Source organism: Streptomyces sp. CB02009, from assembly GCF_001905825.1.
In the GTDB taxonomy this organism is placed as follows: domain Bacteria; phylum Actinomycetota; class Actinomycetes; order Streptomycetales; family Streptomycetaceae; genus Streptomyces.
Genome location: NZ_LIVV01000002.1, coordinates 1,131,359 through 1,350,328, shown reverse-complemented (window position 1 = coordinate 1,350,328; position 218,970 = coordinate 1,131,359). Strand labels below are relative to the sequence as shown.

Here is a 218,970-nt window from a genome sequence, read left to right as displayed (position 1 = left end):
CACGCCCTCCCCCGGTCCGGCTCCGACTCCCCTCTGCCCCCGAGGAAAGATTCGATGACACGACGCCACATCCGGCCCCGCACCAGAATGTGGGCCCTCCTCACAACGGCGGCCCTGGTGCTGCCCACGAGCACCCTGCTCCCCACCGCCTCGGCCGCGGAACAGCCCCGCGGCGCGAGCGCCGCTCCAGCCCGGAACGCGAACGCCCAGAACACGCCCGCCCAGAACGCGAGCGCCGAGAAGCCCGCCATCGAGGTGCACGGCCTGAAGGGTGAGTACTTCAGCATGTCCGCGCCGGGCGCACGGGACTTCGCCACGCTCGGCGGCACGTCCCTCGACCCGCAGGTCAACTTCTCCGGTCTCACGGGCACCTTCCAGAACCTCACCGGCCGGACCGAGCACACCACGGCCCGCTGGACGGGCCGGATCGAGGCGCCGGCCACCGGCGACTACACGTTCTACGGCATCGGCGACAACGGCTTCCGCCTCTTCATCGACGGGAAGCCGGTCATCGACCACTGGATCCCCGACTGGGACAAGGAGCAGACCAGCGCCTCGATCCGGCTCACCGCCGGCGAGAAGCACGACTTCCGCCTGGAGATGTTCCAGGACGTCGGTGGCGCCAACATGTTCCTGCGCTGGTCGACTCCGACGATGGCCAAGCAGCTCGTACCGGAGTCGGCGTTCACGCCGCCCGCCGACTTCGAGGTGTATCCCGTCGAGCTGACCGTGGACGAGAGCGGCCGCCGGCTACGGGCGCGATTCGAAGGAAAGGTCTCCGATCTCGCCGCCGTGAAGGAGCACCTCACGGTCGAGGCCGACACCACGCCCATGCCGATCCGCTCGGTCACGGTCGCGCCGGACGACCGCGACTCCCTCCTCGTCACCCTCTCCGAGCCGATCCAGAAGAACCAGCAGGTCAGGGTCGACTACGACGGCAAGGGCGGGCTGAAGAACGGCGGGGAGACGGTTCCGCGGATCCTCCGCTCCGCGAAGAACGCCTCCACCCACCGGCTCACCACCGAATGGGGCGACCGGCTGGACGAGAAGAACCCGCTGCCCGAGTACCCGCGCCCGCAGCAGGTGCGCGGCAAGTGGAAGAACCTCAACGGTCCCTGGCAGTTCTCCGGGGCGGGCGCCGGCGAGCAGCCCGCCTTCGGCAAGGACCTCGACGAGAAGATCATCGTGCCGTTCCCGGTGGAGTCGCAGCTCTCCGGCATCGAGCGGCACGAGGACCACATGTTCTACCGCAGGCTCGTGAACGTGCCGAAGGACTGGAAGGTCGGCACGGGCGCCAAGGACAACCGCCTGAAGCTCAACTTCGGCGCCGTCGACTACCAGGCACGCGTCTGGGTCAACGGCACGCAGGTCGCCGAGCACACCGGCGGCTACAACGCCTTCAGCGCCGACGTCACCGACGCGGTCAAGGGGACCGGTCCGCAGGAGGTCGTCGTCGCGGTCACCGACACCGGCGGCCGGAACCAGCCCACGGGCAAGCAGTCCACCAACCCGGGCGGCATCTTCTACACCCAGTCGTCGGGGATCTGGCAGACCGTCTGGATGGAACCGGTCGCCCCCGTCTCCATCGACGACGTCGTCACCACCCCCGACATCGACACCGGCAGCCTGGCGGTGACCGTCGCGTCCGACGACGCCACGTCGGGCGCACGCGTCGAAGCCGTCGCCCGGGACGCCCGCGGCAAGGTCGTCGGCCGGGTCGGCGGACCGGTCAACACGCCGCTCCGCCTGCCCGTGGCGAACCAGCGGCTCTGGAGCCCGGACGACCCGTACCTCTACGACCTCGAAGTGAAGCTGGTCCAGGGACGGTCGACCGACACCGTCCAGAGCTACTTCGGCATGCGGAAGATCGCGATCGAGAAGGTCGGCGGCTTCCAGAAGCTCGTCCTGAACGGCAAGCCCGTCTACTCCCTCGCCACCCTCGACCAGGGGTTCTGGCCCGACGGCCTCTACACCCAGCCCAGCGACAAGGCCCTCGCCTTCGACCTCGAAGCACACAAGAAGCTCGGTTTCAACGCCGTGCGCAAGCACATCAAGGTGGAGTCGCCGCGCTGGTTCTACCACGCGGACCGGCTCGGCCTGCTCGTCTGGCAGGACTTCGTCTCGGGCGACCTCACCGACGAGACGGGCCACCAGGCCTTCGTCGACCAGGGCCGCGAGATGATGCGCCAGCACCACAACTCCCCCTCCGTCATCGGCTGGATCGTCTTCAACGAGGGGTGGGGAGAGTGGAACCGCGAGGAGACCGGTCGCATCGCCGAGTCCGTCAAGGCCGCTGACCCGTCCCGCGTCGTCAACGCCCACAGCGGTGTCAACTGCTGCAACTCCAAGGGGGACTCGGGCAAGGGCGACATCATCGACCACCACGACTACAACAACACCGACCCCGCCTTCCCCGACGCCGAGCGCGCGGCGATGGACGGCGAGCACGGCGGCTTCACCCTCCGCGCCCCCGGTCACATGTGGCCCGGCGCGCCGACCGTGATCTACAGCGGCGTCGCCGACAAGGAGGCGCTCACCCGCAAGTACGTCGAGAACACGGAGAAGTACTACCTGGAGGCCGCCGGCGCCGAGCTCTCCGGCTCCATCTACACCCAGATCTCCGACCTGGAGAACGAGCTCAACGGCCTCTACACGTACGACCGCAGGGAGATCAAGGTCGACCCGGTCCGCGTCCGTGAGATCAACCGGAAGGTCATCGCGGCCGGCGCCGCGGCCGGCGAGCGCGACCAGCTCAGCGGCGGCGGTTCCTGGGCCCTCGACGAGGGAACGGGGACGACGTCCCGGGACGCCGGCCCCAACGGCGAGGACCTGAAGTTCTCCGAGGGCACCACCTGGGCCCCCGGAGTGAGCGGCAGCGCCCTGAAGTTCGACGGCCAGGGCCAGTACGCCGAGACCGAGGGCCCCGTCGTCGACACCACCACAAGCTATTCGGTGTCGGCCTGGGCGACGCTCGACTCCCTGCCCGGCAACTACGCGACCGTGGTCAGCCAGGACGGCCGGCGCCAGGAGAACCCCTTCTACCTGCAGTACGGGCAGGGCGCCTTCGCCTTCAGCACCCCCGGCGGCATCCGTGCCCGCTACGTCACCACCCCCGAGACGGGCCGCTGGTACCACCTCGTCGGTGTCCGTGACGCCGCGAAGAACGAGATCCGGCTGTACGTCGACGGCGCCCTGGTGGCGACGGCGACCCCCGGGCCGGCGGACGTCAGCACCGGGCCGCTGTCCGTGGGCCGGGCCAAGTGGAGCGGTGGGAACGTCGACTTCTGGAAGGGCTCGGTCGACCAGGTCCGCGCCTTCGACAAGGCCCTCAGCTCCGAGGAGGTGACGGCCCTCCACGCGTCGCAGAAGCCGTAGCCCCACGGCGCGACCGCACCGCGACCGCGCACGTTCCTCGACTGCGCACGGTTCGCGCCCACGTACGGCTCGCGCTGGCCACGGCTCGCCGCCCTGTACGCCGCCTCTCCGGTCGGCGTACGGGGCGGATCCGTGTCACGTCCGTCCGACCGGATGCGGTGACCGGCCCGGGACGGCGGCGGCGACGGCGCCCGTCAGAGGGCGAAGGCCGCCGGCAGGCGACGCCCGTCAGAAGGCGAAGGCCGCCCCTCCGTTCAGGCCGACGCCCATGGCGCAGGCGTTGCCGAACGTGTACTGCCACGAGGTGCGGGACCCTTCCCACACGCCGTCCACGGTGACCGTGACGGGGTCGAAGTGCTGCGGGCACATCCGGTCCGGGGCCGGTAAGGCCAGCAGCCCGCCGAAGGCGCCGTCCTGGGAGCCGGCCTTGAGCTCGGCACAGGCGGCCTCGGGGGCGGGGTGCGTGCCGTGGGCGGTGGGCGCGCAGCTGAGCGTGACCGCGCGCAGGACGGTGGAGGAACTCGCGTCGGCACCCTTGCTGATGCTCAGCACGACGGCGGAGGGGGTGTACAGGCTGTCGGTCCGGGCTTCCGCGACACCGGCGGTGCCGACGAGACAGAGCAGGGCGGACGCGGAGAGCGCAGCGAATCGGCGAAGCATTTGGGGAACTCGCTTTCAATTCAAAGGGTTGAGGCGTCATCTACCTTGAGATCACTGCCTTCCTTGCGCTTTGGAGTGTGTCTGACACACAGAGCGATCGCATCTCGGTGGTCGCTATTCGGACACATGCGCCCGCATATCGTTGATCGAATGCATGTCCAGCAGGTCAGAGCCCGCCCCGGACCCGTCCGGCACGGCTCCGCGCACGCCCGTTCCCGCCCTCAAGCGGCCGCCGGCCTGCGCAGAGACGCCTGAGGTTTACCGACCGGTCGTTCAGTACGACCGATAAGCGACGCTTTCCCGGACTGAGCACGGACCCCCACCCCCTCCCGTTGCCCCAAATGAGAGATATGCCGCATACGGGTATGTTCTTGCATCGAGGCTCCGCGGACACACCCGCAGGGGTCGACTCATCGGTACGTCTGGGCGGAGGAATTCCGTGGGAACGGTCACGACACAGGACGGCACCAGCATCTTCTACAAGGACTGGGGGCCTCGCGACGCACAGCCGATCGTGTTCCACCACGGCTGGCCTCTGAGCGGCGACGACTGGGACAACCAGATGCTCTTCTTCCTGGAGCACGGCTACCGCGTCATCGCCCACGACAGGCGCGGGCACGGCCGCTCCGGCCAGAGCGCGACCGGCCACGAGATGGACACCTACGCGGCGGACGTGGCAGCGGTGACCGACGCGCTGGACCTGCGCGAAGCCGTCCACATCGGCCATTCCACCGGGGGCGGCGAAGTCGCCAGGTACGTCGCCCGCGCCCAGCAGGGACGGGTGGCGAAGGCCGTGCTCGTCGGGGCGGTCCCACCCGTCATGGTCAAGTCCGACGCCAACCCGGGCGGCCTGCCGATCGAGGTCTTCGACGGGTTCCGCGCCTCGCTCGTCGCCAACCGGGCCCAGTTCTACATCGACGTTCCGGCGGGGCCCTTCTACGGCTACAACCGTCCCGGCGCCGAGGTGTCCCAGGGCGTGATCGACAACTGGTGGCGGCAGGGCATGAGCGGCGCGGCCAACGCCCACTACCACTGCATCAAGGCCTTCTCCGAGACGGACTTCACCGAGGACCTGAAGCAGATCACCGTGCCCGTCCTGGTCGCCCACGGAACCGACGACCAGATCGTCCCCTACGACGACTCGGCGCCCCTGTCGGCGAAGCTGCTGCGCAACGGCAGGCTGAAGAGTTACGAGGGCCTCCCGCACGGCATGCTGACCACGCACCCCGACACCGTGAACCCCGATCTCCTCGCGTTCGTCAAGGAGTGAGGGAACGAGACAACCAGGGGTCGGCTTCCTCCGACTCCGAGAACCGTCGCCCTCCGACTCCGAGACCCAGCGCCCTCCGACTCCGAGGGTCGGTCCGAAGTCGAGACCAAAGTCGTGCTCCACCGGCCGACTCGGAGACTCTCGGCCGATGTCCGGCCCGGTACCGGCCTGTGATCCTGGCCGGGAGAGCTACCGGGTCGGACCCCTCGTGAGGGGCCGGAGACCCAGAGAGTGAGAGCGGCGATGGTCAAGCAGGAACCCCCGGTCACCGTGCGGCTGCCGGAGGCGTGGCTCTGGGTCGTCATCCTGATCGGTGCCGGGCTCGGCGTCGGTGCCGCGTTCGCCGTGGGCCCGGTCGCCGACGGGATGATCCGCCTCTTCGACGGGGCACCCAGGCCGCTCGAACTGGCGGCCGCGCTGCCCCTCGTCTGGGCCCTGCCGGTGCTGGCAGTCGTCGGCGCCGCGGCCGGGGCGTGGGTGGCGGGCGTCTGGCGCTCGGAGAACCCCGTGGTCGAGGTGAGGTCAGACGGGGTCGTCGTCCATGACGGCGCCGGCGGCCGCCACGTCGCTCGGGGGCAGCTCGCCGAGGTGTTCACCGACGGCCGCGATCTGGTGCTGCGCGGCACCGACGGCGCGGAGCACGTCCGGACCCGGGTCGACAGCGGACTGACGGAGCACCTGCGGTCCGCGTTCGAGCGGCACGGCTACCCCTGGCGCGGCACCGCCGACCCGCACGAGGCCGCCTACACCGTCTGGGTCGACAACACGCCGGACCTCGACGAGCCCGCCCACGCGCTGCTGCGGAAGCGCCGAAGGGCGCTCGCCGACGACCGGGCGGGTGCCGCCGACGAGGCCCGCGAGGAGCTGCGGGCGCGAGGCATCAGCGTGCGGGACCGCGGAAAGGCCCAGCAGTACCGCACGGTGTGAACGCGGCCGCGCGGGGCCGGCAGGCTTCGTCACCACCTCCCTCTCCGGTCCGGGAAGCGGGAGGGGACGACGCCGCTCCGTGCGGCGCGCCGAGGACGCCGTGGTGTCGCGACGCGATCGGGCCGGCGGATGAGGCACGTTGGACCCATGGGCTCCGAGCTACGCAACGGTCCGCACGGCTACGGGATCGTCACCAGGACGCTGCACTGGGCGCTGTTCGCGGCCATCGCCGCGCAGTTCACCGTGGGCTACCTCCTGGACGCGGACGACGGCGGCCGGGGACGGGGCCGCGGCCGGGGCGAGGACTCCGGAAGAGGGCGGGGCCGCGGCGGGGACGACGACGCATACAGCCCCTTCGGGGACGACACGCTGCTCACCGTCCACGTGGTCATCGGCGGTGCCGTGCTGCTGCTCGGCATCACGCGGCTCGTCTGGCGACTGGCCACGCCCCTTCCACCGTGGGCACCGACCCTCACCGCCGGGGAGCGCCGCCTCGCCCACGCCACGGAACTCGTCCTGTACGCTGCCACGTTCGCCGCACCCGCCACCGGTCTCGCCCTCCTGCTGTCCGGCGACGACCTCCTCCCCGTCCACATCGCCGCCCAGGTGCTCCTCTACGTCGCCTTCGCGGCTCATGTCGGACTGGTCCTCAAGCACCAGCTGATCAACCGTGACCATCTGCTGGCCCGCATGCTGTGAGCCGGAAAGGCTGCTGCTCACGGGGGTGGTGGCGTGGCGTCAGCCGCCTTCCGGCAGGTACCAGCGATGGGGTAGGACGAGCTCTCGCACACTGTCCGGTCCCCAGGATCCCCGCGCGTACGGCTCGACCGGCGGCGGGGACTGCAGGAGGGGGGTGGCCACCTCCCAGAGGCGCTCGATGCCCGCGGCGTCGGTGAAGAGGGACTGGTCCCCGAGCATCGCGTCCAGGATGAGGCGCTCGTAGCCCTCCAGCGCGTGGTCCTGGGTGAAGGAACCGGCGTAGTCGAACACCATCTCGGCCTGGGCCAGGCGCATGTCGGGGCCGGGCCGCTTGGCGAGGAAGCGTGCGGTGATGGTTCCGGGGTCGTCGAAGTCGATGACCAGTTCGTTGTGGCGCCCGTCGGCGGACTCCTGCGCGGCCAGCGGGAACATCCGCAGGGGCGGTTCGCGGAATCCCAGGGTGATGACGTGGCGGCTCTCGGCGAGTGCCTTGCCCGAGCGGAGGTAGAAGGGGACGCCGGCCCAGCGCCAGTTGTCGATCTCGAGCCGCAGCGCCGCGAGGGTCTCGGTGTCGGAGGCCGGGTCGACGCCGGGTTCGTCGCGGTAGCCGTCGTACTGTCCGCGGACCACCTGGGCCGGGTCGAGGGGGCGCAGGCTCTGGAACACCTTGTCCTTCTCCGTACGGAGGGAGTCGGCGTCCAGGGTGGCCGGCGGCTCCATGGCGACGAACCCGAGGAGCTGGAACAGGTGCGTGACGATCATGTCGCGGAAGGTGCCGGTGCCTTCGAAGAAGTGGGCGCGGCCCTGGATGTCGATGTGTTCCGGGACGTCGATCTGTACGTGGCTGATGTGGTCGCGGTTCCAGACCGGTTCGAGGAGTCCGTTGGCGAAGCGCAGGGCGAGGATGTTGTCGACGGACTCCTTGCCCAGGAAGTGGTCGATCCGGAAGACGCGGGACTCGTCGAAGACGGTGTGGAGGGCCTGGTTGAGGGCACGGGCGGAGGCGAGGTCCGTACCGAAGGGCTTCTCCACGATCACCCGGGCGTCCTCGGCCAGCCCGCAGGCACCGAGCATCCCCACGACCGAGGCACAGGCCTGCGGGGGTACGGCGAGGTGGTGGAGGAGTCGCGGACTGCCGCCGATCTCCCGCTCGGCCTCGCGGACGGCCGTGACGAGCGGGCCGGGATCCTCCGGGTCGGCCGCGCCGAAGGTCAGCCGGCTCTCGAAGTCCCGCCAGTCCCCGCCCTCGGGCTTGCTCCGGCCGAACTCCGCGACCGCCTCGCGCGCGTGGGCGCGGAACGCGTCGTCGCCCAGGGCGACAGCGGCGGGGGCCGATCCAACGATGCGGTAGCGGTCGGGAAGCAGCCCTGCCCGGGCCAGGTGGTACAGGCCCGGGAGGAGTTTGCGGCGAGCGAGGTCGCCGGTGGCGCCGGAGATGACGATGACGTGGTCGTCGGGGGTGGGCCCGCCGGTGCTGGGAGGTGTGGCCACGTCGGACCTTCCTTTCTCCACGGCCGCCGTGTGCGCCGTGCGTAGCGGAGTGGGCCTCGCCCGTGAGCTGTCGGGGGTGAGCCGTCAGGGGTGGCGCACCCCCGACGAGCGAAGGCCCGTTTCGGGTCGCGCCGGGCTCGAAGAGCCGCACTGCCGGGGAGGACGGGGTACGCCCCGGCTCCGTCGTCCGCTCAGGCGTGGGAGACGACGGCCACGGGGCAGGCCACGTGATGGAGCGCCGCCTGGGTCACGGAGCCGAGGTGGGTACCCGGCATCGCCCGCCGTGTCCGGCGGCCCACCACCAGCAGTCCGGCGCCGGAGGCCGCGTCGAGCAGGCTGCTGCCGGGCCTGTCGTGGACGACCTCCTCGGTGAGGTCGACCTGCGCGAACCGGGTCCGGTGGCGTTCCGTGGCGGCCGAGAGCGCCGTCCGCAGGTCGGCGGCCGCCTGGGATCCGGCAGCGCCGTCACGGTGGTGCGGCAGGGCGGAGTGCCAGGCCGACACGATGTGCAGGGGGACCTCGCGGCGGGCCGCGAAGTCGAAGGCGAAGCCCAGGAGCTCGTCCGCGGGGTGATGCACGTCCAGACCGAGGACGACCCGCCCGTCGCCGGCCGGGCGGTCGCCCTCGCGGACCAGCACCACCGGGCGTTCCGCCGCGGCCAGGACCTCCTGGGCGACGTGGCCGGAGACGTATCCGGAGCCCCCGCCCGCCCGGTGCGATCCCAGGACCAGCAGCTCGGCATCGGCCGCACGGGCCAGCAGAAGGCGGGAGGGGGCGTCCTCGGTCTCCTCGGTGGCCGTGACGACGTCCGGGTGGCGCGTGCGGGCGCGCTCGCTCGCCTCCACCAGCAGGGCCTTCGCCCGCTCGGTACGGACGTCACGCGACTCCCGTACGGCGACGACCTGGTGCTCCGGCCACAGCGACGCGTTCACCAGCTGGAGCCCGGCTCCGCGGGACGCGGCCTCCTCGGCCGCCCAGTCGACCGCCGCCAGGCTCCCGCTCGACCCGTTCACTCCTACTGCGATCTGCCTCATGGGGCCACTGTGGAGCCGTCGGAGGAGTCCGGCACCCCCGGCGGGCCCGACCGGGCGACCGCACGGCCGGCGTGGCCGGTGGGAGCCGTCAGTGCGGCGCGGCGAGCTCCTCCCGGGGTGGCAGGGCCGCCATCGCCCACCGGATCGTCCCCGTCAGCGCCCGTCCGGACAGTCGTACGAGGTCTTCCGGCAGGTACGGCGCCGTGTGGAGGTCCAGCAGCGTGCGGGCCCACGGCGGCAGCAGCCGGACCGCGTTCGACGCGAGTACGGCGTAGGGGCCGCGGGCGACCCAGGGCAGAGGCGGTTCGCGGAGTACGAAGCGGGCCGCGTCCCGGGCCTGGGGGGTGGCACGGAGTTCGGGTCGGTAGTGCGCCAGCCGGGCCGCGAGGGCGGCGCGGTCGCGCGGCGGATCGGGGACGCCGAGGGCGTGGGCCACCCGCGCCGCGTCGGCGATGTACGCGTCGCAGCCGGCGCCGTCCAGCGGGCCGGCGCCGAAGCGCTGGTGTGCGCGCAGGAAGCTGTCCACCTCCGCCACGTGCACCCAGCACAGCAGGTGCGGGTCGGCCGCGTGGTAGGGCTCGCCGGCGGGCGTGGTCCCGCGGATCCGCTCGTGCACCTCACGGACGTGGTCCACGGCACGCTGGGCGTCCTCGGCGGTGCCGTAGGTCGTGAAGGCGAGGAAGGTACTGGTCCGCTGGAGGCGCCCCCAGGGGTCGCTCCGGAAGCCGGAGTGCCCGGCGACGGCGGCCATCGCGCGCGGGTGCAAGGACTGCAGGAGGAGCGCGCTCAGGCCGCCGATGAACATGGACGCGTCCCCGTGGACGGTGCGGATGGGCCGCTCGGGGCCGAACCAGCGCGGACCGGGGGCGCCGTGGATGCGGGCCCGGTTCTGTGCTCCCGCGGGCCCGGCGACATGACTGAACAGGCTGGTGCCGACCCGCTCCCGCAGGCCCGGACCCGACTTCTCGGACAGGTTCACGCTTCCATCGTCGCGCGCGGGCACGCGGAACGCCGAGGCGGCGGCGCGGGCGCTCCGCCGCTCGGGACTCCGTCAACCGCAAGGGCCGGACTCCTCCGGGAGAGTGGATCCGGTTGCCACCAAGATCGGCCGCATCCTACGGTTCTGAACTGCTGAAACAGCATGTTCCCCGCCTGCGCGGCCGGTTGACCGCACCTCGCGTGCGGCCCGAACAGAAGGACGCCCCCATGGCTGCGGACAGGCCCGACGACAGGGAACCGGCGGTGGTGCTCGGCCAGGCGCTGCGCGACCTCCAGCGGCGTTCCGGTCGCACGCTCCGCGCCCTCGAAGAGAGCGTGCGCATCAGCGATTCGTCCCTGTCCCGGTACTTCTGCGGCAGCACGGTCCCCCCGTGGTCCACGGTCCACGACCTGTGCCGGGCGCTGGACGGCGACCCCGCCGAGTTCCGGCACCTGTGGGAAGCGGCCGACCGCAGCCAGCGCAGACCGGTGCAGACCGACCGGTCCGGTCAGCGGGACGCGGCCGCTCCACCGCTCGTCGCCGACGGCGATCCGACAGCAGACACCCTCGCCGAGCCCGCCCCGAGCGGGCGCCCCTCCTTCCGGCGCGGGCGTACCGCCTGGGCCCTCGCCGGGACCGTACTCGGGCTGGTGCTCGGTGCCGGGAGCGTCCTCCTCGTACGGCCTCCGGGGTCGGCCCCGGCCCCTGGTGACGACGCCCCGCCCGTGGCGACGCACGGCACGTCGGGCGCGCGGGAGCACGACAGGATCTTCGTCAGCCGGGCCACGGGGGCCTGTCTCGACGACAGCCTCGACAAGGGCACGCGTTCCTTCCCGTGCAACGGCATGTCGTACCAGCGCTGGACGGTGTACACCACTGCGGACGGCGGCACGCAGCTCCGGAACCACGCGACGGGCAAGTGCCTGGACCACGGCGCCGACGGCCTGCGCACCGGACCCTGCGGGCCGGCCGCCTCCCAGCGCTGGTCCGTCAGCGCGGGGAGCGACTCGTCGTTCGAGGTCCGCAGCGCCTCGACCCGACGCTGCCTGGACGACAGTCCGGAAGGCCTGCGGGTGCTGACCTGCGACCGGACCGTCCGACAGAGGTGGGCCTGAGCCGGGAAGAGCGGGCCTGAGCGGGAGAAGCGGGCCGGGTGGGGGGGAAGCCGGCCCGGGCGGGGCATGTAGGGCGGGTCTACGCCACCTGCACGGCGTCCAGCTCCGTGTAGCGCTCCCCCTTCGACAGCCGGAGAGTGTTCCACCCCTCCCGCAGCTCCACCGGGACCTCACGCGGCTGCCATGCGTCCCAGCCCGTGTACGGGTATTCGACGACGCCGACGGCCGCGCCGTTGACCGTCAGTCCGTGCGTCGCGGCGGCCGGCGCACCCGCCGCGTCCAGCGAGCCGTTGCCGTAGCGGACGGTCAGGGTGTGCGGCCCCGAGGAGGCCGCGTAGACCCGGAACTCCACGAAACTGTCCGGTTCGTCGATGTGCCCGACGGCCCGGCCGCCCCACGCGTCCTTCGCCTCGCGGATCGTCGCCCGGTGCACCCGCGCGAGCTCCGCCTGGTGGAGCGTCTTGCTGCCCCGGACGACCGGGCGGCCGTCCGCGAAGCCGAGGTCCGCCACGTACAGCGCGCGCCGTGAGGGGTCGGCGCCCCGGCCGTGGAAGAGGATGCGGTCCCGGCCGCCGGGGCCGGTCACGACGTCCTGGCCGCCCGGTCCGCCGATGGTTCCCGAGAAGGAGTCCGTGGTCAGGAGCGGCTCGTCCCCCTTCACATAGGGGCCGGTGAGCGCGTCGGCGATGGCCCAGCCCGTCGCGTACCCGGTGGTGCGGTAGTCGCCGGCCGAGTACAGGAGGACGTAACGGCCGTCTCGCTTGACCAGCGTCGGGGCCTCGACGAGGCCGCCCTCCCACGCGCGGTCCTGCCTGAGGAGCCGGACCGGTTCGCCGGTGACGCGCGTGCCGTCCCACGAGACGGGCTGGATGTGGAGCCAGGTGTCCAGTCCGCAGCAGTTCCCGTCGCTCTTCCAGAGCAGATGGCGGGTGCCGTTCTCCGTGTAACTCGACGCGTCGATCGCGCCGCCCGCCTCCGTCGGACAGACCAGGGCGGCGTCCCCGGCCGGCCGGAAGGGGCCGTCGGGCGAGGACGCCAGGGCGGCGCCGATGCACTGGCGCCCGCCGACGCGGTCGCGCGCCGTGTACTGGAGGGTGAACCCGTCGCCGTTGTCGAAGACCTCAGGGGCCCAGACGTCGCGCGGAGGGTCGGGCTTGACCCAGTCGCCCGGCACCGGCAGGACGTCCTTCTCGTCGACCGTCCAATGGACCAGGTCGGTGGAGGTGGCGTGCTGGACGTGCCGGCCGGCGACGTTGGTGGCGTAGGCGTGGAACACCCCGTCGACCTCCACGACGTCCGGGTCGGCGAACTCCCGGTCGAGGACGGGTGCGGTCGGGGAGGCAGCGGCGGCACCGGCCGGGAGAAACCGGGGTTCCTCCGTCGTCCGGCCCCGGACCGAGTCCGGTACGGCCGCCGGAGCCCGGATCGGATCGGGCGTCGTGGCCCCGGCGGGGAACGCGGCGAGACAGGCGGCCGCGCCCAACGCCGCCATGGCCGTGGCGAAGCCTCGGCGGCGAAGAGCGGTCCGCCCCCGGCCGACCGCTGCGAGGCGCCCGCGGCGCCCCGCGCCCGCCCGGCGGAACGGTCCGCCTCCTGACGTGGTCCGGTCGTGCACCGATCGACTCCTTCCGCTCCGGTCGCCGCGCACGCGCGGACGACGCCGTCGACGCTCCCCTCCCCCACGCCCTGGAGGCGCGGAGCACACCACGAGAACGACGCGGAGGTCGTCACGTTGCGCGTCCGACGGGACGACGGAACGACCGGCGAGGGGGCGCTGCGCGGTCGGCCGGACGGCCGGGAGGGCGCTGCCGGTGCCTCACCCCGATGGCCGTACGGTTCGCCCCCCGGCCCTGTCCCGCGCTCACCCGTGTCCCGGGACAGGGACGTCCCCGCAGGTCAGAGAGGTGGAGATCCCACCGCATCCCGACTTCGCCGAAGCACCCGGGACACGCTTGCGGCCCGCTCGCCGAGCGGCACAGACTTCGGTTGTCCGGCCGCCGCACCGCTCGGTGCCGACGCCTCTACCGGACGTCCCGACCGCCTACGCCTCCTGGTGCCCGCACAGCGACCGGCACCGACGGACCGTCACGGGACCGCACCCCCACATCCACCGCAGGAGACCTCATGCCCAGGAACAGCCATGCCCGCCGCCCCCTGCTCGCCGTCGCCGCGGCGGTCGCCTGTACGACGATCGCGCTCTCCGTCACCGCCCTGCCGGGCCCCGGCAGGCCTTCGGCGGGCGAACGGCCACCTCCACCACGCCTCATCGCCACGACGGTGGCCACCGCGGACGACCGGCTGCTGCACGACGCCGAACAACGGCTGCTGCGCGACTGCATGGGCCGGCACGGATTCACGTACCGCGTGTTCCCGCTCGGCGACGAGACGGAGTCCACGCTCTTCCCGTACGTCGTCGACGACGCGGGCTGGGCCCTGCGGCACGGCTACGGTGCCGAGCTGCGGCGGCAGCGTGCGGCCCTCGCGAAGAGCGATCCGAACCGCGCCTACTTCGCCACACTGCCGACGGACCGCAAGGCCGCCGCGCTGGTCACCGCCAACGGCCCCTCCCCGGACGGGCTGACGGTACGCCTCCCCGGCGGCGGAACCATGCGCCGCAGCGATCGCGGCTGTGTCGCGGAGGCCCAGCACCAGCTGTACGGAGACCTCGGTGCCTGGTTCCGGTCATCGATCCGCGTGGGCACGCTGCGGCAGATCCTCCGGAGCCGGGTCGTGGCCGACTCCGGCTACCAGAAGAGCCTGGGAGTGTGGCGGCGCTGCATGGGGCGCGTCGGGTACGCCTTCGCGACGCCGGCGGCTGCCCGTGCCGCCGCGCTCTCCCCCGTACGCCCCTTTCCCGAGGACCACGAGATCCGGCTCGCCCTGGCAGAGGTGCGGTGCGCCGCGGAGTCGGGACTGTCCCGGACGGCCCGGCGCCTCGACGCCCACCACGACCGGCTCCTCGCCGAGGAGTACCGCGCGGACATCGAGACGCGGGACAGGCTGACGGCCGCCGCGCTGCCCCGTGCCCGCCGGATCCTCGGCGACCCCCCGCAGGCCTGATCCGCCTGCCCCTTCTGCTCCGCCGCGCGCCGCATGCACGCGGCGGCCCGCCGACCGCGGCACGAACAGCGGACGGCACCACCCCATCCACCCATCCACCCATCCACCCCCATCGGCCCATCGATCCATGGACCGATCCTCCGAGTCACCGCATCCCATCGCATCGCATCGCATCCGAGAAGGAGAAACACCATGCGCATCTCTCGCGCCCTCGCGACGGCACTCACCGCCGGAGCCCTCGCCCTGCTGACCGCCCCGGTCGCCGACGCCCGCGGCGCCGTGCCCGAGGCCGCCCTCCCCGGCGCCGCCACGGCACCGGCCGCCGTCGTCCCCGCCGCGGCACCCGGACCGGACGGCTTCCTCTACGCCTGGGAGCACCCCCACGCGGGCGGGTTCCACTGCCGTTGGAACAGCGCGAACGCCAACTGGGCCGGCTGCCGTGACAAGGTCTCGGACGTCTGGAACAACGGCTACCCCGGCGTCGCCGAGGACGTGAAGCTCTACCGCGACACCGACTGGAACGGCTCGTGGGTCTGCCTCCACCAGGGGCACTCGCTTCCCGACCTCGGCGCGTCCGGCCTGCGGTTCTTCAGCCCGGGTCACGGCCAGGGCGAACTCGTCAACGACCGGGTCGGGTCGCACCTGTGGGTATCCGCCTGCTGACGCGCAACGCACCGGAGGGCCGGGACGGCGGGGGACTCCCCGTCGGCCCGGCCCTCCGGCCTGTCGGTGGATGATCAGGCGGGTGTCGAGGCGTCGGCAGGCGTGCGACTCCCGCCGGCGGAGGCCACCAACGCGTCCGCCACGGCCGCCGCGTCCGCGTCCGCGACGTCTGCCGGGTACTCCGGCAGCAGGTCGTCCCAGACCGGCATCCACGACCCGTACAGCTGGGTCTGTCCCTCGGGCCGGGCGAAGAACCAGATGTGGAGGTGCGCTCCGCCGTCCCCGATGCGGTAGACGTGGGCCCGGGAGACATGGGGCAGGGCCTGCACGTGGCGGACGATGTGGGTGGACAGGACCCCCAACTCGGCCGCCAGCTCGTCGGGCAGGTCCGCCATGTCGTGGTGCTCGAGCGGATGCAGCATCAGCACGAGCGGCACGCCGACTCCCTCGATCCGCGTGAGCCGCCAACGGTCGTTGAACCAGATGCCGTCACCGCGGTCGCGGCACGACGCGCAGTCGGACGGGTCCTCGCCGTGTCGCGGGGGCTCGGGCAGCACCGGAGGGCGCAGGGGCGAGACGCGCAGCCCTTCCGCCTCGAAGGGGCTGATGCTCCACCCCGTCATGCGCGCGAGAGGCAGCCGATGCTCGGCATCGGCGGCGGCGAGCGCGTGGTCGTAGAACTCGTCAGGTCGCAAGGCCATGCAGCGAAGACTAGTTCGACTCCTGCCCCCGCCGCGGACCGGGGTGATCTTGGTGCTCCTCGGTGGGGGAGACGCGCTCAGCGCAGTCGGCGGGCGCGCAGCACCAGATCGTCCGTGTGGTGCGCGCCGGCTCCGCCGTCGGGTGCCACGCGGGCCCGCTGTTCGTCCACCTCCACCACCCAGTCGTCACCGAGGACCGCCGTGACCATCGAGGGCCAGACGTAGTCGGCCGGGTCGAAGCCGCTCTCGTCCGCCGGCCGGGTGTCCATTCCGGCGTGGTGGACGAGCAGCAGCACACCGCCGACCGCGACGGCCCCGGCCAACGCCCGCTCGGCAGCGGCGTCAGGGGTGCGCAGCAGCGCCGGGTACTGCGCGGAGACCAGATCGAACGAGGCCGGCGGGAGGGCCGCGTCCGTCAGTGCGGCGTGCACCCAGCGGACGGCGACGCCCGCGTCGCGTGCGTGTCCGGCCGCCCGCTCCAGGGCCACGCCCGAGACCTCGAGCGCGGTCACGTCCCAGCCGCGGCGCGCGAGCCAGACGGCGTCCGCGCCCTCACCGCAGCCGACGTCGAGGACGCGTCCGGGGGTGAGCCCGGCGACCTCGGCCACGAGCGCGCCGTTCGGCCGGCCGCTCCAGAGCTGTTGCCGGTCGAGGTACCGGTCGTCCCATTCCGCCCGTACCGCGGGGTCTCCGACGTATGCGTCGACGAGGGGGGTGAGGGCGTGGGACGCGGGCGATCCCGCTGCGGTGTTTTCGGTGTTCTCGGTCACGGACCCCACCATGCCCATCCGGCCGCTCGCGTGCCGCGATTCTTGCCGGTCCGGCAAAAAACCGTACTGGACGTCCTGTGCACGCGCGGCCGACGGGGGTACGCAAGGTGTCGACTCGGCAGCGGAACCTATTTGAAATTCTCCATTCAAGATCTTGATACCTGTTGAGACCCATGCGAGATTCGGCGCACGCAGTCACGCGTCAACGGCTGCGCCTCGTCCGGACACACCGGAACCGCTGCGGGAGAGGTCTTCACCATGCCGGTCCAGCACACCCCCGGAGAGCGACTCTCCGTGGAGACGCGCACCATCGAAGTCATCCCTGACGCCGAGCGGCACGGCACGCCGCGGAGCCAGTTCACTCTGTGGTTCGGCGCCAACATGCAGATCACCGCGATCGTCGACGGCGCACTCGCCGTCGTCTTCGGCGCCGACGCGCTGTGGGCGATACCCGCGCTGCTGATCGGAAACGTGCTCGGCGGCATCGTGATGGCGCTGCACTCCGCCCAGGGACCGCGGCTCGGCGTCCCCCAGATGATCTCCAGCCGGGCGCAGTTCGGCGTTTACGGGGCGGTCCTGCCCCTGCTGCTGGTGATCCTCATGTACCTCGGCTTCGCCGCGACCGGCAGCGTGCTCGCCGGCCAGGCGCTCTCCGAGATGCTGCACATCGGCAACACGAACGCCGGCATCCTCGTCTTCGGCGCCCTGACCGCCGTGGTCGCGGTCACCGGCTACCGCCTCATCCACATCGCGGGCCGCGTCGCCACGGTCGTCGGCGTCCTCGGCCTCGGCTACCTCCTCGTGCGGCTGTTCACGCAGTACGACGTCGGCGCGCACGTCGGGACCAAGGGGTTCGAGACGGCGACCTTCCTCCTCGCCGTGGGGCTCGGCGCCGGATGGCAGCTGACCTTCGGCCCGTACGTCGCCGACTACTCGCGCTACCTGCCGCGCGACACCAGCACGCGGGCGACCTTCTGGTCCACGTTCGCCGGCTCCGTCATCGGCTCCCAGTGGGCCATGACGCTGGGAGGGCTGACCGCCGCCGTCGCCGGCAAGACCTTCCTGAGCGACCAGGTGGGCTTCCTCGGCGACCTGGCCGGACCCGCGGTCCTGGCCGTCCTCGTCTACCTGGTGATCGTGGTCGGCAAGCTGACGGTCAACTGCCTCAACGCGTACGGCGGCTTCATGTCCATCCTGACCACCGTCACCGCCTTCGACGGCCGCTCGCGCATCTCGGCCGGCGCCCGCGCCGCCTACATCGTCGGCTTCACCGCGGTGTCGATGGTCATCGCGCTGGCCGCCAGCGACGACTTCCTCGACAACTTCAAGAACTTCGTGCTGCTGATCCTGATGGTGTTCACGCCGTGGAGCGCGATCAACCTGGTCGACTACTACCTGGTCTCCCGCGAGCGCGTCGACATCCCCGCCCTGTACGACCCGGCCGGCCGCTACGGCCGCTGGAACGTCACCGCGCTGACCTGCTACGCCGTGGGCGTCGCCGTCCAGATCCCGTTCCTGGCCACCAAGCTGTACACCGGTGCGATCACCAAGCGTCTCGACGGCGCCGACATCTCGTGGATCGTCGGGCTCGTGGTCACCGCGGCCCTGTACTGGCTGTGGGTGCGGCGCACGGCCGACCCCCCGGCCGAGACGATCCACCCGGCCGTCACCGAGGCCGACGACACGGCCGCGCCCGTCGGCTGACACGTACCCCGAGCGCCCACCGGGCGACGACGCGTCGGGCGGGAGCGGTACGGACGCTCCCGCCCGACGCGTCGTCGCCCGCCCCACCGAACACCTGCCGCAGCGGAGCGGCCTGCGTACGGAGCGGCTCGCGTGCGGAGCCGCTCGCGTTTCGATCATGCGAACTACGCGCGTCGACCTGCCCCGACGCCGTTGACGGCCGCTGACACCTCGACAAGACTCCTGCCCCATGCAGCCCTTGCGTGACCGCTCGGTCACCCACGTCCAACACCGACACGTGGACCTCGTCCGTGTCGCGAGCGCTGTCTGTCGCCGCCGCTGACCGGTCGCGTCCTTCCCACTCACCCCGCACCCACGCTTCCTCCGCTCACCCCGTCCACCGAGCCCCGGAGGCATGCCTGCACGCCCTCCTGGAGTCCCGTATGTCCACGCCCCTGTCCCGCCGCGCCCTCGGCGGGGTCGCCGCCGGCGCCGCAGCCGCCGCCGCCCTGGGAGCCGGCGCGTCCGCCGCCCACGCGGCTCCCGCGGGCGAACCGCGGGAGCGCCCCTTCCGTGCCGCGCATCCGCGCCGCCACTCGCGACGGCCCAACATCCTCTTCATCCTGGGCGACGACCTCGGCTGGGCCGACCTCTCCTCGTACGGATCCCCGCACATCCGCACACCGCACCTGGACCGTCTCGCCCGCGAGGGCGTCCGCTTCACCGACGCCTACTCCGGTTCCGCGACCTGCTCCCCCACCCGCTTCAGCCTCTACACCGGCCGCTACCCGGGCCGTACGAAGGGCGGGCTCGCCGAGCCGATCGCCGACAAGTCCGTCGGCCTGGAACCCACCCATCCGACGCTCGCCTCGCTCCTCCGGGACTCCGGTTACTCCACCGCCCTCATCGGCAAGTGGCACTGCGGCTACCTGCCCGACTACTCCCCCACGCGTTCCGGCTGGGACGAGTTCTTCGGCAACTTCGGCGGAGCGCTCGAGTACTACTCGAAGCTCGGTCTCGGCGGCGAGTACGACCTGTACGAGGGGGACGCCGAGTACAAGGACCTGCGGTACTACACCCGGATCCTCACCGAGCGCGCCGGGGAGTACGTCAGCCGCGACCACGACAGGCCCTGGCTGCTCAACCTGAACTTCACCACCCCGCACTGGCCCTGGATAGCCGACGGCGACAAGGAGGCGAGCGACGAGATCGTCCGCCGCATCAAGGCCGGCGACCGCTCCGCGCTGTGGCACCAGGACGGCGGCTCCGTCGAGAAGTACAAGGAGATGGTCGAGGATCTCGACCGCTCGATCGGCCAGGTGCTCAAGGCGCTGAAGCGCTCCGGGCAGGAGCAGGACACCCTCGTCTTCTTCGCCAGCGACAACGGCGGCGAGCGCTTCTCCTACAACTGGCCACTCGCCGGCAACAAGGGCTCGCTCCAGGAGGGCGGCATCCGCGTCCCGTCGATCCTCCGCTGGCCCGCCCGGATCGACGGCGGTCAGGTCAGCGACCTGCCGGTGTTCACCCCCGACTGGACGGCGACCCTGCTCGAGCTGGCCGGAGCCCGCCCCCACCCCGCGTACCCCCTCGACGGCACCAGCCTCGCCGGGCACCTGCTCCGCGGCGCCGACGTGCCGGAGCGTGACCTCTTCTGGCGGGTGCGGGGCGAGCGGGCGCTGCGCCGCGGCGACTGGAAGTACTACCGGGGCAAGTCCGGTCGCGACCAGCTCTTCGACCTGTCCGAGGACTCCCGGGAGCAGGCGGACCGGGCACCGCTCGAACCGGCGCGACTCGCCGAGCTGCGGGCGGCCTGGGAACGGACCGACGCGGGGCTGCTCCGCTACTGAGCCCGGCCGGCGCCGGCGGGAGCAGCGATCCCGCCGGCGCCACCGTCGCCGATCGGGCCGTCCGTCGAGTGGCCGTGCGCCGATCGGGCCGTGCCTCGATGGGACCGTCCGTCGATTGGGCCGTACGGCGGGTGGTGCGGGGTTTCCTGATGCTCCGTGCCACCCGGCGGGTACGGGAACGGACAGGGGTGACCGACGCACCCACCGCGTTCTGTGAGGAGCCCGCCCCCATGCTCGTCGATCTGACACGACGTACCGCGCTGGTCACCGGCTCCACCCAGGGGATCGGTGCCGCGATCGCCGCGGGTCTGGCCCGGGCCGGAGCCCGCGTCGGCGTCAACGGGCGGACCGAGGAGCGCGTCGCGCAGGCCGTCGCGGCCCTGCGCGCCGAGGTCCCGGACGCGGATCTGGTCCCGGTCGTCGCCGATGTCACCACCGAGCGGGGAGCGCGGCTGGCCGCCGAGGCGCTGCCGCACGTGGACATCCTGGTGAACAACCTCGGCGTCTTCGGCGAGGCCGACCCGCTGGAGATCAGCGACGACGAGTGGCGGCGCTACTTCGAGGTGAACGTCCTGGCCGCGGTGAGGCTCATCCGTCAGTACCTCCCGGGCATGAGCGAGCGCGGCTGGGGCCGGATCCAGAACATCGCGAGCGACTCGGCCGTGGTCATCCCCGCCGAGATGATCCACTACGGCATGTCCAAGACGGCTCTTCTGGCGGTCTCGCGCGGCTTCGCCAAGCAGGCGGCCGGGACCGGTGTCACGGTCAACTCCGTCATCGCCGGCCCCACGCACACGGGCGGCGTGGAGCAGTTCGTCTACGAGCTGGTGGACCGTTCGCTGCCGTGGGACGAGGCGCAGCGCGTCTTCATGCGCGAGTACCGTCCGCAGTCCCTGCTCCAGCGGCTCATCGAGCCCGAGGAGATCGCCCACATGGTGGTGTACCTCGCCTCCGAGCAGGCGTCCGCCACGACCGGCGGCGCACTGCGCGTGGACGGCGGATACGTCGACTCCATCCTGCCGTAGCGAAGCGTCCGGCCGGCGCGCTCCGCGCTGACCTCGCCTTTTCTCCCCACTCCCTGCCTGCGCGCACTCAGCCGTGCGGTGACGCGGTCACCGCACGGCTGAGGCGTACCCGCCGGTATTCGTGAGCCTCCTTCTGCGCTGGGCGCACCTCGTCGACGCCGCCGTCGCGCTGTGCGCTCGCTGGATCAAGTGAATACGAGGGGTGATGTGTTGGTCGGGATATGCCGCCGGGAACCTTCCGATCAGCGGACCTCACTGTCGAGAAGGACACCGATGACGAGCCAGGCTACCGAAGTTGAACTGGAAGGACTTCTCCGCAAGGCGCTGCACGCCACGGGTACGGGTGCACGCTGGGCGGCCGACTCGGACGAGATGTGGTGCCGTGTCACACCGGGGACGGGGACACGGCGCGAGCAGGGGTGGAAGCTGCACGTGTCGGCGACGGCCGCCTCCGCGCCGGCTGTCCTCGAGAAGGCCCTGGACGTGCTGCTGCGGGAGGAGTCGGCGTTCAAGTTCGCCCGGTCGCTCGACCAGGTGAGTGCGCTCAACTCCCGTGCCACGCCCCGGGGAAGCTCGGGCAAGTTCATCACCGTCTACCCTCGCTCCGACGCCGAGGCGGCCCTGCTCGCCCAGGCGTTGCACGGGGCCACGGCGGGTCTGGCCGGGCCCCGGATCCTGTCCGACCAGCCGTACGCCGTGCACTCGCTGGTGCACTACCGGTACGGCTCGTTCGTCGGCCGGCGGCGGCTCTCGGACGACGGTCTGCTGGTGTGGTTCATCGAGGACCCCGACGGCAACCCCGTCGAGGACAAGCGCACCGGGCAGTACTCTCCGCCGTCCTGGGCGGTCAGCCCCTTCCCCGCCACGGTTCCTGTCGCACCCCGCTCGGCGGAGGGAAGCAGCGGGAGCGAAGGCACCGCCGGGAAGGACGGGGCGGCCTCGGTAAGGACTCCGGTGCTGCTCGGTGGCCGGTTCTCGGTACGGGAGGCCATCCGGCACACCAACAAGGGCGGGGTCTACCGGGGCACCGACACCGGTACGGGCGCCCCCGTGGTGATCAAGGAAGCCCGCCCGCACGTGGAGGCCGACGCCTCCGGCTGCGACGTCCGCGACTGGCTGCGCGCCGAGGCCCGGATCCTGGAGAAGCTCAAGGGCACCGGGCTCGCTCCGGAGCCGCTGGCGTTGTTCGAGCACGCCGGGCACCTCTTCCTGGCCCAGGAGGAAGTGCCGGGGATCACCCTGCGGAACTGGGTCGCCGAGCACTTCCGCGACGCCGGAGCGGAACGCTACCGCGCCGAGGCGCCGGCCCAGGTCGAACGCCTCGTGGACCTGGTCGCGGCTGCGCACGCGCAAGGCTGTGTCCTGCGCGACTTCACCCCCGGCAACGTCATGGTCCGTCCCGACGGCGAACTGCGCCTCATCGACCTCGAACTCGCCGTCCTCGACGACGAGGCGGCCCTGCCGACCCGCGTGGGAACCCCCGGCTTCAGCGCCCCGGAACGGCTGGACGACGCACCTGTCAGCCCGACGGGCGACTACTACAGCCTCGGTGCCACCGCCTGCTTCGTCCTGGCCGGGAAGGTGCCGAACCTGCTGCCCGACGAGCCGGCGACCAGGACGGCGGAGCAGCGGCTCGCCGCATGGCTGACCGCCTGTGCGGAACCGCTCCGGCTGTCCGACGGCCTCGCGGAGATGATCCTCGGGCTGATGAAGGACGATCCGGCCGAGCGGTGGGACCCCGCCCGGGCGCGCGAAGCCCTCGGGAAGGCGGAGCCTCGGCGGAGACTGAGCGACGCCGTCCGGCACGCGGACCGCCCTGAGGGCGGCCTGGGTGACGTGCCGCAGGACACGGCCGGGACCGTGGACCACGCCGTGGCCGGCATGGTGGAGCATCTCGTCGCTTCGATGACTCCCGCGGACCCGCACCGCCTGTGGCCCGTGTCCACCCTGGCCGGGGAGTCCGACCCCTGCACCGTCCAGCAGGGCGCGGCCGGTGTCCTGGCCGTGCTGACGCGGTACTGGGAACTCACCGGTGACGAGCGTCTGCCCGAGCTGATCTCCACCGCGGGCCGCTGGATCGCGGACCGGGCCGATATCCGTTCCCCGCGCCCCGGCCTGCACTTCGGCGGACGCGGCACCGCCTGGGCCCTGTACGACGCCGGGCGGGCCGTGGACGACCGCGGGCTCATGGAGCACGCGTCGGCTCTGGCACTGGCCCCGCAGCAGGTGACGCCCCATCACGACATCACCCACGGCAGCGCGGGCAGCGGGCTCGCCGCGGTCCACCTGTGGCAGCGCACCGGCGACCCGCGGTTCGCCGAACTGGCCGTCGACGCGGCCGACCGGCTGGTCGCCGCGGCGCGGCGTGACCCGTCCGGGGTGAGCTGGCCCGTTCCCGCGGAGGCAGCCTCGTCGGAGGGCGGCAAACGCTACCTCGGCTTCGCCCACGGAAGCTCCGGCATCGGCTGCTTCCTGCTGGCCGCCGCGAGCGTCTCAGGGCGCCCGGAGCACAAGGACCTCGCGGTCGAGGTCGGCGAGCAGCTGGTGGCCGACGCCGTGCTGACGGGCGAAGCGGCCCAGTGGCCCGCCCAGGCCGGGGACCTGCCCACGGCGCCGTACTGGTGCCATGGTGCGGCGGGTATCGGGACGTTCCTCGTCCGGCTGTGGCAGGCCACCGGGGACGACAGATACGCCGACCTCGCCCGCCGCAGTACGTACGCCGTCACCGAGCGCGCTTCGCGCGCCGCCCTCGCCCAGTGCCACGGCCTGGCGGGCAACGGTGACTTCCTCCTCGACATGGCGGACGCGACGGGTGACCCCGTCCACCGGACCATGGCCGAGGACCTGGCCCGCCTCATCGTCAGCGAGAGGGCCCAACGCCGTGCCCAGGTGGTCTTCCCCAACGAGTACGGGGACGTCTCGACCAGCTGGAGCGACGGATCCGCCGGAATCCTCGCCTTCCTCCTGCGGATCCGCCACACCGACCCCCGGCACTGGATGGTCCAGCTGCCGGTCTGAGCGGCAGGGAGTCTGCCGCCAGTTCAACAACGAAGGAGAATCCCATGGAGAACCAGGACATCGAGCTGCTCGCCCACCTCCACGCCCTTCCGGAGACCGACCCCGTCGGTGTCGACGGAGCGCCGTTCGCCGCGACGTGTGAGTGCGTCGGCCTGCTGACCCTCCTCAACACGGTCTGTATCGGCATCAGCTGCGCGTAGCACAGACACCCACCATCCGGCCGGCGGCCCACCCGGGAAGCCGCCGGCCGGATGCCCCCTTCCGCGCGCCCGCGTGGCCGAGGACGGCCACGGACGGCGAACCCGTAGACGAGGACGCGACCGCATGCAGCCACCCACCGGTGATGAGGACCGACCCGACCCCGCGCCGCAGCGTGCCGCTGTCGACGGCCTCGCCCCCGCAGCCCTCGTGGCGGAAGCCGTCGCGCACCCGCCCGCCGCCGGCCACGCTCCCGAGCCCGCCATCAGCATGCGCGGCCTGGTCAAGAGCTACCCCGGCCCGCAGGGCACCACCACCCACGCGGTACGCGGCCTGGACCTGGACGTGGCGCAGGGCGAGACCTTCGCCTTCCTCGGGCCCAACGGTGCGGGGAAGTCCACCACCATCGCCGTGCTGTGCGCCCTGGCCCGCCCCACCTCCGGTCACGCCACGGTCGCCGGCGCCGACGTGGTCGAGCGGCCCCACGAGGTACGGCGACGCGTCGGCATGCTCTTCCAGCACAGCGCTCTGGACGCGGACCTGACGGCCGAGCAGAACCTCCACATCCACGCACGGCTCTACGGGCTCGCCCGTCGCCACGCCCGCTCGCGCGCCGCGGAGGTACTGGAGACGGCCGGGCTGACCGACCGACGGCGCTCCCCGGTACGCACCCTGTCGGGCGGCATGCGACGCCGCCTGGAGATCGCGCGGGCCTTGCTCCACTCCCCCCGCGTGCTGTTCCTGGACGAGCCGACCACCGGACTCGACCCGCACGCCCGCGCCCAGGTCTGGGAGCATCTGCGCGCGCTCCGCGACCGGCACGGCAGCACGCTCTTCGTCACCACCCACTACCTGGAGGAGGCCGAGAACTGCGATCGCCTCGCCATCGTCGACCAGGGCCGCGTGGTCGCGCAGGGCACGCCCCTCGCGCTGAAGGCCGCGATCGGAGACGACCTGGTCGTGCTGCGTACCGGTGACGACACCGAGGCACGGCGGGTCGTGCGCGGCATCGTGCCGCCGGACCGGACCGTCGCCGCGGACGGCGACGGAGTCTCCCTGCGGCTGCCGGACGGCAGCACCTGGATCCCGCGCCTGTGCGCGGCCCTGCAACGGCACGGCATCGCCGTCCACGCCGCTTCCGCCGCGCCGCCCACGCTCGACGACGTCTTCTTCCACCACACCGGCCGCAGCCTCGACGCCGCCAAGCCCGGCCACGCGAAGGCCATGGCCGGCGCGCCGGCCGCCACCACCGCGGGCGTGGGCGCGTCGGAAACCGGCGGCAGCCGATGACCGACCTCACGGTGAAGTCCCCGGAGACTCCCCCGACTCCGGACGACCCGGGTGCGCCCGGTACCTCGGGGGCCCTCGGGAACGCGGAGACCCACGGGAGCGGGTGGCCGGCCCGGCTCCGGCACGAGCTGCGCGCGATCCACGCCCTGGTCTACCGCGACCTGCTGCGCCTGGCGGGCCAGCGCACCCACACCGCGCTGATGCTGCTCCACCCGATGCTCTACCTCCTCATCCTGGGAGGCGGCCTCGCCGCGCTCATCCCCCGGTCCTCCCTGGGGGTCGGCTACCAGACGTACCTCTTCCCGGGCATGCTGATGATGACGGTGCAGACACCGGCCATCATGGTCGGCATCCGTCTGATCACCGACCGGCAGAGCGGCTACCTGCGGGAGCTCCTCATGGCCCCCGTCAGCCGGGCCACCCTGCTCCTGGGGCACTGCGTCGGCGGCACCGTCACCGCCGCGGCGCAGGGCGCCGTACTGCTCTGCCTCGCGGGCACGGTCGGCCTGCCGTACGACCCGCTCCTCCTCGGCCTGCTCCTCGGCGGGATGATCCTGGCCTCGTTCACCATCACCGCTCTGGCTCTGGCCCTCGCCGTCACCCTCCGCAGGCCGGAGACGTTCCACACGCTCCTCGGGCTGATCATGATGCCGCTGCTGTTCCTCTCCGGCGGCTTCTTCCCGCTGCACACGCTGCCCGGCTGGGCCCAGACCCTCGCCGCCGCCAACCCGCTCGCCTACGCGGTGGACCTGCTCCGCCGCTGCATCACCCACCTCGTACCGGACCAGCAGGCCGTCACCGGCATCGCATGGGCGGGCCGTCAGCCGCCCCTGCCCCTCGAAGCCGGCCTCCTGCTCGCCACGGGCCTCCTCGCGCTGCTCTGGGCCGCGCGGCGCTTCAACCGTCCCGAGTGACACCGCTGTCGGCACGTCCCGGCCGCACACCCCGGCGTGACGCACCGTCCGGAGTGTGTGGTCAGGACGTGCCGACGCCGCTGCGCGCCAGCGCGAACACCCCGAGGACGATGAGTGCGATGCCCGCGAGCTGGGGCAGCAGCCACCAGCCCGCCCGTACGTGCTCCTCGTACAGCAGGACGCCCAGGCTCAGGCTCACGGTGGCGTCGCCCAGGGTGAGGGCGGGCTGCGAGGCGACGAGCGGACCCCCCTGCATGGCGTGTTCGAGCAGCAGCAGGGCGGCGATCCCCGCCGCGCAGAAGGCGTAGGTCTGCCAGGCCGTCAGGAAGGCGCCGATGCCGCCGTCGCCGAGGATGTGCATGGACGTCTTCATGAGGGCGGCGGTGAGCGCGTAGCAGATCGCCGTCGCGGCGCCGAGACAGCCGGCCCGTGCGCGCCCCGGTGGTCTGCGCAGTCCGACGGCGGCGAGGGCGACCACGGCCACGGCGCACGCCACGAGGACCGGAACCCAGCGGTCCAGTGCGACATGGGTGCGGTTGCCGGTGGGCGAGGCGGCCGCGAGCGCCACTCCGAGGCCGAGGACGACCCCCGCCACGGCGGCCCAGAGCCGGGCGGGCAGTCGTTCGCGTGTCAGGAGGGTGGCGATCAGCAGGGCGAGGGGGAGTTCGAGGACGAAGAGCGGCTGCACGAGGGCGAGCGGCCCGGTCGCGAGGGCCGCCGCCTGTCCGACGCCCGCGGCGATGACGGCGAGGATGCCGGCCAGCCACAGGGGGCGGTGCAGCAGGTCGAGGATCAGTCCGGGCCGGAAGGAGTCGGACTGCGGGACGGTGAGCGCCGCACGCCGCTGGAGCACCGTGGCCAGCGCGTTGCTGAACGCGGCGAACAGCGAGAAGAGAACCGGCAGGACGACGCCCATGGACCGATCCTCACCGGGACGGCGGTCCGCTGGGGGACGACACCGGCGGACGCCCGTACGGAGGACCCGGTCGGGCCAATGCCGCGCCCGCGACGACACACGCCCGGCCCCCGCTCAGGTACGAGCGGGGGCCGGGCGGCGGGGTCTGTCTCCGGCGCGCGGTGCCGAACCCGCCCGCCTAGGGGGCGATCTCGAACTGCGGCGGCTGGAGGCCGGCCAGGCAGCGGGTGTCCGGCGCGGCGGGGTCGGCGAAGAACGAGGTGGTGATCGTCTGCGCGCACGGCGAGTCGGCGAAGACCACGTGGGCCACGTAGGGCACCGTGACGGCGTGGGACCGGCTCAGCGTACGGGCCACGTAGGCCCCGTTGCTGGGCGCGGTCTGGGCGTCGAAGCCGCCGGACAGGGCGAGGGTCGGGATGTCGCTGCGGGTCACGTCCCGGATCCAGGCAGGTGCCGGGGGGACGTCCCAGGCACGGCAGTCGTCGTGGAGCCAGGCGAGCTGCGGCGCGTTGGCCAGCATCGACCCGGGGAACGACGGGAACGCGCGGCGGCCGCCCCGGATGATGTCGGCCCGGCTCTCGTATGGGGTCCACTGGCGGCAGAAGACGCCGTAGACCAGTCCGTGGGCGACCCTTCCGATGGCCTGCGGGCTGTACTTGCCGCCCGCGAGCTGCTCGGCGATCCGCTGCGGGTTGCCGTGGGCCAGCTCGTCGAGGGAGCGGGGCACTCCGGCCGCCACGTGGGTGGCCGAGGTCAGCCAGCCGACCAGGTTGCTCCCGTCCAGGACGACCTTCACCGGCTCCGGCTGCGTCGGGACCGTGACGGTGGTGGTGATCGGCTCGGCCTCCAGCTCACTGACGAGACGGAGGAACGTGGCCTTCAGGTTCGGGTAGCGGGTGTTGCAGGCGGGCTGCTCCGCGCACGCCTTGAACAGACCGTCGAAGCCCTCGCGCGCGGCCTTCCAGGTGACGGCTCCGCCGGCCAGGGACGGCGGCAGGACGCCGTCGATGCCGACCGACCTGATGCCCTTCGGGTGCAGGCGCATGTAGTTGAGCGCCAGGTGGGTGCCGTAGGAGATGCCGAAGACGTTCCACTTCCTGACGCCCAGCGTCCTGCGCAGGGCCTCGTAGTCGGCCGAGCTCTCGATGTCGTCGTACGTGCTGCGGTCGGCGCCCAGGCCGTCCACCCGGTCGCGGCAGGCGCGGGTCGCCTCGACGTGCAGGCGGCCGGTGGCGGGCGCGTTGGAGACGAGGCCGAGGGCGCGGGCGTTGAACTCGTCGATGTTCGGACAGGTGAGCACCGGGTCGGCCGAGTAGGTGCCGCGCTGGGACATGAAGATCACGTCGCGGTCGCGGTTCAGGCCGCCCGCGAGAGCCATCGGGATCTCGGACACCGCGTCATCACCGGGTCCGCCGGCGAACCAGACGATCGGGTCGGGCGCGGGGGTGCGGGACTCCGCGGGCATGATCGCGACGGCGAGGGTGATCGTCCGTCCCCGGTGGGCTCCGGACTCCCTGGGCTTGTCGGATGCCTTGGGCTTGTCGGGTGCCTTGTGCTCGTCGGCGCCCTCGGCTCCCTTGGGCTTGTCCGCGCCCTTGGGCTTGGAGCGGTTCTCGGGCACGGTGAGGGTGCCGCAGCGGGCCCGTGCGAGGTCCGGGATCGGGTCCGCCGTTCTGGGGCAGGGGCCCGGTACGAAGCGGGCGTCGCCCACCGTGCGGGCGACCGTGCCGATCGGGCGGTGCGGGCCGTCGGTCGCGGACTCGGCGTGCGCGGGCATCGCGACGAGGCCTGCGACGAGGGCGCCTGCCGTGGCTCCCGCCAGCGTCGCCGGGAGCCTCACGGGGCGCCGACGGGGGGTCGTGCGAGGGGACATCGTGCGTCCTCCGGATTCCGGGTCAGGGGATGATGGTGAAGGGCTTGGGCACGACACCCGCCACGCAGCCCGTGTCGGGCGCGGTCGGCCGGGCCAGGAACGAGACGAGGACCGAGGCGGCGCAGGGCTCCTGGGGCACCACCCAGTGGGTGATCCCGGGGACCACCACGGCGGTCGAGCGGGGCAGCGTGCGGCCGGCGAACGGCCCCCAGCCGGCGCCGGTCTTCGCGTCGAAGGTGCCGGTGATGATGAGCGCCGGCACCTCGCTGTGGGTGGCGATCCGCTGGACCGCGGTGCGGTCCGGCACGTTCCAGGCGCGGCACAGGTCGTGCTCGAACGGCAGCTGCGGTGCGTGGGCGAGCACGGAGTCAGGGAAGCCGGGGAAGGCTCGGCGGCCGGCCTTCAGCACGTCGCGCTTCGAATAGCCGGGCGCCCACTCGGCGCAGGCCACCGAGTGCGTCAGACCGTGGGCGAACTCGCCGACGGCGGGCGTCGCGCCGGCGGCCTGGGCCCGCGCGAGGCGTTCCGGGTTGCCGGCGGCGAGCTCGTACAGCGCGGCAGGGACGTCGGCGGACGGGACCAGGCGGCCGTCGGCGACCAGCAGGTTCACCAGGGTGCCCCCGTCGAGGACGACCTTCACCGGGGTTCCGCCGCCGGGCGGCGGCACGGTGAGCGTGAGGGGGTTCGCCTCCAGGCGCCGGACCTGCTGCGTGAGCGTGCGGGAGAGCTCCGGGTAGCGGGACGCGCAGGCGGGCTGGGCCTCGCAGGCCGCGAAGATCGCGTTGATGCCCTCCTGGGCGCTGTCCCAGGCCCAGGGCAGGCTCACGGTCTGGGGCGGCACGACCGAGTCGATCGCCAGGGTGCGGATGCCCTGGGGGTGTCTGCGCAGGTAGGTGAGGCCCAGGTCGGTGCCGTACGAGTAGCCGTAGACGTTCCACTTCCTGATGCCGAGGGCGGTGCGGAGGTCGGCGAAGTCCGCGGCGTTCTCGGTGGTGTTGTAGGACGCGAGGTCGGCGCCGTCGGCGGTCAGGCGGTCGCGGCACTCCTTGGCCGCGCGGACCAGCCCGCGCCCGGTGGACGGGGCGTCGTAGGGCAGCCCGACGGCGGTGGCGTTGAACCGGTCGATCTCCGGGCAGGCGAGGTTCGGCTGCGAGTGGAGAGCGCCGCGCTGGGTCATGACGATCAGATCGCGGTCCCGGTTCACCTGGGAGGCGACCAGGAAGGGGATGGCGCCGATCGCGTCGCCACCGGGACCGCCTTCCATGAACACCACCGGGTCCGCGGCGGGCCTCGCCGAGGCGGCCGGGATGATCGCGACGGTCGTCCGGATGGTGCGGGTCTTCTTGCGCGTGCGGTTCTCCGGCACTTCCAGGAACCCGCAGCGCCCGGGGATCGGCTCCGGCGTCTCGGGGCACGGACCGGGCACGAAGCGTGCCGGGGGTCCTGGTCGTGGCCCCTCGGCAGGGGGCGACAGGGCGCTGCCGGGGGTGGGGCCGAGGGCGCCGATCACGACCAGGGCGGCCGCGACGAGCGCCGTCCTGGTCCGCGTGCGGTGGGGGCTCCCCGCCGGGGGGATGTGCCGCGCCGTTCGGCGCCGTCCGGTCCTGACGGTCCCTCGAACCGAGGGCAGGCCGTCCGGACCGATGTGCTGTTCCGCCATGTGATCCCATTTCTCGGGCATTCCCCGGCGCTCTGGGCCGGGGCGCGTGGGCGTGGCCGCCCGCCGCGTGGTCCGGCGGGGTCGGCGCACGCCAGCTTGCGTCCGCCGCGGGAGGCGCACCACTCAAGGAGTCCACTCGGAGCAGACGTTCGCCGTACGCAGGGGGATCACGAGACGAGGGTGGGGCGGAGGGCTCGGAAGTGGCTGGGGGCGCCTTCACCGGTCGCCGCGTCGATGGCCGCCTCTACGGCGTCCAGCAAGGGGGCAGGGCCCGCAGGTCGTCCCGTTCCGCCGCCGTGTCAGTCGATCACGGCCGAGGCGGTCCGGCCCGCTCCCCCGGGCCTCCGGCTTCCCATGGGCCCCTCCCGCGGGCCGGGTTCGGGAACGAGCCCCTTCGCCCCCTTCCCCGGGGAACCGGCCGTGGCGAGAATCTGTCCCTGTGAGGGGGAAAGTCGGCCAAAGCGTCAGGGGGACGGGCATGGGCGCATGGGTGGTGCCGGGGTACACCGAAGCCCGGGAGCTGGGTGCCGGAGCCAGCGGGCGGGTGGTGCTCGCCACGCACGAGGAGACCGGGCTGCCGGTCGCCGTGAAGTACCTGAGTGAGCGGTTCCGTTCGGACGAGCCGTTCGTGCGGGGGTTCCGGTCCGAGGCCCGGCTGCTCGGGGCACTGGACAGTCCGTACGTCGTGGGACTGTACGAGTACGTCGAGGCGCCGCGGGGCGCGGCCATCGTGATGGAGCTCGTCGACGGCGTCGCGTTGCGTGCGCTCATCGCGCGCGAGGGGTCGACGGGCCCCGAGGCCGCTCTCGTCGTGCTCAAGGGCTCCCTCCTGGGGCTCGCCGCCGCCCACCGCGCGGGCGTCGTGCACCGCGACTACAAGCCCGAGAACGTGCTGGTCGCCGCCGACGGGTCGTCCAAGCTGGTCGACTTCGGGATCGCGGCCGGCCGGGGCGCCACACCGGGTGTCGCCGGAACGCCCGCCTACATGGCGCCCGAGCAGTGGAACGGCGCTCCCGCCTCACCGGCGGCGGACGTCTACGCCGCGACCGCGACCTTCTTCGAGTGTCTGACCGGCCGCAAGCCGTTCACCGGCGACAACTTCGCCGAGCTCGCCCTGCACCACATCGACTCGCCCGTGCCCGACGGTCAGGCCCCTGAGCCGCTGCGCCCGTTGATCCGCCGGGGCATGGCCAAGTCCCCGCACGAGCGGCCGGAGAACGCGGCGGCGTTCGTGACCGAGCTGGAAGCGGTGGCCGCGGCGGCCTACGGGCCGGACTGGGAAGAGCGCGGCAGGGGACGGCTGGCGGCGTTGGCGGCTCTGCTGCCGCTGCTCCTCCCCTCCTCGGGCGGCGGTGTGTCGGAGGGCACGACCGTGTTCGCCACCACCACGCTGCCGACGCCGCCGCCGCGCCCCCGATGGCGTCTCCCCCGCGGAGTACCGGCGGGTGCGGCCGCGCTCGTCCTGGCGCTGCTGCTCGCTCTCGCCGCGCGGGCCGGTGTCGAGGGGACGAACGGTGACAAGGCCGCCGAGGCCTTCGCGACGACGAGCACCGGGCCGGGCACGTCCGGGCCCGGCCCCGACACGTCACCGCCGTCGCCTTCGCTGTCGCCTTCGGACTCGGACAGTCCGGAACCGTCTCCGTCGGCGTCGACGACGGAGCCCTCCGCGTCCGGCAGCGTCGAACCGAGCGCCACCTCCGACGGGCCGCCCACCGAGGACACGACGACGGCGCCGCCCTCGACGTCTCCGCCGACGCCCACGCCCACCTCGACATCGCCCACCGCGCCCACGCCCACGACTCCGACCGCGACACCCACGACCACGACTCCGCCGCCTCCTCCCGTCGTGGTGACGGCGGTCTCCGTCACGAGCCTGCGCCAGACGGGGCCGACCACGGCCTCGGGCACCGTCGAGGTCACGACGGACGGGACAGGGCCGGTGACGATCCGCGTCGAGTGGTTCACCGGGGACGAGAAGGGAGCACCGGGCGCACCCGACGGCGCCGAGTCCTACCAGCGCGAGGGAGCCACTCAGTACACGCTCACGCTCGCCCATGACGTCCGGGGCGCCGGCTGCTACTGGGGCCTGCGCGCGACCACGGATCCCGCCGCCTCGAACGGCGGTTCCCTGCAGCAGATCTTCATCCGGCGGTGCGTGATCTCATGAACGACGACGACTACAGCGCCACCGAGCTCGGCAGCCACTGGTTCGAGCGTCCGACGCCGGAAGCGACACCCGACCGGGTGGAGGGCGAGGTGCTGCGGTTCGGGCCGGGCGTGACCGCCGCGGCCCTGCGGCGGGCCGAGAACAGTCCCACGGTGGTCGAGATCTGGCACGGCACGCTCCCCGGTGTCCCCGCGCCACGGCCCGCCCGCTCCCGACGGCCGTGGCGGTACGCGTTCGCCGCCGTCGTCCTGGTCGCCGTCCTGGTCTTCCTCGCCTGGCGGCAGTACGGTCCCGGCGTCGCCGTGCGGGATGTCGCGGTCAGCGCACCGGGTGCCCGGCTCGGCTGCGACGGAACGGCGGACGTGGTGGGCCTGGTCCGCACGGACGGGCGTCCCGGCACCCTCACGTACCGCTGGGAACGCAGCGACGGCACCCGGTCCGGTGTCCTGACCGAGAAGCTGGCCCGCGGGCAGAAGGAGGCGCGTCTCCATCTCCTGTGGACCTTCCACGGGCCCGGAACCCACCGGGCGGTGGCACGGCTCGTGATCACCTCCCCTGGTACCCACTCCTCGGAGGCGACGTTCACGTACGACTGCGACTGATGGGCCGGCCGACGAGCGGCACGTGTCCCGTACCTCCCGATCCCGCCTGAGCCCTCCGCGTGGTGCGCAGGAGGTACAGGGGACGGAGCGTGCCGCCGTCGAGGAGGGCCGGGGCCCGTCCTCGACGGCGGCGGTCCGGTGGGCGGCGACTACCGTCGGCTGCCCGCCGTGCGGCCCGGCGTCACTTCAGGTGCCGGTCCAGGAACCGGCACCCGTCCTCCAGCTCGAACCCCGGGGTACCGGTGTGCCCTCCGAGGTTGGCGTGCAGCGTCTTCTCCTTGCTGCCGAAGGCGTCGAAGAGGTCCAGGGCCCGTTGCCGGGGGTTTCCCTCGTCGTCCCACTGCAGCAGGAACAGCAGTGGAATCGTCACCTGCCGGGCCTCCTCGCGCTGGGCGCGGGGTACGAATCCCCCGGCGAAGAAGCCCGCGGCCGCGATGCGCGGCTCGGCCACGGCCAGCCGGATGCCGAGGGCGGTCCATCCCCCGGAGTACCCGACCCGGCCGCTGATCCCGGGCAGCCCGAGGACGGCGTCCAGGGTGGTCAGCCATTCGGGGACCGCGTTCTCGACCAGCGGGCCGATGAAGGACTCGAAGATCTCGTCGGTCGGCTCACCGGCCTGCAGCGCCCGCCGGAGTTCGGCACGGACCTGCTCGTCGGCGGCGGAACGGGGACGGTCGCCGCACCCGGCGGCGTCGATGGCGGCCACCGCGTAGCCGCGCGACGCGGTGTACCGGGCCCTGGCCACGAATCGGGGGTCCGCCTTGGGCAGGCCGTTGTTGTGGGACATCAGGACCAGCGGGGCCGGTCCGGATCCAGGCGTCCACAGGGTGCCGGGAATCTCGCCGAGGGTGAATGCGCGCTCGAGGACGCCGTCGTCGAGGCGGTTTTCGGAAGTGAAGTGCACGGTCGTGCCTTTCGGGAGGGCTCATGAACGGCGCTCCCGGACGGCCTACCGTCCGACCGTGACCCCGGAGGGGAGCACCCATGTCGATACTGCGTTCACGGGTACCACCTCCTCGTTCTCTCGCACGGCCTCCGCGAGGCTAGCAACGGTCGCCGTCGTCCGCCAACGGTTTTCCCGATGGCCTCGGAGGTTCGGTCCGGGGTCGGTCGGAGGCCGGTCGGAGGCCGGTCCCGGTCGGGCGAGGAGCCTTCGTACCGACATGCGGGTGGACCCGCCCGGTGATGGAATGGATCCACCGAGAGAGCCACGACACCAGGGGTTGCGCCGTGAACGACGAAGCGGAAGAACTGGGACCGATCGACTATCTGATCGTGGAGTTCCCAGGCAGTCGAATGACCGGCGAGGGCCTGCCCCTCCTGGTCGATCTCGTGGACCGTGGCCTCATCCGCATCCTCGACCTGACGTTCGTCAGGAAGGAGGAGGACGGCTCCGTGAGCGGCCTGGAGATCGCCGACCTCACCGGTGACGGCGAGCTCGACCTGGCCGTCTTCGAGGGCGTGTCCTCGGGACTCCTCGGTCAGGACGACCTCGAGGAGGCGGCGAGCGCCCTGCAGCCGGGCAGTTCCGCCGGTGTCCTCGTCTACGAGAACCGCTGGGCCGCGCCGTTCGCGGCCGCCCTGGCCCGCGGTGGCGCCCAGGTGGTCGCCTCCGGACGCATTCCGGTACCGGCCCTGATGGCCGCGCTCGACTCCACGGACGACACTCTCTGAGCCCCGACCGACGTCAGTCGGGAAAGAAGGGAACCTCCATGCCAGGCCTCCTCCGCGGTGTCGCCCGCACGGCCGTCGTCGCCGGCACCGCCACCGCCGTATCGAACCGGGTGAGCCGCCGCCAGCAGGGACGCTGGGCGGCGCAGGAACAGCAGCAGTACGCGGCTCCCCCGCCGCCACCGCCCCCCGCGGCCGCGCCGCCCGCGCCCGCTCCGGCCGCCTCCGACATGTCGAGCAAGATCGACCAGCTGAAGCAGCTCGGCGAGCTCAAGGATCAGGGCGTGCTCACCGACACCGAGTTCGAGGAACAGAAGCGCAGGATCCTCCAGGACTGACGAGGGCCCGGACAGGGCTGTGAGCTGGGACTCTGTCGGCGGTACGGTCGGACGATGGAGTCCGAGAAGTCGAACGAGTGCCCGCTGCACGGTGCCGGGATGAGTGTTCAGAGCCTGGTGGGGCGTCGGGTGACGCAGGTCGTCGCGTCGTGGCACGTGTACGGCGGTTCTGCTCCCACGGGTCCACTGGATGTGTGGCTGGTCGACGAGGAGCGGACGCCCGTCCTCGTCACGACCGGATCCGACTGGTGTCTGCGTGTCGAGGTCTCCGAGCCGCACGCAGGGTACGACATGGGCGAATCGGGGCTCGTCACGGTGGGACCGCTCCGCGACGAGACTCCGCTGGCACGCCACATCGGCGAGCGCATCCTGGCAGTGCGGGAGGAACACGAGCCGCGCACCGGGCGGATCGCCCTGGAGCTTTCGTTCCCCGACGGTCGGGTCCGTTGCGACGGCTGGGCCGGGGACCTCCGCCTGACCGCGTTGTGAAGACGCCCCCCGTAGCCGCCCCCTGAGCCGGTCGTGCCGGCGCAGGGGGCGGCTACGGGCCGGACCCCCGCGGTCTTCAGGAGCGGAGGAACGCGCGCACTCCCTGGGAGACGGTGTCGTCGCCGAGGAGGTCGTTGTGGGCCAGGCAGCCCGCGGCGTTGTTGGTCGCGCCGGTCAGGGGGACGCTGTTGTCGGGGTTGATGACCTCGTCGCAGCTGGACCACCAGGTGGCGTAGCGGACGCTCCCCGGCGTCTCGTCGCCCGACGCGAGGCCCTTCTGGACGTACGAGCCCGGAGTCATGTCGCGGCACGCCTGGTCCCACAGCGCGCAGGCCCACGCGGTGCTCGTGCCGTGGTTGGGACCGGCGAGGGAGACCCAGTGGGCGACCGAGGCCTGGCCGGCCGGGTCGTGCTTCGTGTACCAGCGGGTGACGAGGCTGCCGAAGGAGTGCGCGACGAGGTCGACCCGGCTCGCACCGGTCTGGCGCTTCACGCCCTCGATGTACGCGGCGAGTTGACCGGACAGCACCTCGTTCACGGACCGGTGCGTGTCGTAGCCGAAGGAGAACAGCTCGCCGTCCGTGTATCCGTCGGCCTTGAGGTCCTCACGCAGGCCGCCCCACACTCCGGGGTCGGCGTTGTAGCCGTGGACGAACACGACCGGCGTGTGGGCGACCGCGCTCCGGACCGGGACCTGGGCCCGGACCGTGGCGGCGGGCACGAGCAAGGACACGGCGGCGGCGAGCATCGGAACGGCGATCCGGGCGGCGATACGGGAACCGGGCTTCCACACACTTCCCCCTACGACGTGTGACGCACGAGTAGTCAGGAGCATGGTGGGGCCTCGGGGCCTGGAAGAACAGCCCTCGTACGTCGGGGGATCGGTGCGCACGCCGTGGCGGGACCCCCGCGCCATTGGGGGCCCTTCCCTCGCGCTGCCGGGACCTTCAGCCGCGTCGCCAGGCTCTTCAGTCGCGCTGCCGGGCCGCGTATCTGCGGGACTTCGTGCGGTTGCCGCACACCCGCATCGAGCACCAGCGGCGGCTGTGGTTCTTCGAGGCGTCCCAGAAGACCCATCCGCAGGTGTGTTCCGCGCAGCGCTTGAGCCGGTGGACGTGGCCGGTGAGCACGAGTTCCGCCCAGGCGACCGCCAGCCGGGCGAGGGCGGTGCGGGCGGGCGGGCCGCCGGGGGCCGGGGTCAGGGGTGCGCCAGGGCTGCCGAGGGAGACCAGGACCGGGACGTCGGCCAGTACCGCGTCGGCCAGGGCCAGGTGGTCCGGTGCCACCGGGTCGTCGGCGTCGAGGGCCTCCCGGATGCCGGCACGCAGCACCAGGAAGGCCTGGTGCTCGTCGGCGGTCAGCCGCAGGCCCGGTTCCGCCAGGCTCCGGGCCGCCAGCCAGTCCGCCAGGGCGGCGGGTGTGGCGACGTCGTCGTCGCCGCTCTCCAGGTCGACGGTGTTGGTGAAGGCCTCGACGAGCGCGGCGGCCGGGGACGGGTCGAGCACGAACGCGCCGCCTTCCATGGGGAGTTGTTTCACCCATCCGTCCTCGGTCTGTCGGGACGGATGGCCGGTTCGGTACTGCGTTCCCACGATACCCCTGCCATACTGACCACCAAAGAGCTTTAGGGGGTTAGCTATGGATGGTGTGGTCGCAGATCAGAAGTCGGCACCGGAGGCACCGAAGACACCGTCGGTGACAGGGCGGGGAGGGCCGATGACCAGGGCGACGAGCAGGGCGGCTCCGCCGGATCACAGCAACCGCAACACCGCGGTGCTCGTGGGCTTCACGGCCCTCACCAATCTCGCCGACGGCGTGACCAAGGTCGTCCTGCCTCTGATGGCGACTCGGCTGACCGACTCTCCCGCCCAGATCGCCGGAGTGGCGCTGACCCTCACGCTCCCGTGGCTTCTCGTCGCCCTGCACGTCGGCGTCCTCGTCGACCGGTTCGACCGACGGCTGCTGCTCTGGCTCGCCGACGGCGCCCGCATGCTCGTCGTCGCGGCCCTGCTCGTCCTCGCGCTGCGCGAGGCGGTGACCGTCCCCGCCCTGTACGCCGCGGGTCTGGTGCTCGGCGTCGCCGAGGTGGTCGCACTGACCTCCGCCGCCACGCTCGTCCCCTCCCTGGTGGCCCCGGCCGGGCGGGAGCGGGCCAACGCGTGGGTGGCGGGCGCCGAGACCGCCTGCAACGAGTTCTGCGGTCCGTTCGTCGGCGGCCTGCTGGTGGCCGCGGGCGCCAGTGTGGCGCTGGGCTGGACAGGGGTCGGCTATCTGATCGGCACGCTGATCCTGCTCCTGCTCGTGGGCCGGTTCAAGCCGGCGGCGGACGGAGCCCGCCCGGCGGGCTCCGTCAACCAGCGCATCGCCGAAGGAGTCCGGTTCCTCTGGCAGCAGCGCCTGCTGCGGCTGATGGCCCTCGCGCTGACCGTGCTCTCCGCCTGCTGGGGGGCATGGCTCGCGCTGATGCCGCTGGTCGCCACCACGCTGATGGACCTCGACACCCGCGAGTACGGCCTGCTGCTCAGCGCACTCGGCGCCGGCGGGCTGGTCGGCGCGGTCACCGTCACCAGCGTCAACCGTCTGCTCGGTCGACGCTGGTCCATGTTCGCCGACCTCATCGGCACCGCCGCCATGGTCGCGGCCCCGGTCCTCTCCACGAGCCTCTGGGTCGTGGCCGGTGGTGCGTTCCTGGGCGGCATGGGCGGGATCCTGTGGACGGTGAACTCACGGACCATCAGCCAACGGCTCGTCCCCGACGCCATGCTCGGCCGGTACAACGCCGCGGCGCGGCTCTTCAGCTGGGGCGCGATGCCGCTCGGCGCCGGCCTGGTCGGCGTCCTGGCCGAGTGGTTCGGGATCCGCACCGCCTTCGCCGTGTTCGCCCTCGCCACGCTCGTGATCATCGTGCCGTTCCTGCGGACCGTGACCCCTCGGGCGCTCGCGGAGGCGACGGGGCAGGGCGCCGGGCCCCAGGCCGCTCCCGCCGCTGTTCCCGAAGGTGTTCCCGCCGCTGCTCCCGAAGGAGTTCCCGCTCCTGCGCACGACTGACGCGCCGGTGGGGCGACGGGGGCGGCACGCTCGCCCGACGGGGGGCGGCACGGTCGCCGTTCCCCCGCCGACCGTCTCCCTCAGCGGGCGCGGGTCACCCCCGGCGTCCAGCCCGGGTCCCGGCCGCTCAGGCCCACCGCCCGGTCCAGGAGCGGTGCGTCGTGCGGGACGGACCTCACGGGTCCGAAGATGCCTCCGCCCCGGGTCTCGTCCTCCGCGGCCGCCAGCAGGAACGCGTGCGCGGCGTCGAGCGCGGTGACGTCGGGGGTGTACTCCTGGCCGGTGGCCCGGGCCAGGTCCCAGCCGTGGATCACCAGTTCGTCGACGGCGACCGCCGCCGCGATGCCGCTCGGCAGGTCCACTCCGCCCGCGCGGGTCATGCCCGTCCAGGCGGACGGGTCCCGCCAGGCCTCGGCCAGTTCGTCCAGCACCTGCGGCAGCACCTCGCGCCAGTCGGCGGGGAGGGAGGGCACCGCGGTGTCGGGGGACGTGTCCGTCGTGGACCCCAGGTCCTTGCGGGCCGCGTCGCGGAAGGCAACGGCAAGCCCGGTGAGGTGGCCCAGGAGGTTCCGGACCGCGTAGTCGGGGCAGGGCGTCGGGTCGGTGAGCCGCTCGTCGGGGACTGCCGCCGCGAGGCGGGCCACGACGCGGGTCTGTGGCCCGAGGTCGAACGTCGTCGGTTCGGTCATCTGCCGCTCCTTGCGCGCGTGAGTGATACAGGGTGGACCGGGCGCGGCACGCGAACTCATCGGTGGCCGCGCTCCCGATCCGGACGGCGGCCGCTGAGCAGCCCCGGGTGCCTCGTCAGGGGGTGGCGTCTCGGTTCGCCGGCTGCCCGGCTCCGGCATGCGTGCCATGGTCGCCCTGCGGCGGCACGAGGGGCGCGGCGAACCGCCGCGCCCCCGCCCTCATCAGCTCATCGGCCCATCAGGCTCCGGGGCCCTGGGCCCTCAAGCCCTCAAGCCCTCAAGCCCTCAAGCCCTCAAGCCCTCAAGCCCTCAAGCCCTCAAGCCCTCAAGCCAGATAGTCGGCGACCCGCGCCGCGAAGGCCTCCGGGGAGAGGACCTCCACGCCGAGTTCGGCGGCCTTGACCGCCTTCGAGCTCGGCTTGCCGTTCGCGGACGGGGCGGCCACGAGGATGGACGTCTTGGCGCTGACGCTGCTTCCCGCGCGACCGCCCGCCTTCTCGATCAGGGCGTTCATCTCGGAGCGGCCGAAGCCGTCCAGCGGGCCCGCCATCTTTCCGGTGACCACGACGACCTTGCCCTCCAGCGGTCCGCCGCCCTGGGCCGCGGAGGGGTCCACGGGCTCGGTCATGTTGACGCCCGCCGCCGCCAGCTTGTCGATGACGGGGGCCAGCGCCGCCACCTGCTCGACGACGACCGGCGCCTTCTCCGGGCCGATCCCCTCGACGTCCTGCATCTCGGTGGCGTCGGCCTGCCGGATGGCCTCCATGGTGCCGAAGTGCCGGGCGATGCGGCGGGACATGCTGCGCCCGGTGCCGAGCACTCCCAGGGCGCAGAAGACACGGTTGAGGGGCCGGTCCTTCGCGGCCGCGATCTGCTCGGCGAGCTTGGCCCCCCGCTTCGCGCTGCCGGACGCGGCGGTCAGCTGTTCCACGGTCAGCGTGAAGAGGTCGGCGACGTCGAGGACGTCGCCCGACTCCACCAGAGCCGCCACGTAGGTCTTGCCGAGGCCGTCGATGTCGAGCATCTCGCGCCCGGCGGCGTACTCGATCAGGGCCGGGAGCGCGCACGCCGTGCCCTTCGCGCAGCGCCACCGCTCCTGGGCCGTGCTGATCTCGCCGCCGCAGCGGGGGCAGGCCTCGGGCAGCGGCACGGGGGTCGCTCCGGCCGGACGGAGCGGGACGACCGCCGCCTGGACGCGCGGGATGATGTCACCCGCCTTGTACACGGTCACCGTGTCGCCGATGTGGAGGTCGCGACGGCGGATGTCCGCCGGGTTGTGCAGGGTGGCCCGGGTGACCGTCGATCCGTCGATCTCGACCGCGGCAAGGAGGGCGGTGGGAGCCAGGACGCCGGTGCGGCCGACCTCCCACACGACGTCCTCGAGCACCGTCTGCCGCTCGATGGCGGGCAGCTTGACCGCGATGGCCCAGTGCGGGAAGCGGGAGCCGAGTCCGGCCGCCTCCTGCTCGCCCGCGTCGTTCAGCTTGATGACCAGGCCGTCGATTCCCACGGGCAGGTCCGTACGTATCGCGGCGACGGCGTCGGCCTGCGCCTGGGCGGCGGCCAGGTCCGGGACGACGAGCAGCCCCGCCGGTGAGGCCGCGGTCGTCTGCACCCCGGCGTCGGCCACCGCGGCCAGCGCCTCGGCGTGGGTCGCTCCCGCCGGCAGGAACGGCACGCCGTCCAGCTCCACCACGCCGTACGCCCAGAACGTCATCCGCAGCCGGTACGGGCGGCCCTTGGCCCTCAGCGTGCCCGCCGTGCCGTTGCGGGGATTGACGAAGACCTGCGCGCCGTGGGCGGCGCGGACCTCGTTCGCCGTCTCGAACTGCTCCTGGGTGAAGGCGACCTCGCCCCGGACCTCGACGGTGACCGGCTCGGCGAGCTGCTCGGGCAGACCGTCGATCTGGCCGATCACATGGCTGACGTCCTCACCGTGCCTGCCGTCGCCGCGGGTGATGATCTGCACCAGGCGGCCGCCTCGGTAGCGGGCGGCCACGGCCGCGCCGTCGATCTTCGGCTCGACGGTGAAGCCACCGGCCGGGGCACGGCCGAGGCGGCGCTCGACCGAGGCGCCCCAGGCCACCAGACCGTCGGCGTCGAAGACGTTGTCCAGGCTGAGCAGTCGGGTGGTGTGCGCGACGTCGCCGGCCGGGGCGGCGCCGTCGGCCACCAGGCCGGTGGGGCTGTCCGGGGCGACGTCGGCCGGGTTCGCCTCCTCCCAGGCGAGCACGGCGAGGCGCAGCCGGTCGTACGAGGTGTCGTCCATCGTGCTGTCGCCGTCCGCGTAGTAGGACCGCGAGGCCTCGCGGAGGTGCTGGAGAGCGGCCTCGTACGCGGCGCGGTCGGACACGGAGGGCAGGTCGGACAGGCCGGACAGCGCCTCATCGGCGGGAATCGTCGTCATGAGGAGATCCTCTCGCGAGGGTCTGACAATGACCGGCGAGCCCGACGGGGGCCGGGTCGGTGCGCCTCGCGCAACGGGTCGGCTCCGCTCGCCGGGCCGTGGCGCGGGGTGGGCCGAGGAAGCGCCATTGGCTCGACAAATGACGCCCGCTCCGGCGTGGTTGACGCGCGTCGACCGGGCCGTCAGTCTCGGGGGGACTCTCAGCCCTGGGTCACCCCGGATTCGTGAGGCCATGGAGGATCGATGTCCCGACACCCCCTGCGTTCCCTGCCGCTCCGCCTGCTCCTCTCACTTGTCATGATCATGACTGCTTCGCTGGGCGGGGTGGTCGCCACCGCCGGCACCGCCCAGGCCGACGGCTGCTACACCTGGTCGCGCACCCTCTCCCAAGGCGCCTCGGGCGCCGATGTCACGGCCTTGCAGATCCGCGTGGCCGGGTATCCCGGCTACGGCGGGGTGCTGGCGATCGACGGCGCCTACGGCCCCGGGACGGCGGCCGCGGTCAAGCGCTTCCAAGCCGCCTACGGGCTGGCCGCCGACGGTGTCGCGGGCCCCGCGACGTTCAGCAAGCTCTACGCGCTCCAGGACGACGACTGCACCCCCGTCCACTTCTCCTACGCCGAGCTCAACGACTGCAACACCACCTGGGCGGGCGGCGCCGTGAGCGCGGCCACCGCCAAGTCCAACGCCCTGCGCACGATGTGGAAGCTGGAGGCCCTGCGGCACGCCCTCGGCGACCAGAGCATCCGCGTCACCAGCGGTTTCCGCAGCCAGGCCTGCAACGACGCGGTCGGCGGCGCCGCGTCGAGCCGCCACCTCTACGGTGACGCGGCCGACCTCGGCGCCGGACCCCACTCGCTGTGCCGCCTGGCCCAGCAGGCCCGCAACCACGGCTTCAACGGGATCCTCGGTCCGGGTTACCCCGGACACGGCGACCACACCCACCTCGACCACCGGGCCGGCCGCTTCTGGTCGGCGTCCGGCTGCGGCATCTGACGCCCGACGCACCAGGCCGCCCCGGGAAGGACGGCTGTCGCGGCGATCGCCGCGACAGCCCAGGGCGGTGACCGCGAGCGCCGCCGGTGTCCGTCACACGGCTAGTGGCGGGGCCGACGTGCGGTTCCAGGGCATGCGGGACCAGGGAAGGGCGAGTTCCGCCTGGTCGGCGACGTCCCGGGGAGCGAGTCGGGCGAGGGGTGTCGCTTCACGGTGGCGCGCGTAGACGGAGTCGGTGTAGCGGTGGCCGGTGTCGGGGGCGATGAAGAGGACGGTGCGCTCGGGGGCCCGGTCGTGTTCGTGGCGGGCGGCGAGGTAGGCCGCGCCGGTGGACAGGCCGGCGAAGACGGCGTGTCGGCGCAGGAGGTCGACGGCGCCGGACAGGGCGGCGTCGAACGAGATCCAGTGGAGGGTGTCGTACAGCTCGTGGGACACGTTGCCGAAGGGGATGGAGCTCCCGATGCCGGCGATGATGATCTCGGGGTCGGCGGTGTGCTGGGCACCGAAGGTGAGGCTGCCGTAGGGCTGGACGCCGACGAGTGCGACGTCGGCCGGGGCACCGGCTGAGGCACGGCCCGACCCGTCGCCGGGGGCGTCGCGCAAGTAGCGGGTGAGGGCGCCGGTGGAGGCGCCCGATCCCACGCCGCCGACGACGGTGAGCCGCTCCGTTCCGGTCTCCTCGCGGATGCGGTCGGCGATGCGGCGGTAGCCGAGGTAGTGAATGTCGTCGTGGTACTGCCGCATCCAGTGGTACTCGGGGTGTGCGGCGAGGATCTCGTGGATCCGTTCGACGCGTCGCTTCTGGTCGAGTTTGAGGTCGTCGCAGGGCTCCATCTGCTCGAGCGTGGCGCCGAGTACGGCGAGCTGGGTGCGCAGCGTCCGGTCCACGGTGGTGGAACCGACGACGTGGCAGCGCATCCCGTGCCGGTGGCAGGCCAGGGCGAGGGCGTACGCGTAGATCCCGCTGGAGCTGTCGAGCAGTGTGTCCCCTCGGCGTACGACTCCGGTGTCGAGGAGGTGGCGTACGGCGGCGAGCGCGGAGACCACCTTCATCGTCTCAAAGCGCAGGCAGACGAGACGGTCGTCGAGACGTATGAGGTCGGGCCGGCCGATCGCCTCGGCGACGTGCTGGTCCATCGGGCGACTCCTTGGTGGTGAACGTGCGGGTGGTGGGGATGCCGTGGGCGTCCAGGGCGTGGCGGCAGGCGTGCAGGCGACGGCGCAGGCCTCCGGGAGCGGCGGGGTCGAACAGGACGCCTGCCACGGCGCCGCTGTGCGCGATCTGGACGCCCGCCGCCCCGGATCGCCGGGCGATCGCGGTCAGCGTCTCGAACTCCGGGTGTCGCAGCACGCGCTGGGCGCGTCGCGCGCTGGCCGTGGCGACCCGCCCCAGGAGCCGTACGTCTCCGGAGCCGATCGCACGGCGCAGCAGGACGCGCAGCCGCTCGTACTCCCGGACGTCGGTGTCGGTGACCTCCTGTACGGGCAGGGCGAGGGTGTCGACGGGCGCTCCCCCGCCGAGGACGCAGCCCACGACCGCCAGGGGCGGGAGGGCCGGGCCCAGGACTTCCAGGACCCGGCCCTCCCGCTGGGCGAAGAGGACCGGGCGGGCGTCGAGCATCAGCGGATCGCTGGCCCGTTCCGCGGCGACGGCGAGGCGGGCGACGGCGGCGGGGGCGAGGCGCACTCCGTACGCGTCGGCGACCGCGCGGACCGTCGCGATCACGTCGCTGGTGGAGCTGCCCATGCCCAGGCCCACCGGTACGTCGCCGGTGAGCCGCAACTGCCCTCCGCTGGGCGGCAGTCCGGCCTCCCGCGCACACTCCGTCACCGCCAGGCCCGCGGCACGTGCCGCTTTCCCGCGGTCGGCGGGGACGACGGTGAGCGCCTCGGGCGGCGTGCCGGGCCGGCGGACGAACTCGGCCCGGCTGCCGGGGCCGGCCAGGGGGAGGGTGACGAGACCGGCACACCGGCGGCCGTCGGCGTCGAGGAAGACTCCCTGGAGGAGTTCGCCGTGGTGGCAGGCCGCGTGGCCGGTACCGGTGACGGGCCCGCTGACGGGTCCGGTACCGGTGACGGTGCTGCCCGAAGCGGTGGCGGGGCCGGCACCCGTCGTCGGGGTGGTCCCGGCTCCGGCCCGGGCGTCGGGCACTGCCGGATGGGTCGGCAACGGGGCACGGGCCCGGTGCGTGGCGCGGGTCATGCGTCGTCCGCAGCGCGGTAGCGGTACAGGACGGTCTCCTCGGCGCTGAACTGGGAGAAGGGGAACGGCTCCGCCGACAGGGCGGTCACTCCCGAGCCGAGGAAGGCACGGGCGACGGCGCTGCCGCTCTGCGCGTACACGATCAGCGGGATGCCGCGGTGGCGGCAGCGCTCCAGGATCGTGTCGAACGAGCCGTTGCTCAGGGTCATTCCCGTGGCGACGACCGCGTCGGCGCGGTCGAGCACCTCGTGCATGTCGTCGGTGACGGGGTCGCCCCACTGGGTCGCCCTGAGGTTGAAGTCGCAGGGCAGGGGCTCGCCGCCGCGCTCGCGGATCGCCGCGACCAGCGGGTTGACCACACCGATGAGGCCCACCTTCGCGCCCTCCTCGATGTCGAGGAGACCGGCGATGGCCACGTCGCGGGCCGTCGCGCGGGTCTCCGGCGTGCCGCTCGGCAGGGCGACCGCCTCGGCGTCCCCTTCTTCGGCGGCGATCCGGTGCGGTCGGGTGTGGGCGAGGTAGGCGTCGAGGGCGGCGATCCGCAGGGGGCGCGGGGCGTCGCGCAGCAGGACGTCGAGCGGGGTGCCGGAGAAGTCGCGGCAGATCTCCGGGGTGAGTTCGCCTGCCTCGAACGCGCAGCCGCCGAAGGTGCCGCCGACACGGACGAGGACGTACTGGTTGAGGTAGGTGGTGTCGCCGCCGGCCAGGCGGGTTCCGTGGTGGATCCAGAACACGCTGGTCGCGACGAGTTCGGCGGGGAGCGGGCCGTGGTCGCCGGCCAGGGCGGCCGCGATGAGCCTGTCGACGGCGAGCGCCACGGGGACGGGGTCGGGGAGGGCGGCACCGGGCCGGGGGTCGGTGTGCGGGGAACGGGAGGTGGACGTGGTCAAGGCCGGGTCCTTTCAGAGGGTGGGTCGGGGTGTCGGGACGGGGGCGCCGAGGGGGCGGCGGTAGCTGACGGCCGGGTGCCCCAGGGCGTCGGTGGTGAGTTCGGCGTCGACCTCGAACACCTCGGCGAGCAGGTCGGCCGTCAGGACGGTCTCGGGAGCGCCGGCCGCGACGAGCCGGCCGTGGTGCAGGAGCAGGAGCCGGTCGCAGTAGCGGGCGGCCAGCGACAGGTCGTGCAGGGCGACCAGGACGGTCCGTTCGGTGCCGGTCAGGAGCTCCATCAGTGCGAGCTGGTGCTTCACGTCGAGGTGGTTGGTGGGTTCGTCGAGCAGCAGCGCGTACGGCTGCTGGGCCAGCGCGCGGGCGATGTGGGCGCGCTGGCGCTCGCCGCCCGAGAGGGCCTTCCAGGAGCGTCCGGCGAGCGCGGTGAGGCCGACGACCTCCAGGGCGGCGGCGATCACCGCCCGGTCGGTGGCGTCCGCTCCGCGCCAGCGGTCCCGGAACGGGGTGCGGCCGAGGCCGACGACGTCGGCGACCCTCAGATCGCTGTCGGCGCCCGAGTCCTGCGCGACGAAGGCGACATGGCGGGCGATCCTGCGCGCGCTCCACTCCCCCACCGGCTCGCCGTCGTACCGGACCGAGCCCGCGTCCGGGGCTCGGAGCCCGGCCAGGCAGCGCAGCAGAGAGGACTTGCCGGAGCCGTTCGGGCCGAGGAGTCCGACGGTCTCGCCGGACGCGATGCTCGTGCCGACCTCGCGCACCACCGGTGTGCCCGCCACCGACCAGCTCAGGTTCTCGGCGTCGATCCTCACAGCTCACCCCTTCTGCGCAGGACGAGAAGGAAGAGCGGGACGCCGAGGAGTGCGGTGATGACGCCGACGGGGACCTCGCGGGGCGCGAAGGCGATCCGCGCGAGCGCGTCCGTCCACACGAGGAACACCGCGCCGGCGAGCGCCGCGTACGGCAGCAGCACCCGGTGCAGCGGTCCGACGAGGAACCGCACCCCGTGGGGCACGATCAGCCCCACGAACCCGATGGCGCCGACGGTGGCCACGGCGACCGCGGTGAGCGCGGCCGTCACCACGAGCAGCAGCATCCTGGTGTGCCGCACCCCGATGCCGAGGGAGGCGGCGGTGTCGGTGCCGAAGGCGAGCCCGTCGAGGGCACTCGAGCACAGCCACGCCGCGGCCAGGCCCAGCGGGGTGACGATCGCGCAGACCACGACGGTGTCCCAGCGGGCCGGCGCCATCGACCCGAGCAGCCAGTGCGTGACGGCCCGCGTCGTGTCCGCGTCCGCCGACGCCATCAGGATCAGCGAGGTCAGCGCGGTGAGCAGTTGTCCGACGACCACGCCGGTGAGGACGATGCGGACCGAGTCGAGGCCGGTACGCCTCAGCAGGAGGAGCAGCAGCGCGAAGGAGAGCAGCGCGCCGACGAGCGCGCCGCCGGTGACCCCGAGCGTGCTCGCGCCGATCCCGAGGACGACGACGGCGACGGCTCCGGTGGACGCGCCGGACGAGACGCCGAGCAGGTAGGGGTCGGCGAGCGCGTTGCGGGTGACGGCCTGCAGGACCGTGCCGCACACGGCGAGCGAGGCGCCGACGAGCGCGGCCATCAGGACGCGCGGCAGCCGCAGGTCCCAGATGAGCGAGTCCACGAGCGGGGGCAGCGGCTCGACGTCCAGACCGAGACGGGTGGCGAGGACGCGGGCCAGATCGCTCCAGCCGGTGTCGGCGGTGCCGATGCGGACGGCCGCGACGATCGAGCCCACGAGGGTGGCCGTGGCGAGCAGCAGGAGAGGGGGGCGTCGGCTTCCGGGGCCGAAGTCGACGAGGCCAAGCCCTTCGGAGGGAGGGCTTCCGGGGCGGAAGCCGATGAAGCCTGGGCCTTCGGGGACGGGTCCTCCTGGGGCGGCGCCTCCGGGGCCGGGTGCTGTGGGATGGAGGGCTACGGCCGTGCCGGGCCTGCCGGATCGGCCGCTCGGGACCGGCGGACCCGGTGTCGGCTGCCCGGAGGCGACGGCCTTCGCCGTACGGACGCTCTCGCGGGCCGCCGGGAGCAGGAGGTCGGCCGGGTTCGTTCCGGCGGCGGGACCGGCGGGCGGCTCAGTGGGCATGTCCGAGGTCCTTCATGCCCTGGGCGAGCAGTCCGAGGGCGTGGACGGAGCGGACCGAGGGGTCGAGTTCGATGCCCGGCACTTCGAGGATCCTGTCGTCGCGGACGGCGGCCAGCCGTGAGATCACCGGGTGCGCCGTCATCGTGGCCCGCTTCTCGGCGGCGCTGTCGCCGGGGCGGCCCCGCTCGGAGAGGTCGCCGATCACGATGAAGTCCGGGTCGCGGCGGGCGACTTCCTCCCAGGAGACCTCGGGCCAGTCCTCCTGGACGTCGTCGAAGGCGTTCTCGGCTCCGACGATCCGGCTCATCTCGCTGGGCAGGCCGGTCCCGCCCGCCACGTACGGCATGCCGTTGAAGACGGAGTAGAGGTAGACGACGGTCGGCCGGTCCGCGCCGCGCCCCTCCTTCGGGGCGTTCGCGCTCGCCCTGGCGACCGCGGCGCGCTGGTCCGCCGCGAGCTTGCCGGCGCGTTCCTCGGCGCCGAAGAGCTTGCCCAGGTTCTCGTAGTCGGAGAAGAGCAGTTCGAAGGGGGTGCGGCCGGGCGGGTTCTGCTGCGGGCAGTCCACGGCGCTGACGAAGGTGGGGACCTTCAGGGCGGCCAGTTCCTCACGGGTGCCCGCACGGTCCCCGGTGTAGAGGTCGGCGGAGCCCGCGACGACGAAGTCGGGTGTGGCGGAGCGCAGTTGCTCGCCGGTGGCGATCTTCGGGGCGATGACCGGGATCTTCGCGTACGCCTCCGCGTACCCGGCGGGGATCTTGGTCTTGAGGTTTGCGGTGCCGGCCATCCGGTCCTGGAGCCCGAGTTCGAGCAGGATCTCGGTCGAGCTCTGGTCCAGGGCGACGGCCCGCTGCGGCGGCTCGGCGAGCGACACCTCGCGGCCGCAGCTGGTGACGGTCGCGGCGGGCTTCGAGGCGGGACGCGCGGCGGGCTCGGCGTCCGCGGCCGACCCACCGCCGCCCGCGGTGGAGCAGCCCGCGGTGGCGAGGGCGAGGGTCAGGGCGATGCCGAGACGGACGGGGTGGCGCATGGGTTCTCCGGTCTGGGAGGGACGGGCATGGGTGTTGTCGTGCACCGGGCAGGAGTGCCGCGTTCGAAGGGTACTGTAATGGCAATCATTTTCATTAAAGAACCCGGGGGCGGTTCACCGACCCGCTCCCCCACCCCCGAGGAGCACCGCACCATGACCACCACACCCGCGCCCGCAGCAACCAAGTCCCCTGCCCCGCCACCGCGTTCGGTCCTGCTCGACCCCGCGTTCCTGCGCCTGTGGGCGGGCACCACCGCCTCCGGCCTCGCGACCTGGGCCCTGCCCTTCGTCCTCGGGCTCGCCGTGCTGCACCGTGACCTCGGCGCCGCGGGACTCGGTCTCGTCCTCGCCGCGCGCACCGCCGGATTCCTCGCCGCCGTCACCGTCGGCGGCGTGCTGGCCGACCGGCACTCCCGCCGCGCGGTCGTCCTCTGGTCGGCCCTCGCGGCGGCGGCCGCCGCACCCCTGCTCGCCGCGGGCCTCGGCAGGTCGCTCGTGCTGATGACGTTCGCCGCGGCCCTCGCCGGCGCCGGTCAGGGCGCCTGCCGGCCGGCCTTCCAGGCACTCACGGCGGAGACCGTGGAACCCGCCCGCCGCCAGCAGGCCAACGCCGCCATGACCATGGCCGTACGCGGCTCCACCCTCGCCGGACCCACCCTGACCGCGCTCCTCGCGGCCTTCCTCGACGTCCGTACGCTGCTGCTCGGCATCGGGGCGCTGTGGCTGGTCGCCGCACTGGCCCCGGGCAAGGGGGGCGCCGTCACGACGGCGGCGGAAGCGTCCCCGGACGCTGTCTCACCCTCTGCGGCGGCCGCGGGATCCGTCGCGGTGCCGTCCCCTCGTACCGGCTTCCGCGCCGAGTTCCTGGACGGCATACGGGAGGCGCGCCGCCACCCGTGGTTCCTCGCCGGACTCGCCGCCCTCGTCGCCGTCATCGCGCTCGGCTACTCGGCCACCAGCGTCGCGCTGCCGCTGATCAGCCGGGACCGCTACGGCACCGAGTGGGTGCTCGCCGCGGCGATGACCGCGTACACCGTGGGCGCCCTCGTCGGGGCTCTGGTCATCGCCCGCCTGCGGCCCCGCTCCCAGGGCTGGGCCGCGTTCGCCGGGCTCGGCGCGTACGGCGTCGCACCGCTGAGTCTGATGCTGCCGGTCCACCCGGCCGTGGTCGTCGCGGCGTACGCCGTCGCCGGGGTCGGCATCGAGCTGTTCAACGTGCCCTGGTTCACCGCCACTCAGCGCGAGGTGGCGCCGGACAAGCTGGCCCGCGTCTCCTCCCTGGACTTCCTGGTGTCCTACGGCCTCGCGCCCGTCGGCCTCGCCCTGATCGCACCCGCCATCGGCCACTTCGGCGTCACGCCCGTCCTCGCCGTGTGCGCCGCCGCGTGCCTCCTCGTACCGGCGGCTGCCGCGCTCGTGCCCACGGCCCGCCACTTCGCGCGTACCGCCCCGGTGGAGGAGCGGGCCGGCTGATCCATCGGCCGACCGGCATCCGGGGCCGCGGGCGGCGGCCCCGGACGTCCGCGCGCACGTGAGCGGACGTCATTCGGTGGGGCGATGCGGGGGCGGTCTGCCACGATCCCGGGATGGGTGCATGGGACGCAGTGACAGACAGGCTCTCCGGCGGAGCCACCGTGACATTCCGGCCCAGCGGCAACTCGATGGTCCCGCTGACCCGCAGCCGGCAGCAGGTCGTCGTCGTGCCGGTCGACCCCTGCTGCCGACCCTGCCCCCGGAGCGCGGCGAGGCGCCGGCCGACCGGTTCCCCCGGTCCTCCGGCGCTGTGCCCACGCGCGTTCGTCAGTGCGCGTCGTCCCCGAAGGCGGTGTCGGGGATCCATGAGCCGTGGATGCCCGCGGTGACGCGGCGGGGCAGGTGCACCGTCGCGATCCGGTCGAGGCCGGCGGCGTCAAGCACCAGGAGCTGCGAGGCGTCCTGCTTCAGGTCGGAGACCACCGTGAGCAGGTAGCCGTCGTCTTCCCGGGTGCCCCCCGCGGCCGGTACGAAGACCGCCTCGCTCGGCAGCCGCGCGTTGCCGGCCTCGTGGATGCTCCGCGCACCGGTCGCACGGTCGTACTTGACGACCCCGTAGCCGCCGAGGCCGTTCTGGTCGGGGAAGGACACCGCGTACTGGTAGCGGTGCTCCGCACCGAGGAAGTCCTCGTTGAGGGTGGGGAACTCCACCGCCAGGTCGTCGATGATCTCCTCGTCGACGCTGCCGGACGCCAGGTCGATCACCCAACGCCGCGTGTAGGAGCGGGTGTTGGGTTCCGTTCCGCGGCCGGGGGCGCCGACCCACCAGTTCCAGGAGAGCCGGAACCCCTCGCGGTCGACGGTGGGACCCTCCAGGACGATACGGCCCCGGTCGTCCTCGTAGGCGTTGGCGGCGTGCAGCATGCTGCCGGGCTCGATGGGGAACCAGCGGATGCGCGCCGCTCCGTCCGCGCTCCTGGGCATGACGCCGATCCGGGCCGGCTGGGCGTCGTTCCAGGCGTAGGGGATGCCGGAGTGCTCGCCCGGGTCGAAGGCCACCGTGCCCTCGACGAAGACGACGTGGTGCCGGGTGAGGGCGAAGTCGTGCTTGAGGGCGGCGGTGGCGCCGGGGACCTCCACGCTCCGGGTGATCGTTCCCTTCGGGTCGGCGACGTAGTACATGAGGTACGGGGGGAAGGGTGAGGAGCCGAAGAAGTGCAGCTCCCCCGTGACCGGGTCGGTCTTGGGGTGCGCGGTCATCGCGCTGCGCAGCCGGCCTCCGAAGTCGTACGCCCCGACGGTGTCCAGATCGCGCGTCAGCTCGTACGGCACGTTGGCCTCGCACAGGGCGAGGAGCCGTCCGCCGTGCTCGATGACGTGCGTGCCGGCGGTGCTCGCGGTCAGGTCGGGACCCGTCTCGGTCATGTACGGGGCGCCTTCCAGCGCGGGCGTGCGCACCCAGCGGTTGCGGTACCACTCCGCCCGTCCGTCCTGGAGCCGGATGCCGTGGACCATGCCGCTGCCCTTGAACCAGTGGGTGGGCGTGACGCCGGGCTTCGGGTTGTGGCTGTTGCGGATCAGACGGCCGGACAGCTCCGGGGGCAGGCTGCCCTCGACGGTCAGCCCGGTCGCGGTGATCTCGTCGACGGCGGGCGTGTAGTGGCCGGTCAGGAAGGGCGTGCTGGTCATGGCTGGAACCTCACTTCTCGGGGTGTCCGGTGTCGTCTCGGTGTCCGTGCGTGCGATGCGGTGCGTGAGTCCGTGCGATGCAGTGCGTGAGTCGGTGTGCGGGGACGGGCGGGGCTGGACGGGGCTGGACGGGGCTCACATGCCTTGTTCCGCGCGGTCCTTCAGGGAGGCCAGCCAGTTCCGCAGGGACTGGTCGAGGGCTTGGCCGAGCTCCTCGGTGGCCGCGTCGACGGGTGCGCCGCTCCAGGACTCCTCGGTGCGGACGGTGACCCGGTCGCCGGTCCGCTCGAAGGTCCACACATGGATGCCGGTGATGCCGTTGGCGGGGCCGCCCCACACGATCCGCTCGCCGGGAACGAGTTCGGTGACCGTGGAGGTGATGTCCAGTCCATGGGTCTTCCAGGTGAAGGACGTGCCGGCCCGCAGCGGGCCGCCGAGGGTGGCCTCGTCGACGTCCGCGTTCCAGGTCGCCCAGGCGTCGATGTCGGTGTGGAGCTGCCACACCTTCTCGATCGGGGCGTCGATCACGGTGGACAGGCGGACGATGACGGGAGCGTTCTCGTCGATGGTGTGCATGGTGGGTCTTCCTTCTCTCGTGGTGGGTCGTGCCTGGGGAACGGGACTGTTGTCGTGGGTCAGGACGTGTGCGCCAGGGGGAGGGCCCCTGGGCGGCGGCTCGCCCGGCGGGCGAGGACCAGGGCCAGGGCGGCGGCGGCCGCGAGGACCGCTGCCGAGATGCCGAAGGCGGTGCGGTAGCCGGCGGCGAGCGCCTCCACGTGCGGTCGGCCGTCGTTCTCGGCGTGGGCCGTGACGGAGCCGGCCACGGTGGCCAGTACGGCGAGGCCGATGGCTCCGCCCATCTGGCGCGTGGTGTTCACCAGACCTCCGGCCAGGCCGGCGTCACCGCGGGGGACGCCCTCGACGGACAGGGCGGTGAGTTGGACGAAGGCGACGCTCAGGCCGAGTCCGATCAGCAGGCTCGGGCCGAGGACGTCGGCGGCGTAGCTGCCGTCGGCGCTGAGCCGTGCGAGCCACGCCAGCCCGCCCGCCTCGGTGAGCAGGGCCGCCGTCACGGTCGCCGTGGGTCCGAGGCGCCGGGCGACGCGCGGCGCCAGGGCCGAGCCGAGCATGATCGATCCGGCCAGCGGGAGCTGCCCCAGGCCCGTCGCCAAGGGGCTGAGGCCGAGCACGTGCTGCTGATGGAGCGGCAGGAAGAAGAACAGGGCGATCCACACCGACCCGAGCAGCGCCATGAGCGCGTTCCCGGCCCCGACCCTGGCTTCGGTGAACAGTCGTGGCGGCAGGAGGGGGTGGGGATGCCGTCGCTCGATCAGGGCGAAGACGACGAGGAGTACGGCGGCGAGTGCGAGGGTTCCGAGCACCCGAGCGTCCGCCCAGCCGAGGCGGCGGGCGTCCGTCAGTCCTGCGACCAGGGCGGTGAGGGCCAGCGTCACGCTCGCGGTGCCCGGGAGGTCGAACCGGCCGCGCTTCGCCGGCGCGCCGCCGGGCCGCGAGGCTCCCCGGCCGTCGCCCAGCGGTGCCGAGGGCACGGCGACGGCCGTCCCGCCCAGTACGAGAAGCGTCGCCGCGGCCACCGTGTGGAAGATCCACGGCCAGCCCCACGCCTGTGTCAGAGCGCCGCCCAGGAGGACACCGGCCGCGCCTCCCGCTCCGGAGACCGCACCCCAGACCCCCAGCGCCCTCCCCCGCCCCGGACCGGGAGGGAACAGGCCCATCAGGAGCGCGAGCGCCGCGGGGGCGACGGCCGCCGCCCCGAGGCCCTGCACGGCACGCGCGGCGATCAGCGCCTCCGGCGTGCTCGCGAGTCCGGCGGCGAGCGAGGCCACTCCGAAGGCGCCGAGTCCCGCGAGCAGGACCCGCCGGGCGCCCAGGAGGTCGGCGGCACGGCCGCCGGCCAGGAGCAGGGCCCCGAAGGCGAGCCCGTAGGCGTTGACCACCCAGGTCGTCCCGCTGTCCGACAGGCCGGTTCCGGCCCGGATCTGAGGCAGTGCCACGTTGACGATGGAGGTGGCGAGCATGACGGTGAACTGCGCGCCCGCCAGTGCCGCCAGCGCGGCCCGGGGGTGCCGGGTGGTGGTTCCGGAATGCTTCCGCACGACAAGCTCCCGCCTCGTTGAGTTCTGGCGACCTCATTGTGTGGTCGACCACTCACATTCATGACCGAAAAACAGGCGGGGCCGCCACGCCCCGCCGATCACTCCCCGCGCCCCGCCGACCGGGCGCCACGCACCCGCCGATCACGCCCCGCACACCAGCCGCTCGCGGGCCCACCGAAGCGGGCCACGGGTCAGTCAGCGGCAGGCCCCGGGGTGAGCCCGCAGCAGGCCCGGGGTCAGTAGTGCCTGATGCCCGCCGCCAGCGTCCGGCTCCAGGGGGCGTCCACCTCGCCCGCCCCCATCGACACGATCAGATGGCACAGCGTCCCCAGCGCGAAGAACTCCTGAACCTGCCGCTCACTGCCGCCCGAGGCGCCGCGCACGTACTCCACGAGGCGGGCGTAGCCCTGCCGCACGGCCTCGCGCACGGCCGGCTCGGACGTCGCGGCCGCCTGCGCCTGGAGCTGCACGAGCATCAGGTCGCTGTCACCGTCGCTGCCGCTGATCAGCCTGGCGTACGAGTCCCCCATGGCCGACAGGACGACCTCCGGGGTACTGCCCCGCGCCTCAGCCGCCGCCCGTTCCAGGCTGGCCCGGACCTGGACGAAGCTGTGCTCCACGACGGCGACGAACAGCGCTTCCTTGTTCGGGAAGAGCCGGTAGACGTACGCCTGGGAGATGCCCGCGGCCTTGGCCACCTCGGTCGTCGTGGTGCCGAAGTAACCACGGGCGGCGAAGGCTCCGACGGCGGTGCGCAGCACGGTCGCACGGCGCTCCTCGGCGGTGGACAACTGGCGGGGACGTTCTGGCTTCATGTGAGTACTTAACCACTCACACTTTGTCGGCGTCAAGCGCCGCCGCGACGCTCAGGCTGCTCCACGACGCTCAGGCGTCACCGAGCCCTCCTCACGTCCCTCACGTCCCTCATGTCCCTCATGTCCCTCACGTCTCCCCGCCGAACCGCACCCTGACCGTCAGTCCGCCGCCCTCCGGGTTCGCGAACGCCTCCGTCGTCGCGCCGTGGGCGCGTGCGATCGACTCGACGATGGAGAGACCGAGGCCCGCGCCCTCGCCGGGGCCGTGGGTGCGTTCCGTCAGACGGCGGAAGGGCTCGAAGAGCAGCGGGACCGTCTCGGGCGGGACCTCGGGTCCGGTGTTCGCCACCTCGACACCCCCGGGGCCGGTACGGACCTCGACCCGGCCGCCGCGGACGTTGTGGCGTACACCGTTCACGACCAGGTTGTGCACCAGGCGGTCGAGGAGCACCGCGTCACCGTCGACCGTCAGGGGCAGGGCCCGCACCGAGACCGTCACCCCGTGGTCAGCGGCCTCCGCCGTGAGCGCGTCCGCCGCCTGCCGGGCCACCTCGTGCAGGGCCACCGGACGCCGTTCCCGGAGCCCCTGGTCGGAGGCCGCGAGCAGCAGGAGGCCCTCGATGATCCGTTCGCTGTCGTCCGCGACCTCGATCAGCTTCGCCCGGATGCCGGCGACGCGCTCCGGAGAGGGTTCTCCCGCGAGCCCGATCTCGGCTGCCGCGCGCTGCACGGCCACCGGTGTGCGCAGCTCGTGGGCGGCGTTCGCCGCGAACCGCTGCTGGGCGGAGACCAGGCCCTCCATCCGGCCGAGCATCCCGTCGAAGGTGTCGGCGAGCCGCTTCAGCTCACCCGGCGGCCCGTCGAGCGCGATCCTCTCGTGCAGGTTCTCGCCCGACAGCCGGCGGGCCGTCTCCGTGATCACGGCCACCGGCCGGAGCACCCGGCCGGCCATCCACCACGCGAGCACGACGGAGAGCACCGCGTACACGAGGAGCACGACCAGCGACACCGTCAGAAGGCGTTCCAGCGCCGCCGACTCCGCCGCGCCGCTCACGGACCGTGTGATCGCGAGGTATTCGCCGGGGAGCCGGGTGGCGCCGCTCGGGGCCGGGCTCGCGGGCACCGGACTGACCGGCAGGAAACTGGCCGGCGCGGAGCCGGCGGTCGCGCTCGGATACGGGCTCGGCAGCTCCTCCAGCCGCTGCGCGGGTACGGTCCCGGTGACGGCCAGGCTGATCGACGAGTACAGGCCCTCCTTGACGAGGAAGTACACGACCCCCGTCAGCAGGGCGCCGGCGAGCAGCAGAAGCCCGCCGTACAGGGCGGTCAGCCGGGCCCGCTCCCCCGTCATGAACGGCTTCATGAACGACGTCATGAACGGCCGTGTGAACGGCCTCGTGAGCGGCGTCCCTGCCCGCTTCCCCGCCCGCTTCCCAGCCCGCTTCCCCGCCCCCTTCACGACCTGCTTCATGACCCGATCCGGTAGCCCGAGCCCGGGACCGTCTCCACGACCGGCGGCTCGCCGAGCTTCGCGCGGAGTTTGCTCAGCGTGACCCGGACCGCGTTCGTGCGGTAGCTGGTGTGCTCCTCCCAGACCTGCTCGATCAGGTCCTCGCCGCTGACCACCGCGCCCTCGGCCCGCAGCAGGGCCTCCAGGACGGCGAACTCCTTCCGCGACAGCTGCAGGTGGCGACCGTCCCGGCTGGCCTGGCGGCGGGCGGTGTCCAGGACGATGCCGGCCCGCTCCAGCACGGGCGGCAGGGCGGGCCGGGCCCGCCGGCCCAGGGCCAGGACCCGGGCGAGCAGCTCGTCGTACGCGAAGGGCTTGGCCAGGTAGTCGTCGGCGCCGAGGCCGAGGCCCTCGACCCGGTCCCGCACCGTGCCCGCCGCCGTCAGCATCAGCACCCGGGTCATCAGCCGCTGTTCGACCACGCGGCGGCAGACGTCGTCGCCGTGCATCCCGGGCAGGTCCCGGTCCAGGACGAGCACGTCGTACTCCCCCAGCTGCATCTTCCGCAGTGCTTCGAGGCCGTCGGCCGCGACGTCCACGGCGAGCGCGTCGCGGCGCAGCCCCTCGGCGATCATCTCGGCGAGAAACGCCTCGTCCTCCACCACCAGTACGCGCATGCCCCCTGTGTATCCGAAAGGGACCTTTCGCCGATGTAAACGAAACCGCTGAGAGAAACGAAACACCCCTTCGCGGCACGCTCCACGCCATGACGATTCGACGGATCACCCGGGCCGCCGCCGCCACCTCCCTGGCCGCCGCCCTCACCCTGCTCGCCACCGCCTGCTCGGGATCGGGCCCGGACGCGAGCAGCTCGGGAAGCGGGCAGAAGGACGGGAGCGCGAGCGACGAGGGCAAGAAGGCCGACCAGGCCTTCGAGCACCGCAAGTGCCTGCGCGAGCAGGGTCTCGACGTGCCCGAGCCGAAGCCCGGCGAGCAGGGCGTCGGGCTCACCATCGGCGGTGACGGCATGTCGAAGGAGAAGATGGAGAAGGCGTTCAAGGCCTGCCAGGACAAGGCCGGCGGCGCGGGCTTCGGCAAGGAGCCGACGCAGGCGGACAAGGACAAGGCGCTCGCATACGCGAAGTGCATGCGGGAGAACGGCTTCAACATGCCCGACCCGAAGTTCGACGGCGGGGCGCAGGCGGCCATGCCGATACCGCAGGGCGCCGAGAAGCAGAAGTTCGACAAGGCCGCCAAGGCGTGCGAGAGCGTGGCCCGATGAGCGGCGGCGAACGGCCGATGGCCCGGCGCCGGCTGGTGCTCGCCCTCGCGGCCATCGTCGCCGTCGCGGGCGGCGGAGCGGCGGTCACCGCCGTCTCCGCGCCCGACAGGGCGGCGGACGGGCAGGGCGGCGCCGCCGACGCGAAGGGCCTGCCGGCCGCGACCGCCGCTGTCACCCGGGGCGACCTCAGCAACAGCTCCCAGCAGGACGGCACACTCGGCCACCTCGGCGAACGGAAGATCAACGCGGGACCGGCCGGGGTCCTCACCTGGGTCGCGGCGGCCGGCTCGGTCGTCGAGCGGGACGAGCGGCTCTACGAGGTCGAGGGCCGTCCGGTCCGACTGATGTACGGCGCAGAGCCCATGTACCGGACGCTCAGGACCGGCGACAAGGGCAAGGACGTCCGACAGCTGGAGGAGAACCTCGCCGCCCTCGGGTACGTCGGATTCGACGTCGACGAGGAGTACACGGCGAAGACGGCCGCCGCCGTCAAGCGGTGGCAGAAGTCCCACGACCTGAAGCAGACCGGCACCGTCGGCCCGGACCAGATCGCCTTCGCGGGCAGCGCGGTACGGGTGAAGGAGGCGGGCGCGGCGCCCGGCGACCGGATCGGACCGGGCGGTCCCGTGCTCACCGTGACCGGCTCCGAGCGGGTCGTACGCTTCAAGGTCCCCGTGTCCGAGGCGGAGTCGGCGAAGGCCGGAACGCGGGTGACCGTCCGGCTGCCGGACGGCACGGAGCTCCCGGGGAAGGTGTCGGCCGTCGGGAAGACCGCGTCGGCGGGCGACGACCCGCAGGACCGGACGCCGAAGATCTCCGTCACGGTCTCCTTCGACCAGCCGGAGAAGGTCAGGGGCATCGACCAGTCCCCGGTCACCGTCGACCTCACCGGAGAGACGCGCCGGGACGTCCTGACCGTACCCGTGAACGCGTTGCTCGCCCTGCCCGGTGGGGGCTTCGGCGTCCAGGTCGTCGAGAACGGAACGGCCCGGGACCTGGAGGTCGAGCTCGGCATGTTCGGGCAGGGCCGGGTCGAGGTCAGCGGCGAGGGGCTGCGCGAGGGCATGAAGGTCGGGGTGCCGTCCGCATGACGACGACCTCGACTTCGACCTCGGACATGGCCACGGCCACGAACTCGGCCCCGGCACCCGGTGGGACGCCGACGCCGGTCGTACGCCTCCGCGGAGTCACCAAGGAGTACCCGGGTGGCGTCCGTGCCCTCGACGGCGTCGATCTCACCGTCGGAGAAGGGGAGCTGCTCGGCATCGTCGGGCCGTCCGGATCCGGCAAGTCGACGCTGCTGCACATCGTCGGCACCCTGGACCGGCCGAGCGCCGGCACCGTGGAGATCGCCGGGCACGACATCGCCTCCCTGTCGGACCGTCGGCTGTCGGCACTGCGCGCCCGCCGCATCGGCTTCGTCTTCCAGGCCTTCCATCTGGTGCCGGGCGTGGGTGCGCTGGAGAACGTCGCGGAGGGGCTGCTGTACTCCGGACTGCCCCGCGCCCGGCGGCGCAGGATGGCCGCCGACGCGCTGGCCCGGGTGGGCCTGGCCGACCGGATGAAGCACCGGCCGCACGAGCTGTCGGGCGGGCAGAAGCAGCGTGTCGCCATCGCGCGCGCGGTGGTCGGCGAACCGGCCCTGCTGCTCGCCGACGAACCGACGGGCGCGCTGGACTCGGCGTCAGGAGAGGCGGTGATGACGCTCCTGCACGAACTCAACGCGGAGGGCGCGACGATCGCGGTCATCACGCACGACACGGAGATCGCGGGACGGCTGCCGAGGCAGGTGCGGATACGGGACGGGCGGGTGGTGGAGGACACGTCACTCGCGTACGGAGGGTCCCGGGGCTCCGGTGACACTGCGGCGCCGGAAGCGGCAGGTGTGTCCGGTGCGGCCAGTGCGCCTGATGGACCTGATGCGTCCGGTTCGTCTGGTACGCCAGATGGACCCGGTGCGCCCGGTGCGCCGGACGCCTCGAGTGACGGAAAGGTCGCGGCCTGATGCCCCGTACGAGGAGACTCACCGCCGCTCGGCTCGGTCCGCGGGACGTGCTTCACGTCGGGTCGGCCGGGCTGCGCAGCAGGCCGGTGCGCGTGGTGCTCTCGGCCCTCGGCATCGCCATCGGGATCGCCACCATGATCGCCGTCGTCGGCATCTCCGCTTCCAGCCAGGCCCAGTTGCTGCGCCAGCTCGACGCGCTCGGCACGAACATGCTGGTCGCCGAGCCGGGCGAGGGCATGTTCAGCGGGCAGGAGGTCAAGCTGCCGAAGGACGCGGTCGGGATGGTCGGCCGGATCGAGGGCGTGGAGGAGGCCGCCGGGACCGGTGACCTGAGGAGCTCGGTGCGCCGTTCCGAGAAGATCCCGGAGGCCGAGACCGGCGGGATCGCGGTGAAGGCGGCGACGGAGGGACTCCTCGACGTCCTCAGAGGCGGGCTCGCGTCCGGCACCTGGCTGAATGCCGCCACCGGCCGCTACCCGTCCGTGGTCCTCGGCCATGTCGCCGCCGAACGGCTCGGGATCACCGAGCCGGGCCGGCAGGTCTGGATCGACGACCGGTACTTCACGGTGATCGGCATCCTCGACCCGCTGCCGCTCGCGCCCGAGATCGAGCGGTCGGCGCTGGTCGGCTGGGCGGGCGCGGAGCGGCTGCTGGGCTTCGACGGGCATCCGACGACGGTGTACGAGCGGTCCACCGACGCGTCGGTGGAGGACGTGCAGAAGCTGCTCGCTCCGACGATCGATCCGCAGAACCCGCAGAACGTCTCGGTCGGCGATCCGTCGTCGGCGCTCAAGGCCAAGGCGGCGACCGAGGGCGCGTTCTCCACGCTGCTCCTGGGGCTCGGTGGGATCGCGCTCCTGGTCGGCGGGGTCGGCGTCGCCAACACGATGATCATCTCGGTCCTGGAACGCCGTCACGAGATCGGCCTCCGCCGGTCCCTGGGCGCGACCAGGGGCCAGATCAGGATCCAGTTCGTGACGGAGTCCCTGATGCTGTCCGGTCTCGGCGGCCTCGCGGGGGTGGCGCTCGGCGGGGCGGCGACGGGGGCGTACGCGTCGGCCGGCGGGCTGCCGTGGGTCGTCCCGCTGTGGGCGGTGGGCGGCGGCTTCGCGGCGACGCTCGCGATCGGCACGGTGGCGGGGCTGTACCCGGCGGTCAGGGCGTCGCGCCTGTCTCCGACGCTGGCGCTCGCGGCGGCGTAGGAACACCGAGGCACCGCCCCGCGGCTCCTCGGTACGCACTCCCCACTGCGCGGCTCCTCCACACCCCCACGGCTGCCCAGTTCCCCCGCGTGCCCCTCCGGCCGCCCGGCTCAACCCCGCGTGGCTTTCCGGCCGCCCGGCTCACCGCCGGGCGGCCGGAGGCGTCCGTACGGACTGCGGTCCGGGCGGAGGGGACGGATCGCGGCCGGTGGCCTCAGATCCCGGCGGGCATCACCTACCCTGCCGTGCATGCCCGACGACACCTCGCACGCCAGGCGTGACGACCGACCCGACGCGTCCCGGCGCGTGCGGCTGAGCCGGACGTTCGACGAGGACGCGGAGTTGTACGACCGGGCCAGGCTCGGCTACCCGCGGGAGCTGTACGACGACCTGGTGGAGTGCGCCGGCGCCGGCCCCGGCAGCCGCCTGCTGGAGATCGGCTGCGGGACCGGCCAGGCCACCCTGCCGCTCGCCGAGCGCGGCTTTCGGATCACCGCCGTCGAGGCGGGACCGAGCATGGCCGCGGTCGCCCGCCGCAACCTGGACGGATTCGGCGGGGCGGAGGTCGTCACCTCGGACTTCGAGAGCTGGCCGCTGCCGGAGGACTCGTTCGACGTGGTCCTCGCGGCGACCTCCTTCCACTGGATCGACCCGGCGGTGAGGATGGCGAAGGCCGCCGAGGCGCTGCGTCCCGGCGGGGCGCTCGCCGTGGTGCGGACCCAGCATGTGCGCGGTGGCAGCGAGGAGTTCTTCACCGAGGTCCAGCGCTGCTACGAGCGCTTCGATCCCGACACGACGCCGGGGACGCAGCCTCCGGAAGCCGCCCGCGTCGACGGCTCGGACCATGCCCGGGAGGTCGCGCGGTGCGGTGCGTTCGGTCCCCCGGTCTTCCGCCGCTACGAGCGGAACCTCTCGTACACCACGGCGGAGTACCTGGAGCTGCTCCGGACCTACTCCGGGCACCGCGCCCTGCCGGAAGCCGCCAGGGCCGGGTTGCTGGCCTGCGTGGCGGGCCTGATCGACGGACGGTACGACGGCCGGGTGACCAAGCGCTACCTCGTCGAACTGGCGGTGGCGCACCGGCGGAAGGCGCTCGGGTGCAGCCTGGGAAACAAACACGGTGCCGGGGACGCCGGCCCGCTGTGATACTCGTCAGATGATCAACGTGCCCGCCTCCGCCCTCGACTCGTTGCACGGGCTCGCCTTCGGCGACGCCTTCGGTGACCGGTGGTTCGGCATCCTGCGCCGGGAGGGCCCGGCGGCCCTGGAGACGCGGACGCCGCCCCCGGAGCCGCTCTGGCAGTGGACCGACGACACCGCGCAGGCACTCGTGCTCCTCCGGGAGCTCGCCGGCGCCGGCGGAGCCGTCGACCAGGACCGTCTCGCTCTGGGCCTCGCGGCGGCCTACGCCGATGACACCCACCGCGGGTACGGCGCCTCGATGCACGACGTGCTGCGTCGGATCGGAGCGGGCGAGCCCTGGCGGGAGGTCGTCGCCGGGCAGTTCGGCGGCCAGGGCTCCTGGGGCAACGGCGCCGCCATGCGCGTCGCCCCGCTCGGCGCCTGGCACGCCGCCGATCTCGACGTCGTCGCCGAGCAGGCGGCCCGCCAGAGCGCGGTCTCGCACCACCATCCCGAGGCCGTCGCCGGGGCGGTGGCGGTCGCGCTCGCCGCGGCGCTGGCGGCGCGCAGCAGGGGCGGGCCCGCGCCGGCGCGGCCGGAGTTCCTGGGGGATGTCGCCGCGCGCCTCCCCGACGGCGACGTCCGCTCGGGCCTGCGCATCGCGGCCCGGATGCCGGAGCGCACCTCGGTGCGGCACGCCGCGGAGGTCCTCGGTTCCGGTTACCGGATGTCCGGGCCCGACACCGTTCCCTACGCGCTGTGGTGTGCGGCGGGGCACCTCGACGACCTGCACGAGGGCCTGTGGCTGACGGTGGCCGGACGTGGTGACATCGACACCACCTGCGCCATCGCGGGCGGGGTGATCGCCGCGCGGACGGGGGTCGCCGCCCTCCCGGCGGCCTGGCACGCGGCCCGTGAGCCGCTGCCTTCGGACATCCCGTGACGGCGCTTCCTGATCCCCCGGTGCCGCGCGAGGTGAAGCGCCTGGACACGGCTGCGCTGCTCGCGCTGGAGGAGCGGGCGCTGGAGCTCGTACTCAACCAGCGGCTCGATCCGGTGTGGGTCGAGGCGCACGCGGCGTCCGACGGCACGCACTATCTGTGGCCCGCGGTGTGGAACCACCTGGCCCATCGTCCGGAGGTGCCGCGGCAGTTGCGGTGCGAGCTGCTGCTCGTGCTGCGCGGCGGGCAGCACGTGATGAGTCTGCTGGACATGCTCCCGGAGGACTTCGCGCCGCTGCCGAGGGTGACGTCGCGGGACGAGGGGATGCGGGTGAGTCGCCTCCTGGACGAGTCCCCGACGGTGTGGCAGTGGCAGACACGGTCGTCGGAGCAGCCTCCGTCGCCGTCGCCGTCGCCGTCGCCGCCGCCGTCGCCGTCGCAGAGCGGTGCTTCCGGGCGGGGTTCCTCGTAGGGACCCGATTCCACGCTTCGGGCTCCTCCGGCCCGGGTCGGCGTCCCTCGGGCCCCTTCGGGTCGCTTCAGCGCGCCGTCCCGAACACCGCGTCGAGCACCAGGTCGAGCAGTCGGGCCGGCTGGTCGGTGTCCGGGCCGTGCGCCGTCGACAGGGCGATTCCGACAACGAGTTGGACCAGGTCCCCCGCCGCGAGGTCCGCGCGGGCGGTGCCCCGGGCCTGAGCCCCGGCCAGGAGCGCTGCCGCCGCGTCCAGGATGAGGCGGTGGCAGTTCACGCCCAGCGTCTTCTCGGGCTCTTCCACCAGAAGGGCGCTGCCCATGCCCTGGTTCAGACGGGCGTGGGCCAGCAGGGCGCCCAGCCATTGCGCCAGGGCCTCGTCGGGCGACTCCGTGGCGGTCAGGACGTCCGCCTGTTCGACGAGCTTCTCGATCCGGTCCCTGAGGACCGCGGCCAGGAGGGCCTGGCGGTTCGGGAAGTGGCGGTAGAGCGTCCCCGGGCCCACGCCCGCGCGTTGGGCGATCCGGTTGAGGGACGCTCCCGGGCCCGCCTCGGCGAACACCTGCTGCGCCGCGGCGACGAGCCGTTCCCGGTTGAGGCGTGCGTCGGTGCGCCGTGGTGGTGGGGCGGAGTTGCCGCTGCCCCGGTTCGTCGACATCGTCCTGCCTCTCGACATTCCCCGTAGCCAAACGGAGACCTTCTCCGTATCGTAGCGTCCGCCAAACGGAGAACCTCTCCGCTTTGCCTTCACGAGGAGTGCTCGATGACAGACGTCGCACGGTCCGCGTTCGGCGAGGTCGGGATCTGGACCATGGCGTACGAGGGGCACCCCGCCGGGCGGGTGCGCGAATCGGCCGCCGAGCTGGAGGAGCTGGGATACGGGGCCATCTGGTACGGCGAGGCGTACGGCCGCGACACGGTCGGCCAGGCGTGGCTGCTGCTGGCGGCGACCCGCCGGATCACCGTCGCGTCGGGCATCGCCAACATCGCCTACCGGGAGCCGATCTCCCTCGCCGCGGCGGAGCGCACGCTCGGCGAGGCGTTCCCCGGGCGGTACCTGCTGGGCCTCGGCGGCCACCGGGTCGACGACACCGTGCACCACGTCGACGGGTTCCCCGTACCGACCCGGGGCAAGGCGGTGACCACGATGCGCTCCTACCTGGACGCCCTGGACGCGGCACCCGCCCACGGTCCGGTTCCGGACCCGGCTCCGCGCCGCGTCCTGGCGGCCCTCGGCCCCAGGATGCTGGAGCTCGCCGCCGCACGCACCTGGGGTGCGCACCCGTACTTCGTGCCGGTGGAGCACACGGCGCGGGCCCGGCGGATCATGGGGCCCGAGGCCTTTCTCGGGGTCGAGCAGGCCGTCGTCCTGGACACGGACGTCGACCGGGCGCGGGAACTGGCCACGGCTCACGTCGCCATGTACATCACGGCCGCCCCGCACCAGGCGGCCAACATGCGCAGACTCGGGTTCGGCGACGAGGACCTCGCCGGGGGGCCGAGCCGTCGGCTGGTGGACGCGATCGTCGCGTACGGCGACACGGACGCCGCCGTACGACGCGTGCGACAGCACCTCGACGCCGGGGCCGACCACGTCTGCGTGCAGGTACTGACGGCCGACCCGGCCGCGCTGCCGGAGCGCCAGTGGCGCGAGCTCGCCCCCGCTCTGCTGCCCGGTCCGCACCGTAACTCCATCCCGTCGGCGGGCCGGCGCGTGTGACACTTCCCGGCATGCGCCTCATCGCCGACGGCAGTACGCCGCTTCCGCGGGCGGTCCTCGTGGACGCGCTCGAGCACGACGACGGCTACACCTTCGAGCCGGCTTCTCCGCTCTTCCTCGCCGCGGGCGACCGACTGCGGTTCGAGGGCGGCGCGCTCGTCGTCCTGCGGGACGGCGGAGTGCGGCACGATCTCGTCGGTGACTGGTACTGGCGGTGCCGCGTGCGCCCCGCCCACCGGTCTCCGCTCCCGCCGGCCCGGCGCACCCCAGGAGACACCCCGCTTTAGCCCTTTTCGGGTGATTTCATCCTGGTCGCCGTCTCGTTGATCACCGCATGAAGCAGCTCGGACGACGTCGCTGGATCTGGTCCCCCATCACCTCCTGGCAGGCCAGGAGGCTCTCCCGGACGTCCGGGGTGAGTCTCGACGAGGCGTGGGTCAGGATCCGGTTGACCACGCATCCCGAGGAGTCCCACCTCGCCCTCACCCGTGACGTGCTCACCCGGGTCCTGCTCACCCGGCGCACCGGATGAGCGTCCGTCACTCCACCGTCCCCCACCATGTCCCGCCCCGCGCCGCGTCCGCCGCCGGGTCGCCGGGCGCGCCGTCGCCGAGGGCGAGACGGGAGACGATGCGGTAGCGGTCGCCGCGGTAGAGGGAGCGGACGTACTCGACGGGCCTGCCGTGCGCGTCGGAGGTGATCCGGTCGAAGAGGAGGGCGGGCGACAGGACCGGTACGTCGAGCAGGGCCGCTTCCTCCTCGCTCAGCACGGTCGGCTCGATCGACTGGACCGCGTGGGCAGGCCGGACGCCGCGCCGCTCCCGCAGATGGGCGTAGAAGCCGCCCTCCATGTCGGCCGCGGTGAGACCGGGGACCAGGTCGGCCGGGACGTGCAGGTGTTCCAGGGCGATCGGGGCGCCGTCGACGTGGCGGAGGCGCGTCACGTGGACGACTTCCGCCGCGGGGGAGATCGCCAGTCTGCGGCCGATGCGGGCCCCGGCCCGTACGGTGCGGAGGGCGAGCACCCCGCTCGTCCAGTCGCCGCGGCTCCGGGGCGCGTCCGCCGCCCGGTGCTCGGCGACCAGCTCCTGGGTGATCTTGTCCGGTGCGACGAACATGCCGCGGCCGTGCTCGCGTACCAGCAGGCCGGTGGCGACGAGTTCGTCGACCGCCGCCCGCAGGGTGGGCCGGGAGACGCCGAGGGTGGCGCAGAGCGTGCGTTCGGACGGGATGGCGTCGCCGGGGCGGCGGCTCTCGATCACGGTCAGGAGGTGTTCCCGTACCCGCTCCCGCTTCAGCTCCATGCCGTCCACTCCCCCGTGCGCCGTTCCGCTGCGGGTCAGTATGCATCCCCCTCCGTGGAGGAGGTCACGAGGCCGTCGCGGGTGAAGTCGAGGCGGGAGACGATGCGGTAGCGGTCGCCGCGGTAGACCGAGTGGACGTACTCGACGGGGCGGCCCGCGGTGTCCAGGGTGAGGCGTTCGATGAGCAGGGCGGGCGAGAGGACGGGGACGTCGAGGAGCGCGGCCTCGTCCTCGCTGACGACGGTCGGTTCGATCGACTGGGTGGCCTCCTGGACGTGGACCCGGTGGTGCTCCCGCAGATGGTCGTAGAGGTCGCCCGCCTCGAGCTCCTCCGGGGTGAGCGCGGCGCCGACCAGGTCCGCAGGGATGTGCAGGTGCTCGATGGCCATGGGTGAGCCGTCGACCAGGCGGAGACGGGCGACGTAGAGCAGTTCGGCGGCGGGCGAGAGGCGGAGCCTGCGGCCGATGCGGGCCCCGGCCTGGACCGTGGCGGACTCCAGGACGGTGCTGGACCAGGTGCCGGACGCGCGGGGGACGGTGAAGGCCGCGTCGTCCGGGGCGAGCCGCTGGGTGATCTTGGCGGGGGCGACGAACATGCCGCGGCCGTGCTCCCGTACCAGCGCGCCGGTGGCGACGAGTTCGTCGACCGCCGCCCGCAGGGTGGGCCGGGAGACGCCGAGGGTGGCGCAGAGCGTGCGCTCGGAGGGGATCGGGTCGCCGGGGCCGCCCGCCTCGATCAGGCCCAGCAGGTGCTCCCGTACCCGTTCCCTCTTCAGCACCCCGCTGGAGGAGCCGTCTTTCATGCCACCCACTTTCACGCCACCCACCCTCATTCCGACTGGTCAACTGGTAAATCCGATACTAGCCGGACCTGTTGACCTGATACCCGGTGAACAACCCATGTTTTTCAAGGGATTGACGACTCACCCCGGCCGTGCCACCTTCTGGTCACACACCTGACCACTTGACCAATTGGTCAACCATTCATCGAGGTGCCCGTGAAGACTCGTCCCCTCGCCGGCTCCGTCGCCCTCGCGGCGGCCGTCGCCCTCACCGCCACGGCCTGTGGCGGATCGGGCGACCCGAAGGCCTCCGGCGGACCGGAGAAGGTCACCGTATGGATCATGAAGGACAGCGTCACCGACGCCTTCCTCGACCGCTTCCGCACCGGCTTCGAGGCCGAGCACGAGGACATCGACCTCGACATCCAGATCCAGGAGTGGGACGGCATAGGCGAGAAGGTCACCGCCGCCCTCGCCAGCAAGGACGCCCCGGACGTCATCGAGGTCGGCAACACCCAGATCGCGCAGTACGCGGCGAGCGGCGGCGTCCTCGACCTCAGCGACAGGACGGCCGAGCTGAACGGCGCGGACTGGCTGCCGGGCCTCGCCGAGCCGGGGAAGGTCGACGGCAAGCAGTACGGCATCCCCTGGTACGCGGCCAACCGGGTGGTGATCTACCACAAGGACCTGTTCGCCCGCGCGGGCGTCACCACGCCCCCGAAGACCCAGGCCGAGTGGCTCGCCGTCACCGCGAAGCTCAACCGGGGCAGAACCCAGGGCATCTACCTGCCCGGCCAGAACTGGTACACCCTCTCGGGCTTCATCTGGGAGGAGGGCGGCGACCTCGCGGTCAAGGACGGGTCCGCGTGGAAGGGCGCTCTCGACACGTCCCAGGCGCGCGCCGGCATGGACTTCTACCGGCAGCTCCAGGCCCTCGGCAAGGGACCCAAGGACTCCGACGAGGCCAAGCCCCCGCAGGCCGAGGTCTTCGCCAAGGGCGAGGTCGCCCAGATCATCGCCGTACCCGGCGGCGCGAAGATCGTCGAGGAGATCAACCCCGCACTCAAGGGCAAGCTCGGCTTCTTCCCGATCCCCGGCAAGACCGCGGGGAAGCCCGGCGCGGTCTTCACCGGCGGATCCGACCTCATCGTCCCCGAGGCGTCGACCCACCCCGACGCCGCGTACGAGGTGGTCAAGGCGCTCGCGGGCGAGAAGTGGCAGACGGACATGGCCAGAACCATGAGCTACGTGCCCAACCGCACCTCGCTCGCCCGGGTGATCCAGGACGACGCGGGGACGGCCGCCATGGCCGCGGGCGCGGCGCAGGGCCGGGCGACACCGAACTCCCCGCAGTGGGCGGCCGTCGAGGCCACCAACCCGATCAAGCAGTACATGACCGCCGTGCTCACCGGCACCGATCCCGCACAGGCAGCCGCGACCGCCTCGCAGAGCATCACCAAGACCCTCGGCTCGTGAGCGGCCCCTCCCTGCGGCTCCCCGACCGGTCGCGCCGAGCCGCCTTCTGGCCCTACCTCCTGGTCGCCCCCACCGTCCTCGGCGGTCTGCTCCTCCTCGGATACCCCTTCGTCCGCAATGTGCTGATCTCCTTCCAGGAGTACGGCCTGGGTGAACTCATCCGTGGCGACGCCGCGTTCGCGGGGTTCCGCAACTACCGGACCGTGCTCGCCGACCCCGAGTTCTGGGAGGTCGTCCGGCGCACCTTCTGGTGGACCCTGGTCAACGTCGTGCTGATCATGGTGATCGGCACGCTGGTCGCCCTGATGATGCAGCGGCTCGGCCGGCGGATGCGCGTCCTGGTGACGACGGGTCTGGTCCTCGCGTGGGCCAGCCCGGTCATCGCCACCACGACCGTCTTCCAGTGGCTCTTCGCCTCCCGGCTCGGGGTCGTCAACTGGGTCCTCGTACGGCTCGGGTTCGAGTCCTTCGAGGGGTACTCGTGGCTGGCGGACGGGCCCGCGGCGTTCACCGTGCTGGTCCTGCTGGTGGTCTGGCAGTCGGTGCCGTTCGCCGCGATCACGCTGCACTCGGCGCTGCTGACCGTCCCCGCCGAGCTGTACGAGTCGGCCCGGCTCGACGGGGCGGGGGGCTGGCGGATCTTCCGCTCGATCACCCTTCCCCTGCTGCGCCCGATCTTCGGCCTCGTCCTCTGCCTGGAGGTCATCTGGGTGTTCCGCTGCTTCGCGCAGATCTGGGCGGTGACCAAGGGCGGGCCGGGCGAGGCGACGACCACCCTGCCCGTCTACGCCTACCGGGTGGCCCAGTCCCTGCACCGCTACGACCTCGGGGCCGCCGTGTCCACCCTCACCGTCCTCCTCCTCGTGGCCGTGCTGATCGCCTACTTCCGCCAGATACTCCGACAGGAGGCCGACCGGTGACACCGCGCGTCCTGCGCCGACTCCCCCTGAACACCGCGGCGGCGCTCGTCTTCGTCCTGGCCGTCTTCCCGGTGTACTGGATGGTCCTCACGGCCTTCCGGCCGACCCCCGACATCCAGTCCGAGACACCGCGGTTCCTGCCCGTCTCCTTCACCCTGGAGCACTTCGGGAACGCCGTGGCCGCCGACGGGTTCTGGACCTTCTGGCGCAACAGCCTGCTCGTGACCGCCGGTTGCGTCCTGCTCGCCCTCGTGGTGGCGCTGGCCGCGGCGTTCGCCGTCGCCCGGATGAACTGGCGCGGCCGACGGGGCTTCATCCTCATGGTGTTCATCGCCCAGGTGGCGCCCTGGGAAGCGCTGCTGATCCCGATGTACGTGATCGCCCGGGACGCCGACCTGCTCGACCGGCTCGCGACCCTCAGCCTCATCTACTTCATGGTCACCCTGCCCTTCACCATCGTGACACTCCGCTCGTTCCTGGCGGCGGTCCCGGCCGAACTGGAGGAGGCCGCGCAGGTCGACGGGTGCACCCGCACCGCCGCGTTCCGCCGGGTGACGCTCCCCCTGCTGGCCCCCGGACTGCTCGCGACCTCGCTCTTCGGCTTCATCACCGCCTGGAACGAGTTCGCCTTCGCCAACATGCTCATCATCAAGAACCAGGACGACCGGACCCTGCCCGTCTGGCTGTCGTCCTTCTCCAACGTCTTCGGCACCGACTGGGGGGCCACCATGGCCGCCTCCACCCTCTTCGCCCTGCCCGTCCTCGTCCTCTTCCTGGTCCTGCAGGGCCGGGTCGCCGCCGGAATGACCGGCGGAGCCGTGAAGGGATAACGCACCGCGATGCCCCAGCCCCGACTCGTCCCCGAACCCACCCAGATCCAGCTCCTGCCCGGCACGTTCACCTTCACCGAATCGACCGCGCTCAAGGTCTCACCGGGCGCCGAAGGCGCGGCGGGACTGCTGCGCACCCTGCTCGCCCCGGCCACCGGCCTGCCGCTGCCCGCCCGTGCGGACGGCTCCGTCGTCCTGGCGCTCGACCGCGCCCTCACCGGCCTCGGCGAGGAGGGGTACGGCCTCACCGTCGGCACCGCGGGGGTCCTGCTGCGGGCCGCCCGCCCGCAGGGGCTGCTCGCCGGCGTCCAGACCCTCCGCCAGCTGCTCCCCGTGGAGGCCCTTCGCGCCGAACCCGTGGCCGGCGTCGCGTGGTCCGTGCCCTGTGTGCAGATCACCGACACCCCGCGCTTCCCGTGGCGCGGCTCCATGCTCGACGTCGCCCGCCGCTTCCGCCCCGTCTCCTACCTCCGGCGGTACGTGGACCTCCTCGCGCTCCACAAGCTCAACGTCCTCCATCTCCATCTCACCGACGACCAGGGCTGGCGCATGCCGGTCGCCGCGCTCCCCCGGCTCACCGAGATCGGCGGAGAGCCGCACGGCGGTGCCTACACCCGTACCGAACTCACCGGCCTCGTGGCGTACGCGGCGGAGCGCGGCGTCACCGTCCTGCCCGAGATCGAGATGCCAGGGCACGTCCGGGCCGCGCTCGCCGCCTACCCCGAGCTCGGGAACCATCCGGGCCGTACGTATGACGTCTGGGACCGGTGGGGCGTGTGCGACACGATCCTCGGTGTCCACGACGGCGCGCTCGACTTCTGCCGCACCGTCCTGGACGAGGTGATGGACGTCTTCCCCTCCCCGTACGTGCACATCGGCGGCGAGGAGTGCCCCACGACCGAGTGGCACGAGTCGCCCGCCGCGCGGCGAAGGGCCGCCGAGGAGGGCCTGCCGGGACCCGCGGCCCTGCACGGCTGGTTCATGGGACGGATCGGCCGGCACCTCCTCGACGCGGGGCGGCTGCCGCTGAGCTGGACCGAGAACGGCGCCGACCTCCCGCCGTACTTCACCGTGATGCCCTGGCGCGACGCCGACCACGGCCGTACGGCCGTCCGCCGCGGGCACCGCGTCGTCATGGCGCCCCACCGCACCACCTACCTCGACTACCCCCAGTCGGCAAGTCCCGCCGAGCCGCCGGGTCAGGCCGGGGAGGTCGTCGATCTGCGCACCGTGCACGGCAACGAGCCCGCTCCGGCGGACTGGAGCCCGGAGGAGGCGGCCCAGGTCCTCGGTTCCCAGGTGCAGCTGTGGACCGAGTACGTACCCACCACCGCGCACGCCGAGTACCTCACGTTCCCCCGGCTCTGCGCACTCGCCGAGGTCGTCTGGACAGGTCGCCACGACTGGCCGGGCTTCCAGGAGCGCCTCCGCCACCACCGGACCCGGCTCGACGCCCTCGGGGTGCCGCGCCGCCTGCCCCCCGCGCCCGCGGCCCTTCTCGCCCCCGCCCCATGACCCGTCCGCCGACCGGACGTCCCCGCAGCACCCCGAAGCACCCCGATGCACCCCGAAGCACCCACCCGAGGAGAGGAATCACCATGAACGACCCCATGAGGAGCAGGAGCCTGCGGATCCGTGCCGCGCTCGCCGTCGCCGCGGTGACCGGGCTCGGTGCCACCGCCCTCACCGCCCTGCCGGCGGCCGCCGCCGGTGAGGGGGTCACCGTCCAGTACCGGCAGAGTTCGACGGGCGGCGACCAGGTCGAGCCCTGGCTCAAGGTGGTCAACACCGGCCAGTCGAGCGTCCCGCTGAGCCAGGTCAAGGTGCGCTACTACTTCAAGGCCGACGCGGGAGCCTCGTACACCTACGCCTGCTCCTGGGCGGTGAAGGGCTGCGCGAACCTCACCGGCACCTTCGGCACGCTCGCCAGCCCCACCGCGACCGCCGACCGCTACCTGGAGATCGGCTTCACCGCAGGCGCCGGCTCCCTCGCGCCGGGCGCGGACACCGGCGACATGCAGCTGCGCTTCCACCGGTCCAACTGGCAGTCGCTGAACCAGAACGACGACTACTCCTTCGGGCCCGCCCAGACGACGTACGCGAACTGGTCCAAGGTCACGGCCACCGTGGGCGGCGTGCCGGTCTGGGGCACGGCCCCCGCGGGCAACGAACCCACCCCGACGCCCACCGACCCGACCACTCCCCCGACCACCCCGCCGCCCAACGGTGCCGCGCTCTTCGACGACTTCGACTACAGCGGGCACACCGACCCGGCGATCGACGCCCACGGCTGGAGCGTCCGCTCCAACTCCGGCGGCCCCGGGGTGCCGGGCGCCACCTGGGCCCCCGAGAACGTCACCTTCGCCAAGGAGGGCACGAACTCGATCATGAACCTGCGGAGCTCGACCGCTGGGACCGGTGAGTCCACCCGGCACACCGAGATCCTCACCCGCGCCTCGAAGTTCAAGAACGGCACGTACGCGGCGCGGGTGCGCTTCTCCGACGCGCCGGTGTCGGGTCCGGACGGCGACCGTGTCGTGCAGACCTTCTTCACCATCAACGACCTCAAGGCGCCGATGGCCGACGACTACGCCGAGTACGACTTCGAGTACCTGCCCAACGGAGGCTGGGGCGAGCCCGCCAACATCCTCTACACGACGTCGTGGGAGACCTACCGGCCCGACCCGTGGGAGGCCGTCAACCAGCACTCCGAGGCCCGGACGAGCTACGCCGGCTGGCACGACCTGGTCCTGACCATCGACGACAACGCGATCGTCTACTACGTCGACGGCCAGGAGTTCGGCCGGCACGACGCCCGGTACCTGCCCGAGCGCCCGATGTCGATCAACTTCAACCAGTGGCTGATCGACCTCGCCGGCCAGACGTCGACGGCACCGCGGTCCTACGACCAGAAGGTCGACTACGTCCTGCACGTCAAGGACCAGGTCCTGACCCCGGCGCAGGTGGCCGCGAAGGTGGCGGCGTACCGCACGGCGGGCACGACCTTCCAGGACACCGTGCCGACCACGTAGGAGCCCGCGCCGGTGGGCCGCCGCCTCTCACGGGCGGCGGCCCACGGGCCCACGGGTCGGCGGCCCGGCGCGCGCCCTGCCCGTGATTGGCGCCGGTCGCCGATCCGTCCGATAGTGGAGGGGGGCGCTGCGGCGCGCGTGCGAGGTCCCGCCGCACGGCACTGCCGACCAACGGGACCGTGACGGAGTCCGAGTTCCTGGGCGTCGGGTGCCGGTCCCGCGTCGGCGGGGGATGCTGGGAGGTATGGGTGGCACTCCCGGGGAGCGGCTGACGAAGGCGCGGATCCCGCCCGCCTACGCGGCGGCCGTACGGCGGTCGGTGCGCGTCACGGTCTCCGCCGCCGCCGGTTTCTATCTCTTCCTGTACGGGTTCGACTCGGCCGTCGCCGCCACCTACGCGCTCTTCGCCGCGGTCGCGATGGCGGGTCTGTCGCACATCCCCGGCACCGGCCGGCAGCGTGCCGCGACCCTGCTCCCCGTGGTGCCCGCCTGCTGGGTGCTCATCACGATCGGCACCTACCTGTCGGTGCGGACCTGGAGCGCGGTCCTCGGCATGCTGGTCGTCGGGTTCGTCCTGGCCTTCATGGCCGTGGGAGGACCCCGGCCGGCCGGCGCCGCTCCCGGGCTCCAACTGATGTACATCCTGCCGTCCTTTCCGCCCTACGTCCCCGAGTCCCTCGGCGAACGGCTGGTGGGCGCCACGGTCGGCCTGTCGCTGCTGATCCTCGCCGAGGCGTTCCTGCTGCCCGACCGCGCCCCGGGCGTCCCGTACCGCGAGTTGGCCGCCCGGGCCGCCGACCACGCGGGGCGCTGCGCCGCCGACCTGGCCTCCGCCCCGTACACGCTGGGCGACAGGGCACGCCGGACGGCCCGGGAACTCAGCGGAGGTCTGCGGTCCTCACGGGTGCCGGAGGCGGAACGGCCCGCGGGCCCCGGTGTCAGGGCCCGCGGCCTGGCGCACACGGGTCTGGCCGCCCGCACGCTGCTCGGGCGGCTGGGGGCCCTTCCGCCGCCGGCCGGCGGCCCGGCGGAGACCCGGAAGTGGCCCGCGGTGCTGCGCGCCGTGCATGACGCCTGTCTGGAGACCGCGTCCCTGCTGCGCGGCCAGGAGAGCCGCGGAATCGCCCGCTCCCGGCTCCAGGAGCTCCGGCACTCCCTGGCCGAGGGCGCCGAGCCGGGTGCCACGCCCGCCGGACTGCGCCGCCACGCGGCGGTCCTTGAGGTGGCCGACGCCGCGCTCGCGATGTCCGTGGCGGCGGAGATCGCCGTGCGGGGCCGGGCCGCCCCGGCGGCGGCACCGGGCCGGTTCTGGTACGCGCGCATGCGGGCACCCCAGCTGTGGTGGCGGCGGCTGTCGGGCCACGCGGGGCAGCGGTCGGTGTTCTTCCAGAACGCGGTGCGCATCGCGCTGGCGCTCGCGGCGGCACGGACGATCGCCGGTCTCGACACGCTGCCGCACGGGTTCTGGATGCTCCTCGCCACCCTCACCCTCACCCGTACGACGGCGCGGGAGACGAGGAGCACGGTCCGGGTGGCCCTCACCGGGACCCTGGTGGGGGCCGTCGTGGTGGCCGCCCTGCTCTCTCTGGTGGGGACGGACACGTCGGTGTACGCCGCCGCGCTGCCCCCGCTGATGCTGGTCGCCTTCACCCTGGGTCCGGTGAAGGGCGTGGGGTGGGCGCAGGCGATGTTCACGATGGTCGTCGCCCTCGTCTTCGCCCAGCTGGCCCCGGCGACCTGGCAGCTCGCCGAGTTCCGGCTCCTCGACGTGGTCGCGGGCAGCGCGGTCGGCGCCGTGTTCGGGCTGCTCGCCTGGCCCAAGGGCGCCCACGACGAGCTGCGGCGGGCGGTGGCGACGATGCTCCGGAGCGCCGCGGAGACCGTGGTGGCGACCACGTCTCAGCTCGCCACGGGCGGGGCGCGCGCGCCCGTCGCCGCCACCTCGCCGGGCCACCGGTCGTTGCAGCACGCGCTGATCATGGCGGAATCGGCGTACGCCCAGTACCGGAGCGAGCCGAAGGCGCTGGACTCGGCGGGCGACACGCAGGACTGGCAGGCGGCCCTGCTGTCCGGCCACCACACCCTGTGGGGAGCGGACCGGCTGCTCGTGCCGCTCGAGCCGACCGTCGTCCCGCCCCTGCCCGAGGAGTCCGCCGAGGCGGTGACCCGGATCGGCGACCGGGTGGCCGCGGGCATGCTGCTGGTCTCCGCCCGGCTGGACCCCATCGGCGACACGCCGGGCACGCCCGTGGCCGTCGGCGCACGGGCCTTCGCCGACTTCGCCGCCGAGCCGCCGGGTGCTCCTCGGCGGTACTACGCGGCCGTGGAGTGGCTGGACGCGCTGATGACGGACATGGAGCGGATCGCCGGCGACCACAAGTGAGCCGCGCCACAGAGTGATTGGCTTTGCAGAGCCCGCGCCCCGGGGTCCTGGAGTACGACAGCGATGCGTTAGCGGGGCGGCAGCGGGACGTGAGCGGCGCACGGGAACCTGGAGGGGACCACCGTGGCCGGCACGCCGGCCACGGACAACACCACGGCAGACAGACCAGTCATCGGCAGTCCAGCCATCGGCAGACCACGGGGACCTCACCATGCGGCCGCGCACGGGCGGTCGGGGCGAGTGAGAAAGTGCAGGTAGCGGAAGTGCTCACCAAGCGGGTGACGGTGACCGTCCACGCATCCGATCCGCTCAGTCGGGCCGGGCTCATCAGCCACTTGAGGCATCAGCCGACCGTCGACGTCATCCCTGACCAGGACGACGCCTGCCGGGAGTCCCCGGCGGTCGCGGTGATGCTCGCCGAGCGGATCGACGAACCCACCACGTCCGAACTGCGGCGACTGCTGCGCGGCAGGGACCAGCGTGTCGTGCTCGTCGCGCGGGAACTGCGCGAGCCCGACCTGCTGGCCGTCGTCGAGTACGGGGTACGGGCCATCATCTGGCGTCATCAGGCCACCGAACAGAAGCTGCTGAGCGCCGTGCACAGCGCGGCGCGCGGCGAGGGCGAACTCCCGCCCGACCTCGTCAGCCGGCTCCTGAACCAGGTGGGGCGCCTCCAGCGGGCGACCACCGCGGGCGCGGCCACCGGAGGGGCGGCGCCGCTCTTCGGAATGGCCCCGCGCGAGGTGGACGTCCTGAAGCTGCTCGCCGAGGGGCTCGACACCCGGCAGATCAGCGAGAAGCTCGCCTACTCCGAGCGCACCGTCAAGAACATCCTGCACGCGCTGATGACGCGTCTGCAGCTCACCAACCGGGCGCATGCCGTCGCGTACGCGCTCCGCGAAGGCTACATCTGATGCTCCATGAGATCGACGAGGCACTGCGCCGGCTGCTCACGCCCGCCGTCGAGGGCGATGTCGCCTTCGACGCGCCGACCCGTGACTGGGCGGCGCGCCGCAACGCCCCGACCCTCAACGCCTATCTGTACGACATCCGGGAGGACGTGGCCCGGCGTGAGCGCGGTGCCCACGCCGAACGGGACGCCCGGGGCGTCGTCACGCGCAAGCGCCGACCGCCACGCTGGTTCCGGCTCTCGTACCTGGTGACCGCCTGGACGTCCCGGCCCGAGGACGAGCACCGGCTGCTGGCGGGAGCGATGGCGCTGCTGCTCCCGCACGAGGTGCTGCCCGAGGAGACGGTGCCCGAGTCGGTACGGTCGATCACCACCCAGCTGCCGGTCTCCGTCGCGGTCCCACCCGCCGAGTCGCGCTCGCTGGCCGACATCTGGTCGGCGCTCGGCGGTGAGCTGAAGCCCTCGCTCGACGTCGTGATCACGACCCCGTTCCCGGTGACACCGGTGTACGACGCGGCTCCGCCGGTCACCGAGGGGGAGATCGTGGTCCGGGGCGTCGCGGGGGTGCCCGCCGCCTCGGGGTCCCGGATGACACGGCGCCAGGGGGCGATACGGGTGACCCCTCAGGCCCGTACGCCCGAGGGGGGCAAGGGAGGGACGGAGGCGACGGCCGCCCAGGAGGGCTCAGCGGCGTCCGAGGCCCAGGAGGCTCTGGAGAGCGGAAGCCGTGGCCGCGGCCCGCAGGACGGGGACGGCGCGTGAGCGACCTCCGACCCGCCCTCGCATCCCCGCTGCTCGCCCATCTCGCCGTCCTGCGCGCGCGGGTCGCCGCGCTCGTCGACGGACGCAGCGCCGTCGACCCCACGGCCGGTGATCCCCTGCGCGGGCTGTACGTGTCCGCGGAGGCGGCACGCCGGATCGCCGCGGAGCCGATCGGCCACGGCGCGCATGAGGCCCACGAAGCGCATGAGGCCCATGAGGCCCATGAGGCGATCGAGGCACATGAGGCCCATGAAGCTCATGAGGGCCCGTTCCCCCTGCCGGACCTCGGCCGTGACGATCGCCTCGGTGCGCTCGCCCGGACCTTCGGGTTGTCCCCGCTCGACGCGCACATCCTGCTCGTCGCGCTCGCACCCGATGTGGACCGGGGTTTCGAGGCGCTGTACGGCTACCTCAACGACGATGTCGGGCGGCGGCGCGCCACGACGGCGCTCGCCCTCGACCTCGCCGGCACCGGCCCCCACGACCCCGCCGCGCGTGACCGTTTCCATCCCGGCGCGCCGCTGCGCTCCGCGGGCCTGCTCGACGTCGAGGACGAGGACCGGCCCGTGCCGGGTCGTGCCCTGCGCGTACCGGAGCGGGTGGTGGCACACCTGCTGGGGGACGACACGCGGCTGGACGCCCAGCTGATGGGGGTCGGCGTGGAGTTGCTGGCACCGGACCCCGACGGTGCGGAGCCCGACGCGGCGACCACACCGCTCGGCGCGCGGATCGCGGCCGCCGGTCCGGTCACGGTGCATCTGCGGGAGCGCGTGCCGGGGGCCGCCACGGACGCGGTCGTCGCGGCGCTGCGCGGGGCCGGGCGGCCCGTCCTGCGGTACCGGCCGGAGTGCGTCGACACGGCGGTGGCCCGGGCGGTGCTGCGCGAGGCGCGGCTGCGCGGTGCCGCGGTGGTCGTCGAGCCGCTGCCGCAGCGGCCCGGGCCGCTGGTGCGTGCGCTCGCCTCGTCCGGTGCGACGGTGGTCCTCGCCGGGACCGAGGCACCCGACCCCGGCTGGGCGCCGGACGCCGAGCTCCTGACCCTCGAAGCGCCGGGCCCCGGGGCGATCGGCACCGCCGCCCTGTGGCAGCGTGAACTCGGTTCCGTGGAAGCCGACTTCGATCTGGCCGAGGCCACGGCGGCCTACCGTCTCGGCGGGGATCAGATCCGTCGCGCGGCGCGTGCGGCGCGCGCGCTCGCCGCCTTCGAGGGCACCGGGCCGACCCTCGCGCACGTCCAGCACAGTGCCCGGCTGGTCTCCGCTCCGCTGCTCGACAGCCACGCCCGGCGGATCCGGCCGGCGGTCGGCTTCGCCGATCTCGTCCTGCCCGAGGAGCCGTTGGGGCTGCTGCACGAGCTGACGGCACGGGCCCGTCACAGGGACCGGGTGCTCGGCGAGTGGCGGCTGCGCACCGGCGGCGGGCGGGGGCGCGGTGTCGTGGCGCTGTTCGCCGGGGAGTCGGGCACCGGCAAGACGCTCGGTGCCGAGGTGGTGGCGGGCGAACTGGGCCTGGACCTCTATGTGGTGGACCTGTCCTCGGTGGTCGACAAGTACGTCGGAGAGACCGAGAAGAACCTGGAGCGGATCTTCGTCGAGGTGGACCGCACGGACTGTGTGCTGCTCTTCGACGAGGCGGACGCGGTCTTCGGCAAGCGGTCCGAGGTGAAGAGCTCGCACGACCGCTACGCCAACCTGGAGAGCGCGTATCTGTTGCAGCGTCTTGAGGCGTTCGACGGGATCGCGGTGCTCACCACCAACCTCCGGGCCAACATCGACGACGCGTTCACGCGAAGGCTGGACGTGGTCGTGGACTTCCCGTTCCCCGACCCCGAGCAGCGCGTGTCGCTGTGGCACTCCTGTCTCGCGGGCACACCGAGGACGGCGGACGTGGCCGAGGAGATCATGCGCTGTGCCGAGGAGTTCGAGCTGGCGGGCGGTGCGATCCGGTCGGCCGCGGTGACGGCCGGCTATCTGGCCGCGGCCCGTGGCTCGGCGGTGACGGGCGAGGACGTACGGGCGGGGGCGCGGCGCGAGTACCGCAAGGCGGGGCGGCTGGTCCTGGAGGGACGGGCGCCCTGGGCCCCCTGACGGCGGGCACGGCAAGGGGAGAGGGGCCACCCGGCGGGTGGCCCCTCTCCTCTGTCGTCGACTCCGCCGCCCTCAAGTCACCGGACGACGCGCTCAGTTCACAGGACACTGCCGCGGGTCACATGACGCTGCCGCCGATCATCTTGCGGAGCGTGGCCCAGTCGGTCGTGCCGGTCGCGGGCAGGCCGACGGCCGTCTGGTAGGCGCGGATCTTGTCGGCGACCTGCTTGCTGTACGTGCTGGGCGACTCCTTGTCCGTACGGAAGTACGCGATGCCCTGCCGGGCGAACGCGCGCTCCCTGGCGAGGTCCTCGGGGCTGGACTCGCGGTTGTACGCCCACCAGAAGGCCGCCGTCAGCTGGGTGGTCTGCATCGTGGTCGAGCCAGGCTTCACCGTGTCGGGGGTGATGCGCTGGGCCCACAGGGAGACGAGGGTCGCGCGGCCGAGCTCGCCCTCCGTGTCCGTCAGGAAGATCTCGGCGGAGTTCTTCTGCTTCTCGACGCCGTCCTTGTACACGAGTCGCTGGTAGCAGACGAGGGAGTTGCGTGTCGCCGTGTCGATCACACCGGGGTTCCAGCCCGGCTTGAGCGTGCACGCGTTGCCGAGGGACGCGAGGCGCTCCTGGGCGAACTCCACGACGTCGTCCTTCGGGTAGCCGAGGCGCCAGGGCGGCACGTTCACCGGAGCGGCGGGCTCGGCCGGAGGCGGCTCGTTCCCGCCGTCACCGGGCTCGGAGCCGCCCTCGGTCGGGCTGCCGCCACCGCTGCCGTCGCCTCCGCCCCCGCCTCCGGATGCGCCGCCCTCGGTCGGTCCGCCGCCGTCGCCGCCCGGACCGTCACCCGTCCCGTCGCCGCCGCCCGGCGACCCCCCGTCCGTCAGGGGCGGCAGGGAACCGGGCGGCTGCTCGCCCGGGGTGGGTCCGCCGGTCCCGCCGGGCGGCGGCGGCGCGTCGGGGAGCGAGTCGCCGGTGCCCTGCGGCACGGGCCGGGGCGCGTTGGTCGCCCGGAGGTCCTTCGCCGCGCTGACGACCTTCGGGGAGAAGTTGATCCAGAGCACGACGAACGCGATCACGGCCGTCAGCAGCAGTCCGCCCGCCACGACGAGCCAGTTCCCGAAGACGGGGCGCTGGTCGAAGGTGGCGTCGAGGTCGAGCGCGGTGTCGTCGCCGGCCCGCCGGACGGCCACGGTGAACCGGTGCGACTCCTCGGCGCCGGTCCATCGCACGGCCTGCGGCCGCACCACGAGTTCACCGAAGGCGGCACGGCCCGGGGCGATCTGCACGGCGTTCGGCCGCACGTCGAAGGTGAGTCGGTTCGCCTCGTCGCGGGCCACCAGGGACGCGGTCAACGGGGTGTTGCCGAGGTTGTCCACGGCGATCCGGGCCCGGCCGCGGAAGCGGCCGATCAGGGCGGGCGGCAGCAGTTCGGCGCGCGTCTCGGTGAAGGGCGTGACGGTCAGCCGGCCCTCCACGACGTCGCGGGCGCCGGAGTTCTCCCGGGGGTCGACACGGATGCCGTACGCGAGGGGCCCGGCCTCCATGTCCGAGGAGCGGGGCGGGGCGAAGGAGATCTCGGCGGTGCCCTCGCTGCCCGGGTAGAGGCGGAGCACGTCCGGCTCGATCCGGGACCAGCCCGAGGGTTTGCCGACGAGCGAGAGGCGGTATTCCTCGACGGTGTCGCCGGTGTTCCGCACCCGCAGTCGGGCGCCGGCCCGTGCTCCGGGCTCGACGGTCACCTCGGCCGGGTCCAGAGAGGTCCACATGGTCATGGGCGAACGCTAAGGGTGCGGGCGGGGTGTCCGGCTGCCCGAAAGTCCCTGCTCGGGGGCAGCGTGACGTGCCCCGGCAGCCCGTGGGCGACGGCGGGGACGACGCGGCGCCCGGGGCCGGGGGGCCGGGGCGCACCCACCGCCGGTCGGACGTCCGGTGTCCGATGTCCGGGAGGGCAGGCCGCCCTGCCCTCGTGAGCGCCCCTTCTCCCCTGCTCGGCGCGGCGCGGTTCGGCGAGAGTCGGAGGCGAACGACCGCTGTCCACGGTCGGGGGGAGGGCGAGCGGGACGAGGTCGAAGCACCGCGGCGCGCCGGAAGCGGGCAACCGCACGCCCCACGCTGTGACACCGCAGAGCCACCGCCTTCCGCAGAACCACGCTCTCCGAGGAGAACACGCACCATGCCCACGTACCTGTCCCCCGGCGTCTACGTCGAGGAAGTCGCCAGCGGCTCCCGTCCCATCGAGGGCCTCGGAACCTCTGTCGCCGCGTTCGTCGGGCTCGCGCCCGCCGGGCCGCTCAACGAGCCCGTGCTCGTCACCAACTGGTCCCAGTACGTGGCGTCGTTCGGTGACTTCGCAGACGGGTACTACCTCGCCCACTCCGTGTACGGCTTCTTCAACAACGGCGGCACCGCCGCGTACGTCGTGCGCGTCGGCGGCGGCGACGCGCAGGGCGCCACGCGCGCCGTCGGATCGGCCGCCGCGGCGGCCGCCGCTCCTGAGCTCGTCGCCGGTGAGGCCGTCGCGCTCGGCCCCTTCAGGGTCGCCGCGATCACGGCCGGATCCGAGGCCGGCGGGGCGCTCACCGTCGAGGTGCAGGACGTCGAGGGCGAGGCCGAACGCTTCAAGCTGGTCGTCAAGGACGGCGAGAAGGTCGTCGAGAGCTTCGACGCCTCCGCCAAGAAGAGCGCCCGCAACTACGTGGTCGCGCAGGTCAAGCAGCGTTCCAAGACGATCGTCCTGGAGGAGGCCGCAGCCGGCGGGCAGCTCGCCAGGCCCGACGCGCAGTCCGTGACGCTCGCCCCGCCCGCGCGGATCCCGGCTCAGGTCGACGCGGGCGCGGATGTCGCCGCCGCCCTGGAGTCCGGGCAGTTCATCGGCGACTCCGCCGACCGCACCGGCTTCGGCGGCCTGGAGGCGTACGACGAGATCAACATGGTGGCCGTGCCCGACCTGATGGCCGCCTACCAGCAGGGGCTCATCGACCTGGAGCAGGTCAAGGCCGTCCAGATCGGGCTCATCGCGCACTGCGAGCTGATGGGCGACCGGATGGCGATCCTCGACCCGCCGCCCTCGCTGAACGCCCGCGACATCCGCAAGTGGCGCCAGGAGATCGCCGGTTACGACTCCCCGTACGCAACCCTCTACTACCCGTGGATCAAGGCCTTCGACCCGGCGAGCGGCCAGACCCGGGTGGTTCCGCCGTCCGGCCACATGGCCGGCGTCTGGGCGCGCAACGACGCCGAGCGCGGTGTCCACAAGGCCCCCGCCAACGAGATCGTCCGAGGCGCGGTGGACCTGGAGCTGCAGATCACGCGCGGTGAGCAGGACCTGCTCAACCCGATCGGTGTGAACTGCATCCGCGCGTTCCCCGGCCGCGGCATCCGGGTGTGGGGCGCGCGGACGCTGGCCTCCGACCCGGCGTGGCGCTACCTGAACGTCCGCCGCTACTTCAACTACCTCGAGGAGTCGATCCTCGTCGGGACGCAGTGGGTCGTCTTCGAGCCCAACGACCCCTCCCTGTGGGCCCGTATCCGCCGCAACATCTCGGCCTTCCTCGTCAACGAGTGGCGTCAGGGCGCACTGTTCGGCCAGCGCGCCGAAGACGCCTTCTACGTGAAGTGCGACGCGGAGACCAACCCGCCGGAGTCGGTCGACCTCGGCCGCGTGGTCTGCGAGATCGGCATCGCCCCGGTGAAGCCGGCCGAGTTCGTGGTCTTCCGGCTGGCGCAGATCCAGGGCGGCGGGGGCGAGCTGGAGGAGTAGTCCTCCCCTCATCGCGCTCCGTACCACTCGTCCTTCCCCCTTCCGGCCCGGGTCCGTGCGCCCACGCGCCCGGTTCCGCCCCTCGAACAGGAGTGAACCCCCATGTCCCTCGACACCGGTGACGCCCTCACCACCCACAATTTCGGCCTGCAGATCGACGGCGTCATGGTCGAGACCCTGCAGGAGATCAGCGGCCTCTCGATGGAGCAGGACGTCATCGAGTTCCAGCAGGTCTCCGCGGACGGCAAGCCGATCATCAAGAAGCTCCCCGGCGTGAAGAAGGCCGGCGAGTGCACGGTCACGCGCGGTGCGACCCAGTCCGCCGCGTTCACCGAGTGGATCACGTCGTCCATCGCCGGTGACATGGGCTCGGCCCGCAAGGACGCGTCCATCATCTTCCTCGACTACCAGCTCACCGAGGTCAAGCGGTACAACCTGCGCAACGCCTGGTGCACCAAGGTGGAGCTGAGCGCGACGAAGGCCGGCGACGCGGCGGCCCTCACCGAGCAGGTCACCATCACCTTCGAAGAGCTGACGCTCGGCTGATGCGACGCGAGGGATCGGCGGGCACGCAGCAGGGACGCCCGCAGGAGCCGCTCCGCACGGAGTTCGAGTTCGAGCTGCCGCGCGGGTTCGTCGACGAGGCGGGCACGGTGCACCGCAACGGGGCGATGCGGCTGGCCACGGCCCGGGACGAGCTGCTCCCGCTGCGCGACATCCGGGTCCGCGAGAACCCGGCGTACCTGTCCGTGGTGCTGCTCGGCCGGGTCATCACCCGGCTCGGCACGCTCCCGTCGGTCCACGACGGGACGGTGGAGAACATGTTCGCCTCGGACCTGGCGTTCCTCCAGGACTTCTACCGGCAGATCAACGCGGAGGGCCACACCCGGGCCGCCGTGGCGTGCCCGCACTGCGAGGAGTCGTTCGAGGTCGAGCTGGCCGGGAGCCGCCTGGGGGAATCGTGACGTACGCGGCCGACCGGATCGAGGAGGAGACCGCGTACCTCGCCTTCCACTTCCACTGGGGCATGGACGCCATCCTCGACCTGGAGCACGCGGACCGGCGGAGGTACGTGGCCCAGGTGGCGTCGCTGGTGGAGCGGTCGCAGACGTAACGGCAGGACAGGGAAGGGAGGGTGGAGGGGACTGTGGGAGTGTTCGATAAGTGGCGGACGGCGCGGACGCGGAACGCGCAGCAGGCGCGGGGCGCGGAGTCCGGCGGACGCGAGGAGAGCTCGGCGTCCGTCGCGCCGGCGGCGGCGTCCGGGGACGCGTGGCGGGCGCTGCCGCCCGTGCAGCGGGTGCTGGCCGCGGGTCCGCGGACCGTCGCGGAGCACGGCTTCTCCACCTCGCTCGCCACCCACTGGAACCCCTCCTTCCAGAGCGACCTCGGCCACGGGGCGGTGCCGGACGCGCCGGGCGGCGTCATGCTCGACGCGGTGCGGGCCGTGCCTCTGCCCGTGCCCGGGGAACCCGCGTCGGCCGGGCACTCCGGGACGGCGGAACTGCCGGGCCTGCGGTTGCCGGTGGCGGGATCGGAGGGCTCGGCTGCACGGCCGACGGATGCGTCGCGGACCGCGAGTTCGACGGGTACGGCCCGGTCTGCGGCTGGGTCTGCGACCGAGGCGGGTCCTGGACGGCACACGACACCGTCCGTACAGCGCGCGCCCGCGACGCCGCGGACCGGTCGGCCCACGACGCCCCCTCGTCCCGTACAGGGGGAGGCTCCTGCCGCACCGGTACGGGGTGGCGCCGCGGCGCGCGAAGCCGGGGATAGGGGTGCTGCCTCGGGCGCGCCCCGCTCGGTGCCTCCCGTCGTGCAGCGCGCCGGTCTGGCCGACCGTGGGACGGACGCCCGGGTCGCTCCCGCGTCCGCGCCCGAGGCCGGCGCTGCCGGGTCCGCGCAGCCGTCGTCCGGCAGGACCACGCTGCCGGGTCCCGTACGGCCCGCGCACGTTCGGCGGCCACCGCTGGTCTCCGCGCAGCCCGTGCAACCGCCGCGGCGACTTGCTCCGGCCGGTGCCGCGCGCGCCGAGGGCCAGGCCGGACCCGACGCGGCGGCGATCCAGCGGTCCGCGACTCCCGCCCGTACGCCGAAGAGCGAGGCGCGTCCCACGGACGCGCCCGACACCGCCGCACCGGAGCCCTCGGCTGCCGGTCGGCCCCAGAACGTCCCGGGTCCCGCATCCCCCGGCGGGCCCGGGACTCCCGGCCTGGCACCCGGCACCCCCGTGCAGCGCCGCCCTCCCGTGCGCCGCTCGCGGCGCGCACCGGGTGCCGACTGGAACACGACGGCGGCGACGCCGCCGGTGACTCCCCCGGCGGCCCCGGCGGTTGCTCCGGCCGCCCAGACGGCCACCGCGGCTCCGTCGGGTCCGGCGCCTCGGACGAGCCCGTCGACACGGCAGGCGCCGGCCAACGCGCCCGCCGGTCCTGCGGCTCCGGTGCAGAGGGCCGGTTCCGTCGCACCCGCCGGGCCGGGGGCACCGACCCGGTCGGGTCCGCGTGAGACGTCGGCGAGCCCGACGACTCCGGCAACTCCGGCCACCCCGGCGGCCGGAACCGTCACGCGTTCCGCCTCCCCCGCAGCCACCTCGACGCCGTCGACGCCGTCGGCCCCGTCGATCTCATCGGCCTCGCCTGCCTCACCGGCCCCGGCCCCGGGGGCTTCCGTGCCTCCGGTGGCCCGGACCATCTCCAGGTCGGCCTCCCCGGCAGGCCCCATGACTCCGTCGACACCAGCGCCCCGCCCACCCGTCACATCCCTCCCCCCGAAGAGCTCGGCCTCCCCCTCGCACCCGTCGACTCCGGCACCCTCCCCGGTGCCCTCGGATGCCACCGCGCCCACGGTTCACGCCGCACCTGCGCGTACGACCTCGCCGAGGTCTCAGGAGAGCCCGACCGCCCCGGCGCCGCCGGTCTCGCGAGCGCCCGCCGCTGCCCCCGTCACCCCGGCCACCTCTCCGACTCCGCCGACCCGGCCGGGACTCGGCGCCCCCGTTCAGCGCGCCACCGCCCACGCCCCGGCCTCGCGTACGAACACCGCGTCGCGGAGGTCTCCGATCGGCGCGCCGATCGCCCGCGCTGCCGCGACACCGCCGACGCCCGCTCCGACCACGGCACCCTCACCCGCACCCACGCCCACGCCCACGCCCGCACTCGACGCCCCCGCCGCTCCGACCCGGGCAGCCGCCCCCGTCCCGGCGTCGGCCGAGGCCATGCCCGTACAGCGGTCGACCGCCGACCGGCACCTGGCTCCGGGCGTCCCCACGCTCCCCATGACCTCCACGGCACCCCTCGCGAACGCATCCACCGGGCCGTCCACTCCGCCCCCGGTCCAGCGCACCGCGGCCACAGCCACGGCCGCACCATGGTCCCAGCCCCCTGCCGACTCCCCCGCGTCCGCACAGCCCCACACTCCCGGCCCCACTCCCCCCACGCGACCGCCCGTCGTCACCGTCACCGATCTCCCGCGCGCCACCGCGCCGGCCGTGCAGCGGAAGGGCGTCCGGCCGCTGGCCACGGCCCGACCGCTCACCCCGAACCCGTCTCCCCGCGCGAGCACTTCGCCCGACGCCACCGCGCCCGCCACCGCGCCCGGTCCCCGACAGGCCGCACCCGTGCCCGTGCCCATGCCCGCGGCGCCCTCCGCCGTTCCCCTCTTCACGCCGACCGCCGCCGCCACCTCACCCTCCACCCCCGTCTCCCCCTCCCCCGCCCCCGTCCCGGCCGTCCAGCGCTCCGCCGCCGCTCCGCCCCGCAGCGGCGCCCCCGCGCCCCAGGGCTCCGCCCGGCCCGTCGTCCCCCTCGCCCGTCCGTCCGCCGCGCGGCCCGTCGCCCGGCCGGTCGTCCAGCGGCAGACCGCCACCGGGGCGACGCCGTCCGTGACCCCGGCGGCCGCACCGGCCGTCCCCGTGGTCACCCCCATCCCGCTCCAGCGGACCTCGGCCGCCCCGGCCCCCGCGTCGGCCGCGCATGCTCCGCGGGCCGCCACGACGGTCGGCCGGACCGCCCCGACCGCATCCTCCCCGTCCGTGCAGCGCACTGCCGCCGCACCGGGACCCGCCGAGCCCGATTCACCCACCCAGCTGGACGAGTTGGCGCGCCGTCTCGTCACCCCGCTCTCACGGCTCCTGCGTGCGGAGCTCCGCGCCGACCGCGAGCGCGTGGGCCGCCTCCGCGACCACGGCCGCTGACGTACCCGGCGCTCACCGCCGGCCCGCCCACCCCTGACCGCACCGATCCGAGAGACCCGCCACCATGCCCCAGCAGCTGGACCCCGCATCCACCGTCTTCTTCAAGCTCACCATCGACGGCGAGGACCTCGGCGTGTTCAACAGCTGTGACGGTCTCGCCTCCGAGGTCGAGGTGGAGCAGCGCCGGGAGGGGGGCAACAACGGCTTCGTCTGGCAGTTGCCCACCCGCGTCACGTTCTCCACCATCCGCCTCACCCGTCCGCTCACGCCCGAGACCGCGAACGTCGCCGCCTGGATCTCGTCGCTCGCCACGGGGATCACCCGTCCGACCGCGCAGATCGCGGCGCTACGCGCCGACGGGTCGATCGTGGCGCAGTGGGGTCTGGTGGAGGTGCTGCCGGTGCGCTGGACGGGGCCGACCCTCGACCCGGCCGGTCCGGCCGTGGCGACGGAGACCCTGGAGATCGCCCACCACGGGTTCACCGACGCGGGAGGGGCCTGAGATGGCCCCGTTCTTCGGCGGGTTGACGGCCAGCGGCCTCTCCCGTGCCGCGCTCGCCATCCATCAGCCGCCGACCGACCTGTCCAGCTCGTACGGCGGGAAGCTCGGCGAGGTGAAGTTCGAGTTCAATCCGGACCAGCTCCAACTCAGCCGGTCCGCGCACTGGTTCACGGAGCAGGCTGTCGCCTACGACCGGGGCGCGCCGCCCAAGTTCACCGGCAGTGAGCCGGCCCAGCTGCAGCTGGAGGTCTTCCTCGACCGCTCGGGCGACCCGTCGTCGAACGACGTGCAGCAGCAGGTGGAACTGCTGCTGTCCTGTTGCGAGGTGACCCAGCAGAGCATCGCCGCGAAGGCGCCGTCGCCGCCGTGGGTGCGGTTCTCCTGGGGGTCGTTCTCGACGGTGCAGTTCGTCGCGTACGTGACGTCGGTGTCGGCGACGTACACGCTCTTCAGCCCGAGCGGGATACCGATCCGCGCGACGTGTTCGCTCTCCCTCACCGAGGTCTCCAGCGCGACCAAGAAGCAGAACCCGACGTCCGGCGCGCTGTCGGCCCGCCGGGTGCACCGCACGGTCGCCGGCGACTCCCTCGCCTCCCTCGCCTGGCGCGAGTACGGCGACGCGACCCGCTGGCGGGTCATCGCGGAGGCGAACCGCATCGACGATCCGATGCGGTTGCGCCCCGGCACCGAACTGCTGCTCCCGTCCACCACCGAAACGCCGGAGACCGAGGGCGCCTCATGAGCGAGAAGACCTTCACCACCGTCCTCCACGTGCAGCTCGACGGCACGCCGCTGCCGGACCCGCTCGCGGTCCGCCTCACCGAGGGCTGGGTGGACGCGAGCGTCAACGTCCCGTCGGCGTTCCAGCTGACGTTCAGCGACAAGGACGGCACCCTCACGACGACGTTCCCGTTCCTCAAGGTCGGCGCGATGGCGGTGCTGTCCCCGTTCACCGACGGCAGGCTCGGTGAGCCGATGCTCACCGGCGAGGTCACGGCCGTCGAGGTGGACGCGGCGCCCGGCCACGGCCGGTACCTGATCGTGCGCGGCTACGATCCGGGCCACCGTCTGCTGCGCAGCCGGCGCGTCGAGGGCTATCCGAACATGACGGCGTCGGACATCGTCCGGAAGCTCGCCGGACTCAACCGGATCCCGCTGGGCAAGGTCGACGCGACGCCGACGGTGTACGAGCTGGCGACCCAGCCCAACATCACCGACTGGGACTTCCTCTCCCGGCTCGCGCGCGAGAACGACGTCCGGTTGTCCCTCGACCCGGCGGGCCGGCTGGTGTTCGCGGCGCTGCCGCCTGCCTCCTCGGCGCCCGCCGACACCACGCCGGCGGCGGCCAGCCCGTACGTCCTGGACTTCGGGAGCAACACGCTGCAGAGCCGGGTGTCGGTGACCGCCGCCGGGCAGGTCGGGAAGGTCGACGTGCGGGGCTGGGATCCCCGTACCAAGCAGGCGCTGTCCTCGCCGACGCCCGCCGTCGCGAGCAAGGAGATCGTCTCCGACATCACCCCGGCCCAGTTGTCCGCGCCGTTCGGTCCCGCCGAACTGGCGGCGACTGAAACGCCGTTCACCACGCAGTCGGAGGTGACGCAGGCGGCGACGGCGCTGGCCGACGACGTCACCGGGTCGTTCGCGGAGCTGGAGGTCGCCGTCACCGGGAACCCGGCGATGAAGCCGGGGCAGCCGGTGGCCGTGAAGGGGGCAGGCTTCCCCTTCGAGGGGCGGTACACCGCGACGGGGGTGCGCCATGTCTTCGCCTCCGGGCGGCAGTTCGCCACCTGGCTGACCGTGTCCGGGCGGCAGTTCCGCTCGCTGTACGGGACGGCGTCCGGCGGCGGGGAGGCGGCGCCGCCGATGCCCGGTGTCGCGGTCGCGCTGGTCACGAACACCAAGGACCCGCTCTCGCTGGGCCGGGTCAGACTGCGGTTCCCGTGGCTGTCGGCGACGTACGAGAGCGGCTGGTGCCGGGTCGCCCAGCTCGGCGGACGCGGGGGCGGCGGTCTGATGCTCCCCGAGGTGGACGACGAGGTGCTGTGCGCCTTCGACCGGGGTTCCCTTGAACACCCCTACGTCCTGGCGGGGTTGTACAACGGCGTCGACAAGCACACCCCGGCGACCGACCGGGTGCCGCCCGTCGATCCGACCAGCGGGCGCGTCCAGTGGCGCGCCCTGACCTCCCGTACCGGTCACACCGTGGAGCTGCGCGAGGAGGGCGGCAGGACGCGCGCCTCGCACGGCATCCGGCTGCGCACCGCGAAGGGCGGGCTGAGCGTCGAGCTGAACGAGGCACGCACCACCCTGACCATCGACAGCGACGGCACCGTCACCATCTCGGGGGCGCGCGGGATCACGGTCGAGTCGGGGATGGATCTGACACTCTCCGCCAAGGGGCGGATCAAGCTCGACGCGGGGCTCGGGGTGGACATCAAGGCCGGGGCGAAGTTCAAGGTCTCGGCGCTGACGCAGGCTGTCGTCAACGCGCCGGCCTTCGTCACCTCGACCGTCCCGATGCCCAATCCCGTCGTGGCGAACCTGCCGTTCTGATGACCGGCCCCGCCGCCCGTTCCCATGGCGTCCAGAGGAGGACCTTCCCTTGAGTGAGCAGTTCGTCGGCGCGGGCTGGGCCTTCCCGCTGCGGACCGGCCCGAGCGGCTCCATCGCGCTCGTGCGGCGCGACCGGGAGATCGAGGAGTCGATGCGGCTCGTCCTCGCCACCGCGCCGGGCGAGCGTCCGATGCGGCCCGAGTTCGGTTGCGCGGTCCACGAGTTGGTGTTCGCCCCGGTCAACGACTCGACGATGGGCCGGGTCCGGTACGAGGTGATGTCCTCGCTCGACCGCTGGGAGCCGCGCATCGACGTGGAGGAGGTCACGGTCTCTCCCGCGCCCGGGGAGCCGACCACCCTCTTCATCGACATCCGCTACCGGGTCCGCGGCGCGAACAACCCGCGCAACCTCGTCTTCCCCTTCTACGTCATCCCCTCCGAGGACTGAAAGAGCCGCCATGGCCCTGCCCGCACCCCATCTCGACGACCGCCGCTTCCAGCAGTTCGTCGACGACGCCAAGCGCTACATCCAGCAGGCGTGCCCCGAGTGGACCGACCACAACGTCTCGGACCCGGGCGTCACCCTGGTCGAGGCGGTCGCGCACATGGCGGACCAGCTCGTCTACCGCCTCAACCGGGTCCCGGAGAAGAACCACCTGGCCTTCCTCGACCTGCTCGGGGTGACGCTGTTCCCGCCCGCGGCCGCCCGCGCCGACATCACCTTCCGGCTCTCGGCGCCGCAGCCGGAGCCCGTGGTGCTGCCCACGGGTACGGAGGTGTCCACCGGGCGTACGGAGACGGAGGAGGCGGTCGTCTTCGCGACGGCCGCCGATCTGACCGTGGTGCCCTGCTCGTTGACGCACGTCCTGCGCCAGGAGGCGGGCGGCGCGCCCGAGGACCGCTCGCAGGATCTCCGCGGCGGTGCGGACGTGCCCGCCTTCTCGCCCCTGCCGCGCGTCGGCGACCTGCTGCTGCTCGGTCTCTCGGCGGCGGTGCCGGACTGTGTGCTCGTCCTCGACCTGGACAGCCGGGTGGACGGCGTCGGAGTGGATCCGCGCAGGCCGCCGCTGGTGTGGGAGGCGTGGACCGGGGCCGAGGGCTGGGTCGCGTGCGAGGTCGACGAGGACTCCACGGGCGGGCTCAACCGGCCGGGCGAGGTGGTGCTGCACATGCCGTCCGGGCACGCGGTGTCGCGGCTCGGCGGGCACGAGGCGGGCTGGGTGCGGTGCCGGGTCGTCGAGCCCGCCACGGGTCTGCCGTCGTACAGCGAGTCGCCGACGGTACGGGCCGCGGAGGCGTTCACCATCGGCGGGACGGTCCGCGCGGCGCACGCGGAGGCGGTGCGGAACGAGCGGCTCGGCGAGTCCGAGGGCGTGCCGGCGCAGCGGCTGCGGCTGGCGCACGCGCCGGTCGTGGACCGGCCGCCGCTGCTGCTCCAGGTCGCCGAGCGGGCGGACAGCGGCGTCGAAGGGGAGGAGTCCGAGGCCGGCTGGCAGGAGTGGACCGTCGTCCGCGACTTCGCCTCCTCGCGCCCCGGCGACCGGCACTTCACCCTCGACGCGACCACCGGTGAGGTCGCCTTCGGGCCGTCTGTGCGCCAACCGGACGGCACGCTGCGGCAGTTCGGTGCCGTGCCGCCGAAGGGGGCGGCGATCCGGGCGGTCCGGTACGGCACCGGGGGCGGCCGGGCGGGGAACGTGGCCCGCTCCACGATCACCGTGCTGCGCAGCTCCATCCCGTACATCGCGCGGGTGGAGAACCGCGAGGCGGCGCGCGGCGGGGTGGACGGGGAGACCGTCGAGGAGGCCAAGTCCCGGGCACCGATCAGCCTCCGCGCGCAGGAACGGGCGGTCACCGCCCGGGACTACGAGGAGCTGGCGCGCCGGGCGGCGCCCGAGGCGGCGCGCATCGCCTGCCTGGCGGCGGACGCGGCCGAGGCGGGCGACAACGCGGTCCGGGTCCTGGTCGTGCCGCAGGCCGTGCCGGACCGGGGCGGCCGGCTGCGGTTCGAGCAGCTGGTGCCGGGCGAGGAGCTGCTGTCCCGGGTGACGGGCTTCCTCGACGAGCGGCGGCCGCTGGGCACGCGGCTGGCCGTCGGGCCGCCGTTCTACCAGGGCGTGACGGTGGTGGCGACGCTGCACTCCTTCCGGGCGGCCGAGGCGGAGCGCGTACGGGCGGAGGCGCTGGACGCGCTGTACGCGTACCTGGACCCGCTGACCGGAGGGGCGCACGGCGAGGGCTGGCCGTTCGGGCGGCCGCTGCGGGCCGGTGAGGTCTTCGCGGCGCTCCAGCGGGTGCCGGGCGTGGAGCTGGTGGACGAGGTGCTGCTGCATCCGGCCGATCCGCTGACCGGCCGCAGGGGTGACACGACGGACCGGATCGAGCTGGCGCCGTCCGCGCTGCTCTTCCCGTTCGACCATCGCGTCCGTGTGATCGAGGCACGGTGAGCGGCTCCGCGCGGGGTACGGTTCCGGGCCTGGCGACCCCGTACCCGCTGGGTGCGGCGCTGCCCGCCGTGTACGCGGAGGACGACTTCGGGCAGCGGTTCGTGTCCGGCCTGGACGTCGTCCTCGCGCCGCTCTTCAACGTCCTCGACTCCCTGGAGGCGTACTTCTCGCCGGCGCTCGCCCCCGCCGACTTCGTGGACTACCTCGCGACGTGGGTCGGCGCGGAGCTGGACGGCGACGAGCCGCTGCCGCTGCGCCGCCACGCGGTCGCCTCTGCCGTGGCGCTGCACCGGGTGCGCGGCACCCGGCAGGGGCTCGCGGCGGCGGTCCGGCTCGCCTTCGGCGTCCCCCCGGAGATCACCGAGAGCGGGGGTGCGAGCTGGTCGTCCGCGCCGCTCGGGCCGTTCCCCGGGGCGCCCGTCGCCGGACTGCACGTGGTACTCCGGGTCGCCGACCCGGCGGCCGTGGATCCGCACCGGCTGCGCGCGGTCGTGGCCGCCGCCCGTCCCGCGCACCTGCCGTTCACGGTCTCGGTGACGCACTCCCCGCCGCCCTCGGCGACCACTTCCCGTACATCCGAAGGAGCTTGACCCTGATGAGTGACGCGCCCCTGTCCCGTCCCTGCCCGGACTGCGCGAGCCCGGTGCGGGCGGCGGACCAGTCGTTCTGTGACAGTTGCGGGGCGTTCCTGCGCTGGGACAGCCCGGCCGGCGCGGCAAGCGCGGAGGGCCCGTCCGCCGCCTCGCCGTCCACGTCCTCCACCACGGCCGCCCCGGCCTCTTCGGCCTCTTCGGCCTCTTCGGCCTCTTCGGAGTCCGGGAGGACGGTCCGTGAGGAGCCGGAGGCCACGCCGTCGGACGACGCGCCGCGGGCCGCCGCCGAGAGTTCGCCCGGCTCCCCCGCCGAGGCGGCCAGCGGTCGGCCGTCCGCCGGGCCGGAGGAGGCGACCGCCCCGCTGCCCGCCGTGGCCCCCGCCCCGGAGACCCCCGTGTCCGGGCCCGGGCACGCGCCCTCGTCCGAGCCCGCGCCCGTCCCCGTACGGGAGGCGGAGTCGCCAGCCGACGGGCCGTCGGACACGCTCGTGCGGTCCCTCCTCGTCCCGGTCCCCGGGAACCGTCCCGCGGAGCCGGCCGTCGCCGCGCCGGTGCTCCCCGCCCGTCCCGAGGCCGCCCGGCCGGCGTCCCGGGCCGCCGGGGCGCCCGTCCCCGTGCGGGGCGGCACGCCGTGCCCGGCCTGCTCGCTCGCCAACACCCCGGGCCGGCACTTCTGCCGCTTCTGCGCCACCCCGATGGTGCCCGAGCAGCTCTCGACGGCCGAGGGCCCGTACGCGGGCCGGCGCCCCGGGCTCACCCGCGACCGGAGCCGGTGGATCGTCCGCGCCCTGGTCGCGGCGGGGGTCGTCACCGTGGTGGTCGGCGGCATCGTCGGCGGTCCGCCGGCCGTCCGCGCGGTCCAGGACCACTTCGCCACGCGCGTCCCGGTCCACCCGGTGGCCTGGGCGGCCTCCCACTCCGCGCCCCGGCAGCCGGCGAAGCTGGCGGGCGACGGGTACTCCAACACCTGGTGGGGCACGGGGTACGCGGGCGATTCGGCGGGTCAGTACATGGAGGCCCGGTTCGCCGAGCCGACCGATCTGCTGAGCGTCCTGATCACCCCCGGCAGTTCGAAGAACACCACGCAGGCCGACGGCCAGGCGACCCCGCGCACCTTCGACCTGGTCGTCAAGGACTCCTCCGGCGAGACCCATGTGTCGCAGCACCGCATCAACGACGGCGGCACCCAGCGGGTGGACGTGCGGGTGCGCGACGCGCTGACGGTGCAGCTGGTGCTGCGCACGGCCTGGCGGGCCGACCCCGCGAAGCAGGTGGCCGTCGCGGAGCTGGAGTTCTTCGGCAGGTCCGTGTCCTGATCCGGTCCGGACGGAAAGGCCGGAAATCGCGCCGGGACCCCTTCTCAGGCACGGGACGAGGAAGAACGATGATCCCCGGGGTACCTGACCGAAGGAGGGGTCCATGCGCAGTTACGCCCGCGTGCTCATCGGCAATCTGGTCCTGGCCGCGTTCGCCGGGGTGGCCGGACCGGTGTTCCTCGTCGTGGCGTATGTCGCCCGGGTCGAGGGCGCGGCCTGGTACTGGGTGGCAGGCGCGTCGGTCGTCGGGGCGGTGGGGACGGCGGTGATCCCGTTCGCCGCCGTACGGAGCGCGCGGCAGGAGTTTCCCCGGATCACCCGGCGGGACCGTGCGAAGGTCACGCACCCGGCGTACGGGGACGAGACCTCGGTGGTGTGGGCGCCTCGCTCCCCGGGGGGCGTGGTGGGCGCGCGCCTGGTGCGGGCGGACGTCCGCGCGGCGTCGTTGGTGCGCTACGACCCCGAAGGGGGCGCCTCGTTCACGACGTACGGGGGTGATCACGATCCGGCGGAGTTCAAGGCGACGGTCGGTCTGACGCTGTGGGTCCACGACGGGGAGGACGACGGCCGGGGCTCGGGGGGACGCGAGGTCACCGAGGAGGTCCAGGTGCCGTCGCTCTGCCTGTCGGCGGTCACGGCGGGGCGGCTGGCCGTCCTGGTCGATCCACCGGACGCGCCGACGCCGGGGAGGGTCACGGTCCTCTGGCCGCGCAGCCTCCTCCTCGCGGGGACGAGGACCTGCCGGGTGGTCGACCTCGACGGGCGGGTGACCGACGTGACCCGCTTCGCCCGTCGGCAGCTGGAGCAGATGCGGATCTCTCGGTCGGTGGGCGGGGTCGTGATGGACGGCGATCTCATCGACCTCCGGCGCCTCGACGCGGCGACGGCGGCCCGGTACGCGGCCGTGGCCCGTGACGTCGCCGAGCAGCGGGCGCCGGTGGCCGAGCCGGGCGAGGAGGCCCGCCGGCTCGCGGAGTTCCTCCCGGGTGAGGAGGGAGCGTTCGGCTCCGTCCCCCGCCGCTGGTCGCGCCGCGGTGGGCATCTGGTGCTCGCCCGGTTCCTGTCCCTGCGCGGCCGGACCACGTTCCAGTACCACGGCCCGGTCCTGGACACGCTGCTCCGCGTCCGTCCGGCGGACGGCTCTCCCCCGTACGACGTGATCCGGCGCCTCACGGTCCCGATGAACTATCTGGCGGTGCTGCACCACACGAGGGACGTCGTTCTCCGGGTCGGCCCGAACGGCAGGTCCCAGGTGGTCGACTGGGCCCGCACGAACCTTCTCGCCGGGGTCACGACGGCGCAGGTCGTCGCGCCGGACGGGCGGGGCATCCCGCTCCCGAGGCGGTCCGGGGCCCTGTGGCCCCTGATGAACCTGCTGGTCGCCCACGGCGTCTCGAACCCGACGCAGGTCCTCGACCTCCGCGAGCCCCGGATGCACGCCGTGGCGGACGCGGTGATGGACCTGATCCGGGGTGCGGAGGTGAGGCTGGACGGGCCACTGCTCGCCGGCGACCCGCGTCCGGCACCGCCGGTCGCATCCGGTACCGCCGGTGGAGAGGGCGCACCGTGACCACCTCGGGTAGCGGCCGTCTCGGGGCGCGGCCCGTGGAGTTCCTGGAGGTCCGCAGGCTCGACTTCGTCGAGCAGCCACCGCCCGACCTGACGCCGTGGGAGCAGGGGGAGGTGGACCGGTTGTGGGCGGACACGGTGGCCCGTGACCCCACCACCTTCGACGGACCGATGGTCGCGAGTCTGGGCATCGACCGGCCCTCCCCCGATGTGCTGGTGGCTCGCTGGGCGCGGCTCTCGTACCGGCACAGGGCCCTGCGCCTGATCCGGCCCTCAGGAGAGGTGCCGGGGTCGGTGTTCGTCACCGTGCTCCTGCCCACCGAGCGGGGGCTCGTCGTCGGCCGCGGGGCTCCGGCCACGGCCGCGCCCGGCCGTTGGACGCTCCCGGGCGGCTCGGTGGAACCGCCCTCCGACGGTCGGCCGCTCGACGGGGCGGCCCTGCGGCGGGAGGCCGTGCGCGAACTCGACGAGGAACTCGGGGTCCGGATCGCCGAAGGAAGGCTGCGCTTGTTCGCGGTCACCCGGGGGCGCCGGTTCGGCAGCCTCGGCTTCCACTTCCTCGCCCCGCCCGTGACGCGCGCGCATGTGCTCCGTCGGCATGCCGGGGTCGTGGCGGCGGAGACCCGGCGCGGCGCCGGGCCCGAGCTGGACGAGGTCGCCTTCGTGCGGTCGCCCGCCGAGGCGGGCCGCCTCGGTCCCGGCGCGGACTATCTGCCGCAGGTCCTGCGCCGGTACGACGGCCCGGTCTGAGCCCCTGCCGGGCGGCGGTCCGTGCGGTGAGCCCGGTGCCGGGGCCGGCACCGGGCACGCTCCGCGGCCGTGCGAGGCGGTGTCAGGTGCGCAGCCACACCGCCGTGTCCGCCGGCAGTCGGCCGTCGGTGTCCAGGGGGCCGCTCGCCAGGAGCAGTTCCTCGTGCGCGGGGAGTTCGGCCGGGGTCGCGGAGAGGTTGACCAGACAGAGCAGGCTCTCGCCGCGGGCGAAGGCGAGTACGTCCTCGGCGGCGGGCAGCCAGGTCAGGGGGCCGTCGCCGAAGCCCTCGACCGAGCTCCGCAGTCTCAGCGCCGTGCGGTACAACGCGAGCATGGAGTCGCCGTCCGCCTGCTGGCGGTCCACCGCGTGGTCGTCCCACTCCCGGGGCTGGGGAAGCCACGGTTCGGCGGCGGTGTCGGTGCCGAAGCCGTACCAGGGCGCTCCCGCCGTCCACGGCAGCGGTACGCGGCAGCCGTCGCGGCCGGGGTCGGTGCCGCCGGAGCGGGCGTGCATGGGGTCCTCGATCCGGTCCAGCGGCACCTCCGCCTCGGGCAGGCCCAGTTCCTCGCCCTGGTACACGTACACCGACCCCGGGAGGGCGAGGGTCAGCAGCGCGGCCGCGCGGGCCCGTCGGGTTCCGAGGTCGAGGTCCGTGGGTGTGCCGAAGGCCTTCGTGGCGAAGTCGAAGCCGGTGTCGGTGCGCCCGTAGCGGGTGACCGTGCGGGTGACGTCGTGGTTGCAGAGGACCCAGGTCGCGGGGGCGCCGACGGGGGCGTGTTCGGCGAGGGTGTCGTCGATGGTGCGGCGCAGCCGGTCCGCCTCCCAGGGGCAGGAGAGGAAGTTGAAGTTGAACGCGGTGTGGAGTTCGTCGGGGCGGAGGTAGCGGGCGAAGCGTTCGGAGTCGGGGAGCCAGACCTCGCCGACGAAGACGGCGCCGTACTCGTCGGCTATCGCGCGCCACGACCGGTAGATGTCGTGGAGTTCGTCCTGGTCGATGTACGGGTGGGGGTCGACGCCCTCGACGAAGTCGGCGAGGGCCGGGTCCTTGGCGAGCAGCGCGGCGGAGTCGATGCGGACGCCGGCGACCCCTCGTTCGAACCAGAAGCGGAGGACGTCCTCGTGTTCCTGGCGGACGGCCGGGTGGGCCCAGTTGAGGTCGGGCTGCTCGGGGGTGAAGAGGTGGAGGTACCACTCGCCGTCCTCGACCCGGGTCCAGGTCGGTCCGGAGAACTGGGAGGGCCAGGTGTTGGGCGGGATGTCGCCGTTCTCGCCGTGGCCGGGGCGGAAGTGGAAGAGTTCGCGCTCCGGGCTGCCGGGGCCGGCCGCGAGGGCGGCGCGGAACCAGGCGTGCTGGTCGGAGACGTGGTTGGGGACGATGTCGACGATCACCCGGATGCCGAGTTCGCGGGCCTCGGCGATGAGCTTCTCGGCCTCGGCGAGGGTTCCGAAGGCGGGGTCGATGGTGCGGTAGTCGGCGACGTCGTAGCCGCCGTCGACCAGGGGCGAGAGGTACCAGGGCGTGAACCAGACGGCGTCGACGCCGAGTTCGGCGAGGTAGGGCAGTCTCGCCCGGACGCCCGCGAGGTCCCCGGTGCCGTCGCCGTCGCCGTCGGCGAAACTGCGCGGATACACCTGGTAGATGACGGCGTCGCGCCACCAGTCGTCGGTGCGATGCGAGTGAGGGGCTGCCACGTGACGGTCCTTTCGGGCAGGTCGGGGTTCTTCGTCGCCGGCCCGGTTGCTGCGGGGCATGGACGGCGGGCCGGCGACGAAGGCATGGGGTGGTGCGGAGGGCGCTGGACGTGGGCGGCCGGGCCGGCGGGGAGGCCGGGGTGGCGGGGAGGCCGGGGTGGCGGGGCGGGTGGCCCGGCGGGGATGCCGGTGCCGGTGGCTCCGGTGGCGTGCGGGCCGGTCAGCCCTTGAGGCCGCCCGCCGTGAGGCCGCTCATGATGTTGCGCTGGAAGACCAGGAAGATGAGCAGGGTCGGCACGGAGGCGATGGTCAGCGCGGCGATCAGGACATTGACCGGGACGCCGTTGGAGAGGGAGTAGATGCCGACGTTGAGGGTCTGGCCGGCCGGGTCGGGCAGGGTGAGCATCGGCCAGAGGAAGTCCTTCCAGACTCCCACCACCGCGAAGATGGAGACGACTCCGAGGATCGGCCGTGAGATGGGCAGCACGATCGACCACAGGATCCGCATCGGGGAGGCTCCGTCGATGGACGCGGCGTCCAGGAGTTCCTTGGGGATCGAGTCGAAGAAGCGCTTGAGCAGGAAGATGTTGAACGCGTTGGTCACCGAGGGCAGCCAGATCACCCAGGGCGAGTTGAGCAGGTTGCGCTCGAAGATCGGCAGGTCCAGGACGGTCAGGTACTGGGGTACGACGAGGACGGTCGCCGGGATCATCAGGGTCGCGAGCATCATGCCGAGCACGGCCTTGCCGAAGATCGGCCGCAGCTTGGAGAGGGAGTAGGCGGCGGCCACGTCCAGGACGAGCTGGAAGGCGAGGGCGCCGAACGCGTAGTAGAGGGTGTTGAAGAGCAGTGTGGAGAGGTCCATGACCTCCCAGGCGCGGGAGTAGTTCTCCGGCGCGAAGGTCTCCGGCACGAGGGTCGGGGGTGTCTGGATGACTTCCTGGGTGTCCTTGAAGCCGCTGGACACCATCCAGTAGAGGGGGCCGAGGAACGCCAGGGTGAAGCCGCCGACGACGACGGCGAAGACCACCCAGTAGAGGGCCTTGCCGCGGGGGCGGGCGAGCTGCGCCGGCGAGATGAGTGTGCGTGTGGACATGCTGGTCTCCCCGGTCCTACTCGTCCTCGGCGCGGCTGAGCTTCACGTACGCCGCCGAGAATCCGGCCAGGAGTACGAGGAGGAGCAGGCCGAGCGCCGCCGCGGCACCGTAGTTGTTGAAGTTGAAGGCGTATTGGTAGATGAGGTAGACGACGGTCGTGGTCGATCCCTCGGGGCCGGCGCCGCCGGTGAGCAGGAACGGTTCGACGAAGACCTGCATGGTGGCGATGACCTGCATGAGCAGCATGAGGGAGAGGATCAGGCGCGTCTGCGGGATGGTGACGTGCCAGATCTTGCGGAACAGCCCGGCGCCGTCGAGCTCGGCCGCCTCGTACAGCTCGCCGGGGATGCTCTGGAGCGCGGCGAGGTAGATCAGGGCCGCGCCTCCCATGTTCATCCAGGTGGAGGCGATGACGACGGAGAGCATGGAGAGGTCGGGGTCCTGGAGCCATTGCTGCTCGGGGAGGTGGAGGAAGCGGAAGAGCTCGTTGAGGAGGCCGTAGCCGGGGTCGTAGAGGTACTTGAAGAGGAGCACCGAGGCGACCGGCGGGAGCATGACGGGCAGGTAGACGAGCAGGCGCAGATAGCCCTGTCCGTGGTGGAACTCGTTGATGACGAGGGCGACGACGAAGGGGACGACGAAGCCGAAGAGGAGCGCGAGCACGGTGAACAGGAGCGTGTTGCGCCAGGCCTGCCAGAAGGCGGGGTCGTTGACGACGGTGACGAGGTTGTCGAAGCCGACCCAGGTCGACTGTCCGCTCTCGGTCTTCTGGAAGGCCAGGAGGAACTCCCTGACCATCGGGTACCAGGAGAAGAAGGCGAAGCAGAGCACGGCGCCGATGAGGAAGCCGTGGGCGGTGAGGTTGCGCCGCAGGCTCTTCGTGAAGCGGGCACGGCCACCGGGGGGTACGGGTCCCGCCGGGGCCGGCGGGGAGTGGCGGGCGCTGCCCGTCGTGCTCGGGGTCAGGCTGGGGGCCGACATCGTCGCTCCTTGGTACTGGTCTGCCGGGGTGGTCCTGGGAGGGCTGGAGGGCCGGCGGGGGCGGGCGGTCGGTCCGCCCCCGCCGGTGGCCGTCACTGGGTGGCGAGGACCTGGTTGACCTGTGCCTCGGCGGTGGCGAGGAGCTTGTCGATGTCGGCGTCCTTGTTGGTGAGGAGGCCGGACATCACGTTGTCGAGGACCTTGTAGACCTCCTGCGCCTTCGGCGGTTCGGCCTTGCCGGCGACGGGGTTGTCCATGAAGGACTTGAAGTTCTGGACCGGCATGGTGGCGTTGGCGACGCGTGCGGCGTCGTCCTTGGCCTTGGAGTCGTTCAGCCAGAAGTTGGGCTGCGGGACGCCGACGGGGAGGGCGTCCTGCTTGGTGCGGGCCCAGTCGAACTGGCCCTTGCCGACGGTGAGGTTCTTGAAGTTGAGCCAGGCGACGGCGGCCTTGATCTTGTCGCCTGAGATGCCCTGCTTGACCATGTAGTTGTTGCCGCCGGCCAGGGTGTTCTTCTCGCCGGGGATGGGGCCCATGCCGAAGTTCTCGTACTTGGCGCCGAGTTGCTGGACCATGTACGCGATGTCGTCGGGCGCGGCGAGGAACATGCCGAGCTTGTCGGTGGCTATCTGCTTCTGGAGGTCGCCCCACTTGAGCAGCTGGGTCTTGCCCATGCTGTCGTCCTCCCAGCGCATGGCGTGGAGGTTCTTCGCGACCTGCTTGCCGAACTCGTTGTTGAAGGCGGCCTTCTTGCCGCTCGCGTCCACGACCTCGCCGCCGACGCTGTACATCTGGGCGGTGAAGTGCCAGCCGCCGGTGTTGCCGGCGCTGTACTCGCCGAAGCCGGCGACGCCGTTGCCGAGTCCGGCGATCTTCTTGGCGGCGGCCCGGACCTCCTCCCAGGTGCGCGGCGGGGCGTCGGGGTCCAGGCCGGCCTGGGTGAAGAGCTTGCGGTTGACCAGCAGGCCCATCGTGTAGTTGCTGGTGGGCAGACCGTAGAGCTTGCCGTCCTGCTTGAGGGAGCCGAGGACGTTCGGGTCGATGTCCTTGAGGAGCGGGACGCTCTTGTCGTTGACGTACGCGGTGATGTCCGCGGCGCCGTTCTCGGAGAGCACCTGCGGCAGGTCGGTGAAGTAGGTGTAGAACACGTCGGGCTGCGACTTGGCCTTGAGCATCGCGGTGAACCGCGGCGGCTCCAGACACTGGCCGGGGGTGGAGCGGCCCTCGATGGTGACGTTGGGGTACGTCTTGTTGAACTCGGCGACGTCCTCCTTCCACTCCTTGAGCTCGGCCGCCTTCGCCGCGGGGGGCATGCAGTCGATCGTGAGCGTGACCTTGGTCTTCGGGTCCAGCGGGGCGGTGGGGTCGGAGGACCCACCGCCCTCGGAACCGCCGCTGCCGTTGTTGCTGCTGCTCGTGCCGCAGGCGGCGAGCGCGGTCAGCGTGAGCGCGGAGACGAGGGTGACCGCGCTGGCGCGGCGCGTACGGCGGAACCGGGCACTTCTCATGGGTGGTCCCCTTCGGGCCTGAACGTGGAGGTCGCCCCACCGCCTGTGCGTTGTGGGGCGTCGCACACTCAATCACCATCAACAAGTGAACGCAAGATATCGCGCTGATTTCGTAATTGCCTGACAGGCAGAGGCTGATCGGCCGGATTGACCACTCAGGAAACCGACAGTTCAGGGGCACTAGGCCGGGGCCACCGGGGCTCTCCCGCGAGGCGGGCGACAGAACGCACGCAAGACCGATGCAAGTGGCTGCAAGCCACCTGCATCGGCCTCGCGAGGGGTCGGGGCGGGAGGGTCGGGGCTGGATGTCCCGCCGGCCGGACTACGGGTTGACGTTGATCTTGAAGGTGGAGGTGGTGTTACGGATGTCCACCGCGTTGCCGCTCAGCCGCAGCCCGTTGAAGGTCACCTCCCCCACGGCGGGCCCCTGACCCGACTCGGGCATCTCGTTGGCCCACAGACCGAACCCGGACTTGGCGTCGAACGCGTCACCGCTCTTGCGCGCGCCCGTGATCGAGACGTCCGTGAACACGGTGTCCTTGATGGGGAACTGTGGCTGACCGCCCACGTAGTTCGTCTGGAACATCACCCCGCTGTACGTGGGGTCGACGATGTCCACATGGCTCACCCTGATGCCCTGGAAGACCTTCGAGGCGGAGAACACCCAGATGCCGGGGAACGTCTGGGAGCCCCAGAAGTGGCCGCCCGCCCGGACGATGGAGATGTTCTCGAAGGTCGTGGGCTCGGTCCCGAAGCCGTTCATCGGATATCCGAAGTCCAGCGACGAGATGGTGATGCCCGCGTAGACGAGCGTGTCGGCGATGTGGATGTTGCGGAAGGTGTTGTTGTAGCCGCCGTAGACGGCCACGCCCGCCGCCCGCCAGGTCAGGGTCGTGGTGAGGTTCTCGTAGACGTTGTTCTTCATGTCGGCGCCGCCGGCGTCGATCGCGGAGAACAGGGCGAAGCTGTCGTCACCGGTCGCCCGGGCGTCGTTGTTGACGACGTGGTTGTCCGTCGAGCCGTTGGTCATGTTGATGCCGTCGGCGAACATGTTCCGGATCCGGGAGTTCCTGATGGTGATCCGGTCGGTGTTGGCGCCCCAGTAGAGGCACACCATGTGCTCGTTCCAGATGTCGTCGATGACGATGTCGGTGACGTTCGCGAAGTCGAAGACCTTGCCCGGTCCGTCGATGCGCGAGGTGTAGTTCCCGAAGTAGGCGAAGCCCTTGAACAGCGAGCCCTTGGCCGCCGCCTCGGCGCGGAAGCCGATGTCGGTGTTGTCCTGGCTCGACGGCGCGTGGAACGTCGTGAACCACGGTCCGGCGCCGACCACCTTGACCGGCTTCCCGTACACCTGGAACTTGCTCGCCGTCTGGTAGTCGCCCGGCGGCAGGTAGACACCCACGAGCGTGCCGGTGGTGTCCATCCGGACCTTGTCCAGGGCGTTCTGCACGTCCTGGTGCCCGAAGCCGGCCGGCACGGTGTAGGTGGCCGGGTCCGGGTTCCCGACCGGGGCGACCTGCTCCAGGTTCACGAAGTCGATCGCGTACGTGGAGGTGTTCGCGGCGTCCTTCTGGAGCCGGATCCTGCTGCCCGCCGGGACGGTCTCGCCGAGGAGGAGGTGCGCCTCGTCGTAGATGTGGCGCGGTGCGCCCGCGCTCGGGGAGTTGCCGGGTCCGGCCTCGGCGCCGTACAGCCAGGCGTACTTCGACGTCAGCGGGAGCGACTTCTTGAACACTCCGTCGACATACACGTTGATGGTGGAGTCGATGCCCCCGCCGCCCGCGGAGTCCGGGATCGAGAAGCGGGTCACCAGGGTGTTGGTCGAGCGCCGGGTGGTGAACTCGACGTACTCCCCCGTCGCGTCCAGGCTGACGGCCTTGCGGCCGGAGGCCTCGCCGGCGATGTCGCCGATGGTGCGGTTCGGCCCGGCGACCGTGGCTCCGCCGCCCACGGTGCCGTCCTCCGCCTCGTACATGTCGTACGGCATGTTGGCGCCGCGTCCGACGAAGAGGGGCTGGGTGGAGGTGTTGTTGGCGCGCTTGACCGGGAGTTCGTTGGCGTCGTCGGCGACGACCGTCCTCACGGTGTAGGAACCGTTGACGGCCGTCCACGGGCCGAGGTTCACCTCGGTGCCCGCACCGGCTGCGAGGGCTCCGTTGTGGGTGCCCGTCAGGGTCTTGACGGTGGCGCCCGTCGAGTCCGTCAGGGTGAGGGTGACGCCGTGGCCGCCCGCGGCGCTCGCCGCGGTGCCCTGGTTCTTCAGGGCCACCTTGAAGGTGACCGTGTCGCCCGCGGCCGGGCTGGACGGCGACGTGGTCACCGAGGCGGCCACCAGGTCGGAGCTGGACACCGGCGCGACCACCAGGGCGGTGGGGCGGGTGTAGGTGTTGTTGGACTCGTTCTGCTCGATGACGGCGTTCGCCTCGTCGGCGACGGCGCTGAGCTGGTAGCTGCCCGCGTCACGGGCGCCGATGGAGGCGCTGACCGTGGTCTGGGCGCCGGCCGCCAGGGCGCCGACCTGAGCGGTGGCGACCTTCGTGCCGCCGAGGCGCAGCGCGACGGCGCTGGCCGGTGCGGCGGCCGGTCCGCTGTTGCGGACGGTGGCGCTGACGGTGATCGGGTCGGACTCGACGGGCGAGGCGGGCGTGGTGGTGAGGCCGGTGACCTCGAGGTCGGGGTTGGGGGCGGGGACGCCGATGACCTGGAACTCGGCGAGCTGGCCCGCCGCGGAGCCGGTGTTGGCGGTGAACTTCAGCTGGACGTCGGCGACGCGGGCGGTGACGGGGATGGTGACGGTGTTGCCGCTCGCCGGGTCGAAGGTGTAGCTCTTCGCCGCCGTGATGCCGCTGAAGCCGGTGGCGCTCTGCTCCCGGCCGAGGACCTCGACGGTCTGGCTGCGGGTCGCCCAGGCCGTGTCCGGGTTGAGCTTGAGGACGAGGCTGTTGACGTCGGCGTTGGAGCCCAGCTTGACGGTCAGGGTGTTCGGGTAGCTGCCGCCGGCTCCTTCCCAGTAGGTGCTGACGTTGTTGTCGTTGGCGTTGGCCGCGATGAAGGTGTGGACGACGGAGGAGGCGTTGATCTCCTTGCCGACGGCGAGGTTGGAGCCGCCTCCGCCGCTGCCGGTGCGGGTGACGGCGTTGCTGTCGGTCGACTGGTTGCCCGCCGCGTCCTTCGCGCGGACGCGGTAGGTGACGGTCGCGGAGGCCGGCTGGCTGTCGGTGTACGTGGTGACGTTGCCGGCGACGCTGCCCCGGAGGACGTTGTTGGCGTACACGTCGTAGCCGGTGACGCCGGTGTTGTCCGTGGAGGCGTTCCAGGTCAGCTTGACCTGGCCGGCGGCGGGCTCGGTGAACGCGAGGTTCGCGGGCGCCGTCGGGGCCTGGGTGTCGCCGGTGTCACCGGTGCGGGTGACGGCGTTGCTGTCGGCGGACTGGTTGCCCGCCGCGTCCTTGGCGCGGACGCGGTAGGTGACCGTCTGGTTCGCCGGCCGGGTGTCGGTGAAAGTGGTGACGTTGCCGGCGACGCTGGTCAGCAGCGTGCCGTTGGCGTAGACGTCGTAGCCGGTGACGCCGGTGTCGTCGGTGGCGGCGTTCCAGGTGAGCCGGATCTGATCGGTGGCCGGCTGGGTGAGGGCGAGGTTCGCGGGTGCGGACGGCGCCTGGGTGTCGCCCGTGGCCGGCCCGTAGACCTCCAGCTCGGAGAGCTGGGCGGCGGGCTGGACGGAGTTCGCCGTGACGAGGACCCGGACGTACCGGGTGGTGGCCGCGTCGAAGGTGATCGTCGCGGCCCGTCCTCCTGCGGCGTCGAAGGTGTACGCCTGGGCGGCGGTCAGATCGGTGAAGGCGGTGCCGTTGGCGCTGCCCTGGATCTTGAGGGTCTGGCTGCGCGCGCCCCATCCGTCGGGAAGCCGGAGGACGACCCGGTCGACGCGGACGGACGAGCCGAGGTCCGCCTGGATCCACTGCGGGAGGGCGTTGTTGGTGCTCTCCCAGTAGGTGGCCCGGTTGCCGTCGTTGGCGTTGCCCGCCGTGTACACCTCGGTGTGGCTGCTCGCGGTCAGGGTGCGGCCGCTCGCCAGGTTGGCCGAGGATCCGTCGGCCGCGTGGACCTCCAGTTCGGAGAGCTGCGCGGCCTGCCAGCCGGTGTTGGCGGTGATGTCGACCCGTACGAACCGGGCCTGGGTGGCCGGGAAGGAGACCGTCACGGTGTTGGCCGCGCCCGGGGCGAAGGTGTAGGAGGCGGAGTTCTTGAGGGTGGCGAAGCTCGTGCCGTCGGCGCTGCCCTGGACGGACAGCGTCTGGTTGCGGCTCTCCCAGCCGGCGGGCAGCTTCAGGACCACCTCGTCCACCCGGGTGGTGGCGCCGAGGTCGACCTGGACCCATTGGGGCAGGGTGCTGCCGGCGCTCTGCCAGTACGTTCCCTGGTTGCCGTCGGTGATGTTCGCGGCGCCGTACTCGGCGTGGGATCCGGACGCCGCGGCGGCGTCGCCCAGGGCGATGTTGGGGCCGCCCGCCGCCCGGGCGGACATGAGGGGTCCTCCCAGGGCCAGGAGGCTGGTCGCTATCACGGCGCTCAGGCCCCGTGATCTCCAGTGGTGGAAACTCATCCGTCCTCGCTCTCGATTCATGGGCACGGGGTCAGCCGGTCCGGTTGACGACGAACTGGGAGCCGGGCTCGACGAGGACGTCGCCCTCGGCCGAGTTGGTGATGGTGACGCCGGTCAGCGTCGCGCTGCCGCGGGCGCCGCTCATCGCGAGGATCCCGGAGCCGTTGACCGACTTGTCGATGCGGACGTTGGTGATCTTCACGTCCGGCATCTCGCCGCCACCCGTCTTGAACTGGATGCCGTCGTAGGTCGAGTCGTGGATGTCGGTGTCCCTGATGGTGACGCCGGGGATGGGCTGGCCCTGCGCGAAGAGGGTGATGGCGCCGAACTCCTGGTCTTCGTTCCAGAACGCCCCACCGGTGCGGTGCAGGGCGTTGTTGGAGATGAGGGTCTGGCCGGAGAAGGGCAGCGGGTCGTGGTCGGTCGCGAGCATGATCCCGGGGTAGTTCATGGTGTCCGAGATGATGTTGTTCTCGATGGTGTTGCCATAACCGCCGTAGACCGCGATGCCGTTGGCGCGCCAGGGCAGCTGGATGGTGTTGTTGCGGAAGTGGTTGTCGTGGCCGACGTCGACCGAGGTGTCCTTGACGTACTTGCTGGCCCAGACGGCCAGGGCGTCGTCGCCGGTGTTGCGGAAGGACGAGTTGAAGACGGTGGAGTTGCGGGTGCCGTTGGCGAAGTTGATGCCGTCGGCGTAGGTGTTGCGGATCCGCATGCCGGAGAACTCGAGACCGTCTCCGGGGCCCCACAGTTCGGGGATGTTGGAGTAGTCGCGGCCGGCCCAGACGCCGACGTTGGCGTGCTCGATCCAGACGTTGCTGATCTTGGTGTCCTTGCCGAAGCGTCCGTTGAGGCCGACACCGCCCTCGGCGTTGCCGTCACCGCCGCGGATCGCTCCGGAGCCGAAGATGGCGATGTCGGAGATCTGGGTGTTGTGGTCGATGTCGAAGCCGAAGTTGCCCTCGTGCGGGTGGTTGATGCCACCGGCCTCGTGCGGCGGGGTGAGGGTGTAGAGCTGGGAGTGCCACATGCCCGCGCCCCGGATGGTGACGTCCCGGATGCCGACCTGGTTGAACTGGCCGCGGTTGAGCGGGTCGTCGGTGAGGATCTTCTGCTCCTGGCGCCACTGGCCGGCGGGGATCCAGACGCAGGGGATCTGGCCGTTCTGGTCGGCGGTCACCGCGCGCTGGAGGGCGTCGGTGTCGTCGATGCCGTCGTTGGGGACGGCGCCGTACTCGGTGATGGAGACGCAGTTCGCCGGCTTGGCCGCGGGGGGCGCGACCTGCTCCAGGTCGATCAGGTCGATGATGTAGAAGGACGCCGAGTCCCCGGCGTCGCGCTGGAGGCGGAACTTCGTCCCCACCGGGTACGACTGGGCCAGCAGGGCGTGGGACTCGTCGAAGAGGCGCCGGGCGTCGCCGCCGGGGCGGTTGGTGAGCCCTTCGGGGTCGTCGGTGCTGCCGTAGAGCCAGCTGTGCTTGGACGACAGGGTCAGCTTCCGGACGAAGACGTCGTTGGCGTAGAGGCTGATGGTGGCGTCGGCGCCGCCGCCCGCGGCCGCGTCGGGCACGGAGTTGCGGACGACGATGGAGTTGGCCGGGTTGGTGGAGGTGAACTCGACGAACTCACCCGTGGCGTTGAGCCGGACCGACTTGCGGCCGGAGGACTCGGTGGCGAAGTTGGTGTGCCCGAAGGTCCGCTTCTGGTCGGCGGTGAGCAGGGTGCCCTGGTACCGGGCGTCCTCCGCCTCGTACTCGGTGTACGGCACGGCGGCGCCCCGGCCCACGACGAGGGAGCGCGAGAAGACGTTGTTCGTCTCGTCGGTCTCTGTGAGGGTGCCCGTGGCGTCGGCGGTCGCGGTGAGCATGGCACCGCCGGTGGTGGCGGTCCAGCTCCCGGAGATCGGCACGTTGACCGTCTGGCCCGCGGCGATGGTGCCCGTGGTGCCGTTGAGCGTGGTGCCGCCCGCGGTGAGCCGGGTGACCGTGGCCGCCGCGGTGGTCGTGCCTCGGTTCTGGACCGCGACGGTGAAGGTGACGGCGGAGCCGACGGCGGGGCTGGTCGGGTTGCTGGTGATCCCGGTGACCCGAAGGTCGGGGCCGGGGCTCTGGCCGACGACCAGCTTCGTGGCGGCGGTCCGGCTGTTGTTGCCGTTGTCCTGTTCGGGGACGGTGTCGGTCGGGTCGACCACCGCGGAGACGGTGTACGAGCCCATGGGCCGCTTGCCCACGGTGACCGGGACGGTCGCAGAGGCGCCGGCGGCGAGCGCGCCGACCTGGGCGGAACCGGCGACGGCGCCTTCGACACTGACCTCGACGGTCGTGGCGGCCGCCGCCGCGGTGCCGGCGTTGCGCACCGTGGCGTTCACGGTCACGGCGTCCGTCTCGGAGGGGGTGGACGGAGACCAGGTCAGATCGGTGACGGTGAGGTCGGGGCCGGGCGCCGCCGCGCCCACGACCTGGAACTCCGCGACCTGGGCGCCCGGGGCGCCGGTGTTGGAGAAGAAGGTCAGCCGCAGGTCGGCGTAGCGTCCGGAGACCGGGATGGTGACGGTGTTCTGCCCGGTGGAGGGGGTGAAGACGTAGTCGGCGCGGGCCTTGAGCGAGGTGAAGCCGGAGGCGGCCTGCTCGCGCCCGAGGACCTGGATGGCCTGGGTGCGCGGGCCCCAGACCTGGGCCGGGTTCAGTTTGACGACCACGGCCGTGACATCGGCGTTGGCGCCGAGCTTCACCGTCAGGTCGGCCGGGAGTCCGGCGGACTCCCAGTAGCTGGTGGTGCTGTCGTCGTTGGCGTTGGCCGCGACGTACGTCTGGGTCGTGGAGCTCGCCTCGATGGGCTTGTTCCGCGCGAGGTTGGTGCCGGTGGGCGGCGGGTCGACCGGGCCGCCGCCGCTCTCGCCGTAGACCTCGACCTCGGAGAGCTGGGCCGCGTTCCAGCCGGTGTTGGCCGTCACCTGTACACGGACGTACCGGGCCGTGGTGGAGGTGATGCCGACGGTGACGGTGTTCGACGCGGAGGGGTCGAAGGCCCGTGACTGAGGCGCGGCGAGGGTGGTGAAGGTGCTGCCGTCGGTGCTGCCGAGCACGGCGACGGTCTGGGAGCGGGCCTCCCAGGTGGTGGGGAGCTTCAGGACGACGCTGTCGACGCGGGTGCCCGCGCCGAGGTCGACCTGCACCCAGTGCGGGAACGCGCCCGCGGGGCCTTCCCAGTACGACTGCTGGCCGCCGTCGGTGACGTTGCCGGCCGGGTAGGCGCCGTGGGCGCCCGATGCCGTGGCCGTTCTGCCGAGGGCGAGGTTGGTCGCGGCCGCCGCGTACGCGGTCACCGGAAGGAGTCCGACGGCGATCAGTCCGGCGATCAGGACACCGATCGTCAGCCGCCAGCTCAGGGTTTTGCCTCTCATATGGGCCTCTCCGCCTGCTGGGCCACGGGTTCGGAGCCGGCACACGGCCTCTCGCCAGGAACCCAGCGGAACTCTGACAATGAATGACGGCGAGATGCAGACTTATTGAGCATTCTCGTTAATCTTTTGCGCCGCCGGGGTGTCAGGTTTCTAGCAGGTCACCGCTTTGTCAACAGCCGTGACAGAAACGGGGGTTGGGCCGGCGCATCCGCGCAGGTCAACGAAAAACGGCTCCGGCGCCGGAGCCGGAGAACGGTGAGCTGAGAGCGGAGGGGGTCAGACGGTCGGCGGCGGCGCCGTCGAGCCGCGGACCACGAGTTCGGGCTCGAAGAGGAGCTCACCGGGGTCGGTCTGCGTGCCCTGGATCTGCGCGCAGAGCAGCTCGACGGCGGCGCGCCCCATGGCCTCGATGGGCTGGCGGACGGTGGAGAGCGGCGGCTCGGTGCAGTTCATGAAGGCGGAGTCGTCGAAGCCGACGACGGACACCTGCGAGGGGACCGCGAGTCCGCGGCGGCGGGCCGCCCTGATGGCGCCGAGGGCGAGCGGGTCGCTGGCGCAGACGATGCCGGTGACGCCCCGCTCCAGGAGGCGGGTGGCCGCGGCCTGCCCGCCTTCGAGCGAGAAGATCGACCGGACGACGTACTCGTCCGGCAGTTCTCCGCCGGCGGCCTCGGCCACGGCGCGGGCCGCTTCGAGCTTGCGACGGGAGGGGACGTGGTCGCTGGGCCCGAGGACGAGGCCGATCCTCTCGTGCCCGAGGGAGGCCAGGTGGCGCCAGGCCTGCTCGACGGCGACGGCGTCGTCGCAGGAGACGCAGGGGAAGTGGAGCCCCTTGATGGAGGCGTTGATCAGGACCACCGGGATGTTGCGCTCGGCGAGCTGGTGGTAGTGGTCGTGCGGGGCGTCGGCCTGCGCGAACAGGCCTCCGGCGAAGACGACTCCGGACACCTGCTGCTGGAGCAGGAGGTCGACGTAGTCCGCCTCGGACACGCCCCCCTTGGTCTGGGTGCACAGGACCGGGGTCAGCCCCTGCTGCGCGAGCGCGCCGCCGATCACCTCCGCGAACGCGGGGAAGATGGGGTTCTGCAGCTCGGGCAGGACGAGGCCGACCAGGCGCGCGCGCTCGCCCCGCAGCTGCGTGGGCCGCTCGTATCCGAGCACGTCGAGCGCGGTGAGGACGGACTGCCGTGTCGCCTCGGAGACACCGGGCTTTCCGTTGAGGACACGGCTGACCGTCGCCTCGCTGACTCCCACCTTCTTGGCCACTTGAGCAAGTCGTCGCGTCATGAACGCAAGAGTATCGCAAACTTCGCAAGCGAGTTGCGTCGTTGCCAAGTCCTTGCAGTGAACGAACGCAACCCATGAGAGCCGACAACGCTTGAAGGGTTGACGGGCCGAAGGGCGCCTCATAACTTCAGGCCTTGATAAAAGGCGTGCTGCAGTGGCCCGTTGGGCGCGAGACGGCGAAGGGATTGTCAGGTGCATAACACACGTACGCGTGTACGCACGTTCCTCCGGCGGGGAGCGGAGAGACGAGAGCCCCGAGCGGGCGACAGGTTCCGCGGCCGCCGGCTCCGGCCGCTCACCGCGCTGACCGCCGGCGCCCTCGTGGCCGGCAGCCTCATCCTCACCGGGCCCGGCACCGCGCAGGCCGCGGGCGAGCGGGTCGACGTCTGGCTCACCACGACCTCCGACTCCGGCGGCCGTACCGTCACCCGCGGTCTCGCCCAGCAGGCCCCCCTCGCGTTCGGCCCGGCCGGCGGCACCGCGAACCACACGATCACCGTCGACGAGAGCACCACGTACCAGCAGTTCGAGGGCGGCGGCGCGTCGATCACCGACACCACCGCCCATCTGCTGCGCGGCGGCGCCGTCAGCGCCGCCACCCGTGACGACGTGATGCGCAAGCTGTTCTCGCCGACCGAGGGCATCGGCCTGTCCTTCGTCCGCAACCCCATCGGCGCCTCCGACCTCTCCCGGCCGGGGCACGTCTCCCTCGACGACACCTGCTGCGACCTCGGCGACTTCGGCACCAACGGCTACGACACCGGCGTCCGGCTGCTGACCGCGCAGGCCAAGCAGCTCAACCCCGCCCTCCGGGTCAAGGGGGTGCCGTGGAGCGCGCCGGGCTGGATGAAGGACAACGGCCGGATGGACCAGATGGGCTGGCTGAAGGCGGAGTACTACCCGCTGTACGCCCAGTACCTGGTGAAGTACGTCCAGAGCTACCAGGCCGCCGGGGTGAAGGTCGACTACCTCTCCGTGCAGAACGAGCCCAACTGCTGCCAGGCGGGCAACCCCACCGCCATGAACTACCCCGGGATGAGCTGGAACCCGGCCGGGCTCGTCGAGTTCACCAAGAACCACGTCTACCCGGCCTTCCGGGCCGCGGGCATCACGACCAAGGTCCTCGTCCACGACTGGAACTACGGCGACTACGCCTCCTTCGGCGCCGGGATCCTCAACGACGCGGGCGTCCGCAACGACCCGCTGTTCGGCGGCATCGCCTGGCACGGCTACGCGGGCGACCCGGCCGTCGGCACCCAGGTGCACAACCAGTACCCCTCGGTGAAGCAGTTCAGCACCGAGCACTCGGGCGGCACCTGGATCGGGAACCAGCACAACGAGGACATGAGCGACATCGTCGGCTACGCCCGCAACTGGAGCGGCAGCCTGGTGAAGTGGAGCCTGGCGCTCAACCAGAACATGGGCCCGCACAACGGCGGCTGCGGCACCTGCACCGGTCTCATCACCGTGCAGGAGGGCGGCGCCCGGGCCGGGCAGGTCGACTACACCGTCGAGTACTACACGACGGGCCACCTCACCAAGTTCGTGAAGCCCGGCGCGTACCGCATCGGCTCCACCGCGAACAGCACGGTCCAGAACGTGGCCTGGCGCAACTCCGACGGCTCCAAGGCGCTGATCGCCCACAACGGCGGCGGCTCCGCCCAGTCCGTCCGGGTCGACTGGGGCAACCAGTCCTTCACCTACACGCTGCCCGCCCGCACCACGGCGACCTTCGCCTGGTCGGGGACGACCGGCGGCGGCCAGACCGGCACCGGCACGCTGACCGGCCTGGCCGGCAAGTGCCTGGACGTCGCCGGCGGCGCCACCGCCGACGGCACGCCCGTCCAGCTGTACGGCTGCAACGGCACCGCGGCGCAGCGCTGGACCCTCGCCGCCGACGGCAGCGTCCGGGCGCTCGGCAAATGCCTCGACGTCACCGGCGGTTCGACGGCCGACGGCGCCCAGGTCCAGTTGTACAACTGCAACGGCACCGCGGCGCAGCGCTGGACGTACGACGCGACCACGCACGACGTGGTCAACACCGGCGCGAACAAGTGCCTGGACATCACCGGCAACTCCTCCGCCGACGGGACCCGGGCGCAGATCTGGACCTGCACCGCCGGGGCCAACCAGAAGTGGACCCACCACGCGGCCTGACCGGCCGCCTCCGCTCCCCTCCGTTCCCCTCCCCCGCACAGGGCCGTGGACAGGCCCTTCAAGGAGCCCGCATGCCATCCGCACGTCCCCGCAGAACGGTGGGCGCGGCCGTCGTCGCCGCGACGGCCGTCCTCACCGGTCTGCTCACCGGCGGCCTGCCGAGCGCGGCCGCCCAGGAACCCGCGCCCCGGGCCGTCGACCGCTTCGAAGGCGAGGTCCCCTTCGCGTCGCCACCCGCCGAAGGGATCTTCACCTGGGGAAACGCCACCGAGTCGCACCCGAAGCTCGAACTGAGGGAGCGCGCCGACGCCCCCGAGGGCAGCACGGTCCTCGAAGGCCGCTACGACGTCAGCGGCTGGGGCGGCTTCACCCACGACTTCGCCTTCGACCAGCCGGCGCACGACTGGACGGCGTACCGGGGCATCCGCTTCTGGTGGTACGGCCAGAACACGGCGCCGCTGCCGCCCGGCTCGGGCAAGCGGATCGCCCTGGAGCTCAAGGACGGCGGCGCGAACGGTGAGGCGTCCGAGCTGTGGACGACCTCCTTCACCGACGACTGGGAGGGCTGGCACCTCGTCGAGGTCCCGTTCTCCGAGTTCCAGTACCGGACCGACTACCAGCCCGTCGGCGGCATCGACCAGGTCCTCGGCCTCGACCGGATGTGGGGGTACGCGGTCACGCTCCCGACCGGCGGGCCGGGCTCCTTCGCCCTGGACGGCGTCGAGCTGTACGGCACGGCGGAGCCCGCTCTCACCACCAAGGTGGTCACGAAGTCCGTGGTGCACCCCGTCGACGAGGGCGGCAGCGCCCGGGTCGACGTCTCGGTGGCCACCACCGGCTCCGGGCCGATCGGCGAGCCGGTCACCGTGGCGTACGCGACGGAGGGCGGCGGCACCGAGCCGGGAGGGGCCGAGCCAGGGAAGGACTACCGGCCGGTCACGGGCAGTGTCGTGTTCCCCGCGGGGACGCCCTCCGGGACGACCCGCTCGATCACCGTGCAGACCCTGAAGGACGGTTCGGCCGAGTCCGCCGAGACGATTCCGCTGCGGCTCACGGTCGACGGCGCCAAGGCGCCCGCCGAGAACCCGCTGATCGTGGTGAACGCGCACGGCCTGCCGTACCTCGACGCCCGGCTGCCGGTACGCAAGCGGGTCGCCGATCTGCTCTCCCGGATGTCCCTGGCGGAGAAGGTCGGCCAGATGACACAGGCCGAGCGCAACGCGCTGCGGTCCCCGGGCGACATCGCGGGCTACGCGCTCGGGTCGCTGCTCTCGGGCGGCGGCTCCGTCCCCACCCCGAACACGCCCGCCGCGTGGGCGGCCATGGTCGACGCCTACCAGCTGCGCGCGCAGGCGACCCGCCACCAGATCCCGCTGCTCTACGGCGTGGACGCGGTGCACGGGCACAACAACGTCATCGGCGCGACGATCATGCCGCACAACATCGGCATCGGAGCCGGCCGTGACCCGGAGCTCGCCGCGCGGACCGGCTCCGTCACCGCGAAGGAGGTCCGGGCGACCGGCGTGCCCTGGGACTTCGCCCCGTGCCTCTGCGTGACGCGCGACGAGCGCTGGGGCCGTTCCTACGAGGCCTTCGGCGAGGACCCGGCGCTGGTCACCGCGATGGAGACCGTCATCAACGGCATGCAGGGCGCGCGGAACGGGACGGACCTCGACCGCAACGACAAGGTCCTCACCAGCGCCAAGCACTTCGTCGGCGACGGCGGCACCGCCTTCGGCTCCTCGACGACCGGCTCGTACACGATCGACCAGGGCGTCACCGAGGTCACGCGGGCGGAGCTGGAGGCGGTGCACCTGGCGCCGTTCGCGGAGGCGGTGAAGCGCGGTACGGGCACGGTGATGCCCTCGTACTCCTCGCTCGACGTCCTCGGGGACGAGCAGGGTCCGGTGAAGATGCACGCCAACGCCGAGATGATCAACGGCGTCCTCAAGGACCGCATGGGCTTCGAGGGCTTCGTCATCAGCGACTGGCAGGCCATCGACCAGATCCCCGGCGACTACCCCAGCGACGTGCGCACCTCGATCAACGCCGGTCTCGACATGATCATGGTGCCGACGAACTACCAGGACTTCACCCGGACCCTCACCGCCGAGGCCGGGTCCGGCCGGATCCCGCTCTCCCGGATCGACGACGCGGTGGCCCGCATCCTGACCCAGAAGTTCCGCCTCGGTCTCTTCGAGAAGCCGTACGCGGACACCGCGAACCTGCCGTCGATCGGCTCGGCCCAGCACCGCGCGGTGGCACGGGAGGCCGTGGCGAAGTCGCAGGTGCTCCTGAAGAACGAGGGCTCCGTCCTGCCGCTGAAGCCCTCCCAGAAGGTGTACGTGGCGGGGTCGAACGCCGACGACCTCGGCAACCAGGCCGGCGGCTGGACCATCAGCTGGCAGGGGTCGTCCGGGCGCACCACGACCGGGACGACGATCCTCGAAGGCATGCGGAAGGTCGCGCCGGAGGCCGGGATCGGCTGGTCGAAGGACGCCTCGGCGCCGACCGACGGCTACGACGTCGGTGTGGTGGTGGTCGGCGAGACCCCGTACGCGGAGGGGTTCGGCGACGTGGGCAACGGCAACGACCTCGAACTGACGGCCGCCGACAAGGCCGCGGTGGACAAGGTCTGCGCGGCGATGCCGTGCGCCGTCCTGGTCGTCTCGGGACGGCCGCAGCTCATCGGCGACCGGCTCCCGGGCATCGACGCCCTGGTCGCCTCCTGGCTGCCGGGCACGGAGGGCGACGGCGTCGCCGACGTCCTCTACGGCAAGCGGCCGTTCACCGGGCAGCTTCCGGTGACCTGGCCGAAGTCGGAGGCCCAGCTGCCCCTCAACGTGGGTGACAGGAGCTATGACCCGCAGTTCCCGTACGGCTGGGGGCTGACCACCCTCACCCCGGCCCCGTCCGGCGGGGAGCCCGCGCTGCGGGCGCTGCGCATCGCCGCCAAGGCGCTGCAGGCGGTCGGGCGGGGCGACTCCGCCGAGGGGCGCAAGCTCGTCGCGGTGGCGCGGCAGATCGTCCAGAAGAGGATCGCCGGGCACCTCACCCAGGCCACGGCCAAGCCGTTCGCCGACGCGGACCATCTGCTGCTCACGGGTGATCCCGCGGGCGCGGTCGGCAAGCTGACGGAGGCGTACCGGGCCGCGAGCTGACGGAGAGCACGGGACACCAGCCCGGCCCCCGGGGGGAGAGTGACGCCCCCGGGGGCCGGGCTTGTCGTGGTCGCGTGCGCGAGCTATCTTGCATTGCATGGTTCCTGGTAACGCAATGAACGAGGCGGGCGACAGGGTCCCCAGCCAGCTCCGCAAGGGAGTGCTGGAGTACTGCGTCCTCGCGCTGCTCAGGGACGAGCCGAAGTACGGTGTCGAGCTCGTCGCCGAGCTCTCCGCGGTCAGCGTGATGACCACCAGTCAGGGCACGATCTACCCCCTGCTGTCGCGCCTGCGCCGCGAAGGGCTCGTCGCCACCGAGCTGCGCGACTCCCCCAGCGGACCGCCGCGCCGCTACTACACGCTGACGGGCGTCGGCCGGGCCTCCCTCGCCGAGTTCGCCCAGGCGTGGCCGCTGTTCAGAGACGCCGTCGACCACTTCCTCACCGACCCGCAGGGGGACTCCGCATGAACGCCACCGACCAGAACCCGCTCGTCGCCGCCTACCTCGACGCCGTCGCCCGCGAGACGGCCGAGCTGCCCGCCGACCGCCGGGCCGAACTCCTCGCGGACCTCCGCGAGCACATTGAGGTCAGCGGCGCGGAGGGCGAGGAGCAGCTCCGCGCCGTCCTGGCCGGGCTCGGCGAGCCGCGTACCGTCGCCGCCTCCGCGCTCGCCGAGGAGGCCCCGGCCGGACGGGCGCCCGTCTCCGGAACCGGACGGGGCAGGCTGACCGCGATCCTGCTCGGAGCCTCGGGAGTGCTCCTGCTGCTCAACCCGTGGGTCGGCGCCCTCGCGCTGATCGCCGCCCTGGTACTGCTCTGGAGCGCTCCGCTGTGGACCGGGCGGCAGAAGGCCCTGGGGACCGCCGCGGGCGTGGCGGTGCCGGTCGTCGTCCTGCTGGGCGCGCTGCTCGGGGCCGCGTCCCGGATCGGGATCGTGGAGCTCCTGCTGATGCTCGTGTTCTCGCTGGGTGTGCCGATGCTCGGTGCCGTCCTGCTGCTGCGGGCCGCGCGCCGCTGACGGCGGGGCACGGCAGGGTGCGGCGGGGTGCGACGGGGTGCGACGGCGGGGTGCGACGGCGGGGTGCGGCTCCGGGACGGACCCCCTCCGGGGTGCCCCGGAAGGGGGGCACGTCCCGGAGCCGCGCCGGGTACGCGACCCGATCAGGCCGCGGGTCCCGGGATCCGCAGCGCCTGGGCGTTGCGGTCCCAGCCGGACCAGGTGTCGCCGTCGGCGCAGTAGCCGCAGTCGGGGCCGAAGAACATCCCGCGCGCGTTCTCGTCGCCGAGCAGCCAGTAGCGCAGCCAGGCGGTGGTCGGGGCGCGGAAGTCCCCGCCGTCGCCGATGGAGCTGAGGTGTCCGGCGCCGCGGACCTCGCCGTACACGGCGGGGGCGTGGTCCGTGTCCCGGTACAGGGCCTTCACCAGGGCCGGCCACACCGTCAGGTCGCGCTGGCCGGCCAGGTAGAACACGGGCTCGTCCATGAGGTCCGGGTCGGTCAGCGGACCAGGCTGGATCGGGACGGCGGTGTCGACCCGGGGGTCGACGGCCGCGTTGACGGCGGCGGCGCCTCCCTGAGAGTGGCCCGCCGAGGCGATGTGGTCGAGGTCCACCTTGCCGTGGAACGGGCTGGAGGGGTCGGCGTTCCGGCGCTCCAGGACATCGATCCCCGCCCGCATGCTGATCGCGAAGTTCGACGTGGGGGTGTTGGCGGCGGCGACGATGAAGCCCTGGCTCGCCCAGTGCCGCAGCAGCGCGCTGTAGACCCCGGGCACGGCACCCGTCCCGTTGCCCCAGATGACGACCGGGTGGCGCTCGCCCGCCTGCCCCATGGTCCGGGGGTGGTAGAAGGTGTGGACCGCCTCGATGTCGACCGCCACCTCGTACGGCCCGGTCCGGCCCCAGTCGGTGCCGACGGACGGAACGGTGCCCGCCGTCCCCGCGTCGGCGGCCGCGCCGGCCGTGCCCGGCGCGGTGCACACGGCCATCACGGCCGCGAGCAGCAGGCCGCCGAACACGCGGCTCTTTCTCCCTGGCATGCGAACTCCTTCATGGATGAGGCACGTTGCGCGTCCTCGCAAGCGTGACCAGGCCATGATCGAGCTCGGCGCGGCGGGTGTCTGTCGGCAGGAGCCCAGACCTCGCGCCACCCTCCTGTGCACCTGCCCAGAACGCACCTCGCCCCCGCCGAATCCGTGGTTCGGCGGGGGCGACGTGCGGTGCGGTGCTCGGTGCCGGGCGTCCGGGGTCAGCCGGCCAGCAGCTGGAGCGTGTCGATCACGCGGTTCGAGAAGCCCCACTCGTTGTCGTACCAGGCGACGACCTTGATGTGGCGGCCTTCGACGCGGGTGAGCTCCGAGTCGAAGATCGACGACGCCGGGTTGCCGGTGATGTCGGAGGAGACCAGCGCGTCCTCCGAGTACTCCAGGACACCGGCGAGCGGGCCGGCCGCGGCGGCGCGGTACGCCTCCAGGACGTCCTCACGGGTCACGTCGCGGGCGACGGTCGTGTTGAGCTCGACGATCGAGCCGACCGGGACCGGAACACGGATCGAGTCGCCCGACAGCTTGCCGTCCAGGTTCGGCAGCACGTGGCCGATCGCCTTGGCGGCACCCGTCGAGGTCGGAACGATGTTGACGCCGGCGGCACGGGCACGACGCGGGTCCCGGTGCGGGCCGTCCTGCAGGTTCTGCTCCTGCGTGTAGGCGTGGACCGTCGTCATGAAGCCGTGCTCGATGCCGGCCAGGTCGTCGAGGACCTTGGCGAGCGGCGCGAGCGCGTTCGTGGTGCACGAGGCGTTCGAGACGATCGTGTGCAGCTCCGCGTCGTACGCGTCGGTGTTGACGCCGTACGCCAGGGTGACGTCGGCTCCGTCGGCGGGCGCGCTGACCAGGACGCGCTTGGCACCGGCGTCGATGTGGGCGCGGGCGGCCTTGGCGTTGGTGAAGCGGCCGGTCGCCTCCAGGACGATCTCGACACCGAGCTCGGCCCAGGGAAGCTGCGCCGGCTCGCGCTCGGCGAGGACCTTGATGCGGCGGCCGTCGACGACGAGGGTGTCGCCGTCGACGCTCACGGGACGGCCGAGGCGACCCGAGGTCGAGTCGAAGGCGAGCAGTCGCGCGAGGGCCTTCGGCTCCGTCAGGTCGTTGACGGCCACGACCTCGAGGTCGGTGTCGCGCTCGAGGAGTGCGCGGAGCACGTTGCGTCCGATGCGGCCGAACCCGTTGATGGCGATGCGAGTCATGAATGGTGTCCCTTCAACTTCTGCGTCGCCACCAGGTTCGCTCGCCGGGAACGGTCCTGACAGAGGCGAGATCGCCACGGTCCGCAAGGATCGCGCCAATCGCCCCAGGACCGGGCAGAAGGCCTACTCGCCCTTGGTGAAGGTGCGCCGGTAGTCGCTCGGTGTGGTGCCGAGGATGCGCTGGAAGTGCAGGCGCAGATTGGCCCCGGTGCCGAGGCCGACGTCGGCGGCGATCTGCTCGACGCTCCGCTCCGAGCGCTCCAGGAGTTCCCGCGCGAGGTCGACGCGGGCGCGCATCACCCACTGCATGGGCGTGTATCCGGTGTCCTCGACGAAGCGCCGGGAGAAGGTGCGCGCCGAGACCGCCGCGTGGTGGGCGAGGACGTCGAGGGTGAGCGGCTCGCCGAGCCGGTGCAGGGCCCATTCACGCGTGGCGGCGAAGCGTTCGCCGAGCGGCTCGGGCAGGCTGCGCGGCACGTACTGCGCCTGGCCGCCGCTGCGGTAGGGGGCGGCGACCAGGCGTCGGGCGGCGTGGTTCGCGGCGGCCACGCCGAGGTCGCCGCGCAGGATGTGCAGGCACAGGTCGATGCCGGAGGCGGCGCCGGCGGAGGTCAGCACGCTCCCCTCGTCGACGAAGAGGACGTTCTCGTCGACGTGGACGAGGGGGCGCTTGGCCGCGAGGGCCTGGGTGTAGTGCCAGTGGGTGGTGGCCCGCTTGCCGTCGAGCAGACCGGTCGCGGCGAGCGCGAAGGCGCCCGTGGAGATGGCGGCGAGGCGGGCGCCCCGGTCGTGGGCCGCCACGAGCGCGTCGACCACACCGCGCGGCGGGTCCTCGCGGTCGGGGAAACGGTAGCCGGGGACGAAGACGATGTCGGCCCAGGCGAGCGCGTCCAGGCCGTGGGCGACGGCGTACGAGAGGCCGTCGCCCCCGGCGACCAGACCGGGTTCCGCGCCGCACACCCTCACCTCGTACGGCATGCTCGCGCGGGTCGTGAAGACCTGCGCGGGGATGCCGACGTCGAGCGGCTTCGCCCCTTCGAGTACGAGGACGGCGACGCGGTGGAGGCGGGGAGTGGGCGGCACGGGTACAGCGTAGGCGGGCCGCGCGCGTCACCGGCCGACGGCTCCGCAGGTCAGCGCGTCAGGGCCGCGCGGCTGGCATCGGCGGCAGGTCAGCGCCGGCCGGTCGGCGCGTCACCGGCTCCGGACGGTCAGCGCGTCACCGTCCACTTCTGGTTGGCGCCGCCGCCGCACGACCAGATCTGCAGCCTGGTGCCGTTGGCGGAGCTGTTGCCGGTGGCGTCCAGGCACTTGCCGGATCCGAGGTTGACGATGTCCCGGGCGGCGTTGGCGGTCCACTGCTGGGCGCCGCTGCCGTTGCAGTCCCACAGCTGGACGGGGGTGCCGTCGGCCGTGCCCGCGGAGGTGACGTCGAGGCACTTGCCGAGCGCCCGGATCGTGCCGTCGGTCCCCACGGTCCACCGCTGGGCTCCGGTGCCGTTGCAGTCGTAGAGCTGCACGGGGGTGCCGTTGGCGCTGTTCGCCCCGGCCACGTCCACGCACTTGCCGGCGATGCCGGTGATCGGTCCCCCGGTGGTCGGGCTGTCGGCGGTGGTGACGCGGACGTGGTCGACGACGAGCTGCTGCGGGAAGGCGGTCGAGCCGTCGGGGTCGCCGGGCCAGTAGCCGCCGACGGCGAGGTTGAGGATGAGGAAGAACGGCTTGTCGAAGACCCAGGCGCGGCCGCCGAGGTCTGCGGGGGTACGGGTCTGGTAGACGGTTCCGTCGACGGACCAGGTGATCTTCCCGGGCGACCAGTCGACGGCGAAGGTGTGGAAGGCGTCGGCGAAGGCCTGTCCGCCGGGCAGGGTGTAGCCGGCGCCGATCCCGCCGGAGCCGGAGTAGCCGGGACCGTGCAGGGTGCCGTGCACGGTGGACGGCTCGAAACCGACGTTCTCCATGATGTCGATCTCGCCGGAGGCGGGCCAGCCGACCTGGCCGAGGTCGTTGCCCAGCATCCAGAACGCGGGCCACATGCCCTGGCCGCGCGGCACCTTCATCCGGGCCTCGACGTGGCCGTACTGGGCGGTGAACTTCCCGGAGGTGTTGAGCCGTGCCGAGGTGTACTCGCACCGGCCGTACCAGCACTGGTAGTTGCCGGGGTTCTCCTTGCGGGCGGTGATCACGAGGTGGCCCTGGCCGTCGAGGGCGGCGTTGCGGTTGCCGGCCGTGTAGTACTGCCGCTCGTGGTTGTTGACGTTGTCGCCGGTCTCGATCTGCCACCGCGAGCCGTCCACGGGAAGTCCCGCGGCTCCGTCGAAGGTGTCCGAGAAGGTGACGGCGGCCGCGTCGGCCGCCGGCTGGAGGGCGGCGGTCTGGAGGGCGGTGGTCGCTTCGGCGGGGCCGGCGGACCGGGTGGGGCCGGCGGGACCGAGCGCCGCGGTGGCCAGGGCCAGGGCGAGTGCTGTCGCGGCGGTGAACAGCGACCGCCGTGCTGAGCGGGCGGAGGGCATGGCTCTCACTTCCGTCGGGTGTGGGGGAACGCCGAACTCTCGCCATGCCCATGACATGACGAGAGCCTTGGACGCCTCCATGATTTAAGAAGTGAAGTAAGGGGGCGTCAAGAGGTGCGGACTCCCCCGCGCGTCGCGGTCAGTTGGGGTTGCCGGCGTGGGTGAGGGTCTCCCAGGCGACGAAGAGGTTGTCGGTGCCCGCCGGGCGCCGGGCCTCGGTGAGGTTCTGGGTGTTCGTCATCCCGTACCCCATGCGGTGGTGGAGCGCGTTGAAGCCCACCTCCGTGACCGGCCCGAGGTGGTCCTTGAGCGTGCCGCCGCAGAGCCAGCTCGGGACCGCCGCACCGAGCTCGTACCTGGCCTGGAGACCGAGCGCGTGCCGCAGCCGGTCGGCGACCTCGGGATAGAGGTCCTGACCCTGGATGCGGCTCGTCTCGGCGATGTGCGAGATGGCCGAGAGCCCGTAGCCGGTGTGGGTGAGGTCGCGGCAGGTCTCCTGGGTGAGGCCGTCGACGAAGGTCGTCTGCCCCTGCCAGTAGCGGACGATCTCGTCGCGCGTGTCGAGGCCGCTGCCCGGCGCGGCCTTCGGCAGGGCGCCGTCGCTCGCGAGGTAGATGTACGCGGGGACGCGGCCGCGGAACTTGGCCACGGCCTTGTCGTACGCGGCGCGGTCCTCCAGGAAGACCGCGATGCCGATGGCCGCCTCGGTCATGCTGAGCTCCCAGTTGCCGTTCGAGTGGGAGCCGACGGCGACCTCGGGGAGGTAGACGGTGCGCAGCATGGTCTTGAACCGGTCGACGCGGGCCTGCGGCCAGCCGGTGTAGGTGTAGCGGATGATCTCGGCGGCGCGCGGCCAGGAGGAACCGGCCCAGCCGGTCTGCAGGGGCGCGTTCGAGTTGGTGTGGTCGGTGATCACCCCGGACCAGGCGTCCATGATCTCGATGGCCTTCTGGGCGTACCGGCTGTCCCGCGTGACGTACCAGGCGAGGGAGAGCGTGTACGCGGCGATGGCGTCCTCGCGCTCGTCGGTGCAGCCGTTGTTCGGGTTGGAGTACGAGCCGCACTCGACGACGGCGCGGGGCTTCGGGACCCGGGAGAGCGAGGCGTACTTGCTCGCCGCCATCTGGTCGTAGGCGCTCTTCCACGGCTGCGCGCCCGCGTTGACCCGTTCCCGGGCGAAGTCGAGCTGGCCGCGGGAGACCAGGACGCCGGGGTGCGTGAACGTGGCGGGGGCCGCTTCGGCGCGGCCTCCCCCGGGTCCGGCGACGAAGGCGGCGAGGAGGGCGGCGGCCAGCAGGGGAACGGCGAGCAGCACCTTCCTTCCCCCGCGCTTCGCATGGGAGGCATCGCGCCGTACGACCATGGGGTTGCTCCTTCTTCATGTACATGAACGCTCGATGACTGTCGAGGGTGGAACCTAAAGGTCTGAACCAAGGCCGTCAAGACCGCCGAAAGCTTGCCCGGTGCACACTTCCACCGGTCCAGACCTTCGAGGACCGCAACCCCTGCGAACCCCGGGAGTTCACGTGCTTGAACGACTCGTGCTCGGCCGCACCGGGCCCGACCTGATGGCCGTGTCCGGCGGGCGGGCCACCACGCCGTACGATTCCCCTCGTTGTCACTTACATCGTCCTAAGGAGATCTCCCATGGCCCAGGTCACGCTGAAGGGCAGCCCGGTACAGGTCAACGGCACCCTGCCGACCCCGGGAAGCCAGGCTCCTGACTTCTCGCTCGTCGCCGAGGGCCTGGCCGACAAGTCGCTGAAGGACTACGCCGGCCAGCGGAAGGTCCTCAACATCTTCCCGAGCGTCGACACGCCCACCTGCGCGTCCTCGGTCCGCGCGTTCAACGAGAAGGTCGGCGCGCTGGAGAACACGGTGGTGCTCTGCATCTCCGCCGACCTCCCCTTCGCGCAGGCCCGCTTCTGCGGCGCCGAGGGCCTCGAGAACGTCAAGAACCTCTCGACGCTCCGCGGCCGTGAGTTCCACACCAACTACGGCGTGGAGATCGCGGACGGCCCGCTGGCCGGCCTGACCGCCCGCGCGGTCGTCGTCCTCGACGAGAACGACACCGTTCTGCACGCGCAGCTCGTCGGCGAGATCGCCGAGGAGCCCAGCTACGACGACGCGCTCGCCGCGCTCAAGTAGGAACCGCGCCGCCTCTCGGCGACGCACGGGAGCCCCTCCACCGTCACGGTGGAGGGGCTCCTCGCGTTCCCGGTCAGGCAGCGCACGCGGGGCAGAGACCGCGGTACGTCACGTCGGCCTTGGAGACGGTGAAGCCGAACCGCTCGGCGGGCGGGAGGACCGCCAGCGGGTCCCCCGTCGGATGGACGTCGCGGATGATCCCGCAGTTCGAGCAGACCAGGTGCTGGTGCGCGTGGTGGGCGTTCGGGTCGTACCGCTTCGCCCGGCCGTCCGTGGAGAGCTCCACGACCTCGCCGAGGGCCACCAGCTCACCCAGCGTGTTGTAGACGGTCGCCCGCGCGATCTCCGGAAGGCGTGCCACGGCGCGCGCGTGCACCTCGTCGGCCGTGAGGTGCACATGCTCGCCGGCGAGGACCTCCGCGACGACACGCCGCTGGGACGTCATACGCCAGCCGCGCGCACGCAGGCGCTCCAGCAGGTCGCTCATTTCGGCCCACCTCTTCCGATCATTGGCGTGGTTCTTGACTTGGACTCTGTCCATCGTAGGATCGGTTCCGGCAATAGCCAAGGCACACCACGGCTCCGGTCGGGCACACGACACCCCACTGGTGCCCGCCCCGGCTGAGCACCACGATCCGCCCCGTCCGGAAGGATTTGCATGTCCGAGAACCACGACGCAATCGTCACCGACCCCGCCCCCGAGGGCACGGGCGGCTGCCCGGTCGCGCACGGCCGTGCCGCGCACCCGACCCAGGGTGGCGGCAACCGCCAGTGGTGGCCGGAGCGGCTCAACCTGAAGATCCTCGCCACCAACCCCGTCGTGGGGAACCCGCTCGGTGCGGAGTTCGACTACGCCGAGGCCTTCAACGCCCTCGACCTCGCGGCCGTCAAGCGCGACATCGCCGAGGTCCTCACCACCTCGCAGGACTGGTGGCCCGCCGACTTCGGCAACTACGGCCCGCTCATGATCCGCATGGCCTGGCACAGCGCGGGCACGTACCGCATCAGCGACGGCCGCGGTGGCGCCGGAGCCGGTCAGCAGCGCTTCGCGCCGCTGAACAGCTGGCCGGACAACGGCAACCTGGACAAGGCCCGCCGTCTGCTGTGGCCGGTGAAGAAGAAGTACGGCCAGAACATCTCCTGGGCCGACCTCATGATCCTCACGGGTAACGTCGCCCTCGAGACGATGGGCTTCAAGACCTTCGGCTTCGCCGGCGGCCGCGCCGACGTCTGGGAGGCTGACGAGGACGTCTACTGGGGCCCCGAGACCACCTGGCTCGGCGACGAGCGCTACACCGGCGACCGCGAGCTGGAGAACCCGCTCGGCGCGGTCCAGATGGGCCTCATCTACGTCAACCCCGAGGGCCCCAACGGCAACCCGGACCCGGTCGCCGCGGCCCGCGACATCCGTGAGACGTTCCGCCGCATGGCGATGAACGACGAGGAGACCGTCGCCCTCATCGCCGGTGGCCACACCTTCGGCAAGACCCACGGCGCCGGCCCGGCGGACAACGTGGGCGACGACCCCGAGGCCGCCCCCCTGGAGGCGCAGGGCTTCGGCTGGGCGAACTCGTACGGCAGCGGCAAGGGCGCCGACGCGATCACGAGCGGTCTGGAGGTCACCTGGACCACCACGCCCGCGCAGTGGAGCAACGACTTCTTCAAGCACCTCTTCGAGTACGAGTACGAGCTCACCCAGAGCCCGGCCGGTGCGAACCAGTGGGTGGCGAAGGACGCCGAGGCGATCATCCCCGACGCCCACGACGCGTCGAAGAAGCACCTCCCGACGATGCTCACCACCGACCTCTCGCTGCGCTTCGACCCGGCCTACGAGCAGATCTCGCGGCGCTTCTACGAGAACCCGGAGCAGTTCGCGGACGCCTTCGCCCGCGCCTGGTACAAGCTGACGCACCGTGACATGGGCCCGGCCGTCCGCTACCTCGGCGCGGAGGTCCCCTCCGAGGTCCTCCTGTGGCAGGACCCGCTGCCGGCGCGCGAGGGCGAGACCCTCGACGCCGCGGACATCGCCTCCCTCAAGGAGCAGATCCTCGGCTCCGACCTCACGGTCCCGCAGCTGGTCTCCGCGGCCTGGGCCGCGGCCTCCTCCTTCCGCGGCAGCGACAAGCGGGGCGGCGCCAACGGCGGCCGCATCCGCCTGGAGCCGCAGCGCAACTGGGAGGTCAACAACCCGGACGAGCTCGCCCAGGTGCTGCGCACGCTCGAGGGCGTCAAGGCCTCCTTCGACGCCGCGGGCGCCAAGAAGGTCTCGATCGCCGACCTGGTCGTGCTCGCGGGCTCCGCGGCCGTCGAGAAGGCCGCCAAGGACGGCGGCTTCGACGTCCAGGTGCCGTTCACCCCGGGCCGCGTGGACGCCGCGCAGGACCAGACGGACGTGGAGTCCTTCGCCGCGCTCGAGCCGCAGGCCGACGGCTTCCGCAACTACCTCGGCAAGGGCACCCGCCTGCCGGCCGAGTACCTGCTGATCGACCGCGCGAACCTGCTGACCCTGAGCGCGCCGGAGCTGACGGTCCTCGTCGGCGGCCTCCGCGTCCTCGGCGCGAACCACCAGCAGTCCGCGCACGGTGTCCTCACCACGACCCCGGGCACCCTGACGAACGACTTCTTCGTCAACCTGCTCGACATGGGGACGACGTGGACGGCGACGTCCGAGGACTCCACCACCTACGAGGGCCGTGACTCCGCCACCGGCGAGGTCAAGTGGACGGGCACCCGCGCCGACCTGGTCTTCGGCTCGAACTCCGAGCTGCGCGCGCTGGCCGAGGTGTACGCGAGCGACGACGCGAAGGAGAAGTTCGTGACGGACTTCGTCGCCGCGTGGAACAAGGTCATGGAGCTGGACCGGTTCGACATCGCCTGACCGTTCGGCGACACGTGATCACCGGCCGGGAACGGCGGTGAACGGCTGAACCCCGTGTGATCCCCAGGGGCCCGGCCGGTCGACTCCCTCGACCGGCCGGGCCCCTGCGCGTGGGCGCGGGCTCTGGTTCGGGCTCGGACGTACGGGTTCCACAACCCGTACCCCCGTGTCAGGAACCGTTCCCGGGCGTTGGCACTCATGATCCATGGGTGTCGGGCCAGGCCGCGCGGTCGGGCGTTCCCGGTGCCCTGCTGCGCGCGTCCGCCGTGCGCCGTACCGAACGATCCGGAAGAACCCGGAAGAAGCCGAGGAATCACCGTGCCCCTGTCGTCACACCGACGCCTAGCCGTGAGTGCCACCCTGCTCGCCGCGCTCACCGCGGGCGTCGCCCCCGCCACCAGCGCGTTCGCCGCTCCCGGCGGGCCGGTGGCGCCCACCGCCACCGGGACTCCCGCGGTCCCCGCGCCCGACATGGACGGCGTGGTCGCCGCACTGAACTCGGCCATGGCCAACGGCGCGCCGGGCGCGATGGCCCGCTTCGTCGGTCCCGACGGGGTCCGCAGCCGGACCGTCGGCGTCCAGGACCGCGTCTCGGGCGCGGCCATGGACATCCACTCGCGCTTCCGGATCGGCAGCGTCAGCAAGACGTTCTCCACCGTCGTCCTGCTCCAGCTGGTGGAGGAGGGCAGGCTCCAGCTCGACACGCCGGTCAACACCTACCTGCCCGGCCTGCTCCCCGACGACCGCATCACGGTCCGTCATCTGCTGACCCACCGCAGCGGTCTCGCCGACTACACGAACGCGATGTTCGAGCACACGGTGCCGGGCTTCGAGGCCGTGCGGAACCGGGTGTTCAGCTACCAGGAGCTCGTCGACCTCTCGCTGAGCGAGCCGCGCACGACCCAGCCCGGCGTCTCCTACCAGTACTCGAACGCCAACTTCGTCGTCGTCGGCATGCTGATCGAGAAGCTCACGGGCCGTCCCGTGGCCGACGCGTACGAGCGCCGCATCTTCAAGCCGCTGAAGCTGACCAGGACCTCGTACGTGCACCCCGACACCCGCATCAAGGGCGCCCATGTGCGCGGCTACCTGCACCCGGACGAGGAGGGCGGTGCGCTGGTGGACTCCACGGAGCAGACGGTCTCCTGGGCGCAGTCCGCCGGGGCCGTCATCTCCAGCCCGGCCGACCTGAACACCTTCACCAGCGCGCTCATGCGCGGCCGGCTGCTGTCCCCGGCGATGATGGAGGCCATGACGACGGTCACGCCGACCGACGCCACCAACACCCGGTTCTACGGGCTCGGTCTGCGCCGCTACAACCTGTCGTGCGGTACGCAGGTGTACGGGCACACGGGCACCGTGCAGGGCTTCTACACGTACACCTTCTCGACCCGCGACGGCCGCCGCAGCGTGTCGGCGATGGCGAACACCTCGAACCACGGTGCCGCCAACACGGCGCTGGGCGGGACGCTGGAGGCGGCGTTCTGCGGCAAGAAGCCGGCACCCGCCGCGTCCTCGCGCTCCGCCGCCTCGCCCTCGGCGCGTGACCTGACGTCGCTGCCGGCGGAGCGGGACCTGCCCGAGCGCCACTGAGGCGTTCGCGACCGGGGTCGTCAGGCCTCGTACTCGGTGAGGTCGATCGCGTAGATCCGCAGGGGGACGCCGAAGGCCGGATGGGTCGTCTCGCGCTCCTCGGTCATGCCGAGCTTGCCGATGACGTTCTCTGAGGCCTGGTTGCTGATGTGGGTGATGGCGACGACCCGGTCGAGCCCGCGGTCCTGGAGTGCGAACTCCAGGACCGCGTGGGCGGCCTCCGAGGCGTATCCCTGGCCCCAGAACTGCCTGCCCAGGCGCCAGCCGATCTCCACGTCCGGCATCACCTCCGGGAGGAACTCCGGCAGGGACAGACCGGCGAAGCCGATCAGCTCGCCCGAGGCGATGAGCTCGACGGCGAAGATCCCGAAGCCCTCCTCGTCCCACTCCTCCTCGTACCGCTCGATGTCCTCGGCGGTCCGCTCCATGTCCAGGACCGAGCCGTCCCCGATCCAGCGCATCACCTCGTGATCGGCGTTGATCTCGGCCAGCGGGACAAGGTCGTCGTCGCTCCAGCGCCGGAGGATGAGACGGGGGGTACGAATCTCGGTCATGCCCCCATCCTGACGCACGGGACGGGCGCCCGGTGCCACCGGCCCTCCCGTTCGCTCAGCTCGGGACCGGTGCCACCACGTGGTGCGTGACCGAGCAGACCCAGGCCGCGCCGTCGGGGGTGCGGGTGGCGTGGGGGCCGGTGCGGTGGTCGGGGCAGAGCGGCCAGACCAGGAGCTCGCGGTCGGCGAGGTGGCACTGGACGCCCTCGGCCGCCGCGACGGCCATGCCGACCGGGTCGAGACCCTCGACGGGCTCGTGGCCGACGAAGACACTGCCGATCCCGTCCGGGGCGTCGGACCACTCGTGGCGGACCGGTACGTCGAAGGCACGGCCCGTGTCCCGGCGCGCCCGGGCGAGCAGCGCGGCGACGACCCGCTCCGCGTGGACCCGTCGGTACTCGTCCACGAGGGGGGCGAAGTGGGGCGCGGGGACGGCACCGTTGTCGGTGAAGGCGGCCAGGAGGAAGGCGCGCCCGCCCGGCGAGCCGAGGTCCTCCTCGAAGTCGTGGTCGAAGGCGTGGGAGAGGGCCCGGAGCCAGGCCCGGAACGCCGGGTCGTCGGGGTGGGTGAGCGAGGTCGCGGGGCGCGCGCTGTCCATGGGCGGGCTACTCGGCTTCCGCGGTGTGCGCGAGGTCGGTGGGGTCCGTGTTGGCTCCGCAGAGGACGACGCAGACCTTCTCGCCCGGGGCCGGACGGTAGCCGTACGTCGAGTCGTCCTGCCGGTCCGGGGGCGTGAGGGCGGCCAGGGCGGTGGCGGCGGCGTGCTCCACGGCGAGCCGGCGGTCGTGCCACAGGGCCCGGCGGGCACGGATGATCGCGGTGTCGGGGACGAGGACGGTGCGGACTCCGTCGTGCCGGGCGGCCGCCAGGGCGGTGGCGGAGGCTCGCCGGGCGCCGAGCGAGTCCGCGGCGACGGAGTCGACGGGCACGTCGACGGGGTGTCCGGCCCGGAGCGCGGCGTCGAGGGCGCGGCAGTTCTCGGGTTCGACGGCGACGGTGCGGATGCCGTGGTGCCGGGCCGCGGTGGCGACGCCGGAGAAGAGGCCGCCCCCGCCGACCGCGACGACGACCGTGTCGAGGTCCGGGATCCGGTCGTGGATCTCGTCGAGCAGGGTGCCGGCCCCGGCGGCGATCAGCGGATGGTCGTAGGCGTGGGAGGCGAGCGCCCCCGTCTCGGCCGCGAACGCCTCGCAGGCCGCGAGCGCTTCGGCGTACTCCGTGCCGACGAGCCGGACGTCGGCGCCGTAGCCGGCGAGCCTGTCGGCCTTCACCTTGGGCGCGGTGGTCGGCAGGAAGACGGTGGCGCGGACGCCCTGCCGCAGCGCGGCCCAGGCGCAGGCGAGCCCGGCGTTGCCGCCGGAGGCGATCGTGACTCCGGCGGCGGGAAGGGTGCCGTCCTCGCGGTGGGCGAGCAGGAAGTTCTGCGCTCCGCGTGCCTTGAAGGAGCCGGTGTGCTGCATGTGTTCCAGGGCGAGGTGGAGCGTGTACGCCTCGGCGCCTGGCTCCGCCTCGGCCACCGTGACGGGGCGGACCTGTCCGGCGATCCGATCGGCCGCGGTCTTGATGTCGGCGTACGTGAGCGGGGTGTGCACGGGGGGCTCCTGATGCGGGTCGGAGGACCGGGGGGCTGTCTCGCCGTCGATCCTCTCAGGAACGCGGCCCACCGCGGTGGGGCCGGGGCACGGCACCGCCCCGGAGGCGCCGGCTGCCTCCGGGGCGGTGCGTGGTCGGAACTACGGGACTTGCCTGACCTGTCCGGAACTACGAGACGTCCCTGCCCTGTCCGAAACTACGGGACGGTCCTCACCTGTCCGCGGTTACGGGACGATCCTCAGGAGCCGGTTCGGGGAGCCGCTGCCCGGGCTGGTCACCTTCCCGGTCGTGGCGCCGTTGACGAGGGCGGTGGACACCTGGGCGGGCGTCGCGGAGGGGTGGCCCGCGAGGTAGATCGCGGCGGCGCCCGCGACGTGCGGGGTGGCCATCGAGGTGCCCGAGATCGTGCTGGTGGCGGTGTCGCTGGTGTTCCAGCCCGCGGTGATCGACACACCGGGCGCGAAGAGGTCGAGGACCGAACCGTAGTTGGACCAGCTGGCCTTGGCGTCGGTGTTGCTCGTGGCGCCGACGGTGATCGCCGCGGGGACCCGGGCGGGCGACGTGGAGGAGGCGTTGGCGCCGGAGTTGCCGGCGGCGACCGCGTAGGTGACGCCGTCGGCGATGGAGTTCTTCACCGCGTTGTCCAGGGTGGTGGACGCGCCGCCGCCCAGGGAGAGGTTGGCGACGGCCGGGGCGCCGGCGGTGTGGTGGGCGGTGACCCAGTCGATGCCCGCGATGACGCCGGCCGTGGTTCCGGAGCCGTTGTTGTCGAGGACGCGGACGGCCACGATCTTCGCCGACTTGGCCACACCGTAGGTGGTTCCGGCGATCGTGGTGGCGACGTGGGTGCCGTGGCCGTTGCCGTCCTGCGCGACGGTGTCTCCGTCGACCGCGTCGTACCCGTTCACCGCGCGCCCGGCGATCTCGGAGTGGCTGATCCGGACGCCGGTGTCGATCACGTACGCCGTGACGCCGCCGCCGGCGGAGTCGGGGTAGGTGTACGTGCCGGAGAGCGGCAGGTTCGCCTGGTCGATGCGGTCCAGGCCCCAGGGGGCGTTGGTCTGCGTCGCGTCGGCGCGGACGATCTGGTTCTGCTCGACGGAGGCCACGGCGGGGTCGGCGGCGAGCCGGCGGGCCGCCGTCGCGTCGAGGGTGGCGGTGTAGCCGTTGACGGCGGAGCCGAACGTCTTGCGGACCGTGCCGCCGTAGCCGGAGATCAGGCTGCGGCCCTGGGCCGAGGCGGCCTTGAAGCCCGCGCCCTGCTTGAGGGTGACGATGTAGCTGCCGGGTATCGCGTCGGCCGAGCCCGCCGCGAGGACGGTGCCCTCCGCGGGGGCCGCGTGGGCCGGGACGGCGGCGAAGGTGCCGAGCAGGGCGGCGATGCTCGCGGCGGAGGCCGTCACGGCGAAGCGGGTCCGGGTGTTCTGCGGGAGTGCCATTACGAGGGATTCCTCCTCATGGGCGTCGCGCCCGGTGGGGTGGGACTGCGCGACTGTGGGGGGGGCGCACGTGGGGCCACGTGCACGGTCGGGACCGGTGTGTCCGGTCCCGTCGTGATCAGCAGCCTGGCCGCTCCACGGGCGTGGCTCAAGGAAGTTGACGCCTTGTCATGCATCTGCCACACGCTTGCAATCGAACCCCCGCCGAACCCCTCCCCACTGGCCTGATCAGGCCCTTTCGTGGCCGGGACGCGAGGTCGGCGCAATCGGCAGGGCGCGGGCGAGCGCCGTGGCGAATCCGTCCGGGTTGTCCAGCATCAGGTTGTGCCCCGCCCCGGGGATCCCGATCACCGGGAGCCCGAACCCGGCGGCCTTCTCCGCGTCGGGGTCCGGCAGGCTCCGCTCCCCCACCAGATAGGTCCGGGGGATCCTGAGCCCGGCGAGGAGGTCACCGGGGGCGGGCGTGCTGCCCTCGACCAGGGCGACCGCGCTGCGGTGCACGGCCCTCGGGTCGGCGAGGCGGAGCCGGGCCGCGTAGTCGGCGCGGTCGACGCCTGCCACCATCCGGGCGAATCCCTCCGCCACGAACGCGTCCTCGTCCTGGGCGGCCACCGGGGAACTGAACACGCCGCCGCCCCCGTAGAGGTTCGGCTCCGCCACCACGAGTCTCGCCACCAGCTCCGGGCGCCCGGCCGCCAGATGGATCGTCACCGCACCGCCCATGGAGTGCCCGACGAGGTCCACCCCCCTGAGGCCGAGGTGGTCGAGCACCGCGCCGACCGCCTCCGCCTGGGACTCCATGCGGTAGTCGAACTCCGCGGGCCGGTCGCTCAGCCCGTACCCGAGCAGGTCCACGAGCAGCGCCCGGCCGCCACCCAGCGCGGGGTGGGCCGCGATGTGGGCGAAGTCCGAGGCCGAGGTGCACCCGAGGCCATGGACGAACACGCGCACCGGCCCGTCCCCCGCACCCGGCAGATCGATCCATCGGATGTACGCCCGCTGCCCCGCCAGGAACAATTCCCGCATGCCGTGTGCTCTCCCCTGTGTCGCGCGCGTCCGTCATGTCTCAAGCCAGCCTAGGATTCGACACTGACAACGCCGGGCGGGCGGGCGGCGGTACAGGACCAACGAAAGGGACGCCATGCCACTCGAAGGTGAATACGAGCCCAGCCCGACGGCCTGGGTGCGCAATCAGGTCGAGCTGTACGAGTCGTCCGGCGGCACCAAGGGCACCACCATGCGGGGCATGCCGGTCGTCCTGGTCACGAACCGCGGCGTGAAGAGCGGGAAACTCCGCAAGACCCCGCTCATGCGGGTCGAGCACGACGGGGCGTACGCACTCGTCGCCTCGAACGGCGGCGCCGTCAAGCACCCCGTCTGGTACCACAACCTCGTCGCCTCACCCCTCGTCGAGGTACGCGACGGCACCCAGGCCTGGGACATGGAAGCCCGCCTCGTCACCGGCGAGGAGCGCGCCGCCTGGTGGGAGCGCGCGGTCGCGGCCTTCCCCGACTACGCCGACTACCAGCTCAAGACCGACCGGGAGATTCCCGTCTTCGTGGTCGAGCGGGTCGGCTGAGCAGCTCCTCCCGGACCACCGGCTCCGTCGTGACAGCCCCGACGGAGCCGGTGGCCCCTTGCCGGTCGGCGCGGATCGGAAGCGACCGACGGCGCGACGTGCCGGCTCGTCGCCGCAGCCCCGCCCCTCCTCCGCAACGCCTCAGAACCCGGCCATGGATTTGTCGAGCACTCCCCCCACCGCGCCGTAGACACTGCAGCGAACCGAGTGCCTCGCCCTGCGACGGAGCCCGAACCCCACGCTGAAGGACAACGCGAAGAGCCCACCGAGGACCATCGCCGCGAGCGGGTTGTAGAGGACGTACACGAAGCACCCGACGCCCGCCCAGACGAGGATCGGCAGAACCGAGCCGCGCAGCACCACCCACAACCCGATCCGCTCTGGGCCCGCCGGCAGCGCACGGTCGTGCCACACCTCTATGTGGTTCCTCGTCGAACAATGCTCAGGTCTCATGAGGCCATCACAGCATCGACAGCTCGCAGGAGTGCGGTGATCCGCAAGAAGGGGCACCTCGTGGAGTTGGAGCCCGCCTTCGGCCTCACCTCCCCTTACTGATCTTTCAGAGTGAGGTTCGGAGACGGCGAGGCGGGCAACTCCGTCGCCTCGGGCTCGGCACGCCGCTGGCGCGTACGCGTCCTCGTCAGTCCCACCCCCACCAGGACGACCGCCATCCCCGCCACCACCCGTACCGTCAGCGGTTCGTCGAGGATCAGTGCGCCCAGGGCCACCGACACCACCGGGAGCAGGTAGCCGACCGTCGCGGCGGCGGTGGGGCCCTCCTCCGCGATCATCCGGTAGTTCAGGTGGAAGGTGAGCCCGGTGGCGAGGACGCCGAGGACGACGACCGCCAGGACGCCCGCCCAGGTCACCGTCGCCGTTTTACCGACCGCAAGCGCGGGCGTGCTCAGGCCGGTGGCGGTGAGGAGTTGGGCCGCGGAGAGCGCCAGCGGCGCGGTGCCCCGGCCCGTCAGGTGCCGGGCCATGTAGGCGAAGGCCACGGCATAGCTCGCGGAGGCGCCGAGGAGCGCGAGGGCGCCCGTGCTCAGCAGGCCGGAGGCGTGGCTCCAGGGCGCGAAGATCAGCAGCACACCGGCGAAGCCGAGGACGAGCCCGGCCAGTCGGGTGGCGCGCAGCGGCCGTTCGGTGCCCAGGGCCAGGCCGATGAGGAGGGACCAGAGCGGGGTCGTGGCGTTGAGCACCCCCGCCACTCCGCTGTCCACGGTCTGCTCCCCCACCGAGAAGAGCAGGAACGGCAGCGCGTTGCAGAAGAAGGCGGCGACGAGGAGCCGCCCCCAGGTGGCCGGGTCCCGTGGCAGCCGCTGCCCCGCACCGTACGCGAGCGCGAGCAGGACGGCCGCGCCGAGCGCGCACCGGACGAAGGTGATCCAGCCCGGGGTGAGGCCCTCGTTGAGGGAGATCTTGATCCAGAGGAAGCCCGAGCCCCAGAGCAGGGCCAGGACGCCCATACGCGTCGCCGATGTCATGTCCTCACCGTCCCGCGAGCCATCCGACAGGACAAGCGATGAATCATGTATCCAGCGTTAAGCTGTGCTACATGCTGGATGTGAGACGTTTGCAGGTGCTCCGGGCCGTCGTCACCAGCGGCTCCGTCACCGCCGCCGCCGCGAACCTCGGCTACACCCCGTCCGCCGTGAGTCAGCAGATCGGCGTCCTGGAGAAGGAGGCGGGCATCGCCCTGCTCGAACGGTTCGGCCGGGGCGTGCGGCCGACCGCCGCCGGACGGCTGCTCACCGAGCACGCCGCCGTCATCGGCCGGCAGGTCGCCGAGGCCGAGACCGCTCTCGCCGATCTGCGGGCGGGCCGCACCGGGCGGATCTCGGTCCGCTACTTCGCCACCGCGGGCGCGGAGCTCGTGGCCCCCGCCCTGGCCCGCTTCCGCACCGAACACCCGGGCGTGCGCGTCGACCTGAGGATCGCCGACGGCGCCCCGGACGACGAGGAGGCGGACCTCACCCTCGTCGTACGCCCCCGGGGCGGCGGCCCGGACACGGCCGGCGACGGCCTCCGGCTGGTGCACCTGCTCGACGACCCCTATCGCGCCGTGCTGCCCAAGGGACATCCGCTCGCCGACCGCCGTACCGCCGTGGACCTGGCCGAGCTCGCCGGCGAGCCGTGGGTGGGCAGCGAACGGCCCGGCCCCTGTCTCGACGCGGTCCTCGACGCCTGCGCGGCGGCCGGGTTCGCCCCGGACATCGCGGTGGAGTGCGAGGAGTACGCCACCGCGCAGGGTTTCGTCGCGGCCGGTCTCGGCGTCAGTCTGGTCCCGCTGACGGGTCTGGGCAGCCGCCATCCGCACGTGGTCGTCCGCAAGGTCCGCGGGCCGGAGCCGGTCCGTTCGATCCACGCGGCGGTACGGAAGTCCTCGCTGTCCCTCCCCGCCGTACGCGGCCTCCTCGCGGCGCTTCAGGACGTGTGATCCGGCGCGAGGAGGCGTCGTGCGCCATCGGCTCAGGCGGGTGAGAGGACCGTGAGGAGATGGGCGACCTCGCGGGTCACGGCCGTGCGCGCCGGCGTCAGGTAGTGCCGGGGGTCCACCGCCTCGGGGTGCTCGGTCAGATGGGTGCGGACGGCCCGGGTGAAGGCCTTGTTCAGATGGGTGGAGACGTTGACCTTGGTCATGCCCGCGGCGATGGCGGCGGTGAGGTCCGCGTCCGACACACCGGAGGAGCCGTGCAGGACGAGCGGTGTGTCGACGGCGGTGCGCAGGCGCGCGATGAGGGCGAAGTCCAGGACCGCGTCCCTGGTCAGCATCTGGTGGGAGCTGCCGACCGCGACCGCGAGGGCGTCGACGCCGGTGGCATCGACGAAGGCGCGGGCCTCGTCGGGGTCGGTCCGTACGCCCGGGGTGTGGGCGCCGCCCTTGCCGCCGACCTCGCCGAGTTCGGCCTCGACCCAGACGCCGTGCTGGTGGCAGTACTCCACCACCTCGCGCGTCGAGGCCACGTTCTCGGCGTAGGGGAGCTTCGAGGCGTCGAACATGACCGAGCCCAGGCCGAGTCCGACGGCCTCGCGGACGAGGTCGGGGTTCTCGGCGTGGTCGAGGTGCACGGCGACGGGGGTCTTGGCGGCGCGGGCGATGGCGAGCGACGCGAGGGCGACCGGCTCCAGGGCTCCGTGGTAGCGGACGGTGTTCTCGCTGATCTGCAGGACGACGGGGCGGTCGGCGCTCTCGGCACCGGCCACGATGGCCTGGGCGTGCTCGAGCTGGAGGACGTTGAACGCCCCCACACCGGTACCCGCCGCGCGGGCGCGGCGGACGATCTCATCGGTCGGCGTCAACGGCATGGTGGTGGTCCTTCTCCGGGGGTGCGAACGGCTTCGGGGCGGCACGAGCGGGGGCGGGGCGACGCGGGTGGGGGCGAGGCGACGCGGGCGGGGGCGGGGTACGCCTCGGTCGGAGCCGCGGGGACCGGCGTCCCGGCGGCACCGAGGGCGGCGGAGGGGCTCAGGCCTGGGCGTCGGCGAGGACGACCGAGCGGGTCAGGTTCCGCGGGGTGTCCGGGTTCAGCCCCTGGGCCTCGGCGACGGCGACCGCGAGCCGCTGGGCGCGGACCAGGTCGGCGAGCGGGTCGAGGTCGCTCTCGGAGAGGGTGCCGCCGACCTTGCGCACCTCGTCGGCGAGTCCGGCCGGCAGCGTGCCGAAGCCCCAGGTGACCCGGCCGGGACCGGTGATGCTGATGGGGCCGTGGCGGTACTCCATCGCCGGGTAGGCCTCCGTCCACGCGCCCGCGGCCTCGCGCATCTTGAGACCGGCCTCCAGGGCGAGACCGTAGGTCCAGCCCATGCCGAGGAAGGTGAACTGCTCCGCCGCACGGACGTCCTCGGCGAGGGGGGAGGAAAGGGCCAGTTCGGCGTCCCGCGCGGCCTCCTCGACGGTGGCCACCCCCTCGGGCAGGGCGTCCTCGGCCTCCAGGTGCGCGCGGAAGAGGGCGAGCGCCGTGGTCGCGAAGCGGGTCTGGACCACCGACTCCTCGTCGGCGAAGTCCAGGACGGCGACCTCGTCGGCGAGGTCCATGACCGGGGTCGTGGGGTCGGCCGTGATCGCGCCGGTGGGGACGGTGCCGCGCAGCCGGGACAGGACGGCGAGCACCTCGCTGGTGGTGCCGGAGCGGGTGATGGCCACGACCCGGTCGTAGCGGCGGCCGTAGGGGAATTCGGAGGCGGCGAAGGCGTCGGTCTCCCCGTGGCCGCCGGACTCGCGCAGCTCGGCGTAGGCCAGGGCCATGAACCAGGAGGTGCCGCAGCCGATCACCGCGACCCGCTCGCCCCGTCGGGGCAGCGCGGAGGTGTGCTGGGGCAGCGTGCGGGCAGCCTGACGCCAGGTCGTCGGCTGGGACGCGATCTCCACGGCGGTACGGGTGGTGCTCATGCCGGTCTCCTTGCAAGAAGAGTGCACTGAAATGATGAAAGATGCTTGAAGTCCATGCCATTCAAGCAGAAACATGCATGCTGTTTCCAGGTCCCGCGCCCGTCGGCGGATAGAATCGGACGCGCGCACGAGCCCGAGGGAGGGACCCATGTCCAAGCACGAGCGGTGGAACACGCTCCTTGAACTACTCGCCGCCTCGGGGAAGCTGGAGGTCGAGGAGGCGGCGACCGCACTCGACGTGTCGGCCGCCACGATCCGCCGGGACCTCGACGAGCTCGCCGAGCAGCAGCTGTTGATACGGACGCGGGGCGGGGCGGTCGCGCACGGCGTCTCGTACGAGCTGCCGCTGCGGTACAAGTCGACGCGGCACGCCGCGGAGAAGCGGCGGATCGCGGAGGCGGCGGCCGACCTGATCGCCCCCGGCGAGGTCGTCGGGCTCAACGGCGGCACGACGACGACGGAGGTGGCCCGCGCGCTCGCCCTGCGGTTCGCGAGCGGTCGGGCCGACACCGCGGGGACGGCCGGGACGGCGGGAACGGCGAGCTCGGGACCCGCGCTGACCGTGGTCACCAACGCGCTCAACATCGCGGGCGAGCTCGCGGTCCGCCCGCAGATCAAGATCGTCACCACCGGTGGCGTGGCACGCCCCCAGACCTACGAACTGGTGGGCCCCCTGACGGTCGGGGTGCTCAACGAGGTCGTGCTCGACGTGGTGGTGCTCGGGGTCGACGGGGTCGACGCCGGGCTCGGCGTGATGGCGCACCAGGAGGACGAGGCGAGCATCAGCCGGCTCTTCGCCGAGCGGGCGAGCCGGGTCGTCGTGGTGACCGACTCCTCGAAGATGGGGCGCCGGGCCTTCGCGCGGATCTGTGGTCTGGACCGGATCGATCTGCTCGTGACCGACACGGGCATCGACGCGGAGGCGGTCGCCCAGCTCACCGAGGCCGGAGTGAAGGTCCTCACCGTCTGAACCTTCGAGCACCATTGGTATGAGGCTGGACCAATCGACACCCCTATTACGCCTGGTTCCATGGCGCCCTGGGCTGTTAACCCACTCATTACCGCACGGCTCTATACCTTTAAGCTCCCCTCCCCCATCATGTCTCCGACGTGCCGCCGGGGCACACCGTGACAGGAGAGGCGGAGCATGATTCCCATCAGCCGCAGAGGATTCGTCGGTATCGGCGCGGGGCTCGTGGCGGGCGCGGCGCTGCCGACGGCCCGGGCCTCCGCCGCCGCGAGGGCGGCCACCGGCACCCTCGCCGACGTCCGGCACGTGGTGATCCTCATGCAGGAGAACCGCAGCTTCGACCACTACTTCGGCACCCTGCGCGGCGTACGGGGCTTCGGCGACCGCGCCGCGGGCAACATCCCCGGCGGCTGGGGCGTGTTCAACCAGCCCAACTGGGGCGGCCGCCAGTACCCCTGGAAGCTCAGTGACACCCCGCCCGCCGGCGGTGTGGACGGCGAGACCCTCGCTCAGTGCAACGGCGACCTGCCGCACAGCTGGACCTCGCAGCACGCCGCGTGGAACAAGGGCCGTCTCGACAACTGGGTCACCGGCGTGGGCAACACCCGGACGCTCGGCCACCTCGACCGCGAGGACATCCCCTTCCACCACGCGCTCGCCGACCACTACACGATCTGCGACGCGTACTTCTGCTCGGCGCTCAGCGCCACCGGCCCCAACCGCACCTTCCTGTGGAGCGGGAAGATCGACGGCTCGAGCAAGGACGGCGGCGACGAGTCGGGCCTCACCTGGGAGACGTACGCCGAGGCTCTCCAGCGGGCCGGGGTGAGCTGGAAGGTCTACCAGAACGCCCAGGACAACTACGGCGACAACGGTCTCGCGTACTTCAAGAAGTTCACCGACGCACGGCCCGGGGACCCGCTGTACGACCGCGGCATGGGCTCGGTCCCCAAGGTCACCGGCTCGACCCCGGACGACATCGCCGCCGCGATCCGGGCCGATGTCGTCGCGGGCACGCTGCCCCAGGTGTCCTGGGTGGTCGCCAGCGAGGCGTTCTCGGAGCACCCCTACGCGCCGCCCGGGGACGGCGCGCACTTCGTCGACCTCGTCTACCGCGCGCTCGCCGCCGACGCCGACGTGTTCGACTCGACCGTGCTGTTCCTCAACTACGACGAGAACGACGGCTTCTTCGACCACGTGCCGCCGCCGGTCGCTCCCCCGGGCACCCCCGGCGAGTACCTCGACGGCGTACCGATCGGCCTGGGCTTCCGGGTCCCCATGATTGTCATGTCCCCGTGGACCCGAGGCGGCTGGGTGAGCTCGGAGGTCTTCGACCACACCTCGGTGCTGCGCTTCATGGAGACCTGGACGGCGGCCCTGGGCACCCCGGCCACCTGCCCGAACATCAGCGCCTGGCGGCGGAAGGTGACGGGAGACCTCACCGGCGTCTTCGACTTCGCCCACCCGGTGTACGGCGTGCCGGCCGGCCTCCCCTCGACGGCGAAGGTCATCGGCCAGGCGACCTGCGGTCCGCTGCCGAACCCGGCCCCGCAGAACAACGCCCAGCCCGCGCAGGAGTCCGGCACCCGGCCGGCCCGCGCCCTGCCGTACCAGGTGAACGGCAACCTCGACCGCTTCGAGTTCGGGGCGGCGGGCAAGATCCTCGCCTGGTTCTCGATGACGAACCAGGGCACCGAGGCCAAGCGGGCGGCCCACTTCTCGATCCATCCGCACCAGCACCGCGACACGGCCGCCTGGCAGTACACCGTCGACCCGGGCGGCACGGCCACCGACTACTTCAACATCGGCCTGGGGTCGGGCTCCGGCAAGTACGACATCTCGATGATGGGCCCCAACCGCTTCCTGCGCCGGTTCATCGGGGACGCCTCCAAGGCCGGCAAGGCCATCGAGGCGACCTCCCGGTTCGCGACCGAGGCGGGGACGGGCCGGACGGCCCTGTGGTTCAAGCTGAGCAACACCTCGGCCGGACCGGTGACGTTCACGATCCGCTCGAACGCGTACCGCACGGACGGCCCCTGGACCTACACGGTCCCGGCCAACTCCACGCGGGAGGACTTCTTCAACGCGGTCGCCTACAACAACGGCTGGTACGACTTCACCGTCCTGGCCGACATCGACGGGACCTGGTCGCGCCGGTACACCGGCCACATCGAGACCGGAGCACCGAGCATCACCGGCTGACCCGCGCTCCGTGTGTGGGGCGGCGACCGCGCCGCCGCCCCACACCTGCGGACGGGGCGCCGGGCCTCCAGATGACCGGGCCGCCGGACCGTCAGGCGACCGGGGCGCCGGGCCGTCAGCGTCCGGCGTGCGCCGCGCGGTGGATGGTCGCGTCGAGGAGCGCCACCGCGTCGGCGGCCGTACGGCCCGGAGCCCGGTTCCACGGCCCGATCAGCTCGTGCCACCCCCGCGACCGGAGCTCCGCCATGATCCAGGCGGCCGCTTCGTTCATCGTGGTCGCGCTGCCGTGGCCGAGGCGGTGCGCGGCGAGAAGCGCACCGCAGACGCACCGCGCCCCGCGCGCGTCGCGCAGCTTGTACGGGGCGTTCTGCCAGCCCCACTCCGTCAGCACGAGGCGCGCGTAGCCGAGGTGGACCGAGGGGCGCAGCTCGGCCCGTCCGATGCGACGCCAGGCATGCAGCCGGTCGGGGAGGACGGCTCCGACCCGGCCGGGGATCCGCCGCTCGGCGGGGAGGGGCGGCGGCAGCGCGTCGAGCGCGTCGGCGACGAGCCGCTCCACCGGCACGCTGAGCAGGTCACGCCAGCTCTCGTCGGCGGGTGCGGGCGCCGCAGGCGCGGTCAAGTCGGTGACGATCCGCTGCCAGGCGGCGCTCTCGTAGAGGGCGGCGGCCTCACGGTCGAGGGCCTCGGGGGTGAGCAGGGGGGCGGAGGGCGACATCCGGGTGGCTCCTCGGTCGGGTGGCTCCATCTTTCATGAGGAATGTCGGTTTTGCGACATATGCCCTTGAGTGCCCCCGCGACCGAACAGTCCCTTTTCCCCCACTCCACCACTAAACGAATTTCCGTGCGCATTCGGACATTAGGCACCCGGTGATGCGACTCACTTTCCCACCGGCCCGCCGGTGATCGAAATCCACGCAAGCCGTGCGGGACAAGGAAGTTCGATGCACGGGAGTCACCATCGATCTTGAATTCCATGAATTCAATGATCCTTTCACCGACGCCCGGACACAGATCCTCTTGTTCTCCGTCGCATTACTGGCCTACGGTCACCTCCATTCGAGTGGATCGCCGAATCCTGCCACCGCTCGAAACACCTCCCTTTCACCCGATGGCAGGAGCGGGGGACCCACGAATACGCCGGCCCGGATTCCGGAACGGCTCGGGGTGAAGCCGCGTGCACGCGGCCGGACATCTCCAGTCCGAACCCGACAGCTCACCCCGAAGGCGCCGGAGAGGAATCCCGTCATGCCTGCTCACGGTACGCACCGCCGTCCCCGCCGCCGCCCCGCCCTCCGTGGACTCGCGCTGGTCGGCACGGGCGGAGCCGCCCTCGCCCTCCCGCTGCTCAGCCCGGCCGTGGCCGGCGCCGCGCCCGTTTCCGGAGCTCCGGAAATCGCTGCCAAAACCATCACCGCTCCCGCCGCCCCGGTCGCCGCGAAGGCTGCCGTGAAGGCCCCTGCCGCTCCGGCCGCCGCGCGCACCTACACGGTCGTCAGCGGCGACTCGCTTTCCCTGATCGCCCAGAAGAAGGGAATTCAGAGCGGCTGGAAGGGTCTTTACAGCGCCAACAGGAGCGCCGTGGGTGACAATCCGTCACTTATTCACCCGGGCCTCGAACTGACGCTTCGTCCGGGCTCCGTGAAGGCCGCGGCTCCCACGAAGGCCAAGAAGTCCGACACGACCGAACGGGCGAGCCGCTCCGAGCGCCGGAGCGCCGCCCCGGCCGCCGGCACGGGTGCCTCGGCCGCCGCCCCCGCGGCCGCCGCCGCCCCGGTCAAGGCCGCGCCCGTCGCGGCCACCCAGTACGCCAACAACCTCGACGGCTGGATCCGCCAGTCGCTGGACATCATGGCCCAGCGCGGCATCCCCGGCTCGTACGACGGGATCCACCGCAACATCATGCGGGAGTCCTCCGGCAACCCCCAGGCCATCAACCTCTGGGACTCCAACGCCGTGGCCGGCACCCCGTCCAAGGGTCTGCTCCAGGTCATCGAGCCGACCTTCCTGGCCTACCACGTGCCCGGCACGTCGATGGACCTGTTCGACCCGGTCGCCAACATCACCGCCGCCTGCAACTACGCGGCCGACCGCTACGGCTCCATCGACAACGTCAACGGCGCCTACTGATCCCGGAAGTGCCCGGTGAACCAGGATGTGGCGAGCTCCGCCACATCCTCCAGGGCGCCCGGCTCCTCGAAGAGGTGCGTGGCGCCCTCCACGACCTCCAGCCGGTTCTCGCAGCGCAGCAGCGACGCGGCGCGCCGGTTGAGGTCCAGGACCAGCGCGTCCCTGCCGCCGACCACGAGGAGCGTCGGGGCCTCGACCCGCGCCAGGTGGTCGGCCGCGAGGTCCGGCCGGCCACCGCGTGAGACGACGGCGGCCACGGAGGACGCGGGGTCGCCCGCCGCCCACAGCGCGGCGGCCGCTCCCGTGCTGGCCCCGAAGTAGCCCAGCGGGAGGCCTTCGCTCTCCGGCCGCCCGGCGAGCCACTCGGTCGCGCGGGCCAGTCTGCCGGCGAGCAGCGGGGTGTCGAAGACATGCGCCCGGTCGACGGCCTCGGCCTCGGTGAGCAGGTCGAACAGCAGCGTTCCGAGTCGCGCCCGGTTGAGCGCCCCCGCCACCGCCCGGTTGCGGGGGCTGTGCCGGCTGCTCCCGCTGCCGTGGGCGAAGAGGACGATGCCGGTGGCGTCCTCGGGCACCGCGAGCCGGCCCGCCAGCGCGACACCGTCGGCGACGGGGATCCGTACGTCCGCGTCCTGGACGACCGGCCCGTGCGCGGCGCGGATCCGGTCCAGACAGGCGACGACCTCCGCGTCCGGGGTCTGCGTGAAGTCCCGGTAGAACTGCCCGATCGCGGAGAAGACCTCCGGCGCGTGCACGCTCACCGTCTCATCGGCCTCCCCGCCGAGCCGGGCCGTCCATCCGCGGGGCGCCACCGGCACCGCGAGGACGATCCTGGCGGCGCCCCGGGCCCGCACCACCCGACAGGCCGCCAGCGCCGTGGCACCGGTGGCGAGACCGTCGTCCACGACCAGGACCGTCCGGCCCTCCAGGGGCACGGAAGGCCTGCTGCCCCGATAGCGGCGGGCCCGCTGGTCGAGCACGACGTGCTCGCGCTCCTCGACCGCGGCCAGATCGCGCGCGCCGACCCCCGCCTCGTGAAGCACCCGCTCGTTCACCACCCGTACGCCGCCCTCGCCGAGCGCGCCCATCGCCAGCTCCGGCTGCTGCGGCACCCCCAGCTTCCGTACCAGGCAGATGTCGAGCGGGGCGTCGAGGGCGTCGGCCACCTCGGCCGCCACCGGAACCCCACCGCGCGGCAGACCGAGCACCACGACGTCATGGCCCTTGAGATGGCCGAGCCGGGCGGCCAGCTGCCGACCGGCGTCAGTGCGATCACTGAAGAACATGACCTGTCGTCCTTCCGCCTGCACGGCTCCGGGCACGCGGAACGCCGTGCTCCGTCCCCTGCCCGTCCCTCCAGGGTAAGGCGCCCCTTCCCCGGCGGGCGGGTGAGCCGGACGTCAGCGGGACTGGAGGGCGTCGAGGGCCACGGCCTGGGCTATCGCGAGGCGCCGGTCGAGCTCGGGGTCCGCTATGTCGAGCACGTACCGGTCGCGGAGGCCGAAGAGCTTTTCGACGGACATCACCGAGCGGCCCGACTCGGTGAAGTCGAAGTGGTACGGCACGACGAAGGGGAGCAGGTCGGTGTAGGGCAGGAACTCCCATGCACGCCGCAGCAGCGCGAGGCCCTCGCTCCGCTCCTGCCCGGTCGACTCCTCCTCGGCGCCCTCGCGGCTCAGGTGCCAGGTGCTGCGCAGCAGGGAGGCGCCGAAGTTCTTCCGGAAGCTGCCCAGCCGGGTGCCGGACGCTCCGTGCACGTCGTAGGTCGCGCCGAGGTCGATGACCTGGCGGGCCTTGAAGGTGAAGAGGACCTGGCGCCGGGACTCGTCGGTGTAGAAGGTGACCTCCTCCTTGAACGCCAGTCTCTTCTGGTGGGCGAAGGCGACCAGTTCGCCCTCCTCGCCGTCCGCTCCCGCCGTGTGCACCAGGTAGCGGTTGGCCATGGGCGTCACCTTCTGCCGGACGAGGAAACGGTGCTGCGTCTGCGCGAGGCCCATCGAACGTGCTCCTGCTGGTCGTGGGCGGGTCGGTCGAGGACCTGCCCCATGAGGTCGTGAGCACGATGATCCGGTGCCGGGGGGCCGCACCGCTGTCCTCGAAAGTCGTCGCCTGCTTCGACGTTCGGATGAGAGTCGCCGGCCCGACCTCAGCCGGACCGCACCGCGGCTCCCTCCCGCATCGCGACTCCCTCCTTCACCGCAGCTCCCTCGCGCTCAGCAGTCCCCTCCCGGGGCCCGGAACACAGTCGGACCCGGGCCGCCCTCGCCCGGGGCCCGGAGAACGGCCGGACCCCGGCCGTCGTCCTCGCCCTGACCCTCGACCTGAACGTGACTCTCACCCTGTACCTGACCATGAGGGTTCTGGCGTACCTGACCATGAGGGTTCTCGCCACGACCGTCCCCGCCGCCGCACTCGCTCCCCAGGCGCCCACTCGGCTCCGCCATGCCTCTCCCGCCTTCCGCTCCTCCGGCCGGTGCGCTCGCGCACCCTTCACGGGTCGGGTGCCCGGTGGCCGGGGGGCGTCACCGGGACCGAAGTCCCCGGTGACACCGCGGAAGGTCCCTCAGGCGGCGAGGAAGGCCTCAATGGCCTCGGCGAGCGCCTGCGGGGTCTCCTCGGGCGCGTAGTGGCCGGCGTCCTTGAGGACCTCCAGTCGCGCGTTGGGGTACCAGCGCAGCCAGGTCGCCTCCATCGCCTCGGCGCCGAGCGCCGGGTCGTGGGCGCCGACGACGAGCAGCACGGGGGCCGGGTTGTCGCGGACGCGCTCGTGGAAGTCGGTGCGCGACCAGGAGTCCAGGTAGGCGCGGAAGGCCGTCGCCGAGGAGCGCCGGACGGAGCGCTCCACGAGGGTGCTCAGCCAGGCGTCGTCGTACCGGCCGCCGGTGGTGTTGTCGATGATCGCGCGCCGGTTCGCCGCCTCGTCGGCGGCGCCGGCGAAGAGCTCCCAGGTCGCGCCGTCCATGGGGAAGCCGGCCGCGGAGACGGGTGAGATGCCGATGATCGAACGCACGCGGTCGGGCGCGTCGAGGAGCATCAGCTGCGCGGCCTTGCCGCCCATCGAGTGCCCGACGACGGAGAACGAGTCCCAGCCGAGGTCGTCCGCGACCGCGAACGCGTCGGCGGCGACCTCCTCCATCGTGTACGCGCCCGCGTGGTCCAGCGCCTCGCCGTAGCCGCGGCAGTCGACGAAGGCGTACGCGCCGGCGGCGTCGTTCAGGTGGGCCCGCAGCGGGGCGAAGCTGGTGCGGTCGCCGAACCAGTTGTGGAGCACGAGTGCCCGCCTCGGACCCTCGCCCTGCACCTCGTACGGAAGAACCCGGCCCGTCATCCTGCCCCCTGGTCGTGAGGTGGCGCGGCGCCCCTGCGGCGCCGGTCGACGACCGAGTGTGACGGGACGGACGCGTGCGGTCAACACCCCCAGGCCGGGCGGGCGGGAGAAGAGGTCCGGGATGCGATGCCTTTCCGGTGAGGGGCATCCTGGCTGTGTGACCTCGCACGGCACGACCGCCCCTGGCCCGGCGGGCAGCAGCGGGCGTCTGTCCGGGGAAGGAACTGCCGACGGGCCGGTTTCCGGTGCTCTCACCTGGACGCTCGCCGAGGCGGCGCTGCGGGCGGTCGACGAGGTCGGGGGCTACGCCGGCGGGGTGTACCTGCGCTCCGGAACGCCCGGACTGCTGCGGATGGCAGCCCTGGTGGGACTGCCGGGTCCCTTGTTCCGCCCGTGGTTCCGGATGCACACGAACCGGCCCTTCCCGATCGCCGAGGTCCACCGCTCCGGACAGGCCGTCCACCTGCATGACGTCGAGGAGGCCATGCGGCGGTTTCCGCAGCTGGTGGCCAGCCTGCCGTTCCCCTTCGCCTCGCTGTACACCCCGGTCGTCGCCGGTCGCGAACGGTTCGGGGTCCTCGTCGCCCTGCGAGCGCCGACTCCCGGGGTCCCGGTGGACACCCGCGACCGGAACCGGATGACCCGGGGCGCGCTGCGCCTCGGCGAGACCCTCGCCGAGCTCTCCCGCCAGGGGACGACCGTCGAATGGCCCGGCGACCCGGTGTGCGTGCAGCTCTCCACCTCGGGCGCGCCTCCGGTCCGCTTCGGCTCCTTCGACTGGGACCTCGACAGCGGCATGGTCGCGCTGGACTCCGGCCTCCTGGCGATCCTCGGCGCCGACGTGCCCTCGCCGTGCCCGATCGGCGTCCTCACCTCGCTCCTGGAGCCGGAGGACGGCTACGCCCTGTGGGCGGCGGCACGGCAGGCGACGGGGCCGGACGGGCGGCCGGTGGTGCGCCGGATCCGGCTGAAGGGACCGGACGGAGGTCTGCACCTGCTCGAGGTCTCCACACGGGCGCGCAAGACCTCCCCGGGCACGGCATCGCACACAGACCCGGGCGGCACACCACACGCGGGCGGGGGCGGGGCGGGCGCACCTCGGCTCGGCACCGGCGGTGTCAGCACCGGTCTGCGGCTCACCTGCACCCTCGTCGACCTCGGCACCGGTCTGATCGGCTCCGATGCCACGGACCGGCTCCCCCGCGCGATCCTCGCAATCGACCGCCTGGGACGCGTCACCTACGTCAACGAACGCACCGAGCGGCTGCTCGGCCGCCCCCGGAAGGCCCTGGCGGGACGGCCGCTGTGGGAGGCACTGCCCTGGTTCGCCCTCCCGTTCCACGAGGAGCAGCTCCGCGCCGCGATGATCTCCGGCGACCCGGTGCGCTTCCTGGCCCGCCCCGAGCGGAGTCAGTGGCTCTCGGTCTCGCTCCATCCCGGGCGGGACGGCGTGACCATGGTCCTGGTGCCGGAGAACGAACCGGTCCGTCCCCCGCCGGAACGCCCCACGCCCGAGCGCCCCCAGCCCGGCCCGCCGGCGGAGGACACCTTGTCCCTGCCCGACGACCAGGTGTCGGCCCTGTACCGGCCGGTGGCCCTGGCGATCGCGCTGTCCGAGGCGGTGACGGCCCGACAGGTGTCGGCGGTCGTGACGGAGGAGCTTCTTCCGGCGTTCGGCGGGCGCCAGCTGGCCATCTACCTGCTGAGCGACCGTCGGCTGTATCTGGCCTGGGAGACCGGCTTCCCGCCGGGCTTCCTCGAACCCTTCGACGGCGTGGCCCTGGACGCCCACGTGCCCGGCGTGGAGACCCTCACGACGGGCAGGCCGCTGTTCTTCGAGTCGATGAAGCAGCTGGGCCGCCGGTATCCGGATCTGCCCTTGGACGCGCACTCGGGGGCACGGGCGTTCCTGCCGCTGATCGCCTCCGGCCGGCCGGTCGGCTCCTGCATCCTCGGCTTCGACCGGCCGCGCGGGTTCAGTTCGGAGGAGCGGACGGTCCTCACGGCGCTCGCGGGCCTCATCGCGCAGGCGCTGGAGCGGGCCCAGCGGTACGACACGGAGTCGGCGGTGGCCCGCGGGCTCCAGGACGCGCTCCTCCCCCACCGGCTCCCGGTCCGGGAGGGGGTGGACACGGTGGGTCGCTACCTGCCCGGCACGCAGGGCATGGACGTCGGAGGGGACTGGTACGACGTGATCGAGACGGGGCGTGGGCGCCTGGCGCTCGTCATCGGCGACGTCCAGGGGCACGGGGTGGCGGCCGCCGCCACCATGGGACAGCTGCGCAGCGCCGTGCGGGCCTTCGCGCTGGCCGGCCATCGGCCCCAGGACGTGATGCGGGGGACCAACCGGCTGCTCATCGACCTGGATCCCGGGCAGTTCGCGAGCTGTTGCTACGTACTCCTCGACCCGAAGTCGGGTCAGCTGCGGGCGGTACGGGCCGGGCATCCGCCGCCGTTGCTCATGCATCCGAACGGCATGACGGAGCGGATCGAGCTCGCGGGCGGGATGGTGCTGGGGATCGACGTCCGCGCCTCGTATCCGGTGACGCGGCTGCAACTGGACCCGGGTGCGGTGCTCGCGCTGTTCACGGACGGGCTCGTGGAGAAGCCGGGCCAGGACATCGACGACGGGATCGAGCTGCTGCGCCGGGCGCTCGCGGCGACCGCATCGATGCCTCTCGCGGAAGCGGCCGACCGGGTGATCCGGGACGCCCGGCAGGTCACGTCCCGCCCGGACGACATCGCTCTGCTGCTCGCGGCGCGGCGGCCCGAACACGACTGACGGTCACCCGGTCGGGCCCGTGGCACTGGTCGGTCGCCGTGGGCACGGGGAGGCTGGGGGTGCCGTGCCGATCAGGCCGGACGAGCCAGGGCGTGAGCCCGAGGAGGACACGTGCAGCAGGACAAGCAGCCCGAGTACGGCCCGGTGGTCTTCCGCGACCGCTCGGCCGGGTACGCCTTTCTGACCCGGTCCACGGCGACCAGTGACCGGACCATCGAGTGGGACGACGGCAACACGTACCCCGTGGTCGACGTCGAGATCTCCTCCGAGAGCCACCCCTTCTACACGGGCACGGCACGGACGGTGGACTCCGAGGGCCGGATCGCCAAGTTCGAGCGGCGCTTCGGCGAGGAGAGCTGACACCTGCCTCGTGGAACTGGCCGGAAGGTGGCCGGTTCGCCTTCCAGGATGAGGTCACGAAGACGGCGGAGCGCTCGCGCTCCGCCGATGACTCCCTGGAGGGGAAGAGCTGTGATCGTGGTGACCGGAGCGACCGGGAACGTCGGACGACCGCTGGTGGAGCTGCTGGCCGCGGCCGGTGAGACGGTGACGGCGGTGAGCCGTCGTCCGGCCGGCGGGCTGCCCGCGGGAGTGACGCACCGGCAGGGGGATCTGGCCGATGTGAACGGCCTCAAGGGGCTGTTCGAGGGCGCGGACGCGGTGTACCTGCTCGTGGCGGGTCTCGGGGACGAGCTGGATCCGCGCGGGATCGTCGCGGCTGCGGTGGCCGCCGGGGTGCGGCGGATCGTGTTCCAGTCCTCGCAACTGGTGGGAACGCGGACCGATTCGGTGTCGCACGAGATTCTGCGGGGCTTCGAGACGGCGGTCCGGGAGTCGGGGCTGGACTGGACCGTGCTGCGGCCGGGCGGCTTCGCCTCGAACGCCTTCCTCTGGGCCGAGCAGGTCCGCTCCGCGCGTACGGTGGCGGCTCCGTTCGCCGATGTGGCGCTGCCGGTGGTGGACCCGGTGGACATCGCCGGTGTCGCGGCGGAGGTGCTGCGCGACCCCGCGGCGCACGCGGGTCGGACGTACGTCCTGACCGGGCCGGTGGCGGTGTCGCCGCGGGAGCAGGTGCGGGCACTGGCCGGGGCGCTGGGCGACGAGGTCGCCTTCGTGGCGCTGAGCGCGAGCGAGGCCCGTTCCCGGCTGGTGGAGTTCCTGCCGGAGGACGCCGTCGACGGGATGCTCTCGGTGATGGGCGAGCCCAGCGCGGAGGAGCAGCGGGTGAGTCCCGATGTGGAGCGGGTCCTCGGCCGGGCGCCGCGGCCGTTCGCGGCGTGGGCGAAGCGGAACGCGCCCGCCTTCGGCTGAGGAACGGCGACGCTGGGCGGCTGACGGACGGCTGGGCCGTCCGGTCCCGGGACCGCGTCCGCCGGGCCGGCTGGGCCGGTGGCCGCGGAGGACCTAAGCGAGGGCGGGGACGCACGCCGCTCGGACGGCGTCCCCCGCCCAGGCCGGGAAGGTCGAGCGAGAGCGCGCGGGGCGCCCTCGGCTCAGCTCGGAGAGGCGATCAGGCCTTCGCGATGCCGGACTCGGAGACCTTGATGACCGCGGAAGTGGCGCCGGAACGCGAGCCGAGGCCCTCGATCTTCTTGACCAGGTCCTGGCCCTCGACGACCTCGCCGAAGACGACGTGCTTGCCGTCGAGCCAGTCGGTGACGATCGTGGTGATGAAGAACTGCGAGCCGTTGCTGTTCGGGCCGGCGTTGGCCATCGAGAGCAGGAACGGGCGGTCGTGCTTCAGCTTGAAGTTCTCGTCGGCGAACTTCTCGCCGTAGATGCTCTTGCCACCGGTGCCGTTGCCACGGGTGAAGTCGCCGCCCTGCAGCATGAACTGCGGGATGACGCGGTGGAACGGGGAGCCGGCGTAACCGAAGCCGTGCTCGCCGGTGGCGAGCTCACGGAAGTTCCGCGCCGTCTCCGGGACGACGTCGTCGAACAGCTTGAAGGTGATCCGGCCCGCGGGCTCGTCGTTGATGGTGATGTCGAAGTAAACGTTGTCGCTCATGGGGACATCCTGTCATTAGTCACGCACGGCGCGCGCACGGGCCGCCTCCTCGCGGGTCACGGCGTGCCGGTGCCCCGCGGCCCGTCGGGGGCGCGGGGCACCGGTCGTCGCGGGTGTCACCGGTTCAGAGCAGCCCGCCGGCGCCGGGGGCGGGAAGGGTGCTCTGGGCGCCCTGGACGGTGTCGAGGACGGTGTCGACGCCCTTGTCCTCCTGGAGGAGGCCGGTCGCACCGCCCAGCGGGCTCTCGGCGGCGTTGGCCTGCGGCGGAGGCGTGACGAGGGCGGTGACGACGCCTGCGGCGAGGGAGGCGATGGCGAGCATGCTGCGCTTCTTCATGCCCTGGTCAACTGCTGAACGGCCGAGGAGTTACGGGCTGCGCCGGAACCGGACCGACGGAATCCCCGCCCGGCCCTCGCGCTCGCGCCCGCCCGGCCCCCGCGCTCACCCGCGCCGACCCTCGCGCCCGCGCGCGTCGGCGCGAGCGCACCCGGCTCGGACGGAGCCGCATCGAATGGAGCCAGAAAGCGGAGAATCTACACTAAACGGGTGGAACCGCACGGCGTGCGCGCATGTCTCTGTCAGTGACACCACTGTCCCCGGAGCAGGAGAAATTGGGGGACGTCATGCATCACCGTCACACCCTCGCGGCCGTCGCCGCGGGAATCCTGTTGACCGCCGGAATCGGCGCCACGATCCCGGCAGGCGCCACGAACAGCCCGTCCCCGAGCGCGTCGACACCGGCCACGGCCCTGGTCGTCAACGCCCGCTGGGGCGGCCACGCGGCCTTCGACCGGCTCGTGATCGACGTACGGGGCGCGCTGCCCCCGGTCACCGTGCACCGGGTCGGCGCGCTGCACTACGACGGCTCGGGCGGGCGGGTCCCGCTGGCGGGCAAGCAGTTCCTGGAGATCCGCCTCTCCCCCGCGGCCGCCCACGACGACGCCGGAAGGTCCGTGTACCAGGGACCCCGGCTCCTGAAGATCCATCTGCCCGCGCTCAAGGGGGTCGCCCTGACCGGCGACTTCGAGGGCGTGGTCACCATCGGAGCCGCCTTCGACACCACACCCGTCTACAAGACCTACCGGCTGCACGCGCCGGAGCGCTTCGTCGTCGACATCGCCCACCCGGTGGGCTGCCGGGCCTGAGGACCGCCGGAGGTGGGGCCGTCCGGAGCGCCGGCACCACCTCCGTACTCGTCCTCCGTACTCCTCCCGCGTACTCCTACGGCCGGTCGCCTGCGTGGCCGGTCTCCAGATAGAACGGGGTGCCCGTCCTGCGGGCCCGGTCGGTGCCCGCGAGACGGGCGAACTCGCGCGGCTCCATCTCGCGCTCCCACTCGTCGAGCGTGCTCAGGCGGTACTCGCTGTGCTCCTCGGGGTCGAGGACGACGCCGGCGATCTGCTCGTCCGTCAGCTCGCCCCCGTCGAAGACGAAACCGATGTGGTTGGCGGGCCAGTCCTCGCCGCGGTCGGTGACGAAGTGGGTGCCGAGCAGGCGCGGTTCGCCGGTGAAGACGATCCCGGTCTCCTCGCGGCACTCGCGCACCGCCGTCTCCCAGGGGGTCTCCCCCGGGTCCATGTTCCCGCCGGGCCACTGCCACAGCTCGGTGTCGTAGCTGGCGCGCAGCTGGAAGGGACGGCCTCGGGTGTCGGTGAAGTAGAGGCAGGCGTACGCCGTCGCTCTCGGCAGGGTCGCGACGTACTCGACGGGCGGCAGCCAGATGTTCGCCATGGGCGGCTCTCCTTCGACGGGCCGATGGGGATCACGCTCATCCAAGCGGCACCGGGCACGACACCGGGCCGCTCGCGGGTGGATCACCGGATCGTGTGATCGATTTCCCGCCGGTCCGGGCCGTCCTTTGTCAGGTCGCCCCTCCCGCGCCCAGGGCGTCAGAGTGGGGCGGGCGCGCGCGGACGGGGTCAGGCGCCGGTCGGGGTGTCGCGGCGCAGGCGCCGGTCGAGCAGCCGCTCATGGACCAGGCGGCCGACGAGGGCGCTTCCGTACACGACGAAGCCGACGCCGACGAGCCACGACTGGAGGACGAGGACGGTGCCGAACTGACCGTAGGTCACGGCGTTCGAGGCGATGAGCGGGGAGAAGACCAGCTGGGAGAAGACGCGCAGCCCGAGCAGGCCGAGCGCGGTCAGCACCGCCCCCGGGGCGAGGGCGCGCCAGCGGATGCGCCCGCAGAGCAGGAAACGCTGCGACCACCAGAAGAAGAGGAAGGTTCCGACCAGGTCGCCCAGGGCGACGAGGAGGGTGACCCCCGCCGGGGACTCGGCCGGTGCGGGGGTGGCGACGAACAGGAGCAGGCAGGCGACGAGGGCGCCCAGCCAGACGACGTGCCTCCACATGGTGTGCCAGCGGGCCGTGGGGAGGTCCCAGGCCCGCTCGTACCCGGTCTGCACGGCCGATCCGAAGGTGACGCCGAAGGCGGCGAGGGCGGCGAGGCCGAAGGCGGTGGTGCGCTGGAGGGCCTGCCCCGGCTGCCCGAAGAGCCGCTCGACCTCCTCCTCGGAGACCTCGGAGACGCCGAGGCCCTGGACGAGCCAGCGGGCGAAGCCCTGGCCGCTGGCGAGGTCCGCGGCGGCGACGACGATGAGGAGCGGCACGAGGGTGAGCAGGCTGAGCGCCGCGAAGCCCATGGCGCGGTGCATGAGTTCCATGGCGCGGCCGCGGTTCCAGGCGAGCCCGACGGGTGAGGCGAGGACGCGGGTGTGGAGGTGCTGGAACCAGTGGCCGTGTTCATGACCGTGTGCGCGGTCATGTTCTCGGCCGTGCTCGGGGCCGTGGTCGGCGGGGGAACCGTCGTACGGCGGACCGGGTGTGGAGGGCATGCCTCGTGAGGTACCCGGATGGGCGGTGGGCCATCGCGGGGGTGCGGCCGAACGGGTGCCGGGCGGGGCGGGGGTCAGGGCGTGATCGGTCGGGCCCCGGGGCCGGGACGGACGGTGACGTCGCGGGCGGCCAGGGTGGCCCGTTCCTCGCCGTCGCACTGGACGACGACGCGGACCGGGGCTCCGCAGTCGGTGTGCCGGATGTCGAGGACCGCACCCTCCGGTTCGCCCGCGTGGGTGTCACCCCACTGCTTCAGGGCCAGGAGTACGGGCCAGAGGTCGACGCCCTTGCGGGTGAGCCGGTACTCGTACCGGGTACGGGAACCGGGTTCACGGTACGGCTCCGCCCGCAGCAGGCCGGCCGCGACCAGTTTGCGGAGCCGGTCGGCGAGGACGGCCTCGGACAGCCCGAGGTGCCGGCGGAACTCGTCGTAACGGCGGACGCCGTTGAAGGCGTCGCGCACGATCAGCAGGGTCCACTTCTCGCCCACGAGCTCCAGGGCGCGGCCGACCGGGCAGTTTTCCGTGTCCGTCTCCAGCCACTTCATCGTCACACTGTAGCCACCTGGCTGCGTCGTTGACAGTCAGCTTTCAGGAGAGCTAGCTTCGCCGTACAGAGCCAGCTGGGAGTCAGCCGGCCATGTCGGGCGGAGAGTGGTCATGGGGCGGTCGCGCACGGTCGAGTGGGAGGACGCCGGAGCCACCGCACGGGCCGCCGGGACGATGGCGGGCCTCGACTTCCTGCGGGAGATGGTGGCGGGCCGCCTGCCGGGGCCCCCGATCGCGGCGCTCCTCGGCTTCGGCCTCGAGGAGGTCGAGGACGGTCGCGCGGTGTTCGCCTTCGAGCCGGGCGAGGAGCACTACAACCCGATCGGCAGCGTGCACGGCGGGGTCTACGCGACACTGCTCGACTCGGCCGCGGGCTGCGCGGTCCACTCGACGCTCCCGCTGGGCACGGCGTACACCTCGCTCGACCTGGCGACCCGGTTCCTCCGGCCCATCACGGTCGACACCGGCAAGGTACGGGCGATCGGCACGGTGATCTCGCGCGGGCGCCGGACCGCGCTCGCGGAGGCGGGACTGTACGACGCGGAGGACCGGCTGCTCGCCCATGCGACCAGCACGTGCATGCTGTTCCCGGTCCCGGCGGCGGGCGAGGGCGGCACGCGCGCGTAGAGCCGTCCGGCGGGACTCGGCAGGGACCGGTTGCCGGTCCCTGCCGGGCCACAGACGTGCTTCGGTCAGCGGACGTGGTTCGGGCCCCGGACGTGGTCAGGTCAGCGGAGCCCGGAGACCGGGCGGGTGCGGGTGCAGCCGTCCGGGGCGACGTCGGGGACGCCGTTGGCCTGGAGGGCGGCGCTCACCAGGGTGGCGAGCAGGTCGATGTCCGACCCCATGTCCAGACGGACCGTCACCCACCCCGATCCGGCCCGCATACGGACCGCGCTCGACCCCAGGAGGGCATGGCGCAGCTTCGCGACCATGGCGCGGGTGAGGTGGACGTCGGCCTCGTGCTCGCCGTGGAAATGCACGATCTCGTGCGTCGCCGTGCCCAGTCCGAGCGCGGCACCGCAATGGGCGCGGGCGGGGGTCAGCGAGGGCCAGCTCATCAGACGTTCACTGGCATGCCTGGCCGTGTTCATACGAGGAGCGTGCCGGGCCCCGGGGCCGCGCACAAGCGTCCGGCCGGAAGAATCCCGCTGAGGGCCGAAACATGCTGGAGGCAGGGGTGGGGTGACCGTCTGTCACGGCGTTCCGTGGGGCAGATGTGACCCTGTGTCACTGGGGTGGACGCGCGCGGATGCGGGCGGCGAGGACGGCCACGTCGTCCTCCGCTCCGTGCGCGCCGAGGCGGTGGAGCACCTGGTCGACGACCTGGTCGGGCCCGCAGTCCGGGGGAAGCCGGAGGGCGGCGAGCCGCGCGAGGGAGTGGTCGATGTCCTCGCCGCGGCGCTCGACGAGTCCGTCGGTGAAGAGCAGCAGGGTGTCACCGGGACGGAGCGGGCGCGTGGTCGGTTCGTAGCCGCCGACACCGGTGCCGAGGGGCGGGCCGACGGGCAGGTCGACGAGGTCGGCCGAGCCGTCGGCTCCGAACACCGCGGGCGGGAGATGCCCGGCGCTCGCGAAGGTCGCGGTGCCGCGGGCCGGGTCGACCCGGACGAGCAAGACGGTGGCGGGGCGGCGGGCTCCGTCCTCCGCGACCACGGAGTCGAGGTGGCGCAGCACCCGGTGCGGGGGCAGGTCGGTCGCGGCGACCTCGCGGAGCGCGGTGCGGTAGGCGTTCATGTCGACGGCGGCGTCGAGGCCGTGCCCCATGACGTCGCCGACGACGAGCAGGCTGCGTCCGAAGTGGAGCCGCACGGTCTCGAACCAGTCCCCGCCGACGAGGGCGCGGGGCCCGGCGGGGAGGTAGCCGCCGGCGATCTCCAGATTGGGGTGCGGCCGTCCCGGCTCGGCGACGAGGGCGCGCTGGAGGTGGAGCGCGGCGTCCTCGGCGGCGGCGAGACGACGGGCGTGCCCGAGATGCCGGGCCGCGAGACGGGCGGCGTACCGGGCCAGCGCCACCTCGTCGGCGGAGAAGGGCCCGCCGCCGGTACGGCTCAGGGTGACCGTCCCGAGCGGCTCCTCGTCGTGGACGGCGAGGGGGACGGAGATCCGGTGCGCGTCGGGGTCGTCGGGGGCGGCGGGGTCGCCCGCCGATCCCGCGACGGACCGGTCCGTGCGCCCCGCCGGCTCCGGCTCCGACTCCTTCGGCCCGGCCGGCTCCGGCGGCTCAGACGGCTCGGGCCGCCCGGACAGTTCAGCCGACTCGGGCGACCTCGCCGACTCGGGCCGCCCCGTCGGCTCCGGCGGGGTCGCCCGGGCGGCGCGCCGCGGTGGGGCGCCCGGTTCCGTCAGGAGGTCGACGGTGGCGGTGGCGCGCAGGTGCCGGGCGGTGAAGGCGGCGAGTTCGCGGCAGGTGGTCGTCCCGTCGAGCGTCGTGCCGATCTCGCCGACCGCCCGCTCCATGGCCCGCAGCCTGCCGAGGAGGGCGCCTTCCCGCGCCCCTTCCCGCGCCCCTTCCCGCTCCCGTTCCCGTTCCCGCTTTGCTCCCCGCTCCGCTTCCCGTTCAGTTTCCCGTTCCGCCACGACACCTCCACCGCCGCGCGGTCCCCGGGTGGCGTACCCGGTCCCCCCATTGCACCAGCGGGTGGCGCCCCGCGCGCGGCACGGACCTCGCGCGGGACGGTTGTGCGGCGGTGCCTGATCTGATCAAGTACAGCAGAGGCTACTGGCCAGTACGAGATCTCGCTCCCCGGGGGGACAGCTCATGACGACCGGATTCTTCAGCTCCGTCGACGATGTCGCCGATCGGCTCGCCGCGACCGGCTACCTCGCCTCGCCCGCCGTCGCCACGACCGTCTTCCTCGCCGACCGCCTCGGCAAGCCGCTCCTCGTCGAGGGCCCGGCCGGAGTGGGCAAGACGGAGCTCGCCAAGGCGGTCACCGAGGTCACCGGCGCGCACCTGGTCCGGCTGCAGTGCTACGAGGGCGTCGACGAGTCCCGCGCGCTGTACGAGTGGAACCACGCGAAGCAGCTCCTGCGGATCACGGCCGGGCGGGGCGAGTCCTGGGACGAGACGCGGACGGACATCTTCGGGGAGGAGTTCCTGCTCCCCCGGCCGCTGCTCACCGCGATCCGCTCCGCGCAGCCGACCGTGCTCCTCATCGACGAGACGGACAAGGCCGACGTCGAGGTGGAGGGCCTGCTCCTCGAGGTCCTCAGCGACTTCCAGATCACCGTCCCCGAGCTCGGGACGATCAAGGCGACCCGGCGCCCGTTCACGGTGCTCACCTCCAACGCGAGCCGCGAGCTCTCCGAGGCCCTGCGCCGCCGCTGCCTCTTCCTGCACATCGGCTTCCCCGAGGAGGAGCTGGAGCGCAGGATCGTCGCCCTCAAGGTCCCCGGTCTCGACGACGTCCTCGCCGCGTCCGTGGTGCGGGTCGTGGGAGCGCTGCGGGCGATGGACCTGCGGAAGGTGCCGTCCGTCTCGGAGACGATCGACTGGGCCCGTACGCTCCTCGCGCTGGGCGCGGACCGGCTGGACGAGCAGGTCGTACGCGAGACCCTGGGCGTCCTGCTCAAGCACCAGGAGGACATCGTGAGGGCCGCCGCCAAGCTCGACCTGGACGCGGTGTGAGCGGGTCCGTCGACGCCGCGGCGGCCTCCGCCGCGCCGACGGCGGCCGCGACCCGCCTCACCGGTCTCGTCGCGGCGCTGCGTGCCCACGGGTTCGGGATCGGGACGGGCGAGACGGTGGACGCCGGGCACGCCCTGGAGGCGGTCGGCTTCACCGACCGGGAGCGGGTGCGCGAGGCCCTCGCCGCGACGCTGCTCCATGGCGAGGCCCAGCGTCCGGTGTTCGACCGCGTCTTCGACCTGTACTTCCCCCTCGGCCACACCCGGGCCCTGGGGGCGGACGGGACCGCCCCGGCCGGTCCGGCCGGTCTCGCGGCCCTGCGCGACCGGCTCGCCGAGGCCCTCACCACCGCAGACGGCGCCGCTCTCGACCGGCTCGCCGCCGAGGCGGTGGGCGGTTTCGGCGGCTACGGCTCCGGCCCCGAGTCCGACGGCTGGTCCTCGTACCAGACCCTGTCCCGGCTGCGCCCCGAGACGCTGCTCGCCCGCGTGCGCGAGCGGCTCAGGGCCGCGCCCGGGACCGAGGGGCCCGAGTTCACCGAGCGGCTGCTCGACAACGAGATCCGGCGCCGTATCGAGGCCTTCCGCGAGCGGGTGCGGACCGAGGCCCGGCGGCGGGTGGCCGAGCGCCAGGGCCGCGACCGGGTCGCGCGCCGCGCGGTCGCGGGCACGGCGGACACCGCCGACTTCCTGCTCGCCGGGCGGGCGCAGCTGGACGAGCTGCGCCGGACGGTGCGGCCGCTGGCACGGAAGCTCGCCACCCGGCTCGCGGCCCGTCGGCGCCGGGCGTCGCGCGGGGAGATCGATCTCCGGCGGACGCTGCGCCGCTCGCTGTCGACCGGCGGTGTGCCGGTGCGGCCGGTGCTGCGCCGGCGTCCTCCGCGGCGGCCCGAGCTGGTCCTGCTCTGCGACGTGTCCGGTTCGGTGGCCGGTTTCGCGCAGTTCACGATGCTGCTGGTGCAGGCCCTGCACGACCAGTTCAGCCGGGTACGCGTCTTCGCCTTCGTCAACCGGGTGGACGAGGTGACGGGGCTGATCGCCCGGGGGGCCGCTGATCCGGCCGGGCTCGGCGACCGCATCCTCGCGGAGGCGGAGCTGACCGGGTGGCACGGGCAGAGCGACTACGGGACGGCCCTGGGCGAGTTCGCCGACCGGTACGCCGAGGCTCTCAGCCCCCGCACCGTGGTCTTCGTCCTCGGGGACGCCCGGACCAACGGCTCCGACCCGAACCTCGCGGCCCTGAAGACGATCGCGGACCGCGCCCGCCGGGTCCACTGGCTGAACCCCGAGCAGCCTTCCCTGTGGGGGACGGGCGATTCGGTGGCGCCGGCCTACGCGGACCTCGTCGAGATGCGCCCGTGCCGGAACGCCCGCCAGCTGGGCGCCCTGATCGGTCGCCTGCTGCCCGTGTGACCGCGCGGGGCGCGGCGGCGGGGAGCGGGCCGGAAGCGTCCGCGGCGTGGCACCATCGGTCCATGGCCACCGGATCCGACCGTCCCGAGACGGAATTCCCCCGCGCCATCGGCGCGCCCGCCACCCGTGCGCTCGCCGCGGCGGGCTACACCCGGTTCGATCAGCTCGACGGTGTTCCCGCCGCCGAACTCGCCGCCCTGCACGGCGTGGGCCCGAAGGCGCTGCGGGTGCTCGGCGAGGAGCTCGCGGAGCGGGGCCTGTCGCTGCGGTGAGTGCCCGTCGCGCCCACCGGGACCTCGGCTGTACGGCGGAAGGGGCCGCGAACTAGCGTGGCCCCCATGGAACTCTTGGGAGAGATCACCGCCGACCGTCCGCTGCTCGTCCTCGCCGTCAAGGAGGAGGCGCAGTTCCTGGACACGGACCTGCCGGTGCTGCTGACCGGCATGGGCAAGGTGAACGCGGCGACCGCCCTCGCCCTCGCGCTCGGCCGCGGTCCGCGGCCGTCCGGGGTCGTGAACCTGGGTACGGCGGGGGCGCTGCGTCCCGGCATGACCGGGACGCATGTGATCGGCACCGTGGTGCAGCACGACTTCGACGGCCGGCTGCTCGCCACGCTGACGGGCGAGTCGTACGGCGCGCCGCTGACGCTCCCGGACGGTGGTGAAACGGTTCTGGCGACCGGGGACACGTTCATCTCGGACGAGGCCGCCCGCGCCCGGCTCGCGGAGCAGGCCGCCCTCGTCGACATGGAGGGGTACGCCCTGGCGCACGTCGCCGCGACCGCCGGAGTGCCGCTGCGGATCGTGAAGCACGTCAGCGACGAGGCCGGGGAGGGCGCGGCGCGCACCTGGCGCGAATCGGTCGCCGACTGCGCGCGGATCCTCGCCGACTGGGCGGCGGCGAACACCCCGTACCGCGTCTGAGGGGACGGAGCCCGGCGGCCGCCGGGTGACGGCCGCCGGGCTCCGGGCCGGTCAGCGGTGCTGGAAGTGGACCTCCGGGTTCGCCGGTGACGGGCCGTCGAGCAGCGGGCGCGGGAGCCCGCGCAGGTGCTGGTCGAAGAAGGCGGCGACGTACGTCCGGGTGACGGCGACGGCGCGGTCGGTGAGCAGCTCGGGCTGCGGCAGGCCGAAGTGGCGTGAGATCACCGGGCCGTCGGAGAAGGTGAAGTGCTCGGAGCCGGCGACGGTGACCCAGCGCTTCCAGCCGTCGAGGGCGTTCCACGTCCGGTCCCAGGTGGTGTCCGTCCCCCCGGGCAGATGCATGGCGTCGTGGGTCCCGAGCATCATGAACGGGCGGCCCCGCAGGCCCTCCGCCGGCAGCTCCTCCCAGAACGACCCGTCCATGTTGATGCCGGCGTCGATACGCGGGTCGGCCACCATCGCGGAGGCCGCGCTCGCCCCGCCGATGGAGTGGCCCGCCATGCCGATCCGGCGGGCGTCGATCACACCGGCGTGCCTCCACACGGGCCGGGGTCCGGTGAGCCGGTCCAGGACGTAGCGCATGTCGGCGGCGCGGGTGGACGTGACGACGCTGCCGTGCACGCCTCCCTCGTCGAGGGCCGTGCAGGCGACGCAGGTGAGGGTGCGGCCGCCGGGCAGGCTGATCCCGTAGGACTCGTAGGCGTGGTCGACGGAGGCGACGACGTAGCCGCGCGAGGCGAGGTCCTCGGCGAGATGGGTGAGGGTCCAGCGGGAGACGCTGAAGCCCGGTGAGAGCAGGACCAGGGGGCGTCGGCCCGGGGCGGGCCGCGCGTCGGCCTTGCTGTGGGTGCGCGTACGGGCGAGGACGTCGCCGGAGACGCCGGGCCCGAGCTGTTCGGCGAGCAGGCGTGCCTCCTCCCCGGTGGCGTACGGGGCGGGGCGGCCACCGCCCGCGGCCGGGTAGTGGAGGGTGACCATGAGCGCGCGTCCGTCGGCGGTGGGAACCCACGGGTCGGTGCGGGACCGGTCGACGAGCGGGAGGACGGTGCTTCCGACGGAGTACGGCCCGGTGGGCGCGGGCAGCGTGGCGGCCCTCGCCGGCTGTGCGGTCGCGGTCGGCCGGGGCTCGGGGGCGGCCGCGGCGGCCGCACCGGCGGGTAAGGCGACGGAGCAGACGAGGAGGGCGGCGACGGCCGCTCTGGTGAATCTGATCATGCGGCCACGTTAGGAGTCCTCACCGCCTCGTCGCGTCCTGCTGCGGGCCCATGTGGCGTCAGCCCGGAGAGGGATGCGCTCGGGGTGAAGTGCCGCCGGATCCGGGCCGCTTGTCGGTGCGTCGGCCGAACTCCGGTACCGTCGGGCTCCGTCCGCCCGCCCAGCTCCCGGAACGGCCTTGACAGTGCCGAAGGCGGCCTGCCTAAGCTGAGCCGCTCCCTTCCTGAACCCGGACGGGATCTCGGCCCGGACCTGCGGGGAGGCGGATGTGCGCGGAGCCAGCGCGGAGCCGCACGGCTCGCGTCCCGGCCTCCGGCCGCGTGCGCGGCTGGTCTGCCGGCGGCACGTCGACCTCTGCCGTACCTCGTCGGCCATCTGTCCTTCCCCGCGCGTCTGACCCCGCCTCCGCGGGTCCGCGCGTCCGCTGACATCCCGCCCGCCCCGGCCCCGCGCCGTCGCGCTTCCGCGCGCCCGTGGGTCCTGCCGCGTGCCCCTGTCTTCCGGAAGGACCTCCCATGCCCCGCCCCGCCCTGCGCCTGGCCGTCGAGATCGACGGTGACGGCGCCCATCCGGCCGCGTGGCGCCGTGCCGCGCACTCCCCCGGCGAGCTGCTGACCCCGCGTCGGCTCGCCTGGGTCGCGGCCGTCGCCGAGAACGCCGGGTTCACCCTGGTCACCCTGGACGACTCGATTCTGCCGCCGGGATCCGGCGCCGGTCCCGCGGGCCGGATCGGCGCGGTCGAGCGGGCCGCGTTCGTGGCCGCGTCGACGAGCGTCCTCGGGGTGGCCCCGGTCCTCGCGACGACCTACGCCGAACCGTTCCACGTCTCCTCGCAGCTCGCCTCGCTCGACCACGTCTCGGCCGGCCGGGCCGGCTGGGTGGTGGGGGTGGAGGCGGACTCCGCCGCCGCCCGTGCCTGGGGACGGCCGCCGGTCGAGGGGCCCGAGGCGACGGCCCGCGAGGCCCGCGACGGTCTCCGGGTCGTACGGGATCTGTGGGACTCATGGGAGGACGACGCCGTGATCCGGTCGGTGGCCACCAGCCGCTATCTCGACCGGTCGCGGCTCCACTCCATCGACTTCACCGGTGAGACGTACTCCGTGAAGGGGCCGTCGATCGTGCCGCGCCCGCCCCAGGGGCGGCCCGTGGTCCTCGCCCGCCAGGGGATCGTCCCGGCCGAGCTGACCGACGTGGCCCTGGTCGGCGGTGGCGGCGTGGCCGAGGTGGTGGCGGCGGCGGACGGCAGCGCGTCGCCGCGCGCCTTCGCCGAGATCGAGGTCGCCCTGGACACCGCGCACGAGACGGCGCGGGAGCGGATCGCCGACCTGGAGCGGTACGCGGCGTGGACCGCCCGGCCGGACCGGCTGCGGTACGCCGGCCCCGCCGCCGGCCTGGTCGCCCTGCTCACCGAGTTGCACGGGCGGGTCGACGGGGTGCGGCTGCGTCCGCTCGTGCTCGACGAGGACCTCGCCGTGCTCTCCCGGCTCGTGCTGCCCGAGCTGTTCGTCCGGCGGGTCGCGGCCCGGCCGCTGCCCGGCACCACCCTGCGTGCCTCCCTGGGCCTTCCCCGGCCCCTCAGCCGCTTCACGACGGCCGACAGCGCCGCCGCCGCACCCGTACGGGAGGAGACCCGATGACCCGCACCGATTCCGCCGACGTGCCCCGTCCGGACGCGCAGCTGCACTTCGGGGTGTTCTTCCAGGGCGTCAACCACTGGACGATCTGGTCGGATCCTTCGAGCGGCTCGCAGATCGATCCGGCCTCGTTCCTCCGGGTCGCGCGAACCGCCGAGCGCGGGCTCTTCGACGCCTTCTTCCTCGGCGACGGCCTGCGGCTGCGCGAGTCGGAGGGCGGCGTCCACGAGCTGGACGTCGCCGGACGCCCGGACTCGATCACCCAGTTGTCGGCGCTCGCCGCCGCGACCGAGCGGATCGGCCTCGTCTCCACGTCCAACACGACGTTCAACGAGCCGGGCGATCTCGCCCGGCGCCTCGCCGGTCTCGACCTCCTCTCGGGCGGCCGGGCCGGCTGGAACGTGGTGACCACGCACAACGCCTGGACCGGGGAGAACTTCCGGCGCGGCGGTTTCCTCGACCACGCCGACCGCTACCGGCGCGCCGAGGAGTTCCTGTCGGTCGCGCGGGCCGTGTGGGACGGCTGGGCGGAGGGGGCGGTGGCCGGGTCCGCCGACGCCCGTTCCTGGTCGGTGCCGGACGCGGTGGCACGCGTCCGGTCGAAGGGCGCGCACTTCGACGTCGACCTGGTTCCGACGCTGCCGCGCAGTGCGCAGGGGCACCCGGTGATCTTCCAGGCGGGCGACTCCGGCGAGGGACGGGACTTCGCCGCCCGGCAGGCGGACGTGGTGTTCTCGGCGCACGGTACGGAGTTCGACGACGCGCTGGCGTTCGCCGAGGACATCCGGCGCCGGCTGCGGGCGGCGGGCCGGGCCGAGGACGCGCTGAGGATCCTGCCGGGTACGGAGATCATCATCGGGGCCACCGAGAAGGAGGCGGAGGAGAAGGAGCGCTGGGTCCGCCTCGAACAGGTCACTCCCGCGGTGGCCCTCGGGATCGCCAGCCGGCTGTGGGGCTTCGACCTGTCGGATCGGGACGCCGACGGGCCGCTGCCCGCCGAGGACCCGGTCGTCGCCGCGTACGAGGGGAAGTTCGGCACCCGGCAGCTGGGCGAGACGCTGGACACGGTGGCCGAGTGGCGTGCGAAGGCCGAGGCCAACGGCTGGTCGCTGCGCGAGACGGTCATCGAGCTCGGTCCGCAGCGGGGCCATGTGGGAACCCCGGCCGGGCTCGCCGAGAGGTTCGCGCGGTTCGTCCGGCACGGGGCCGTCGACGGCTTCAACATCTCGCCGTACCTGGTGCCGGACGGTCTCGACGACATCGTGGACCTGCTCGTACCCGAGCTGCAGGAACGGGGCGTGTACCGGTCCGCGTACACGGGCACGACGCTCAGGGAGCATCTGGGGCTCGCACCGGTGGGGTGACCACGGGGTCCGCCCGGGCGGTCCGTCACCCGTGGCGGACGGGCACGCGCGCGGGGAGCCGCGTGCCCGTCCGCCGTACGACGCGGGCGGAACCGGCCGGGTCAGCCGAGCGGCAGTTCCAGCCGGGACGGTTCGGCCTCCGGGGAGCCGATGACGGTCTGCGTCCAGGTGACGGAGGCGTCCCCGTACAGCGGGTCCTTGCTGTCGACGACCAGCAGCAGCCGGTTCCCCGAGGGGATGTCGTACGCGGCCGCCTGGAGGTTCCAGGTGACGGTGGTGTCCTGTTCGGGCGTCAGTCCGTACACGTTGAGCGGCTCGTGGCAGATGATCCGGGCCGTGCCGTCCTCGGCGGCGTCCAGGAGATGGGCGAACAGGCTCGCCGACGTGGCCGTGGAGCGGACGGTGAGGCGCAGCCGCGGGATGCCGCGGACGCGGCGGCCCACGCCCTCGGGCCCGCCGGGCGCGACGAGCGGTTCGGTCGTCCACACGACCGCGTGCCGGCGGTCGATCTTGCGGGTGTCGTAGATCTTGGGGTTGCCCTGCCATTCCGCCTGCCCGGTCTTCATGAGCGCGTCCATGGCGGTGGCCTCGGTGTCCACGCCGGCGAGGAACGCGCGCCGCCAGCCGGTCTCCTCCGCCCCGGGCTCGCCCCGGGGGACGAGCCGGCCGTCGGCGCCGCCCCCGCCGTCACCGGTGAGGCCGAACACCTCGGTGCGCCCGGTGACCTCGCCCCAGCCCGGACTGGTCTCGCGGCGGGCGGGCACGACGATCCGGTTCTCGCCCGTGGGATCGCCGGTCTCCGGGTCAGGGACGGGTTCCGTCACGTACGAGAACATCACCTGGTTGCAGACCTGCGGCCACTCCTCCACCCCGTTGCGCTCGCCCTTGAGGTGGTGGTCGAGCCAGGCGTACGCCTCCGCCATGGGGAGGTTGACCTCGCCCCGGACGGCGGGCGGGCCGATGAGAGCGGGGCCCTCGGGCGCGGCGTGGTCGCCGATCCACAGGTTGAGCCGCTTGGGGACGTCCAGTCCGTTGAAGGTCTCCAGGGTCTGGTTGACCGCGAAGAGGCTCTCGTGCCAGGTGTTCGAGAAGAAGGTCGGCGTGCCGTTCTCGTTGGTCAGCGCGAGGTACGACTCGGGGGCGCGCTTGAGGCCCCACTCGACGACGGCGTCCAGGTTCCGGTCGGCCTGGAAGTCGGCGAGGATCGCCCGGTTGGCCTCGTCGAACTTGCTCTCGACCGGTCCCCCGGTGAGGGCGAGGAGGGCCTTCACGGCCGCGAGGTGGCGGGTGTCGTGGTCGTAGAGGCTGGTCGCCAGGTTGCCCCAGGTGCTGAGCGCGACGACGGCGGCGACCCGGTCGTCGTGGGCGGCGACGAGCTGGCTGATGCCGGAGCCGTACGACTCGCCCATGAAGCCGATGACGCTCGGGGCGAAGCGGTCGACGGCGAAGTCGACGACCGCGGAGCCGTCGGCCCAGTCGTGGGGTCCCGCGACGTCGACGAAGCCGCTGGAGGTGGAGGGCAGTCCGGGGATGCCGAGGCCGCGCGGGGTGTAGGCGAGGACGTGGTAGCCCTTGCGGGCGAGGACGAGGTACGACCAGAGGAACAGCGGCCAGCCGAAGGGGGTCCAGCCGGCGGGCACGACGACGAGCGGGTGCGGGCCCGGGGCGAGCTGCCGGAGGCTGAACGCGGAGAGCCGCACGTGCTCCGCGGCTCCCTCGCTCTCGGCCGCCCCTTCGATGCGGTGGTACGCGGGCAGGGCCAGGCCGCGCACCTCCTCGACCATCGCGGCGAGTTCGGCCGGGAGCAGTTCCGTGGCCGTGCCGGCGCCGGCCAGGTCGGTGCCGCCGCCTAGCAGGTCGGTGTCGTCGGCCGTGTCGGTGCCGTCGGGCCTGTCGGTGCCGTCGGGCCTGTCGGTGCCGTCGGGCCTGTCGCTCAGGAGCACGTGGGCCAGGGTCTGGCCGAGCCGGACGGCTCCGGGGTCCACCGTTCCGTCGGCGGCCCAGAGGCCGCGTGCGGTGATCCGGGAGGTCTCGGCCGCGGTCAGCGCCGTGGTGACGTCCGGGAAGCCGGGAAAGTGTTCGGACGAGCCGGTGGTGAAGGGGTTCTCCTTGGGCACGTGCACCCGTTCCTCTCGACTGGACTGGTGACTGTCCGCTATGGACGGTCGCAAGCCTCACCCATGGGGGACGGAGCGGCCAGAGCGCACGAACGGCGCACGTGTCACGCAACCGGTCGGGAACGACACAAGCCGCCCCGAACTCGATGTTTGGGGACGACGGGAGCGGCTCCGGTTCAGCGGGATGCGGGCGGAACCACCACGAGGAGGGCGGCGACGTCGTCGTCGAGACCACCGGCGCCGTAGTCCGTGAGGTCCTTGTGGAGGAGGGCCGGGATCGCGTCGGCCGGTTCCCGCGCCCAGCCCCGCAGACGCAGTTCCAGCGGATAGAAGGTGCCCGTCCGGTCGCGGGTCTCGCTGACGCCGTCGGTGTAGAGGAGCATCCGGTCCCCGGGCCCGAACGGCACCTCCTCGATGCGGTGGCGGGAGTCGGCGAGGCCCGCCAGGTTCACGGGCAGCGAGGGGTCGGCGAACCGCACGGGCTCGACCTCGGCGCCGCGTTGGAGCAGCGGGGCGGGATGGCCGCAGCTGAGGAGCCGGGCGATGTCCTCGCCGTCGGGGAGTTCCACGAGGACGACGGTGGCGAAGCGTTCGGCGGCGTCGGAGTCCGGGTCCCAGGCCCCGTAGCGGGCCAGGCCCTCGTCGAGCCGGTCGGCGAGGACGGCGAGGTCGGGCGCCTCGTTGACCGAGGCGCGGAAGGAGCCGAGGAGGACGGAGGCCGTCTCGACGGCGCCGAGGCCCTTGCCCTGGACGTCGCCGAGCATGATCCGTACGGCCCCCGGGACGCGTACGGCCTCGTAGAAGTCGCCGCCGATCCTGGCCTTGGCCGCGGCCGCCACGTACAGCAGACGCAGGTCGAAGCGGCCCAGGCGGGTGGGGAGCGGGCGCAGCACGACCCGCTGGACGACCTCGGCCACGGCGGTGAGTTCGCGCATGTCCTGCTCGTAGCGGGTGCGGACCCGGCTGACCCAGGCAGCGGCGGCGGTGACGCCGGAGATCACGATCAGGTTCGTGACGAGCTCGGGCGCCGCGGCGAACTCGCCCCTGATGAGGCTGAGGACCACCCGGGCCACGACGGCGAGCAGCCCGATGACGATCGTCCAGGGCACGCTCCAGGTGACGGCGGCCAGCGCGGGCGCGGCGACGAGCAGCCGGTCGAAGCGGTCCCGGTCGGGCGTCAGCAGATCGGCGACGAAGGCCACCGCCAGGAGCAGGAAGGGCAGCGCGCGACCGAGGTTGAACTCGGTGCGCGCCGGGGCGTCGGGGCGAGCCCGCTGACCGGCTGGCATTTCATGATCGTACGCATGGGCGGCCTCCGGCCCGCGGTGACGGCGGCTCCGGGCGTGTCCGCCGCCGGTCGGCGGCGCGGGGCAGGGCGAGGGCCGCGGGGACCGCGAGTGCGGCGATCAGGACGAGGGCGGGAAGGGCGGCGCCCCGGGACGGTACGAAGCCGCCGTCCGGGACGAGGGCGAGCAGCAGGGTCGCGGTGGCGACACCGAGCGCGGGGCCGATGTTCATCACGGTCTGCTGGAGGCCGCCGGCGACTCCGGCGTGGGCCTCGGGGGCGCGGTGCACGACGACCGAGGTCGCGGTGACCATCAGGGTGACGAACCCGGCGCCCAGCAGTGCGGCGCTCACCCCGACGGCGGCGGCGCCGGCCGTCGTGTCCAGCCGGGCCAGGAGGAGCACCCCGAGGGTGAGCAGGACGGCACCGGCGGTCGCGGTGCGGCGGGGGCCGAAGCGGCGCTGGAGCGGCGGGCAGAGGGGCGCGCCGAGCACCATGAGGACGGCGAGCGGGAGGACGCGCAGCGCGCAGCCGAGGGGGTCGAGGCCTTGGACGTCCTGGAGGAAGTACGTCGCCACGAAGAGCGAGCCGAAGAGGGCGGCAGAGGCGGCGAGCAGAACGGCGAGGCCGGCCACGACGGGCACGCTCCGGAGCAGCCCCGGGGGCAGCAGGGGGTGTGCGGCACGTCGCTGGTGCCGGGCGAGGACGACCCCGGTGGCGACGGCTCCCGCGACGGCGAGCAGGCCGGTGGGGGCGCCGCCGGGACGGGCGGCCTCGACGAGTCCGTGGACGAGCAGCCCGAGAGTCACGGCGAGCAGCAGGGCACCGACGGGGTCGAGCGCGGAGAGGCCGCCTGCGGCTCCGGGGCGGGTGGCGGGAGAGGTTCGGTACCTCGCGGCCGGTGCGCCCGACCGGCTCCGCTCGGGCGGTGGGTTCGTCGCGTACGAACGGCTCGGCTCGTGGGAGGGGTTCTGCTCGTGGGAGCGGTTCCCCGCGTACGACCGGCTGGGCTCGGGGGACGGGTTCTGCTCGTCGGAGGAGTTCGCCGCGTACGACCGGCTCGGCTCGGTCGGGCGCTCCCGGGTGGCGAGCGCGAGCAGGCCGATGGCGAGCGTCGGGGGTACGCCGAGGAGGAAGACCGAGCGCCAGCCGTACGCGGAGACCAGGGCGCCGCCGATGAGCGGGCCGGCCGCGGCGGCGAGGCCGATGGCCGCGGTGCGCACGGCGATCGGGGTGCCGAGCCGATCCGGCGGATAGGCGGTCCGGAGCATGCCGAGCGTGGCGGGCTGGAGGAGGGCGCCGCAGACGCCCTGGAGCACCCGGAGCGCGATCACGGTGCCGATGCCGGGCGCCAGGGCGATTCCGGTGGAGGCGGTGGCGAAGCCGAGGGCGCCGAGGGCGAAGACCCGGCGGTGGCCGTAGCGGTCGCCGAGCCGTCCGGCGAAGACCAGGAGGCTCGCGACGGCGACGAGGTATCCGGTGCTGGTCCACTGCACCTGGCCGATGTCCGCGTGCAGGTCGCGCTGGAGGGCGGGTTGGGCCACGGTGAGGACGGTGCCGTCGAGGGCGACGACCGCGGCGCCGACGACGCTGCACGCGAGGACCGGGGCGCGGCGCGCGCTCACGCGGCCCGCCCCGCGGGACCGAGGTGCGCGTCGAGGGCGGCCGCGAGGAACGGGGCGGGGTCGTCGCCTCCGGTCGCGAGCCGGAGGCTGCCCCAGTGCCAGAGCTGGGCGATGCCGTGGAGGTTGGCCCAGAGCGCGCCTGCGAGGACGGCGGGGTCGGCGGCGTCGGGGCGGACGCCGGCGACGAGTTCGGTGTGCCGGGCGAAGAGCGGCAGGCTCGTCTCCCGCAGTCCGAGACTGCCGCTCTCCAGCAGGTCGTGCCGGAACATCAGCTCGTACATGCCGCGTCGGGTGCCGGCGTAGTCGAGGTAGACACCGGCGAGGAGCGCGATCCGTTCGCGCGGCGGTGCGGTCTCCCGGTCCTCGGCGGCGACGCGGGCGGCCAGCTCGGTGAAGCCCTGGCGGGCGATGGCCGACAGGAGTTCGAGATGGGTGGGGAAGTGACGGCGGGGGGCGCCGTGGGAGACGCCGGCGCGGCGGGCGATCTCGCGCAGCGAGAGGGCCTGGGCGCCTTCGGCGTTCACGAGCTCGACGCCGACGCGGACGAGCCGCTCGCGCAGCCCGCCGTCGCTCCGCTCGTCGGCCCTGTCCCCCGGCACCTGGTGATCTTCGGTTTCCTCATGCATAGACACTGTCTACCAAGATCGAGTAGACACTGTCTACTCGATCTCGCGCCCCGGTCCGCTACACTGAGGGGCAGCGAAGGGGAGTAGCCCTGCAAATCGGTCGTCGACATACTGGAACCCCCGGGTTCCCGGTGACCGGGTCCGCGTTCGGCGCGGACGGGCGAGACCTTCGGCCAGGCATCAACCGCGTCCGCGCTTCCGTGGGCGTGGTCCGTCATGCCGGGCCGAGTGGTCCTCCCGTCGCCCACCGCGGTGCCGTACCGGGTCCACAGGCCCGGACCGAGCAGAGAGCCCCGGTATGCACCTCGACCCCTTGGCGATCCTCACCGCCTTCGGGCTGATCTTCCTCGCCGAGCTTCCCGACAAGACGATGTTCGCGTCCCTCGCCATGGGCACGCGGATGCGTCCCCTCTACGTCTGGATCGGCACCTCGACCGCCTTCCTCGCACATGTCGCCATCGCGGTCGGCGCAGGCAGCCTGCTCGGGCTGCTCCCGGGCTGGTCCGTGAAGCTCGTCTCCGCCCTGCTGTTCGGTTTCGGCGCCTTCATGCTGCTGCGCGGCGGAGGCGACGACGACGGGGCCGACGAGGGCGGCAAGACCGTCACCGGCTTCCTGCCCGTCTTCTCGACGGCCTTCATGGCCGTCTTCATCAGCGAGTGGGGCGACCTCACCCAGATCACCACCGCCAACCTGGCCGCCACGAACGGCACCTGGTCGACGGCGATCGGCTCCCTCGCCGCCCTGATGAGCGTCTCCGCGCTCGCCCTGGTCGCGGGCCGCTTCATCGCGAAGCGCGTGCCGCTCAAGACCGTGCAGCGCATCGGCGGCATCTGCATGGCGGGCCTCGCCATCTGGTCCCTGACCGAGGTCTTCACCGGCTGAGGGCGGTCACCCGACCGCACGGCGAGCGCCCCCACCCCGCCCGGGTGGGGGCGTTCGCCGTTCACGCTCCCGCCGACACACGCGCCGGGCACGCCACGCCCCTTGATGAAGCAATGAATCACTGCTTCACTCCTTCCATGCCCTACCGCCGCACCCCCGCCGTCCAGGCCCGACTCGACGCCCAGCGCGCCTCCGTCGTGGACGCGGCCCGGGCCCTGCTCTCCGAGCAGGGATACGCGGGATGCACGGTGGCGGCCGTCGCTGCCCGCGCCGGAATCGCCACGGGCAGCGTGTACCGCCACTTCCCCGGCAAGACGGAGCTCTCCGTGGAGCTCTTCCGGACCGTGGTGAGCCGGGAGGTCGCGGCCGTCTCCGAGGCGGCGGGACATCCCGGGCACCGTTCCGCCGCCGAGCGGGTGGTCGCCGTCATCGAGACCTTCGCCCTGCGGGCCCTCAAGTCGCCGCGCCTCGCCTACGCGCTGCTCGCCGAGCCGGTCGACCCGGCCGTGGACGCCGAGCGGCTGGTCTTCCGGCGGGCCTTCCGCGACGTGTTCGCCGCACGCGTCGAGGAGGGCGTCCGCTCCGGCGAACTGCCGCCCCAGGACCCGGTCCTGACCGCCTCCGCACTGGTCGGCGCGGGCGCGGAGGCGCTCATCGGCCCGCTGGCGGAGGGGTCCGTCGGGCCCGGCACCGTACCCGCACTCGTCACCTTCACCCTGCGAGCACTGGGAGTCCCCGATGCCGACCACGCATGAGGTCACCAACCAGGTACCGCCCCTGACCGGCTACGACGTCTCCGCCGACCCCGCGCTCCTGGAGTCGCTGCGCCGGGAGGGCGCGGGCTGGGCCGAGGCCGAGGTCCGCGAGCTCGGCGCGCGGGCCGGCGGCGCACAGGCCCAGGACTGGGGCCGCCTCGCCGAACGCCACTCCCCCGTGCTGCACACCCACGACCGGCACGGCCACCGGATCGACGAGGTCGAGTTCCACCCGCACTGGCACGACCTGATGGACGTGGCCGTCCGGCACGGGCTGCACGGCGCGCCCTGGCGTGACGAGCGGCCGGGCGCGCACGTCGCCCGCGCGGCGAAGGTGTTCGTCTGGGGGCAGGCCGACGCGGGGCACCTGTGCCCGGTCTCCATGACGTACGCGGCGGTTCCGGCGCTGCGCGCCCAGCCGGAACTGGCCGAGGTGTACGAGCCTCTGCTGACCTGCTCGTCGTACGACTTCGGCCTCCGGGTGCCGACGGAGAAGCGCGGGATCATCGCCGGGATGTCGATGACCGAGAAGCAGGGCGGCTCGGACGTCCGGGCGAACACGACCCGGGCCGTACCGACGGGCGAGCCCGGCCTGTACGCGCTGACCGGCCACAAGTGGTTCACCTCGGCGCCGATGTCCGATGTCTTCCTCACGCTCGCACAGGCGCCGGGCGGCATCTCCTGCTTCCTGGTGCCCCGTGTCCTGCCGGACGGCAGCCGCAACGCGATCCGCCTCCAGCGGCTCAAGGACAAGCTGGGCAACCGCTCCAACGCCTCCTCCGAGATCGAGTACGAGGGCGCCCTCGGCCGGCTCGTCGGCGAGGAGGGGCGCGGGGTGGCCACCATCATCCGGATGGTGAACATGACGCGGCTCGACTGCGCCATCAGCTCGGCGTCCGGGATGCGCCTCGGACTCGTCCAGGCGGTGCACCACGCCACGCACCGCGACGCGTTCGGCGCACGGCTCGTCGACCAGCCGCTGATGCGGAACGTGCTGGCCGACCTCGCGGTGGAGGCCGAGGCGGCCACGCTCGCGGCGCTGCGCCTGGCCGGCGCCGTCGACCGGGCCACCCGCGGCGACGCGCAGGAGGAGCAGCTGCGGCGGCTCGGGCTCGCCGTCACCAAGTACTGGGTGTGCAAGCGTGCGCCCGCGCACGCCGCCGAGGCCCTCGAATGCCTGGGCGGCAACGGCTACGTGGAGGACTCGGGACTTCCCCGGCTCTACCGGGAGTCCCCTCTGCCGTCGATCTGGGAGGGATCGGGGAACGTCGCCGCGCTCGATGTGCTGCGGGCGATGGCCCGTCAGCCCCAGGCCGTGGAGGCGTTCTTCGCGGAGGTCGAGCTGGGCGCGGGGGCCGACCGGCGTCTGGACGCGGCCGTCGCGGGCCTCCGCAAGGACCTCGCCGGGCTCGGCGACCCGGACGCGGCGGCGTACGGGGCACGGCGTCTCGTCGAGCGCCTGGCCCTGGTGCTGCAGGGCTCGCTGCTCGTGCGGCACGGGAATCCGGCGGTGGCGGACGCGTTCTGCGCGTCGCGGCTCGACGGCGACCGGGGCCTCGCGTTCGGCACGCTGCCCGCGGGGGTGGACACGGCGGCGATCATCGCGCGGAGCGGTCCTGACGCGGTGAGCGTGGCCTAGGGGGGCCGCGGGCGGGCTTTCCCGGTCGGGCCCGGACTTCGGCGGCCGGGCCCCCGGCTTCCCGGCCGCGCCCCGGGCTTGCCCGTTCGGGCCCCGGACTTCGGCGGCCGGGCCCCGGGTCTCACGGCCCGGCCCGCGGAGCCTCCGGGAAAACCCCTGGTCCCGGTGCGCGGCCCTCGATACGATCATCGTGATGACGACCTACGCTGCTATCAGATCGGGGGTCCCGTCCGCGCAAGGTGAGTGCTGATGCTCACTCATACCGCGGACGACGACAACCGCCTTTCCCTCTGGCTGCGCGTGCGCGAGTTCGCCGTGCCGCCCTCCATGATCGAGACCGCCGGACTCCGGCGCACCGCCGGTGACTGGGCGGGCGCCTGCGCCGCCGCCGGCATCGACGTCGATCTCGACCTCCGCTCCGCCGCCCGTTCCTACGGGCGGGAACTCGCCGCCCTGGTCAGAGCGGATCTCCGGGGACTCGCCCCCGACCTGCTGCGCTGGCACATGCCGCGGATCTCCCCCGACGGAGTCCTGCGCCCGGGACTCACCGTCCCCCTGGCACGCTACTCGGTCTCGACCGGCGTCTCGACGGGCGCCGCAGGACGCGGCGCCGCGGCACGCGACGACGTGGCACGCGACGACGTGGCACGCGATAACGAGGGGGACCTCGTCTCCCGCACGGTGTACCTCGTGGTGCGGACCGCTCCCGCGTGGGCGGACGCCGGGCAGCGGATGAGCCTCGCGCTGTGGGACGAATCCCGTTCCATGGACGGCGAGCGCCGCCATCCGCATCCGCGCCCGAGCCGGCGCTATCGCCTGGACCTGCACCGCCACCTCTGGGACGCGCGGCGCAGCGGCGAACTGCGGGCCCGTTCCGGGGCCGACGCGGAGCCGTGCGCCGGTCCGCCGCCGGGACCGTGCGCCGACCCGGCGTGGCCGGACCAGGAGGCACCCCGCCGCGCCGTCGACCGCTGGGCGGCGGAGGCCGTCATCCTGCTCGGGGCCGAAGGGCTGGACTCCGGGCGCGTCCGCGTACGGCTCGGGGGCCGGCGGCAGCTGGTCCTCGACGTGCCGACGGGCGGCGGGCCGGTGTCGGCGGTTCCCGTGATGCCGCCGTCGGCGACGCGGGCACTGCCCACGCTCCCCGACGCCGCGACCTGGGTGCCGCCCGATCTGGAACTGCTGCGCGCGGGTCTGATCGACCCCGGTCGGCTGCATCCCCTGGTCGCCTCGGCGCTCGTACCCGACCACCGGCCCACCGGGCCCGCCACGGTCGGGGATCAGCCGGGCGGGCCGCGTCCGGTGGACTGCCGCGGGAACCGGCACCGGATCGGCCTGTCCGACGGCGTCCTCGCCCCGCTCGACCACACCCCCGCCGAGATCCGGCGGGAGGAGCTCCTGGTCGCGTTGGGCGGGCCTCCCCTCCCCTGTCTCCAGGCCATCGACGACGCCCACCGCCGTCCGGACTGTCTCGAGGGTGTCCGCGAGCGCCTGGACCACGGCGACACCGCCGGGGCGCTGGCCGTCGTCGAGGGCCTGCTCGGCCCCGGCGCCGCGCTGCGCAACGGCGCGCTGCGCGACGCCCTGGAGTCGGCCGCCCGGCGGCGCATCGCGTACGGGCTCTACCGGGCGGACCTCTACGGCCCGGGACCGGGACGCGTGCTGCCCGCGAGGGACCTCCCCAGGGGCCGTCGCGCCCGCTCCCGCCACAGCAACACCCGCTGACCCCAGCGGTACCCGCCCACACACCGGTACCGCGAGCATCCCTCATCCCGCTCGTGCCGGCGGTCGCGCCGGTACCGGCGCACTGACGACGAACCCACAGGTGATCACTCATGCCCTTGCGCTCCCCCTCCTCCGCCCAGCTCGACGTCGCCGACGAACTCCTCGCCCTGCTGCGCGACTCCACGACCGAGCCGCGCCCCGACGACCAGCTGGAGGCCCTGACCCTCGCGGTCGCCGCCGACCTGCCCGTACTCCTCTGGGGCGAGCCGGGCATCGGCAAGACGGCCGCGCTGACCCAGCTCGCCGAATCCCTGGACCTCCCGCTGACGACGGTGATCGCCAGCGTGCACGAGCCGTCCGACTTCTCGGGGCTCCCGGTGATCGGCGACAACCCCGCCGAGCAGGGCGTCCCCATGGCTCCGCCGGACTGGGCGGTACGGCTCGTCAGGGCCGGCCGCGGGCTGCTGTTCCTCGACGAGCTGTCCACGGCCCCGCCGGCGGTACAGGCGGCTCTGCTCCGGCTCGTCCTGGAACGGCGGGTCGGTGCCCTGCGACTGCCCTCCGGAGTGCGGATCGTGGCCGCCGCCAACCCGCGGGCCTCGGCCGCCGACGGCTGGGAGCTGAGTCCGCCGCTGGCCAACCGCTTCGTGCACCTCCAGTGGACCCACGACCACGATGTCGTCGTCCGCGGCCTCGGCGGCACCTGGCCGCGGGCGACACTCCCCCGGCTCGACCCGGACCTCCTGCCGCACGCCGTGGACTACGCCCGTCGCGCCGTGTGCGGCCTCCTCGCCACCCGCCCCACGCTCGTGCACCGGCTCCCCAGCGGGGAGACCCGGCGGGGCGGTGCCTGGCCCTCGCCCCGCAGCTGGGAGATGAGCCTGCACCTCATCGCCTTCGCCACCGCCGCCGGATCCTCCCGCGAGGTGATCTCGCTCCTGGTCAGGGGCACGGTGGGGGACGGCCCGGGGCTCGAACTCCTCGCGAGTCTGGACCGGATGGACCTGCCGGACCCCGAGACGCTGCTCGCCGACCCGGCCGGCGCGGAGCTGCCGGAGCGGGGTGACCTGCGCCAGGCCGCGCTCGACGGTGTCGTGGCGGCGGTCGGGGCGCGCCCCGAGAAGGCCCGCTGGGACGCTGCCTGGGCCCTGCTCGCGAGGGCGGCGGAGACCGGCGCGCCGGATCTGGTCGTCGTACCCGCGACCACGCTCGCCGCACTCCGCCGTACGGAGTGGGACGTGCCGCCCGCCATCGAACGGCTCGCGGGCGCGGTCTCGATGTCCCGGCGCGCGGACGAGGCGGCGAGCCTGGTCGCGAGCGGCGCGGCCTCCGCCGCGGGGGCACGATGAGCACGGCCACGGGCACGGGCGCCGATGCGGGCACGGGCGCCGTCCCGGATGCGAGCACTGGCACTGGCACTGGCACTGGCACGGACGAGGGTGCGGGCACGGACACGGGCGCAGGCACGGGCGCGCGTGCGAGCGCGGGTGCGGGGGCGGGAGCCGACCCGGGCCCCGGTCCGGGGAGCGCGCTCGACCTCGACAAGCTCTTCGCCGCCCGCCTGTACGCCGTCCGGGCCCGGCCCTATCTGGCGACCGCGCTCTTCGCCCTGCACGTCGTCGAGTCCCGGCAGGTGCCGACGATGGCGGTCGACCGGCACTGGCGCTGCTACGTCTCGCCGGTCTTCGTGAACCGGACACCGGTCGAGGAACTCGCCGGGGTGTGGGTCCACGAGGTGTCGCACCTCCTGCGCGACCACCACGGGCGCGGTGACCGGGTGGCCCGGGAGCGCGGTCTGGCCGGCCCGGGCGCCAGGCTGCTGATGAACATCGCGGCGGACTGCGAGATCAACGACGACGTGTTCGGGGACGGCCTCGTCATGCCCGAGGGAGCGGTCACCCCGGGCTCCCTCGGGCTCGCCTCCGGCGAGTTGATGGAGGACTACCTGCGCCGGATCGGCCTCGGCTCCGGCATGCAGCACCTCGCCTGGCTCGACTGCGGCAGCGGTGCCGACGGTCTGGAACGGGAGTGGGATCTGGGGCCCGAGGGCGCGGACGGCCTCAGCGGGCAGCAGCAGGACGCCGTCCGCTTTCGGGTGGCGCAGGCCGTGAAGGGCCGCCCGGGGAACGCTCCGGCGGGGTGGAAGCGCTGGGCCGAGGAGGTCTTCCACCCGCCGCAGCCGTGGCGGGACCTCCTGGGGGCGGCGGTCCGTTCGGCGGCCTCCGCCTCCGGCGCGGGTGAGGACTACTCGTACGGCCGGCCGTCGCGGCGCTCGGCGGGGCTGCCGGGTGCCGTGCTGCCGAGTCTCCGGCGCAGGCCGCCCCGGGTGTCGGTGATCGTGGACACGTCCGGGTCGGTGAGCGACGCGGAGCTGGGCGGCGCGCTCCTGGAAGTGGCGGCGATCTCCCGGGCCGTGGGCGGGCGTCGCGACCTGGTGACCGTGATGTCGTGCGACGCGGCGGCCCGCACCGTGCATCCGCTGTGCCGTGCCGAGGGCATCCCCTTGGTGGGCGGCGGCGGGACGGACCTCCGTACGGGCTTCTCCCGGGCGCTGCGGACGGCGCCCCGGCCCGACGTCGTCGTGGTCCTGACGGACGGCCAGACGCCCTGGCCGTCCGAGCGTCCGGCGTGCCGGACGGTGGTGGGGCTGTTCCGCCGTGACGGGTCGCGCGGCCGTTCGTGGAGGGAGAACGATCCCGACTACGAGCCGGACACGCCGCCCGACTGGGCGCGCGTGGTGACGATCGGTTAGCCGGTCGTCCCGGCGAGGGGACGGTCGTCCAGGAAATCGGCCCGGCGACCTCACGACCGACGACCGTTCGGATGCGATCTGGTGCGGTCGGGTGGGGCGGGTGTGCGCCGGGACGGTGCCCGGTGCCGCCCGGGATGGCAGCCTGGTGGAGCACGTACCCCATGGCCACGGCCGATCGACGTCGGCCGGAACGACAGGGAGTCACGTTGGGCGGCGAGGCGATCCATGACGAACTGGACGAACGGGCGGCCGAGGTGGCGGATCAGGTGGTGGCCTGGCGGCACCACCTGCACCGGTTTCCGGAGCTGTCCAACCGCGAGGTGAACACCGCCGGCCTGGTGGCGGACCACCTGCGCTCGCTCGGCCTCGACGAGGTCCGTACCGGGATCGCCGGGCACGGGGTGGTGGGCGTGCTGCGCGGCGGGGTCGCGGGCGAGCGGGTCGTGGCGCTGCGGGCGGACATGGACGCGCTGCCGGTCCAGGACCTGTGCGGGGCGGACTTCGCCTCCGAGGTGGTCGACGGCGCGTACCCGGGCGGCCCCTTCCCCGTCTCGCACGCCTGTGGGCACGACTGCCACACGGCGGCGCTGCTCGGCGCGGCGACGGTCCTCGCGGGAGTGCGGGACCGGCTGCCGGGCACCGTGCTCTTCGTCTTCCAGCCCGCCGAGGAGGGCCCGCCGGTCACGGAGGAGGGCGGGGCGCGGGCGATGGTCGAGGCGGGCGCGTTCGCCGACCCGGTGCCGACGATGGCGTTCGGGCTGCATGTGACTCCGCATCCGAAGGGGTACGTGGGCTACCGGATCGGCAATCAGTACGGTGCCTCCGCCCTCGTCCGCATCGTCGTCACCGGGAAGCAGACCCACGGTTCCACCCCGTGGGAGGGCGTCGATCCGATGCCCGCGGTGGGGGCGGTCCTGACGGGCATCGGCCAGCTGTACCGGCAGGTGTCGGCGTTCGACCCGGTCACGGTCTCCATCGGGCACATCGAGGACGTCGGCCGCTTCAACATCGTCGGGCAGACGGTGACGCTGTGGGGCACGGTCCGGTGCGCGGTGGAGTCCGACATGGCGCGGGTCGAGCAGCGCCTCACGGTGCTCGCGGAGCACTCGGCGGCGGCGTTCGGGGCGACGGCCACGGTGGAGTACCTGCAGCACGTACCGCCCGTGCACAACAGCGCGCCCTGGGTGGAGGCGGGCCTTCCGACCTTCCGCCATGTGGTGGGCGGGGAGCGCGTGCTGGAGGCGGGCGCGACGCTCGGGTACGACGACGTCTCCGAGCTCGTGAGCCGCTTCGGCGGCCTGTACGTGATGCTCGGCGTCCAGGACGCCCTTCTGGACGGGTCCGGGCGGCCGGTTCCGGAGCCCGGCGGGCGCGGTCTGGTGACCAACCACAACCCCGGCTTCTACGCGGACGACGACACGCTCGTCACCGCTGTCCGGCTGCACGCGCACGTGGCGTACGACCATCTGACGGGCGCGCTCGTCCCCCGCGGCGGGGACTGAACGGTCGGGATCAGGCCTCCCGTACCCGTACGGTGCCGACCGCCGCCACGAACTCCCTTATCAGGGCGGATTCGGCGGCGGTGGGCCAGACCAGGCCGTACTCGAGGGGCGGCGCGTCCCGCAGGGGGACGTAGGCGATGCCGGGTCTCGGGTGGTAGCGGGCGCCCTGGGCCGCGCCCGGGGTGACGCCCCGGCCCGCCGTCACATGGGAGAGGACCTCCTGCCAGGTGGCCGCGACCGGGCCCCGCGGGACGGCCGCTCCGGACGGGGTGTGCCGGGGGTAGTGGTGGTCGAGCCAGTGGCGCGGGTGGGCACCACCGGGGGTGATCAGCGGCAGCCCGGCCAGGTCCTCCAGACCGAGGGACGGGCGTCCGGCGAGCGGGTGGGCCGCGGGCAGCAGCAGGACCCGGTCGTCGCGGACGACCACGGGACCGGTGGTCAGTTCCGGTTCGCGCACGGGGAAGGCGGCGAACTGGATGTCGAGCTCGCCGTCCTGGAGGGGCCGGACTCCGCCGTCGAGGGGCACCTCGCGGACGGTGATCTCGCAGCCGGGACGGCGGCCGACGAGGGCGTCGGCCGCCGCCGTGAGCAGCTCGGCGTCCCAGGGGGTACCGAAGCCGGCCCGCAGTCGCCCGTGGACGCCGCGGCCGGCCCCGGTGGCGCGCTCCATGGCGGTGCGCAGCTGCTGGTAGGCGGGCAGGAGGTCCTCGTACAGGCGCAGACCGACCGGGGTGAGGACGACGCTGCGGCTGGTGCGGGCGAAGAGCGGGGTGCCGACGCGGCGCTCCAGCTTCTTCACGGTCTGGCTGACGCGGCCGGTGGAGACGCCGAGGCGCTCGCCGGTGCGTCCGAAGTGGAGCTCCTGGGCGAGCGTGAGGAACGTTTCCAGTTCGTACCGTTCGAGCACCGGGCCTCCGTCTTCTCCGCCGCCTGATCGTTCGTTTCCGCCACCTGATCGTTGAGTCTGGCTCAACGCCGGTTTCATGATGACAGCTTGTTCCGCCTGGGCGGCGGCGGGGAGCCTGGAGGCATTCCCTCCCCTGTACGGAAGAGACTCCGTGGACCCTCGCACCACCGACCCGTCCCCCTCCGTCGCGTCCGCGCGGCCCGTGAAGGTGGACGTCCCGCTCTTCGCCTTCGCCGGCGCCGTCACCGTCGCCAACATCTACTTCCCGCAGCCGCTCCTCGCCGCTGTCGCCCGGGGCCTCGACGTCACGGAGCGGACGGCGGGACTCGTCGCCACGGCCGCGCAGATCGGGTACGCGCTCGGCATCCTGCTGCTCGTCCCGTTGGCCGACACGGCGCGGCTCCGACGCCTGACCTCGGTGCTGCTCGCCCTCACGACGGCCGCGCTGCTCGTCGCGGCGGCGTCGCCCGGCGTGGTCACGCTGGCGCTCGCGACGCTCGCGCTGTCCACGACGACGGTCCTCCCGCAGATCCTCACCCCGGTGGCGGCCGTGCTGGCGGGCCCCGGGCGGCGGGGCAGGACCGTGGGGCTCGTGGGTCTCGGGCTCACGCTGGGCTCGACCCTCTCCCGCACGGTCTCGGGCGCCGTCACCGAGGCGAGCGGCAGCTGGCGGGCGGCCTACCTCGTGGCCGCCGTGGCGACGGCGGCCCTGCTCTGCGTCTTGCCGCGCAGACTGCCCGAGCGGCTGGGCGCACGCGGCCGCACCTCGTACGCCGGGCTCCTCGCCGGGCTGCCCGGGCTCCTGGCGTCCCATCGCGCACTGCGGGTCTCGGCCGCGCTCGGGGCCTGCGTCTTCGCCGCGTTCAGCGTCTTCTGGGCGGTGCTCGCCTTCCACCTGGCGGCGCCGCCGCTGGGGTACGGGCCGGGCGCGGCAGGACTCTTCGGGGTGCTGACCCTGCCGGCCGCGCTGCTCTCGGCGACGGCGGGGCCGCTCACCGACCGGTACGGGGCGGGTCCGGTGGGCGCCGCGGGCCTGGGGCTGGCGGGGCTCGGGCTCGGTGTGGCCGCCCTGCTCCCGTACTCCCCCGTGGGCCTGGTCGTCGGGGCGAACCTGCTGGTGGCGGGAGTCAGCTCCGGCCAGGTGGCCAACCAGGCGAGGATCTTCGGGATCGGCCGGGAGGTGGCCGCGCGGGTGAACACGGTCTTCATGCTCGCCACCTTCGGCGGCGGGGCGCTCGGCTCCTTCGCCGGGTCCTGGCTGTACGCGGAGCACGGCTGGTCCGCCGCGCTGCTCGCCGCCGGGGTGTTCCTCGCCGCCGGAGGGATCGTGGTGGCGCGTTCCGGACAGCCGGTCCCGAGTTGCGTCCCGGACGGCACACGGGACGCTGGGGGTATCCGCCCGCGCATCCCGCAGGGAGAGTCATGAAGCTGGACCTCATCGCCCTGGCCGACGAGCACATGGCCGCGGCCCGCACCGCGCCGCACGGGCGCAGCGCCCACCTGATCATGCACGACGGGGTGCTCCGGCAGTCCGTCATCGCCCTGACGGCGGGCACGTCCCTGGACGAGCACAACGCGCCGCCGGCGGCGAGCCTCCAGGTGCTGCGGGGCCGGGTGAACCTGACGATGGCGGGCCGGGCGGAGGAGCTGTCGACGGGCACGCTGCGGATGCTCAGGGAACGGCACGGGATCACCGCCCTGGACGACGCGGTGGTCCTCCTGACGGCGGTGAACGACTGACGGCGGTCAACGACTGACCGGCGCGACGGCTCCCCGGCGGTGAACCGGCGACGGGGGGCGGTCGCAGGCGCACGGGACCGCCCTCGCCTCACTCGATCGCGTCGAGGTCCTCCGCGTAGTGCTCGATGGCCTTGCGGTACGTCCGTACGGACGGGTCGTCGCTGGTGGCGGCGAGCAGGCGGAGCAGCAGCCGGGTCGACTCGTGGTGCCGGCCGGTGTTGTAGAGGGCCATCGCGAGGAAGGTCCGCAGGGAGCCCTCCTCCGGAAACTCCTCCACCGCACCGCTCAGGAGGGCCACGGAGTCGTCGTAGCGGCCGAGGACGCGATAGGTGCTGCCGAGGCCGAGGAGCGCCCCGCGCCGGTCCTCGGGGGTGAGCCCGGGGCCCGCGCCGCCGCCCGCGAGGGCGCGTTCGTAGTACGGCACGGCCTCCTTCTCCAGACCGAGGACGTCGTGCGCCCAGGCCGTCTGGTAAGCGACCTCCGCGTCCTCCGGATGCCGCGCGGCGAGGGCGACGAGCCGCTCACGGGCCTCTTCCCGGTGTCCCTGTCCCCGCAGTGCGACCGCCTCGGCCAGCCGGACGTCCCTGTCCTCGTCGTGTTCCATGGCCCCATCCTCGCAGCTCGCGTCGGGCGTCCCCGCGGCGGCTGCCAGGTGACGGGCCGCCATACCGGAGTGGCCGGATTGTGGCGTCCTCGCCCATGGAGAAGGGCTCCTGATCGCCCATAGCCTCCCGGCCGACCCTCCGTCAGGAACGAGCCGCCCGGGAGATCCCATGCGTTCACCCCGTCCCACCCGTCGCCGCGGGCCACGCCGCTTCGCGGCGCTGCTGCTGTCCGTCGCCGCGACCCTGTTCCCCACCGCGTCCCCCGCGGGTGCCGCCGCTCCCCCGCCCGTGCCCGGCACGCTCCAGGGGTACGACATCGGCTCCGTGTTCAGCGCCGGGGTGTCGTCCGGCGGATACATGGCCACCCAGCTGCACGTCGCGTACTCGGGTACGTTCGAGGGCTCGGCGGCGTTCGCGTCGGGGCCGTACGACTGCGCGCGCGGCCAGCTCGCCACGGCGCTCAACGCCTGCATGGACACCACGCAGAACCTCCAGCTCGCCACCCTGGAACAGACCACCCGCGACCGGTCGGCGCAGGGCCAGGTCGACCCGGTGGGCAACCTGGCCGGCGACCCGGTGTACGTGTTCAGCGGCTCGGGCGACAGCACGGTGAAGCGACCGGTGGCGGACGCGCTGGCCGACTACTACGGCCGGTTCGGCGCCCGGGTCCGGTACGACCGGTCGACGGCCGCCGGGCACGCCTGGATCACTCCGCTCGGCCCCAACTCCTGCACGGTGACGCAGACCCCGTTCCTGAACAACTGCGGGATCGACGCGGAGGGGGCGCTGCTCGGCCACCTCTTCGGCTCGGTCGCGGCGCCCGGTTCCGGAACCGGCGGATCGCTGATCCGCTTCGACCAGAACGCGTACGCGCCGGGCGGCTCGGCGGCGGCCCTCTCGATGGGCTCGGAGGGCTTCGCGTACGTCCCGGCGTCGTGTGCGCAGGGGGCCCGCTGCAAGCTGCTCGTGGCGCTGCACGGCTGCAAGCAGGGGTACGCGTACCAGGGCTTCGGTACGCGCTTCGTCGAGAACGCGTATCTCAACGAGTACGCCGACACCAACGACATGATCGTGCTGTATCCGCAGGCGGCACCGACCTCGACGCTGGAGAACCCGAACGGCTGCTGGAACTGGTGGGGCTACCTCGGTGACGCGTCCTACGCCCGGCACGGCGGGAAGCAGATCGAGGCGATCATGGGCATGGTGCGGGCGCTGCGCGGCACCGGCACGCCCCCGCCCACGGGCGACCGGACGGTCCTGTCGAGCACGGACTCCGAGGACGGGTACGTGAAGGCGGCGGCGGACGGTTCGGGCGCGGCGGTCGGCACCCTGGAGGACGCGTACGGTCTCGCCCTGGGGCGGGGCACCGACGGCAGGGTGAACCGGTCGGTGGTCTCCTTCGACACCTCCCGGATCCCGGCCGGCAAAGAGGTCAGCCGTGCCTGGCTGACCGTCACCAGGTCGAGCGGTTCGGGCGATCCGTGGGCCTCACCCGCGGGCAACCGGCTGCAGGTGGACCTGCGCACGGGGTGCTTCGGCGGCTGCGCGGTCGAACCGGCGGACTGGTCGGCCGCGGCGACGGTGGCGGGGGCGGCGCGCGTCGAGGCGTTCACCTCGGGGAGCGCGGTGTCGACGGACCTGTCGGCGGAGGCGCTCGCGGCGCTGAACCGGGGCGGGGTCACGCAGTTCCGGCTCGGGTTCGCGTCGGCGCCGACCGGCACCGCGTACCTCTTCGTGAACCAGGCGACGCCGGTGACGCTGACGGTCGAGTACCGGTAGGACGGCGGGTGGCGGGGACGGGCGGTGGGCGGCGGGGCAGTCGATGTGGGCCCGGTTGGAGCGAGTCCGGCCGGGGCGGGTTCGGCCGGAGCGGGTCCGGCCGGGGCGGCTCCAGTCCGGTCCGGTCCTGTCCGGTCCAACCAGGCCGGTCACAGCGTCGGGCGGAGGGCGGACCCGGCGGTGCCGGCGCGGGGGGCCGCGGCGCCGGAGGCGAAAGCGCTGCCCCGGCGCCACTCGGACCAGCTGAGGTTCCAGTCGCCGAAGCCGTTGTCGAACGGAGTCATGGGCTCGCCGTACCCGTTGACCACGCGGACGAGATCGCCCTCGCGCACCGTGGAGAAGAACCAGGCGGCGTCCTCGGTGCTCATGCCGGTGCAGCCGTGGCTCACGTTCTCGCTGCCCTGCGCGTCGAGCGACCAGGGCGCGGCGTGCAGGTACTCGCCGCTCCAGGTCACCCGGGTGGCCCAGCGGACCTTCAGGTCGAAGTAGTCGCCGCTGCCGCGGGTGATGCCGATGGAGTCGCCGCGCATCCGGACGAGCGGCTCCTTGCCGAGCACGACCTTGGTACCGCCCCTGGTCCGGTAGCCGGCCTTGCCGGTGGTGACCGGGAAGGTGCGGATCGGTTCGTCGTCGCGGAACACGGTCGTCGTGAGCGCGGCGACGTCCGTGATGGCTTCGATCCGGGCCCCGGTCGTGAAGGTGACGGGTCGTGAGCGGCCGCCGTACAGACCGCCGATGACCTTGGTCCCGTCGAGGCCGCTGCGCACCCGGACGGTGGTGCGGGCCGGCCAGTACGCGCGGGGCCGGTAGTGGAGCGTGTCGGAGTCGACCCAGTACCAGGCCCCCTCGACATGGGGTTCGGTCCGGACGAGGAGGGCGCGTTCGACGACTCGGCGGGCCTGGGGTTCGTCCGCCGGTACGGGGTGGCTGAGTTCGGCGGTGACCGGCTGGCCCACGCCGTACGTACCGCCGCCGTCGGGGCCGAAGGCGACGGTCAGCCGTTCCCCTGCGGGGGCGGCCACCGTACGGAAGTCCAGGCGGGCGAGGCGGCGGTCCGGGCCGCTGGCCCCGGGGCGCTCGACGACGAGACGGGCCTCGTACCGGACGCCCGCGGGGAGCGGCGCGGCGCTGGTCCAGCGGGTGCCGTCGACGCTCGGCGCCCCTGCGACGCGGCGGCCCCGCTGATCGGTGACGGTGACGTCGGCGAGTACGCCGGGGGTGCGCAGGGCGAGTTCGACGGGTCCGGAGACCTCGTCCCCGAGGGTGAAGGCCTCTCCCGTCAGAACACGTCCGCCCCGGAGCTCGACGGTGTGGCGGGGTGCGGAGCAGAGGCCTCCGGCGGCCGAGCAGCCGTCCACCATGACGAGGGCCGTGGGCTCCGGGACCGAGAAGGAGCTCCTGTCGTGATCGGCCGGCGACTGGGCCGCCGTGCTGACGAGAACGGCTCCGACGGCCAGGGAGAGTGCTCCCCACCCCCGTACATGTCGGTGTGACGACGCGTCCGACACGCCCTCCCCTTTCCGGCGACGACCAGGACGTCGGCAGACGACGCCGACCACACCATCACATCGGACGAAAGGACAATCAGATGATCAAGGGAGCGGGCGTGGCGCCGGAATGTCGGCGGAGACGACTCGATTGGGGTAGCGAGGCGAACGCTCGTCGGCTCGGCAGGGCTGACGCGGGCGGCTAGCGGGGCGGCTCCGGGAGTTCCTCGCCGGTCTCCAGGAGGGACTTGAGGCTGGAGATCAGCGCGGGCCAGCCCTCGCCGACCATCCCCTTCATCAGGCCTGCGGGATCCAGGTCGCCGTGGGTGACGGTGAGCTTGACCATGTCGCCCGAGGGCTCGATCCGGAAGGTCACCTTGGACCGGGGCTCCCGGGCGAGCCGCTCGTACACGTCCCGGCCGAGCCGCACGGCCTCCGCCCACGCCGGCGTGAAGGTGTGCCAGGTGTACGAGAGGAGGCGGCCGGGCTCGGCCTCCAGGACGACCTGATCGGGGTCGACGGTCCGGCGGCCGACCTCGTCCCAGACCATGGGGGCACCGGGGGTCCACTCACTCTCGAAGGCCACGCCCCAGTACCGCCGGGTGAGCGCGGGATCCGTGAGTGCCTTCCAGAGCTCGTCGGGGGTGGTCCGGATATAGGTGGTGTAGACAAACGTGTGGCTGTCCATCGCGCTGCCCCTCGGATCTGCCGTCCCCTCCCTCCAGCCTAGGCAGGCGCCGGACGGACGTGCCAGCGTAGGACCCCCGTCCGGCCTGGGGATCGCCGCTGGAATAGGTGCGGAGGAAACTATTCAACGTGCTGCTAGCGTGTCGGAATGTCGCTCAAGCACGCCGTCCTCGCAGCTCTCCTGGAGGGCGAGGCATCCGGATACGACCTGGCCAAGATCTTCGACGTGTCCGTCGCCAACTTCTGGGCCGCCACCCCGCAGCAGCTCTACCGCGAGCTGGACAAGCTCGCCGAGGCCGGCCTGATCACGGCGCGCGTGGTGGAGCAGGAACGGCGTCCCAACAAGCGGATGTTCAGCCTCACGGAGCCGGGGATGCGGGATCTGGCCGCGTACACGGCCGCGCCCCCGCGCCCCAGCGCCGTACGGGACGAACTGCTGGTCCAGGTCCAGGCCTGCGACGGCGGCGACACGGCCGCCGTCCGCGGGTTCGTGGCCCGGCGGATGGAGACCTCGCGGGACAAGCTGGCCCGCTACGACCGGCTGCGGGAACGGATGCTCGCCGGCCGGGACGAGGAGACGTACCTCGACGAGGCGGAGCGGGTCGGCCCCTACCTCACGCTGATGCGCGGCCGGTTCTTCGAGGAGGAGAACCTGCGCTGGGGCGAGCGCGCCCTCGCCGTGCTCGACCGGCGTGCCGCTGCGCGGGGCGGGTCGGTGGCAGACGCGACCGCGGCTGCCACAGCCTGAGCGGAGCGGGGGCGCGGGCCGGGCGGGTCAGGCCGGGCGGGGCGGGCTTGACCGGGCACCCGAAAGGGTGACGGCGGGTCCTACCCTGCGGTAACGTCTCCGGCCGGTCACCGGAAGCGCCGGTGGCGGAGTACGTACGGATCTACGTACGGATCGGGGACGGGCTTCTATGAACGTCGGTGACCTCGTCGAGGACTTCAGCCTGCCGGACGAGACGGGGGCCGCGCGTTCCCTGAGCGGCCTGCTCGCCGAAGGGCCGGTCGTCCTGTTCTTCTACCCGGCCGCGCTCACCCCCGGCTGCACCGCCGAGGCCTGCCACTTCCGGGATCTCGCCGCCGAGTTCCGCGCCGTCGGTGCGCTGCCCGTCGGCATCAGCACCGACCCGGTGGAGCGGCAGCAGGAGTTCGCCGAGCGGCACTCCCTCGGCTATCCCCTGCTGTCGGACCCGGACGGTGCCGTGCGCGACCGGTTCGGTGTGAAGCGCGGTTTCTCGCTCGCGCCGACGAAGCGGGTGACGTTCGTGATCGGCCAGGACCGGCGGGTGCGGGAGGTCGTCCGCAGCGAGCTGCGCATGAGCGCCCACGCGGACCGGGCGCTCGCCGCCCTGCGCGGCGCCTGACGAGCGCGTCCCCGCCCGCTCGGACAGCCGGAGTCAGACGCTCGGACGGCTGCGTCGGACGACTGGACGGCTGCGGCGACGGCCGCGGCGGCCGCGATCCCGGTCCATCCGAACACGGCGGCCGGGGTGCCGCACGTCGAGCGGCCACGACATGCGGAGGCGGCCGGGCTGGGTGAAACTCGCTCCATGCCCGGCCTCCCGGCCGGTGCGGGAACGGAGTGCGCCGGAATGGACGACTACCCTCTCCTCAATCTCTTCTGGACCATGCTGTGGTTCTTCCTCTGGATCATGTGGCTGTTCCTGCTGTTCAAGGTGATCGGCGACATCTTCCGGGACCACTCCCTGAACGGCTGGGCCAAGGCCGGCTGGCTGATCCTCTGCATCGTGCTCCCGTACCTCGGCGTGCTCATCTACGTCATCGCCCGGGGCAAGAGCATGGGCGAGCGTGACGTCAAGCGGGCCAAGGAGAGCGAGGCCGCGTTCCAGGACTACATCCGCAAGACCGCCGGCCCGCAGGAGGGCTCCGGCGGCGCGGCCCACGAGCTCGCCCGGCTGGCGGAGCTGAAGGACAAGGGCGCCATCACGCCCGAGGAGTTCGAGAAGGCGAAGGCCAAGGTCCTGGCCTGAGGCCCGGGACGAGCACCAGACGAGAGCGCGCACGGACGTGCGGAAGAGGACGCGGGCGGCACCGGCCGCCGGGCTCGCCGGATCCCTCCTGAAGGAGGTCCTGGCGGAGCCCGGCAGGCTTCCGGAGTCGCTCGCGTCCTTCGCTCTGCGCCATCTCGGCCCGGGGGCCGGGCCGAGCGTCGCCCGCCTCCGTGAGGCCCATCCCGGGGCCGACGCGGCCGCCCTGCGCGGCCTGGTCGTGACCCGTGGACGACGGGCCGTGACGGCGGAGGGAGCGTTTGTCGGCGGCCCGTTCCTGCTGCTCATCCCCTTGGCCTTCTGCGGTGCGCTCCTCACCCAGGTGCGCACCGTCCTCGAGATCGCCGCCGTCGACGGGCTGGATCCCGCGGACCCCCAGCGCGGTGCCGAACTCCTCGTCCTGCAAGGGGTGTACGAGGACACCGGGACCGCGAGGGCCGCACTCGACCCGGCCGGGACCCGGCCGGGGAGCGGAGGCGACCGGGGGCGCGTGGCGGCGTTCCGGGACCTGATCGTCCGGATGGCCAGGCTCCTCGGCCTCGTCACACCGGACGAGGCGGTCGGCCGATGGGTCCGCGTCGGCAGGTGGGCGCTCCTCGGCGCCGTGTTCCTGATCGGCCTGGTGGCACCGCTGGTCTGGCTCCCGTACATGGCCGTCGGGTACTACCGGGGAACCACCCGCGTGACCGACCGGGCCACGGTTTTCTACGCCGGCTCACCCGACCCGCGCTCCCCGCGCGGTCGCCGGCTCGACCCCGTCATGGCGCGCACGGGCCTGAAGGCCGCCGGTTCCGTCGTGCTGCCGGCGGTCGCCCTCTTCCTGGTGATCGTCACGGACATCCACATCGCGGGCGGGCGGTGGCCGGTCGTGGGGATCGTCCTCACCACCAGCTGCCTGGTCTCGGGCGGCTGGTGGCTGTGGCGGCACTACCGACGACGCTCTCGGCACGGACACCGCACCCCTTAATGCGCATGCCGGATGCTGCTTTGATACGGTCCTGGCGTGAGGCTGACGAAGTTCACCGACCTGGCACTCCGCGCCGTGATGCGCCTGGCGGTCACCGCACCGGAGGAATCCGTCACCACCCGAGAGGTGGCGGAGTCGATGGACGTGCCGTACGCCCACATGGCGAAGGTGGTCACCCGGCTCCAGCACCTCGGCGTGGTCGAGGCGCGGCGCGGCCGCGGCGGCGGTCTGGCCCTCACCGAACGGGGCCGCCGCTCCTCGGTGGGCTGGCTGGCCCGCACCCTGGAGGGCGAGGAGGAGGTCGTCGCCTGCGAAGGCGACCCCCCGTGCCCCCTGCGGAGCGCCTGCCGCCTGCGGGGGGCGCTGCGCGAGGCGCAGGAGGCCTTCTACCGCGCGCTCGACCCGCTGACCGTGGCGGAGCTGGTCGCATCCCCCACCGGCCCACTGCTCCTCTCGCTCACCCCGCGCCCCACCCCCTGAACCGTGCCCGCCCGACGGCGCGCACGCGCACCTTTAAATACGCAGATGATCTACCAGATTGCGAGTTCCCATGCTGTCCGAGCAGGCCGTCCCGGTCGTCCGCGCCACCCTGCCCGCCGTCGGCGGCGCGCTCGACCGGATCACCGAGAGGTTCTACGCCCGCCTCTTCGCCGCCCATCCCGATCTCCTGCGCGATCTGTTCAACCGGGGCAACCAGGCGAGCGGCGAGCAGCGGCAGGCGCTCGCGGGCTCCATAGCGGCCTTCGCCGTCGCCCTCCTCGACCGGCCGGAGGAGCGTCCCGACGTGATGCTGACGCGGATCGCGCACAAGCACGCCTCGCTCGGCGTCACCTCCGCGCAGTACAAGACGGTGCACGAGCACCTCTTCGCCGCGATCGTCGAGGTCCTCGGCGACGCGGTCACGCCCGACGTCGCACGAGCGTGGGACGAGGTGTACTGGTTGATGGCCAACGCGCTGATCGCGGTGGAGACCCGGCTCTACCAGCGGGCCGGTGTCGCCGAGGGCGAGGTGTGGCGGTCGATGGAGATCGCCGAGCGGCGGGAGGAGACGTCCGACACCGTCTCGTTCGTCCTGCGGCACACCGACGGTACGCCCACGGCGGCGTTCCGGCCGGGCCAGTACGTGAGCGTCCAGGTCACCCTGCCCGACGGTGCCCGGCAGATCCGCCAGTACAGCCTGTCCGCCGCGCCCGGCCGCCCGCAGTGGCGGATCACCGTCAAGCGGGTCGCCGGCGACCCGGCGGGCGAGGTCTCGTCCTGGCTGCACGACCACGCGCGCGCGGGCGACACGGTGGAGGTCTCCGCCCCGTTCGGCGACCTGGTCCTGCCGGAGGGCGACGGCCCGCTGCTGCTCGCCTCCGCGGGAATCGGCAGCACCCCGATGCTGGCGATGCTCGACCACCTGGCGGCCACGGGGTCGACCCGGCCGGTCATCGTCGTCCACGCCGACCGCACGCCCGAGGCCCACGCGCACGCCGCCGAACTCCGCCGCCTCGTGGACGCGCTGCCGCAGGGGACCCTGCACCTCTGGTACGAGGAGCCGGGCGACTCCGGAGCCCTGCCGGGCCGCGCGGACGTCACGGCGCTCGATCTGCCGGCCGACGTCACGGCGTACCTCTGCGGGCCGCTGCCCTTCCTCCGCGCGGTCCGCGGCGATCTCGTCGGCCGGGGCGTGGCGGCAGCCGGCATCCACTACGAGGTCTTCGGTCCCGACCTGTGGCTCGGCGACGGGAACTGACGACCCCGCCGCACCCCTCCCCGCCCGGCCGAGCTGCGGGGAGGGGTACGGTCGGCCGCCGTTCCACGACGCGGGGAGGGGCGTGTGGAGCGGGTGTCAGCAGCCCATCGACCAGGTGTGGGAGTCACCCCGGTCGTTGGCGGCGCCGTTGTAGCCGACCTCCTGGCCGGGGGCGAGACAGATGGTCATGCTGCCGCCCTGCCAGGCGCTCTCGTAGACCTTGACGTGGTCCTTGATGCCGGGTCCCGAGATGCCGTGGTTGGCCCAGGAGGAGTCGGTGTCGGAGATCCAGCTCTCCCACCAGCCGTCGTCCCCGCTCCAGTTGGCGCGCTGGCCGCCGAAGTCGGAGTTCTGCCAGACGCAGAACTCACCGCTCGGGCATTCCGCCGCGCCGGCGGAGGTCGCGAGGGCCAGACCGGCGGTGGCGGCGAACAGGGCCGCCGCGGTGGTGACGAGAAGTCGCTTCACGAGGGGGTGGTGCCTTTCTTCGGGTGGGTGGGCGCGGGCAGTTCGACTGCCTGCCGCAGTGCGCGGTCGCGCAGCTGCCGGTATGCGGTGAGCTCGTCCCGGCGCAGCGCGCGCACCGCGGCCAGCTCGGCGGCCTCGAGCCGCTCGCGGACCTCGTCGAGTCCGCTCTCGCGGGAGCAGCGGGTGGCGACGGCCGGATCGGGACGGTCGGGGCGGGGACTGCCGGGTGGCGTCACGCACCGGGTCCACCGGGCGAGCGCGGCTCGGTGGGCGGGGTCGTCACGCATCCGGGCCTGAGCCTCGGCCCGGAGGTTGTCGACGACGACCTGTGCCCGGAACCAGCGGCGCTGATCGCCGTAGAGCCGCTGTCGGGCGCCGGCGACGCAACCGTCCTCGTGGGCGGTGACGGTGGCACCCGTGGCGAGGGTGACGGAGAGCTCCCGGGGACCGGCACCGAAGAGCGCCGACTGGAGCTCGAGATCCTCGTCCGGGGCACGGGGCCTGGAGGTCAGCGAGAGCCCCCGTCCGCTCAGGCAGTCCACGACGAGCCGGTGCTCGGCGGCCTTGAGGAGCGCGTCCTGGGCTGCCTTGCCGGAGGGGACACCGGGGTGCGCGGGGGCTCCGGGCCCGACGGCGGTGCAGCCGGACAGCAGGAGCGCGGCGGCTGCGGTCAGGAGCGCGCAGCGGGTGCGCGAGGTGGTGCGGAACATGGGGTCCCCCTTCGATCGTCCCTGGTCGGAGCGGTCGGCGAGTGATCGTCTCGACGCTCGGGATGATCACTGCCCGAGGGGGGAGCCACCATGCCGCGGCTCACTCGAACGGGTCGAACGCGCCGGGGTGCGCGCCCCTCACGCGCCGGTGGCGTGCCGTGCGGAAGGGGTCCGGGAACGACAGAGCCCCGGTTGGACGGGGGATTCCAACCGGGGCCGATCTGCCGTGACGCGAAGAGCGGTCACCTCTGGGGGGGGGACCTTGGGGACCGGGCCCCTTCGGCGTCACATACGTAGGAACGATGAACCTTTCCCGAATGTTCCGAGCGTTCCCCTGTGGGCGGTGTGAGTCAGCTCACCCGATTTCGGGGGTTCTCGTCAGTCCTTCTCAGGGCGGTACACAGCGCCCGGTTCCGCCGTGCCCGGAGCCAGCAGTTCGGGCACGGTCACGAAGGTGAAGCCCCGCCGCTTGAGCTCGTCGATGATGGAGGGGACGGCCGGGACGGTGCCGTCGTAGATGTCGTGGAGCAGGATGATCCCGTCGCCGTGCGCCTGCTCGAGCACCCGCTTCCGTATGAGGGCGGAGTCGGTGGTGGAGTAGTCCTTGGCGGTGATGCTCCACAGGATCTGGGCGAGCCCGAGTTCCTTGCTGACGTCGGACACCGCTCCGTCGGTGCGGCCCTGCGGCGGGCGCATGAGCGTGGGCTTCCGGCCGGTGATCCTCTCGACGGCGTCCTGGGTGCGGGAGAGCTCTTCGCGGACCTCCGACTCGTCGAGATCGGTGAGGATCCGATGGGTCCAGGTGTGGTTGGCGACCTCGTGGCCCTCGTCGGCTATGCGCTTGACCACCTTCGGGTAGCGGTCGACGTGCTTGCTGCCGAGCAGGAAGAAGGTCGCGGGCACCTTCTTCTCCTTGAGGATGTCGAGGAGCCGGGGGGTGTCCTTGCCCGGCCCCGCGTCGAAGGTCAGCGCGATGCACTTGACTTCGGCGCAGTCGACGCGGGGGCCGACGCCCGCCTTGTCGTCCGTTCCGCCCTCTGCCCGGGCGTCCTGCGGAGTGACGGTGTCGACTCCGCAGCCGCCGAGCGTCAGCGCCAACGACGCCACGGCGATCAGGGCAATGGCCGTCCCCCTACGTCGGCCCAGCCTGGATCGGAACATGGTGGAACCCACTTTCCCCGGTGATGTCTTCGGTACGGCCGGAAACCGCCTGGTCAGGGCGGCACTCACGGCAGACGGACGACTCTACACACGGTGTATACCGAGGAAGGCAGGGGGGGTCCTTCACGCACGCGGGAGGGGGGCCGTCCCGCCCGCGGGCACACGTGAACCCCGGACGGCGCCCGTCCGCTCCGTCCGGGGAGTTCGCGCTTCAGCGCTTCGGGTTCAGCGCTCGGTGTCGGTTCCTCGGCGTCGACGCTTCGGGCTCGGTTCCTCGGCGTCGGCGCCCTGGCCTCAGCGGGAGGCCAGCAGCAGTCGGGCCTCGGTCTCCTGGTCACCGGAGACGGACTGCTGGGACTGGATGTCGAAGCCGGCGGCAAGCACCTTCTCGACCTCGTGGACGGCGTGGTAGCCACCGCTGAGCGTGGCGCCGACCGGGGAGGTCAGATGGGTCGGGCGCACCTCCTGGTGGCGCCCACCGGCCGTGTCGAAGGTGGCCGTCCAGACGGTGGGGGACGGTACGGCAGCGGCCCGGGGACCCGGGGCCGACATGTCCTCCAGCTCGTAGACGCCGTCGAGGACGCCGAAGACGGCCTGCGCGTCCTCCCTGCTGCAGCCACTGAGCTGCACGGTCACGTCGGTGTCGATGTGCAAGTCGTACACGTCGCTCATCTCCTCGCGGCCACCGGTCGCTCGTGGCGCCCCGCGCTCGTCGTGCCGGCACTCGTCGTGCCACGCCTCCAGCATCCCTCGCGGGGCGTCGTCCCGCGAGGGACGCCCCTCGTCCGCTCAAGCGCGGCCGATGATGTCCTCCACGGTGTCGGCCTCGGACGCCCGCTTGTCGGGGCGGTGACGCAGGACCCGGGCGAAGCGGAGAGTGACACCGCCCGGGTAGCGCGTCGATGCCTGGAGTCCGTCGTAGGCGATCTCGACGACGAGTTCGGGTCGCACCCGCACGGTGAATCCGTCGTCCTCCACCGCGAGTTCACCGAGCCGCTCGGTCTGCCAGCGCAGCATGTCGTCGGTGAGTCCTTTGAAGGTCTTTCCGAGCATGACGAAGCCGCCGTCCGCCGCACGCGCGCCGAGGTGCAGATTGGAGAGCAGCCCGGTCCTGCGGCCGTGGCCCCGCTCGACGGCGAGCACGACGAGGTCGACGGTGTGGACGGGCTTCACCTTCAACCAGGTGCGTCCCCTGCGGCCGGCCACGTAGGGCGCGTCGAGCGCCTTGACCAGCACGCCTTCGTGTCCCCTGGCCAGGGTGTCGGTGAGGAACCGCTCGGCCGCCTCCACCTGCGCCGGATCCGCGGGATCGGCGACGACGAGGCGGCGGACTCTTTGGGGTTCGGGGAGCAGCCGGGCGAGGACCGCGTGCCGCTCGCGGCCCGGCCGGTCGATCAGCCCCTCGCCGTCGGCCGCGAGCGCGTCGAAGAAGACCGCGGTGAGCGGCAGCGTCGCGCGTGCCCCGGCGACGTCGGTGCGGGATCCGACCCGCGACGCGATGGACTGGAACGACACGGGGCGTCCGGTGCCGGGGTCGAGCGCGATCACCTCCCCGTCCAGGATGAAGCCGTCGGCCGGGACGGCCCGCGCGGTCGCGACCACCTCGGGGAGCCGGTCGGTGATGTCGTCGAGCGAGCGGGTGTGCACCCGGACGTCGTCACCGCGTCGGTGGACCTGGACGCGGATGCCGTCGAGCTTCTCCTCGACGACACAGGGCCCGAGAGCGCCGATCGCCTCGGTGACGGAGGCCGCGGTGTGCGCGAGCATCGGCTGCACGGGGTTGCCGACCCGGAGGGTGAACCGGTCGAGCGCGGTGGCACCCTCCGCGAGCACCGCCTGCGCGACCGGGGGAAGCGAGCCTTCGAGCATCACGGCTCGCCGCAGCTCGGCGGCGGGCACGGCAGCGGCCTGGGCGACGCCTTCCAGGGCGACGGCGTCGAGAGCCCCCTGACGGACCTCCCCGGTGAGCAGCCGCAGCAGCAACTGCTGTTCGTCGTCGGTGGCCGCGGCGAACAGGGCGTGGACGAGTCGGGTCCGCTCGGCACGGGAGCCCGCTCCGGAGACCCCCGCGAGTTCCGTCATCGCCTCGTCGACCCGCCCGAGCGTGAGCCCCGGCCGTTCGGCGGGCGGCACCGCGGGTGGGGCCACCTCCTTGAGCACGCTCCAGCCGACCCCGATCCGCCCCTGCGGGAGCCGGCCGGAGAGGTACGCGATCACCAGGGGGCTCTCCTCGGGCTCGGCCTCCGCGAACAGATCGGCGAGGAGCCGGATCTTGCGCGAGCGCGCCGACACGGCGGCGACCTCCCGGGACACCTCCGCAACACGGGCGAGCAGCATGAGCCCATCCTGCCCACCCCGCGCCCGCGCCGCACGCCGCGCGTCCCCCGCCGCGCGTCACCGTCAGGGCCACGCCGCCGGGCGCTTCCGTCCACCGACCCGCCCGCCGCTCGCGGCCCTCCTGCGCCGCAGCCGGTCGAGAAGCCTGGCGCGCGCGGCCGGACGGCTCGGCGGACGCTCAGGCGCGGCCGGCCGGCCCACAGGAACGGGAACCGAAGCAGGGACCCACGCCGGAGTCGAAGCCGGAACAGGCGCTGCGGCTGCGGATGTGGCAGTGGCTGGGGATGGGGCAGCGCCTGCGGCTGAAGGCTGAAGCGGCGCAGCCGCTGCAGGCCTGACCGGTGGTAGCCGCAGTGCGTGCGGCAGGGCCGGCGGGAGCAGGGCGGACGCCATGGTCGGAGCCTGCTGCCGGCGCTTCCGCGCGGACGTCCCGACACCCGGCCGTTCCCCGGCCGCACCCGAACGGCCCGCGTCGCCGGGATGCGGCGCGGCCTGCGCTGCCCGGGCCTCGTCGAGCGCAAGGGCCAGACTCAGGCGGTGCCAGAGGATCTCGTCCGGGTCGTCGGCCCGCGTGAGCCGCTCGGCGATGTCGCGGCTTGCCGCCCGCACCGGCATTCCGGGCGGCTCCGGCGGGCGCAGCCTGTCGAGGTGGGCGCGCTCGTACGGGTCGTCGACGACCTCGGCCAGCTGGACCGGGTCCAGCATCGAGGCCACGGCGGCGGCCTGTGCCCAGGGATCGTCCGTGGCCCGGAGGAGCACGCCGAGCCGCCGTGCCCGCCAGTTCCTGGGGCGCAGGTCCTCCTGCGCGGCCAGACGTTCGCGCAGTTCCAGGGGCAACCGCCCGGTGAGGAGCGCCGGGCAGGCGAGGCCGAATCCGGCGACCTCCTCCGCGAGATACGTCCAGACCACCGCCCGGTAGCGGTTGAGGGAGAACCGCACAGGACTGACGTGGCCCGTCCGGGCCAGCCGGGTGAAGCGCTCCGGGGTGATTCCCAGGAGCGCCGCGGCCTCCGTCGTGCCGACCGCGCGCACCCGGTCGCGCAGCCCGGCGGGAAAGTCGGGCGCGGCCTTGAGCCGGTCGAGCTCGCGCCGCTCGACCCGCCGTCGTCCGCTCTCCCCCGCGGGGACCGTCCTCACCAGGCCGAGCTGGACGGCGAGCCGGAACTCGTCGCGCCCCAGTTCCAGTTCCTCTGCGGCCCGCCCCGGCGTCACCGTCGCCGTGCGCGTCCTCTCGTCCACCGTCATCGCGTGGCCCTCCCCCGTACGTCCGTGTGCTCTCCGTGTCGCGGATCGATCCGACCCGCCACCGAGAACGTAACGCAGAGTGACCAGGCTCGCACGGCCTGTGGACAACCGCCTGTGGACAACCGCTCCGGGACGGCGCCCGAGGCGTCAGATCAGGCCGCCCTCCGGGCGCCCCGGCTGGCGGGCGGCCACGCCGAGGTGCTCGCCGACGCGGTTGACCAGCAGCGTCATCTCGTACGCCACCTGGCCGACGTCCGCCTCCGCCGCGCTCAGGACGCACAGGCAGCTGCCTTCGCCCGCCGCCGTCACGAAGAGCAGCGCCTCGTCGAACTCGACCATCGTCTGGCGTGCCCGGCCCGCCCGGAAGTGCCGGCCCGAGCCACGGGCGAGGCTGTGCAGTCCCGAGGAGACGGCCGCGAGGTGTTCGGCGTCCTCACGGGCGAGTCCGCTGCTCGCGCCCGTCACCAGGCCGTCGTTCGACAGCACGAGCGCGTGCCGTATGAACCCGACTCGCTGGGTCAGGTCGTCGAGCAGCCAGTCCAGTCCCTTGTCCAACGCCATCAGTGGTCCTCCCCCTGGGTGGTGCGCCCCGTGGCCCGGTTGTCCCGTGGTCCTCGTGCCGCAGCGGTCCGCCGTATCGCCGCAAGCCTTACGCACTGTCGTGAACAGGGCAAGCACTGCACCACGCCCGCGCGTGCCGCAGGATGGGGGCATGACGAGGATGAGCGATGCCCAGTGGCGGACGTTCGTGTCCGAGGGGACCCGTACCGGCAAGCTGGCGACCGTGCGAGACGACGGCAGTCCGCACGTCGTACCCATCTGGTTCCTCCTGGACGGGGACGAGTTCGTGTTCAACACGGGCAAGGAGACGGTGAAGGGCCGCAACCTCGCGCGCGACGGACGGGTCTCCCTGTGCGTCGACGACGACACCCCGCCGTTCGCCTTCGTCTCGCTCAGCGGGCGCGCGGGACTCACGGAGGACCCGGCGGAGTTGCGCCGCTGGGCCGGCCGCATCGGCGCCCGCTACATGGGCGAGGAGCGGGCGGACGAGTTCGGGGAGCGCAACGCGGTCCCCGGCGAACTCCTCGTCCGGGTGCGGATCGAGAAGGTGATCGCCCAGGCCGGCGTGGCCGACTGACCGGCCCAAATCGCGGTGCGGCGGTTCAGCCGACGGTGTCGAGGAGCCGGGCGGTGTGCATCCGCCCGGCGTACTCGACGAGCCGGATGAGCACTTCCTTTCCGGAGTCCCGGTCGCGCGCGTCGCACAGCACGACGGGGGTGCCCCGGTCCAGGTCGAGTGCGCGGGAGACGTCGGCCGCGCCGTACGTACGCGCGCCCGTGAAGCAGTTGACCGCGACCACGAACGGTATCTTCCGGTGCTCGAAGTAGTCGACGGCCGGGAAGCAGTCCTCGAGCCGCCGGGTGTCGGCGAGGACGACGGCGCCGAGCGCGCCCTGCGACAGCTCGTCCCACAGGAACCAGAATCGGTCCTGACCGGGAGTCCCGAAGAGGTACAGGGAGAGACCGGAGCGGATGGTGATGCGGCCGAAGTCCATGGCGACGGTCGTGGTGGTCTTCTGGTCGACTCCCCCGGTGTCGTCGACCGACTCTCCGGCACGGCTGAGCTGTTCCTCCGTGCGGAGCGGCCGGATCTCGCTGACCGCGCCGACGAGGGTGGTCTTCCCCACGCCGAACCCACCGGCGACCAGGATCTTCAGGGCGAGGGCGGTGGTGTCCGCGCCGTCCTCCCCGCCGTCGTCCGTGCCGGTGCTCTCAGAGCGCTCGTAGGCCATCGATTACTTCCCTCAGGATTCTTTCGTCGGGGAGCTGTGCGGGCGGGACGGGCCGGCTGACCCGTACGAAGCCCGATTCGAGGAGGTCGCCGAGGAGGACCCGGACGACGCCGACGGGCAGGTCGGCGTCGGCGGAGAGCTCCGCGACCGACTGGGTCTCGGCCCGGCACAGGGCGAGCAGGGACCGGTGCTCGGGGCCGAGGAGGGATTCCTCGGAAGGTCCGGGCGGGTCGTCGTCGACGACGACGAGGGCGATGAGGTCGAACCGTACGTTGCTCGGCCCGGGTTTCGTCCGGCCTCCGGTCATCGCGTACGGGCGCACGAGCGGACCGGCGTCGGCGTCGTACCACTGACTGCCCGGCACGGACGGGCCGCCGCCGGTGCTGTCCTCGTTCATGGGCCTTCTCCGGGTCAGCCGACGGCCGGCGGGGTCACCGTGAGCCGCGGCGGGGTGTGCAGGTGCTCGCCCACACGCTTGACGAGACGGGCCATCTCGTACGCGATGAGACCGATGTCGGCGCTCACCGAGGCGAGGACGGCGAGGCAGGAACCGTCGCCTGCCGCGGCGACGAAGAGGAAGCCGTCGTCCATCTCGACCATGGTCTGGCGGACCCCGCCCGTGTGAAACTGGCGGCCCGCTCCCTTGGCGAGGCTGTTGAAGCCGGAGGCGATGGCGGCGAGGTGTTCCGCGTCCTCGCGGCTGAGACCGTTGGAGGCCCCGACGGCGAGTCCGTCGTTGGAGAGCACCACGGTGTGGCGGACCTCCCTCACCCGCATCACGAGGTCGTCGAGGAGCCAGTCGAGCTCGCCGGACCGGTGGTGGGAGATCCTCTCGTGGTCGATCATGACTGGTCTCCTTCGGGGCGGGGGTCGTCGAGGGGGGTCGTGCCGTGGCCGGGTTCGTGACCGGTGCCCGTGCCGAGGGGGCGTCTGCTGCCCGGGGCCGCGCCGCCGCCCCGCTGCCAGCCGTCGCGGTAGGCCGCCATGCGGTCCCGCACGACCTCCGGGGTGCGGGGGTCCGTGCCCTGCTCGGTCGGTACGAACACGGGCGCCGCGGCGGGAGCTTCGCGCAGCTGCGGGACCAGGCTCGCCTGCCGTACCCGGCGCGGCAGCTCGCCCTCCGCGTCGTCACCGTGTCCGGCGCGACGGGCGGCACCCGCGGGCGTGCCGGGTTGCTGTTGCCTGGTCGGCGGCGGGACGGAGGGCCCGCGGCGGCGCAGTTCGGTGACCCCGGCGGGTGGTGGGCCGGGTTCCGCGGGCGCGGCGAGCGCGGGCACGGCGGTCGGGCGGGGCAGGGACTGCGGGCGCGCGGGCGCGGGAGCCTGCGGCGGGACCGGCGGCCGGGATCCGCTCGTCTCCCTGGGCAGGTTCCCGGGCCGTGCCCCGGCGGGCGGCTGCGGCGCGGTCCTGCGGGACGCGGCAACGGGCCCCGCGGGGCCGCCGAGAACGGGAGCCGGCGGACCGGCCTGCGCCTGCGGACGGGACACCTGGGGACGGCTGAAGCGGCGGGCCTCGGCGCGCTGCGCCTCCTCGCGTTCGCGTGCGGCGCGCGCCTCGTCCGTGCGCGGGTCGGAGCCGAGGCGGTGGGAGCCGGCCCCGTCGGCGCGGGACCGGTCGCCCGTCGTCCGCTCGTCGCCGCTCTGCCGGTGGTCCGGGCCCGGCTCTCCCCGGCCGGGGGCGGCCGCGCGGGGATCGCGGACCTGTGGGCTTCCGTCGTGGGGTGTGTCGGTTCCGTGGCCGGTGGCTCCCGCGGCTCGGCCCGGGGGCAGGGCGCCCTGGAGGACATCGGTGGGCAGCAGGACGACGGCCGTGGTGCCGCCGTACGGGGAGGTTCGCAGCTGGACCTTGATGTCGTGGCGGGAGGAGAGCCTGCTGACCACGAAGAGACCGAGCCGGTCGCTGTCGAAGAGGTCGAGGGCCTCGGACTGGTCGATGCGGGCGTTGGCCTCGGCGAGGGTGTCCTTGCCCATGCCGAGTCCCCGGTCCTCGATCTCCAGGGCGTACCCGTTGCCGACGGGCTCGCCGCTGACCCGGACCTTGGTGTGGGGCGGGGAGAACTGGGCCGCGTTCTCGATGAGTTCGGCGAGCAGGTGGGTAAGGTCGGCGACGGCGCCGCCGACGACGGCCGTTTCGGGGAGTCGGCGCACCTCCACGCGCGCGTAGTCCTCGATCTCGGAGACGGCGGCGCGGACGACGTTGGTGAGGGGGACGGGCATCCGCCAGGCGCGGCCGGGGGCGGCGCCGGAGAGGATGATGAGGCTCTCGGCGTGACGGCGCATCCGGGTGGTGAGGTGGTCGAGCCGGAAGAGGTCGCCGAGTTCGTTGGGGTCGTCGGCGCGCCGCTCCATGCTGTCCAGGAGGTTGAGCTGTCGGTGGACGAGGACCTGGCTGCGGCGGGCGAGGTTGACGAAGACGCCGGAGATGCCGCTGGCGAGTTCGGCCCGTTCCACGGCGGCCGAGAGGGCCGCCCGGTGGACGGTGGTGAGGGCTTCGCCGACCTGGCCGATCTCGTCCTGGGAGACGGGCCCGGGCGGGGTCTCGGCCTGGACGTCGATCTCCTCCCCGGCCCGCAGCCGGCGCATGGCGTCGGGGAGTTTGCCGCGGGCGATACCGAGGGCGGTGTTGCGGAGGCTGACGAGTTCGACGACCAGGCCGCGACCGATCCGGACGGAGATGACGAGGGAGGCGGCCACGGCCGCGAGGCCGAAGGTCACCGCGGCGCCGCCCGCGGTGAGCACTCCTCCGGCGAAGGGGTCGGAGCGGTCGGCCGCGGCGGCTCGGGCGTCGGTCTCGATCGTGGCGAGTCCGGTCCGTACGGCCGCGAGGGTGTCGTCCCAGTCGGCGCTGGGGACCGCCTGGGCGGCGGTGCGGCCGGGGCTCTCGGCGCGGACGCCGTCCTCGGCCCGGATGAGCCGCGCGTGGTCTCCGCCGGCGGCGAGCCGGTCCCACGCGGCGCGTTCGGCGGCGGGCAGGTCGGCGGTGGCCGAGGCGGTGAGGGTGCGCCGGGTCTCGACGGCTCCCGAGAAGGCGCGGAGGCCCTCCTCCGAGAACCGGCCGGTGAGATGGGCGACGGTGAGGAGCGCGTCCTCGCGGGACAGCATCTCGCCGGCGCGGCCGAATTCCAGGAGTACGCGCGCGTCGGAGCCCTGCCGGGTGTCCTGGATGCCGGTGAGGGCGCCTCCGACGGCGAAGGCGGCGGAGACGGCCGCGGTGTACTCCTCGTACACCTGGTTCCCGTCGGCGCGGCCGTCGGTGGCGGCGGTACGGAGCCGGGCGAGGCCGGCGACCTTGCCGACGAAGGCGCTGACCCGCCGCCCGACGTCGCCGGGGAGGTCCCCGGTGTCGCCGACCGTGTGCGTGTCGTCCAGGCGGAGGCGGTCGACGGCTGCGTCCGTGCGGCGGATCCGGTCCTTGAGCTCGGCGGCCCTGGTCGCGCCGGGGGCCGCGATCTGCCGTACGGCGGCGCGCCGTTCGGCCTGGAGAGCGGCGAGGGCGGCCGTCACGGGCTCACGGATCTCGGCGTCCACCCGCTGGAGCTGGCGGAGCCGGGCGACGTCCTGGGCGGTGGTGACGGTGGCGAAACCCCACAGCGCGAGGAGCGACACGACCGGGACCATCAGGAGCGAGACGATCTTGGCGCGGACGGTACGGGGGCGCAGGCCGCCGCGCGGGGCGCCGAGTCCGTGCGACGCGACGGAACGAGGCGCGGACGGGCCGTGGACGGCGGCGTGGCCCCCGGTGGTGGCCGCACGACCGCCGGTGGGGGTGCGACCGCCGGTGGGGGTGCGACCGGCGTCCGGGTGTCCTGTGGAGGCCGGGTGCCCGGTGCCGGGGAAGGCCTCGGCAGTGGGTTCGCCCGGCTCGTCGGCGGGCGGCCCGGCGTGTGCGCGCCGCCCGCGCGCGGCCGCCGACGGCGGCGCCGACGCCTTGGCGTCGTTGGTCCTGCGGGGAGTTCGCATGGCCTCCTCGTTCCGGCTGCGACGGTCTCTGGTGCGTGGCGTGAGGGGTTCGATCCAGCTGACTCGCGTGTATGGGGTTCGGTCCGGCTCGCGTGTGTACGGGGCTCTGCGGTGTGTACGGGGTTCGGTACGGGGCTCGCGTGTGTACGGAGTTCGGCTCAGCTCGCATGCGTACGGGCGGATCCGGCGGTCCGGAAGCCGGGGGGCGCGACGTCCACCGCGCGGTCGTCGGTGAGGCGGCCTGCGGAGGCGTACGCCGCGCGTTCCTTGGCCGTCGGCGAGAGGGCGACGAAGGCGGAGGTGATGAAGAGGTACGAGCCGAGGCCGACGGCGAGCGGGAAGATGAACTGCATGACCGTGGCGCCGGGGAGAGCGGCGGTCGAAGGGGCCACGTCCACCCCCACCGCGAGCATGCCGGTGTAGTGCATGCTGCTGACGGCCGCGCCCATCACGAGCGAGGCGACGGCCACGGCGGCGGGGGCGTGGATGTTGAGGGCCGCCCACAGGGCGGCGGTGGCGGCGACCACGGCGATGACCACCGAGAGGCCGACGAGCAGGGGGTCGAAGCGGACCTCGCCGTGGAGCCGGAGGGCGGCCATGCCCATGTAGTGCATGCTCGCCACGCCGACACCCGTGGTGAGTCCGCCGATCAGGAGCGAGCGGACCCGGTCGCGTCCGTAGCCGACGGCGAACACCCCGACGCCGACGACGGCCATCGCGACGACGAGGCTGAGGATGGTGAGCGGAACGTCGTAGCGGATGTCGGTACCGGTCACGCCGAAGCCGAGCATCGCCACGAAGTGCATCGTCCAGATGCCGGTGCCGATCGCGGAGGCCGCCGTGAGCAGCCAGTTGCGCCGCGAGCGGCCGGTCGCGTCGAGGGCGCGTACGGTGCAGCGCAGCCCGAGGGCGGCGCCGACGCAGGCCATCGCGTACGACAGTGCAGGTGTCAGCCAGCCGAAGGTGGCGTGGTCCAGGTGTCCCATGGCTCCGGGACGCTAGTGCGCATCAGGGGGCGCACCAGGGGCGCATTTCGAAAGCTGATGGAATATGACAGAGAGAGGATCCCGAACGATCGCACCGGGCTCGAACGTGCACGCAGTCGGTGCGCACAGAATGTTCACATTCGACGGTCACTCCTCCGGGTACGGAATCATGGGCGCATGAGCGATGACCCCACACACGTCCGAGAGTTCTTCGGCTCCCGCGCCGCCGACTGGGACACCCGGTTCCCCGACGACGGGCCCGCGTACGCAGCCGCCGTGCAGGAGCTCGGCCTGCGCCCGGGCGACGCGGTGCTCGACGCGGGCTGCGGTACCGGGCGCGCCCTCACGCCGCTCCGCGCCGCCGTCGGCCCGTCCGGCACCGTACTCGGTGCCGACCTGACCCCCGAGATGCTCGAGCGGGCCGTCGCCGCCGGGCGCGGCGGCACAAGCGGGACGGCCGCACTGCTCCTCACCGACGTCGGGCACCTGCCGGTGCGCGACGGCGCGCTCGACGCGGTCTTCGGGGCGGGACTCGTCTCGCACCTCGCCGAGCCCGTCGCCGGTCTGCGTGAACTCGCCCGCGTCGTACGGCCCGGAGGCCGGCTCGCGCTCTTCCACCCGATCGGGCGGGCGGCCCTCGCGGCCCGCCACGGCCGGCAGATCACCCCGGACGACCTGCGCGCCGAACCCCGGCTGCGCCCCGTACTCGCCGAGGCGGGCTGGCGGCTCGTCAGCTACGTGGACGAGAACGCGCGCTACCTGGCCATGGCCGAGCGGGAGGCCTGAGGCGGCCGGATCCCTCACCCGGATGTGGCAGAGTCGAGGCGGGGTCTCGGTGCGACTGAGGGGGCTGTGAGTGGCGCGGGTGGTCGACGATCGGTTCGAGCTGGTGGAGCGGCTCGGCGGCGGCGGAATGGGCACCGTGTGGCGCGCGCGGGACCTGGCGCTCCACCGTGAGGTGGCCCTCAAGGAGGTCCGCCCGCCCGACCCCGCGCTGGCCGAGTACGACCCCGAGGCCGCGCGCGAACTCCGGATCCGGGTGCTGCGCGAGGCCCGGGCACTCGCGCGCGTGGCGCACCCCCACGTGGTGACCATCCATCACATCGTGGACGGCGGCGAGGGCACGTACCCCTGGCTCGTGATGGAGCTGGTCCCCGGCGGTTCCCTCCAGGACCGCCTCGACCGCGGTGTACTCGCCGTCGGCGAGGCGGCGACACTGGGGCGCGGAATCCTCGCGGGGCTGCGCGCGGCCCACGCGGTGGGCATCCAGCACCGGGACATCAAGCCGCCGAACGTCCTGCTGCGGCCCGACGGGCAGCCGGTCCTGACCGACTTCGGCATCGCGGCGATCCACGGGGCCACCGCCCTCACCGCCGCCGGGTCCATCATCGGCACGCCCGACTACATGGCGCCCGAACGCGTCGGCGGCGAGGAGGGCGGACCGGCCGCCGACCTCTGGTCGCTGGCCCTGACGCTGTACGTCGCGGTGGAGGGCCGCCACCCGCTGCGCCGCGCGAACACGCTGGCCACGCTCGCGGCCGTCCTCGGCGAGGAGGTTCCGCCGCCCCTGCGGGCCGGGCCGCTGGCACGGATCCTGACGCGCGTGCTCGTACGTGATCCGGCGGCGCGCCCCGACGGCGAGGCACTCGACCGGATGCTCGCCGAGGTCGAGGCGGACATCCGTGCGCCTCATGCGGCCGTGGCCGCCGGACGCCCTCTCGTCGACGCGGGCGCGGACACCGCCACCGCCTTCCCTCCCACACCCCCGGTTCCGTCCGGGCCGCCCACGGCGCACAAGCGGCGCGGCGGTGTGTACGCGGCGGCGGCAGGAGCGGCCGTCGTCCTCAGCGGTGTCCTCGTGTGGAACCTCCTGCCGCTCGGCGGCGGCGAGAAGGACGACGGAGGGGGCGACCGCGTCGAGGGCAAGCCGAGCGGTCAGGACTCCGGTTCGCCGTCGACCCCCTCCACGGGGGCGTCCGGGGCGAACCCGACCGGCGGCGGCCCCAGGATCACCATCGGCGTCAAGTTCGACCAGCCGGGACTCGGCTTCAAGAACCCCGACGGCACGCACGCGGGTCTCGACGTGGACGTGGCGACCTACGTCGCCCGCGCCCTCGGGCACGATCCCGCCGACATCGTGTGGAAGGAGGCCCGGAGCTCCACACGCGAGTCGCTCCTCGTCAGTGGTGAGGTCGACCTCGTCGTGGCCACGTACACGTTCAACTCCCAGCGCGACCAGAAGGTCGACTTCGTCGGTCCCTACTTCGTCGCCCACCAGGACGTCCTGCTCCCCGCCGACGACACCACGACCCAGCGCCCGGCCGACCTCGACGGCCGGAAGGTCTGCACGGTCACGGGCAGCAGCAGCGCGCTCCTGATCCGGACGAAGCTGGCCCCCCAGGCACAGGTCGTGACCTACGACAGCTACGCCCGCTGCATCGACGACCTCGCCTCGGGCGCCGTCGACGCCGTCACCACCGACAACACGCTGCTCGCCGGGTACGCCGCGAACGACGCGTACGAGGGGCGGTTCAGGCTCGCCGGTTTCGACGTCAGCGACGAGCCCTACGGCATCGGCGTTCCGGAGGGCGGCGACGCGAAGGGCACCGTCCGGCGGGCGGTGCAGAGGATGATCGACGACGGCTCCTGGAAGAAGGCCGTCGAGAGGAACCTCCCGCTCCTGGAGAACGCCTCGCCACCGGTCCAGCAGTGGTCCACCAGCGGCGGGGCTTCCTAGGGGGTGCCTTGTCGATCATGCCGGGCTCGCGGGGCCTGATCGACAAGGCACCCCCTAGCGGACCCCAACGCACCCTTCTTTCCCGGCACTTCACTGACTACCGTGGATGTGCCGGGCAGTCGTGCCCGGGAGAGGCGGTGCGGCGTGGCACGGGTACCCGAAAGACTGCGCAGAATCCTTCCGTCCGCCCGGCGGGCACCCCAGGCGACCGCGCCGGCGCCACCGCGCCCCCGGCAGGGGCACAACCTCTTCGAGGCGGCCGCCGAGTACGTGGCCGCCTGCGCCGAGGACGATCCGGCGCGGGCGGAGGAGGCGGCCAGCCGGGTCTCCCCCGGCATGCTGTCCTTCGGGGTCAACGAACTGGCCTGCCGAGCCCTCCTCACCCTCGCCCGGGAACGCAACGAGTCACCGAGGGCCGTGGCCCGCTCGCTCCTGGGCCTCCGGGAGGACCCGACGCGGCGACCGGCGGCCGGCGCGTAGGGCTCGCGGCACGGGGCGGGCCCGGGCGCCGGAGCCATGGCGGCGCCGCGGCCCTTTCTCCGACCCGAGCCCGTCCGGCGACGCAGGTCACGACGCCGGGCTATGGACAGGGCTCCCTACTCATTGGTTAAGGTGCGCCGACAACCAGATGGGGAGGCATGCGTGGCTGGGACGGACCCGATCGCCGAGGCCGAGGCCGACGGCGCTGCCGACGCGCTGTTCGTGCTGACCGCGGCACTGCTGACGCCCGCGCGTTTCCCGAGCGTGCTCGGTGACGACTACCCGGCGGCGTGCGCGGCGCTCGGACTCCAGCCGTACGTCGAGGGATACGGGCTCGTGTTCGGTCAGGACGGGCTCGGCGCGCGGTGGACGGTCGTCGTCGACGACGTGTCGCTCGTCGCGGTGGCCATCTCCTCCTGGGACTGCGGCATGGCGTACGACCTCTCCCCCGACGAGGCCTCAGTGGTCGCCGGACTGCCGGGCTGGCCGCTCGAGGTGGTGACACGCGCGCCCGGTGTGCCGGCGCCGCACGACCCGGAGCCGGAGGAGGGCGACCCGGCCCCGCTGGCTCCGCCGTCCGGCGATGTGTGGGGTCCTGCCCAGCGGCGCCTCGGCGCGGACGAGGTGGCGCTCCAGTGGTCCGCCTGGCGGAGCCAGGTGACGGACGACGCGTCGTCCGACGCGGGGACGGCGGCCCCGTCCGCCGCGACAGTCGCGTCCCGGCCCGCGACGCCGGCCGTCGCCTCGCCCTCGACGCCCTCCGCCGCCTCGCCCGGGACACCGGCCGAGGCCGAGCCCAGGCCGACGACCTGGTTCGACAGGCCCTCCCCCAGGAAGGCCGCGCCGCCCGCGACGGCGGAGACCCCGGCCGGGGGCACGGTGTCCACCGGTGCGGCCGCCGCCGCGGCCGCCGTCGCCGATCCGTATGCCGGAGTCCGGCGGGCCCTCGAAGAGCTCCGCGGCTACCTCGCGGACCCGCCGCCGATCGGGCGCGTGCGGTCCACCGACACCGGTGCGGACGGGGGTGCGCGGACGTTGCGCGCGGACGGCCCCGGCTGGTCGCTGGTGGCGCGTCCGGACGACATGGCCTTCGTCCTGCTCGACGAGCTGCCGCGCGAGGTCCTGCCGGTGGCCCGCGGTCCTCGGCTGCCCGCGCTCCTGGAGGGGCTCGACGCGATGGCCGTACGGCCTTCCTGACCGGCTGCCGGTCGGGGGCCGGTCGACTCCCGACCGGGCACGGTCCGCGGTCGAACCCGGGTCGCGCGCGGCCACTCCCGGTCGAGTTCCGCTCGCCGCTCCACACGACCTCGGTGGCCGAGGTGTGGTCCGGGACCATGGCCCGGTGGTGGGGGCGCGTCGCACGATGTGGCGCCGCATCCCTTCCCCTCGCCCCCGGAGGCCTCCATGCGCCTGTTCCCAGGCGTTCCGCTGCTCGCCGCGCTCCTGACCGCCGTCACCGTCCTGGCCCCCGCGGGGCCCGCCGGGGCGGAGGAGCGGGCAGCGGCGGGCACCGCCGCCCACTGCGCGCGCCAGGACCGGATCCACGTTCCCGGCGCCGAGCACCAGGAGTCCGCCTGCCTGGCGGACCTCACGACCGCCGGGCTCGCGGGGACGGCGTACACCGACACCGCGGACCAGGCCGGGCTCGCCGCCCTCGGGACCCGCAACCCGTCGGGGGTGCCCGGCGTCCAGATCGACGGCTACTTCCCCGACGACTCACGGCTCAACGCCACCCACGGCTGGGCGCACGACGCGCAGTTCGTCATCAGGCTGCCCGACCGCTGGAACGGCGGCCTCGTCGTCACCGGCGCTCCCGGCACCCGGCGCCAGTACTCCACGGACGCGCTCATCTCCGACCAGGTCCTCGCCCGGGGCTTCGCCTACGCGGCCACCGACAAGGGGAACACGGGACCGGACTTCTTCACCGACGGGCGCGGTCCCGGCGACGCGGTCGCCGAGTGGAACCGCCGGGTGACCGAGCTGACGCGGGCCGCGAAGAAGGCCGTTCGGCAGCGTTACGGCAGCGCGCCGGAGCGCACGTACATGACGGGCATCTCCAACGGCGGCTACCTGACGCGCTGGCAGCTGGAGAACCGTCCCGAGCTGTACGACGGCGGTGTCGACTGGGAGGGCGTGCTGTGGACCTCGCGCGGGCCGAACCTCCTGACGAGCCTGCCGGTGACGGTGGCCCGTTCGCTCGGGCAGGCTTCCGACGAGGATCTGGTCGCGGCCGGCTTCGCGCCCGGGTCGCGCTTCCTGTGGCCGTACCACGAGAAGGCGTACTGGGGCCTGACGCAGAAGATCTTCCGGGCCGAGTTCGACCCCTCGTACGACCCCGCCTGCCCCGGTTCGACCGCCGGCGGGACCGTGGAGCAGATCTTCGCTCCCTGCGCCTCGGACGCCTCGTACGACTACGCGTCCCGGCCGGCCTCCGTGCACCGCGCGGTGGCGAAGGTCGCGCTCACCGGTCGTATCGGGAAGCCGCTCATCACCCTCCACGGCGACCTCGACACGCTGCTGCCCCTCGCCACCGACTCCGCCGTGTACACCCGGATGATCGACGCGCGGGGCCGAGGCGGGATGCACCGGTTCTACACGGTGCAGGACGGGACGCACACCGACGGCCTGTACGACACGTATCCGGACCGCCTGCGTCCGATCCTGCCCTGCTACCGCTCGGCGTTCGACGCGCTGACGCGCTGGGTCGAGGAGGGTACGGCTCCGCCGGCGGACCGGACCGTCACCCGGCCCGCGCACGGTGACGTGGTCAACTCCTGCGCCCTGGAGGGCTGAGCTCCGGGGGCCCGTTCCACCCCGGTCGTGCGCGGGCTCCGGTCGCTCAGACCTTCTCGAGCGGGCGGTGCGGGCCCTCCGGCAGCTCGGTGCGGATCGGGTCGCCGGGGCGCACCTCGCCGCCGGTCAGGACGATGCCCATGATCCCGGCCTTGCGCACGATCTCCCCGTTCTCGTCCCGGCCGAGCACCTGCTTGAGCAGCCCGTGCCGGAAGGTGTCGATCTGGGCGCACGGATTGCGGAGTCCGGTGACCTCGACGACCGCCTCCGCGCCGAGGTGCAGCCGGGTGCCGGTGGGCAGGCCGAGGAGGTCGATCCCCCGGGTGGTGACGTTCTCGCCGAGGTCACCGGGCGAGACCTCGAAACCGGCTCCGGCGACGTCGTCGAAGAGCTCCGCGTGGATGAGGTGCACCTGGCGCAGGTTCGGCTGGGTCGGGTCCTGGGCGACGCGCGACCGGTGCTTGACCGTCACGCCCGCGTGGACGTCGCCCTCCACGCCGAGCCCGGCGAGGAGCGTGATGCCCTCGCGGTTGGGCTTGGTGAAGGTGTACGTGCCGTTGCTGCTGACCGTGGTGACCGTACCGGTGCTGCTGACCGTGTCATGGCTCATGTCGAGGAGCTCCCCTTCTCCGCTTTCCGACGGCCGGAGCACCGACCGCCGGACCGATGATCACCTCACAGGTGACCGTCGGCGACCCTACTCGGCCCACTCGGACCTCAGCGGCGCGCCCACGTCGTGCAGGTGGCCGAGGGCCTGGCGGTACGACTCCACGAAACCGGTCTCCGTGTACGGGACGCCCAGGGCGGCGCAGTGGGCCCGGACGGCCGGCTGGGCCAGACGCAGGTTCGGGCGCGGCATGCTCGGGAAGAGGTGGTGCTCGACCTGGTAGTTGAGACCGCCGAGGAACCAGTCGGTCAGGGCGCCGCCCCGGATGTTGCGCGAGGTGAGCACCTGGCGCCGCAGGTGACCCCAGCTGTCGCCGTCCGCGTGCTCGTCGGGCCGCTCCATGCCCTTGTGGTTGGGGGCGAAGGCCATGCCCAGGTGCACGCCGAGCAGCATCTGGTGGACGAGGGCGAAGACGAGCGCCTGGACCGGGGTGAGCAGGGTGAGCAGCAGGGCGGTGTAGCCGGCGAAGTGGGTGAGGAGCAGCGCGCCCTCGACGAGCCGCTCCCGGCGGGAGGGGCAGGGCCCGTCCTTGGCGAGCAGCGACCGGACCCCGTACACCTTGAGCGCGATGCCCTCCAGGGTCGTCAGCGGGAAGAACAGCCACGCCTGGTGACGGGTGAGGAAACCGCGCAGCCCCGTGCGGCCGGCCGTCTGGTGCTCGGCGAAGACGAGGATGTCGGCCGCGACGTCCGGGTCCTTGTCGAGGTGGTTGGGGTGGGCGTGGTGTCGGTTGTGCTTGTCGTTCCACCACTCGCGGCTCATGCCGAGGAGGAGGTTGGCGTGCACCAGCTGGAGGATCCGGCCGGCCTTGCGGTTCGCCGTGATCTGGGCGTGGCCCGCGTCATGGCCGACGAACGCGGCCCTGGCCGAGAGCAGCGCCAGGGGTACGGCGAGGAGGAGCGCCCACCAGGACGGACCGGTCAGCGCGAGCCCGGCCACGACGGCGGCGATGCCGAGGAGGTTGACGGCGATGCCGCGGGCGTACCAGCCGGGGCGGTGTTCGAGGAGGCCCTGCGACCTGACCGTCCGCAGGAGCGGGGTGAACTCGCTGCTGCCCCTGGAGCGGGCGGGCGCCGCGGCGGGTGCGGCGGCTGCCGGGGGCAGGACGGTGGCCTGGGACATGGCGGGCTCCGGATTCTGTCGACATCGAATCGATAGGGGTGACGGTCGTTGGGCGCCTACCGAGAAGCTACGGATCCGTGATCGTCCGGGGCCATGGCGTCACCACCCGTCCCCGGTCGGGGGTGCACCGGGGGCACGGGGTGGGGCGATCCCCACCCCGTGAGGACTGTGTCGTGGATCACGCGAGGCGGGAGCCTCGTCGAGCGGGTGCGGTGAGGTACCCTCGGCCGCTCGGACTTCAGGTAGTCAAATTTGAGGAATGCGTTGTCGCTGTCGCACGGACCCGATGATTCCGCCCGCGAACCCGTTCAGATGCCCGCTCCGGCATCCGCCCGGGAGCCCTCCCGGGGCACATCCCCCGAGCTCACCCGCCACTCCGCCGTCTTCCTCCCCGCCGATCCGCCTCGCGCGGGCCGGATCGCCTTCTGGTCCGCGGACGGCGAGATGCTGCCGAACACGGACGCCGAGGCCGCCGGCGCCGGTGGCACTGACACACCGGTCGTCGGGTCCACGGCCGTCGGCTTCTCGCTCAGCGACACCAGTGTCAGCGACATCACGGTCGTCGACGGAGAGAGCCTCCGGCCGGTGACCGTCCCCGCGCGTGTCCTCTCCGTACGGGACGCCCTGCCGCTGCTCACCCGGGCCCGCTTCGCCGACTCCGCGTCGCCCGCGAGCGCCTTCTGGGGTGCCGCTTCCCTCCTCGCCCTCGACCTGGTCGCACGCGGCCTGCTGCTGCCCGGCCTCACCCCCGGTGACATCGACGCCTGGCGGGCGGGTCCGCTCGGGCCCGGTGAGCTCGCCGCACTGCGGACGCTCGCCGCCTCGATGCCTCCCGAGGCCCACGCCGCACCGCTGTCCTCGGACGCACCACTGTCCTCGGACGACCCGATGCTCCTGCCCGAACCCGAGGCGCTGCTGCGCGCGTTCGCCGACGCCGTCGCGGACACCTTCCCCCGCACTCCGGCCGCCGCGCTCGCCGCCGGTGGCCCCGCCTTCGCCGCCGAGGCACCGCAGCCGGTTCCCGGGCAGCGGGCGTGGGCAGCCGACGTGGCGGCGGTGCACGACGCGGGCGTCCGCCTGTCGCTCCGGCTCGAACTGCCGGGCTTCACCGCCGAGTCGGAGAAGGCTCCCGACTTCCGGGCGGTCCTGCAGCTGCACGGTGTCGCCGACCCGACCCTCGTGGCGGACGCGGCGGAGGTGTGGGCGGGGTCCAGCCGGACGGCGGCCGCGTTCGGCCCCCGGGCCCGTATGGACGCCCTGCTCTCCCTCCGACGCGCCGCACGCGCCTGGAGCCCGCTCACCCCGCTCCTCACGGCGGCGGTGCCCGACACCGTCGAACTCGCCGACGAGGAGGTCGCGGAGCTGCTCGGGACGGCGGGCCGGGCCCTCGCGGACACCGGCGTCCAGGTGCACTGGCCGCGCGAACTCGCGGACCGGCTGACGGCGCGTGCGGTGATCGGACCGGTGGGCGGGGAGCTGTCGGACGGCCGGAGCACCGCCGCCGACGGGTCCGGGCTCGGAGACGGCACCGGGCACGGGGACGGCACCGGCACCGGCACCGGCTTCGGTTCCGATGACGGCTCCGGTGATGTGAGAGCGGATACGGCAGAGGCAGCAGGCGCAGTGGAGGCACGTACCTCCTCGACCCTTCCCTCCTTCCTCTCCGCCGACGCCCTGCTCGGCTTCAACTGGCGCTTCGCCGTCGGCGATCAGGAGCTGACGCGCGCCGAGCTCGACCGGCTGGCCGAGGCCGGCCGGCCACTGGTCCGCCTGCGTGACCGCTGGGTGCTGGTCGACCCGGCCGAGGTGCGTCGTGCCCGGTCGCAGCAGGACCGTACGGTGACTCCGGTGGACGCCCTCTCGGCCGTCCTCACCGGAACCACCGAGGTCGACGGCCGGCCCGTCGAGGTGGCGGCGACCGGCTGGCTGGAGCGGCTGCGGGAGCGGATCGCCGACCCCGAGGGCGGCAGGCCGCAGGTGCCCCAACCCCCCGGGCTCGCCGCGACCCTGCGCGACTACCAGCTGCGCGGGCTCGACTGGCTGCACCGGATGACCTCGCTCGGCCTCGGTGGATGTCTCGCCGACGACATGGGGCTCGGCAAGACCATCACGGTCATCGCACTGCACCTGCACCGCCAGTCGGATCCGGAATCCGCCGGGCCCACCCTCGTCGTCTGCCCGACCTCCCTCATGGGCAACTGGCAGCGCGAGGTCGAGAGGTTCGCGCCGGCCACGCCGGTGCGCCGCTTCCACGGCGCGACCCGTGACCTGGAGGACCTCGCCGACGGCGGGTTCGTCCTCACCACGTACGGCACCATGCGGCTCGACGCGGCGCGACTCGCCGAGCGGAGCTGGGGACTCGTCGTCGCGGACGAGGCGCAGCACGTCAAGAACCCGTACTCGGCGACGGCCAGGCAGCTGCGGACCATCGGGGCACGCGCGCGCGTGGCGCTGTCCGGCACTCCGGTGGAGAACAACCTCTCCGAGCTGTGGGCGATCCTCGACTGGACCACGCCGGGGCTGCTCGGCACCCTGGGCTCCTTCAGGACCCGGTTCGCGGCCGCCGTGGAGGGCGGCCGGGACCCGGCCGCGGCCGCGCGGCTCGCCGCACTTGTCCGCCCGTTCCTGCTGCGCCGCCGCAAGTCGGACCCCGGCATCGCGCCCGAGCTGCCGCCGAAGACGGAGACCGACCGGGCCGTCTCCCTGACGCCGGAGCAGGGCGGTCTCTACGAGGCGGTGGTACGCGAGACGCTGACGGCGATCGCCGAGGCCGACGGCATGGCGCGGCGCGGACTGGTCGTCAAACTGCTGACCGGGCTCAAGCAGATCTGCAACCACCCCGCCCAGTACCTCAAGGAGGACCGGCCGAGGATCGAGGGCCGCTCGGGCAAGCTGGAGCTGCTCGACGAGCTCCTCGACACGATCCTCGCCGAGGGCGCGTGCACCCTGGTCTTCACCCAGTACGTGGGGATGGCCAGGCTCCTGGAGGCCCACCTCGCGGCGCGCGGCGTGCGGACGCAGTTCCTGCACGGCGGGACGCCGGTCGCCGAGCGTGAGGCGATGGTCGCCCGTTTCCAGAGCGGCGAGGTCCCGGTCTTCCTGCTGTCCCTCAAGGCCGCCGGCACCGGGCTGAACCTCACGCGCGCCGAGCACGTCGTGCACTACGACCGCTGGTGGAACCCGGCCGTGGAGGCCCAGGCGACCGACCGCGCGTACCGGATCGGGCAGGACCGCCCGGTGCAGGTGCACCGGCTGATCGCCGAGGGCACGATCGAGGACCGGATCGCGACCATGCTCGACCGCAAGCGGGAGCTGGCGGACACCGTCCTCGGGACCGGCGGCGACACCCCGTCGGAGCTGACCGAACTGACCGATGCCGAGCTGGCGGAGCTCGTACGACTGCGGGGTGACGCACGATGAGCGGGTACGGACACGAGGGCGACGAGCGGACCTTCGCGGCGCTGCCGCCCGCGCGGGGCGCGGCCTTCGCCAGGACCTGGTGGGGCCTCTCCTGGCTGAAGGCACTGGAGGACACGGCTCTCGACGGCCAGCAGCTCAAGGCCGGGCGGCGGCACGCGCGCGCGGGAGCGGTGGGCGCCGTGTCGGTGCGGCCCGGCCGCATCACGGCGGTGGTGAAGGACCGGGACGGCACGGCGTACCGCAGCGACGTCCTGGTGCGGGAGTTCTCGGCGGAGGAGTGGGAGCGGCTCCTGGACCTCGCCGTCGACAGCGCGGGGCACATCGCCGCGCTCCTCGACCGTGAGATGCCGCCGCACCTGGTCGAGGACGCGGCGGCGGCAGGACTCGAACTCCTGCCGGGAATCGGGGATCTCGAACCCGAGTGCGGCTGCGAGGCGTGGGACCACTGTCCGCACACGTCCGCGCTCTGCTACCAGGTGGCCCGGCTGCTCGACGAGGACCCCTTCGTCCTGCTCCTCATGCGGGGCCGCGGCGAGCGGACCCTCCTGGACCAGTTGCAGGCACGCAGCGCATCGCGTGCCGCGCACGGCGGGCGGGAAGCGGACGGCGCACCGGGCGCGGACACGGCGGAGGGCACCGGAGGGATGCCGGGTGTGTCGGCCGAGGAGGCATACGCGGCGGGGTTCCTCGTGCCGCCGCTCCCCGCGCCTCCGGTCGCCGGTGATGCGCCGGGCCGGTCGCCGTCCCTGGACACGGAGACGGAACCGGAGCCCGGGGTCGACCCGGCCGCTCTGGAGTTCCTCGCCTCGGACGCGGCGGTCCGCGCGCACCGGATGCTGGTGGAGGCACTCGCCGACGGGGCGTCAGCGGGTGGGACACCCTGCGGAGCGTCGGGCCACGGCGGGCCGACGACGCGGTCAACGGCTTCTCCGGTTGCGGCGGCTGCGGCTCCGGCTGCGCTGACGGTCGCTCAGGATGCCGTGCGGCTCGCCGCGGGCTCCCCCGTGCCCTGGATCACGGCACGGCTCACCTCCGGCTCGGGCCGGACACGGGCGGAGATGGACCTCGCCACGCGCGCGTGGCGCTTCGGTGGCGCCGCCGCCCTCGCCGTACTGGAGGAGGAGTGGACGCCGGACGCCGAGGCGCTCGTGTGGGCGGGAAACCGGCTCACGGAGGCGTGGGAGGAC

General features: G+C 73.1%; 191 protein-coding genes and 1 riboswitch (1 of these 192 running past the window's edge). Of the genes, 103 read left to right on the top strand and 88 right to left on the bottom strand.

Annotation, left to right across the window (positions count from 1 at the left end):
- The first annotated feature begins 54 nt into the window (after nt 1-54).
- Complete coding sequence (locus tag AMK27_RS13050; RefSeq protein ID WP_073905780.1) at nt 55-3,375, top strand: glycoside hydrolase family 2; 3,321 nt, start codon at nt 55-57, stop codon at nt 3,373-3,375.
- A gap of 228 nt (nt 3,376-3,603) precedes the next feature.
- Here the strand turns inward: AMK27_RS13050 and AMK27_RS13045 are convergent, their stop codons facing one another.
- Nucleotides 3,604-4,035 carry a subtilase-type protease inhibitor gene (locus tag AMK27_RS13045; protein ID WP_073905778.1) on the bottom strand — a complete coding sequence of 144 codons (432 nt, stop codon included), beginning with the start codon at nt 4,033-4,035 and terminating at the stop codon, nt 3,604-3,606.
- Between the two features lie 439 nt (nt 4,036-4,474).
- Between AMK27_RS13045 and AMK27_RS13040 the strand changes: the two genes are divergently transcribed.
- From AMK27_RS13040 to AMK27_RS13030, 3 genes are all read left to right on the top strand, one after another.
- The gene (locus AMK27_RS13040; protein ID WP_073905776.1) at nt 4,475-5,305 is read left to right on the top strand and encodes an alpha/beta fold hydrolase; all 831 of its coding nucleotides are present in this window, start codon (nt 4,475-4,477) and stop codon (nt 5,303-5,305) included.
- Nucleotides 5,306-5,548: 243 nt separating this feature from the next.
- Nucleotides 5,549-6,232, top strand: coding sequence for a YqeB family protein (locus AMK27_RS13035; RefSeq protein ID WP_073905774.1), 684 nt, complete (start codon nt 5,549-5,551; stop codon nt 6,230-6,232).
- Nucleotides 6,233-6,379: 147 nt separating this feature from the next.
- Nucleotides 6,380-6,931 (top strand): cytochrome b, encoded by a 552-nt coding sequence (locus AMK27_RS13030; RefSeq protein WP_073905772.1) that lies wholly within the window; start codon nt 6,380-6,382, stop codon nt 6,929-6,931.
- Between the two features lie 39 nt (nt 6,932-6,970).
- Here AMK27_RS13030 and zwf read toward each other — a convergent pair whose 3' ends face one another.
- The 3 genes from zwf to AMK27_RS13015 form a co-directional block, all read right to left on the bottom strand.
- Nucleotides 6,971-8,422 (bottom strand): glucose-6-phosphate dehydrogenase, encoded by a 1,452-nt coding sequence (gene zwf / locus AMK27_RS13025; protein WP_241847450.1) that lies wholly within the window; start codon nt 8,420-8,422, stop codon nt 6,971-6,973.
- Between the two features lie 191 nt (nt 8,423-8,613).
- A complete protein-coding gene (locus AMK27_RS13020) occupies nt 8,614-9,456 on the bottom strand; it encodes a universal stress protein (protein ID WP_073905769.1) in 843 nt (280 codons plus the stop codon).
- Nucleotides 9,457-9,544: 88 nt separating this feature from the next.
- Complete coding sequence (locus AMK27_RS13015; RefSeq protein ID WP_073905766.1) at nt 9,545-10,435, bottom strand: oxygenase MpaB family protein; 891 nt, start codon at nt 10,433-10,435, stop codon at nt 9,545-9,547.
- Nucleotides 10,436-10,662: 227 nt separating this feature from the next.
- Here AMK27_RS13015 and AMK27_RS13010 point away from each other — a divergent pair, with 227 nt between their 5' ends.
- Nucleotides 10,663-11,550 (top strand): XRE family transcriptional regulator, encoded by an 888-nt coding sequence (locus AMK27_RS13010; protein WP_073905763.1) that lies wholly within the window; start codon nt 10,663-10,665, stop codon nt 11,548-11,550.
- Between the two features lie 79 nt (nt 11,551-11,629).
- Here the strand turns inward: AMK27_RS13010 and AMK27_RS13005 are convergent, their stop codons facing one another.
- Nucleotides 11,630-13,165, bottom strand: a complete 1,536-nt coding sequence (locus AMK27_RS13005; protein ID WP_241847449.1) for a family 43 glycosylhydrolase — start codon at nt 13,163-13,165, stop codon at nt 11,630-11,632.
- Between the two features lie 509 nt (nt 13,166-13,674).
- Here AMK27_RS13005 and AMK27_RS41795 point away from each other — a divergent pair.
- On the top strand, nt 13,675-14,610 hold the full coding sequence (locus tag AMK27_RS41795) for a hypothetical protein (protein WP_073905758.1): 936 nt from the start codon (nt 13,675-13,677) through the stop codon (nt 14,608-14,610).
- Nucleotides 14,611-14,802: 192 nt separating this feature from the next.
- Nucleotides 14,803-15,273, top strand: coding sequence for a peptidase inhibitor family I36 protein (locus tag AMK27_RS12995; RefSeq protein WP_073905755.1), 471 nt, complete (start codon nt 14,803-14,805; stop codon nt 15,271-15,273).
- Nucleotides 15,274-15,347: 74 nt separating this feature from the next.
- Here the strand turns inward: AMK27_RS12995 and AMK27_RS12990 are convergent, their stop codons facing one another.
- Together AMK27_RS12990 and AMK27_RS12985 are read right to left on the bottom strand one after the other, a co-directional pair.
- The gene (locus AMK27_RS12990) at nt 15,348-15,974 is read right to left on the bottom strand and encodes a hypothetical protein (RefSeq protein ID WP_073905753.1); all 627 of its coding nucleotides are present in this window, start codon (nt 15,972-15,974) and stop codon (nt 15,348-15,350) included.
- A gap of 77 nt (nt 15,975-16,051) precedes the next feature.
- Nucleotides 16,052-16,756 (bottom strand): class I SAM-dependent methyltransferase, encoded by a 705-nt coding sequence (locus AMK27_RS12985; RefSeq protein WP_073906119.1) that lies wholly within the window; start codon nt 16,754-16,756, stop codon nt 16,052-16,054.
- A 246-nt stretch (nt 16,757-17,002) separates the two neighbouring features.
- On the opposite strand from AMK27_RS12985, the gene AMK27_RS12980 reads away from it, so the two are divergent.
- The 7 genes from AMK27_RS12980 to AMK27_RS12955 all read left to right on the top strand — a co-directional run bounded on the left by AMK27_RS12980 (nt 17,003) and on the right by AMK27_RS12955 (nt 26,719).
- Nucleotides 17,003-18,448: a purine-cytosine permease family protein gene (locus AMK27_RS12980; RefSeq protein WP_073905750.1), complete on the top strand. Its 1,446-nt coding sequence runs from the start codon at nt 17,003-17,005 to the stop codon at nt 18,446-18,448.
- Between the two features lie 422 nt (nt 18,449-18,870).
- A complete protein-coding gene (locus tag AMK27_RS12975; protein ID WP_073905748.1) occupies nt 18,871-20,274 on the top strand; it encodes a sulfatase family protein in 1,404 nt (467 codons plus the stop codon).
- Between the two features lie 230 nt (nt 20,275-20,504).
- Nucleotides 20,505-21,299 (top strand): SDR family NAD(P)-dependent oxidoreductase, encoded by a 795-nt coding sequence (locus tag AMK27_RS12970; protein WP_073906118.1) that lies wholly within the window; start codon nt 20,505-20,507, stop codon nt 21,297-21,299.
- 273 nt (nt 21,300-21,572) lie between these two features.
- Complete coding sequence (lanL, locus tag AMK27_RS12965) at nt 21,573-24,317, top strand: class IV lanthionine synthetase LanL (protein ID WP_073905746.1); 2,745 nt, start codon at nt 21,573-21,575, stop codon at nt 24,315-24,317.
- Between the two features lie 44 nt (nt 24,318-24,361).
- A complete protein-coding gene (locus tag AMK27_RS42995) occupies nt 24,362-24,517 on the top strand; it encodes a VenA family class IV lanthipeptide (protein WP_198955847.1) in 156 nt (51 codons plus the stop codon).
- A 124-nt stretch (nt 24,518-24,641) separates the two neighbouring features.
- Nucleotides 24,642-25,805: an ABC transporter ATP-binding protein gene (locus AMK27_RS12960; RefSeq protein WP_073905744.1), complete on the top strand. Its 1,164-nt coding sequence runs from the start codon at nt 24,642-24,644 to the stop codon at nt 25,803-25,805.
- Nucleotides 25,802-26,719: an ABC transporter permease gene (locus tag AMK27_RS12955; RefSeq protein ID WP_079188375.1), complete on the top strand. Its 918-nt coding sequence runs from the start codon at nt 25,802-25,804 to the stop codon at nt 26,717-26,719. Before AMK27_RS12960 ends, AMK27_RS12955 begins: the two co-directional genes overlap by 4 nt.
- Before the next feature lie 61 nt (nt 26,720-26,780).
- On the opposite strand, the gene AMK27_RS12950 is transcribed toward AMK27_RS12955, so the two are convergent.
- From AMK27_RS12950 to AMK27_RS12940, 3 genes are all read right to left on the bottom strand, one after another.
- Entirely contained in the window at nt 26,781-27,635 is an 855-nt protein-coding gene (locus AMK27_RS12950) for a DMT family transporter (protein ID WP_073905742.1), read from the bottom strand.
- Nucleotides 27,636-27,813: 178 nt separating this feature from the next.
- Nucleotides 27,814-29,508: an alpha/beta fold hydrolase gene (locus tag AMK27_RS12945; protein WP_073905740.1), complete on the bottom strand. Its 1,695-nt coding sequence runs from the start codon at nt 29,506-29,508 to the stop codon at nt 27,814-27,816.
- Between the two features lie 22 nt (nt 29,509-29,530).
- On the bottom strand, nt 29,531-31,168 hold the full coding sequence (locus AMK27_RS12940; protein WP_241847448.1) for an alpha/beta hydrolase: 1,638 nt from the start codon (nt 31,166-31,168) through the stop codon (nt 29,531-29,533).
- 478 nt (nt 31,169-31,646) lie between these two features.
- Between AMK27_RS12940 and AMK27_RS12935 the strand changes: the two genes are divergently transcribed.
- Together AMK27_RS12935 and AMK27_RS12930 are read left to right on the top strand one after the other, a co-directional pair.
- Nucleotides 31,647-33,335 carry a serine/threonine-protein kinase gene (locus tag AMK27_RS12935; RefSeq protein WP_073905738.1) on the top strand — a complete coding sequence of 563 codons (1,689 nt, stop codon included), beginning with the start codon at nt 31,647-31,649 and terminating at the stop codon, nt 33,333-33,335.
- The gene (locus AMK27_RS12930) at nt 33,332-33,937 is read left to right on the top strand and encodes a hypothetical protein (protein WP_073905735.1); all 606 of its coding nucleotides are present in this window, start codon (nt 33,332-33,334) and stop codon (nt 33,935-33,937) included. The genes AMK27_RS12935 and AMK27_RS12930 overlap by 4 nt, the downstream gene beginning before the upstream one ends.
- A gap of 181 nt (nt 33,938-34,118) precedes the next feature.
- Here the strand turns inward: AMK27_RS12930 and AMK27_RS12925 are convergent, their stop codons facing one another.
- Nucleotides 34,119-34,841, bottom strand: a complete 723-nt coding sequence (locus tag AMK27_RS12925) for a dienelactone hydrolase family protein (protein ID WP_073905732.1) — start codon at nt 34,839-34,841, stop codon at nt 34,119-34,121.
- Between the two features lie 326 nt (nt 34,842-35,167).
- Between AMK27_RS12925 and AMK27_RS12915 the strand changes: the two genes are divergently transcribed.
- From AMK27_RS12915 to AMK27_RS12905, 3 genes are all read left to right on the top strand, one after another.
- Nucleotides 35,168-35,611, top strand: coding sequence for a DUF6325 family protein (locus AMK27_RS12915; protein ID WP_198955846.1), 444 nt, complete (start codon nt 35,168-35,170; stop codon nt 35,609-35,611).
- Between the two features lie 38 nt (nt 35,612-35,649).
- Nucleotides 35,650-35,946, top strand: coding sequence for an SHOCT domain-containing protein (locus AMK27_RS12910; RefSeq protein WP_073905728.1), 297 nt, complete (start codon nt 35,650-35,652; stop codon nt 35,944-35,946).
- Between the two features lie 99 nt (nt 35,947-36,045).
- Nucleotides 36,046-36,435 (top strand): hypothetical protein, encoded by a 390-nt coding sequence (locus AMK27_RS12905; protein WP_241847447.1) that lies wholly within the window; start codon nt 36,046-36,048, stop codon nt 36,433-36,435.
- 76 nt (nt 36,436-36,511) lie between these two features.
- On the opposite strand, the gene AMK27_RS12900 is transcribed toward AMK27_RS12905, so the two are convergent.
- Nucleotides 36,512-37,183 carry an esterase/lipase family protein gene (locus AMK27_RS12900; RefSeq protein ID WP_073906110.1) on the bottom strand — a complete coding sequence of 224 codons (672 nt, stop codon included), beginning with the start codon at nt 37,181-37,183 and terminating at the stop codon, nt 36,512-36,514.
- A 220-nt stretch (nt 37,184-37,403) separates the two neighbouring features.
- On the bottom strand, nt 37,404-37,940 hold the full coding sequence (locus AMK27_RS12895; RefSeq protein WP_383398355.1) for a CGNR zinc finger domain-containing protein: 537 nt from the start codon (nt 37,938-37,940) through the stop codon (nt 37,404-37,406).
- Nucleotides 37,941-38,151: 211 nt separating this feature from the next.
- Between AMK27_RS12895 and AMK27_RS12890 the strand changes: the two genes are divergently transcribed.
- Nucleotides 38,152-39,483 carry an MFS transporter gene (locus tag AMK27_RS12890; protein WP_079188373.1) on the top strand — a complete coding sequence of 444 codons (1,332 nt, stop codon included), beginning with the start codon at nt 38,152-38,154 and terminating at the stop codon, nt 39,481-39,483.
- Between the two features lie 80 nt (nt 39,484-39,563).
- On the opposite strand, the gene AMK27_RS12885 is transcribed toward AMK27_RS12890, so the two are convergent.
- Entirely contained in the window at nt 39,564-40,172 is a 609-nt protein-coding gene (locus tag AMK27_RS12885) for a TIGR03086 family metal-binding protein (protein WP_073905721.1), read from the bottom strand.
- Nucleotides 40,173-40,497: 325 nt separating this feature from the next.
- On the bottom strand, nt 40,498-42,579 hold the full coding sequence (gene ligA, locus AMK27_RS12880) for an NAD-dependent DNA ligase LigA (RefSeq protein ID WP_073905718.1): 2,082 nt from the start codon (nt 42,577-42,579) through the stop codon (nt 40,498-40,500).
- Nucleotides 42,580-42,822: 243 nt separating this feature from the next.
- Here ligA and AMK27_RS12875 point away from each other — a divergent pair, with 243 nt between their 5' ends.
- The gene (locus AMK27_RS12875) at nt 42,823-43,575 is read left to right on the top strand and encodes a D-Ala-D-Ala carboxypeptidase family metallohydrolase (protein ID WP_241847445.1); all 753 of its coding nucleotides are present in this window, start codon (nt 42,823-42,825) and stop codon (nt 43,573-43,575) included.
- A 93-nt stretch (nt 43,576-43,668) separates the two neighbouring features.
- Here AMK27_RS12875 and AMK27_RS12870 read toward each other — a convergent pair whose 3' ends face one another.
- The 6 genes from AMK27_RS12870 to AMK27_RS12845 all read right to left on the bottom strand — a co-directional run bounded on the left by AMK27_RS12870 (nt 43,669) and on the right by AMK27_RS12845 (nt 49,809).
- Entirely contained in the window at nt 43,669-44,712 is a 1,044-nt protein-coding gene (locus tag AMK27_RS12870; RefSeq protein ID WP_073905716.1) for a pyridoxal-phosphate dependent enzyme, read from the bottom strand.
- Nucleotides 44,633-45,778, bottom strand: a complete 1,146-nt coding sequence (locus AMK27_RS12865; RefSeq protein ID WP_079188372.1) for a GHMP family kinase ATP-binding protein — start codon at nt 45,776-45,778, stop codon at nt 44,633-44,635. The genes AMK27_RS12870 and AMK27_RS12865 overlap by 80 nt, the downstream gene beginning before the upstream one ends.
- Entirely contained in the window at nt 45,775-46,596 is an 822-nt protein-coding gene (locus AMK27_RS12860; protein ID WP_073906106.1) for a Rossmann-like domain-containing protein, read from the bottom strand. The genes AMK27_RS12865 and AMK27_RS12860 overlap by 4 nt, the downstream gene beginning before the upstream one ends.
- A gap of 84 nt (nt 46,597-46,680) precedes the next feature.
- Nucleotides 46,681-47,478 carry an ABC transporter ATP-binding protein gene (locus AMK27_RS12855; RefSeq protein ID WP_073905713.1) on the bottom strand — a complete coding sequence of 266 codons (798 nt, stop codon included), beginning with the start codon at nt 47,476-47,478 and terminating at the stop codon, nt 46,681-46,683.
- Nucleotides 47,475-48,461, bottom strand: a complete 987-nt coding sequence (locus AMK27_RS12850; protein ID WP_073906104.1) for a FecCD family ABC transporter permease — start codon at nt 48,459-48,461, stop codon at nt 47,475-47,477. Before AMK27_RS12850 ends, AMK27_RS12855 begins: the two co-directional genes overlap by 4 nt.
- 310 nt (nt 48,462-48,771) lie before the next feature.
- Nucleotides 48,772-49,809: an ABC transporter substrate-binding protein gene (locus AMK27_RS12845; protein ID WP_073905711.1), complete on the bottom strand. Its 1,038-nt coding sequence runs from the start codon at nt 49,807-49,809 to the stop codon at nt 48,772-48,774.
- A gap of 153 nt (nt 49,810-49,962) precedes the next feature.
- On the opposite strand from AMK27_RS12845, the gene AMK27_RS12840 reads away from it, so the two are divergent.
- Nucleotides 49,963-51,282 carry an MFS transporter gene (locus tag AMK27_RS12840; protein WP_073905709.1) on the top strand — a complete coding sequence of 440 codons (1,320 nt, stop codon included), beginning with the start codon at nt 49,963-49,965 and terminating at the stop codon, nt 51,280-51,282.
- 327 nt (nt 51,283-51,609) lie between these two features.
- On the opposite strand, the gene AMK27_RS12830 is transcribed toward AMK27_RS12840, so the two are convergent.
- The 6 genes from AMK27_RS12830 to AMK27_RS12805 form a co-directional block, all read right to left on the bottom strand.
- Entirely contained in the window at nt 51,610-52,971 is a 1,362-nt protein-coding gene (locus AMK27_RS12830) for a carotenoid oxygenase family protein (protein ID WP_073905707.1), read from the bottom strand.
- A 135-nt stretch (nt 52,972-53,106) separates the two neighbouring features.
- Nucleotides 53,107-53,547 carry an SRPBCC family protein gene (locus tag AMK27_RS12825; protein WP_073905705.1) on the bottom strand — a complete coding sequence of 147 codons (441 nt, stop codon included), beginning with the start codon at nt 53,545-53,547 and terminating at the stop codon, nt 53,107-53,109.
- Nucleotides 53,548-53,606: 59 nt separating this feature from the next.
- Nucleotides 53,607-55,088, bottom strand: coding sequence for an MFS transporter (locus AMK27_RS12820; RefSeq protein ID WP_073905703.1), 1,482 nt, complete (start codon nt 55,086-55,088; stop codon nt 53,607-53,609).
- Nucleotides 55,089-55,324: 236 nt separating this feature from the next.
- On the bottom strand, nt 55,325-55,903 hold the full coding sequence (locus AMK27_RS12815; protein WP_073905701.1) for a TetR/AcrR family transcriptional regulator: 579 nt from the start codon (nt 55,901-55,903) through the stop codon (nt 55,325-55,327).
- 127 nt (nt 55,904-56,030) lie between these two features.
- Nucleotides 56,031-57,254 carry an ATP-binding protein gene (locus AMK27_RS12810; protein ID WP_073906102.1) on the bottom strand — a complete coding sequence of 408 codons (1,224 nt, stop codon included), beginning with the start codon at nt 57,252-57,254 and terminating at the stop codon, nt 56,031-56,033.
- A 116-nt stretch (nt 57,255-57,370) separates the two neighbouring features.
- Nucleotides 57,371-58,030, bottom strand: a complete 660-nt coding sequence (locus tag AMK27_RS12805; RefSeq protein WP_073905699.1) for a response regulator transcription factor — start codon at nt 58,028-58,030, stop codon at nt 57,371-57,373.
- An 89-nt stretch (nt 58,031-58,119) separates the two neighbouring features.
- Between AMK27_RS12805 and AMK27_RS12800 the strand changes: the two genes are divergently transcribed.
- From AMK27_RS12800 to AMK27_RS12770, 7 genes are all read left to right on the top strand, one after another.
- Complete coding sequence (locus tag AMK27_RS12800; protein ID WP_073905697.1) at nt 58,120-58,635, top strand: hypothetical protein; 516 nt, start codon at nt 58,120-58,122, stop codon at nt 58,633-58,635.
- Nucleotides 58,632-59,726, top strand: a complete 1,095-nt coding sequence (locus tag AMK27_RS12795; protein ID WP_241847443.1) for a peptidoglycan-binding protein — start codon at nt 58,632-58,634, stop codon at nt 59,724-59,726. Before AMK27_RS12800 ends, AMK27_RS12795 begins: the two co-directional genes overlap by 4 nt.
- Nucleotides 59,727-59,752: 26 nt before the next feature.
- Nucleotides 59,753-60,640 carry an ABC transporter ATP-binding protein gene (locus tag AMK27_RS12790; RefSeq protein WP_107425558.1) on the top strand — a complete coding sequence of 296 codons (888 nt, stop codon included), beginning with the start codon at nt 59,753-59,755 and terminating at the stop codon, nt 60,638-60,640.
- Nucleotides 60,640-61,842 (top strand): ABC transporter permease, encoded by a 1,203-nt coding sequence (locus AMK27_RS12785; RefSeq protein WP_073905692.1) that lies wholly within the window; start codon nt 60,640-60,642, stop codon nt 61,840-61,842. The genes AMK27_RS12790 and AMK27_RS12785 overlap by 1 nt, the downstream gene beginning before the upstream one ends.
- A 249-nt stretch (nt 61,843-62,091) precedes the next feature.
- Nucleotides 62,092-62,988, top strand: coding sequence for a class I SAM-dependent methyltransferase (locus tag AMK27_RS12780; protein WP_073905690.1), 897 nt, complete (start codon nt 62,092-62,094; stop codon nt 62,986-62,988).
- Between the two features lie 10 nt (nt 62,989-62,998).
- Nucleotides 62,999-63,907, top strand: a complete 909-nt coding sequence (locus AMK27_RS12775) for an ADP-ribosylglycohydrolase family protein (RefSeq protein ID WP_073905687.1) — start codon at nt 62,999-63,001, stop codon at nt 63,905-63,907.
- Nucleotides 63,904-64,377: a hypothetical protein gene (locus AMK27_RS12770; RefSeq protein WP_241847442.1), complete on the top strand. Its 474-nt coding sequence runs from the start codon at nt 63,904-63,906 to the stop codon at nt 64,375-64,377. The genes AMK27_RS12775 and AMK27_RS12770 overlap by 4 nt, the downstream gene beginning before the upstream one ends.
- A gap of 67 nt (nt 64,378-64,444) precedes the next feature.
- Here AMK27_RS12770 and AMK27_RS12765 read toward each other — a convergent pair whose 3' ends face one another.
- A complete protein-coding gene (locus AMK27_RS12765; protein WP_073905684.1) occupies nt 64,445-65,035 on the bottom strand; it encodes a TetR/AcrR family transcriptional regulator in 591 nt (196 codons plus the stop codon).
- 105 nt (nt 65,036-65,140) lie between these two features.
- Between AMK27_RS12765 and AMK27_RS12760 the strand changes: the two genes are divergently transcribed.
- From AMK27_RS12760 to AMK27_RS12750, 3 genes are read left to right on the top strand one after another with little or no spacing between them, the layout of a single operon-like run.
- Nucleotides 65,141-66,097 carry a TIGR03620 family F420-dependent LLM class oxidoreductase gene (locus tag AMK27_RS12760; RefSeq protein ID WP_073905682.1) on the top strand — a complete coding sequence of 319 codons (957 nt, stop codon included), beginning with the start codon at nt 65,141-65,143 and terminating at the stop codon, nt 66,095-66,097.
- Nucleotides 66,098-66,108: 11 nt separating this feature from the next.
- Nucleotides 66,109-66,384: a hypothetical protein gene (locus tag AMK27_RS12755; protein WP_073905679.1), complete on the top strand. Its 276-nt coding sequence runs from the start codon at nt 66,109-66,111 to the stop codon at nt 66,382-66,384.
- 47 nt (nt 66,385-66,431) lie between these two features.
- Entirely contained in the window at nt 66,432-66,629 is a 198-nt protein-coding gene (locus AMK27_RS12750) for a hypothetical protein (protein WP_073905677.1), read from the top strand.
- A 7-nt stretch (nt 66,630-66,636) separates the two neighbouring features.
- On the opposite strand, the gene AMK27_RS12745 is transcribed toward AMK27_RS12750, so the two are convergent.
- Nucleotides 66,637-67,401 carry a GntR family transcriptional regulator gene (locus AMK27_RS12745; RefSeq protein ID WP_073905676.1) on the bottom strand — a complete coding sequence of 255 codons (765 nt, stop codon included), beginning with the start codon at nt 67,399-67,401 and terminating at the stop codon, nt 66,637-66,639.
- A gap of 35 nt (nt 67,402-67,436) precedes the next feature.
- On the bottom strand, nt 67,437-68,204 hold the full coding sequence (locus tag AMK27_RS12740) for a GntR family transcriptional regulator (protein ID WP_073905675.1): 768 nt from the start codon (nt 68,202-68,204) through the stop codon (nt 67,437-67,439).
- A 195-nt stretch (nt 68,205-68,399) separates the two neighbouring features.
- On the opposite strand from AMK27_RS12740, the gene AMK27_RS12735 reads away from it, so the two are divergent.
- The 9 genes from AMK27_RS12735 to AMK27_RS12695 all read left to right on the top strand — a co-directional run bounded on the left by AMK27_RS12735 (nt 68,400) and on the right by AMK27_RS12695 (nt 80,583).
- Nucleotides 68,400-69,659: an extracellular solute-binding protein gene (locus tag AMK27_RS12735; RefSeq protein WP_107425538.1), complete on the top strand. Its 1,260-nt coding sequence runs from the start codon at nt 68,400-68,402 to the stop codon at nt 69,657-69,659.
- Nucleotides 69,656-70,579 carry a carbohydrate ABC transporter permease gene (locus tag AMK27_RS12730; protein WP_073905673.1) on the top strand — a complete coding sequence of 308 codons (924 nt, stop codon included), beginning with the start codon at nt 69,656-69,658 and terminating at the stop codon, nt 70,577-70,579. The genes AMK27_RS12735 and AMK27_RS12730 overlap by 4 nt, the downstream gene beginning before the upstream one ends.
- Nucleotides 70,576-71,409 carry a carbohydrate ABC transporter permease gene (locus AMK27_RS12725; RefSeq protein ID WP_073905672.1) on the top strand — a complete coding sequence of 278 codons (834 nt, stop codon included), beginning with the start codon at nt 70,576-70,578 and terminating at the stop codon, nt 71,407-71,409. Before AMK27_RS12730 ends, AMK27_RS12725 begins: the two co-directional genes overlap by 4 nt.
- A 9-nt stretch (nt 71,410-71,418) precedes the next feature.
- A complete protein-coding gene (locus AMK27_RS12720) occupies nt 71,419-72,924 on the top strand; it encodes a beta-N-acetylhexosaminidase (protein WP_073905671.1) in 1,506 nt (501 codons plus the stop codon).
- Nucleotides 72,925-73,007: 83 nt separating this feature from the next.
- Nucleotides 73,008-74,441, top strand: coding sequence for a cellulose binding domain-containing protein (locus AMK27_RS12715; RefSeq protein ID WP_073905670.1), 1,434 nt, complete (start codon nt 73,008-73,010; stop codon nt 74,439-74,441).
- A 244-nt stretch (nt 74,442-74,685) separates the two neighbouring features.
- On the top strand, nt 74,686-76,824 hold the full coding sequence (locus AMK27_RS12710) for an FUSC family protein (RefSeq protein ID WP_079188370.1): 2,139 nt from the start codon (nt 74,686-74,688) through the stop codon (nt 76,822-76,824).
- A gap of 263 nt (nt 76,825-77,087) precedes the next feature.
- Nucleotides 77,088-77,738 carry a helix-turn-helix transcriptional regulator gene (locus AMK27_RS12705; RefSeq protein WP_079188369.1) on the top strand — a complete coding sequence of 217 codons (651 nt, stop codon included), beginning with the start codon at nt 77,088-77,090 and terminating at the stop codon, nt 77,736-77,738.
- A complete protein-coding gene (locus AMK27_RS12700) occupies nt 77,738-78,496 on the top strand; it encodes a DUF4255 domain-containing protein (RefSeq protein ID WP_079188368.1) in 759 nt (252 codons plus the stop codon). The genes AMK27_RS12705 and AMK27_RS12700 overlap by 1 nt, the downstream gene beginning before the upstream one ends.
- On the top strand, nt 78,493-80,583 hold the full coding sequence (locus tag AMK27_RS12695) for an ATP-binding protein (RefSeq protein WP_073905667.1): 2,091 nt from the start codon (nt 78,493-78,495) through the stop codon (nt 80,581-80,583). Before AMK27_RS12700 ends, AMK27_RS12695 begins: the two co-directional genes overlap by 4 nt.
- Nucleotides 80,584-80,701: 118 nt before the next feature.
- On the opposite strand, the gene AMK27_RS12690 is transcribed toward AMK27_RS12695, so the two are convergent.
- Entirely contained in the window at nt 80,702-82,351 is a 1,650-nt protein-coding gene (locus tag AMK27_RS12690) for a COG1470 family protein (RefSeq protein WP_073905665.1), read from the bottom strand.
- A 401-nt stretch (nt 82,352-82,752) separates the two neighbouring features.
- Between AMK27_RS12690 and AMK27_RS12685 the strand changes: the two genes are divergently transcribed.
- The 4 genes from AMK27_RS12685 (at nt 82,753) to AMK27_RS42990 (ending at nt 85,453) form a co-directional block, all read left to right on the top strand.
- On the top strand, nt 82,753-84,339 hold the full coding sequence (locus tag AMK27_RS12685; protein WP_073905663.1) for a phage tail sheath family protein: 1,587 nt from the start codon (nt 82,753-82,755) through the stop codon (nt 84,337-84,339).
- A 102-nt stretch (nt 84,340-84,441) separates the two neighbouring features.
- On the top strand, nt 84,442-84,885 hold the full coding sequence (locus tag AMK27_RS12680) for a phage tail protein (RefSeq protein WP_073814308.1): 444 nt from the start codon (nt 84,442-84,444) through the stop codon (nt 84,883-84,885).
- Entirely contained in the window at nt 84,885-85,304 is a 420-nt protein-coding gene (locus tag AMK27_RS12675; protein WP_030317097.1) for a hypothetical protein, read from the top strand. Before AMK27_RS12680 ends, AMK27_RS12675 begins: the two co-directional genes overlap by 1 nt.
- A complete protein-coding gene (locus AMK27_RS42990; protein WP_198955845.1) occupies nt 85,301-85,453 on the top strand; it encodes a DUF6760 family protein in 153 nt (50 codons plus the stop codon). The genes AMK27_RS12675 and AMK27_RS42990 overlap by 4 nt, the downstream gene beginning before the upstream one ends.
- Nucleotides 85,454-87,339: 1,886 nt before the next feature.
- On the opposite strand, the gene AMK27_RS42985 is transcribed toward AMK27_RS42990, so the two are convergent.
- Nucleotides 87,340-87,558: a hypothetical protein gene (locus AMK27_RS42985; RefSeq protein WP_198955844.1), complete on the bottom strand. Its 219-nt coding sequence runs from the start codon at nt 87,556-87,558 to the stop codon at nt 87,340-87,342.
- Here AMK27_RS42985 and AMK27_RS42320 point away from each other — a divergent pair.
- The 10 genes from AMK27_RS42320 (at nt 87,557) to AMK27_RS12615 (ending at nt 98,264) form a co-directional block, all read left to right on the top strand.
- Nucleotides 87,557-88,534: a hypothetical protein gene (locus tag AMK27_RS42320; protein ID WP_198955843.1), complete on the top strand. Its 978-nt coding sequence runs from the start codon at nt 87,557-87,559 to the stop codon at nt 88,532-88,534. The two genes, AMK27_RS42985 and AMK27_RS42320, sit on opposite strands and share 2 nt — an antisense overlap.
- Nucleotides 88,535-88,598: 64 nt before the next feature.
- Nucleotides 88,599-89,036 (top strand): phage tail protein, encoded by a 438-nt coding sequence (locus AMK27_RS12660; protein WP_073905656.1) that lies wholly within the window; start codon nt 88,599-88,601, stop codon nt 89,034-89,036.
- Nucleotide 89,037: 1 nt separating this feature from the next.
- Entirely contained in the window at nt 89,038-89,778 is a 741-nt protein-coding gene (locus tag AMK27_RS12655; protein WP_073905653.1) for a CIS tube protein, read from the top strand.
- Nucleotides 89,775-91,589, top strand: a complete 1,815-nt coding sequence (locus AMK27_RS12650) for a VgrG-related protein (RefSeq protein WP_073905651.1) — start codon at nt 89,775-89,777, stop codon at nt 91,587-91,589. The genes AMK27_RS12655 and AMK27_RS12650 overlap by 4 nt, the downstream gene beginning before the upstream one ends.
- Nucleotides 91,590-91,638: 49 nt before the next feature.
- The gene (locus tag AMK27_RS12645; RefSeq protein ID WP_073905648.1) at nt 91,639-92,037 is read left to right on the top strand and encodes a GPW/gp25 family protein; all 399 of its coding nucleotides are present in this window, start codon (nt 91,639-91,641) and stop codon (nt 92,035-92,037) included.
- A gap of 10 nt (nt 92,038-92,047) precedes the next feature.
- On the top strand, nt 92,048-94,036 hold the full coding sequence (locus tag AMK27_RS12640; RefSeq protein WP_073905645.1) for a putative baseplate assembly protein: 1,989 nt from the start codon (nt 92,048-92,050) through the stop codon (nt 94,034-94,036).
- Nucleotides 94,033-94,626 carry a phage tail protein gene (locus AMK27_RS12635; protein WP_073905643.1) on the top strand — a complete coding sequence of 198 codons (594 nt, stop codon included), beginning with the start codon at nt 94,033-94,035 and terminating at the stop codon, nt 94,624-94,626. Before AMK27_RS12640 ends, AMK27_RS12635 begins: the two co-directional genes overlap by 4 nt.
- A gap of 5 nt (nt 94,627-94,631) precedes the next feature.
- The gene (locus AMK27_RS12625) at nt 94,632-95,945 is read left to right on the top strand and encodes an NADase-type glycan-binding domain-containing protein (protein ID WP_143204849.1); all 1,314 of its coding nucleotides are present in this window, start codon (nt 94,632-94,634) and stop codon (nt 95,943-95,945) included.
- 103 nt (nt 95,946-96,048) lie between these two features.
- Nucleotides 96,049-97,515, top strand: a complete 1,467-nt coding sequence (locus AMK27_RS12620; protein WP_073905636.1) for a hypothetical protein — start codon at nt 96,049-96,051, stop codon at nt 97,513-97,515.
- The gene (locus AMK27_RS12615; RefSeq protein WP_079188367.1) at nt 97,512-98,264 is read left to right on the top strand and encodes an NUDIX domain-containing protein; all 753 of its coding nucleotides are present in this window, start codon (nt 97,512-97,514) and stop codon (nt 98,262-98,264) included. Before AMK27_RS12620 ends, AMK27_RS12615 begins: the two co-directional genes overlap by 4 nt.
- A gap of 82 nt (nt 98,265-98,346) precedes the next feature.
- On the opposite strand, the gene AMK27_RS12610 is transcribed toward AMK27_RS12615, so the two are convergent.
- The 7 genes from AMK27_RS12610 to AMK27_RS12580 form a co-directional block, all read right to left on the bottom strand.
- Nucleotides 98,347-99,957: a glycoside hydrolase family 13 protein gene (locus AMK27_RS12610; RefSeq protein WP_073905633.1), complete on the bottom strand. Its 1,611-nt coding sequence runs from the start codon at nt 99,955-99,957 to the stop codon at nt 98,347-98,349.
- Nucleotides 99,958-100,177: 220 nt separating this feature from the next.
- On the bottom strand, nt 100,178-101,053 hold the full coding sequence (locus AMK27_RS12605) for a carbohydrate ABC transporter permease (protein WP_073905630.1): 876 nt from the start codon (nt 101,051-101,053) through the stop codon (nt 100,178-100,180).
- Between the two features lie 16 nt (nt 101,054-101,069).
- Nucleotides 101,070-102,035: a carbohydrate ABC transporter permease gene (locus tag AMK27_RS12600; RefSeq protein WP_073905627.1), complete on the bottom strand. Its 966-nt coding sequence runs from the start codon at nt 102,033-102,035 to the stop codon at nt 101,070-101,072.
- Nucleotides 102,036-102,127: 92 nt separating this feature from the next.
- The gene (locus AMK27_RS12595) at nt 102,128-103,543 is read right to left on the bottom strand and encodes an extracellular solute-binding protein (RefSeq protein ID WP_073905625.1); all 1,416 of its coding nucleotides are present in this window, start codon (nt 103,541-103,543) and stop codon (nt 102,128-102,130) included.
- Between the two features lie 322 nt (nt 103,544-103,865).
- A complete protein-coding gene (locus tag AMK27_RS12590) occupies nt 103,866-108,152 on the bottom strand; it encodes a discoidin domain-containing protein (protein ID WP_073905622.1) in 4,287 nt (1,428 codons plus the stop codon).
- A 31-nt stretch (nt 108,153-108,183) separates the two neighbouring features.
- Nucleotides 108,184-111,555, bottom strand: a complete 3,372-nt coding sequence (locus tag AMK27_RS12585; protein ID WP_073905619.1) for a CARDB domain-containing protein — start codon at nt 111,553-111,555, stop codon at nt 108,184-108,186.
- 276 nt (nt 111,556-111,831) lie between these two features.
- Nucleotides 111,832-112,842, bottom strand: a complete 1,011-nt coding sequence (locus AMK27_RS12580) for a LacI family DNA-binding transcriptional regulator (protein WP_073905617.1) — start codon at nt 112,840-112,842, stop codon at nt 111,832-111,834.
- Nucleotides 112,843-113,163: 321 nt separating this feature from the next.
- On the opposite strand from AMK27_RS12580, the gene AMK27_RS12575 reads away from it, so the two are divergent.
- The 4 genes from AMK27_RS12575 to AMK27_RS12560 all read left to right on the top strand — a co-directional run bounded on the left by AMK27_RS12575 (nt 113,164) and on the right by AMK27_RS12560 (nt 119,180).
- Nucleotides 113,164-114,999 carry a lectin gene (locus tag AMK27_RS12575; RefSeq protein ID WP_241847472.1) on the top strand — a complete coding sequence of 612 codons (1,836 nt, stop codon included), beginning with the start codon at nt 113,164-113,166 and terminating at the stop codon, nt 114,997-114,999.
- Nucleotides 115,000-115,070: 71 nt separating this feature from the next.
- Nucleotides 115,071-118,160 (top strand): glycoside hydrolase family 3 protein, encoded by a 3,090-nt coding sequence (locus AMK27_RS12570; protein WP_073905614.1) that lies wholly within the window; start codon nt 115,071-115,073, stop codon nt 118,158-118,160.
- A gap of 97 nt (nt 118,161-118,257) precedes the next feature.
- The gene (locus AMK27_RS12565; RefSeq protein WP_030317059.1) at nt 118,258-118,629 is read left to right on the top strand and encodes a PadR family transcriptional regulator; all 372 of its coding nucleotides are present in this window, start codon (nt 118,258-118,260) and stop codon (nt 118,627-118,629) included.
- Nucleotides 118,626-119,180, top strand: coding sequence for an HAAS signaling domain-containing protein (locus AMK27_RS12560; protein ID WP_073905612.1), 555 nt, complete (start codon nt 118,626-118,628; stop codon nt 119,178-119,180). The genes AMK27_RS12565 and AMK27_RS12560 overlap by 4 nt, the downstream gene beginning before the upstream one ends.
- Before the next feature lie 143 nt (nt 119,181-119,323).
- Here AMK27_RS12560 and AMK27_RS12555 read toward each other — a convergent pair whose 3' ends face one another.
- From AMK27_RS12555 to AMK27_RS12535, 5 genes are all read right to left on the bottom strand, one after another.
- A complete protein-coding gene (locus tag AMK27_RS12555) occupies nt 119,324-120,199 on the bottom strand; it encodes a poly(ethylene terephthalate) hydrolase family protein (protein ID WP_073905610.1) in 876 nt (291 codons plus the stop codon).
- 209 nt (nt 120,200-120,408) lie between these two features.
- Nucleotides 120,409-121,404, bottom strand: coding sequence for a type I glyceraldehyde-3-phosphate dehydrogenase (gene gap, locus AMK27_RS12550; RefSeq protein ID WP_073905608.1), 996 nt, complete (start codon nt 121,402-121,404; stop codon nt 120,409-120,411).
- A 123-nt stretch (nt 121,405-121,527) separates the two neighbouring features.
- Entirely contained in the window at nt 121,528-122,487 is a 960-nt protein-coding gene (locus tag AMK27_RS12545; protein ID WP_073905605.1) for a GlxA family transcriptional regulator, read from the bottom strand.
- 128 nt (nt 122,488-122,615) lie between these two features.
- The gene (locus AMK27_RS12540) at nt 122,616-123,917 is read right to left on the bottom strand and encodes a glycoside hydrolase family 16 protein (RefSeq protein WP_073905603.1); all 1,302 of its coding nucleotides are present in this window, start codon (nt 123,915-123,917) and stop codon (nt 122,616-122,618) included.
- A gap of 139 nt (nt 123,918-124,056) precedes the next feature.
- The gene (locus AMK27_RS12535; protein WP_107425536.1) at nt 124,057-125,280 is read right to left on the bottom strand and encodes an alginate lyase family protein; all 1,224 of its coding nucleotides are present in this window, start codon (nt 125,278-125,280) and stop codon (nt 124,057-124,059) included.
- 284 nt (nt 125,281-125,564) lie between these two features.
- Between AMK27_RS12535 and tpx the strand changes: the two genes are divergently transcribed.
- Complete coding sequence (gene tpx, locus AMK27_RS12530; RefSeq protein WP_073905602.1) at nt 125,565-126,065, top strand: thiol peroxidase; 501 nt, start codon at nt 125,565-125,567, stop codon at nt 126,063-126,065.
- Between the two features lie 73 nt (nt 126,066-126,138).
- On the opposite strand, the gene AMK27_RS12525 is transcribed toward tpx, so the two are convergent.
- A complete protein-coding gene (locus AMK27_RS12525) occupies nt 126,139-126,552 on the bottom strand; it encodes a Fur family transcriptional regulator (protein ID WP_073905601.1) in 414 nt (137 codons plus the stop codon).
- Between the two features lie 171 nt (nt 126,553-126,723).
- Here AMK27_RS12525 and katG point away from each other — a divergent pair, with 171 nt between their 5' ends.
- Nucleotides 126,724-128,943 (top strand): catalase/peroxidase HPI, encoded by a 2,220-nt coding sequence (katG, locus tag AMK27_RS12520; RefSeq protein WP_073905600.1) that lies wholly within the window; start codon nt 126,724-126,726, stop codon nt 128,941-128,943.
- 318 nt (nt 128,944-129,261) lie between these two features.
- Complete coding sequence (locus AMK27_RS12515; RefSeq protein ID WP_073905599.1) at nt 129,262-130,536, top strand: serine hydrolase domain-containing protein; 1,275 nt, start codon at nt 129,262-129,264, stop codon at nt 130,534-130,536.
- A 20-nt stretch (nt 130,537-130,556) separates the two neighbouring features.
- Here the strand turns inward: AMK27_RS12515 and AMK27_RS12510 are convergent, their stop codons facing one another.
- The 5 genes from AMK27_RS12510 to AMK27_RS12490 form a co-directional block, all read right to left on the bottom strand.
- Entirely contained in the window at nt 130,557-131,090 is a 534-nt protein-coding gene (locus AMK27_RS12510) for a GNAT family N-acetyltransferase (protein WP_073905598.1), read from the bottom strand.
- A 55-nt stretch (nt 131,091-131,145) separates the two neighbouring features.
- Nucleotides 131,146-131,688, bottom strand: coding sequence for a hypothetical protein (locus AMK27_RS12505; RefSeq protein ID WP_073905597.1), 543 nt, complete (start codon nt 131,686-131,688; stop codon nt 131,146-131,148).
- A gap of 7 nt (nt 131,689-131,695) precedes the next feature.
- A complete protein-coding gene (locus tag AMK27_RS12500) occupies nt 131,696-132,682 on the bottom strand; it encodes a serine/threonine dehydratase (protein WP_073905596.1) in 987 nt (328 codons plus the stop codon).
- Between the two features lie 225 nt (nt 132,683-132,907).
- Nucleotides 132,908-134,122, bottom strand: coding sequence for a S8 family peptidase (locus AMK27_RS12495; protein WP_073905595.1), 1,215 nt, complete (start codon nt 134,120-134,122; stop codon nt 132,908-132,910).
- A gap of 228 nt (nt 134,123-134,350) precedes the next feature.
- A complete protein-coding gene (locus AMK27_RS12490; protein ID WP_073905594.1) occupies nt 134,351-135,148 on the bottom strand; it encodes an alpha/beta fold hydrolase in 798 nt (265 codons plus the stop codon).
- Nucleotides 135,149-135,263: 115 nt separating this feature from the next.
- On the opposite strand from AMK27_RS12490, the gene AMK27_RS12485 reads away from it, so the two are divergent.
- The gene (locus AMK27_RS12485; protein ID WP_073905593.1) at nt 135,264-135,701 is read left to right on the top strand and encodes a nitroreductase family deazaflavin-dependent oxidoreductase; all 438 of its coding nucleotides are present in this window, start codon (nt 135,264-135,266) and stop codon (nt 135,699-135,701) included.
- Nucleotides 135,702-135,842: 141 nt separating this feature from the next.
- Here the strand turns inward: AMK27_RS12485 and AMK27_RS12480 are convergent, their stop codons facing one another.
- Both AMK27_RS12480 and AMK27_RS12475 read right to left on the bottom strand, forming a co-directional pair.
- The gene (locus tag AMK27_RS12480) at nt 135,843-136,115 is read right to left on the bottom strand and encodes a hypothetical protein (RefSeq protein WP_241847440.1); all 273 of its coding nucleotides are present in this window, start codon (nt 136,113-136,115) and stop codon (nt 135,843-135,845) included.
- 134 nt (nt 136,116-136,249) lie between these two features.
- Nucleotides 136,250-137,185 carry a DMT family transporter gene (locus tag AMK27_RS12475; protein ID WP_241847439.1) on the bottom strand — a complete coding sequence of 312 codons (936 nt, stop codon included), beginning with the start codon at nt 137,183-137,185 and terminating at the stop codon, nt 136,250-136,252.
- A gap of 71 nt (nt 137,186-137,256) precedes the next feature.
- On the opposite strand from AMK27_RS12475, the gene AMK27_RS12470 reads away from it, so the two are divergent.
- Nucleotides 137,257-138,138, top strand: coding sequence for a LysR family transcriptional regulator (locus tag AMK27_RS12470; RefSeq protein ID WP_073905589.1), 882 nt, complete (start codon nt 137,257-137,259; stop codon nt 138,136-138,138).
- 32 nt (nt 138,139-138,170) lie between these two features.
- On the opposite strand, the gene AMK27_RS12465 is transcribed toward AMK27_RS12470, so the two are convergent.
- Entirely contained in the window at nt 138,171-139,007 is an 837-nt protein-coding gene (locus AMK27_RS12465; RefSeq protein WP_073905588.1) for a class II fructose-bisphosphate aldolase, read from the bottom strand.
- 160 nt (nt 139,008-139,167) lie between these two features.
- Nucleotides 139,168-140,091: an SIS domain-containing protein gene (locus tag AMK27_RS12460; protein ID WP_073905587.1), complete on the bottom strand. Its 924-nt coding sequence runs from the start codon at nt 140,089-140,091 to the stop codon at nt 139,168-139,170.
- 148 nt (nt 140,092-140,239) lie between these two features.
- On the opposite strand from AMK27_RS12460, the gene AMK27_RS12455 reads away from it, so the two are divergent.
- The gene (locus tag AMK27_RS12455; protein ID WP_073905586.1) at nt 140,240-141,061 is read left to right on the top strand and encodes a DeoR/GlpR family DNA-binding transcription regulator; all 822 of its coding nucleotides are present in this window, start codon (nt 140,240-140,242) and stop codon (nt 141,059-141,061) included.
- Between the two features lie 177 nt (nt 141,062-141,238).
- A complete protein-coding gene (locus AMK27_RS12450; protein WP_073905585.1) occupies nt 141,239-143,263 on the top strand; it encodes a phosphocholine-specific phospholipase C in 2,025 nt (674 codons plus the stop codon).
- A gap of 115 nt (nt 143,264-143,378) precedes the next feature.
- On the opposite strand, the gene AMK27_RS12445 is transcribed toward AMK27_RS12450, so the two are convergent.
- Nucleotides 143,379-143,981, bottom strand: coding sequence for a DUF6197 family protein (locus tag AMK27_RS12445; protein ID WP_073905584.1), 603 nt, complete (start codon nt 143,979-143,981; stop codon nt 143,379-143,381).
- A 341-nt stretch (nt 143,982-144,322) separates the two neighbouring features.
- Nucleotides 144,323-144,506: riboswitch (cyclic di-AMP (ydaO/yuaA leader) on the top strand.
- Between the two features lie 5 nt (nt 144,507-144,511).
- Here AMK27_RS12445 and AMK27_RS12440 point away from each other — a divergent pair.
- Nucleotides 144,512-145,393 carry a LysM peptidoglycan-binding domain-containing protein gene (locus tag AMK27_RS12440; RefSeq protein WP_073905583.1) on the top strand — a complete coding sequence of 294 codons (882 nt, stop codon included), beginning with the start codon at nt 144,512-144,514 and terminating at the stop codon, nt 145,391-145,393.
- Here AMK27_RS12440 and AMK27_RS12435 read toward each other — a convergent pair.
- The 3 genes from AMK27_RS12435 to AMK27_RS12420 form a co-directional block, all read right to left on the bottom strand.
- Nucleotides 145,387-146,676: a phosphoribosyltransferase family protein gene (locus AMK27_RS12435; protein WP_073905582.1), complete on the bottom strand. Its 1,290-nt coding sequence runs from the start codon at nt 146,674-146,676 to the stop codon at nt 145,387-145,389. The genes AMK27_RS12440 and AMK27_RS12435 overlap by 7 nt on opposite strands.
- Before the next feature lie 114 nt (nt 146,677-146,790).
- The gene (locus AMK27_RS12430) at nt 146,791-147,387 is read right to left on the bottom strand and encodes a hypothetical protein (protein WP_073905581.1); all 597 of its coding nucleotides are present in this window, start codon (nt 147,385-147,387) and stop codon (nt 146,791-146,793) included.
- 566 nt (nt 147,388-147,953) lie between these two features.
- Nucleotides 147,954-148,718 carry an alpha/beta fold hydrolase gene (locus AMK27_RS12420; protein ID WP_073905579.1) on the bottom strand — a complete coding sequence of 255 codons (765 nt, stop codon included), beginning with the start codon at nt 148,716-148,718 and terminating at the stop codon, nt 147,954-147,956.
- A 157-nt stretch (nt 148,719-148,875) separates the two neighbouring features.
- Between AMK27_RS12420 and AMK27_RS12415 the strand changes: the two genes are divergently transcribed.
- The 3 genes from AMK27_RS12415 (at nt 148,876) to AMK27_RS12405 (ending at nt 152,811) form a co-directional block, all read left to right on the top strand.
- Entirely contained in the window at nt 148,876-151,500 is a 2,625-nt protein-coding gene (locus AMK27_RS12415; RefSeq protein WP_073905578.1) for a SpoIIE family protein phosphatase, read from the top strand.
- A gap of 111 nt (nt 151,501-151,611) precedes the next feature.
- Nucleotides 151,612-151,860 carry a type B 50S ribosomal protein L31 gene (locus AMK27_RS12410; RefSeq protein ID WP_073905577.1) on the top strand — a complete coding sequence of 83 codons (249 nt, stop codon included), beginning with the start codon at nt 151,612-151,614 and terminating at the stop codon, nt 151,858-151,860.
- Nucleotides 151,861-151,971: 111 nt separating this feature from the next.
- The gene (locus AMK27_RS12405; protein ID WP_073905575.1) at nt 151,972-152,811 is read left to right on the top strand and encodes an SDR family oxidoreductase; all 840 of its coding nucleotides are present in this window, start codon (nt 151,972-151,974) and stop codon (nt 152,809-152,811) included.
- 199 nt (nt 152,812-153,010) lie between these two features.
- Here the strand turns inward: AMK27_RS12405 and AMK27_RS12400 are convergent, their stop codons facing one another.
- Both AMK27_RS12400 and AMK27_RS12395 read right to left on the bottom strand, forming a co-directional pair.
- Nucleotides 153,011-153,508, bottom strand: a complete 498-nt coding sequence (locus AMK27_RS12400) for a peptidylprolyl isomerase (protein ID WP_073905573.1) — start codon at nt 153,506-153,508, stop codon at nt 153,011-153,013.
- Between the two features lie 124 nt (nt 153,509-153,632).
- Nucleotides 153,633-153,845: a hypothetical protein gene (locus AMK27_RS12395; protein ID WP_231069703.1), complete on the bottom strand. Its 213-nt coding sequence runs from the start codon at nt 153,843-153,845 to the stop codon at nt 153,633-153,635.
- A 287-nt stretch (nt 153,846-154,132) separates the two neighbouring features.
- On the opposite strand from AMK27_RS12395, the gene AMK27_RS12390 reads away from it, so the two are divergent.
- The gene (locus AMK27_RS12390) at nt 154,133-154,654 is read left to right on the top strand and encodes an AMIN-like domain-containing (lipo)protein (protein ID WP_073905570.1); all 522 of its coding nucleotides are present in this window, start codon (nt 154,133-154,135) and stop codon (nt 154,652-154,654) included.
- Between the two features lie 76 nt (nt 154,655-154,730).
- Here the strand turns inward: AMK27_RS12390 and AMK27_RS12385 are convergent, their stop codons facing one another.
- From AMK27_RS12385 to AMK27_RS12375, 3 genes are all read right to left on the bottom strand, one after another.
- Entirely contained in the window at nt 154,731-155,240 is a 510-nt protein-coding gene (locus AMK27_RS12385) for an NUDIX domain-containing protein (protein WP_073905567.1), read from the bottom strand.
- 188 nt (nt 155,241-155,428) lie between these two features.
- Nucleotides 155,429-156,346 carry a YhjD/YihY/BrkB family envelope integrity protein gene (locus tag AMK27_RS12380; protein ID WP_073905564.1) on the bottom strand — a complete coding sequence of 306 codons (918 nt, stop codon included), beginning with the start codon at nt 156,344-156,346 and terminating at the stop codon, nt 155,429-155,431.
- A 74-nt stretch (nt 156,347-156,420) separates the two neighbouring features.
- The gene (locus AMK27_RS12375) at nt 156,421-156,894 is read right to left on the bottom strand and encodes a winged helix-turn-helix transcriptional regulator (protein ID WP_073906089.1); all 474 of its coding nucleotides are present in this window, start codon (nt 156,892-156,894) and stop codon (nt 156,421-156,423) included.
- A 112-nt stretch (nt 156,895-157,006) separates the two neighbouring features.
- On the opposite strand from AMK27_RS12375, the gene AMK27_RS12370 reads away from it, so the two are divergent.
- On the top strand, nt 157,007-157,522 hold the full coding sequence (locus AMK27_RS12370; protein WP_073905562.1) for a PaaI family thioesterase: 516 nt from the start codon (nt 157,007-157,009) through the stop codon (nt 157,520-157,522).
- 101 nt (nt 157,523-157,623) lie between these two features.
- Here the strand turns inward: AMK27_RS12370 and AMK27_RS12365 are convergent, their stop codons facing one another.
- Both AMK27_RS12365 and AMK27_RS12360 read right to left on the bottom strand, forming a co-directional pair.
- Nucleotides 157,624-157,989 (bottom strand): luciferase domain-containing protein, encoded by a 366-nt coding sequence (locus AMK27_RS12365; protein ID WP_241847438.1) that lies wholly within the window; start codon nt 157,987-157,989, stop codon nt 157,624-157,626.
- A gap of 136 nt (nt 157,990-158,125) precedes the next feature.
- Nucleotides 158,126-159,355, bottom strand: a complete 1,230-nt coding sequence (locus AMK27_RS12360; protein ID WP_073905556.1) for a PP2C family protein-serine/threonine phosphatase — start codon at nt 159,353-159,355, stop codon at nt 158,126-158,128.
- 301 nt (nt 159,356-159,656) lie between these two features.
- Here AMK27_RS12360 and AMK27_RS12355 point away from each other — a divergent pair, with 301 nt between their 5' ends.
- The 4 genes from AMK27_RS12355 (at nt 159,657) to AMK27_RS12340 (ending at nt 162,861) form a co-directional block, all read left to right on the top strand.
- Nucleotides 159,657-160,526 (top strand): AAA family ATPase, encoded by an 870-nt coding sequence (locus tag AMK27_RS12355; RefSeq protein WP_073905554.1) that lies wholly within the window; start codon nt 159,657-159,659, stop codon nt 160,524-160,526.
- Entirely contained in the window at nt 160,523-161,938 is a 1,416-nt protein-coding gene (locus tag AMK27_RS12350; RefSeq protein WP_073905551.1) for a VWA domain-containing protein, read from the top strand. Before AMK27_RS12355 ends, AMK27_RS12350 begins: the two co-directional genes overlap by 4 nt.
- A gap of 62 nt (nt 161,939-162,000) precedes the next feature.
- Nucleotides 162,001-162,210: a DNA-binding protein gene (locus AMK27_RS12345; protein ID WP_073905549.1), complete on the top strand. Its 210-nt coding sequence runs from the start codon at nt 162,001-162,003 to the stop codon at nt 162,208-162,210.
- A 66-nt stretch (nt 162,211-162,276) separates the two neighbouring features.
- Entirely contained in the window at nt 162,277-162,861 is a 585-nt protein-coding gene (locus AMK27_RS12340; RefSeq protein WP_241847437.1) for a nucleosidase, read from the top strand.
- 51 nt (nt 162,862-162,912) lie between these two features.
- On the opposite strand, the gene AMK27_RS12335 is transcribed toward AMK27_RS12340, so the two are convergent.
- Nucleotides 162,913-164,076, bottom strand: a complete 1,164-nt coding sequence (locus tag AMK27_RS12335) for an alpha/beta hydrolase family protein (RefSeq protein WP_073905543.1) — start codon at nt 164,074-164,076, stop codon at nt 162,913-162,915.
- 268 nt (nt 164,077-164,344) lie between these two features.
- Here AMK27_RS12335 and AMK27_RS44330 point away from each other — a divergent pair, with 268 nt between their 5' ends.
- From AMK27_RS44330 to AMK27_RS12325, 3 genes are all read left to right on the top strand, one after another.
- Nucleotides 164,345-164,473: a putative leader peptide gene (locus AMK27_RS44330; RefSeq protein ID WP_338014304.1), complete on the top strand. Its 129-nt coding sequence runs from the start codon at nt 164,345-164,347 to the stop codon at nt 164,471-164,473.
- A gap of 118 nt (nt 164,474-164,591) precedes the next feature.
- Complete coding sequence (locus tag AMK27_RS12330; protein WP_073905540.1) at nt 164,592-165,713, top strand: LLM class flavin-dependent oxidoreductase; 1,122 nt, start codon at nt 164,592-164,594, stop codon at nt 165,711-165,713.
- A complete protein-coding gene (locus AMK27_RS12325; protein WP_073905537.1) occupies nt 165,710-167,074 on the top strand; it encodes an NtaA/DmoA family FMN-dependent monooxygenase in 1,365 nt (454 codons plus the stop codon). The genes AMK27_RS12330 and AMK27_RS12325 overlap by 4 nt, the downstream gene beginning before the upstream one ends.
- A 101-nt stretch (nt 167,075-167,175) precedes the next feature.
- Here the strand turns inward: AMK27_RS12325 and AMK27_RS12320 are convergent, their stop codons facing one another.
- The 4 genes from AMK27_RS12320 to AMK27_RS12305 form a co-directional block, all read right to left on the bottom strand.
- Complete coding sequence (locus AMK27_RS12320; RefSeq protein ID WP_073905534.1) at nt 167,176-169,191, bottom strand: CocE/NonD family hydrolase C-terminal non-catalytic domain-containing protein; 2,016 nt, start codon at nt 169,189-169,191, stop codon at nt 167,176-167,178.
- Nucleotides 169,192-169,367: 176 nt separating this feature from the next.
- Entirely contained in the window at nt 169,368-170,480 is a 1,113-nt protein-coding gene (locus AMK27_RS12315; protein ID WP_073905532.1) for a PP2C family protein-serine/threonine phosphatase, read from the bottom strand.
- A gap of 1 nt (nt 170,481) precedes the next feature.
- A complete protein-coding gene (locus AMK27_RS12310; RefSeq protein WP_073905529.1) occupies nt 170,482-172,101 on the bottom strand; it encodes an MFS transporter in 1,620 nt (539 codons plus the stop codon).
- Nucleotides 172,098-172,727 (bottom strand): TetR/AcrR family transcriptional regulator, encoded by a 630-nt coding sequence (locus tag AMK27_RS12305; RefSeq protein ID WP_073905526.1) that lies wholly within the window; start codon nt 172,725-172,727, stop codon nt 172,098-172,100. Before AMK27_RS12305 ends, AMK27_RS12310 begins: the two co-directional genes overlap by 4 nt.
- 298 nt (nt 172,728-173,025) lie before the next feature.
- Between AMK27_RS12305 and AMK27_RS12300 the strand changes: the two genes are divergently transcribed.
- The 7 genes from AMK27_RS12300 (at nt 173,026) to AMK27_RS12270 (ending at nt 181,983) form a co-directional block, all read left to right on the top strand.
- The gene (locus AMK27_RS12300; protein ID WP_073905523.1) at nt 173,026-173,610 is read left to right on the top strand and encodes a TMEM165/GDT1 family protein; all 585 of its coding nucleotides are present in this window, start codon (nt 173,026-173,028) and stop codon (nt 173,608-173,610) included.
- A 137-nt stretch (nt 173,611-173,747) separates the two neighbouring features.
- Entirely contained in the window at nt 173,748-174,365 is a 618-nt protein-coding gene (locus AMK27_RS12295; RefSeq protein ID WP_073905520.1) for a TetR/AcrR family transcriptional regulator, read from the top strand.
- A complete protein-coding gene (locus tag AMK27_RS12290; RefSeq protein WP_073905517.1) occupies nt 174,349-176,004 on the top strand; it encodes an acyl-CoA dehydrogenase family protein in 1,656 nt (551 codons plus the stop codon). The genes AMK27_RS12295 and AMK27_RS12290 overlap by 17 nt, the downstream gene beginning before the upstream one ends.
- A 249-nt stretch (nt 176,005-176,253) precedes the next feature.
- The gene (locus tag AMK27_RS12285) at nt 176,254-177,729 is read left to right on the top strand and encodes a hypothetical protein (protein WP_073905514.1); all 1,476 of its coding nucleotides are present in this window, start codon (nt 176,254-176,256) and stop codon (nt 177,727-177,729) included.
- A 110-nt stretch (nt 177,730-177,839) separates the two neighbouring features.
- The gene (locus tag AMK27_RS12280) at nt 177,840-179,078 is read left to right on the top strand and encodes an AAA family ATPase (protein ID WP_073905511.1); all 1,239 of its coding nucleotides are present in this window, start codon (nt 177,840-177,842) and stop codon (nt 179,076-179,078) included.
- Entirely contained in the window at nt 179,075-180,481 is a 1,407-nt protein-coding gene (locus AMK27_RS12275) for a vWA domain-containing protein (RefSeq protein ID WP_073905509.1), read from the top strand. Before AMK27_RS12280 ends, AMK27_RS12275 begins: the two co-directional genes overlap by 4 nt.
- A gap of 206 nt (nt 180,482-180,687) precedes the next feature.
- On the top strand, nt 180,688-181,983 hold the full coding sequence (locus AMK27_RS12270) for a M20 metallopeptidase family protein (protein ID WP_073905506.1): 1,296 nt from the start codon (nt 180,688-180,690) through the stop codon (nt 181,981-181,983).
- 10 nt (nt 181,984-181,993) lie between these two features.
- On the opposite strand, the gene AMK27_RS12265 is transcribed toward AMK27_RS12270, so the two are convergent.
- The gene (locus AMK27_RS12265; protein WP_073905503.1) at nt 181,994-182,890 is read right to left on the bottom strand and encodes a LysR family transcriptional regulator; all 897 of its coding nucleotides are present in this window, start codon (nt 182,888-182,890) and stop codon (nt 181,994-181,996) included.
- Nucleotides 182,891-183,041: 151 nt separating this feature from the next.
- On the opposite strand from AMK27_RS12265, the gene AMK27_RS12260 reads away from it, so the two are divergent.
- Complete coding sequence (locus tag AMK27_RS12260; RefSeq protein ID WP_073905501.1) at nt 183,042-184,316, top strand: MFS transporter; 1,275 nt, start codon at nt 183,042-183,044, stop codon at nt 184,314-184,316.
- Nucleotides 184,313-184,630 carry a cupin gene (locus AMK27_RS12255; protein WP_073905499.1) on the top strand — a complete coding sequence of 106 codons (318 nt, stop codon included), beginning with the start codon at nt 184,313-184,315 and terminating at the stop codon, nt 184,628-184,630. The genes AMK27_RS12260 and AMK27_RS12255 overlap by 4 nt, the downstream gene beginning before the upstream one ends.
- A gap of 88 nt (nt 184,631-184,718) precedes the next feature.
- Here AMK27_RS12255 and AMK27_RS12250 read toward each other — a convergent pair whose 3' ends face one another.
- The gene (locus AMK27_RS12250; RefSeq protein WP_073905497.1) at nt 184,719-185,234 is read right to left on the bottom strand and encodes a tetratricopeptide repeat protein; all 516 of its coding nucleotides are present in this window, start codon (nt 185,232-185,234) and stop codon (nt 184,719-184,721) included.
- 169 nt (nt 185,235-185,403) lie between these two features.
- On the opposite strand from AMK27_RS12250, the gene AMK27_RS12245 reads away from it, so the two are divergent.
- Nucleotides 185,404-187,014, top strand: a complete 1,611-nt coding sequence (locus tag AMK27_RS12245) for an extracellular catalytic domain type 2 short-chain-length polyhydroxyalkanoate depolymerase (protein WP_073905494.1) — start codon at nt 185,404-185,406, stop codon at nt 187,012-187,014.
- 149 nt (nt 187,015-187,163) lie between these two features.
- Here AMK27_RS12245 and AMK27_RS12240 read toward each other — a convergent pair whose 3' ends face one another.
- The gene (locus AMK27_RS12240; RefSeq protein WP_107425535.1) at nt 187,164-188,375 is read right to left on the bottom strand and encodes a L,D-transpeptidase family protein; all 1,212 of its coding nucleotides are present in this window, start codon (nt 188,373-188,375) and stop codon (nt 187,164-187,166) included.
- Nucleotides 188,376-188,703: 328 nt separating this feature from the next.
- Entirely contained in the window at nt 188,704-189,189 is a 486-nt protein-coding gene (locus AMK27_RS12235) for an SRPBCC family protein (protein ID WP_073905491.1), read from the bottom strand.
- Nucleotides 189,190-189,336: 147 nt separating this feature from the next.
- Here AMK27_RS12235 and AMK27_RS12230 point away from each other — a divergent pair, with 147 nt between their 5' ends.
- The 6 genes from AMK27_RS12230 to AMK27_RS12205 all read left to right on the top strand — a co-directional run bounded on the left by AMK27_RS12230 (nt 189,337) and on the right by AMK27_RS12205 (nt 193,905).
- Nucleotides 189,337-189,936, top strand: coding sequence for a PadR family transcriptional regulator (locus AMK27_RS12230; protein ID WP_073905488.1), 600 nt, complete (start codon nt 189,337-189,339; stop codon nt 189,934-189,936).
- Between the two features lie 169 nt (nt 189,937-190,105).
- The gene (locus AMK27_RS12225) at nt 190,106-190,555 is read left to right on the top strand and encodes a peroxiredoxin (RefSeq protein ID WP_030316940.1); all 450 of its coding nucleotides are present in this window, start codon (nt 190,106-190,108) and stop codon (nt 190,553-190,555) included.
- Between the two features lie 228 nt (nt 190,556-190,783).
- Complete coding sequence (locus AMK27_RS12220; protein WP_073905486.1) at nt 190,784-191,182, top strand: SHOCT domain-containing protein; 399 nt, start codon at nt 190,784-190,786, stop codon at nt 191,180-191,182.
- A 37-nt stretch (nt 191,183-191,219) separates the two neighbouring features.
- Nucleotides 191,220-192,167, top strand: a complete 948-nt coding sequence (locus tag AMK27_RS12215; RefSeq protein ID WP_073905483.1) for a hypothetical protein — start codon at nt 191,220-191,222, stop codon at nt 192,165-192,167.
- Nucleotides 192,168-192,203: 36 nt separating this feature from the next.
- A complete protein-coding gene (locus AMK27_RS12210) occupies nt 192,204-192,647 on the top strand; it encodes an RrF2 family transcriptional regulator (RefSeq protein WP_073905481.1) in 444 nt (147 codons plus the stop codon).
- Nucleotides 192,648-192,717: 70 nt separating this feature from the next.
- Nucleotides 192,718-193,905: a globin domain-containing protein gene (locus tag AMK27_RS12205; protein ID WP_073905478.1), complete on the top strand. Its 1,188-nt coding sequence runs from the start codon at nt 192,718-192,720 to the stop codon at nt 193,903-193,905.
- A 96-nt stretch (nt 193,906-194,001) separates the two neighbouring features.
- Here the strand turns inward: AMK27_RS12205 and AMK27_RS12200 are convergent, their stop codons facing one another.
- The 7 genes from AMK27_RS12200 to AMK27_RS12170 form a co-directional block, all read right to left on the bottom strand.
- A complete protein-coding gene (locus tag AMK27_RS12200; protein ID WP_073905475.1) occupies nt 194,002-194,373 on the bottom strand; it encodes a peptidase inhibitor family I36 protein in 372 nt (123 codons plus the stop codon).
- Nucleotides 194,370-195,083 (bottom strand): hypothetical protein, encoded by a 714-nt coding sequence (locus tag AMK27_RS12195; RefSeq protein ID WP_073905473.1) that lies wholly within the window; start codon nt 195,081-195,083, stop codon nt 194,370-194,372. Before AMK27_RS12195 ends, AMK27_RS12200 begins: the two co-directional genes overlap by 4 nt.
- Nucleotides 195,084-195,461: 378 nt before the next feature.
- On the bottom strand, nt 195,462-196,244 hold the full coding sequence (locus AMK27_RS12190; protein ID WP_073905471.1) for a polysaccharide deacetylase family protein: 783 nt from the start codon (nt 196,242-196,244) through the stop codon (nt 195,462-195,464).
- Between the two features lie 294 nt (nt 196,245-196,538).
- Nucleotides 196,539-196,916: a hypothetical protein gene (locus AMK27_RS12185; RefSeq protein WP_073906085.1), complete on the bottom strand. Its 378-nt coding sequence runs from the start codon at nt 196,914-196,916 to the stop codon at nt 196,539-196,541.
- Nucleotides 196,917-197,033: 117 nt separating this feature from the next.
- Nucleotides 197,034-198,581: an ATP-dependent DNA ligase gene (locus tag AMK27_RS12180; protein WP_073905468.1), complete on the bottom strand. Its 1,548-nt coding sequence runs from the start codon at nt 198,579-198,581 to the stop codon at nt 197,034-197,036.
- A gap of 63 nt (nt 198,582-198,644) precedes the next feature.
- Entirely contained in the window at nt 198,645-199,826 is a 1,182-nt protein-coding gene (locus AMK27_RS12175) for a DUF6397 family protein (protein WP_073905465.1), read from the bottom strand.
- Nucleotides 199,827-199,973: 147 nt separating this feature from the next.
- A complete protein-coding gene (locus tag AMK27_RS12170; RefSeq protein ID WP_073905463.1) occupies nt 199,974-200,387 on the bottom strand; it encodes a roadblock/LC7 domain-containing protein in 414 nt (137 codons plus the stop codon).
- A 151-nt stretch (nt 200,388-200,538) separates the two neighbouring features.
- On the opposite strand from AMK27_RS12170, the gene AMK27_RS12165 reads away from it, so the two are divergent.
- On the top strand, nt 200,539-200,964 hold the full coding sequence (locus tag AMK27_RS12165; RefSeq protein WP_073905461.1) for a PPOX class F420-dependent oxidoreductase: 426 nt from the start codon (nt 200,539-200,541) through the stop codon (nt 200,962-200,964).
- Nucleotides 200,965-200,989: 25 nt separating this feature from the next.
- On the opposite strand, the gene AMK27_RS12160 is transcribed toward AMK27_RS12165, so the two are convergent.
- The 5 genes from AMK27_RS12160 to AMK27_RS12140 all read right to left on the bottom strand — a co-directional run bounded on the left by AMK27_RS12160 (nt 200,990) and on the right by AMK27_RS12140 (nt 206,564).
- Nucleotides 200,990-201,619 (bottom strand): GTP-binding protein, encoded by a 630-nt coding sequence (locus tag AMK27_RS12160; protein ID WP_073905458.1) that lies wholly within the window; start codon nt 201,617-201,619, stop codon nt 200,990-200,992.
- Entirely contained in the window at nt 201,600-202,016 is a 417-nt protein-coding gene (locus AMK27_RS12155) for a DUF742 domain-containing protein (RefSeq protein WP_073905455.1), read from the bottom strand. Before AMK27_RS12155 ends, AMK27_RS12160 begins: the two co-directional genes overlap by 20 nt.
- 14 nt (nt 202,017-202,030) lie before the next feature.
- Nucleotides 202,031-202,465 (bottom strand): roadblock/LC7 domain-containing protein, encoded by a 435-nt coding sequence (locus tag AMK27_RS12150; protein WP_073905453.1) that lies wholly within the window; start codon nt 202,463-202,465, stop codon nt 202,031-202,033.
- Nucleotides 202,462-205,578 carry a sensor histidine kinase gene (locus tag AMK27_RS12145; RefSeq protein WP_073905450.1) on the bottom strand — a complete coding sequence of 1,039 codons (3,117 nt, stop codon included), beginning with the start codon at nt 205,576-205,578 and terminating at the stop codon, nt 202,462-202,464. The genes AMK27_RS12150 and AMK27_RS12145 overlap by 4 nt, the downstream gene beginning before the upstream one ends.
- 158 nt (nt 205,579-205,736) lie before the next feature.
- Complete coding sequence (locus AMK27_RS12140; protein WP_073905447.1) at nt 205,737-206,564, bottom strand: MHYT domain-containing protein; 828 nt, start codon at nt 206,562-206,564, stop codon at nt 205,737-205,739.
- Between the two features lie 177 nt (nt 206,565-206,741).
- Here AMK27_RS12140 and AMK27_RS12135 point away from each other — a divergent pair, with 177 nt between their 5' ends.
- The 5 genes from AMK27_RS12135 (at nt 206,742) to AMK27_RS12115 (ending at nt 212,574) form a co-directional block, all read left to right on the top strand.
- Entirely contained in the window at nt 206,742-207,350 is a 609-nt protein-coding gene (locus AMK27_RS12135; RefSeq protein ID WP_073905445.1) for a class I SAM-dependent methyltransferase, read from the top strand.
- A 127-nt stretch (nt 207,351-207,477) separates the two neighbouring features.
- Nucleotides 207,478-209,301: a bifunctional serine/threonine-protein kinase/glutamate ABC transporter substrate-binding protein gene (locus tag AMK27_RS12130; RefSeq protein ID WP_241847471.1), complete on the top strand. Its 1,824-nt coding sequence runs from the start codon at nt 207,478-207,480 to the stop codon at nt 209,299-209,301.
- A gap of 144 nt (nt 209,302-209,445) precedes the next feature.
- A complete protein-coding gene (locus AMK27_RS12125) occupies nt 209,446-209,781 on the top strand; it encodes a hypothetical protein (protein WP_073905442.1) in 336 nt (111 codons plus the stop codon).
- Nucleotides 209,782-209,943: 162 nt separating this feature from the next.
- On the top strand, nt 209,944-210,978 hold the full coding sequence (locus AMK27_RS12120; protein ID WP_073905439.1) for a hypothetical protein: 1,035 nt from the start codon (nt 209,944-209,946) through the stop codon (nt 210,976-210,978).
- A 207-nt stretch (nt 210,979-211,185) separates the two neighbouring features.
- Nucleotides 211,186-212,574 carry a tannase/feruloyl esterase family alpha/beta hydrolase gene (locus AMK27_RS12115; protein ID WP_073905436.1) on the top strand — a complete coding sequence of 463 codons (1,389 nt, stop codon included), beginning with the start codon at nt 211,186-211,188 and terminating at the stop codon, nt 212,572-212,574.
- A 46-nt stretch (nt 212,575-212,620) separates the two neighbouring features.
- On the opposite strand, the gene AMK27_RS12110 is transcribed toward AMK27_RS12115, so the two are convergent.
- Together AMK27_RS12110 and AMK27_RS12105 are read right to left on the bottom strand one after the other, a co-directional pair.
- Nucleotides 212,621-213,184: an MOSC domain-containing protein gene (locus AMK27_RS12110; protein ID WP_073905434.1), complete on the bottom strand. Its 564-nt coding sequence runs from the start codon at nt 213,182-213,184 to the stop codon at nt 212,621-212,623.
- Between the two features lie 87 nt (nt 213,185-213,271).
- Complete coding sequence (locus AMK27_RS12105; protein WP_073905431.1) at nt 213,272-214,363, bottom strand: fatty acid desaturase family protein; 1,092 nt, start codon at nt 214,361-214,363, stop codon at nt 213,272-213,274.
- 312 nt (nt 214,364-214,675) lie between these two features.
- Here AMK27_RS12105 and AMK27_RS12100 point away from each other — a divergent pair, with 312 nt between their 5' ends.
- Together AMK27_RS12100 and AMK27_RS12095 are read left to right on the top strand one after the other, a co-directional pair.
- Nucleotides 214,676-217,783: a DEAD/DEAH box helicase gene (locus AMK27_RS12100; RefSeq protein ID WP_073905428.1), complete on the top strand. Its 3,108-nt coding sequence runs from the start codon at nt 214,676-214,678 to the stop codon at nt 217,781-217,783.
- A protein-coding gene (locus AMK27_RS12095) for an SWIM zinc finger family protein (protein ID WP_073905426.1) crosses the window boundary here: on the top strand, nt 217,780-218,970 show its 5' portion. Its footprint extends 207 nt past the window's final position; the window shows 1,191 of its 1,398 coding nt (coding positions 1-1,191); it begins with the start codon at nt 217,780-217,782; the stop codon falls past the right edge of the window. The genes AMK27_RS12100 and AMK27_RS12095 overlap by 4 nt, the downstream gene beginning before the upstream one ends.

What these genes read in the sequence shown, in the direction of transcription:
- AMK27_RS13050 (WP_073905780.1), top strand. Translation starts at nt 55, where the DNA reads ATGACACGACGCCACATCCGGCCCCGCACCAGAATGTGGGCCCTCCTC.
- AMK27_RS13045 (WP_073905778.1), bottom strand. Translation starts at nt 4,035, where the DNA reads ATGCTTCGCCGATTCGCTGCGCTCTCCGCGTCCGCCCTGCTCTGTCTC.
- AMK27_RS13035 (WP_073905774.1), top strand. Translation starts at nt 5,549, where the DNA reads ATGGTCAAGCAGGAACCCCCGGTCACCGTGCGGCTGCCGGAGGCGTGG.
- AMK27_RS13030 (WP_073905772.1), top strand. Translation starts at nt 6,380, where the DNA reads ATGGGCTCCGAGCTACGCAACGGTCCGCACGGCTACGGGATCGTCACC.
- AMK27_RS13020 (WP_073905769.1), bottom strand. Translation starts at nt 9,456, where the DNA reads ATGAGGCAGATCGCAGTAGGAGTGAACGGGTCGAGCGGGAGCCTGGCG.
- AMK27_RS13010 (WP_073905763.1), top strand. Translation starts at nt 10,663, where the DNA reads ATGGCTGCGGACAGGCCCGACGACAGGGAACCGGCGGTGGTGCTCGGC.
- AMK27_RS41795 (WP_073905758.1), top strand. Translation starts at nt 13,675, where the DNA reads ATGCCCAGGAACAGCCATGCCCGCCGCCCCCTGCTCGCCGTCGCCGCG.
- AMK27_RS12995 (WP_073905755.1), top strand. Translation starts at nt 14,803, where the DNA reads ATGCGCATCTCTCGCGCCCTCGCGACGGCACTCACCGCCGGAGCCCTC.
- AMK27_RS12990 (WP_073905753.1), bottom strand. Translation starts at nt 15,974, where the DNA reads ATGGCCTTGCGACCTGACGAGTTCTACGACCACGCGCTCGCCGCCGCC.
- AMK27_RS12985 (WP_073906119.1), bottom strand. Translation starts at nt 16,756, where the DNA reads ATGGTGGGGTCCGTGACCGAGAACACCGAAAACACCGCAGCGGGATCG.
- AMK27_RS12980 (WP_073905750.1), top strand. Translation starts at nt 17,003, where the DNA reads ATGCCGGTCCAGCACACCCCCGGAGAGCGACTCTCCGTGGAGACGCGC.
- AMK27_RS12975 (WP_073905748.1), top strand. Translation starts at nt 18,871, where the DNA reads ATGTCCACGCCCCTGTCCCGCCGCGCCCTCGGCGGGGTCGCCGCCGGC.
- AMK27_RS12970 (WP_073906118.1), top strand. Translation starts at nt 20,505, where the DNA reads ATGCTCGTCGATCTGACACGACGTACCGCGCTGGTCACCGGCTCCACC.
- lanL (WP_073905746.1), top strand. Translation starts at nt 21,573, where the DNA reads ATGACGAGCCAGGCTACCGAAGTTGAACTGGAAGGACTTCTCCGCAAG.
- AMK27_RS42995 (WP_198955847.1), top strand. Translation starts at nt 24,362, where the DNA reads ATGGAGAACCAGGACATCGAGCTGCTCGCCCACCTCCACGCCCTTCCG.
- AMK27_RS12960 (WP_073905744.1), top strand. Translation starts at nt 24,642, where the DNA reads ATGCAGCCACCCACCGGTGATGAGGACCGACCCGACCCCGCGCCGCAG.
- AMK27_RS12955 (WP_079188375.1), top strand. Translation starts at nt 25,802, where the DNA reads ATGACCGACCTCACGGTGAAGTCCCCGGAGACTCCCCCGACTCCGGAC.
- AMK27_RS12950 (WP_073905742.1), bottom strand. Translation starts at nt 27,635, where the DNA reads ATGGGCGTCGTCCTGCCGGTTCTCTTCTCGCTGTTCGCCGCGTTCAGC.
- AMK27_RS12945 (WP_073905740.1), bottom strand. Translation starts at nt 29,508, where the DNA reads ATGTCCCCTCGCACGACCCCCCGTCGGCGCCCCGTGAGGCTCCCGGCG.
- AMK27_RS12940 (WP_241847448.1), bottom strand. Translation starts at nt 31,168, where the DNA reads ATGGCGGAACAGCACATCGGTCCGGACGGCCTGCCCTCGGTTCGAGGG.
- AMK27_RS12935 (WP_073905738.1), top strand. Translation starts at nt 31,647, where the DNA reads ATGGGCGCATGGGTGGTGCCGGGGTACACCGAAGCCCGGGAGCTGGGT.
- AMK27_RS12930 (WP_073905735.1), top strand. Translation starts at nt 33,332, where the DNA reads ATGAACGACGACGACTACAGCGCCACCGAGCTCGGCAGCCACTGGTTC.
- AMK27_RS12910 (WP_073905728.1), top strand. Translation starts at nt 35,650, where the DNA reads ATGCCAGGCCTCCTCCGCGGTGTCGCCCGCACGGCCGTCGTCGCCGGC.
- AMK27_RS12905 (WP_241847447.1), top strand. Translation starts at nt 36,046, where the DNA reads ATGAGTGTTCAGAGCCTGGTGGGGCGTCGGGTGACGCAGGTCGTCGCG.
- AMK27_RS12900 (WP_073906110.1), bottom strand. Translation starts at nt 37,183, where the DNA reads ATGCTCGCCGCCGCCGTGTCCTTGCTCGTGCCCGCCGCCACGGTCCGG.
- AMK27_RS12890 (WP_079188373.1), top strand. Translation starts at nt 38,152, where the DNA reads ATGACCAGGGCGACGAGCAGGGCGGCTCCGCCGGATCACAGCAACCGC.
- AMK27_RS12885 (WP_073905721.1), bottom strand. Translation starts at nt 40,172, where the DNA reads ATGACCGAACCGACGACGTTCGACCTCGGGCCACAGACCCGCGTCGTG.
- ligA (WP_073905718.1), bottom strand. Translation starts at nt 42,579, where the DNA reads ATGACGACGATTCCCGCCGATGAGGCGCTGTCCGGCCTGTCCGACCTG.
- AMK27_RS12875 (WP_241847445.1), top strand. Translation starts at nt 42,823, where the DNA reads ATGTCCCGACACCCCCTGCGTTCCCTGCCGCTCCGCCTGCTCCTCTCA.
- AMK27_RS12870 (WP_073905716.1), bottom strand. Translation starts at nt 44,712, where the DNA reads ATGGACCAGCACGTCGCCGAGGCGATCGGCCGGCCCGACCTCATACGT.
- AMK27_RS12865 (WP_079188372.1), bottom strand. Translation starts at nt 45,778, where the DNA reads ATGACCCGCGCCACGCACCGGGCCCGTGCCCCGTTGCCGACCCATCCG.
- AMK27_RS12845 (WP_073905711.1), bottom strand. Translation starts at nt 49,809, where the DNA reads ATGCGCCACCCCGTCCGTCTCGGCATCGCCCTGACCCTCGCCCTCGCC.
- AMK27_RS12840 (WP_073905709.1), top strand. Translation starts at nt 49,963, where the DNA reads ATGACCACCACACCCGCGCCCGCAGCAACCAAGTCCCCTGCCCCGCCA.
- AMK27_RS12830 (WP_073905707.1), bottom strand. Translation starts at nt 52,971, where the DNA reads ATGACCAGCACGCCCTTCCTGACCGGCCACTACACGCCCGCCGTCGAC.
- AMK27_RS12825 (WP_073905705.1), bottom strand. Translation starts at nt 53,547, where the DNA reads ATGCACACCATCGACGAGAACGCTCCCGTCATCGTCCGCCTGTCCACC.
- AMK27_RS12815 (WP_073905701.1), bottom strand. Translation starts at nt 55,903, where the DNA reads ATGAAGCCAGAACGTCCCCGCCAGTTGTCCACCGCCGAGGAGCGCCGT.
- AMK27_RS12810 (WP_073906102.1), bottom strand. Translation starts at nt 57,254, where the DNA reads ATGACGGGGGAGCGGGCCCGGCTGACCGCCCTGTACGGCGGGCTTCTG.
- AMK27_RS12805 (WP_073905699.1), bottom strand. Translation starts at nt 58,030, where the DNA reads ATGCGCGTACTGGTGGTGGAGGACGAGGCGTTTCTCGCCGAGATGATC.
- AMK27_RS12800 (WP_073905697.1), top strand. Translation starts at nt 58,120, where the DNA reads ATGACGATTCGACGGATCACCCGGGCCGCCGCCGCCACCTCCCTGGCC.
- AMK27_RS12795 (WP_241847443.1), top strand. Translation starts at nt 58,632, where the DNA reads ATGAGCGGCGGCGAACGGCCGATGGCCCGGCGCCGGCTGGTGCTCGCC.
- AMK27_RS12790 (WP_107425558.1), top strand. Translation starts at nt 59,753, where the DNA reads ATGGCCACGGCCACGAACTCGGCCCCGGCACCCGGTGGGACGCCGACG.
- AMK27_RS12785 (WP_073905692.1), top strand. Translation starts at nt 60,640, where the DNA reads ATGCCCCGTACGAGGAGACTCACCGCCGCTCGGCTCGGTCCGCGGGAC.
- AMK27_RS12780 (WP_073905690.1), top strand. Translation starts at nt 62,092, where the DNA reads ATGCCCGACGACACCTCGCACGCCAGGCGTGACGACCGACCCGACGCG.
- AMK27_RS12775 (WP_073905687.1), top strand. Translation starts at nt 62,999, where the DNA reads ATGATCAACGTGCCCGCCTCCGCCCTCGACTCGTTGCACGGGCTCGCC.
- AMK27_RS12765 (WP_073905684.1), bottom strand. Translation starts at nt 65,035, where the DNA reads ATGTCGACGAACCGGGGCAGCGGCAACTCCGCCCCACCACCACGGCGC.
- AMK27_RS12760 (WP_073905682.1), top strand. Translation starts at nt 65,141, where the DNA reads ATGACAGACGTCGCACGGTCCGCGTTCGGCGAGGTCGGGATCTGGACC.
- AMK27_RS12755 (WP_073905679.1), top strand. Translation starts at nt 66,109, where the DNA reads ATGCGCCTCATCGCCGACGGCAGTACGCCGCTTCCGCGGGCGGTCCTC.
- AMK27_RS12750 (WP_073905677.1), top strand. Translation starts at nt 66,432, where the DNA reads ATGAAGCAGCTCGGACGACGTCGCTGGATCTGGTCCCCCATCACCTCC.
- AMK27_RS12745 (WP_073905676.1), bottom strand. Translation starts at nt 67,401, where the DNA reads ATGGAGCTGAAGCGGGAGCGGGTACGGGAACACCTCCTGACCGTGATC.
- AMK27_RS12740 (WP_073905675.1), bottom strand. Translation starts at nt 68,204, where the DNA reads ATGAAAGACGGCTCCTCCAGCGGGGTGCTGAAGAGGGAACGGGTACGG.
- AMK27_RS12720 (WP_073905671.1), top strand. Translation starts at nt 71,419, where the DNA reads ATGCCCCAGCCCCGACTCGTCCCCGAACCCACCCAGATCCAGCTCCTG.
- AMK27_RS12715 (WP_073905670.1), top strand. Translation starts at nt 73,008, where the DNA reads ATGAACGACCCCATGAGGAGCAGGAGCCTGCGGATCCGTGCCGCGCTC.
- AMK27_RS12710 (WP_079188370.1), top strand. Translation starts at nt 74,686, where the DNA reads ATGGGTGGCACTCCCGGGGAGCGGCTGACGAAGGCGCGGATCCCGCCC.
- AMK27_RS12700 (WP_079188368.1), top strand. Translation starts at nt 77,738, where the DNA reads ATGCTCCATGAGATCGACGAGGCACTGCGCCGGCTGCTCACGCCCGCC.
- AMK27_RS12690 (WP_073905665.1), bottom strand. Translation starts at nt 82,351, where the DNA reads ATGACCATGTGGACCTCTCTGGACCCGGCCGAGGTGACCGTCGAGCCC.
- AMK27_RS12685 (WP_073905663.1), top strand. Translation starts at nt 82,753, where the DNA reads ATGCCCACGTACCTGTCCCCCGGCGTCTACGTCGAGGAAGTCGCCAGC.
- AMK27_RS12680 (WP_073814308.1), top strand. Translation starts at nt 84,442, where the DNA reads ATGTCCCTCGACACCGGTGACGCCCTCACCACCCACAATTTCGGCCTG.
- AMK27_RS12675 (WP_030317097.1), top strand. Translation starts at nt 84,885, where the DNA reads ATGCGACGCGAGGGATCGGCGGGCACGCAGCAGGGACGCCCGCAGGAG.
- AMK27_RS42320 (WP_198955843.1), top strand. Translation starts at nt 87,557, where the DNA reads ATGCCCGTACAGCGGTCGACCGCCGACCGGCACCTGGCTCCGGGCGTC.
- AMK27_RS42985 (WP_198955844.1), bottom strand. Translation starts at nt 87,558, where the DNA reads ATGGCCTCGGCCGACGCCGGGACGGGGGCGGCTGCCCGGGTCGGAGCG.
- AMK27_RS12660 (WP_073905656.1), top strand. Translation starts at nt 88,599, where the DNA reads ATGCCCCAGCAGCTGGACCCCGCATCCACCGTCTTCTTCAAGCTCACC.
- AMK27_RS12655 (WP_073905653.1), top strand. Translation starts at nt 89,038, where the DNA reads ATGGCCCCGTTCTTCGGCGGGTTGACGGCCAGCGGCCTCTCCCGTGCC.
- AMK27_RS12650 (WP_073905651.1), top strand. Translation starts at nt 89,775, where the DNA reads ATGAGCGAGAAGACCTTCACCACCGTCCTCCACGTGCAGCTCGACGGC.
- AMK27_RS12640 (WP_073905645.1), top strand. Translation starts at nt 92,048, where the DNA reads ATGGCCCTGCCCGCACCCCATCTCGACGACCGCCGCTTCCAGCAGTTC.
- AMK27_RS12625 (WP_143204849.1), top strand. Translation starts at nt 94,632, where the DNA reads ATGAGTGACGCGCCCCTGTCCCGTCCCTGCCCGGACTGCGCGAGCCCG.
- AMK27_RS12620 (WP_073905636.1), top strand. Translation starts at nt 96,049, where the DNA reads ATGCGCAGTTACGCCCGCGTGCTCATCGGCAATCTGGTCCTGGCCGCG.
- AMK27_RS12605 (WP_073905630.1), bottom strand. Translation starts at nt 101,053, where the DNA reads ATGTCCACACGCACACTCATCTCGCCGGCGCAGCTCGCCCGCCCCCGC.
- AMK27_RS12600 (WP_073905627.1), bottom strand. Translation starts at nt 102,035, where the DNA reads ATGTCGGCCCCCAGCCTGACCCCGAGCACGACGGGCAGCGCCCGCCAC.
- AMK27_RS12595 (WP_073905625.1), bottom strand. Translation starts at nt 103,543, where the DNA reads ATGAGAAGTGCCCGGTTCCGCCGTACGCGCCGCGCCAGCGCGGTCACC.
- AMK27_RS12590 (WP_073905622.1), bottom strand. Translation starts at nt 108,152, where the DNA reads ATGAGTTTCCACCACTGGAGATCACGGGGCCTGAGCGCCGTGATAGCG.
- AMK27_RS12585 (WP_073905619.1), bottom strand. Translation starts at nt 111,555, where the DNA reads ATGAGAGGCAAAACCCTGAGCTGGCGGCTGACGATCGGTGTCCTGATC.
- AMK27_RS12580 (WP_073905617.1), bottom strand. Translation starts at nt 112,842, where the DNA reads ATGACGCGACGACTTGCTCAAGTGGCCAAGAAGGTGGGAGTCAGCGAG.
- AMK27_RS12570 (WP_073905614.1), top strand. Translation starts at nt 115,071, where the DNA reads ATGCCATCCGCACGTCCCCGCAGAACGGTGGGCGCGGCCGTCGTCGCC.
- AMK27_RS12565 (WP_030317059.1), top strand. Translation starts at nt 118,258, where the DNA reads ATGGTTCCTGGTAACGCAATGAACGAGGCGGGCGACAGGGTCCCCAGC.
- AMK27_RS12560 (WP_073905612.1), top strand. Translation starts at nt 118,626, where the DNA reads ATGAACGCCACCGACCAGAACCCGCTCGTCGCCGCCTACCTCGACGCC.
- AMK27_RS12555 (WP_073905610.1), bottom strand. Translation starts at nt 120,199, where the DNA reads ATGCCAGGGAGAAAGAGCCGCGTGTTCGGCGGCCTGCTGCTCGCGGCC.
- gap (WP_073905608.1), bottom strand. Translation starts at nt 121,404, where the DNA reads ATGACTCGCATCGCCATCAACGGGTTCGGCCGCATCGGACGCAACGTG.
- AMK27_RS12540 (WP_073905603.1), bottom strand. Translation starts at nt 123,917, where the DNA reads ATGCCCTCCGCCCGCTCAGCACGGCGGTCGCTGTTCACCGCCGCGACA.
- AMK27_RS12535 (WP_107425536.1), bottom strand. Translation starts at nt 125,280, where the DNA reads ATGGTCGTACGGCGCGATGCCTCCCATGCGAAGCGCGGGGGAAGGAAG.
- tpx (WP_073905602.1), top strand. Translation starts at nt 125,565, where the DNA reads ATGGCCCAGGTCACGCTGAAGGGCAGCCCGGTACAGGTCAACGGCACC.
- AMK27_RS12525 (WP_073905601.1), bottom strand. Translation starts at nt 126,552, where the DNA reads ATGAGCGACCTGCTGGAGCGCCTGCGTGCGCGCGGCTGGCGTATGACG.
- katG (WP_073905600.1), top strand. Translation starts at nt 126,724, where the DNA reads ATGTCCGAGAACCACGACGCAATCGTCACCGACCCCGCCCCCGAGGGC.
- AMK27_RS12510 (WP_073905598.1), bottom strand. Translation starts at nt 131,090, where the DNA reads ATGACCGAGATTCGTACCCCCCGTCTCATCCTCCGGCGCTGGAGCGAC.
- AMK27_RS12505 (WP_073905597.1), bottom strand. Translation starts at nt 131,688, where the DNA reads ATGGACAGCGCGCGCCCCGCGACCTCGCTCACCCACCCCGACGACCCG.
- AMK27_RS12495 (WP_073905595.1), bottom strand. Translation starts at nt 134,122, where the DNA reads ATGGCACTCCCGCAGAACACCCGGACCCGCTTCGCCGTGACGGCCTCC.
- AMK27_RS12490 (WP_073905594.1), bottom strand. Translation starts at nt 135,148, where the DNA reads ATGCGGGAATTGTTCCTGGCGGGGCAGCGGGCGTACATCCGATGGATC.
- AMK27_RS12485 (WP_073905593.1), top strand. Translation starts at nt 135,264, where the DNA reads ATGCCACTCGAAGGTGAATACGAGCCCAGCCCGACGGCCTGGGTGCGC.
- AMK27_RS12475 (WP_241847439.1), bottom strand. Translation starts at nt 137,185, where the DNA reads ATGACATCGGCGACGCGTATGGGCGTCCTGGCCCTGCTCTGGGGCTCG.
- AMK27_RS12470 (WP_073905589.1), top strand. Translation starts at nt 137,257, where the DNA reads ATGCTGGATGTGAGACGTTTGCAGGTGCTCCGGGCCGTCGTCACCAGC.
- AMK27_RS12465 (WP_073905588.1), bottom strand. Translation starts at nt 139,007, where the DNA reads ATGCCGTTGACGCCGACCGATGAGATCGTCCGCCGCGCCCGCGCGGCG.
- AMK27_RS12460 (WP_073905587.1), bottom strand. Translation starts at nt 140,091, where the DNA reads ATGAGCACCACCCGTACCGCCGTGGAGATCGCGTCCCAGCCGACGACC.
- AMK27_RS12455 (WP_073905586.1), top strand. Translation starts at nt 140,240, where the DNA reads ATGTCCAAGCACGAGCGGTGGAACACGCTCCTTGAACTACTCGCCGCC.
- AMK27_RS12450 (WP_073905585.1), top strand. Translation starts at nt 141,239, where the DNA reads ATGATTCCCATCAGCCGCAGAGGATTCGTCGGTATCGGCGCGGGGCTC.
- AMK27_RS12445 (WP_073905584.1), bottom strand. Translation starts at nt 143,981, where the DNA reads ATGTCGCCCTCCGCCCCCCTGCTCACCCCCGAGGCCCTCGACCGTGAG.
- AMK27_RS12440 (WP_073905583.1), top strand. Translation starts at nt 144,512, where the DNA reads ATGCCTGCTCACGGTACGCACCGCCGTCCCCGCCGCCGCCCCGCCCTC.
- AMK27_RS12435 (WP_073905582.1), bottom strand. Translation starts at nt 146,676, where the DNA reads ATGTTCTTCAGTGATCGCACTGACGCCGGTCGGCAGCTGGCCGCCCGG.
- AMK27_RS12430 (WP_073905581.1), bottom strand. Translation starts at nt 147,387, where the DNA reads ATGGGCCTCGCGCAGACGCAGCACCGTTTCCTCGTCCGGCAGAAGGTG.
- AMK27_RS12420 (WP_073905579.1), bottom strand. Translation starts at nt 148,718, where the DNA reads ATGACGGGCCGGGTTCTTCCGTACGAGGTGCAGGGCGAGGGTCCGAGG.
- AMK27_RS12400 (WP_073905573.1), bottom strand. Translation starts at nt 153,508, where the DNA reads ATGAGCGACAACGTTTACTTCGACATCACCATCAACGACGAGCCCGCG.
- AMK27_RS12395 (WP_231069703.1), bottom strand. Translation starts at nt 153,845, where the DNA reads ATGAAGAAGCGCAGCATGCTCGCCATCGCCTCCCTCGCCGCAGGCGTC.
- AMK27_RS12390 (WP_073905570.1), top strand. Translation starts at nt 154,133, where the DNA reads ATGCATCACCGTCACACCCTCGCGGCCGTCGCCGCGGGAATCCTGTTG.
- AMK27_RS12385 (WP_073905567.1), bottom strand. Translation starts at nt 155,240, where the DNA reads ATGGCGAACATCTGGCTGCCGCCCGTCGAGTACGTCGCGACCCTGCCG.
- AMK27_RS12380 (WP_073905564.1), bottom strand. Translation starts at nt 156,346, where the DNA reads ATGCCCTCCACACCCGGTCCGCCGTACGACGGTTCCCCCGCCGACCAC.
- AMK27_RS12375 (WP_073906089.1), bottom strand. Translation starts at nt 156,894, where the DNA reads ATGAAGTGGCTGGAGACGGACACGGAAAACTGCCCGGTCGGCCGCGCC.
- AMK27_RS12370 (WP_073905562.1), top strand. Translation starts at nt 157,007, where the DNA reads ATGGGGCGGTCGCGCACGGTCGAGTGGGAGGACGCCGGAGCCACCGCA.
- AMK27_RS12365 (WP_241847438.1), bottom strand. Translation starts at nt 157,989, where the DNA reads ATGAACACGGCCAGGCATGCCAGTGAACGTCTGATGAGCTGGCCCTCG.
- AMK27_RS12360 (WP_073905556.1), bottom strand. Translation starts at nt 159,355, where the DNA reads ATGGAGCGGGCGGTCGGCGAGATCGGCACGACGCTCGACGGGACGACC.
- AMK27_RS12355 (WP_073905554.1), top strand. Translation starts at nt 159,657, where the DNA reads ATGACGACCGGATTCTTCAGCTCCGTCGACGATGTCGCCGATCGGCTC.
- AMK27_RS12345 (WP_073905549.1), top strand. Translation starts at nt 162,001, where the DNA reads ATGGCCACCGGATCCGACCGTCCCGAGACGGAATTCCCCCGCGCCATC.
- AMK27_RS12340 (WP_241847437.1), top strand. Translation starts at nt 162,277, where the DNA reads ATGGAACTCTTGGGAGAGATCACCGCCGACCGTCCGCTGCTCGTCCTC.
- AMK27_RS12335 (WP_073905543.1), bottom strand. Translation starts at nt 164,076, where the DNA reads ATGATCAGATTCACCAGAGCGGCCGTCGCCGCCCTCCTCGTCTGCTCC.
- AMK27_RS12330 (WP_073905540.1), top strand. Translation starts at nt 164,592, where the DNA reads ATGCCCCGCCCCGCCCTGCGCCTGGCCGTCGAGATCGACGGTGACGGC.
- AMK27_RS12325 (WP_073905537.1), top strand. Translation starts at nt 165,710, where the DNA reads ATGACCCGCACCGATTCCGCCGACGTGCCCCGTCCGGACGCGCAGCTG.
- AMK27_RS12315 (WP_073905532.1), bottom strand. Translation starts at nt 170,480, where the DNA reads ATGCCAGCCGGTCAGCGGGCTCGCCCCGACGCCCCGGCGCGCACCGAG.
- AMK27_RS12305 (WP_073905526.1), bottom strand. Translation starts at nt 172,727, where the DNA reads ATGCATGAGGAAACCGAAGATCACCAGGTGCCGGGGGACAGGGCCGAC.
- AMK27_RS12300 (WP_073905523.1), top strand. Translation starts at nt 173,026, where the DNA reads ATGCACCTCGACCCCTTGGCGATCCTCACCGCCTTCGGGCTGATCTTC.
- AMK27_RS12295 (WP_073905520.1), top strand. Translation starts at nt 173,748, where the DNA reads ATGCCCTACCGCCGCACCCCCGCCGTCCAGGCCCGACTCGACGCCCAG.
- AMK27_RS12290 (WP_073905517.1), top strand. Translation starts at nt 174,349, where the DNA reads ATGCCGACCACGCATGAGGTCACCAACCAGGTACCGCCCCTGACCGGC.
- AMK27_RS12285 (WP_073905514.1), top strand. Translation starts at nt 176,254, where the DNA reads ATGCTCACTCATACCGCGGACGACGACAACCGCCTTTCCCTCTGGCTG.
- AMK27_RS12280 (WP_073905511.1), top strand. Translation starts at nt 177,840, where the DNA reads ATGCCCTTGCGCTCCCCCTCCTCCGCCCAGCTCGACGTCGCCGACGAA.
- AMK27_RS12275 (WP_073905509.1), top strand. Translation starts at nt 179,075, where the DNA reads ATGAGCACGGCCACGGGCACGGGCGCCGATGCGGGCACGGGCGCCGTC.
- AMK27_RS12255 (WP_073905499.1), top strand. Translation starts at nt 184,313, where the DNA reads ATGAAGCTGGACCTCATCGCCCTGGCCGACGAGCACATGGCCGCGGCC.
- AMK27_RS12250 (WP_073905497.1), bottom strand. Translation starts at nt 185,234, where the DNA reads ATGGAACACGACGAGGACAGGGACGTCCGGCTGGCCGAGGCGGTCGCA.
- AMK27_RS12245 (WP_073905494.1), top strand. Translation starts at nt 185,404, where the DNA reads ATGCGTTCACCCCGTCCCACCCGTCGCCGCGGGCCACGCCGCTTCGCG.
- AMK27_RS12240 (WP_107425535.1), bottom strand. Translation starts at nt 188,375, where the DNA reads ATGGTGGACGGCTGCTCGGCCGCCGGAGGCCTCTGCTCCGCACCCCGC.
- AMK27_RS12235 (WP_073905491.1), bottom strand. Translation starts at nt 189,189, where the DNA reads ATGGACAGCCACACGTTTGTCTACACCACCTATATCCGGACCACCCCC.
- AMK27_RS12230 (WP_073905488.1), top strand. Translation starts at nt 189,337, where the DNA reads ATGTCGCTCAAGCACGCCGTCCTCGCAGCTCTCCTGGAGGGCGAGGCA.
- AMK27_RS12225 (WP_030316940.1), top strand. Translation starts at nt 190,106, where the DNA reads ATGAACGTCGGTGACCTCGTCGAGGACTTCAGCCTGCCGGACGAGACG.
- AMK27_RS12220 (WP_073905486.1), top strand. Translation starts at nt 190,784, where the DNA reads ATGGACGACTACCCTCTCCTCAATCTCTTCTGGACCATGCTGTGGTTC.
- AMK27_RS12205 (WP_073905478.1), top strand. Translation starts at nt 192,718, where the DNA reads ATGCTGTCCGAGCAGGCCGTCCCGGTCGTCCGCGCCACCCTGCCCGCC.
- AMK27_RS12195 (WP_073905473.1), bottom strand. Translation starts at nt 195,083, where the DNA reads ATGTTCCGCACCACCTCGCGCACCCGCTGCGCGCTCCTGACCGCAGCC.
- AMK27_RS12190 (WP_073905471.1), bottom strand. Translation starts at nt 196,244, where the DNA reads ATGTTCCGATCCAGGCTGGGCCGACGTAGGGGGACGGCCATTGCCCTG.
- AMK27_RS12185 (WP_073906085.1), bottom strand. Translation starts at nt 196,916, where the DNA reads ATGAGCGACGTGTACGACTTGCACATCGACACCGACGTGACCGTGCAG.
- AMK27_RS12180 (WP_073905468.1), bottom strand. Translation starts at nt 198,581, where the DNA reads ATGCTGCTCGCCCGTGTTGCGGAGGTGTCCCGGGAGGTCGCCGCCGTG.
- AMK27_RS12175 (WP_073905465.1), bottom strand. Translation starts at nt 199,826, where the DNA reads ATGACGGTGGACGAGAGGACGCGCACGGCGACGGTGACGCCGGGGCGG.
- AMK27_RS12170 (WP_073905463.1), bottom strand. Translation starts at nt 200,387, where the DNA reads ATGGCGTTGGACAAGGGACTGGACTGGCTGCTCGACGACCTGACCCAG.
- AMK27_RS12165 (WP_073905461.1), top strand. Translation starts at nt 200,539, where the DNA reads ATGACGAGGATGAGCGATGCCCAGTGGCGGACGTTCGTGTCCGAGGGG.
- AMK27_RS12160 (WP_073905458.1), bottom strand. Translation starts at nt 201,619, where the DNA reads ATGGCCTACGAGCGCTCTGAGAGCACCGGCACGGACGACGGCGGGGAG.
- AMK27_RS12155 (WP_073905455.1), bottom strand. Translation starts at nt 202,016, where the DNA reads ATGAACGAGGACAGCACCGGCGGCGGCCCGTCCGTGCCGGGCAGTCAG.
- AMK27_RS12150 (WP_073905453.1), bottom strand. Translation starts at nt 202,465, where the DNA reads ATGATCGACCACGAGAGGATCTCCCACCACCGGTCCGGCGAGCTCGAC.
- AMK27_RS12145 (WP_073905450.1), bottom strand. Translation starts at nt 205,578, where the DNA reads ATGCGAACTCCCCGCAGGACCAACGACGCCAAGGCGTCGGCGCCGCCG.
- AMK27_RS12140 (WP_073905447.1), bottom strand. Translation starts at nt 206,564, where the DNA reads ATGGGACACCTGGACCACGCCACCTTCGGCTGGCTGACACCTGCACTG.
- AMK27_RS12135 (WP_073905445.1), top strand. Translation starts at nt 206,742, where the DNA reads ATGAGCGATGACCCCACACACGTCCGAGAGTTCTTCGGCTCCCGCGCC.
- AMK27_RS12130 (WP_241847471.1), top strand. Translation starts at nt 207,478, where the DNA reads ATGGGCACCGTGTGGCGCGCGCGGGACCTGGCGCTCCACCGTGAGGTG.
- AMK27_RS12115 (WP_073905436.1), top strand. Translation starts at nt 211,186, where the DNA reads ATGCGCCTGTTCCCAGGCGTTCCGCTGCTCGCCGCGCTCCTGACCGCC.
- AMK27_RS12110 (WP_073905434.1), bottom strand. Translation starts at nt 213,184, where the DNA reads ATGAGCCATGACACGGTCAGCAGCACCGGTACGGTCACCACGGTCAGC.
- AMK27_RS12105 (WP_073905431.1), bottom strand. Translation starts at nt 214,363, where the DNA reads ATGTCCCAGGCCACCGTCCTGCCCCCGGCAGCCGCCGCACCCGCCGCG.
- AMK27_RS12100 (WP_073905428.1), top strand. Translation starts at nt 214,676, where the DNA reads ATGCCCGCTCCGGCATCCGCCCGGGAGCCCTCCCGGGGCACATCCCCC.